The following is a 230,686-nucleotide window of genomic DNA, read 5'->3' on the forward strand; positions in this document are numbered from 1 at the left end:
CGCGCCGAGGATCTCCGTCTGGGCGGGCAGCGGGCCATGGCCGACGTCGAAGCACTCCTCCTCCATCGCTCTCGTGCGGGAGATGAGCCGACGTGTGTGCGCCCGATACGCCGGGTCGACCTCCCAGTCCGTCAGCGCCCCGGCAAGAGCCTGGACGCCCAGGCGGGCATCGGCGACCAGCGGCTCGGCCGAGTGCTTGACGGCGTCCAGGCGGGCCACGTTGAGGTTGACGAACGTGACGTCCGGGTTGCCGAAGACCGTGTGGCTGGCGGTGGTGAAGTCGGAGTAGCGGGTGCCGATGCCGAGGACGACATCGGCCTCCTTCGCGACCTGGTTCGCCGCGTACGATCCCGTCGAACCGATGCCGCCGACCGCGCAGGGGTGGTCCCACGGCACCGCGCCCTTGCCCGCGTGGGTGTCCGCGACCGGGATGCCGGTGCCCTCGGCGAAGGCACGCAGCGCGGTCTCGGCACCGGAGTACACCGCACCGCCGCCCGCCACGATCAGCGGCCTCTTCGCACCGCGCAGCAGCCGTGCGGCCCGTTCCACCGCGGCGGGCTCGGGCACCGGGCGGCCGATGTGCCACACCCGGCGCCGGAAGAACGCGACCGGCCAGTCGAAGCCTTCCGCCTGCACGTCCTGCGGCAGCGCCAGGGTCACGGCACCCGTCTCGACCGGGTCGGTCAGCACCCGCATGGCGGCCAGCGCAGCCGGGATCAGCTGCTCGGGCCGGGAGACGCGGTCGAAGTACTTCGACACGGCGCGAAAGGCGTCGTTGACGGTGACGTCCCCGCCCCTGGTGTCCTCCAGCTGCTGGAGCACCGGGTCGGCGGCCCGGGTGGCGAACATGTCGGACGGCAGCAGCAGCACCGGGATCCGGTTGGTGGTGGCCAGCGCCGCACCCGTGATCATGTTGGTGGAGCCGGGCCCGGTGGACGCCGTGCAGGCGAAGGTCGCCAGCCGGTCGCGCATCTTGGCGTACGCCACCGACGCGTGCACCATGCCCTGCTCGTTGCGGGCCAGGTAGTAGGGGAGATCGGCCTCGCCGGTGGTGGCGGCCTGGAGGAGCGCCTGCCCGATCCCGGCCACGTTGCCGTGCCCGAAGATCCCCCACATCCCGGGGACGAGCCGCTGCTCCCGGCCGTCGCGCTCGCTGTACTGGTTCGCCAGGAAGCGCACGAGGGCCTGGGCGGTGGTGAGTCGGACGGTGTTCATTGCTCGGTGGGTCCTTCGAAGGGAAGCCGGTCGTCGATGTCCTGTGCGGCCCAGGTGGCGCGCACCCACCCGTGGGCGGGGTCGTCGCAGATCAGCCAGGCGCGGTCCTGGCCGGGGCCGGCCATGACGTTGAGGTAGTAGAGGTCGTAGCCGGGCGCGGCGATCGAGGGTCCGTGCCAGCCGTGCGGGATCAGTACCGTGTCGCCGGAGCGCACTTCGGCGAGCACGTCGATCGGCCGCTCCGCGGTGCCGTAGACCCGCTGGTAGCCGAAGCCGCCCTCGCCCGAGACCTCGAAGTAGTAGATCTCCTCCAGCTCCGACTCTTCTCCGGGCCGCGCCTCGTCGTGCTTGTGCGGCGGATACGAGGACCAGTTGCCGCCCGGCGTGAGGACCTCGCACACCAGCAGCTGCTCGGCCTCGAACGTGCCGGGCAGGCAGTAGTTGTTGACCTGCCGTGAGCACGCGCCCGCGCCGCGCAGCTCGACCGGCACGTCCTCCTTGCGCCCGTACCGGGCGGGCGGACCGCCCCGCCCGGTACGGGCTGAGGGCAGCGCGAACCGGCCTCCCCGCGCGCTGCTGATCAGGGCCTCCGACGCGCGCGGGAGGTACGCGAAGTCGGTGACCGAGGCGAACACCCCTGTCCTGCCTTCGAGTTCGAAGGCCCTGCCGTCCGTGGTGACGGTGCAGGAGCCCGTCAGCGGCAGGACCAGGAACTCGGAGTCCTGCGTGGACAGGGAGTGCGCCTCACCCGGTCCCAGGTTCAGGATCCTGAGGCCGGAGCATCCCCAGCCCGCCGACTCGGGCGTGACCAGGAGGTCGTAGGGTCCGTGGGCCGAAGTCCCCTTCGGCAGGTGGTACTTGCCCGTGTCGCTCACAGCAGGCTCACCGCCTTGTCCACCGCGCCGGCGACGTCGTCGTTCGACGGGTAGAGCAGCGAGCGGCCGACGACCAGGCCCTGCGCGGTCGGCTGCTTGAGGGCCCTGCCCCAGGAGGCGAAGGCCGCGTCGGCGTCCTTGACCTCGCCGCCCAGCAGCAGTGCCGGCAGCGTGGAGGAGGCCAGGACGCGTTCCATGTCCTCGACGACCGGCAGCTTGAGCCAGGTGTAGGCGGTGCGCCGGCCCAGGCCCGAGGCGATGGTGACCGACGTGACGACGGCGTCGGTGGAGAGGTCGTTGCGGACCCGGCCGTCCTGCCAGGCGGAGAGGAACGGCTCCACCATGGCGATGAGCTGACGGTCGTTCAGTTCGTTGACGGCGCGTGCCGTCTCGGACAGGGCGGACGGTGTCGCCGGGTCGTCCAGGGCGATACGGGTGAGCATCTTGCCGCCGTCGAAGCCCATCGCGGCGATGGTCTCGGCGTCGTAGCCGGTGAAACGGTCGTCGATCTCGAAGACCGAACCCGCGATCCCCGCCCGGTTCATCGACCCGAAGACGCTCTTGCCGTCCAGAACACCGAGAAGCAGCAGGTCCTCGAGGATGTCCGCGGTGGCCAGCACACCCGTCACACCGGGCCGCTCCAGGGCGGTGCACAGGCGGTCCAGCAGCTCGAAGCGGTCGGCCATGGCGTGGGGGTCGCCGCCTACGCCATTGGCGCCACGCGCCGGATGGTCCGCCGCGACGATCATGGCTCTGCCGTGCTCGCCCAGCGGCGAGGTGGCCTTCACCCGGCGCGCGGCGGCGGCCGCGACGGCGCCGGGGTCGCCCACCCGGGCGGCCACGATCCGGCTCACATTGTCGGACAGCACGTCGTCACGCCTTTCGTTCGGTGGAAGGGGAGGCGAGCAACGCCTCGCGCAGCTTGGTCTCGACCTCGGCCTCGGTCGGCATCGCCTCGGAACAGGCCAGTCGGCCCGCGACGATCGCGCCGGCGGCATTGGCGAAGGCGACCGTGCGCCGGGTGTCCCAGCCGGACAGCAGCCCGTGGCACAGCGCCCCGCCGAACGCGTCACCGGCCCCGAGGCCGTTGACGACCTCCACCGGCACCGGAGGGATCTCGACGGCCGAACCGTCCCGGTCCATGGCCAGGACACCCTTGGGGCCCTGCTTCACCACCGCCAGCTCGACCCCGGCCGCCAGCAGCGCCTTCGCGGCCGCGTACGGCTCCCGCTCGCCGGTCGCCACCTCGCACTCGTCGAGGTTGCCGACGGCCACCGTCGTATGCCGCAGCGCCTGCGCGTAGTGGCCTCGCGCCCGGTCGGGGTCGGCCCAGAACATCGGCCGCCAGTCCAGGTCGAATACCGTGGTGCCCGTCCGGGCCCGGTGCGCGAGCGCGGCGAGCGTGGCCGAACGGCTCGGCTCCTCGCTCAGCCCGGTTCCGGTGACCCAGAGGATCCGTGCGTCCCGCACCGCGTCCAGGTCCAGCTCGCCCGGCTCGATGTCCAGGTCGGGAGCCTTGGGCAGGCGGTAGAAGTAGAGCGGGAAGTCGTCCGGTGGGAAGATCTCGCAGAACGTCACCGGCGTCGGCGCGATGTCCGAGGTGCCGACGTAGCGTGAGTCGACGCCGTAGCCGGCCAGGGCCGTGCGCACGAACGCGCCGAACGGGTCCCGCCCGGTCTTGGTGATCACCGCCGACGAGCGCCCGTAGCGGGCGGCGGCGACGGCGACATTGGTCGGGCTGCCACCGAGGTACTTGCCGAACGAAGTGACCTCCGCAAGTCCGACGCCCGTCTGGAGCGGGTAGACGTCCACCCCCACGCGACCCATGGTCAGCACTTCCAACGGCGTCACGCCGGTTTCCTTTCGACGAGGTGGGAACACAGGACTTAAAGCGCTTTAAAAACTGCCGGGGCGAGGCCCTTGTCCGTAAGTCGGTACAGGGGGTGGTTACTGCCCGGCTGAGAGGTACTCGGCGATCTTCTGACGCATGAACACCGAGGACTCCTTGGCCCGCTCCTCCCAGGCGAAGACGCAGGCGGTGAGGGTTCCGTCGAAGCCGTTCGCCCGCAGCGCGCGGAAGAGCTCGTCGAAGTCGACCTCGCCCTCGCCGATGTCGAGGTGCTGGTGGATACGGGCCGTCGTGCCCGGCGGGTTGAGGATGTACCGGTTTCCGGAGGACGCGGTGTGGTCGAAGGCGTCGGCCAGGTGTACATGCGTCAGCAGGTCGCCGGCGTACTCGATGATCCCCGGGGCGTCGTTGCCGATGTGGAAGGTGTGCGGAGCGCAGTACAGGAAGCCGACGCTGGGGTGGTTGATCCCGCGGATCAGGTTGACGGCGTCGTGGCCGTTCTCGATGAAGTCGTCCGGATGCGGTTCCAGCGTGAGGCGGATGCCCTCCCGCTCGAACACCGGCAGCAGCTCGTCCAGCGACTTCCAGAACTGCGCCTCGCTGCGTTCGGAGTCCTCGGGCCGGCCGTTGAACTCCGAGATCATGCTGTCCACGCCGAGGTCCGCGGCGATCTGGATCGAGCGCTTCCAGTACCGTACGGCCGCCTGCCGGGCGTCCTCGTCCGGGCCGGACCAGCGGAACAGCGGCAGCAGCGAGGTGATGCCGACGCCCGCCGTGTCCAGCGCCTTGCGGAACCTGCGCACGCCGGCGTCGTCCACGCGGGGGTGCCGGAAGAACGGGATGAAGTCCTCCCGGGGTGACAGCTCGATCCACTCGTAGCCCAACTCGGCCACCACGGCGGGGAGTTCGAGCAGCGGTACGTTCCGGATCATGTAGGGGTCGAGGGCGATCTTCACGACGGGTTGCCTTCCGGGTGGGTCGGGTCAGGAGGAGACGGCTGCGGCGTCGGGGAGCTTCTCGACGTCGACGCCGCGCACTTGGGCCAGTTCGTGTTTGAGTGCGGCGAGTTCGGTGCCGCCGGCCATGTGGTTGGTGAGTTCTTCGAGGCTGACCTGGTCGCGGGAGGCGGAGAGTTCCATGGTGCCCAGGCGCAGGACGCTGAAGTGGTCGCCGACCATGTAGGCGTGGTGGGGGTTGTGGGTGATGAAGATGACGCCGAGGCCGCGGTCGCGGGCGGCGGCGATGTACTTCAGGACCACGCCGGACTGTTTGACGCCGAGGGCGGCGGTGGGCTCGTCGAGGATGAGGACGCGGGCGCCGAAGTGGACGGCGCGGGCGATGGCGACGCACTGGCGCTGGCCGCCGGAGAGGGTGCCGATGGGCTGTTCGAGGTCGTCGAGGACGATGCCCATGTGGCGCAGTTCGTCGTCGGCGGTCTGCTTCATCTTCTCGATGTCGAGACGGCGCACGGGCCAGGGGCCCTTGGTGAGTTCGGAGCCCAGGAAGAAGTTGCGCCACACCGGCATCAGCGGCACGGTGGCCAGGTCCTGGTAGACGGTGGCGATGCCCTTGTCGAGGGCCTCGCGCGGGGTGGAGAAACGCACGGGGTGGCCGTCGACGAGGAACTCGCCCTCGGTGTGCTGGTGCAGCCCCGAGACGATCTTGATCAGCGTCGACTTGCCGGCGCCGTTGTCGCCGAGGACACAGGTCACCTGGCCGGGCCGGACGGCGAGATCGACCCCGTGCAGGGCACGGATGTTGCCGTAGGACTTGCCGGTGGCCTTCAGCTCGACGACAGGGGTGCCCTCTGCCGTGATGTCGTTGGTCGTAGTCATAAGGGTGGTCACCTCCGGGTGGCCGTGCGCTGGACCCACAGATTGATGAGGACGGCGCCGAGGAGCATGACGCCGAGGAAGGCCTTGAACCAGTCGGGGTTCCAGCCCGCGTAGACGATGCCCTGCTGCACCATCCCGAACATGAACGCCCCGAAGACCGGGCCGATCGCCGAGCCGGCGCCGCCGGTCAGCAGACAGCCGCCGATGACGGCCGCGGAGATGTAGATCAGCTCCTGGCCGACGCCCTCGCCGGACTGCACGGTGTTGAAGGTGAACAGCTGGTGCATCCCGACGAACCAGGCACCGAAACCGACCAGCATGAACAGCGAGATCTTCGTGAACGTCACGGGCACGCCGACCGCCCGCGCGCTCTCCTTGTTACCGCCCACCGCGAAGACCCAGTTGCCGTACTTCGTCCGCAGCAGAACCCAGGTGGCGATGGCCGCGAAGACCAGCCACCACACCACGGTGATCTTGACCTGGACGCCGCCGACGTCGAAGGACGAGGCGAAGACCTTCTTCGCCTGACCGAAGCCGTCCATGTCACTGATGTCGTCGGTGGCCACGTTGGTGGTGACCAGCTTGGTCACCGCGAGATTGACACCCTGGAGGATCAGGAACGTGCCCAGCGTGATCAGGAAGCTCGGCAGCCCGGTCCTGATCACCAACCAGCCGTTGAGGAAGCCGACCCCCAGCGACACCGCCAGGGCGATGACCACACCGACCCAGACATTCGTCGTGAGTTGGTAGCTGAGCATGGACGCGGTGAGCGCCGAGGTGATGACGGCGACACCGGCCGACAGGTCGAACTCGCCGCCGATCATCAGCAGCGCCACCGGCAGCGCCATGATCCCGATCGTCGACGACTGGTACAGGATGTTGGCCATCGAACTGCCGTCACGCACCGGCGGCGCCGCGATCAGGAAGAACACGTACACCGCGACCGCGCCGAGGAACACCCCCACCTCGGGGCGGGCCAACAACCGCAGGGCCAGCGGGCGTTGCGCGGTCCGGCCGTCGGTCTGCTTCGGGCCGGAGGCCGGCGGTGTGGTCACCGCCGGCGCAGCCTGCTGCGTCACACTCATCACCTGGTGCCCTTCGCGGCGAACTTGGCGACGGCCTCGACGTTGGACTTCTCGACGAAGGCCGGGCCGGTCAGCACGGGCTGCTCGCCGCCGCCGCTGAAGTTGCCGTTGGTCTTGTAGAGCCACAGCGAGTCGACCGCCAAGTAGCCCTGGAGGTAGGGCTGCTGGTCGACGGCGAACTCGATCGTGCCCTTCTCGATGGCGGAGACCAGGTCCTTGTTGAGGTCGAAGGTGGCGACCTTGGCCTTGCTGCCCGACTCGGACACCGACTGCACCGCCGTCAGCGCGACGGGGGCGCCGAGGGTGACCACCTCGTCGATGGAGCTGTCCTGCTTGAGCTTGGCGGTGATCGTCGACTTCACGGACGGCATGTCCGTGCCGTTGACGTAGAGGATGTCGGTCTTGCCGCCGAAGGTCTTCTTCACGCCGGCGCAGCGTTCTTCGAGGTTGACGTCTCCCTGTGCCTGGATCACGCAGAGGGCGTGCTTGGCACCGGTGCCGTCGATCTTGGTGCCGAGTGCCTGGCCGGAGACGGACTCGTCCTGCCCGAAGAAGGACAGCAGGCCCTGCTCCTTCCAGACGCCCAGGCCGGCGTTGAGGCCGACGACCGGGATGCCGGCCTGCTCGGCCTTGGCGACCACGTCCTTGAGCGCGTCCGGCTTGGCGAGGGTGACCGCGATGCCGTCGACCTTCTGGTCGATCGCGTTCTGCACCAGGTTGGCCTGGTCGCCGGCCGTCTCGTCGTTGGAGTAGATGAGCTTGACGTTGTCCTTGGCGGCGGCGGCCTCGGCACCCTTGCGGATGGTGTCCCAGAACGTGTCGCCGGAGGGTGCGTGGGTGACCATCGCGATGGTCATGCGAGGGGTGTCGGCCTTGCCCGCGGAGACGTTGCCCGCCTCCTCTTCGGCCTTCTTGCCGCCGGAGCCGCTGGAGCAGCCCGCGAGGGTCAGTGCGGCCGCCGCGGCCACGGCCACGAGGGAGACGGTTCTGCGGGAACGGGGAAGGGACGTGCGATTCATACTGCGTGCACCTCACTGTGCAGGGGATTCGGCGGCTACGGGGAGGGTCCCTGCGCTCGCGGTTCGCGGGTGGGTCGCGGTTCGCTCGCGGGTTCGTTCGCGGTGGGGGTCGCGGCCGAGTCGAGGGCGGGCGCCTTGTGGGTGCCGGATCGACCTGGTCGGAACATCAGGACAATTTAAAGCGCTTTAAGTCCTGGTAATATCAGCCTTGTTTTGTGAGTGTGTCAAGGGTGTTGCACGGGGAGTTTTCGGCGGGGAGGCGCAGGTGGACGAGGGTGATTCCGCAGGTCGGGGGAGTGGCGCGCACAAGCGCCCCAGGCTGGAGGACGTGGCCGCGCGGGTGGGTGTGTCCACCGCCTCGGTCTCCCTGGTGCTGCGCGGAGTGCCCGGTCCGAGCGAGCGGACCCGGGAGCGGGTCCTGCGGGCGGCCGCCGATCTCGGCTACCAGGTGGACCGCACGGCCAGCATGCTGGCCAGCAGGCGCACCCGGCTGCTCGGCGTCATGGTCGACATCCACAGTCCGTTCCACGCCGAACTCGTCGAGCATCTGCACACGGCCGCCGAGGACGTCGGTTACGACCTCGTCCTGAGCACCCTCACCCGCACCCGCGACGAGCACACCGCCGTGGAGACACTGCTGGCCTTCCGCAGCGAGGCGCTGATCCTGCTGGGCCCGACCGCCCCCGCCGACACCCTCGCCGCCCTCGACCGCAAGTCACCCGTCATCGCGGTGGGCCGCCGGATCGCCGACGCGGGGCTGGACGTCGTACGCACCGCGGACGACGAGGGTGTGGGCCAGATCGTCGACCATCTGGTCGATCTCGGACACCGCGAGATCGTCTACGTCGACGGCGGCAGGGGTGTCATCGCCACCGACCGGCGGCGCGGCTACCGCACGGCCATGCGCCGCCGCGGGCTCGAGGCCGGCATCCGGGTGCTGCACGGCGACAACACGGAGGAGGGCGGCGAACACGCGGCCCGTCGGCTCATCGAGGCCGACGACCTGCCCACGGCTGTCGTGGCCTTCAACGACCAGTGCGCCATCGGGGTCCTCGCCGCCCTCGCCCGGGCGGGCGTGGCCGTCCCGGGGCGGGTCTCGGTGGTCGGCTACGACGACGACACGCTCGCCCGGCTGAGCTGCTTCAACCTGACGACCGTCAGCCAGGGCGCCCGGGAGCAGGCCCGGCACGCGGTGACCGCCGCCGTCGAGCGCCTCGACCAGGGCCGCACCGAGGCACGCGAGGTCGTCCTCACCCCCCGTCTCGTCCGCCGTGGCACCACGGCCGCGCCGGCCTGACGGGGGCGCGGCGCGGGGCTCCGCGGGAGCGGGGTCGTCGTCAGGCCGCCGGGCGTACCAGGCCGTACTCGTAGGCGAAGGCGACCGCCTGGACCCGGGCGCGGGCGCCGATCTTGGCGAGGATGTGGCTGACGTGGGACTTCACGGTGGTCGGGGCGATGGACAGCCGTGCGGCGATCTCCGCGTTGGACCAGCCGGAGGCGACGGCGACGAGGACATCGCGTTCGCGCCCGGTGAAGGCGTCGGGTCCGACAGCCCGCTCGCCGGGGCGCGGGGCGGGCTCATGGCGGACGGTGTCGATGAGCGCGCGGGTCAGCTCGGGGGTGATGACGGCGTCTCCGGCTGCCACGACGCGGACGGCCGCGGTGAGTTCGTGGGGTGTGGCGTCCTCCAGGAGGAATCCGCCGGCGCCCGCGCGCAGCGCGGCGTAGGCGTACCCCTCGTCACCGGTGGAGGTCAGCACCAGGATCCGCGGCGGCTGCCCGACCGGCCCGGCGGGGCCAGGGGCCGCGGTGAGGCCGGGGACCGCGGTGAGGCCGGGGACCGCGGTGAGGCGTGGCGGGTGGGCGATGCGGCGGATGGTCTCGATGCCGTCCGTCCCGGGATGCAGGCCGCCGAGCAGGACGACGTCGGGACGGAGCGCGGCGCTCATCCGGACCGCTTCGGCCCCGCTCGCCGTGTCGCCCACGACGGTCAGGTCGGGCTCGGCGGTCAGCAGCATGCGCAGGCCGACGCGTTGAAGGGACTGGTCGTTGGCGATGAGTACGGAGGCCATGGCTGTGTTCTCCATGCGAGTGGGGGCGTACGCCTCTCATGAACGAAACTGTTTCGTTCACTTGATGGTCAGACTAGCCCTCGAAGTCATCGAAACGGCGGCGTTTCCATGTGGTGTGGGTCACAGTCGGTGGACGGGTCGGGCTGTGCCGCGAAAGGGCCGGCCCCGCAGGTGCCGGCCCTCTCGTCGCGCAGGGGCGTCCGCTACGCCCAGCAGCCGTTCACGGTGGCCGCGAGGCCGTCCATGGCGTCCTTGATGTCGTTCGGGTTGGCCGTGGAGTTGTTCTCGATGAAGGAGAAGACCTTCCACTTGCCGTCCTTGCCCTGGGTCAGACCGCTCAGGGCGATGGCTCCGGTCAGGGTGCCGGTCTTCGCGTGCACCTTGCCGACCGCGCACTTGGAGTTCACGTCGTCGAAGCGGCCCCATTCCGGACCGAGCGTGCTGCCGGCCTCACCGGAGACGGGCAGCCCGTCGAGGATGGAGCCCAGAGTGGGGGAGTAGCGCGATTCCGTCAGCAGTTCGAGGATTTCCGCGAGCGTGGCGGCCGGAATGCGATTGGCCCGCGAAAGGCCGCTTCCGTCGTAGATCTCGAAGTTGTCGAGGGAAACGCCGTACCGAAGGCTCAGCACCTTGCGCACGACGTCCGTGCCGTCCTCGAAGGTGGCCGGGCGGCCCGCCCCGAGCGCGGTCATCCGCAGCAGGGTCTCGGCGATGTTGTTGTCGCTGACCTTGATCATCTTGTGGACGATCTCCGACAGCGCTGCCGACCGGTGCCGTGCCACCGGTACGTCGCCCGGGGCCGCCTCGGCGCGGGTGACGGCGCCGTCGACGGTGACCCCGGCCGCCGTGAGCTGCTGGGCGAAGACCTGCCCGGCGTCGATCGAGGTGTCCTGGACGCCGTGCCCGTCGACGACCAGGGCGCGTACCGGGGCGACGGAGTCGGGGTAGTAGCCGGTGTTCCAGCCGTTGGCCAGGGTCGGCGCGCCGAAGAGGCTGTCGTCCACGGCGACCTTCACCGACGTCAGCCCCGCCGCCTTGAGCCCGGCGACCGCGGTCTTCGCCAGTTCGGCGAGGTCGGCGCTGGTCAGCGTACGGTCGCCGCCCCCGACCACGGTCAGGGTGCCGTTGCCGTAGACGACCTTCGTGGTGAACGTGTGGTCCGGGCCGAGCACGGTCAGGGCGGCGGTCGCCGTGGCGAGCTTGGTGTTGGACGCCGGCATCAGCGCGGTCGCCCCGTTGTGGTCCCACAGGGTGGTGTCGGACTCGGAGTCCAGGACCACACCGCTGACCTCGGACCCCAGGCGCGGGTCGACGACGCGGGCCTCGAGATTGGCGACCAGTTGCCGGTCGTCCGCGTCGAGCGTCCGGCCCGCCGCCGTGTCCTTGGCCGTCGTGCCGATGCCCTTCTCGGCGGCGAACGCCGAGGGGCCGGCCAGGGCCGCCGAGGTGACGGGCAGGGCCAGCGCGAGCACGATCGCCCGCCGGACGCCGGTGCTGCTCTGCCTGGCCTTGCGGTGCCGGCGTCGACCGCCCGGGGCAAAGGAATGCACGGGCGTTTCCGCCATTATGTCGTTCATGGAGTATCTCAAGGCTTTCGTGTGGGGGCCCTGCGCGAGAGAATTCCGGCGCACCTTATCACCCGTCACATGCGACCCACAGGTAACAAAGTGCGCTGCTGACAGCCTTTCAGCGGGCGGAAATCCCCCGGACTTTCACACGGAATTCAGAGGCCCGACCCCAAGCTCTGCGTCGTGTAGGCGCACTCCGTGTAGATGTAGCCCGACTCGAGCTTGGCCGTGTCCGAGGCCGGCGTGGCGGAGCTGTCGCCGTTCGGCTTGTGCAGGAAGAACGTGGTGCCGACCGGCAGGCTGATGGTGCGCTGCGGATAGTTCTTGCCGCTGTCGTTGCACGGCTCGAACGACGGGTTGATGGTGCTGCTGAAGGAGTACGCCTTGCAGCTGCCGCAGGCCTTGAGGGTGAAGCTGCCGGTGACCGGGCCCGTGAAGAGGACCGTGACCGCGTCCGGACTGTCATTCTGCACGGTGACCGAGATGCTGCCGCCGGTACGGGTGGTCGGCAGCTTCTTGCCCGCGGCCGGCACGGTCTGGGCGATCTCCGCCGCTATGGCGATCTTCTTCGCCAGGCCGGCGTTCTTGGCGGTCTTGTGGGCGGAGGCGTACTCCGTCATGGTCGTCTGCGCCGACTCGAAGTCGCCGTCCCGGTACTGGTCCACGCCGCAGGTGTACGTGCCGGTGTCGGCGCTGGTCGTGGCCCGTCGGCTGTCCTTGTCGAGAGCGGCGCCGATGTCCGCCTGCCCGGCCTCCAGGCCGTCGATCTGGGAGCCGAGCGTGCGCAGCCGCTGGACCGCGGAGCAGGGTTCGGCCCCGTGCAGGTCCTTCTCCGTACGGACGACGGCGGCGGCCACGGCGGGTTCGACCTTCGCGGCCTGCTCCGACTCGGGGAAGGTGGACAGCAGTTCCCCGTACTGCGACCCCCAGTTGGCCTCGCCCGCCGTGAGCGCCGTCGACGCGCACTCGTACAGCGAGGTGGCCAGCCGGTCGTCGGGCCATGTCTTCAGTGCCCCGAGATCCGTCCCGGGCAGGCTCTTGGGAACCGTCCGCAGATACTTCAGCGGCTCCACCGCCTCGCAGTAGTCGCCCTGCGCGTACGCGGCTCCGACCGTCGTGTAGTAGGTCTTCATCCGGGCGGGCACCCGCTCGGCCGCCCGGGAACCGGAGTGGTCGGACCTGAGATCCGCGTAGACGCCCAGCGCCTTGCGGTAGTCGGCCTGGGCCGAGTTGAACGGCTTGTCAGCCGCGGCCTGCACCAGCTCGTCGGCCTCGTCGAGCCGGTCGAGCAGCATCTGCTGGGTCGCCTCGTCCCGCGCGCTGTCGTACAGCACGACACCCCCGGCCGGCACGACGAGCAGGAGCAGTCCGAGGCCGAGCGCGAGCGGCGCCCGCCGCAGTCCCGTCAGCCGGGTGCGCAGACCCACGCGCGCACCGTCCGCCGCCACCGCGACGAGGAACAGGACGTACAGGAAGAGAGCGAGAGCCGGGACACCGTCCGGGTCGGCCGGCAGCGCCACGAACAGCAGGACGGCGGTGGCGATCCAGCAGAGCGCCATCAGCGCCCAGCGGCGCACCAGCGCGTAACCCAGGCCCAGACCACTGAGGTTGAGCACGGCCACCGCGACGGCCCGAGCGCCGTCCGCCGGCGCCGGCGGCGGGGCCGACGGCATGGGCGGAACGTAGTAGAAGGTGTTGTGGTCGGTGTCGTTGTATCTGCCGTACTGGTCCCCCGACATGGCGGCTCCCCCCGGTCAACTGCGTCCGCACGTCTACAATTTGTCAGTGTACGGGCGAAGCGGGCGGGCCGACAGGGGCGTAGGGGTTCCCGCATACGATCCCGGCCGGGATCGGCGCGGCCGAAAGGAGCCGGTCGGCGGAACGCGGGCCGGGCCGCCACAGGGGGCATGTGTGGCGGCCGCGGCTTCGCTATCGCGTCAGGCATGGGTCAGGCCACACCCCCCACCGTCTTCTTGCGGCGCAGGGCGTAGATGCCGGTGCCGGCGACGGCGAGGACGCCGATTCCGGCCGCGGTCGCCGAGGGGGTGGCGAGGCCGCCGCCGCCGGTGTGCATGCCGCCGCTGGGCTTGTCGTGCTCCTTGCTCCAGCCGCCGGACTCCTCTTCCTTCCCGCCGTTCCAGGAGTCCTTGCCGTGCTCGGTGTCCTTGTCCTTGTACGTCTCGGGGTCGTACTTGGGGTCCTTCGCCGCGCCGTGGTCGCTGCTGTCGTTCACCAGGGCGAGGGCGCCGCCGCCGGTGTGGATGCCGCCACTGGGCTTGTCGTGCTCCTCCTTGCCGTGCTCCTTGCCGTGCTCTTCCTTGCCGTGCTCCTTGCCGGAGGAGGAGTCCTCCTCCTTGCTGTACGAGGAGTCGTCCTCCTTGTCGTGCTCCTTGCTGTACGAGGAGCTGTCCTCCTTGCTGTAGGACGATTCGTCGTGGTCCGTGTCACCGGCGGCGTAGGCGCCGGGGGCGCCGATGGCGAGGGCGGCCGAAGCCGCCGCGGTGGCCAGGATCATGCGAGCAGAACGCATCTGATGGTCCTTCCGTCACGACCGGGCAGCCGACACCTCGTCAGCTGACACGACCCGGCCTGACGTGATCCACCGTCAGTCAGCGAGCCCCGCTCCACCACTCAAGGCGCTCACCCGGGTGAAGCGGCCCGCCATCCCGGGGACCCCGCCCCGCCTAGTCGCCCTTCCGGGGACGACCACTCCGACGGAGTAGCGGCGAAACGATTCGCGGGGTGAACGAGGCCCGTCGTTCGATCATCTTCGAGGGCACGCGGCGATCCTGGTGCAGGCCTTGGTTCCCTCGGCGGACCTGGGCTTTTCTCGCTATCGACCCTCATTTCCCGGCAAGGAGTTCCGCTGTGCGTGTTCGTCGTACGGTGCTCAGCACCCTCGGTTCCGTCGCTCTCGTCCTCACCTCTCTGGGTGCACTGACCGCCGCCACCGCGGGTCCCGCCGCCGCGGACCCGTGCGGCTTCTACGAGACCGGTTCCGACGCCTTCTACAACCACTGCACGTCGGACGGCTCACGCGTGGTCATCAAGGTCGACGTGGCCTGGGCGGCCGACTACGAGCGGTGCGTCGGTCCCGGCACGTCGTGGCTGGGCTCCGCCGCCAAGATCCAGGGCGCCCACTACACCGGCCGCACCTGCTGACGAACGGTCACTCACTCCACGGTTTCTCGGGGTCCGGGGCGAAGTCGTCCCGGACCCCGCGTGTCTGTCCGCCGGCCAGGTCGGGGGCGGTGCGGACCGGTGGGCCGTCACCGGTCCGGGCGGTCCAGGACGGTCAGCAGACGGTCGGCGAACTCCTTCGGGGACTCGACGGCGCCGAGGTGGCCGCCCGGGAACTCGACGAGTCCGGATCCCAGCAGCTCCGCGAGGCGCGCGGCCGGTCCGTACAAAGGGAGTTGGCGGCGGGAGTCGCGCCCGGCGGCCGGGACCAGCTTGTGCGCCACGGACCGGAGCGCGGCGAGGTCGGGTACGGCCGAGGAGAACGGGCAGAGGACGCGGCCCAGGAAGACCGGCAGATTGGTGTGCATCCGGACGGCCATCTCCCTTATCTCGGGCGGCAGTTCCGTGGGATGCGCGGGCGGCTGCGGGCCCGGCCCGTCCGCCAGTCCCTCACCCAGTCCCTCACCGAGCCGGGTCATGGCGGCGTCGGCGCCCTCGGTGCGGAAGGTCTCGCGTACCTCGGCGAACAGCGCTCGATGCGGGGCGGGGTCCTCCAGCAGTTCCAGCAGCGGCGGCTCGTGCGCGACCACCCGGCGCAGCCGCTCGGGGTGCCGGGCGAGCAGTTCCACCGCGACGACGGCGCCGGAGCTGCAGCCGAGGACGACCGCCTCTTCGCCGGGGGAGAGCAGTTCGAGCAACCGGTGGGCGTCGTCGCTCCAGACCGGCACCTCCTCGTCGGCGCGTGGAGTGTCCGCCGGGCCGTCGAGAGGGCTGCGGGACAGACCGCGCGGGTCGTACGAGACGACCGTGTAGCGGGTGGCCAGCTCCGGTGCCATGCCCGCGTACAGTCCGGCGTCCCCGGCGCCGCCGGGGATGAGCAGCAGGACCGGTCCGCTGCCGAGGGTCTCGTAGTGGAGGGTGGCGCCGGGCACTGCCAGGGTGCCGGTCCGGGGCGGGTTCATGGCTTGCTCCAGTCGGTTGTCCGTGCGGGCGAGGGACCTCTATGCCCTCGCAACAGTTTCCTAGTATCCCTAGGTTTTTACCTAGCTCAACAAGTTTTTGGCCTGCCGCCGTCTCTGAACAGCCGGAACGCGTCATGTGTAACTCTGGGTAACTTCTCTCCTGTCGTACAGTCGAAGCCGGGGAGGAAGACCGGAGGGAGGGGATGGCGTGCCGCTGGAGCCGTTGCGGTTCGCGGTCCTGGGAGCCGTTCGGGTCTTCCGGGGGGATGCGGAACTGGAGCTCGGAGGACCGCAGGAACGCGCCTTCCTGGCCCTGCTGCTGGTCGGAGCGGGGCGGCCGGTCGCCGTGAGCGAGATCGTCGACGTCCTGTGGGGAGCGGCTCCACCGCGCAGCGCGGTCAATGTCGTCCGGCGCCATGTGGGTTCGCTGCGCCGGCTGCTGGAGCCCGGCCTCGCCGCCCGCGCGGAGGGGCGCTGGCTGGTGCGGGACGCCGGTGGATACCGGCTGGTGACCGACGGTGACTCCTCCGACCTGCTGAGGTTTCGCGCGCTGTGCGAGGAGGGGCGCCGGATCGCCGACCGGTCACCCGCGCAGGCGCTCGAACTCCTCACCGAGGCGCTGTCGTTGTGGCGCGGACCCCTCGCCGTCGGCATTCCCGCGCAGGCCCGTGCGCACCCCGCGTTCGAGGCCGTGGACCGTGAGCTGCCGGCCGCCGTGCGGCAGGCGGCGGACGCCGCGCTGCGCGCCGGCAGGCCGGACGTGGTCCTGGCCGACCTGCGACAGGCCGCCGCGCGGCATCCGTTGGACGAACCCCTCCAGGCGGGACTGCTCCTCGCGCTGGCGGCGGTCGGCCATCGCTCGGAGGCGCTGGCCGCCTACGAGGCCGTACGGGCGCGGCTGGCCGAGGAACTGGGGATCGACCCCGGAGCGGTGCTGCGCGACGCGCGCGACACGGTGCTGCACGGGGTGCCGGAGACGGCGGTCGGGTCGTCGTCAGGTGAGTCGAGCGGTGCGGTGTCCGATGGCGCGGGCGCGGACGGTTCCCTCGCGGACCCGGCGCCTGCGCACGCGCCTGCGCCGGGTCCGCCGGCGCCGTCCGCTCTGCCGCCGCCTGCCCAACTACCCCACGGCATAGAGGTGTTCACCGGTCGGGACGTCGAGCTCGACGAGGCGTTCGCGCTGTCCGGTGCGGACGGGTCGGGGCCCGGGACCGTGGTGATCAGCGCCATCGGCGGTATGGCGGGCGTCGGCAAGACCACGCTCGCGGTGCACTGGGCCCACCGCGTCGCCGACCGGTTCCCCGACGGGCAGCTCTACGTCAACCTGCGCGGCTTCGACCCGTCCGGCGCCGTCCTGGACCCGGGGGAAGCGGTCCGGGGGTTCCTCGGTGCGCTCGGTGTACCGCCGGAACGCGTCCCGCACGGGGTGGACGCGCAGGCGGCCCTCTACCGCAGCGTGCTCGCCGGCCGCCGGGTCCTCGTGGTGCTGGACAACGCGCGGGACGTCGAGCAGGTGCGGCCGCTGCTGCCCGGCTCGCCCGGCTGCCTCACCATCGTCACCAGCCGTGACGAACTGGCCGGGCTCGTCGCCGCCCACGGTGCCCACTCCCTGGTCCTGCGCCCCTTCGATGCCGTCCAGGCGCGGGCCTTCCTGGTCCGCCGCCTGGGCGCGGAGCGGGTCGCGGCCGAACCCCGGGCGGCCGACGAGATCAGCGAACTGTGCGCCGGACTGCCCCTCGCCCTCGCCTGCGTCGCCGCCCGCGCCGCCGGTCACCCCCACTTCCCGCTCGCCGCCGTCGCCGCCGAGCTGCGCGAGGCCCACGGCAGCCTCGACGCCTTCGTCCGCTCCGACGCCTCCGTGGACGTCGGCACGGTCTTCTCCTGGTCCTCGCGCGCGGTCTCGGCGGCGGCGGCCCGGCTGTTCCGGCTGCTCGCGCTGCACCCCGGCCCCGACCTCTCCCTGCCGGCCGCGGCCGCCCTGGCCGGCCTGCCGGTACGCCGGGCCCGACCGCTGCTGGCCGAGCTGACCGGACTGCACCTCGTCACCGAACACGGTCCCGGCCGCTACGCCTTCCACGACCTGCTCCGCGCCCACGCCGGCGAACTCGTCCACGAGCGGCACACCGAGGCCGACCGTGCGGCGGCCCTGAACCGGCTGCACCACCACTACCTGCATACCGTTCACACCGCGGACCGGCTGCTGGCCCCCAACGCCGACCCGTTGCCCCCGCCGCCCGCGCCCGAGGGCGTCCATCCCGAACCCCTCGCCGACGACGACCGCGCCCTGGCCTGGCTCACCGCCGAACACGCGGTCCTGCTCGCCGTGGTCGAGACGGCCGCCGCGTCGGGACAGCCCGTGCAGGAACGTCTCGCCTGCCAACTGGCCTGGTCCCTGGAGCCGTTCTTCGACCGGCGCGGCCACTGGCACGACGGGCTCGCCGTGCAGCGCACCGCGCTCGACGCCGCCCGACGGCTCGCCGACCCCGCGCTGGAGGCCCGCGGCCTGCGTGGACTGGCCCGGGTGGAGGGCCGGCTCGGTCTGCACTCCCGGTCCGTTCCCCGACTGGAGCGCGCCCTGGAACTCTTCACCGAGCTGGGCGACGACACGGGCCGTGCCCACACCCACCGCAGTCTCGGCTGGGAATGCGACCAGCGGGGTGACCTGCCCGGTGCCCTGCGCCACAACCGGTTCGCCCTCGGCCTGTTCCGTACGCTCGGCGACCGTGCCGCGCAGGCCAGCGTGCTGAACTCGGTCGGCTGGTACCACGCTCAGCTCGGCGAGTACCGGCGTGCCCTGACGCACTGCTTCGAGGCCCTCACCATGCTCCAGGAACTCGGGGACCGCTACGGGCAGGCCGCCACCTGGGACAGCATCGCCTACGCCCACCACCACCTCGGCCGCCACCCGCACGCGCTGCTCGGCTACCGCAACGCCCTCGCCCTGCTGCGCGACCAGGGCGTGCCGTACGTCGAGGCCGACATCCTGGTCCGGGTCGGCGACACCCACCTCGCCACCGGCGACCACGACGGCGCCCGCACCGCGTGGCAGCAGGCCCTGGTCCTCCTCAGGAGCCTGAACCATCCCGACGCCGAGCGGGTCGAGACACTGCTGAACGCACGGGACGGTCATGCCGGTGCCGTCTGACACCCGGCTCCGGCTCGATCACGCCGCCGGACGACGCGTTGGGTGAAGTGATGCGCTTCGAGGTGCTGGGGCCGGTACGGGTGTGGCGGGAGGAGCGGGAGCTCGATCCCGGCTTCCCTCAGCAACGCGCCCTGCTCGCCCTGCTCCTGGCGCACGCCGGCCGGTCCGTGCCGACCACCGAGATCGTCGACGTGCTGTGGGCCGAGCGGCCGCCCGCCAGCGCGCTGAACGTGGTGCGGCGCTATGTCGGCGCGTTGCGGCGGCTGCTCGAACCGGGGTTGCCGCCCCGCGCCCCGGGCCGGCGTCTGCTGCGCCGCACCGGCGGCTACCTCCTGGAGGCGGCGACCGACGAGGTCGACCTGCTGCGCTTCCGTGAGCTGACCCGGCAGGGCAAACGGGCGGCGGCCACCGGACGGGCCGAGACGGCGGCCCGGCAGTTCGTCCTGGCGCTGGGGGAGTGGCGTGGGCAGGTGGCGATGGGGATCCCGGTATCCGCGCGCGAGCACGTCCAGTTCACGGCCGTGCAACGGGAACTCCTCGAGACGGCCCGGCTGGCCGCCGACGCGGCGCTGCTGTGCGGCCACGCCGAGCAGGCGCTGCCCGCCCTGCGCCGGGCCACCGCGCACGACCCCCTCGACGAGTCGCTGCACGCCAGACTGGTGCTGGTCCTGGCCGCCTGCGGACTCCAGGCGGAGGCGCTGGGGGCGTACGAGGACGTCCGCCGCCGCCTCGCCCGCGACCTCGGCCTCACCCCGGGCACCGAACTGGCGGCGGCCCACACGCGGGTACTGCGCCAGGACGTCGGACACCGCCTCAAGAGCGGGCCTGTCGTCCACCTCGACCGCCCCATCCACACCACGAAGCCCCCCACGACCCCGGCCCCCACGGCCCCGGCCCCCACGGTGGCGGCCCCCACGGCCCCGGCCCCCACGGCCCCGTTTCCACCCGAGCCCCCCACTCCGGGACCCGCCGCCCCTGCCCCCGCCACCAACGGAATCCGCACCCTCGGACCAACCGGCACCGGGGCGCCGGGCATGGGGGCGCTCGGCGCCGGGGCGCCCGGTACAAGCGTGCCGGGCATCGGGGTGTGTGTGGAGGGGGCGTTCGGTGTCGGGGTGGCTGGCGCCGGGGCGTCCGGCAGCGGAGCTCCCGGCACCGAGGCGCCCGGTGTCGCTGCGCGGGGTACTGGAACGTCCCGCGTCGAGGCCCCCGGCATCGGGATTCCCGGCCCTGAGGGTTCCGCAGCCGCCGAGGTGGGCGGACCCGGCCGTACGTCCGACGTCCCCGCCGATCGGGGGCGTGTCGTCGGGGAGTTCGTGCGGCCCGCCCAGTTGCCGTCGGCCCTTCCCTCCCTTGTGGGGCGTGTCGTCGAGTCGGAATGGCTGGAGAGGGCGGCCGGCTCGGCGGCGGGGGTCGTGCTGGTCGGCGGGATGGCCGGGATCGGCAAGAGCACCCTCGCGCTGCACTGGGCGCACCGGGCCACCGACCGTTTCCCGGACGGGCAGTTGTACGTGGCGCTGCGTGGCTCCGATCCGGCCCGGCCCGCCGTGGAGTCGGCCGACGCGCTGCGCGCGATGCTCGCGGCGCTCGGCGTGCCCGCATCCCGCATGCCGGACGGGCTGGACGCCCTGACCGGCATGTACCGCACCCTCCTCGCGCGTCGGCGCGTCCTCGTGGTCCTCGACGACGCCGTCGGCACCGGACAGCTGAGCCCGTTGCTGCCCACCGGGCCGGGCTGCCTGGCGCTGGTCACCAGCCGCCACGCCCTGCCCGGACTGGTCGCCTCGGGAGCACGGCCGCTCCGCCTCGCAACCCCGCCCGCCGAGGAGGCGTACGCGTTGCTGGCCGGGCTGATCGGTGCCGAGCGGGTGACCGCCGAACCACGGGCCGCCGACGAGATCGTCGCCCGGTGCGGCCGGTTGCCTCTCGCGCTGGCCGCCGTCGCCGCGCGCGCGGCCGGCCGACGGGACCTCCCGCTCGCCGCGGTGGCCGGCGAACTGCGCGGGGCGCACGGCAGTCTCGACGCCCTCGCCGCCATCCGCGAGGCCTTCCAGGGTTCCTACCGGCTGCTGGCGCCGGACAGCGCGCGGCTCTTCCGGCTCCTGCCCCGGCACGAAGGACCCGACATCACCCCGGCCGGGGCCGCCGCGCTCGCCGGGCTGCCGGTCCGCCGAGCCCGGCTGCTGCTCGGCGTGCTCGCCGACGCCCACCTCCTCACCGAGCCCGCGCCGGGCCGCTACACCCTCCATGACCTGCTACGGGTCTTCGCCACGGAACGCGCCGCCGCGGAGGGCCGGCCACGCGGCCGGTGAAGGCGCTGTCACTTCGTTGTCACTCTTTTTGCACATCCGCCGAACTAGCGTCCGGACGACGTGATGGACGGTCCCCGGAGGCTACGGCGGAAGATGCCCACTACCAGCACCACCAGTACCTGTGACAGCGCCCGCACCCACGCCCGGTCCGTGGTCCGGACACCCCTGGGTGTCGAGATCACGACCGGGGAGGACACACCTGCCCGGCTGCCGGGCGAGGCGTCGCCGCACCCCACGCACCGACTGCTCGCCCGTGACGCCGGCGAGTACCTCTTCGTCGGCCTGCGCGGCGGCGCCCGGCCCGACACCGCTGCCCCCGACACCGCTGCCCCCGACACCGCTGCTCCAGCTCCCGCCGATGAGCCGCCGGATGTCCTCGGCCTGCGTCTGGCGCCCGGGGACGTCTGCTTCTACGACGTCCGGCGCGCGCCCGCGCTCGACTTCCGCGAGCCGTTCCGGGCGACGACGTTCCTCGTCCCGGCCGACCTGCTCGGGCTGGTGGACTCCGACGTGCGGCGGATCGCGCGGACACCGGTGGCCCGCGCCTCCCGGCTCGGCACCCTGCTGTCGCCGCTGCTGTCCGACCTGGCCCGCGCCACGGCCGAGGCCCGCCCTCAGGTCGGCGAGATGCTCGCCTGGAACGCGGTGAACCTGCTGGCCACCCTCGCCGCCGAGCAGTTGGGCACGGCAGTACCGGGAACGCCCGCAACGTCCGGATCACCCGGCGGACCCGGCGGGCCCGGCGGAGCCGGAGGACCCGGAACACGCGGTGTGCCCGGGGCCCCGGGCACACCCGGCGCGCACTCCCCGGTGCTGGGCCGCATCCTGGAGTACGTCGAACTGCACCTGACCGACCCGGACCTGTCCCCGGAGGTCATCGCGCGTGCCCACCACATCTCCGTGCGCTATCTGCACAAGCTGTTCAAGGACGAGGGCACCACCGTGGGCCGGTGGATTCTGCGCCGCCGTCTGGAGGAGTGCCGACGCGATCTGATGCGGTACGGCCGCGGCGGCCGGACCATCGCGGCCGTGGCCGCCCGGTGGGGTTTCCTGAGCGCCACGCACTTCAGCCGGGTCTTCCGGTCGGCCTACGGCATGTCCCCGCGGGAATGGCGGGACACCGCGGGGCGCGGCGCGCGGAGCGGCCACCGCTGAATGCGGCCGTGATCCACGGCTGTTCACCATGCGGAGCGGAATCGTATTCTCGAATTTCCTTTCGTGGCCGGAAGAATTCCGTGCCCACCACGGAAAGGGCTGCTGTGCACTGTGAGCACAGCGTCGGTGCACGGGCGGACAAATTCCGCCCGCTCGGCGGATTTAGCGTGGCGGAGCAAGACAACGCACAACGCACATCGAATACAGCAGGAGATGCCATGTCCGACGTCGTCGAGCCGGTCACGCCGGTGCTCGAACCCGAGGCCGCGGCGTTCGCCGAGGCGACCGCCAATCCGCCGTACCTCTTCGACCTGCCGCCGGCGGAGGGGCGCAAGGCCGTCGACGAGGTCCAGTCCGGTGAGATCCACAAGCCCGCGATCGACGAGGAGTGGGTCACCGTCTCCGGCGGCCCCACGGGCAGCGTCCGGGCCCGGATCGTCAGGCCGGCCGGTGCCGAGGGCACCCTGCCGGTGATCCTCTACATCCATGGCGCGGGCTGGGTGTTCGGCAACGCCCACACCCACGACCGGCTGGTGCGCGAACTCGCCGTCGGCGCCGAGGCCGCGGTCGTCTTCCCCGAGTACGACCTCTCTCCCGAGGCCCGCTACCCGGTCGCCATCGAGCAGAACTTCGCGGTCGCCCGGTGGATCGTCGAGGAGGGCGCGTCCAAGGGCCTCGACGCCACGCGCATCGCCGTCGCGGGTGACTCCGTCGGCGGCAACATGACCGCCGCCCTCACCCTGATGGCCAAGGAGCGCGGCGGCGTCCCGCTGGTCCAGCAGGTGCTCTTCTACCCGGTCACCGACGCGAGCTTCGACACCGGCTCCTACCACCAGTTCGCGGAGGGCTACTTCCTGCGCCGCGACGGCATGCAGTGGTTCTGGGACCAGTACACGACCGACGAGGCCGAGCGCGCCCAGATCACCGCGTCCCCGCTGCGCGCCACCACCGAGCAGCTCAAGGACCTGCCCCCCGCCCTGGTCATCACCGGCGAGGCCGACGTGCTGCGCGACGAGGGCGAGGCGTACGCGAACAAGCTGCGCGCCGCCGGTGTCCCGGTCACCGCGGTGCGCTTCCAGGGCATCATCCACGACTTCGTGATGCTGAACGCGCTGCGCCCGACGTACGCCGCCGAAGCCGCCATCACGCTCGCCGTCGGCACCCTGCGCGACGCTCTGCACGTCTGACCCTCAGGAGACACACCGCTATGACTACCCCCACCGTCGTCCTGGTCCACGGAGCGTTCGCGGACGCCGCCAGCTGGTCCGGCGTCATCGCCGAGCTCCAGGGCCACGGCGTCCCCGTGGTCGCCCCGCCGAACCCGCTGCGCGGCCTCGCCTCCGACGCCGCGTACGTCGCCTCCTTCGCCGCTCAGATCGACGGCCCGGTGATCCTCGTCGGTCACTCCTACGGCGGCGCCCTCATCACGGTGGCCGGCACCACGGAGAACGTCGTCGGCCTCGTCTACGTCGCCGCCTACGCGCTGGCGGAGGGCGAGAGCCTCGGCGAGCTCCAGGGCCGCTTCCCGCTCTCCACGCTGGTCAGCAACCTCAAGCAGTGGACGTACCCGGTTCCGGGCGGCGAGCCGGCCGTCGAGGTCACCATCGCCGAGGACGCGTTCCCGTCGGTGTTCGCCGCCGACCTGCCCGCGGGCGTCACCAAGATCCTGGCCGCGTCCCAGCGCCCGCTGGCCGCCGCCGCGTTCGAGGAGACCGCCGCCGCGGCCGCCTGGCAGACCAGGCCGTCCTGGGCGTTGATCGCCGGTGCGGACGAGGCCATCAACCCCGAGGTCGAGCGCTTCGGCGCCCAGCGGGCCGGGGCGACGGTCGTCGAGATCGACGGCGCCTCGCACGCCGTCGCGGTGTCGCAGCCGAAGGCGGTCGCGGAGCTGATCCTCGAAGCGGTCCGCGCGACGAGCTGACACCCACCGAGAACAGCCGCGCGGACGTGACCCCTGTGCACGTCCGCGCGGCCCGTCAGCGGCCTCGCACCCGTCGTACGAGGTCGGCGGCGGCCTCCGGCCACTCGGGCCGGTCGAAGGCGAAGCCCGCGTCGAGCAGCCGGCCGGGGACGACACGTCGGCTCTTGAGCAGCAGTTCGGTGTCCGAGCGCAGGGCGAAGGCGCCGAGTTCCGCCATCCACTTCGTCGCGGGCAGGCCCACCGGGACCCCCCACGCGCCGCGCAGCGCGCGCATGAACGCGCGGTGGGGGAGGGGGGCGGGGGCGGCCAGGTTCACCGGTCCGGCGAGGTCGTCGCGTCCGACGAGGAACTCGACCGCGCGGACGAAGTCGTGGTCGTGGATCCAGGACACGTACTGACGGCCGCCCGCGACCGGGCCGCCGAGGCCGAGCCGGGCGAGCCGCGACAGGACGTCGAACACCCCGCCCCGGTCCGGGCTCATCACCATCGCGGCCCGCAGGGCGACCTTGCGGGTGTGCGGGGTGTCGGCCATCTCCTGTTCCCGCTCCCAGGCGGTCGCGATGTCCACGCTGTAGCCCCAGTAGTCCGGGACGCCGGGTTCGGCTCCGCCGATCACGCCGGTGGCCTCGTCGTGGGGGGCGTCGAACCGGTGGGCGTAGACGGTGGCGGTGCTCATCTGGAGCCAGACCCGCGGGGGCCGCGCGGCGGCGGCGATCGCCCGGCCCACGACCCGGGCCGAGTCCACCCGGGAGTCCATCATCGCCCGCAGGTTGTCCGGTGTGTAGCGGCAGCTGACGCTGCGTCCTGCCAGGTTGACCACGACGTCGCTGCCGTCGATCACCTCGGCCCAGGGGCCGAGGGTGCGGCCGTCCCAGAGGATCTCGCCGTGACCCGTGGGCCGTCTGCTCAGCACCGCGACCTCGTGTCCGGCCGCGGTCAGCGCGCGGCGCAGCACGGTCCCCACCTGCCCGGTCCCGCCCGGCAGCACGATCTTCATGGGTAAGGCCCCCTCTTGTCAGAAGGGGACCCTACTACGTATTTGAACGCGTTCAAAACGCTCCGGGTCGTCCCTGGGCCTCGTGCGCCTCCAGCGCCGCCCTGACCCCCGACTCCAGCGCGCCCTCGATCCACGACGGCTTGACCGAGGTGTGGTCGCCCGCGAAGAGCAGCGGGCCCTCGGCGGAGCGGATGGCGCTCAGCAGCTCCGTGTGCTGACCGGGGAGCAGGACGGACGCCTCCCCGTAGGCGTACGGATCGCGCAGCCAGCTCTGGGTGCGGCCCGCGCCCGTGTAGAAGACCTCGACGCGCTGGCCGTAGACCTGCTGGAGCCCGCGCAGGGCGTGCGGGTAGCGCGCCTCGTCGTCCAGGGAGTCCCAGCGGGAGGCGTCGTCGGCCCAGCTGTAGGAGGCGAGGACGACCCCGCCCGCGCTGCCGTCGACCGGGTGCGACGGGTTGATCATGAACCGGTTGGAGTTGTCGGAGACCGAGCCGCCGCCGACGATGTGCGCCGCCTCGGGCTGCTCGCGGCCGGCCCACCGGTTGGCGGCGTAATGCACCCGCTGCCCCGCGCTGATGTGCCCCGGCGGCACGGACGGATGCCCGCCGAGCAGGCTCCCGTCGGCCGGCGCCCGGCCCGACCGGTAGTCCTCGTAGAGCCCCGGCCGTACGGCGTCGAGCTCCCGCTTCCAGTCCGCCTCGGTGAACTCCCACCAGCGGCGGCTGAACTCCAGCAGCACCTTGGTCGCGCTGTCGTAGTGCAGCTCCGCGACGGAACGCCGCTTCCGGTACGACATCAGCGGGCTGATCTGCACCTGGCGCAGCCCCGAGAACGGCACCGTGACGATCGCGAGGTCGGCGGTGAACTGCTCGCGCACCACCTTGCCGCCGCGCCCCTCGGAGACGGTGTCGATCCACACGTGCGGCCCGTCGGCCCGCACGTGCGAGGTGTGGTCGTCGCCCTGCCGGTCCGGCGCCCAGTACTCGATGTGCGTCGCGCGCCGGTCGAGCCGGATGACGTCGGAGACCTCCTTCAGCAGGGCGTCCGGGAGTGTCGCCGTGCCGCCGACCAGCTCCCAGAACTCGGTGTCAGGGCTGATGAGCGAGGCGCTGATGAAACTGTGGATGAAGGACAACGGCAGCCGAGAGGTGAGGTTCTCCAGCGTGCCGACCAGGTCGACGGTCCGCTCGTCGAGGCCCGCCTCCTCGGTCAGGAACCGGTACATCGACCAGTCCCCGAACCGCTGCACGACCCGTGCCCAGCCCTGCACCCGCTCCGGCAGCGGCTTGTCCACCCGCTTGCCGTCGGCGCCCCGGGTGCTGAACTCGTCGCGCACCGGGTCCAGGGCCTCCCGCAGGATGGTCGCGGACGGGGTGTCCCAGTACTTCCGGGGCACCCCGAAGGACCGGTTGACCCTGCGCGGCGATTTCGCGTACGCGGAGCGGCGCACCCGGACGCCATTGACGTGCAGCCAGGCGTTGTTGACGGGCTTGCCGTCCGCGTCGACGTCCACGAGATGGAACCGGCGCTTTTCGACACCCAGTTGACGGATCAGGCCCATCACCAGCGGATGGCTGCCGGGGATCCGCATGGCGCCCGCCTCCGCGTACTGCGCCGGGTCGGCGAAGGCCTGCGCCGCGTGCTCGTGTCCGCCGGTACGGAACGTCTTGATGCGGCCGCCGACCCGGTTGCCGTTGGCCTCCACGAGCGTGACGCGGTGCCCGGCCCGCTTCAGCAGCCAGGCGGCCACCAGCCCGGCGGGTCCGGCGCCGATCACGAGGACCTTCTTCCCGGTCCCGGTCCTGGCGCGGGGGAGTCCGCCGGCGAGGACCTTCTCGTACCGGGGCACCAGCGGCCGGTCGTGCTCGTCCACCACCAGCAGCGCGCGGGCGACGGTGAGGCAGGTCGCCCAGTCCGCGGTGGACCTGGGCGGGCAGACGGGCTGCCGGGGCAGGGCCGCGGCCGGGGCGGCGACCGTGAGTGCGGCGGCGGTCGTCGCGGTGGCCGCGGTGGCGGCGGTGAACCGTCGGCGGGAGAGCCGAGCGGGGTCTACAGAAGCCGAAGAATTGTCCATACGTCCTGGATAGGGGCAGAGCGGAGGCGGGGAGGCGCGCTCCTGTGGATCATCACCTGAACGTGTAAGCGTGCCGGTGAGGGAGTGCTCCCGCGGTGCTTCCGACGCAACTGAAAGGCAGGCATGGGAAGTTTGCGCCGCGCGCCGGGCCTTCGGTCATCAGGTCAAGCGTCCCGGACTCTTGACTCGGTAGGCATCTGTCGCGATCCTCGTCGCACTATCTTGCGTCGGTCATGACAAGCTCATGGGCAGTCAAAAAGCCCTCGTCGACCGCGCCTTCCCGCCGACCGAGGGACGTGGGCTGTGACCATTACCGGACGCCCGTACCGCAGACGCCGAGATGTCACCGTCGTCTCGCTGCTCCTTCTCGTGCTCGCCACGGTCCTCGGCCCCACCCCGAGCTCGGCGGCCGGCGCGGACTGGTGGACACCCACGGCCAGGCCGGCCCCCGACTCCCAGGTGGGTGTGACCGGCGAGCCGTTCACCGGCACCGACTCGGCGGGCGACGTGCGCGGGTTCGTCGACGCGCACAACCACCTGTTCTCCAACGAGGCCTTCGGCGGCCGGCTGATCTGCGGCAAGGTGTTCTCCGAAGCCGGGGTCGCCGACGCGCTCAAGGACTGTCCCGAGCACTACCCCGACGGCACGCTCGCGCTCTTCGACTACATCACCCACGGCGGCGACGGAAAGCACGACCCGGCCGGCTGGCCGACCTTCAAGGACTGGCCGGCCTACGACTCGATGACCCATCAGGCGAACTACTACGCCTGGGTGGAGCGGGCCTGGCGCGGCGGACAGCGGGTGCTGGTCAACGACCTGGTCACCAACGGCATGATCTGCTCCATCTACCCGTTCAAGGAGCGCAGTTGTGACGAGATGACGTCGATCCGCCTCCAGGCGAAGCTGACGTACGACCTCCAGGCCTACATCGACAAGATGTACGGCGGCACCGGCAAGGGCTGGTTCCGGATCGTCCTGGACAGCGCGCAGGCGCGTGAGGTCGTCAAGCAGGGCAAGCTGGCGGTCGTCCTGGGCGTCGAGACCTCCGAACCGTTCGGCTGCAAGCAGATCTTCGACATCGCGCAGTGCAGCCAGGCCGACGTCGACAAGGGGCTGGACGAGCTGTACGCGCTGGGCGTGCGCAGCATGTTCCTGTGCCACAAGTTCGACAACGCGCTGTGCGGCGTCCGCTTCGACGAGGGCGGCCTCGGCACGGCCATCAACGTCGGCCAGTTCCTGTCCACCGGCACCTTCTGGCAGACCGAGAAGTGCACCGGACCGCAGCACGACAACCCGATCGGCACCGCCGCCTCAGAGGCGGAGGCGGACCTGCCGGCGGGCACGGAGGTCCCCTCGTACGACGCGGACGCCCAGTGCAACACCCGCGGTCTCACCGCCCTGGGCGAGTACGCGGTGCGCGGCATGATGAAGCGCAAGATGATGCTCGAGATCGACCACATGAGCGTCAAGGCCACCGGGCAGGCGCTCGACATCTTCGAGGCCGCGAACTACCCCGGCGTGCTGTCCTCGCACAGCTGGATGGACCTCAACTGGACCGAGCGGGTCTACTCCCTCGGCGGCTTCGTCGCCCAGTACATGCACGGCTCCGAGGCGTTCGGCGCCGAGGCCGAGCGCACCGACGCGCTGCGTGACAAGTACGGCGTCGGCTACGGCTACGGCACCGACTTCAACGGCATCGGCGACCACCCCGCCCCGCGCGGAGCCGACGCCGCGAACAAGGTCACCTACCCCTTCAGGAGCGTCGACGGCGGCTCCGTCATCGACAGACAGACCGTCGGCACCCGCACCTTCGACTACAACACCGACGGCGCCGCCGACGTGGGCCTGGTCCCCGACTGGATCGAGGACATCCGGCTCGTCGCGGGACAGGACGTGGTGGACGACCTCTTCCGGGGCGCCGAGTCCTACCTCGGCACCTGGGGCTCGACCGAGCAGCACCAGGCCTCGGTGAACCTCGCCAAGGGCCGTACCGCCACGGCGAGTTCGTCCGAGTCCAACCCGTTCACCAGCTACCAGCCCGGCCGGGCCGTGGACGGCGACGACGCCAGCCGCTGGGCCGGCGACTGGAGCGACGACCAGTGGTGGCAGGTCGACCTGGGCTCCACCAACCTGGTCTCCCGCGTCACCCTCGACTGGGAGCGCGCGTACGGGAAGTCGTACCGCGTCGAACTCTCCACCGACGGCACCACCTGGACGACCGCCTGGTCCACCACCTCCGGCGACGGCGGCCTGGACACGGCCAGGTTCACCGGCACCCCCGCCCGCTACGTCCGGGTGCACGGCCTGGACCGGGGCACGGATTGGGGATACTCGCTGTACGAGGTGGGCGTCCACAGCGCCTAGCAGGCAGCCACGGGGGGACACACATGGCACGGATGCCGTCGGCGCAACGGCGCCGGCAGCTGACGGAAGCGGCGATCAGAGCGATGGCCCGGGACGGCGTCCCCAAGACGACCACCCGGTCCATCGCCGCCGAGGCCGGGGTGTCCCTGAGCGTCTTCCACTACTGCTTCGACTCCAAGCAGGCCCTCGTCGAGTCCGTCATCACGACGCTCACCGACCACTCGGTGAGCGTCGTGAAGGACGCGCTACGGCCCAGGGCCACCCTCGAGGAGACCGTCCGGGCGGGCTTCCAGGCGTACTGGGACCACGTCCGCGCCCACCCCGACGAGCACATGCTCACCTACGAACTCACCCAGTACGCGCTGCGCGAGCCGGGATTCGAGCAACTGGCCCGGCGGCAGTACGAGATGTACGGCGACGCCTACACCGAACTCATCGAGCAGCTCCGCAGCGGCATGGACCTCCGGCTGCGTGTCCCCGTCCCCGTCCTGGCCCGCTATCTGGCCGCCATGACCGACGGTCTGACCCTCAACTACCTGGTGCTGGGCGACGCGACCGCCTGGACGGACATCCTCGACACGGTCACCGCGCACATCGCTGGTCTGGTCATGGCCGACGCCCCCGCTACGGGGTCCGGGCGATGAGCAGGGCGACGTCGTCGTGGTCGTCGGGGTGGCGCAGGCCGTACAGCAGCAGGTCGCAGAGTTCCTCCAGGGGCCGCCCGGGGTCGTCCAGGAAGCTGAGCAGGACGGCCAGGCGGTCGTCGATGGGGTGCAGGCGGGTCTCCACGAGGCCGTCCGTGTAGAGGACCAGCAGATCGCCGGGGGCGAGTTCGACCGTGGTGGTCTCGAAGGGGACGCCGCCGACGCCGAGCGGGGCTCCCGGGGGCAGCTCCAGCAGCGTCGGCTCATGGCCGGGACCGGCCAGCGCGGGCGGCATATGGCCCGCGTTGGCGATGCGGCACTGCCGGGTACGGGGGTCGTACACCGCGTACAGGCAGGTCACGATGTAGTGCTCCAGATCGCAGGTGATCTTGTCGAGGTGCCGCAGCACGTCGCCGGGCTCGAGGTCGAGGTCCGCGTAGGCACAGGTCGCGGTGCGCAGCCGGCCCATGGTGGCGGCGGCGTCGATGCCGTTGCCCATGACGTCCCCGACGACCAGCGCGGTCTTGTCGTCGGTCAGCGGGATGACGTCGTACCAGTCGCCGCCGACCTCGCTGGTCGCCTGGGCGGGCTGGTAACGGGAGGCCAGTTCCACACCGGTGTGATGCGGAGCGTGGTCGGGCAGCAGACTGCGCTGGAGGGTGAGGGCGGTGTTGCGCACGCTCTGGAACCAGCGCGCGTTGTCGATGGCCACGGCGGCACGGCCGGCCAGCTCACTGGCCAGGATGACGTCGTCCTCGTCGAACGGCAGCGGATTGCGGGTGCGCTTGAGGTCGAGGGCGCCGAGCACCTCGCCGTGGGCGATCAACGGCACCGCGAGGTACGAGTGGACCCCGGCCCGGGCCAGCAGCGCACCGGCCTCGGCGTCCCGGGCGATCCGGGGGATGTCCCGCTCGCCGACGTGCCGTACCAGGACCGGCCGGCCGGTGTGCACGCACAGGGTGACCAGGCGGTCACCCTCGTAGGCCGCGACGTCGCCCGGCGGGTCGGCGGCGCGCAGCGCCACGGTGGGGTGGGCCGCCTTCAGCGCGAGGGCGCGGAACAGCTCCGGGCCGTTGTCCGGCCGGCGCGAGCGGCGGCAGGCCAGGGCGGAGTCCAGGATGTCCACGGCGACCACGTCGGCGAGCTGCGGGACGGCGATGTCGGCCAGTTCGTGGGCGGTTCGCTCCACCTCCAGTGAGGTGCCGACCCGGGTGGAGGCCTCGGCGATGAGGGCGAGGCGCCGCCGGGCCCGGTCGGCCTCCGCGGCGGCGCGGTGCCGTTCGGTGACGTCGACGACCGAGGCGGCCGCGCCCAGCACCCGCCCGCCCGGATCCTCCAGGCGGTAGAAGGAGAGGGACCAGGCGTGCTCGTGGTCGGGGTCGGTCGGCGGGCGGCCCACGTGGTACTGGTCGAGCAACGGCGTGCCGGTGGTGAGCACCTGACGCAGCGCGGACTCGATGGTGTCGATGTCGGGCAGGAGCATCGCCTCCCTGAGCCGACGGCCGACATGCTCCTCGGCGGGGATGCCGTCGATGCGTTCGAGCGCCGGGTTGACCAGGAGGTAGCGCAGGTCCGGATCCAGGAGGGCCAGACCGATCGGCGACTGGTTGATCAGCCGTTCGCACAGTGCCAGATCGGTCTCGACACGCTGGAGCAGATTGTGGTCGGCGGCGATGCCCAGGGCGTAGACGTCCCCGAGATCGTCCTGCAGCCGCATGTTGCGGAACTCCATCAGCCGGCTGCTGCCGTCCTTGTGCCGGATGGGGAAGGCACCGGCCCAGCTGCGGCCGGTCTCCAGCACCTCCGCGAACAGCCGCACCACGGAGTGCAGGTGCTCGGGGTGGATCAACAGCCGTGCCGCGTACTGGCCGAGGGCCTCCTGCGCGGTGTAGCCGAAGAGATCCTCCGCCTGGGGGGTCCAGAACACGATGCGTCCGTCGATGTCGATGACCATCGCGGAAACGCTCAGCACGTCCAGCAGACCGGTGCGCGCGGGCGTCTCGGCGTCGTACCTGTCCCCGCCCGACCGGATGGGTTCGGCTGTCATCGCGGAGCCTCCTCCTGTACCTCCATGCTGCCTCTGGTTCGGCGTGTCCGAAAACCGGGAGCCACGCCGGGCGGCGCCGGCGGCGCCGTGCGCATCGGGCGGACAAGCAGGACCATGGTCGTGTAAAGGACGGAACCCATGGATTCTGCGCGAGATGCTTTCGACGCCCCGACGCCCGCGGGACCGCGCGATCTCCTCGACGCGTCCACCGACGCGGCGGCGATCGTGTCCGCGGAAGGCGTCGTGGTCGGTTGGACACGTGGTGCGGAGGCACTGCTCGACCGCCCGGCGTCGCAGGTTGTCGGCCGCTCCGCCGCCGAGCTGGTGGCGATGGGCCGGGACCCGGCCCGGGTGGCCGGTGTGGCGGCGCGGTGCCGGGCCGGGATGGGCTGGAGCGGTGTCGTCTCCGTACGGCACCGCGACGGCCGCTCCGTCGACGTCGACCTGCGGGTCTCCGCCTCCTTCCGGATCGGCGACGACGAGTGCTTCCTGCTCTCGGCGCGCCGGCGGAGCGAGCAGTGGACGCTGGGACAGTCCGTCCTCGACGGGTTCCTGACCCGTTCCCCGGTCGGGATGGCGGTGATGGACCTGGAGCTGCGCTATGTGTGGCTGAACGACACGCTGGAACGGTTCGGCGGTGTGCCCCGCGAACAGCGGCTGGGGCGGCGGCTGAGCGAGCTGCTGCCGGGACTCCAGGCGGTCGCCATCGAGGGACTGATGGGCAAGGTACTGGAGACCGGGGTCCCGGTCACCGACTACGAGTACCTCGGGTGGAGCTGGGCCGACCCGCACCGCCGGCACGCCTACTCCACGTCCTTCTTTCCGCTGGTGGGTGACGACGACACCGTCACCGGGGTCTGCTACATGGTCCAGGACGTCACCGAGCGGTGGCACGCCCGTCGGCTGCTGTCGCTGGTCAACGAGGCCGGGACGCGCGTCGGCACGACCCTGGACGTGATGCGCACGGCCCAGGAGCTCGCCGACTTCGCCGTTCCCGGATTCGCGGACTTCGTCATCGTCGACCTCCTGGAGCCGGTGCTCAGCACCGAAGGCCACGGGGCGTGGCTGACCGACGCCGGGCCGGCTCCCGCGCGGCCGGTGATGCGGCGTGCCGGGATGTGCTCGGTGCGCGAGGGCTGCCCGGAGGCCGTGGCACGGATCGGCGACCGGGTCGACTTCCTGCCGCCGCCGCACGACGCCAACCTGCTCATCGACGGCGAGCCGATCCTCATCCCCGTGCTCGATCCCTCCGACGAGCTGTGGACCACCGAACAGCCCGAACGGGCGGTGAGCATCCGCGAGTTCGGCCTGCACTCCCTCATCTCCGTGCCGATGCGGGCGCGGAACACCGCATTGGGCCTCGCCACCTTCGTCCGGTCCCTCAACCCCGTCTCGTTCCGCTCCGACGACGTCCTGCTGGCCCGGGAGTTGGTGGCGCGGGCGGCGCTCTGCGTCGACAACGCCCGCCGCTACACCCGGGAACACACGGCGGCGGTCACCCTTCAGCGCAGTCTGCTGCCCCACGCGCTGGCCGGCGGAACGGCGCTGGAGCTGGCCTCCTCCTACCTGCCGGCGGATCCCACCGACGGGGTGGGCGGCGACTGGTTCGACGTGATCCCCCTGTCCGGGGCCCGGGTGGGACTCGTCGTCGGCGACGTGGTGGGGCACGGCATAGCCGCCGCGGCGACCATGGGACGGCTGCGCACCGCGGTACAGACCCTCGCCGACATGGAGATGCCCCCCGACGAACTCCTGGCCCACCTGGACGACCTCGTGCTCCGGCTCAGCGGGGAGCGGACCGACGACACGGGCGCCCAGCAGAGTGCCACCGCCTTTCTGGGGGCGACCTGCCTGTACGCCGTCTACGACCCGGTCACCCGACGGTGCAGGATGGCGCGGGCCGGACACCCGCCGCCCGTCGTCGTCGCCCCCGACGGGCGGTTCTCGTTCCCGGAGCCTCCGGCCGGGCCTCCGCTGGGGCTCGGCGGGATGGCGTTCGAATCGACGGAGATCGAGCTCGCCGAGAACAGCCTGATCGGTCTCTACACCGACGGCCTCGTGGAGGGGCCCGACCGGGACATCGAAGAGGGCATGTCCCGGCTCGGCGAGGTGCTGGCCCGGTCCGACGCCGGCCTGGAGACCCTGTGCACCTCCGCGGTGCGACAGCTCGTGACCGTGCCCCAGCCCGACGACATCGCCCTGCTGCTGGCGCGCACGCACGCCCTCGGCGCCGACCACGTCGTCTCCTGGGAGGTGCCGGCGGACCCGGCCGCCGTCGCCGAGGTCCGGGCCCGGGCCACCCGGCATGTGGAGGCCTGGGGGCTCGGTGATCTGGCCATGACGTCCGAGCTCATCGTGAGCGAGCTGGTCACCAACGCCGTGCTCTACGCCACACCGCCCATACGGCTACGGCTGATCCTGGACGCACGCCTGACCTGCGAGGTCTCCGACGCCAGCAGTACGGCTCCGCGGCTGAGGCATGCCCGGATCATGGACGAGGGAGGCCGCGGCCTCTTTCTGGTGGCCCAGCTCGCCCACCGGTGGGGTTCTCGGTATACGGCCGACGGAAAGATCATCTGGGCCGAGCAGGAGATCCCGTGACCCGGTCCGCGCCTCCCGCGGACCCCACCACCGACGGCCGGCCGTAAGGGCCACGTCAAAGGCGTGGGCGCCCCCGTCAGGGATGCGTCAACGACGGTCGTTTCCGGCCACGGACGGTGTTCCCTCGATCTGTCCGTACCTCTTCCGAACCTCTCCAAGGAGTTCGCGATGGCCGATCTGGCCTTCGTCGTCACCACGGTCGCGGTCTTCGCGCTGGTGGCCCTCGTCGCCAAGGGGGTGACCAAGCTGTGACCGCCGAGAACATCGTCGGCCTCGTCGTGGCCGTCGCCCTGCTGGGCTATCTGGTCCTCGCCCTGATCTTCCCGGAGAGGTTCTGAGCGGCCATGGGTCCCGTACTAGCCGGCGTACTCCAGCTGCTGGCTCTCATAGCGGCGCTGGCGCTCGCCTACGTCCCCCTCGGCACCTACATGGCCCATGTCTACTCCTCCGACCGGCACTGGCGCGTCGAGAAGTGGATCTACAAGGGCATCGGTGCCGACCCCGACACCGGGATGCGCTGGCCCGCCTACCTGCGCGGTGTCCTCGCCTTCTCGGCGGTCGGCGTCCTCTTCCTCTACCTGCTCCAGCGGCTCCAGGGACAGCTGCCCGGCTCGCTCGGCTTCAGGGCGATCGACCCGGACCAGGCGTTCAACACCGCCGCGTCCTTCGTCACGAACACCAACTGGCAGTCGTACTACGGCGAGCAGGCCATGGGCCACGTCGTGCAGACCGCCGGTCTGGCCGTGCAGAACTTCGTCTCGGCGGCCGTCGGTATCGCCGTCGCGGTGGCGCTGGTGCGCGGCTTCGCGCGCTCCCGCACCGGTGAGCTGGGCAACTTCTGGTCGGACCTGGTGCGCGGAACCGTCCGTATCCTGCTGCCGCTCGCCCTCGTCGCCGCGTGCGTGCTGGTCGCCTGCGGCGCCATCCAGAACTTCTCCGGCATCCACGAGGTCGGCCGGTTCATGGGCGGCTCGCAGCAGTGGAACGGCGGTGCGGTCGCCTCGCAGGAGGCCATCAAGGAGCTGGGCACCAACGGCGGCGGCTACTTCAACGCCAACTCCGCCCACCCGTTCGAGAACCCGACCCCGTTCACGAACATCTTCGAGATCTTCCTGCTGCTGGTGATCCCGCTCGCGCTGACCCGCACCTTCGGCATCATGGTCGGCTCCGTCAGGCAGGGTTACGCGATCCTCGCGACCATGGCCACCATCTGGGTCGGCTTCACGGCTCTGATGATGTGGACCGAGTTCGCCCACCACGGACCCGCGCTGGAACTCGCCGGCGGGGCGTACGAGGGCAAGGAGGTCCGCTTCGGCGTCGGCTCGTCCTCGATCTTCGCGGTGGCGACCACGCTCACCTCGACCGGCGCGGTGGACTCCTTCCACTCCTCCTTCACCGGCCTGGGCGGCGGCATCACCATGCTCGGCATGATGCTGGGCGAGATCGCGCCCGGCGGTACCGGCTCCGGCCTGTACGGCATGCTGGTCATGGCGGTCATCGCGGTGTTCATCGCCGGTCTGATGGTCGGCCGGACCCCCGAGTACCTGGGCAAGAAGATCGGCACCCGCGAGATCAAGTTCGCGGCCTGCTACATCCTCGTCACCCCCGCCCTGGTGCTCGTCCTCACCGCCGCCGCGATGGCCCTGCCCACGCCGGGCAACTCCATGACCAACTCCGGCGCGCACGGCTTCTCCGAGATCCTCTACGCCTACACCTCGGCGTCCAACAACAACGGCTCGGCCTTCGCCGGTCTGAACGCGGACACGCAGTGGTTCAACAGCAGCCTGGGCGTGGCGATGCTCCTCGGCCGCTTCCTGCCGATGGTGTTCGTGCTGGCCATGGCCGGCTCGCTCGCCGAACAGAGGCCGGTCCCGGCGACGGCGGGCACCCTGCGTACCGAAAAGCCTTTGTTCACCGGCCTGTTGGTGGGCGCGATCCTGATCATCACCGGCCTGACGTACTTCCCCGCCCTCGCGCTGGGACCGCTCGCCGAAGGGCTGGCGTCATGACTACCGACGTAACGAAGCAAGAGGACTCGATGTCCACAGCCGTCCCCACGCGGGCACCCCACCAGGATGTGCCGACCGGTCACCAGGACCAGGGCCGCGTCGGTGCGGGCCTGTTCGACCCCGGGCAACTCGTCAGGTCCCTGCCGGAGGCCTTCCGCAAGCTCGATCCGCGGGTGCTGGTCAAGTCGCCCGTGATGTTCGTGGTGTGGATCGGCTCCCTGCTGACCACCGTCTTCTCCTTCAAGGACCCGGGCGACTGGTTCGGCTGGACCATCAGCGCCTGGCTGTGGCTGACCGTCGTCTTCGCCAACCTGGCGGAAGCGGTCGCCGAGGGCCGGGGCAGGGCGCAGGCAGACACCCTGCGCAAGGCCAAGACCGACACCGTCGCCCGCAGGCTGGTGGGTGATCGCGAGGAGCAGGTGCCCGGCACCGCACTGCGCATCGGCGACCTGGTCGTCTGCGAGGCCGGCGACATCATCCCGGGTGACGGCGACGTCGTCGAGGGCGTCGCGAGCGTCGACGAGTCGGCGATCACCGGTGAGTCGGCGCCCGTCATCCGGGAGTCCGGCGGTGACCGCAGCGCCGTCACCGGCGGCACGAAGGTCCTCTCCGACCGGATCGTCGTCAGGATCACGACGAAGCCCGGCGAGACCTTCATCGACCGCATGATCGCCCTGGTCGAGGGCGCGGCCCGGCAGAAGACGCCCAACGAGATCGCGCTGAACATCCTGCTCGCCTCGCTCACGATCGCCTTCCTGCTGGCGGTGGCGACGCTGCCGCCCTTCGCGGACTACGCGGGCACACATCTGACGATGGTCGTGCTGGTGGCGCTGCTGGTCTGCCTCATCCCCACCACGATCGGCGCGCTGCTGTCGGCGATCGGCATCGCGGGCATGGACCGGCTGGTGCAGCGCAACGTGCTGGCCATGTCGGGGCGTGCGGTCGAGGCCGCGGGCGACGTGTCGACCCTGCTGCTCGACAAGACCGGCACCATCACCCTGGGCAACCGTCAGGCGTCGGAGGTGGTGCCGGTGACCGGCACCGGCGAGGCCGAACTGGCGGACGCCGCCCAGCTGTCGTCGCTGGCCGACGAGACGCCGGAGGGCCGCTCCATCGTCGTCCTGGCGAAGGAGAAGTACGGGCTGCGCGAGCGCCGGCAGGGAGAACTCGAGGGCGCCGAGTGGATCGCCTTCACCGCACAGACCCGGATGTCGGGCGTGGACGTCGACGGGCGCAGGATCCGCAAGGGAGCGGCCGGTTCGGTCGTCGCCTGGGTCCGGGAACAGGGTGGCGAAGTCGCCCAGGACGCTTCGGAGTTGACCGACCGTATCTCCGAGGCGGGCGGTACCCCGCTGCTGGTCGCGGTCGAGGACGCCGAGGGTGCCCGCGTGCTGGGCGTGATCCACCTGAAGGACGTCGTCAAGGACGGCATGCGTGAGCGGTTCGACGAGCTGCGCCGCATGGGCATCAAGACCGTCATGATCACGGGCGACAACCCGCTCACCGCGAAGGCGATCGCCGAGGAGGCCGGGGTCGACGACTTCCTCGCGGAGGCCACTCCCGAGGACAAGATGGCCCTCATCAAGCGGGAGCAGGCGGGCGGCAAGCTCGTCGCGATGACCGGCGACGGCACCAACGACGCACCCGCGCTGGCCCAGGCCGACGTAGGCGTGGCGATGAACACGGGTACCTCGGCCGCGAAGGAGGCCGGCAACATGGTCGACCTCGACTCCAACCCGACCAAGCTCATCGAGATAGTCGAGATCGGCAAGCAACTCCTCATCACCCGGGGCGCGTTGACGACGTTCTCCATCGCCAACGATGTCGCGAAGTACTTCGCGATCATCCCGGCGCTGTTCGCGGCGGTCTACCCGGGTCTGGACAGGCTCAACATCATGGGCCTGACCTCCCCGGACTCCGCGATCCTGTCCGCCGTCGTCTTCAACGCGCTGATCATCATCGCCCTGGTCCCGCTGTCCCTGCGGGGCGTGCGGTACCGGCCGGTGAGCGCGGACAGGATGCTGCGGCGCAACCTGACGATCTACGGCCTCGGCGGCCTGATCGCGCCCTTCGTCGGCATCAAGCTCATCGACCTGCTCCTCTCCCTCATCCCCGGGATCGGCTGAACGCCATGAACAACTCCCTGACCAACACCGCCCGGTTGCTCGGGGCGGGCCTGCGCGCCCTCCTCGTGCTGACCCTGGTGACCGGCGTCATCTACCCGTTGGTCGTCACCGGCATCGCCCAGGGGATCTTCCCCGGGAAGGCGAACGGCTCGGAGATCGAGGCGGACGGCAAGGTCGTCGGCTCGACGCTGATCGGGCAGTCGTACAACCTGCCGCTCAAGGAGGGACAGCAGACCCCGGAGCCCGACCTGAAGTGGTTCCAGGGCCGGCCGGCCAACGGCCTCGGCACCAACAGCGTCAACACCCAGTACAAGCTGATCCTTTCCGGCGCGACGAACCGCTCCGCCGACAACAAGGACCTCATCGACTGGGTGACCGCTGCCAAGGCCGCCGTCGTCAAGGACAACTCGACCGCCGACCACAAGGTCCGCCCCCGCGACGTGCCCGCCGACGCCGTCACGTCGTCCGGCTCCGGCCTGGACCCGGACATCTCCCCGCAGTACGCGGACATCCAGGTCCATCGGATCGCCGAGCGGAACGGTCTGTCCGTCGCCCGGGTCCAGCAGCTGGTCGACGAGCACACGGACGGCCGCACCCTCGGCTTCCTCGGTGAGCCCCGGGTGAACGTCCTGGAGCTCAACATCGCACTCAAGGACCTTGTGGACAAGGGCTGACGGCGGCACGCGACGCGTGGGGGAGTCGGCGGATCCGGGAGCGAAACCGGGTCAGCCGACTGAGAACTGTGCATCGTGAAGTTGCTGGTCACGGGTCTGGTGTGCGCGGGGTGCGGGATGCTCGTGCTGGTCGTGGGTGGATGACTTCGGTGAAGATCGTCGATCACCGGGACACTTCGCGGTTCGTGAGGACGAGCAGGCCATGGCATTTGCTCTTGCCGGAGTAGTTCTTCCGGTTCTCTTTGCCGGAGCGCCGGCGGGTGCGGATCAGCGTGCCGTCCAGCAGCACCATCCCGCCATCCTTGCGGGCGATCTTTTTGGATGGTTGTTTTTCTTCACACCAAACTCAACTGCCGCCGGGGGACAGCCAGTTACGCCGCCCGCACGATCGCCGGGATCTTGCGGTAGTCAGCGGGCAGCGCGGCCTCATCGCCCGTCCCGCCGCGGTGGGGGATCAGCAAAACCGCCCGTCCCGCCACCCGGGCCGCCGTCGGGGCGACGGCCGCGGCGGCCTCCGTCACAGCCTGGTCCTGTTCGGCCAGCCGGTGCAGGACCCGCTCGGCGATCACCAACTCCTCCCGCTCGGCCTGGACCTCCGCCAGCTGCTTGGCCAACTCCTCGGCGAGCGTGTCCGGTTCATTGCGGCGAGCCGTGATCCGCTCCAGCTCCAGCATCCCCACGCCCTCCCCGCGCTCTCCCGGCACCGGCCCGGTCAGGGATCGTAGGAGGGGCACGGCGGTCGGCGCAGCAGAACCCGACAACGGCCCTGGCGACAGGTCAGACGATCTTCACCATGGACACCCGTCGACGACCAGCGCGAGTACCCCGCACACCAGACCCGTGACCTGCGTACTTCATGTTGCACAGTCTCATGGGGAATGCGGCACTCCTCGCCCGGATGCCGACCCGCGGCGTGCGTGGTGGTACGTCTTCGATCAGCGGTCGATGGCGGCCATGTTGTCCGCGTCGTAGCGCTCGCCGGAGGCCGGGGGCAGGTCGTTCAGGCGGGCGACGTGGCTGGCGGTGAGCTCGATGTGGTCGGCGGCGGCGTTCTCCTCCAGCCGGGCGATTCGCTTGGTGCCGGGGATGGGCGCGATGTCGTCACCCTGGGCGAGCAGCCAGGCCAAGGCGGCCTGCGCGGGCGTGGTGTCGATCTCGGCGGCTACGGCCCGGACCTCGTCGACGATTCGCAGGTTGCGTTCCAGGTTGCCGTCGGCAAAGCGGTGGTTGGTGCGGCGCCAGTCGTCGGCGTCAAGATCGTTCAGGGAGCGGATGTTGCCGGTCAGGAAGCCGCGGCCAAGCGGGGAGTACGGCACGAAGCCGATACCCAGTTCGCGCAGGACGGGCAGGATCTCGGTCTCCGGATCGCGGGTCCACAGCGAGTATTCGGACTGGACCGCGGTGACCGGATGCACGGCGTGAGCGCGGCGGATCGTGGCGGGGCCGGCCTCGGACAGGCCGATGTGGCGGATCTTGCCTTTGGTCACCAGTTCGGCCAGCGCGCCAACGGTCTCTTCGATGGGCGTGCCGGGGTCCACCCGGTGCTGGTAGTAGAGGTCGATGTAGTCGGTACCCAGGCGCTTCAGTGATCCCTCCACGGCCAGGCGGATGTTGGCCGGGGTGCTGTCCGGAGCCGAGCCACCGGTGTGGGAGATCAGTCCGAACTTGGTCGCCAGCACGACCTCGTCCCGGTGCCCCTGCACGGCCCGGCCGACCAGCTCCTCGTTGATGAAGGGGCCGTACCCCTCAGCGGTGTCGATATGGGTGACCCCGAGGTCCAGAGCGCGGTGGATCGTGCGGATCGACTCGTCGTCGAACTGGCCGGCGCCGGTGTAGAACGCCGACATTCCCATGGCTCCGAGACCGATGCGCGAGACCTTGAGGCTGCCGAGCGAAATGGTTTTCATGGCGCGGACTTCCCTTCCCATTAGTTCAGTACCGATCGGTGCAGAACGGTAGCACATCAAGACCGACCGGTACTGAATTGCGTTCGCCACCGTTTAGGGATGAAACTGCTGGTCAGCGGGGATCTGTACCGAGTGGTACGGTTAGGGCATGGGTGACTCCCGTAGGGCCGTCATGGGTCGGCCTCGAGGGTTCGACATCGACCAGGCGCTGGAACGGGCGATGCGGGTGTTCTGGGCGCGAGGTTACGAAGGTGCAAGCCTCGCTGAACTGACCGGCGCCATGGGGATCACCAAGACGAGCATGTATGCGGCCTTCGGAAACAAGGAGCAGTTGTTCCGCAAGGCCCTCCAGCGCTACGGCGCGGGGCCGGCCGCCTACGCCACGCGCGCCCTGGAGGAGCCCACCGCACGGGCTGTGGCCTTGGCGTTCCTCCGCGGAGCGGTCTGCACCACGACCCCTCCCGGCGGCCCCTCCGGGTGCCTGACCGTGCAGGGTGCGCTGGCGTCGAGCGACGAGAGCCGGGCCGTCCACGACCTGCTTGTCGACTGGCGCAACGACGCGGGGGTCCGCCTCGAGGAGCGCTTCCGGCGCGCCGTCAACGAAGGTGATCTTCCGGGCGACGCCGACCCTCGGCGTCTTGCCCGGTTCATCATGACGATGGGTTTCGGCATCGCGGTGCAGGCCGCCAACGGCCTCGGTCCTGCCGAGCTCGATGAAATCGTCGACACGGCGCTGCTCGGCTGGCCCGCGTAGCGACTGCGCCCCTTCGCTCGCCCCGGTGAGACATCTCCTCACGTGAGGGCCGTGACAGTGCGGGAAAACTTCGGTACCGTCCGGTACGGAAGTTTCGGGCAGTAGTTCCTCCCCCTGCCGACGATCACCGCGACGAAACCGTCAAGGGCCGTCGCGAAACACCGAGCATGACCTCCGCTCCGGGGGCCGAAGAAGGGGATCATGTCCGACACCGACCTGCGCGAGTTCTACCTGCGCTACATCGGGGCGCTCAACGCACACGAGATCTCCCGCATGGACGAGTTCATCAACGACGAGACCACCCTGAACGGCGAGCCGGGCACTCGGGACCAGGTCATCGCTGTGCTGAACGGCGACATCGACGCGGTCCCGGACTTCCACTGGGAGCCCCGGGAGATCGCGGTCGACGGTGATCGCCTGGCCGCCCGTCTGACCAACACGGGCACGCCCGCCAAGGAATGGCTCGGCGTGGCTCCCACCGGCGCCTCGTTCGAGATCGTCGAGTACGCCATCTACCAGGTTCGTGACGGGCGGTTCGTGCACATGACGGCCCTGCACGACGCCGAGACCCTGAGGCGGCAGCTCGGTGCCTGACCCCCGTAAGCCGATCGGCGTCGGCATCGTCGGCCTGAGCGCCACGGGAGGCTGGGCGGCCGGGGCTCACCTGCCCGCGCTGAGCGCCGTCGACGGGATCGAGCTTCGCGCGCTGGCGGCGAGCTCCGAAGCCTCGGCCCAGGCCGCAGGAGCGGCGTATGGCGTACCCGCGTACACGTCGGTCGAGCAGCTCGCCGGCGACGAGAACGTCGACCTCGTTGTTGTCGCCGTCAAAGTGCCTCAGCATCGCGAACTCGTGTTGCCCGTGCTGAAGGCGGGAGTGCCGGTGCTCTCCGAGTGGCCGCTCGCCGTCGACCTGCGCGAGGCCGAGGAGATGGAGCGTGCCGCCGGGACGACGCCCACCTTCGTCGGTCTTCAGGGACGCTCCTCGCCTACCTTCCGCTGGCTGGCCGACCTCGTGTCCGAAGGATTCGTGGGGGAAGTGCTCTCCGCCACCGTCGTGGCGTCTTCGACCGAATGGGGCACTCCGGTGTCTCAGAACATGGTCTACACGCTCGACCGCAAGCTCGGGGCCACGATGTTGACCATCGCGTTCGGACACGCGATCGACCTGGTGTCGATGGTCGTCGGCGAGCTGCAGGAAGTGGTTGCTACGACCGCGACCCGGCGCCGCCACGTTCCCCTCGGGCGCACCGGGCAGGTCGTTCCGATGACCGCCGAGGACCAGATCGCGATCTCGGGCACCGTGGCGGGCGGGGCGATCCTGTCCGTCCACCACCGTGGAGGCGCGGCATCGGGTGCGGGGTTCTCTCTGATCATCGACGGCACGGAGGGGAGACTCGAGATTACCGCCGCCGAGTTCCCGCACATCGGTCCGGTCACGGTGTGTGGCACACGCAGCGGCGGTCGGCCTACGAAGGTCACGCTGCCCAGCGGCTACGACGACTATCCCGGCCTGGCCGGAACAGTGATCCACACGCTGGTGCACGCCTACGCCGGGATTCGGGACGACCTCATCCACGGAACGGCTGTCGCCCCGGACTTCACCCACGCCGTCAAGCGCCACCGACTCCTTGACGCGATCGTACGTTCCGCCGCCACAGGCCAGCGAAAAGCCCTCCATCCTTAGGCGCGCAGCCAGTCGATTTCGACACTGTCCGACATCACTTCGCCACATCGGCCCCTGCCATGTGTGTCGGCATACCCGGCCGCACGCTGACCGATCGAGAGCGGACACGAGCGAGCGTGGCGTTCGGCGCAGCAGAACCCGACAACGGCCCTGGCGACAGGTCAGACGATCTTCACCTTGGACACCCGCCGACTACCAGCGCGAGTACCCCGCCCGCCCCGCACACCAGGCCCGTGACCTGCGTACTTCATGTTGCACAGGTCTCACTCCGGCTCGCGCGAGGCCCGTGGTGCGCTGACCTGCCGTATGCCATCTGCCGTATGCCATCTGCCGTGTGCCATCGGCGCCTCGGCGGTCAGGAGAGCCAGTCGGTGTAGTGCGTGGGGGCGATGCGGGCGTCGCCCGGTGCGGTGAGGACGTCACCGTCGACCGCGGCGAACATGCCGGCGCTGTCGTCGGTGACGACGGTCCGCGCGTCGCTCTTGGCGGCGAGGGTGAGCCGGCCGAGTTCGTCGAGGGGGTACCGGTCGGGGCCCGCGATGTCGAGGACACCGTTCAGCGGTGCGCCCGCGGCCGTCTCGGCGACGAAGCGGGCCACGTCCGCGGCGGCGATCGGCTGGATCGGCGTGGCGGGCAGACGGACGGTGTCACCGTCGGCGGTCCAGGACAGGACCGCGTCCATGAACTCCATGAACTGCGTGGCGCGGACGATGGAGTAGGGGACGGCCCCGGCCTTGAGGATGTCCTCCTGGAGGACCTTCGCCCGGTAGTAGTCCAGGCCGGGGACCTGGTCCACACCGACGATGGAGAGGATGACGAAGTGCCGGACCCCGGCCTTCTCGCTCGCGGCGAGGAGGTTGTCCATCGAGGTCCGGAAGAAGTCGAGCGAGGCTTCGTCGAAGGTCGGGGAGTTCGACAGGTTGACGACGGCGTCCGCGCCCGCGAGTGCCGCCTCGAGGCCCTGGCCGGTGATGATGTCCACGCCCGTGGACGGTGAGTGCGGGACGGCCTGGTGTCCGGCCGCGTTGAGGTTCTTCACGACCTGCGACCCGATCAGCCCGGTGCCGCCGATGACTGCGAACTTCATGATCTGCCCTTCCCTCGATGGCCATGCCCGCTAGGCGACTTGTGCGCTGTATGCGGCTTATGTAACCACTGTCGCAACGGCACTGCCGTGCCGCGCGTAAACTCGGACACTTTCTATCCGAGATAATACTCGGACATCTCGTGTCCGTGTCAATGGCGCGCAGGTAGGGTGAGGGAGTGAAAATGTCCGGTGGCGTGGAGTGGGCTCTGCACTGCTGCGTCGTGCTGACCTCGGTGGAGGAGCCGGTGCCGGCGGCGCGGCTCGCGCAGCTGCACGATGTCCCGCCCACCTATCTCGCCAAGCAGCTCCAGGCCCTGTCGCGGGCCGGGCTCGTCCAGGCGGTGCAGGGGAAGTCGGGCGGCTACGTCCTGACCCGGTCGCCCGCTTTGATCACCGTGCTCGAGGTCGTCCAGGCGATCGACGGGCCCGGCCCGGCCTTCGTCTGTACGGAGATCCGCCAACGCGGCCCGATGGCGAGTCCGCCCGAAGCCTGCACCGCGCCCTGTGCGATCTCCCGTGCCATGGCCTCCGCCGAGTCGGCGTGGCGCGCGTCCCTGGGGTCCGTCACCATCGCCGACCTGGCAGGCGACGTCGAGTCCGACTACGGGAGCGGCGCCCTCGCCGGCATCGGTGCCTGGCTGGGCCCGGCCGACTCCTGAGACCGCGGCGACCCGCGCCCCGCCGGTCGGCGCGCGGGAAGATCGTCAGCCGGCGGTGAGAGGCACCCGCCGGCGGCCGGCGAGGCCGAGAGCGACCGCCCCGACGGACCCGGCGAGGGCGAGTACGCCCAGCGCCCCTGTCAGGCTGCCGACGGCCGAGGTCAGCGCGAGGACCACGAGTGGGCAGATGAACTGGCCGATGAAGAAGGAACCCGTCCACAGTCCGGTGCCTCGGCCGCGGTCGGCGTAGTCGAGCTTGGACAGGGCGAGGGTGAGCAGGCTCGGCAGCATGATGCCGCCGCCGAAGCAGTTGATCATGGCGCCGACGGTCAGGACGACGGGGCCGGGGGCGAGCCAGATCACGGCGAAGCCGAGCGCGCACAGGGCGAAGACGACGGGCAGCCAGGCGTCCGGGGTGCGGCCGAGCCGGGTGAAGACGACCGCGCCGAGCACGGTGGCGAGGCTGGAGGCGGCGATGGCGAGCCCGATCATGCCGGGGTCGGTCACGCCCATGTCGTCGAGGAGGAAGGCCATCTCCACCTGGACGGTGTAGAAGAGGACGGCGCCGAAGACGGTGAGCGCGCACGTCCCGGCCAGCGGCCGCCACGGGAAGGGACGCCGGGCCGGCTCCGGGAGTACGGCAGGGGAGGGAGCGGTGGGCGCGACGGGGGAGGGGGCGGTGGTGTTGCCGGTCGGCCGGGGGCGGGGCAGGAAGGCGGCCATGGCGGGGGCGAGCAGCAGGCTCACCGCGTAGGCCCAGAACGGTGTGCGCCAGCCGGCCGATCCCGCCGCGCCGCCCAGGACGAAGAAGGCCGTCGCGGAGATCGACGCGCACATCGTCTGCATGGCCAGGTAGCGGTCGCGTTGCCGGCCGGAGTAGTAGTCGCCGATCAGTGTGGTGCAGCAGGTCATGATGGCGGCTTCGACGACGCCGACGAGGGCGCGGCCGGCGACGATGGCGCCGAGGGAGTCCAGCCACAGCGGAGAGGTGCCGACGACGGCGTAGAGCGCGGTGGCGATCACGAGGAGGCGTTTACGGCCGAGCCGGTCGACGACGATGCCGGCGAAGGGCGCCAGCAGTGCCAGTGAAAGGGCCGGGATCGTCAGGGCCATGGGGACCAGCGCCTCGACGCCGGGGGTGCCGGCGAAGTGGTCCCGCATCCGCGGCAGGACGGGAGCGATGAGTACGGCGCCCAGGATGGGCAGACAGCTGCCGGCCATCAGCAGCGTGAGGCGAAGCCGGTGGCCGGCTCCGGACACGGGCTGCTCGGAGGGTGCGTCCTCGACGGCGGCGAGCTGCGGGGACGGCAGCGGGGGCACGGGTGCGGGCATGCGGGAACTCCACCTGGCGGGTCGGGAGGGGGACGGGGGCGCGGCTGTCTCGGTGAGGCCGCCCGGAACGCGGGGCAGATCCGGAACAGCGCATGGCCGATCCGGAAACGCCGAGCGGATCCGGAACACGGAGCCGTTCCGGAACACCACACGGCCGGACCGGAACTCGGCGTGGATCCGGAGCGCTCGGCGGGGCCGGAGTGTGGGGCACCGATGATCGCCGTGGCGTCGCGAAGGTCCGGCTCACCGGGGACTGCGCCGCCCCGGCGGGGATGAGTGGGGCGGCTCCGGCGCCGGGTTGAGACGACTATGAGGTACCGCGCAGGACCTGCCTAGCCCCCGGCCGATCGAGATCGAAGATGTGGATCATTCATGCCCTGGATGCGGGCGATGCGGGCGATGCGGGCGATGCGGCCGATGCGGCCCGGGGACCGGATGCGAGCGCGCTCAACTCCGCTCCCACGCGGGCCGCGGTGTCGCGCAGCCACATGTGCGCGGCGTCGTGGGTGTGGACCGGGTGCCACCACAGGGCTTCCTGGAGGGGGACCACCTCGTACGGCGCCGCCATGACGCGTACGGCGGCCACCCCGCGCAGCTGCTCGGCCAGGCGCTGCTGCACCAGGGCGATCCGGCGGGTGCCGGCCACCAGGAACGGCAGCACCTGGAAGCTGTCCACGGAGACCTCGACGCGCGGTTCGATGCCGAGCATGCTCAACTGGCGGGCGGCGGGGGCGTCGTAGGTGCGCTGATAGGTGACCCAGGGCAGGCGTGCCAGGTCGTCCATGGTCAGCCGGTCGCCGACCTCGTCGTTGGTCTCGGCGACGAGAAAGGCCCAGCCGTCGGTGAACAGTTCGACGGCGGGGAAGCCGCTGATGACGCCGTGCGGCATCAGCAGTCCGTCGGCCGTGCTGAGCAGGGTCGCCGTCTCCTCCGTCACGTCGGTCGGAGGCCGCTGGAAGCGCAGCCGCACCCCGGGAGCCTCGGCGTGCACGGTCCGGGCGAGCTCGGCACCGAACACGGCGACGGCGTAGTCGGAGGAGAGCAGCGTGAACTCGTGCTCCTCGCTGCCGGGCACGAACTCGGCCCTGCTGCTGAACACCCTTTCCAGCAGGTCGCAGGCGGTGGCGGTGCGGTCGAGCAGCGCGCGCCCGAGGGCCGTGAGCTCGTACTGGCCGCCGACGCGGGAGAGCAGCTCGTCGTCGAAGTGGCGGCGCAGGCGGGCCAGGGCCGCGCTCATCGCGGGCTGGCTGAGCCCGATGCGCTGCCCGGCCCGGGTGACGTTGCGTTCCTCCAGCAGCGCCCGCAGGGACAGGACGAGGTTGAGATCGAGGCCGGACAGGTACACAGCGCCTCCACACCGAGGCCGCGCCGGGCGGCGTTATTCATGCAATGGATGATCGATATCCAAAGAATCGATTTCCCAGATTACGGGAGGTGGGGCCAGATTAGTCGCATCGCAATCAGGAGGACATGTCAGTGAAACCCGCAGCCCCTTCCGCGTCCTTCTCCGGACCCTTCGCCCTCGGCACCTTCTCCGCCCCTGACCAGGCGTCCTTCCCCGGCCTCGTGGTCCCCGAAGGGCGAGTGCTGGACCTTCGTACCGCCTTCCGCGACCCCGCCCTGACGACCCGGCGGCTCTTCGAGCGCTGGGACGAGGTGCTGCCGCGCCTGGGCGCCCTCGCGGCGGACGGCACCGACGCCCCCACCGACACCGCCGACGCCTGGCAGCCGCTCGACGGACTGCGGGTGCACGCGCCGGTCGAGCCCCGCCAGGTCTTCCAGTCCGGCGCCAACTACCGGCAGCACGTGATCGACCTGGAGGTCGCCCACCGCGCGCCCGACGACCCGCGCACCCCGGAAGCGGCCCGGGCGGAGATCGCCGAGGTCATGGACCGAAGGGCGGCGGAGGACCTGCCGTACGTGTTCATCGGCCTGCCGAGCGCGATCACGGGTCCCTACGACGATGTCGTCCTGCCCTCCTGGGCCGAACAGCCGGACTGGGAGCTGGAGTTGGCGGTCGTCGTCGGCAGGCCGGCCTATCGGGTGTCCGTGTCGGAGGCCCTGGCGCACGTCGCCGGGTACACGATCGCCAACGACCTCACCGACCGTGCCACCGTCTTCCGCCGGGACATGAAGGCCATCGGCACGGACTGGCTGCGCAGCAAGAACGCGCCCGGTTTCACCCCGCTCGGCCCCTGGATCGTGCCGGCCGCGTCGATCGCCGACCCGGGCGATCTGCGGGTCACCCTGAAGCTGAACGGCGAGACCATGCAGGACGAGTCAACCAAGGACATGCTCTTCGGTATCGCCCGGCTGGTGTCGTACGCCTCGCGGACCTCCCGGCTCCTGCCCGGCGACCTGGTGCTGACGGGCTCACCGGCGGGCAACGGCATGCACTGGGGACGGCTGCTGCGCGACGGCGACGTCATGGACGGCTCGATCACCGGGCTCGGCTCCCAGCGCACCCGCTGTATCGCGCAGGGGGCGTCGTGAGCCTGGACCGCCACGACCCCGAGGGCGCGATCGCCGAAGCGGCCAAGTCGTATTCCAACTGGGGGCGTTGGGGCGAACGCGACGTGCTGGGCACCCTGAACTTCCTCGACGAGGCGAAGCGCCGCGAAGGCGCCGCACTGGTCCGCCGGGGAGTCAGCTTCTCGCTCGCGCAGTCCTTCGACATGAACGGCCCGCAGAAGGGCTGGCGGCGGCGCACCAACCCGGTGCACACCATGCTCGACACCGGCACCGACGCCGCCCTCGGCAACCAGGGCTTCCCGCACGGCATCGGCGGCGCCGACGACGTGATCGCGATGCCGCTCCAGTGCTCCACCCAGTGGGACGGTCTCGGTCACATCTTCGACCACGGCAAGGCGTGGAACGGCCGGCCGGCCGAGCAGGTCGTCACCTCGGACGGTGATCTCGTCACCGGCATCGAGCACATGGCGCCGTACGTCGCGGGACGCGGGGTCCTCCTCGATGTCGGCCGAACCATCGGAGAGGACGGCGAGTTGGCCGACGGGTTCGCCATCACCGAGGAGCACCTCACCGCGACCGCCGACGCGCACGGCGTGGCGGTCGGCCGCGGGGACATCGTCGTCGTGCGGACCGGACGGCTGGCCCGCGCCCGACGCGAGGGCTGGGGCGACTACGCGGGCGGCGACTCGCCCGGCCTGTCCTTCACCACGGCCGGCTGGCTGCACCGCACCGAGATCGCCGCGATCGCCACCGACACCTGGGGCTTCGAGGTACGGCCGAACGAGTTCGACGCCGCCTTCCAGCCCCTGCACCAGGTCGCCATCCCCAACATGGGCCTGCTCATCGGGGAGATGTGGGACCTCGACGCGCTCGCCGCCGACTGCGCGGCGGACGGCCGGTACGCGTTCTGGCTCACCGCCGCGCCCCTGCCCATCACCGGAGCCGTCGGCTCACCCGTCAACCCGGTCGCGGTCAAGTAGCCCGCGCGACAAGGGAGCTTCCCATGACCACACCCCGCACGGTCCTCGTCATCGGCGGCGGCGCCGCAGGCAACGCCGTGACCGTCCTGCTGCGGCGCGCCGGCCTCGCCGTGGACCTGATCGAGGCCAAACCCGACTGGAACGCCACGACCGGCTCCGGCATCACCCTCCAGGGCAACGCCCTGCGCGTACTGCGCGAGATCGGCGTCCAGGACGAGGTCGAATCCGCAGGCTGGGCCTTCGGCTCGCTGGGCGTCGTCGCCCCGGACGGCACCCTTCTCCATGAGGCCGAGGACATCCTGACCGGCGGCGAAGACCTGCCCGCCACCCTGGGCATGCAGCGGCCCCGGCTTCAGCAGATCCTCATCGACGCCGTCCGCGCCAGTGGCGCCGGCGTCCGCCTCGGCACCACCGCCGAGACCCTGGACCAGGACGCCGAAGGCGTCTCGGTGCGCTTCAGTGACGGCTCCACCGCCCGGTACGACCTGGTGATCGCCGCCGACGGACTCAACTCCGCGACCCGGGCCGCCATCGGCATCACGGCGAAACCCGAGCCGACCGGCATGGCCATCTGGCGCACCACCGCCCCGCGCCCCGCGGGGCTGGTGCGCACCGACCTGGCCTACGGCGGCCCGGCGTACATCGCCGGCTACTGCCCGACCAGCGAGCACACCCTCTACGCCTACGTCGTCGAGGCGTACCGCGACCGCGCCGCCATCGACCCGGCCTCCTACGCCGACGAGATGCGCCGGCTCACGCGGGGATACGGCGGCCACTGGGCCGAGATCACCCCGCACATCACGGACCCCGCGAACGTCAACTACACCTGGTTCGACCGACTGCTGGTCGAGGGCTCCTGGCACCGTGGCCGGGTGGTGCTCGTCGGCGACGCCGCGCACTGCTGCCCGCCCACCCTCGCGCAGGGCGCGGCCATGTCCCTGGAGGACGCCTCCGTCCTCGCCGAACTCCTCACCGCCGGCCGGGACTGGGACGGCACACTGCTCCAGGAGTACTACGAGCGCCGCATCCCCCGGGTGCGGGCGGTCGTCGAGGCGTCCGTGCTGCTCGGGCAGTGGCAACTGGACGGCGTCCGGGACGCCGACGTCCCCGGTCTGATCGGCCGGACGATGACGATGCTCAAGGAACTGCCGTGACCACCCGCCCGACGCCGACCGTCGACGTGCACGCCCACGTCCTGCTCCCCGAGGTCGACGCCCTCGTCGCCGGCCTCCCGGGACTGACCGCGGCCAGGGAGCTGGACGCCCGGCGCAACGGCCCCGCCTCCCTGGCCGTCAGCGGCCCCATGGTCCGTGAGCGCGTCCCGCGGCTGACCGATGCCACCGTGCGGCTGGCCGCCATGGACGCGCAGGGCGTGGACGTGCAGCTGGTCAGTCCGTCGCCCTCGCACTACCACTACTGGGCGGACGAGGAGACCGCCGAGAAGCTGTACCGGCTCGCGGGCGAGGCGACCGCCGCGCACTGCGCCCGGGCGCCCGACCGGCTGAAGGGGCTCGGACTCGCTCCGCTCCAGCACCCGGACCTGGCCGTACGCGCACTCGAACACGCCCTGGAACAAGGTCTGTCGGGAGTGGAGATCTCCTCCCACGCCCCGGGCCGGGAACTGTCCGACCCGGCGTACGAGCCCTTCTGGGCGCGGGCCGAGGAGACCGGTGCGATCCTCTTCCTGCACCCCTTCGGCTGCACGCTCGACGAGCGCCTGGACCGCTGGTACCTGTCCAACACCGTGGGCCAGCCCACCGAGAACGCCGTCGCCCTCTCCCACCTGATCTTCTCCGGGGTGCTGGACCGGCACCCCGGGCTGACGCTGATCGCCGCGCACGGCGGCGGCTATCTGCCCACCCACATCGGCCGCTCCGACCACGCCTGGTCGGCGCGCGCCGACGCGGGAGCCGGCTGCGCCCACCTGCCCAGCAGCTACCTCAGGCGGCTGTACTTCGACTCGCTGGTCCACGACCCGCACGTCCTGCGGGAGTTGATCCGCGCCGTCGGCGCCGACCGCGTCCTCCTCGGCTCGGACTTCCCCTTCGACATGGGCACCGAGGACCCCGTCGGCGCGCTGCGCGCGGCCCGGCTGCCCGACGCCGACTTCCACGCCGTACGAGGCGGCAACGCCGCCGCCCTCCTCCGGAAGGACTGACCCCCATGCGTCTGCTCACCCACCTGCGGCACGTCGACCTCGCCGTGCCCGACTACGACAGGCAACTCGACTTCTACGCCGGTGTCTGGGGCCTGACGAAGGTCGCCGAGGACTCCGGGATCTCCTTCCTGGCCGCCGAGGGCAGCCCCGAGAATTACGTCGTACGGCTGCGCAAGGCCGACGAGAAGCGCCTCGACCTGGTCTCGTACGGCGCCGCGTCCGCCGCCGACGTCGACACGCTCGCGGAACAACTGCTGGCCGGCGGAGTTCAGTTGGTCACGCGGCCGGGCAAGGTCGAGACCCCGGGCGGCGGCTACGGCTTCCGCTTCTTCGACGTCGACGGCCGCACCGTCGAGGTCTCGGCGGACGTCGAGACCCGGCAGCACCGCAAGATCGAGGAGAAGGAGGCCATCCCGGTCAAGCTCTCGCACGTGGTCCTCAACTCCCCCGACCTGAACGTCACTCGGGAGTGGTACGAGCGCCACCTGGGCTTCCGGCTCTCCGACACCCTCATGCATCCCCGGATGGGTGAGGCCATGCACTTCATGCGGATCAGCAACCAGCACCACTCCATGGCGATCGCCAAGGGCCCGCACACCTCCCTGCACCACGTCTCCTTCGAGATGCGCGGTATCGACGAGTACCTGCGCGGCTCCGGCCGGGTGATCCGCTCGGGGGCCCGCAAGCTCTGGGGCCCGGGGCGGCACACGGCGGGCGACAACACCTTCACCTACTTCCTCGACCCGCAGGGCAACACCGTCGAGTACACGACGGAGCTGGAGCTGCTGGACGAGGACACCTGGCACCCGCACGTCTACGACTTCTCCCAGCCCGAGATCGCCGACCAGTGGGGCACCGCCAACCCCATGAACGAACTCGTCGCCAAGGAGTCGTTCAACGACGTCGACCGCGGCGTGTTCACCGCCCCGCCGGTCTGACCCCCGCCCCCGAGCCACACCCCGAGCCCCCGGAGCCTGGAGCCGTCCATGCGTTTCGCCACCTACGAACACCAGCACCGTCGCCGGGTCGCCGTCGTCGACGAGGACGGCACCCTCCGCCCGGTGCCCGGCGCGCGCTCGCTCACGGAGCTGATCCGGTCCGGCGACGGCCTCGACGCGCTGCTCGGCGTCGGCGCCGCCGCCCTCGGCGCTGTGGCCGGACCCCATGTGTCCGAGGTGCGGCTGCTACCGCCGCTGGAGCCGCCCACCGTGCGGGACTTCGTCACCTTCGAGGAACACGTCGAAGGGGTACGACGGTCCGTGGACGGGGTCGGCGGGGTACCGGAAGCCTGGTACGACGCCCCGACCTTCTACTTCACCAACCCGTACGCCGTCGTCGGCGCCCACGACGACGTGCCGGTGCCGCCGGGCAGCCACCTGCTCGACTTCGAGCTGGAGGTCGCGGCGGTCGTCGGCCGCGAGGGACGGGACCTCACCCCCGAACGGGCACGGGACCACATCGTCGGTTACACGGTCTTCAACGACTGGTCGGCCCGGGACCTCCAGTCCCGGGAGATGCAGGTCCGACTCGGCCCGTGCAAGGGCAAGGACACGGCCGCCACCCTCGGGCCGTACCTGGTCACCGCGGACGAGCTGGAGCCGTACCGGGACAGCGACGGCTTCCTGCGCCTGGCACTGACCGCCGCCGTGAACGGCGAGGTCATCGGCGAGGACCTGCTGTCGAACATGAGCTGGACCTTCGAGGAGATGGTCGCCTACGCCTCACGGGGCACCGTCGTCCGCCCCGGCGACGTGCTCGGCTCCGGCACCTGCGGCAACGGCGGCTGCCTGGCGGAGCTGTGGGGGGTACGCGGACAGCAGTCACCGCGGCCGCTGCGGCCCGGTGACACGGTCACCCTCACCGTCGAGGGCATCGGCACGGTCTCCAACACGGTGGTGGCGGGCGCCGATCCGGTGCCGCTCCCCGCCGCCCGCCGCCGTACCCGGGAGCGGCCGTGACCGCTCCGCACCGGGGGAGGCTCCCGGGCAAGGTCGTGGTCGTCACCGGCGCGGCCCGCGGCCAGGGCGCGGCGGAGGCCGCGGCGCTGGTCCGCGAGGGCGCCCGGGTGGTCGCCACCGACGCCCGGCCGACGGGCGACTGCCGGCGCCTCGACGTCACCAGCGAGGACGACTGGGCCGAACTGGCCGCGTTCCTGCGGGAGTCGTACGGCGAGGTGCACGGCCTGGTCAACAACGCGGGCATCACCTGGCGCGCCCGCGTCGGCGACGTACGGCCCGAGGACTTCGCCCGCGTCCACGCCGTCAACGTCACCGGACCGCTGCTCGGCATCCAGCACCTGGCCCCGCTGATGCCGCCGGGTTCCTCCGTCGTCAACGTCGGCTCCTCCGCCGCCCTCACCGGCCACTACCCGGTCGCCTACACGGCGAGCAAGTGGGCCCTGCGCGGCCTGTCGAAGAGCGCGGCCACCGAACTCGGCCCGCGCGGCATCCGCGTGAACACGATCCACCCCGGCTTCATCGAGACCGAGATGACCGCCTCCGCCGCGCCCGCCTTCCGCGACGCGAACGTCCGCGAGACACCGCTCGGCCGCACGGGCACCGCGCACGAGGTCGCCCCGCTCGTGGTGTTCCTGCTGTCCGACGAGGCCTCCTTCATCACCGGCGCGGAGATCCCCGTCGACGGCGGCCTCACCGCGCACGGCGGCGTGAAGTCCGTCTCCGACGCCCTGCGCGAGGCGGCGCCGTGAGACGCCCCGACCGAAAGGCAACTCCCCCATGGACAAGGTAATTTCCGGCGCCGCGGCAGCGGTGGCCGACATCGCCTGCGGCGCGTCACTGGCCGTCGGCGGCTTCGGCCTCAGCGGTGTGCCCGAGGTGCTGATCCGGGCCCTGTACGCACAGGGCGCCACCGGTCTGTCCGTCGTCTCGAACAACTGCGGTGTCGACGGACGAGGCCTCGGCGTGCTGCTCGCCGCGGGCCGGATCGCCCGCGTGACCGGCTCCTACGTCGGCGAGAACAAGGAGTTCGCCCGCCAGTACCTCTCCGGCGAACTGGAGGTGGAGCTGGTCCCGCAGGGCACTCTCGCCGAACGGCTGCGCGCGGGCGGCGCGGGCATCCCCGCCTTCTACACCCCGGCGGGCGTCGGCACCCAGGTCGCGCGGGGCGGACTGCCCTGGCGCCACGCGGCCGGGGGAGGATCGGTCGCCGTCGCCTCACCCCCCAAGGAGACCCGCGACTTCGCGGGCCGCCCGCACATCCTGGAGCACGGCATCACCACCGACTTCGCCCTCGTACGGGCCTGGCGCGGCGACCGGCACGGCAACCTCCGCTTCCGCCGCGCCGCCGCCAACTTCAACCCCCTCGCCGCCATGGCCGGCCGGATCACCGTCGCCGAGGTCGAGGAACTCGTCGAACCGGGCGCCCTGGCCCCCGGCGAGATCCACCTTCCCGGCATCCACGTCCAGCGGGTCGTGCAACTCACAGCCGCCGAAGCGGCCGACAAGCACATCGAGCACCTTTCCGTTTCCGCGTCTTCGACACGAGGGGCCGTACGCGCATGAGCTGGACCCGAGACCAGATGGCCGCCCGCGCCGCCGCCGAACTCACCGACGGCTCCTACGTCAACCTCGGCATCGGCCTGCCCACCCTGATCCCCGGTCACCTCCCGCCGGACGTGCAGGTCGTCCTGCACTCCGAGAACGGCATCCTCGGCACCGGCCCGTACCCGTACGAACACGAGGTCGATCCCGACCTGATCAACGCGGGCAAGGAGACCGTCACCGTCCTGCCCGGGGCCTCCTTCTTCGACTCCGCGCTCTCGTTCGGCATGATCCGCGGCGGCCACATCGACACCGCGGTCCTCGGTGCCATGCAGGTCTCCGCCCGCGGCGACCTGGCCAACTGGATGATCCCCGGCAAGATGGTCAAGGGCATGGGCGGCGCGATGGACCTCGTCCACGGCGCCCGTCGCGTGATCGTCCTCATGGACCACACCGCCAAGGACGGCTCACCGAAGATCGTCCGGGAGTGCTCTCTCCCGCTCACCGGGGAGAACTGCGTCCACCGGATCGTCACCGACCTCGGTGTCCTCGACGTCACCCCCGACGGCCTGGCGCTGGTGGAGACCGCTCCGGGCGTCACCCTCGAGGAGGTCACCGCGAAGACCGCCGCCCCGCTGCGTACCGACGCCGTCGCCGCCGCCTGCTGAACACCTCCTGCCCGGCTTCCCGTGGGCCGCGGACCAGGGATCCCCGCCGGCGGCGCGCAGGGGATCCCGTCCCGGTCCGGCGTCGGTCCCGCGTGTCGAGTACGTGGGCCGCACACAAAGATTCCGTGTCAGGCACTTCGTGCGGACCGAGTCGCCTTGCTAACGTGCACTAGATCGATTTAGTCACCGCTTCTCCCTGACGTTCACTAAATCGATTTAGTACGAGGTAGCCCGACGGGACGAACGCTCGGCAAAGGAGCCGCACATGACGACCCCCTCCCTCCAGGACGGCATCGACCGGGCCGGGTCCCCGATGAAGCTGCTGTGGCGGCCGAACGCGGAGCCGTGGCTTCCCGAGGTCGTGGACCGCGAGTACGCCGGCTGGCGTCAGGAGCAGACCGCCTGGCACCAGGGCGTGGCGCTCCTCAACCTCTCGCACCACATGTACGACATGTGGATCGAGGGCCCGGACGCCACCCGGGTGCTGGCCGACCACGGCGCCAACAACTTCGAGAAGTTCGCGATCGGACAGGCCAAGCAGTACGTGCCGGTGACCCGGCACGGTCACCTCGTGACCGACGGCATCCTGGCCCGCGAGGGCGAGAACAGGTACCTGCTCAGCGGGATCCCGGCCGCGCAGCACTGGGTGCAGTACCACGCGGAGAAGGGCGGGTACGACGTCGGTTTCGCCACCGACCCGTCCTGCGCCTTCCGGCCCGGCGGCGGTGACCCGAAGCTGTTCCGCTACCAGCTCCAGGGGCCGCTGGCCGCCGAACTCGTCGAGCGCGCCTTCGGCGGACCGCTGCCGGAGACGAAGTTCTTCCACTCCAGCCCCGTCACCCTGGACGGGCGTCCGATGCGTGCCCTGCGGCACGGCATGGCCGGCCAGGCGGGCTTCGAGTTCATCGGCGACTGGGAGCACTCCGCGTACGTCCACGAGACGTTCCTCAAGGTCGGTGAGCCCCTCGGCCTGATCCAGGTGGGCGCCCGGGCCTACGCCACACCGAGCGTGGAGAGCGGCTGGATCCCCTCGCCGGTGCCCGGCATCTACACCGACCCGGACCTGCTGGAATACCGCCGGTACCTGCCTCTGTTCGGTATCGAGGGCAAGCGCCCGCTGAACGGCAGTCACTACTCGGAGGACATCGAGGACTACTACGTGTCCCCGTACGAGCTCGGCTACGGGAAGATGATCTCCTTCAACCACGACTTTCTGGGCCGGGACGCCCTGCTGAAGGCGAAGGACGAGCCGCTGCGCACCAAGGTCACCCTCGTCCTGGACCCGGACGACGTCCGCTCCGTCATCGGCGGGGGCGAGGACCCGGGGTTCGTCCTCACCTACGCCCGTCACCGGGTGGAGGGCGCGGGAGGTTCGGTCGGCATGACGATGCAGAGCGCGTCGATCGACCCGGTGGGCACGGTTCTGGCGCAGACCCTGATCGACCCGGAGTACGCCGCGCCGGGCACCGAGGTGGCGGTCGTCTGGGGCGAGCACCCCGGTTCCGGCACCGATCCCGGGGCAGACCTCGGCTTCCCCCGGATCCGCGCCACCGTCCAGCCGTCCCCGTTCAACGCGCATGCACGCACCCTGTACCGCCACAACCGCTGACGCGGGTCGACCGAGAAGCGAAACGAGAGACGTCAAGACGATGCAACCCGCGAGCACGGTACGCACAGCGGTCGGCACCTCACTGCTGGACGACTTCTCCCTGGAGATGACCGGGAAGGACGTCCCCAAGCTGGAGGAGGCCCGCGACACCATCCCCCCGGGCACCCGGATCAACGTCACCTTCCTCGGCAACGAGGACCTCCGGCTGCGGCTGGACGCGGCCCGGGCGGTCAAGCGGCTCGGCTTCGTGCCCGTACCGCACATATCCGCCCGGCGGCTCGGATCCCGCGACGACTTCGAGCGGTTCCTGGCCGGACTGCGCGCGGACGGCACCTCCGACAACGTGTTCCTCGTCGGCGGGGACCCGGCACACCCCGAGGGCCCTTACGCGGACGCGCTGTCCCTGATCGGCACGGGGCTGCTGCGGGAGTACGGCGTCCGTCACGTCGGCATCGCCGGCTACCCCGAGGGCCACCCCTCGATCGACGGCACCGCCCTGTGGTCCGCGCTGCGGGACAAGCACGCGGCACTCGCCGCCCAGCCGCTGGAGGCCGGCGTCATCACCCAGTTCGGCTTCGACGTCGACCCGGTGCTCGCCTGGGTGGAGGAGGTCCGCAGCCGTGGCGTCGGTCTGCCGATCAGGATCGGCGTGCCCGGTCCCGCCGGAGTGCGGCGGCTCATGGCGTACGCGTCCCGCTTCGGTGTCGGCACCAGCGCCTCCGTCGTCAAGAAGTACGGCTTCTCCCTGACCAACCTCATGGGTACGGCGGGACCTGACCGATTCCTGCGCGCCCTCGCGGCGGCCCACGACCCCGCCCGCCACGGCGAGTTGAAGATCCATTTCTATACGTTCGGCGGGCTCAGGGCGACGTCCGACTGGGCCGCCCGCTTCCGGAAGGACAGCCCGGCATGACCCTCACCCAGGACGCTCCGGCCCGCGCCGCCAGGAGCGGGCCGCCCGCCCCGCAGGCCTCGCTCATCGTGCAGGGCGCCGACGCCACCGGCATCGTGGCCGCCGTCACCTCCGCCCTCGGCGGCCACGGCGCGAACATCGTCTCCCTCGACCAGTACTCGGACAATCCGCAGGGCGGCGCCTTCTTCCAGCGGACCGTGTTCGGCCTCGACGGCCTCCAGGCCGCGCTGCCCGCCCTGCGGGCCGACCTGGACCGGAACCTGGTGGACGCGTTCGGGCTCCGCTACACGCTCCGCGACCTCTCCGTGCCCAAGCGGGTGGCCATCTTCGCCTCCAAGTCCGACCACTGCCTGCTGGACCTGCTCTGGCGCCACCGTCAGGGCCAACTCCCCGTCACCGTCGCCATGGTGATCTCCAACCATCCCGATGTGGCCGAGGAGGTACGGAGTTTCGGCGTCCCCTTCTTCCATGTCCCCTGCCAGGGCGCCGACAAGTCGGCCGCGGAGGCGGAACACCTCCGACTGCTCCAGGGCAACGTCGACTTCGTCGTCCTGGCCCGCTACATGCAGATCCTGTCGGCGGACTTCATCGATCGGGCCGACGTGCCGATCATCAACATCCACCACTCCTTCCTGCCCGCCTTCATCGGCGCCGGACCGTACGCCAAGGCCAAGGAACGCGGCGTGAAACTCGTCGGCGCCACCGCCCACTACGTCACCGAGAACCTCGACGAGGGCCCGATCATCGAACAGGACGTCGTCCGCGTCACCCACGCCCACACCGCCGGCGACCTCACCCGCCGTGGCGCCGACGTGGAACGCGCGGTGCTCTCCCGCGCCGTCCTGTGGCACGCAGAGGACCGCGTGATCCGCGACGGCAACCACACCATCGTCTTCGCCTGACGGCGCGCGGCGCACGGCGCGCGGCGCACGGCACGCGGCGTACGGCGCGCGGCGTACGGCGAACTGCCTGGTCCGGCCCCGGCGCCGTACCGCCGCGGTCAAACCGACCGAGCGCCGCGCGCGCGTCGCATGCCTCTCGCGGGGGAGGCGTGCCCCATCACAGGAAGGCGGTTCGCCACCATGACCACCACGATCGACGGCAGCCGGATCGCCCGGCGGATCCGTGCCCGGGTCGCCGAGGAGGTCGCCGCGGGTGCGGGAACGGTTCCCGGACTGGCGACCGTTCTCGTCGGCGACGATCCGGCGAGCGCCGTGTACGTCGCCGCCAAGCGACGCGCCGTGCGGGAGGCCGGCATGCGCGACTTCCACCGGCATCTGCCCGGACAGGCCGCTCAGGAGGACGTGGCCGCGGTGATCGACGAGCTCGCGACCGACCCACGGGTCTCCGGCATCCTGCTGCAACTCCCGCTGCCCCGGCAACTGGACGCGGCCGCCCTGATCGACCGCATCCCCGTCACCAAGGACGTCGACGGCCTGACCACCGCCAGCGCCGGGCTGCTCGCCCGCGGGGAACGCGGACTGCGTCCCTGCACACCCAGCGGTGTCATCGAACTCCTCGACGCCGAGGGCATCGCGCTCAAGGGCGCCCGCGTCGCCGTGGTCGGCTGGGGCGCACTGGTCGGACGGCCGCTGGCCCAACTGCTGCTGCGGCGCGGCGCGACGGTCTCCGTCGCGCACGAACACACCACCGACCTCCCGGCCGTCACCCGGGCCGCCGACATCGTCGTGGTCGCGACCGGCGTCCGCGGGCTCGTCGGCTCCGCACACGTGGCGCCCGGTGCCGTCGTCATCGACGTGGGGATCCACCGCACGCCGGACGGTCTGGCCGGCGACGTCCGCTCCGCCGAACTCGACGGGATCGCCGACCGGATCACACCCGTTCCCGGCGGCGTGGGACCCATGACCATCGCCATGCTCATGGTCAACACGCTGCGTGCCGCCCGCTGGGGTGCCGAACGCGAGACCGTCGCGGCCCGGCCGACCGTCTCGTCGCGCTCGTCGCGTAGGCTGACGCCCGGGACTTGATCGTTCTACGCGTGGGACGCAGGTGGGACACCGGCGCGGTGACACTCCTCGTCGGGGCGCGTGGTCCGGCTGAGAGGGAGTGGGTCGGCGTGGGCCGTTCCGGTCGGGTGACGCTGAGCGACGTCGCCAAGGCATCCGGTGTGTCCCGGGCGACGGTGAGCTTCGTGCTGAACGACGACCCGCGGCAGACGATCTCCGCGGCCACCCGGGAGCGGGTCACGGAGGCCGCCCACGAGTTGGGGTACGTCCCGCACGGCATCGCCCGCGCCCTGCGCGAGGGTTCCTCGCGCATCGTCGTGCTCAACGTCGACCGGGGCATCGAGGGCAACTTCTCCCGGAGCTATGTCCGAGGGCTCGACGAGGAACTGGCCGAGCACGACCACGTTCTCCTCGTCCGGCACGGACACGCGGCGCCCGAGGCCACGCAGAAGATCCTCGACGCCATCGTGCCGCGGGCGGTGCTCAGGCTCGGCGAGGTCTACATGCGCGGACACGCGTCGGACGAGCCGGACGAGTCGGACGCGCAGGACTGGGAGAGCGGCTTCGCCGCCAACGCCGCGCTCCAGATCGACTTCCTCGCCGAACGCGGGCACACCCGGATCGCGATGACCCTGCCCGACCACGAGTTCCCGCTGACGCAGGCCCGGCTCGGCTTCGCCCGGGAGGCCGCCCGGCGACGGGGACTCCCACCCCTGGAACGACTTGTCGTGCCGCGGCCGCGGGAGGCCGGTGCGGCCGCCGTCGAGGCGTTCCTGGCGGCGCACGCGGAGGTGACCGCCCTGGCCGCCTTCGACGACGACATCGCGCTGCGCAGCCTCACGGCCCTGCGTGACCTCGGGCTGCGGGTGCCGGAGGACATGGCCGTGATCGGTTTCGACGACACCGAGTACGGCTCCCTGACCACGCCCGCGCTCACCACCGTGCACATCGACGCCGAGATCCTCGGACGGATCGCCGCGCGGGACGCCCTCGGTATCGACACGGAGGGCCTGGCACCGGTGCGCGGCCGGATCGTGGACCGCGCGTCCGTGTGACCGCCGTCGAGCCGGTGACCGCCGCCGAGTCGTGACGAGTCGGCGCCGTCGCCGGGAGCGGCCGCGCCCGTCCCACGCCGCGTCAGCAATGGATGCGGCGGGCGGAGCCTTCAGAGCGTCGCCGTCGGTGAAACCGTCTGTTACGGTCCAACTTAAACGATTTAGTCGTTGCCCTCATGAGCCGGAGGATCCCGTGGACGCAGCCGAGGTTCAGCGCAGCACCTACGAAGCGGTGTTGCGACTGAGGGACGCCCCCTTCGTCACGCGGCGGCCGGCCTACTTCAGCCCCGCCGCCGCGGCCCAGGACGAGAGCAACCACCTGGCCTCCTTCGGGGCATTCGCCCAGACGCTGCTGCCGCTCGAGTACACGGGCTGGGTCGAGGAGTGCGGTGCGCACGTCACGTCCTGCTATGTGGGCGACTGGTCGTCGCTGCACAAGGTCGTCGTCAGGGGACCGCAGGCGCGGGCCTTCCTCGCCTGGCTCGGCATGCGGGACCTGTCCCGCTTCGAGCTCGGCCAGATCAAGCACCACGTCCAGCTCGACGGGAACGGCTGGGTGGCGTCCGAGGGCATCGTGTGCCGCGTGGGGGAAGAGGAGTTCCTCTACACGGCCGGCAGCGCGGACTGGCTGCTGTGGCAGCTGGGCCAGGGCAGTTGGGACGCCGAGGCCGAGGACGTCAGCCCCGACCTGTTCATCTTCGGGGTCCAGGGTCCGGCGGCCCTGGACACGCTGGAGAAGCTGACGGGCGAGAGTCTGCGCGACATCGGTTTCAGCCGCAGCCGCCCGTCACGCGTCGACGGGGTCCCGGTGCGGGTCCTGCGGACCGGCATCTCCGGCGAACTCGGCTACGAACTGCACGGCTCCGCCGCTCACGCCAACGCGATCTGGTCGGCCGTCGTGGCGAGCGGCCGACCGCTGGGGATCCGCGAACTGGGGCTGCGCTCCCAGCCTGTGCAGCACATCGAAGCGGGCATCGCCACGAACGGCCTCGACTACCTCCCCGCGTCCGTTCTCACCCCGGGCGCGCCCCGGCAGTTCAGGAGGGGAGCACCCGGCGGCAGCTTCGTCCCGGAGAACGGCGTCACGGACTACTTCCGCAAGCCGGGCGAGCTCGGCTGGGGCTTCCGGGGCGGCGTTCCCGACCGCGAGTTCCTGGGGCGCGACGCGCTGGCCGCCGCCGCCGCGAAGGGGGAGCCGCAGCGGACGCTCACGGGCCTGCGCTGGAACGCCGAGGACGTCTCCGGCATCCTGACCGCGCTCCTCGGCGAGGGCGATCTCCCGGACCCGATGGAGCTGCCGCGTGGCCGCGGTCCCGCCTTCGACCAGGTGCTCGCCGGCGGCCGCCGGGTGGGGGTGTCCACGGGCCGGACCGTGAGTGTCAACCTGCGGTCGACGATCTCCCTCGTCGTGATCGACCCCGGCCACGCGTCGCCGGGCACCGAGGTGGTGGTCCTGTGGGGCAGGCCGGGGACCGCGCAGCGGGAGGTCAGGGCGACGGTGACCGCGCTGCCCTTCAAACCGGATCGGCGGCGGACCGACGTCATGGCGCTGTAGCCCGGACCGCGACCGGGAGGGGATGGGGTCACACCGTGGCGGTCGTGCCACCGTCCCCGCCCTCGTCGCTGCTCGAACCCGGCGAGCGCCTCCACGTGATCGACGGCGGGGACGACGGTGTACGTGTCGTCGATGCCGTACCGGGGCAGGAGGCCGCCCGGTCGTGGGGCCGATCGCCGTCCCCAGAAGCAGGCCGAGTCCGCACCCCGCTCCACCCCACCCCTGTCCGCCCCGAGACCTCGTCCGGCGGCCCTCGGCGTATCGGAGGAAGCCGTATCCGGCGTCGTCGACCTCGGTCAGCCGTCCGCCTAGCGGGACGGGCGTCAGGGACGTTCGTAGGTGCGCAGGGCCAGTCCCGCGCGCAGCCGGCTCAGGCGGTCGATCTCGGCGTCGAGGGCCGCGATCCTGCGGTCGACCACCCCGGCGCCGGGCCGGTCGGAGTCGGGCCCGCCGGAGTCCGGAGGCCCGCACCGCCGTCGGGGATTCTCCACCAGCAGGCCGATCCGGTCGGCGAAACTGCGCAGGTCCTCGACGGTGAGCCCGAGCGCCAGCAGCTCACGGATGACGCGGACCCTCGCCACCTCGTCCGGCCCGTACTCACGTTGCCCGGTGGCGGTGCGCCGCGGCGGTGGCAGCAGGCCCCGTTCCTCGTAGAACCGCAGTGCCCGGGGGGTGGTCCCCGCGGCCGCCGCCGCGTCTCCGATCCGCATGTCCGTCCTCGCGTCCTCGGTCTCGGCCGCCGCGACCGCGCGCGACGACGCCTCACGTCGGCGGCAACTCCACGACCACGGTCCCGAAGTGCCGCCCCTGGAACAGTTCCTGCAACGCCCGCGGCGCGTCATCCATGCCCGGGATCCGTACGTACGGGAAGGCGATCTCGCCGGAGCGCAGCCAGTCCCCGAAGCGCTCGGTCCATTCCTTCGCCACCTCGGGATGGTCCATTCCGCTGTAACCGTGCAGCGAGATGCCCTGGTTGACGATCCGGAACGTGTCGATCTCGGCAGGTGCGCTGCCCCCGTCCCGGCGCGGCGACAACTGTCCCGACAGCGCGCCGACCAGTGCGAAGCGGGCACCCCGGCGCCCGGCCCGCACGGCGGCGGCCAGCTGGTCACCGCCCACGTTGTCCAGCAGCACGTCGATGCCCTCCGGCGCCGCCGAGGCCAACTGCTCGTCGATCGGCCGGGATCCCGGGACCACGACCGCGTCGTAGCCCGCTTCGGCCCGCAACCGCTCGGCCTTGTCCGGCGACCGGGTGCTCCCGACGACCCGCCCCGCGCCCAGCAGCCGCGCCACGGGGCCCGCCAGCGTTCCCACGGCTCCCGCCGCGCCCGTGACGAACACGGTGTCGCCGGGGCGGACTTCGGCGAGCCGGGTGAGCGCTCCGTAGGCGGCCGAACCGGACGACAGATGGGCCACCGGGTCGGGCAGCACCTCGCCCACAGGAGCGCAGTCGGCCGCCGCCACCAGGGCGTACTCGCGCCACCCGAGCAGATGCGTGACGGTGTCCCCCGGGCGCAACGGACCGCCGGGCCCGGCCGCGACGACCTCACCGACCGCGGGACCGAACAGCGCGTCACCGACGTGGATACGGGGCAGCGGTACGCCGTCGGCCTGGCCGCCGATCAGAGTGCGCAGGCCGGGAAAGACGAGGAAGTACCGGTTCCGGACGACGACTTGTCCCGGACCGGGTGCGGGCACCGGCTTCCGCGTGATCGTGAAGTGCCCGGGCCCCGGCAACCCGCCGGGCAGCTCGGTCAGCAGGATCTCGCGGGTCGTCGCGGGCAGGACAGCGGGAGGGGGAGAGGCCATGTCGGGGCTCCTGGACGGGTTCGAAGGCAGGCGCGGACGGGGACGGGGACGGGGACGGCCGGACCGGCCGTCGGCGCGCAGACGCTAACCCCTGACGTACGCGTCAAGGGCAAGAGAGCCGATCCGCCACAGGGTCGGCGCCGAAGGAACCGAACGGCCGCCGCTAGCCGACGAGTTCGCGTACGAGCGCGGCGACCTGCTCCACTTCGATGAGGAAGCCGTCGTGTCCATGAGGGGACTCGATCACTCGGAGGTGATCCGCCGCGGGGATCCCCGCGGCCAGCTCCGCCTGCTGGCCGAGGGGGTAGAGGCGGTCCGAGCCCACTCCGGCGACCAGCGTCCTGGCGGTCACGCGGCGCAGGGCGGCACGCGTACCGCCGCGACCGCGGCCGACGTCGTGCGTGTTCATGGCGCCCGCCAGCACGACATAGCTGCCCGCGTCGAAGCGACGCACCAGCTTGGCGGCGTGGTGGTCGAGATACGACTCGACCCGGTACCGGCCGCCGCTCCTGGGGTCCTCCTCGCCCTGGGGCGCGCGGCCGAAGCGGAGCTGCAACTCCGGCTCGCTGCGGTAGGTGACGTGGGCGATACGGCGGGCCAGACCGAGTCCCGCGTGCGGCCCCCGGCCGGTGTCGTGGTAGTCGCCGCCACGCCAGTGCGGGTCGTCGCGGATGGCATGGAGCTGGATGTCGGCCCAGGCGATCTGCTCCGCGCTCGCCGCCGCCGTCGTGGCGAGCAGGAGCAGCGCGCTCGTACGTTCCGGATACGACACGGCCCACTCCACGGCGCGCATCCCGCCCATCGAGCCGCCGACCACCAGGGCCCAGCGGCCGATGCCGAGCGAATCGGCCAGCCCGGCCTCCGCGGCGACCTGGTCGCGCTGTGTCAGAGAGGGGAAGGCGCCACCCCAGTACCGTCCGTCGGGACGGGGCGAGGACGGTCCGGTACTGCCCTGGCAGCCGCCCAGCACATTGGGAGCGACGACGAACCAGCGGTCGGTGTCCAAGGCCAGACCGGGCCCGATGAGCCCGTCCCACCAGCCGGGGGTGGGGTGACCGGGCTCGGCCGGCCCGGCGGCATGGCTGTCGCCGGTGAGCGCGTGGAGCACCAGTACGGCATTGGAGCGGTCCGGTGCGAGCTGACCCCAGGTCTCGAACGCCAGCCGTACCCGGGGCAGTTCACCTCCCGCCTCCAACGGCAGCGCTCTCTCCCGCAGGTGCCACCGGCGGCGCCCCGGAGGGTCCCCCTCCCGCCAGGCCCCGGAGGCCGACGGGAGGGGGACCTGGGAGGTCGTCGGTACGGCGTTCAGGACGCGCCCTTCGCGGCACGGAAGCCGGCCTCCAGGTCCGCCTTGAGATCGGCGAGGTTCTCGATGCCGACCGACAGGCGCACCAGGCCGGGCGCGGTGCCGGTCGCCGCCAACTGTGCTTCGTCCAGCTGGCTGTGGGTGGTGGACGCCGGATGGATGATGAGACTGCGTACGTCGCCGATGTTGGCGAGATGACTGAACAGCTCGACGCCGTCGACGAACCGCTTGCCGGCCTCGACCCCGTCCCGCAGTTCGAAGGCCAGGACCGCGCCGGCGCCGCGCGGCAGATAGCGCTGCCCCGCCTCGTACCACCGGTTGGACTCCAGGCCCGGATAGTGGACGACGGCGACCTCGTCGCGCTGTTCCAGCCACTCGGCCAGGGCCTGGGCGTTGGCCGAGTGCCGTTCGATGCGCAGACTGAGCGTCTCCACGCCCTGGAGGAGAAGGAAGGCCGAGTGCGGGGAGAGGGCGGGGCCGATGTCGCGGAGCAGCTGGACGCGCAGCTTGATCGCGAAGGCGCCCGGACCGAGGGCGGGCCAGTACCGCAGACCGTGGTAACTGGGGTCCGGTTCGCTGAAGTCGGGGAAGCGATCGGCGTGCGCGCCGAAGTCGAAGGTGCCGCCGTCGACGACCACGCCGGCGACGGTGGTGCCGTGGCCCCCGAGGAACTTGGTCGCGGAGTGGACGACGATGTCGGCGCCGTGCTCGACGGGCCGCAGCAGATAGGGGGTCGGCACGGTGTTGTCCACGATCAGCGGGACACCCGCCCCGTGCGCCACGTCGGCCACCGCCCGTACGTCGAGCACATTGCCGCGCGGATTGCCGAGCGTCTCGGCGAACAGGGCCTTCGTGTTCGGCCGGATCGCCGCTCGCCAGGCTTCGGCGTCGTCCGGGTCGTCGACGAAGGACACCTCGATGCCGAACCTGGGCAGGGTGTGCCGGAACAGGTTGTAGGTGCCGCCGTACAGGGACGTGCTGGAGACGATGTGGTCGCCCGCGCTCGCCAGCGTCAGGATGGCGAGGGTCTCCGCGGCCTGCCCGGAGGCCAGGGCCACCGCGGCGACCCCGCCTTCCAGCGCGGCGATCCGCTGCTCGAAGACGTCCTGGGTCGGGTTGTGGATACGGGTGTAGATGTTGCCCGGCTCGGCGAGCGAGAACAGGTCGGCGGCGTGCCGGGTGTCGCGGAAGACGAACGAGGTGGTCTGGTAGACCGGTACCGCCCGCGCCCCGGTCGTCGGATCCGGCGCGGCGCCGGCGTGGATCTGCTTGGTCTCGAACGACCAGGCCGAGGTGTCGGGTCCGGCTGGTTCGTCCTCGGGGGTGTGGCCGGCGGTGACGGAGTCGATCGGCTGGCTCATGGTTCTCCCTTGTGCGGGGCGTGCGGGGTGCCCGGAGCGACCGCGCGGCGGCTGCCCGGACCGGGACGTGGGCAGGGCGAAGGGCAGCGCGGTGCCAGGGATGAAGAGGGTGGGATCGGATACCGGAGCGGGGCGTCAGCTCGCGGCGGAACAGCCCGTGGTGGTGACACGCACGTAGTCGACGTGGCGGCGGGTCACAAGCACGGTCATGAGGTCAGAAAACCACAGATGGTGACGGCGCACCAGCACGCCGGGGAGCCGGACGAGGTCCCGGCACGCCTCGCCCCGCCGTCGCCCGGGCCGCTGTCCCGGCTGTCCTCCCGGTCGCCGTCCCGGTCGCCGTCTCACCCGTCGGGACGCCTGGTGGACGCACCTGCGGGTCTGCGCGAGGCGACCGACGCACGCCTGCGGGTCCGGGAGGCGGCGTGAGCCTGCTGACGATCACCGACCTGAGCGTGCGGATCGCCGGCCGCCCGTGGTCGACGAGGTGAGCCTGGCGGTGGCGCCCGGTGAACGGCTCGCGCCGATCGGCGAATCCGGCTCCGGGAAGTCGCTCACCGCCCTCGCCGTCCGGGACTGCTGCCGGACGGCGCCGAGGTCACCGGCAGCATCCGCCTCGGCGGACAGGAACTCCTCGGCGGAAGTCGACGCTCGCCCGGCTGCTCCTCGCGCCGGACCGGCCCGACTCCGGCACGGTGCACTACCGGGAGACGACATGGCCGCCACCACGACACCCGCGCGCAAGAACACAACGGCAGCAGCCGGCAAGGACATCGGAGACGACCTCGGGCCCGCCCCCCCGGAGATCTGATCAACCCGCAGTCCACCACCGGCCGCGTCGTGCTGACCGGCAGCCCGCAGGAGATCTGACAGCGAAGGGGGGGCCGACCGGAGGTTCTCCGGTCGGCCCCCCCTTCAGGGTGACGTCGTGGGTCAGACGCCTCGGTGGTTCCGGTAGTAGCCGCCGACCTGCTCGTGATAGCCGGCGTCACCGACGTGCTTGTCCTTGTCGAACTCGGGGGAGCTCTTGATCTGCTCCTTCGTGAGGTCGACATAGATCTTGCGCTCGGCCTGGTCGACCGTCTTGACGGTTCCGGCCGGAAGCAGAACGTGCTTGCCGAAGATCCATACGCCGGTGTCGACGACCAGGTACGAAGAGGTGACGTCGTCCGAGTGCTTGTCGACCTTCCCGATGCTGCCGTCGGTGGCCTCGACCGAGTACCCGATCAGGTCGGTGCCCGCGATGTGGCCGGTGGTCGGCTGGTAGCCCCAGATGCTGTCACTCATAAAACGGCTCCCTCATCGTAATTCTTCGCCACCCCCGCAGTCGAATCTGCGGGGGATGTGCTGACGTCATCACATTCGGTGGCGCCTGCTCGGAAAATCGAGTGCCCTGTTTTTCGCCCTCCACGCATTCACCCCGAAGAAAAATTCCGATCAACGAAATCACCATTCGAAATCACCATTTTCGTCCGCCGAGGCAGGGGGACGAAAATGGGTGGGCGCCGACGCCACGGCGCCGGTGCCCACCCATGTCAGGTCGTGTTGAAGGTCCGCTTACCAGCGGTACCAGCGCCCCCGCTTGCCGCCGCTCGCCTCAGGACGGATCACGAACCCCAGGACCCACACGATCAGCACGATGACCGCGATCCACCACAGAGCCTTGAGTGCAAAACCGGCACCGAAGAGGATCAGGGCAAGCAGAAGAACGAGAAGAACAGGAACCATAGTCATCAACCTCCGAACCATCGTGTGCCCTGCGGGACGATCTTCACTCCTGTCGATCCGATGTGTTCTTTTTGGGGCACTCAGAACTCAGAACTCGGAACCAGGAAAAGCCCATGGGGTAATTCCCGTCAGGCCAGGAGCGAGCCCGTCGAACGCACGCGGCGCGGGCTGTCAGCGGGCGCGGTGGCCGGTGAGGGTGCGGCGGTCGGTGAGGGTGCGGCGGTCGGTGAGGGTGCGGCGGTCGGCGATCCACTCTGCCAGGGCGAGCAGGGTGGACTCCGCGCTGTCGGCCATGTGGTTCTGCAACGAACGGACGTCCTGGAGGGTGTCGCCCAGGACCGGGTCGGCGCGCAGCAACTGCCAGGACTGCCGGACGATGCTGCCCCGGCCCTGCTCGTGGAAGTGCCAGTCCCAGCGCACGATGCCGTGGTCGGCTCCGCCCACGACGAAGGCGAACGCGGTCCCCGGATCGGCCCGCACCACCTCGGAGTGCGTGACCCATTCGCGCCCGTCCCGGCGGTTGCGGCCGCTGAACCGGGCACCGACCCACGGACCGTCGCCCGGCGCGTAGCTCACTCCGCCGGCACTCGGACTCCACGTCTCGATCAGTGACACATCGCTGATCAGGGCGTAGACGGAGTCCGGCGGCGCGTCGACCCAGCACCGCCGGGTGAAGGCGAAGGGAGTCAGGTCGAGCCCGGCCAGCGGGTTTCGGGGGCCGGAGGTGGTGGCGCTCATGAATTCTCCCGGAAGCGATGAAGAGGAACGCGGCCCATCCTGGAGACCGGGGCCGGGCCGAGCCAGACCCCGCCGATCCCTACCCCGGCGGGGTGAGGCGCGGGTCGTCGGCGGTACGCATACTCGGTGCCATGAACAAGCACGGGCACCTCGCCGAATTCCTCCAGGCACGCCGTAGCCAACTGCGCCCCCAGGACGTCGGGTTGCAGACCTACGGTGAGCGGCGCCGGGTGCCTGGACTGCGGCGGGAGGAGCTCGCGATGCTCGCCGGGATCAGCGCCCCCTACTACACCCGCCTGGAACAGGGCCAGTCACGCAACGCCTCGCGCGAGGTGCTCGACGCCGTGGCGAGCGCCCTGCGCCTGGACGACTCCGAGCGTGCCCACCTGCACACCCTGGCCCGTGCGCCCAGACGGTCCAGGGCCGCCCGACCGCCCGTCGAACGCGTCACCCCGGCAACGAGCGCCCTGCTGGCGGCCATCGAGGGCACACCGGCCGTCGTCATCGGCCGCCGCAGCGATGTCCTGGCCTGGAACCGGCCGGGACACGCGCTGTTCGCGGGGCATCTCGCCCCGGACAGCCCCGACGACCCCGGCCGACGGCCGAACATGGCCAGGCTGGTGTTCCTCGACGCGCACACCCGCGATCTGTACAGCGACTGGCCCGCCAAGGCCCGGGCCGTGGTGGGCAATCTGCGCCTGACGGCCGGCCGCTTCCCGGACGATCCGCTGCTTGCCGCACTGATCGGCGAACTGGCCATGCGCAGCCCGGAGTTCGCCACGATGTGGGCCGACCACCGGATCCAGGCCTGCGATGTCGCCGACTACGACATGCGCCACCCGCTGGTCGGGACACTGGCGGTCACCCAGCAGACCCTCCAGAGCCCGCAAGGACGCGGGCCGTCCCTGGTGGTGGCTACGGCCGCCCCCGGCTCCCCGTCCGCGACAGCCCTGACCCTGCTCGTCCACACCACCGCACCGCAGGAATCGGCCCAGCCGCGCCACGGCGCCGAAACCCGCACCACCTGACCCGAGCCCCTCCGTCGCCCCAGGGCGCCCGGCGCGTGCGCGGCCGCCGGAGCGTCCCGCTGCCGGGCTGTCCACCTCGACGGGCTGTCGACTTCTTTCCGGCGGCCCGACGCCCACCCGGCCCGACGTCACCTGCCTGACGCCCGACGGCCCACCGGCCCGTCGGTCCGACGTCCCCTGGGCCCACCGGTCGGCAGCACGATCACGGCCGTCCCCGAAGCACCCCTCGTCCTCGGCACCGCACCGCGGCTGCCGCATGCCCGAAAACAGTGAAGGAACCATGTCCGTGCGAAGCATCAAGCTGATCATGTCGGCAGTTGCGGTGGCCGCGGCCACCCTTGCGGCGGCAGTGCCCGCCGACGCGACATCCACCGCGGGACCGCTGACACATGTGCGGGTCGCCTCCCACTTCGACCTGTCCGCGGGCCAGATGCCGGAGAACATCACCCTGCTGCCCGACGGCACGGCGGCCGTCACCTTCGCCGCCGGCCGCCAGGTGGCTCGGGTCACCCGCCAGGGCACCACACACGTCCTGGCGACGCTGCCCGCCCCGGCCGACGGCGGAGTCGACACCCCGGTCCTCGGCTTTCCCCTGGCCACCGGCATCGCCCACACCTCGGACGGCACCCTGTACGTGCTGTACGCGACCGGCACGGCCGACCTGACGGGGCTGTGGCGGCTGCGTCCCGCGCAGGCGCCGCAGCGCATCGCCGCACTGCCCGCGGGAGGCCTGCCCAACGGGCTGGCACTGGACGAGCGCAGCCGACAGTTCTACATCACCGACTCGGTGCTCGGCACCGTGTGGACCGTCCCCGTCACCGGCGGCACCCCCCGGGCATGGTCCACCGCTCCCGAACTCGCCTCGACCGGCTTCCTCGGCGCCAACGGCGCGAAAGTGCACGGCGGCGCGCTGTGGGTGACCAACCTGGACCGGGGCACCGTCCTGCGCATTCCGATCCGTTCGGGAAACCGTGCGGGAGCACCGCAGGTCAAGGCTTCGGGCCTGGCAGGGATCGACGATTTCGCCTTCACCGGCCGCGGAGACGAGATCCTCGCAGCCCGCAACGCGCCCAACACGGTCGTGCGTATCCGGGCCGACGGCACCAGCACCACCGTCCTGGATGCCGCCGACGGACTTCAGAACCCGACCTCCGTAGCGCTGCGCGGCAATGACGTGTACGTGCTCAGCGCTGCCTACACCACCGCCACCGACCCCAATCTGCTGCGCGCCCTCCTGGGCGGCCGCCCGTAGGACACAGCCCGACACCCACCCCACGCGCAGAGGGCCACGACCGGGTGTCGTGGCCCTCTCGCGGGGTCCTGCGGGGTCTGCGGGGGAGCGTGTCTAGAAGAAGCCCAGCTTCTTCGGGGAGTAGCTCACCAGCAGGTTCTTCGTCTGCTGGTAGTGCTCCAGCATCATCTTGTGCGTCTCACGGCCGATGCCCGACTGCTTGTAGCCGCCGAAGGCGGCGTGTGCCGGGTACGCGTGGTAGCAGTTCGTCCAGACGCGACCCGCCTGGATTGCCCGGCCCGCGCGGTACGCCGTGTTGATGTCCCGCGTCCACACGCCGGCCCCGAGGCCGTACGACGTGTCGTTGGCGATTTTGACGGCGTCGTCGAAGTCGTCGAACGAGGCCACCGAGACGACCGGACCGAAGATCTCCTCCTGGAAGATCCGCATACGGTTGTCACCCTCGAAGATCGTCGGCTGGACGTAGTAGCCGCCCTTCAACTCGCCGTCGTACTCGGCGCGTTCGCCGCCGGTGAGGATCTTCGCGCCCTCCTTCCGGCCGATGTCGATGTAGGAGAGGATCTTCGCGAGCTGGTCGCCGGACGCCTGCGCGCCGATCATCGTGTCCGTGTCGAGGGGGTGGCCGGGCTTGATGAGTTCGGTGCGGGCGACGGCCGCCTGAAGGAAGTCGCCGTAGTTGCCGCGCTGGATCAGCCCGCGCGAGGGACAGGTGCAGACCTCGCCCTGGTTCAGCGCGAACATGGTGAAACCTTCGAGGGCCTTGTCGCGGAGGTCGTCGTCCTTCTCCCACACGTCGTCGAAGAAGATGTTCGGTGACTTGCCGCCGAGCTCCAGGGTGACCGGCTTCAGGTGCTCCGCCGCGTACTGCATGATCAGCCGGCCCGTGGACGTCTCGCCCGTGAACGCGACCTTCGCCACCCGCGGGCTGGAGGCGAGCGGCTTGCCCGCCTCCAGCCCGAAGCCGTTGACGATGTTCACCACGCCCGGCGGGAGCAGATCCCCGACCAGGCTCATCCAGTAGTGCAGCGAGGCCGGGGTCTGTTCGGCGGGCTTGATGACCACCGTGTTGCCCGCGGCGAGGGCCGGCGCGAGCTTCCAGGTGGCCATCAGGATCGGGAAGTTCCACGGGATGATCTGCGCGACGACGCCGAGCGGCTCGTGGAAGTGGTACGCCACCGTGTCGTCGTCGACCTCGCTGAGCGAACCCTCCTGGGCCCGCACCGCGCCGGCGAAGTAGCGGAAGTGGTCGATGGCCAGCGGGATGTCCGCCGCCAGCGTCTCACGGACGGGTTTGCCGTTCTCCCAGCTCTCCGCGACCGCCAGGGGCTCCAGATGCGCCTGCATGCGGTCGGCGATCTTCAGCAGGATGTCGGAGCGCTCGGTGGCCGAGGTGCGGCCCCAGCCCGGCGCGGCCGCGTGCGCCGCGTCGAGTGCCCGCTCCACGTCCTCCTCCGTACCGCGCGCCACCTCGGTGAACGTCTCGCCGTTCACCGGGGACGGGTTGTCGAAGTACTGCCCCCGGGCCGGCGGCACGTAGGCGCCGCCGATGTAGTGGTCGTAACGCGTCTGGTAGGAGACGATCGCGCCCTCGGTGCCTGGCGCCGCGTAACGGGTCATCCTGCTCTGCCTCCCTCAGCAGCGCTGCCCGCCGTTGGGCAGCTCTCCGCGGGAGGCTAGGCAGGCGGACGTTGCATCCACGTTGCGGTGCCCGCCGGGACGCCTCGCCTGCCGAGGCCTCGACTACGGACGCCTCGACTGCGGACGTCTCGCCTGCCGGTGCCGCGACTGCGGACGTCTCGCCTGCCGGTGCCTCGCCCGGCCTACGGGTGCGGCCATCCGGTCGGCGCCGTCAGTTCCGTCTCCAGGGAGGCGAGGCGAGCCCGTGTCGCGGCTGTCGGGCGGGCCGCCGCGAGCGCCCGCCATACGCCGAGGTCGTCCTCGCCCCACGGCGCGTGTGCCCAGTCGGCCAGCAGATCGGGGTCGCCGCGGGCGATCAGCGCGGCGCGCAGGCCCTCGGCGAGACGGCGTCTGAGCCGTGCCACCGCCGGTGCCTGCGACGACGGCAGCGGCGGCCCGGTGTACGCCGTCGCGGCCGCCGTGACCGCGCCTGCCGCCAGCCTTCGTTCGACGACGGCGACGTCCGACTCGCACGCGACGGTGAGCCGGTAGGGCCGCGAGGCCAGCAGCCCGGGGCCGAGTACCCCGCGCAGCCGGGCGAGTTCGGCCCGCAGCGTCACCGGGGGGACCGACTCGTCCTCGTACAGCGCGCACAGCAGCTCGTCGCCCGTCAGGCCCTCGGGACGGCGGGCCAGCAGCACCAGGATCTCGCTGTGCCGGCGGCTCAGCCTGAGGTCGCGGCCGCCGGTGACCAGACGCGCCTCGTCCCGTCCCAGTACGGTCAGCCGCGGTGCGTCGACGGCGGGCCGCTCCGGGGCGAGCAGCGCCAGGTGGGCCTCCGCGGCCCGCGCGACCGCCTGCACGAAGCCCAGGCTGTGCGGATGCGCCAGGCCGTCCCCGCCCGTGATGTCCACGGCACCCAGCACCCGCCCGGTCCGCGGATCGTGCACCGGGGCCGCGGCGCACGTCCATGGCTGCACCCGCCGGATGAAGTGCTCGGCCGCGAACACCTGCACCGGCCGGTCCAGGGCGACCGCGGTGCCCGGCGCGTTCGTCCCGACCGCGCTCTCCGCCCATCGCGCACCCGGCACGAAGTTCATCCGCCCCGCCTGCCGCCGGGTCGCCGCGTGCCCCTCGACCCACAACAGCCTGCCGTGCGCGTCGCACACCGCCAGCAGATGCTCGCCGTCGGCCGCGAACGTGCCCATCAGCTCACGGAACAACGGCATCACCCGCGCCAGCGGATGCTCGGACCGGTAGGCGCCGAGATCGCCGTCGGTCAGCTCGACGCTCGCCGTGCCGTCGGGACCGACGCCGGCCCGGGCGGAACGCCGCCAGGAGTCGGCCACGACGGAGCGCACCGGCCGAGGCACGGTGCCCGCCTCGGTGAACGTCTCATGCGCCCGGCGCACGACCCGCACCCGCTCGGCGGGGTCGGCACCCGGTTCGAGGGCCACCCAGGGATCGGTCAACTCGTCCTCCCGGAAGGCGATACGGCTGGAGACATCGTCACGCCGGGTACGCGGACCGACAACCGTTTGGACGACGTCACTCCGAAGGCGACGATCCGGTCTGCGGTCCGGTCTGTGGTTCGCTTTGCGGTCCGGTCCGGGTCAGGCGCGGCCGACGAGTCTCAGGTAGCGGCTCCAGTCCCAGTTCGGACCGGGATCGGTGTGATCGGTGCCCGGCACCTCGTAGTGGCCGATGATGTGCGCGCGGTCCTTCGGGATGCCGTACCGGTCGCAGACCGACGCCGTCAGCCGGGCGGACCCCTCGTAGAGGGCGTCGGTGAAGTAGGCGGGTCTGTCGACCCACCCTTCGTGCTCGATACCGATGCTGCGGGTGTTGTAGACCCAGTTCCCCGCGTGCCAGGCGATGTCCGACTCGCGCACGCACTGCGCCACATGACCGTCCACGGAGCGCACGACGTAGTGGGCGGACACCTTCTTGCGCGGGTTCTGAAAGACGGTCAGGGCTTTGGCGTAGAGGATCTGCGTGACATGGATGACGACGCGGTCGACGGGATGGGTGAGGGGGCGGTTCGCCGCCGTGCGGTTGGCGTCGGTCGCGGGCTGCCACTCGGCGGACGGGAAGTCGACCGTCCGAGGCCGGGCGCCGGCCTGTGCGTCGGGCAGCAGCACGTACGGAACGGCGGCGAGGGCGGCGCCCTTCAGGATCCGTCGTCGTCCGGGGAGGGATTTCGCTCGTTCCACAGAGGTGCTGCCTTTCGGTGTCTCGGGCGCCGGCGGGCGGTACCGGAGCGCGTACGGGGCGGCGGTCGATCCGGTACGCGTCCGACCAGCCGAACCCGTGATCGCGTACCGGCCGGACACTGCCGTCACCACTCGGCGGCCGTGTCCCGCACGCATTACGCTACGGCGCCGGCGGGCCGGGTCGGAGGACACGCCGGGGTTCGGTGGACGAGTGCGCACCTGTGGACAACTAGCTCACCCGATTGGGGAGTTCCGGACCGATCCGATCGGCATCCCGGCCGCTGTGAGCGCGGATGCCGGCCACGCGACGTCCGGCCAGGGCCGTCACGCGAGCGGAGAGCCGCCGGACGCCGGGCCGGGCGGCCAGGTCCACGGCCCGTCAGCTCAGGCCCGCTCCGCCACCGCCGCGGGATCGTCCAGCACGGCCCGCACCACCGAGTGCGCGGCCCCCAGCAACGGGCCCTCGGGGCCCAGCCGGGAGACGGACACCGGACGGGCGGGCCCCGCCGTACGCCGGGAGAGCTCGGCCTCGAGCGACGGCAGCAGCCACGGCGCGAGCCCGGCCAGGGCGCCACCGAGCACGACACCCTCCGGGTCCAGGAGATTGAGCGCCCCGGTGAGTGCGATGCCGAGGGCCGTTCCCGCCTCGCGCAGCGCCCGCCGGACGTCCGGGTCGCCGTCCGCGGCGCGTCCCGCGAGGAGTCCGACGCGGTCCTCGCCCGGTTCCAGCCCGGCCGCCCGCAGGACCGCCTCCTCGCCGGCGTACTGCTCCAGACAGCCGCGCCCGCCGCACCCGCACTCCGGTCCGTCGGGGTGCACCGGCACATGGCCCAGCTCACCGGCGAAGCCGCGGGTGCCGCGCAGCAGGCTGCCGTCCACGACCAGCGCGGCGCCGATGCCGATCTCCGCCGACACGTGCAGGAAGTCACCCGGAGTGTCCACGCCGAGCCAGAGTTCGGCCAGCCCGCCGAAGTTGGCCTCGTTGTCCACGGTCAGCGGGAACTCCCCGGGCAGCAACGCGCCGAGGTCGACGTCCTGCCAGTCGAGGTTGGGCGCGCGGACGACCGTACGGGCGTCGCGGGCGACCAGGCCGGGGACGGCCACGGCGAGTCCGGCCGGCCACAGCCCCGCGCGTTCGGCCTCGGCGACCACCCGGCGCACGAGGCCGGTCAGTTCCTCGACCACCGGCTCGGGGGAGCGGCCCCGGTTCGTGCCGTGCCGCACGGCGCGTGCCCGCACCTCGCCGCGCAGGTCGACGGCGCAGGCCGCCAGGTGGTCGACGCCGATCTCGGCACCTATGCCCGCCGGACCGCGCCCGCTGACCGCCAGCGCCGAACCGGGGCGGCCCACCCGGCCCGGCCGCTCGGGGCCCAGCTCCTCCAGCAGTCCGGTGCGTATGAGCTCGTCGACGAGGGTGGAGACCGCTGCCCGGGTCAGGCCGATGCGGGAGGCGACCGCTGCGCGCGAGAGCGGTCCCTCGGCGCTGACGGCGTGCATCACCCGGGCCAGGTTGCGGCGGCGCATGCCCTGCTGGGTGTCGGGCAGTGCGCGCCCCGGGCCGGTCGGCCGGGCCTCGTGCAGCGGTGCGGTCATGCCTCCGTCGATTCGTCGATGCTCAGTGGGCGTCCGTGCTCCGGTCCAGCAGCGGGGCCGCGTCGGAGAGTACCCCGGCGATCCTGGCGAGCGTCGCCTCGTCCCGCTCGACGGCGTCGAGGACCGGACCCCGGGTGGTGTTCCAGCGGCGGGCGACGGCGGCCGGGTCCTCGCCGGTCAGCAGGCCCGCCGCCTGGGCCGCGGCCCCGAGCGCGACGAGTTCCTTGGCCTCGGGCACCTGGACCGGCCGCCCGGACAGCCGGCGCACGGTCTCCTGCCAGGCCGTGCCCCGGGCGCCGCCGCCGATCAGCAGCAGGGGAGCCGAGCGGTCCGCGTCCTCGTCGAGGACCAGGTCGAGCGCGCCGAGCAGGGAGTGCACCGCGCCGTCGTAGGCGGCCTGGAGCAGCTGGCCGGCGGTCGTGTCGTGGCGCAGACCGTGCAGGAGGCCCGAGGCGTTCGGCAGGTTCGGGGTGCGCTCGCCGTCCAGGTAGGGCAGGAGGGTGAGGTCCGCTGCGGGTTCCACGGCCTCGCGGTCCAGGCCCAGCAGGGCGGCGACGCGGTCGACGGCGAGGGTGCAGTTCAGGGTGCAGGCCAGGGGCAGCCAGTCGCCGTGCGCGTCGGCGAACCCGGCCACGGTGCCGGTGGGGTCGGTGGGGCGGCGCTTGGCCACCGCGTACACCGTGCCCGACGTGCCGAGGCTCAGCACGGGCGTGCCGGGGAGCAGCCCGAGGCCCAGCGCCGCCGCGGCGTTGTCCCCGGTGCCCGGGGCGACCAGGGTGCCTTTGGCGAAGGGCAGGTCGTGACTGTCGCGTACGGTGCCCGCGACTTCCCCGGGCCGCACCACGCGGGGCAGCAGCGCCGGGTCGAGTCCCACGTGGGCGAGGATCTCCGCGTCGTACGACTCGGTCGCGGACGCCCACCAGCCGGTGCCGGAGGCGTCACCGCGGTCGGTGGTGCCCTCACCCGTGAGGCGCTCGGTGAGGTAGTCGTGGGGGAGTCGTACGGCCTTCGTGGCGCGCAGGGCCTCCGGCTCGTGCTCGGCCAGCCAGGCCCACTTCGTGACCGTGAAGGACGCGGCCGGGACGGACCCGGTGCGTTCCGCCCAGAACTTCGCTCCGCCCAGTTCCTCGGTCAGCCGACGGGCCTGCGGTGCCGAGCGTACGTCGTTCCACAGCAGCGCCGGACGCACCGGCTCACCGCGCTCGTCCAGCGTGACGAGCCCGTGCTGCTGCCCGCCGACCGACACCGCGGCGGCCTCGCGGGCCGCGTCGCCGCACTGGTGCAGGGCCTCGCGCAGGGCGTCCCACCACTGGCGGGGGTCACTCTCGCGGCCGACGCCCGAGGTCACCGTGTGCGGCGCCTGGCCGCTCGCGACGACCTGGCCGGTGGCCGCGTCGACGACCAGCGCCTTCGTGGACTGGGTGGACGTGTCCACGCCGACGACGAGCGGACCCTCGGCTGCTGACATCGGGTTCTCCCTCAAGTTTTTCCGCGGCTCTGCGGGATCTGTCTTCCCAGAGATGCGTCCGCATACTAATTTGTAAACTGCCATGACGAAATAGCTCGCGACACAGTCAGCGACACAGTCTTCAAGCAAGGAGCCGCACGATGAGCTACCAGCCCACCCCCGATGACAGGTTCACCTTCGGCCTGTGGACCGTCGGCTGGCAGGGAAGGGACCCGTTCGGTGACGCCACGCGGCGTGCCCTGGACCCGGTCGAGTCGGTGCAGCGCCTGGCCGAGCTGGGCGCCTACGGCGTGACCTTCCACGACGACGACCTGATCCCCTTCGGGTCCTCCGAGAGCGAGCGCGAGGAGCACATCAAGCGCTTCCGCCAGGCCCTGGACACCACCGGCATGACCGTGCCGATGGCCACCACCAACCTCTTCACGCACCCCGTCTTCAAGGACGGCGCGTTCACGGCGAACGACCGTGACGTGCGTCGCTACGCCCTGCGCAAGACGATCCGCAACATCGACCTGGCCGTCGAACTCGGCGCGAAGATCTACGTCGCCTGGGGCGGCCGTGAGGGCGCGGAGTCCGGTGCCGCCAAGGACGTACGGGTGGCCCTCGACCGCATGAAGGAGGCCTTCGACCTCCTCGGCGAGTACGTGACCTCCCAGGGCTACGACCTGAAGTTCGCCATCGAGCCCAAGCCGAACGAGCCGCGCGGCGACATCCTGCTCCCGACCGTCGGCCACGCCCTGGCCTTCATCGAGCGCCTGGAGCGCCCGGAGCTGTACGGCGTGAACCCCGAGGTCGGCCACGAGCAGATGGCCGGGCTGAACTTCCCGCACGGCATCGCCCAGGCCCTGTGGGCGGACAAGCTCTTCCACATCGACCTCAACGGCCAGTCCGGTATCAAGTACGACCAGGACCTGCGCTTCGGCGCCGGCGATCTGCGCTCCGCGTTCTGGCTGGTCGACCTGCTGGAGAGCGCCGGTTACGCGGGCCCGAAGCACTTCGACTTCAAGCCGCCGCGCACCGAGGACCTCGACGGTGTGTGGGCCTCGGCCGCGGGCTGCATGCGCAACTACCTGATCCTCAAGGAGCGTGCGGCCGCGTTCCGCAGCGACCCGGAGGTCCAGGCGGCCCTGCGCGCCTCCCGCCTGGACGAGCTCGCCCAGGCCACCGCCGCCGACGGCCTGGAGAGCCTGCTCGCCGACCGGACCGCGTTCGAGGACTTCGACGCCGAGACGGCCGCCGCCCGCGGCATGGCCTTCGAGCACCTCGACCAGCTCGCCATGGACCACCTGCTGGGCGCCCGGGGCTGAACCGGCACGCACGCGTGTGTGTGCCGGTGAGCGTGCACACACGCGTGCCGTCGAACGATCGGTCTGCGCTCGGTCTCGCTCGGTCCTCGCCATGGTCTCCGCGCGGCTTCGAGCGGTCTCCGCGCGGAATACGCCGGAATCATGCGGTCCATGACATGAGTCGGTATCAACTTCCGTGCGGGGCTCGCGCCGCGAGCGGTTCACCGCGACGCTGGACGGTATGGCCATGCCGCCCGTACCGCCTCGACCGCCCGGACCGCCGGGCGACATGCCGCCTCCGGGCGGCTTCGGACCGCCCCGCTCCGGCTACGGACCCGACGACGGGACGGGCGGGGGCGGCTGGTCGCCGCCACCACCATCGGGTCCGCCGGGCGGGTCCGGAAGGCGGCGGAACCCCCTCTTCGTCGTCCTCGCGCTGCTCGTCACCGCCGGAGCCGTGGTCGCCGTCGTGTTGATGAGAGGCGACGATTCACCGGCCGACGAGCCGAACGGCGGCGACAGCACCGGCAGCGGCGCCACTCCCGCCCCGTCCTTCAGCCTTCCGGTCGAGCTGCCCAGCGGCTTGCCGACCGAACTGCCGTCGCAGCTCCCCACCCGACTGCCGAGCCAACTGCCGACCGCGTTGCCGAGCGATCTGCCGAGCGATCTCGAGTCACTGCTGCCGTCCCTGGAGGAGCTGCTGCCCTAGCGGCCACGCGCGCGTGGCCGCCGGTCAGAGCCACGCGCGCGTGCCGAGGTGCCGTGGCTCACACGCCGCGCGGCAGCCGCACGTAGGTGACCGTCGTCTCGATGCCGCTGTCGACGAGCCGGCCCTGCGCGTCGAACGCGCCGGTGCCGTCCGTCATCCCGAAGTCGTTGTCGTTGATGAGGGCCAGCGTGGACTGGTCCACGAGCGCGACGCCCTCGATCTTCCCGGGCACTCCGGCGACCGTGCCGAGATCGACTGCCAGCCGCTTCGCCAGCACCGGCACTCCCGAGGCCGCGGGGTCGTCCAGCTGCTCCAGCGACGGGGATGTCGTGTCGTCGTCCCAACGGCCGCCCAGGATGTTCGCCGCCCGGCTCAGTCGTACCAGGTGCAGCCGCGCGGCCTTGTCGGTGCGCTCCTCCACGAGCAGCCGGTCGCCGCCCACGGCGACCAGCGAGGAGATCTTGAGCTCGGAGGTGTCGTCCTCGCTCGGGTCGACCACCTCGACCGGGTCGAAGCGGTACGCGTACTCGCCGGTGACGGCCTTCTTCTTCGGCGAGAAGCGCAGCAACCGCGTGGTCCGCGATCCTTCTCCCGCGTCCGTGTCCGGAAGCGACAGCGGGCTCTGCACCGCCAGGACGAGGTCGCCGCCCGGGAGTTGGGCCAGCCCCTCGAAGCCACGGTTGATCTTCCGGTGCAGCAGGACGGCGGGCAGCGCCTCCACCACGGGGTAGTCCGTGCCCGTGAGCCTCAGCCCCTGCGGCACGTAACGCGTCAGCACCTTCCCGCGCGCGGAGACGTGCACCAGCGAGGGCCCGTACTCGTCGACGAGCCAGAAACTCCCGTCCGCCGCCCGCACGATGCCCTCCGTGTCCAGCCCGTTCGGGTTGTACGACACGGGCGTCCGGGCGTCGTAGGAGTACGGCGCCTCGTCGCGCCCCGCCTGGTTCGACAGGCCCGTCACGGGCTCGCCCGACCTCGTGGTGACCGGGATCGCCTGGAGCACCTTCACCGTGTCCCCGGACACCCGGATCCGTACGATCGCCGGGTCGAACCCGGACACGGGGAACGTACGGCGCTTGGTGCCGCCGACCTTGATCTGTCCGTTGGGCCCGCGGTCGGTGACCGTCCAGAACTCGCCCTTGGGGCCCGCCGGATAGATGTCGCTGCCGATGCCGCCGAGGTCCACGCCCCGGTCGTCGGCCACCGTCCCGGGCAGCAGCGCGTTGCTGAACGTCCCGAGCGGGATGTCGGCGAGCGTCGCGGTCCGCGTGACGTGCGCCTCCTGGGCGGGAGTGCCCGCGGCGGCCGGTCCGGCGGTGGCGAGCGCGGCCAGCACGGCGAGCGGTACGCCCGCCGCGACGGAACGATGGACGCGGCGCCGACCGGTGGCGTGCGGGGACATCAGGCCTCCTGAGGAGAAGATGCGACAAGTTCGCTGACAGCGGCCAGGTTTGGGGCACGCGCCGAACGCCGTACGACCTCCGGATGAACGGAGGGCGTCGGCCGCCCGTCGGACCGACGCCCCCCGCGGCACCGTAGGGAGCTCGGCCTAAGAAAGCGCTTCCTCGCCGTCGGGGCGGGCCACGGCCAGAGCCGTCGCCGGGTCGTGGGCCGCATCCCCGGCCGGCATCCAGCGACCGCCCTCCTCGCGGTACGGCCACCATCTGCCGTCCCGCCCCAGCCGCAGTTGGCAAACCGTCCCGACGACCGTCCACCGGTTCGCCCGTGCCCGCAGCACCGGCCGCTCGTCCTCCTCCCAGGCCGAGTCCAGCGCGGCACGCGCGCGTGCGAACGCCTCGCCCTCCACGACCCACTCCTCCTCGAGCACGGACAGCGCGGCTGCCCCGCCGTGTCGCCAGGCCCGGACGGCGGCGGCCAGTTCCGCCCGGTCGCGCCCCGACCCGGCGGCGAGACGGTCCAGCAGGGCCGCGCCGGGTCGATCCGCCGTCCCGGATACGCCGAGGACGCCCTCCGCCAGCCGTACGGCGTCCTGACCCACGGTCAACCCGGCCGTCGGCGCTCGCCGTTCCGCTCCCTCACGGAGTGCCTCCGCGAGCAGCAGGTGTGCCGCGGCGGCCGTCCGGGCGGCCAGGATCTCCAGCGCCGACGGTTCGACTCCGGCCGGGGGCGGGGCATCCGTGTCCCAGGAGGGCGGCACACCCGGTTCCGGTGGGAGTTCGGGCACGGCGGGCAGCGGGGGCAGGATGTTTCCGGCCGCGTACGCCTCCGCCGCGTCCACACCTTCGGTCCGCACCGGCTCCGCGTCGGGCCGCGCGGCGGAGCCGCGCGCCTGGAGATCGTCCAGCAGTCTCTGCTCCGCACGTCCGCGAAGCAGCAGGAGGACGAAGGGATCCTGGTCGAGCAGCCTCGCCACCTGGTAGCAGACCGCCGCCGTGTGACCGCAGTGGTCCCAGGCGCCGCAGTCGCACTGCGCCTCCAGTTCGCCCAGCCCCGGAAGCAGGTCGACGCCGGCCGACTCGGCGTCCTCGACCAGATCGGGCGGCATCTCCCGGTCGAGCAGCGCGGCGACGTGCCCCGCGCGCTCCACCGCGAGGTCCACAAGACGGTCCCACTGGTCGTCCGAGAGCCGGTCGAGCAGCACGTCGGCCCGGTGCCGCGTGTGATCGCGGTCCTGGACGACGGCCGTGATCCGCCCCGGTCGCACCGACACCGCGCCGACGGCGCCCCCGCGCGCGAGCCGACGGCCCGTCCTCACCTGCTCCCCGTCCAGCGCGCCGTCCTCGAGCGCGGCCAGCCACGCCCGCCCCCACCACGTCCGGGCGAACCCCGTCCCGTGGGCGGGAGGCAATGCGGCGAAGGTCCGTTCCTCGACGCTGTCGTGCCGGTTCATCGCGCATCCCCTCGCAGCTCCACCAGATCGGCCAGCTCGGCGTCCGTCAATTCCGTGAGCGCCGCCTCGCCGGCGCCGAGAACTGCGTCCGCGAGATCCTGCTTACGGCGCAGCATGGCGGCGATGCGGTCCTCGATCGTGCCCTCGGCGATCAGCCGGTGCACCTGCACGGGCCGGGTCTGGCCGATGCGGTACGCGCGGTCCGTGGCCTGCGCCTCGACGGCCGGGTTCCACCAGCGGTCGTAGTGCACGACGTGCTCCGCGCGCGTGAGGTTGAGGCCGGTGCCCGCGGCCCTGAGCGACAACAGGAACACGGGGACCTCGCCGTCCTGGAAACGCCGGACCATGTTCTCGCGCTCGGCGACGGGAGTACCGCCGTGCAGGAACTGCGTGGGTACGCCCCGCGCCGCCAAGTGCTGTTCGAGGAGCCGTGCCAGCCGCACGTACTGCGTGAAGACCAGCACGCTCGCCCCCTCGGCGAGGAGGGTGTCGAGCAGCTCGTCCAGGAGCTCGAGCTTCCCGGAGCGTCCGGCTGTCCTCGGCCGTTCCTCCTTGAGGTACTGCGCCGGGTGATTGCAGATCTGTTTCAGGCCGGTCAGCAGCTTCACGATCAGCCCCCGGCGCGCCATGTCGTCCGCTTCGGCGATCGCGGCGAGCGTCTCGCGCACCACGGCCTCGTACAGGCCGGTCTGCTCCCGCGTGAGGGCCACGGGCCGGTCGGTCTCGGTCTTGGGCGGCAGTTCGGGGGCGATCCCCGGGTCCGACTTGCGGCGGCGCAGCAGGAACGGTCCCACGAGCCGGCCGAGCCGCTCCGCCGCGGCCGGGTCCCCGCCGCTCTCCACGGCCCGCGCGTACCGCGTACGGAAGGCGCCGAGCCGGCCCAGCAGACCGGGTGTCGTCCAGTCCAGGATGGCCCACAGCTCCGACAGGTTGTTCTCCACCGGCGTGCCCGTGAGCGCCACGCGCGCGCGTGCGCCGATGGTGCGCAGCGCCCGCGCGGTCGCCGAGTACGGGTTCTTCACGTGTTGGGCCTCGTCCGCCACGACCAGGCCCCACGGCACCTCGCCGAGCCGTCCCGCGTCCAGGCGCAGCGTGCCGTAGGTGGTCAGGACGAACTCCCCGTCGGCCAGGGACGCCAGATCGCGTTGCGGACCGTGGAAGCGGCGCACCGGCGTGCCCGGCGCGAACTTCTCGATCTCCCGCTGCCAGTTGCCCATCAGGGACGTCGGACAGACCACGAGGGTGGGACCCGCCGCCGAGGCGTCCGTCTGGCGGTGCAGGTGCAGGGCGATCAGCGTGACGGTCTTGCCGAGCCCCATGTCGTCCGCCAGACAGCAGCCCAGCCCGAGCGCCGTGGTCCGGGCCAGCCAGTCGAGGCCGCGCCGCTGGTAGTCGCGCAGCGTGGCGTCGAGAGCCGCGGGCTGCGCCACGGGCTCCTGCGTCCCGGGCTGCGTCAGCCGCTCTCGCAGGGCCGCCAGCCACCCGGTGGGCCGCACGTCGACCCGGCGGCCGTCCACCTCCGTCGAGCCCGTCAGAGCCGCGCCCAGCGCGTCCACGGGCGTCATCTTGCGGTCCTGTTGCGCGCGGGCCCGGCGCAGTTCCCGTGGGTCGATCAGGACCCATTGGTCGCGCAGTCGCACCAGAGGCCGATTGGCCTCGGCCAGCCGGTCCAGCTCCTCGCGGGTCAGCTGCCGGTCGCCCAGCCCGAACCACCAGGTGAACGTCAGGAGCGAGTCCGCCGACAGGAAGGACGGTGTGTCCGCGCCGAGCCGATCGCGCCCTCGTTCCTCCTCGGGCGGCCCCACGACCGCGCGGGCGGTGAGGGTGCGGGCCAATTCCCTCGGCCAGTGCACGTCGATCCCCGCGCCCGCCAGTGCCCGCGAGCCCTCGCCCAGCAGCTCGGACAGCTCCTCGTCGAGGAGCTCGACGGCGTCCGGCACGGTGGCCGACAGCAGGGGTGTCAGCGCCGGCCAGGCACGGGCCGCACGGCGCAGGGCGAGCAGGGCGTCCATCCGCGCGCGGGGGCCGAACGCCCCGCGGGTGACGCCGGAGTCCGCCCAGACGTAGGTGGCGTCCGCGACGAGCGCGGGGTCGCTCACGCTGTGCACCTGCGGTACGGCCCGGAACCTGGGCGCGTCGATCCCGGGCATGTCGAGCCCGCAGACCTCGATCCGCAGCGAGATCCGCATGCCGGCGTCGTGGCCCGCGGCGACGTCGGCCGCCCACGCGCGCAGTTCCGGCAGGTGCCGGGGCTGCGGGGTCGCGTAGGCCGGGCCTCCCGTCAGGAGCGGCGCGGCGGGAGTGCGCGGGAGCGCGTCCGCCACGGCGTCCAGGAACGCGCGCAGCAGTCGCTCGGGGTCGGGAAGGCGCAGGGGCGGGTTCTCGTCCACGGGGACGGCGTGTGCCTCGGGTGGCATCGAGGCGGCCAGTCGGCGTACCTGATCGATGTCCTGCGGAGCCAGCGGGCCGATCCGCCAGGCGTCGTGGTCCTGCGGTGACAGACCGGGCAGCAGGAGACCGCGCGCCACACACCGCAGTGCCAGCAGAGCGGCCGCACCCCAGAAGGCGGCGGCCCGGTGTCCGTCCGGCACGGCACGCGCGCGCGTGAGGAGAGGCAGGGCCTCTTCCAGCGGCAGGAGGAGGGCGGGCACGCGCGCGAGTGCCACACCGGAGCCGGCCGGCAGAACGACGGACAGATCCTCCACCCGTCGGCCGACCGCGGTGGGAAGGGCGTCGTCGTCGGGTCGCCAGAAGGCGACGCCGCCGGTTCGGGCCGGGGTGCCGGGCACGAACACGGCGGAGCAACGTGCCAGTTCGGAGATCTCGAACGGTGTCTCCAAGGGAACCCTCTGCACGGTGATGAAACTACTCCTCAAACTTGACTACCAGATGGGGTCGCCGAGGGTACAACACTGCGGCGGCAAACGCGCACCGGGTGAGGATCCGGTCCGGTCCGCCATCCTGGGACGGGAACTCTCAGGGGCGTCTCGGGGCTGTACCTCAGGGACGTCTCAGGGTCGAGTCCGGAACCGCGGGCCGCGTGGAGCCGTTTTCATGGCAGAGAGCGGCAGCGGCCGCGAAGGAGGCGACGCACATGTCGAAGAACGCGAAGATCGCCGCAGGGGGTGTGGCGGTCGGACTGCTGTTGTTGATCTGGCTGCCCTGGTGGGCCGCCCTGCTGATCGTGCTGGGGGTTCCGGCGGCTGCCTACCTCGCCTTGGATCCCTCTCAGCGGCGCAGGCTGCGCCGTGCCACGCGCAAGGAGCTCGGCCGCTGAGTGACGGGGACCGCGTCGCGGTCCCCGTCCTTCGCACATCCACACCGGCGGGGCCCATGGAGTGGGCGCCGACGGCCGCAGCCGGATCGCCGCGACCTCAGAGCGGCCGTACGGCCATCTTGTCGAGCGCTTCGAGGAGCCCGGGCAGTTCGGGTCCGCGGCCGACCGGCAGCACCTCGCCGGGCTCTTCGTCGAGCAGGACGAACGCGATGTCGTCGGTCCTGGCGACCAGCGACCAGCCGGGGCCGTCGGCGCGCAGCGTACGCGCGTCACCGGGAGCGAACGACGACCGGACGCGGCCGAGCGGGGGCGGGGCGTCCACGTAGGCGCGTACCTCGGCGAGGACGCGTCGGATGCCGCTGTGGCCGTTCGCCGCGCCCTTCTCGGCACCGTTGGCGCGGTCGGCGGTGTCGGACCCGCCCGTCTCTTCGTCCCGGGCCCCCTGGCCGGCGCCGACGCCGGTATCGGCGGTGGTGCCCTCCTGGGGGCGGGCGAAGTCCGCGTCGTCGATCTGCTCGCGCCACAGGGCCCACTGGAGCGCGATCTCGTCGGCCCCCAGGCGGCGCTGGGCCGGACCCCAGGTGGTCGTGTCCGGCGGCGACAGCGCGGGGCCCTCCGCGACCTCGGCGGCGGGATCGTGCGGCGCGGGCACGCCGGGAGCCGCGACGGCGACCGCCAGCGGCCAGCCGGGCAGGGCGGCGACGACCGTCCGCTCGCCGGGCGACAGGTCGTACTCCATGCCGCAGTCCCACGACGCGATGGCGACGGCCACCAGCGACACGTCGTCGATGACGACCGTCCACCGTGCGCCCTCGCCGTCCTGGCCCAGCACCAATCCGTACCCGTCGGCGAGCGGCGGGAGGCCGAGCGCCGCACAGGCCTCCGGGTAGTCGTCGCCCAGCGCGCTCGGGAACTTCGCCGGCGTCAGCAGCACCGCCGTGAGCACATAGAGCGCATCGTCCGCGGCGGCGACGGCATCCTCGTCCGTCCCAGCCATCCCAGCCTCCCCATAGGTTTGTCCAACGGCGCGCACCCTAGTGCGGCGGGAAGGCGCTTGTCACGACTCCCCGACACACCCGAGCTGCGGCTTTCCGGTCGGACGGGGCGAATCGACCACCCCCGGCCGTTGCGTCCGTCACGCCGACGGCAGTCCGAGGAGCTCACGAGCCACGGTACGGGGCGACTCGTCGCGCTCCCGGGCGAGCGCGATGACCGCGCGACAGGCCAGTTCGTTGACCCCGAAGGACAGCGCCTCCGGCGACACCCAGCCCGCCGCCTCGTCGATCCTGTCCTGATCGTCGTCGGCGCACGCCGAGACGTACGCGGCGGCCGCCTCGAACAGATTGTGGGTGCGTTTCCCACCAACACGCGACTCCTTCTCGGGACGCCCCTCCCCGCCCGGACGCGACCGCGCGCGCATCGCGTCGCGGAATCTCCCGTAGGCCTTGCGGACCCTGTCGAACATGCCGACCGCCTTCCCCCTGCGTGGTTGCCCTGACCGATCCTTCATCTCCTGCTGTTCAACCTAGAGTTGGAGTTCCGGCGGCAGAAGGGGGACGGTGCGGTGAAGCGCTTCGAACGGCTCAGGCAGATCCGGCGGATGGACCCGTACGAGGACGCGTTCGAGATCTACCGACTCACCGCGGCGTACGAGTTCCCCTGGGACGTCACCCGGGCCCTGGAACTGGCCCTGTACCGCACCTACGCGGTGCCGAGCATCGGGCGTCTGCTCGCCGAGACGGCGGAACTCACGGACCGCGCCCAGAAACGCTACGACGACACCTCGCTCCTGCTCGACGCCGTCGTCGAGCACGGCTTCGACAGCGAGCAGGGCCGGACGGCCGTCCGGCGCATCAACCAGATGCACCGCTCCTACGACATCAGCAACGACGACATGCGCTACGTGCTCTGCACCTTCGTCGTGATGCCGAAGCGATGGATCGACGCGTACGGATGGCGCAGGCTGTCGCGCCACGAGATCGTCGCCTGCACGGTGCACTACCGCACCCTGGGGCAGCGCATGGGCATTCAGGACATCCCCGAGACCTATGAGGAGTTCGAGGCCTGTCTCGACGCCTACGAAGAGGCTCACTTCGCCTGGGACGAGGGCGCGCGGCGGGTCTCGGACGCCACGCTCACCCTGATGGCCTCCTGGTATCCGAGGCCGCTGGCACCCGTCCTGCGCAACGCCACACTCGCCCTGCTCGACGAACATTTGTTGAGGGCTTTTCGCTACACCACTCCGAGCCCCGTGACCCGCGCCCTGGTGCGGGCCGCGGTACGCGCGCGTGGACGCCTGGTGCGGCTGCTGCCGCCGCGCCGCGCACCCCACCACGCGCGACAGAACCGGGAGATCAAGGGTTACCCGAACGGCTTCCGGCTGGGCGAGCTGGGCACCCGCCCGGTGCCCGGCGTCGCAGGCTGCCCCGTCCGGCAGCCGGGCGGGTCATCCGCCCAGTGAGGCGAGGGTGTCGCGCAGCCAGGTGAGCTCGGCCCGGGACGTGGCACGCGCGATGGTCAGCACACCGCGCCGGAACGGGTCCTCCAGCTCTTCGGCCCGCAGCGGCCGGTCACCTTCGTAGAAGAAGCTCGCGGGCTCCTCCAGGAAGGCCAGTCGGCGGCGCAGCACGGCCGCCTGGGCGGCGGCGTCGTCCAGGTGCCGGAGGAAGGCGAGCACCGTGAACCAGCGGTTCTCGTCGGTGATGTCGCGCTGGGCGGGTTCGGCGAGCTGCCGGCGCAGTTCGCTCCCGCCCTCGTCGGTGAGGCTGAGGACATGGCGCGGAGCGGCGACGGCGCCGGGCTCGGTGGTGCGCACCAGGAAACCCGACTTCTCCAGCCGCTTGATCGTCGGGTAGAGGGTGCTCTCGGCGACCGGACGGACGTGTCCCGTCAGCGCTGTGATGCGTTTGCGCAGCTCGTAGCCGTGCAGCGGGGCGTCGTACAGAAAACCGAGGATGGCGAGCTCCAGCATGCCCGCATTCTGCCGCATGACAGTGGTACATCGGTGCGGCCTTACCTCGGTGATCGTCTACATCGGTAGCTCAATATAGCGTTGACGAGATACATCCGAACCGATGTATGTTGAGCGTCGCCGGAATCGACGGCGGTGACGAGCCGAGGGGGAGACGATGCGGCAGGCGGAGTTCGACGGTGCGGGCAGCCATGTCCGCTGGACCGAGTCACAGGGCGCGGGACCCGCGCGGGTGTACGTGCACGGCCTGGGCGCGGCTTCGGCCGTCTACCACGCGCATGTGGCCGCCCGTCCCGAACTCGCCGGTCGGCGCAGCCTCTTCGTCGACCTGCCCGGACACGGCATCAGTGACCGCCCCGCGGACTTCGGCTACACACTCGACGAGCACGCCGACGCCCTGGCGGCCGCGCTGGACGCGGCGGGGGTGACCGGCGCCGAGCTGGTCGCCCACAGCATGGGCGGCTCCGTGGCCGTCGTCCTCGCCCACCGCCGGCCCGACCTCGTCGCACGGCTCGTGCTCACGGAGGCCAATCTGGACCCCTTTCCGCCGCCCTCCGCGGGCAGCAGCGGGATCGCCTCGTACACGGAGGAGGAGTTCGTCGACAGCGGGTACGCGCGCGTGCTGGGCAAGGTCGGGCCGATGTGGGCCGCGACGATGCGGCTGGCCGACCCGCGGGCTCTGTACCGCACCGCCGTCGGACTCAGGCGCGGCTCCGACCCCGTCATGCGCGAGATCCTGGTCGCCCTCGACGCGGTGGAGCGTGTCTACCTCCAGGGCGCGCTGACCGGTGAGCTCGACGGAGCGGACGCCCTAAAGGCGGCGGGCGTGCGCGTGGTGACGGTCCCGGGCGCCGGTCACAACATCATGTTCGACAACCCCGACGCCTTCGTGCGGGCGGTCGCCGGGGAGGCGTGAGCCCTCAGACCTCGCGCACGGCCAGGGCCTCGCGCACGGCCAGGGCCAGGAAGCGGGCGTCCTCGTCGGCGTACGACGTCATGCACCAGCCCGAACCTGCCAGCAGCGGGCGGAGGTTGGGTTCCGCACGCAGGTCCTCCGGCGTGAGCTGCCTTCCCTGACGGGCCGCGAGCGCCGCCCTGCCGATCGGGTGGAACAGTGCCAGCGTGCCACCGGGGCGCACCACCCGCGCCAACTCCCGCAGGTTCTCCTGAGGCCGGGGCAGGTGGGCGATGAGGCCGGCCGCGAACACGGCGTCCAGCGACGCGGAGCGAAAGGGGAGCGCGGTAACGTCGGCGAGCATCAGCCGCCCGGCACGGTCGCGTCCGGCCCGTACGGCGGCCGCCAGCATGGCCGGCGTCAGATCGGCCCCGACGACCACCCCGGACGGCCCCACGGCCGCACGCAGCGGCGTCAGGGCCCTCCCGGTACCACAGCCCGCGTCCAGCACACGCGCTCCCGCACGCAGGCCGAGCCGGCCGACCGCGGCGGCGTAGGCGGGGCCGTCGTCCGGGAAGCGGCTGTCCCAGTCCGCGGCCCGCGCGCCGAAGAACTCCTGAACGTGTGTGTGGCCGTCGCTCATGCTCCGCATGATCCCTCACCGACACGGACGACGCCTCGGTGCACATGTTCGAGCGTGACCCGATCGTTCCGGCGCACTACTGCGCCACATTTCAACACCTTTCGAAATGCGCCCCCTTTGTGCTCCCGTGCCCCCACTAGCGTCCCGTGGCCATGGGACACCTGGACCACGCCGCCTTCGGCTGGCTGACCCCCGTGCTGTCGTACGTGATGGCCTGCGTGGGCGCCGCCCTCGGGCTGCGCTGCACCGTGCGGGCACTCGGCGCCACCGGACGCTCGCGCCGCAACTGGCTGATCACCGCCGCCTCGGCGATCGGCACCGGAATCTGGACCATGCACTTCGTGGCCATGCTCGGCTTCGCCGTCAGCGGCACCGACATCCGCTACGACGTTCCGCTGACCGTGCTCAGTCTTCTCGTCGCCATGGTCGTCGTCTGCGCCGGTGTCTTCGCCGTCGGCTACAGCCGTGACCGCACGCGCGCGTTGCTGATCGGCGGCCTCACCACCGGCCTGGGGGTGGCCAGCATGCACTACCTGGGCATGGCCGCCGTCCGCCTGCACGCGGACGTGACCTACGATCCCGTCCGCGTCGGACTGTCCGTCCTGATCGCCGTCGTCGCGGCCACCGCGGCCCTCTGGGCGGCGCTCAACATCAGGTCGCCGATCGCGGTCACCCTCGCCTCCCTCGTCATGGGCGCGGCGGTGAGCAGCATGCACTACACCGCGATGTTCGCGGTGAGCGTCCATGTCACGCCCTCCGGCGAGCCGCTGCCGGGGGCCTCGGCCATGCAGTTCATCTTCCCCCTCGCCGTCGGCCTCGGCTCCTATCTCTTCCTGACCTCGGCCTTCGTCGCGCTGTCACCCACCACGGGGGAGCGCGAGGCGTCAGCCTCGGCCCAGCAGCCCGTGGACAGCCTCACCGTCCGACAGCAGGCCCGGCCCGTCTGACCCCGACCGGCCCGTCCCTGAACCCCTTCCGAGCGAGGAGGCCATGCGTACACCCCGTAGGACCCCCACGGCAGGCGCCGACGCGCCGCCCCCCACACGCGGGCGCCGCGCCCACGCCGGACCGCCCGCCGACGAGGGCGCGGACGAGCAGATCGACACGCCCGCGGACGCGATACCCCCGCGCGCGGAGCGCTGGCGCATCAGGCCGCGCACCGTACGCGCCAAGATCGTCTGCCTGCTGATGGTGCCGGTCGTCTCCCTGCTCGCTCTGTGGGCGTACGCCACCGTCAGCACCGCCCAGGACGTCTCCGGGCTGCGCCAGTTGCAGCGCGTGGACTCCCAGGTCCGCGCCCCCGTGGCAGCCGCGGTGGCCGCCCTCCAGACCGAGCGGGCGGCCGCCGTACGCTACGCGACGGAGCCCGCCCCCGGGCAGGGCGGCGACCTGAAGGCACTCGCGGAACGCACGGACCGCGCGGTGGGCCGGCTGCGGCTGGGCGACGACGCCACCGTCGCCGACGGCCAGGACCTGCCCACGGGAGTGGCCCAGCGGCTCGAGACGTTCGTCTCCGGGGCCGAGGGGCTGCCTTCGCTGCGGACCGCGGTCCTGGACGGCAGCGCCGGCTGGGAGGAGACGTACGGCCGGTACACGAGCACGATCTCGGCGGCCTTCTCGGTCGGCGGTGCCCTCTCCGGCGTCCAGGACGCCGAACTCGGCTCGGACGCGCGCGTGCTGCTCGAGTTCTCCCGCGCGGGGGAGGCACTGGCCCAGGAAGGCGCCGTGCTCGCCGGCGCGCGCCTCGCCGGACGCCTCGACGGAGAGCGCCTGCGGCTCTTCACCGGCGCCGTCGACACCCGCCGCACCCTGACGGAATCGGCCGTCGCGGACCTGCGCGGACCCGAACGCACCGCCTGGCAGCGGCTCGCCGCAGGCACCACCTACGCGGCCCTGTACGCCGCCGAGGACAGGGCCCTCGCCTACGGGCCCGGCGCGAAGGCGCTCACCGCCGCACCCGCGAGCGTCTGGGACAAGGCCCACGCGCGCGTGCAGAACGGGATGCGGACGATCGAGGCGGACGCCGGACGCGGTGTCGCCGACCGCGCCGACCCGTTCACCCGCGGTCTGCTCACCTCGGCCGGCGCCGCTGTCCTGCTCGGCCTCGCCGCCGTAGTCGCCTCGCTCGTCATCTCCGTGCGCATCGGCCGCGGACTCGTCGTCGAGCTGGTCAGCCTGCGCAACAGCGCACTGGAGATCGCCCGGCGCAAACTCCCCGAGGCCATGCGGAAGCTGCGCGCCGGGGAGGAGATCGACGTCCGCGCCGAAGCGCCGCCGGGACCTCCCTCGGAGGACGAGACCGGGCAGGTCGCCCAGGCACTGGGCACCGTGCACCGCGCAGCACTGCGGGCCGCCGTGGAACGCGCCGAACTGGCCAGCGGCATCTCCGGGGTGTTCGTCAACCTCGCCCGCCGCAGCCAGGTCCTCGTCCATCGTCAGCTGAGCCTTCTGGACAGCATGGAGCGCCGCTCGGACGATCCGAACGAGCTGAGCGACCTCTTCCGGCTCGACCATCTCACCACCCGCATGCGGCGCCACGCGGAGAGCCTGATCATCCTCTCCGGGGCGGCGCCCGGCCGGGCCTGGCGCATGCCGGTGTCCCTCACCAACGTGGTGCGTGCCGCCGTCTCCGAGGTCGAGGACTACGCGCGCGTGGAGGTACGGCAGCTCCCGGAGGCAGCCGTCATCGGCACCGCCGTCGCCGACCTCACCCATCTGCTCGCCGAACTCGTCGAGAACGCCGCCCAGTTCTCGCCCCCGCACACGCGGGTGCGGGTCACCGGCGAACCCGTGGGCAACGGCTACGCCGTCGAGGTCGAGGACCGTGGCCTCGGCATGGGCAAGGAGACCTTCACCGAGGCCAATCGGCGCATCGCGCAGTCGGAGGCGCTCGACCTGTTCGACAGCGATCAGCTCGGCCTGTTCGTGGTCAGCAGGCTCGCCGCTCGCCACGGCATCAAGGTCCATCTGCGGACCTCGCCCTACGGCGGTACCACCGCGGTGGTCCTGCTGCCGACGGCGCTGCTGCACAGCGGCAAGCCGGAACGTTCCGCCCGTGAGGTCGCGGAGACCGGGCCACTGCCGGCGGAACGCGTGTACGCGCGCGTGTCCGCCGCGGACCGGCACACCGCCGACCGGCGTCAGGAAGCCGTCCCCGCCTCCGCCGACCGCCCCGCGCTGGTGGCCCCCGTCCGAACCGCTTCCGTCAAAGCCGCTTCCGTCAAGCCCGCTTCCGTACGAGCCGCCGCCGAACCGGAGGCTGCCGAACCGGCGGCCGCCGACCCCCCGCCTCCCGGAGTCACCGCCTTGCGCCTGCACCGTCCCCCGGACGACGCCGAAGGATCGGACGACCTCCCGCGCCGGGTTCGGCAGGCCAACCTCGCCCCCCAACTGCGCAGGACACACACCGAGGAACCGACCCGGCCACCCGGCCCGCGCGGCGACGAAGGGCGCACCCCCGAGCTCGTACGGGACCGGATGTCCGCGTACCGGAAGGGCTGGGCACGCGGCGGCGGCAGACAGCCCGGCCACGGAACCGCCCCGGAACCCGAACCGGGCGGCGACAGCAGCGAAGGAGACCCCAGATGATCCAGGACCCGAGCACGAGGTCGGCCCAGCGGTCCGGCGAACTCGACTGGCTGCTGGACGACTTGGTGATGCGCGTGAGCGAGGTACGGCACGCGGTGGTGCTGTCCAACGACGGACTCGCCGTCGGTGCCTCGACGGACCTCAGGAGAGAGGACGCCGAACACCTCGCCGCCGTCGCCTCCGGATTCCACAGCCTCGCCAAGGGCGCGGGCCGCCATTTCGGCGCCGGCGGAGTGCGCCAGACCATGGTGGAGATGGACGACGGCTTCCTGTTCGTGGCCGCCGCGGGCGACGGCTCCTGCCTCGCCGTCCTCACCGCCGTGACCGCCGACATCGGTCTCGTCGCCTACGAGATGGCGCGCCTGGTCAAGCGGGTCGGAGAGCACCTCTACACGGCGCCACGGCTCGCCGGGCGCCCGACCGCCGCCGGATGAGGCCAGAGAGCGACCCACACAGATGACCGAGGACATGACCGGCACCCCGCGCGAGCTGGGCAGCCAGTGGTACGACAACGAGGCCGGCCCGCTCGTCCGCCCGTACGCCATGACCGGCGGGCGCACGAAGCCGGGACCCACCGGAGTGCGCTTCGACCTGATCGCCCTGGTCACCCTGGATCCGGGTGCGCCGAGCACGGACGGCATGGCGCTCGGACCGGAACACCGCGCCCTCATCGGACTCTGCCGCACGGAGACCCAGTCCGTCGCAGAGCTCTCGGCGGGTGCGGACCTTCCGGTGGGCGTGGTCCGGGTGCTCCTCGGAGACCTGCTGGAACTCGGCTGCGTCACCGTCAGCCGCCCGGTCCCGCCCGCGCAGCTGCCCGACGAACGGATTCTGCGCGAGGTGATCGAGGGGCTGCGAGCGCTGTAGATGAACCCTCGGACGGACCCGGACGCGTACGGACCCACCGCACACCGACTCGTGCGCGCCTTCGGACACCGAACACGCAAGAGTCGGTCACATCGGGCAGATAGCGGTCGAACCCCTCGGAAAGGGGCCGTGGTTGTCATGATGCTGACTTCGCACTCCGCCGAAACCCCGCGCGACCGCCGCGCCGAGCCACGGCACCCCCGTACCGACCCCGACCGTTGCCGACACTCCCGAGAGAAGTGATCCATGGTCTCCGAACACTCCGACACCACGGGCGGCGACACGGCTCCCCTGGCGTTGAAGATACTGGTCGCCGGCGGATTCGGCGTCGGCAAGACCACCATGGTGGGCGCGGTCAGCGAGATCAAGCCGCTGCGCACCGAGGAACTGCTCAGCGAGGCCGGACAGTCGGTGGACGACACCGACGGCGTGGACCAGAAGGTCACGACGACCGTCGCCATGGACTTCGGCCGGATCACCATCCGTTCCGGCCTCTCCCTGTATCTGTTCGGCACCCCGGGCCAGGACCGCTTCTGGTTCCTGTGGGACGAGTTGTCGCAGGGGGCCCTGGGCGCGGTGGTCCTCGCCGACACCCGGCGTCTGGAGGACTGCTTCCCCGCGGTCGACTACTTCGAGCACCGGCACATCCCGTTCGTGGTGGCCGTCAACTGCTTCGTGGGGACGCGGACATACGGCGCCCAGGACGTCTCGCGCGCCCTCGACCTCGACGGCGGCACCCCCGTCGTCCTGTGCGACGCCCGGGACCGCGACTCGGGGAAGGAGGTGCTGATCCGGCTGGTCGAGTACGCCGGGCGGATGCACACCGCCCGGCTGCTCGACTCCGTGGGCTGACCCGGCCCACGTCTACCCGGTCAGCTGGCGATGCCCTGCTGCGCCAGGACCTTGTCGATCGCGACACGGACGAGCAGTTCGCCCGGCACGCCGTTGCGGGCACCGAACTCCTCGGCGCGCTCCTCGCCCATGTACCGCGCGGCGATCCGTGTCGCCCAGTGCCGGACCTCGTCGAGGTCCTCCGAGATGCGGGCCCGGCCCTGCAGCACCACGTAGTCGAAGGGCGGCCGGTCGTCGTCCATGCACAGGGCGACCCGGCCGTCCCGCGCCAGATTGCGGCCCTTCACCGTTTCCTTGCCGGTGTTGAACACCACCTCGTCCCCGTCGAGCAGGAACCAGATCGGCGCCACATGCGGACTTCCGTCGGCCCGTACGGTGGACAGCTTCGCGGTGCGGGTTCCGTGCGTGACGAACGCCCGCCATTCCTCATCGGTCATCTTGTGTGCCATGCCGCCATCCTCCTTGCTCCCGCGGTCGCTCCTGGGGAAGGCTGGCGGGCAGATTCTCCGGCGATGCGGAGGGTCACACGGGGAATGTCACACGGGGAGCGGGACATGGCGCAGAACCAGGGGCTGGGCTGGCTGTTGGACGACCTGACGGAGCGCGTCGACCATGTACGGCACGCACTCGTCCTGTCCAACGACGGGCTGGTGGCGGGCGCGAGTGCGGGACTGCTCCGGGAGGACGCGGAGCACCTCGCCGCCGTCTCGTCCGGACTGCACAGCCTGGCGAAGGGATCGGGGCGTCACTTCAGCGCGGGCCGAGTGCGCCAGACGATGATCGAGTTCGACGACGCGGTGCTGTTCGTCACCGCCGCGGGCACCGGCAGTTGTCTGTGCGTGCTCAGCGAGGCGGAGGCCGACATGGGCCAGATCGCCTACGAGATGACCCTGCTCGTCAACCGGGTCGGAGAGCACCTCACCGTGGACGCCCGGCAGCCCGACCGCGCTCCACTCGATGACCTCTGACCTGCACTTTCTCCCTCCTTCGTGGAGTTATCCACAGGCTCGCCTCGATGTCGGCGATTTCGGCTACGGTTTTTTCCGAGGCCACCGCCGACCGTGCGGGCCTGCTTCACTCCACTTCACTCCACGGGGGAGACGACCATGTCCGGCAACACCGTCACGCGACCACTTTCCGCTTCCTGCACGCCGAGCCGGGCAGCGCGGGAACTGGATCTGAAGCGGAGCGAGTTCGACCTCGCCGTGCACCTCGGCCGCATCAGGACCATGCCCGACGAGGGCGGAGGGGGCCGTCGGGTGGCCCGGGCGGAGATCGAACGTCTGCGCTCGGACCCCGGCTTCCCCGAGGCACTGCGCGCGAGCGTGCTGGCCGTGGGGACCAGCGAGGGCGCCGCCGTGATGGGCGTGCCCCCGGCCCGGTTCACCCGCCTCGCGCGGCTCGGACTGGTGGTGCCGGTCAGGTTTTATCTGAACCGCTATCGGGCCGTCGTCTGGCTCTATCTCGCCGACGAACTGAAGCAGTTCGCCACTGACGGGACCAACGCCTTCCTGCTGACCGGCCGCACGCCCGAGGTACTGCGGAGCCAGCTGGATGCGGGTGTCGACCTGCGGTCCCGCAACTGGCGGGGACGCCACCTGGGCTTCCTGCACCGACAGGCCGAGGGCCCCTGGCAACGCGCCGGAGTCCTGGCCGGGTTCCTCGACCCCCTCCAGGTCGCGGCGGTCGTCGGGGACCCCTACGAACGCTCGCACCTGAACAGGTTCCGGCCCCGGCCGCCCGCCCAGGGCACCCCCGGCACACCGGCCGCGCACCTCGTGGAGAAGATCATGACGGCCGACGACCCCGACGAGATCGACTGGCTGAGGTACGACCTGGAACGAACCCTGGCAGAGGCACGGGCCGAGCAGCCCGCGCCACGGCCTGCCTGGAAACCGGCCCCGACACCCCCGGCCGGGCCACCGGACCGGCCCGAGGACACCGACCGGCCCGACCGGCCGACCCGCGGACTGCTGACCTGGCTACGCCGCCGAAGCGGGTGACGCACCGGATCTACAGCGCCCTGAACAACCCTTCCTGGACGACGGACACCAGCAGGCGTCCCTCCAGGTCGTAGATCCGGCCACGGGCCAGTCCCCGTCCGCCGGTGGCGATCGGCGACTCCTGGTCGTACAGGAACCACTCGTCCGCGCGGAACGGCCGATGGAACCACATCGCGTGGTCCAGCGACGCCATGTCGAAGTTCCGCGGACCCCACAAGGGCTCGACTGGGAGACGGACGGCGTCCAGGAGGGTCATGTCACTGGCGTACGTGAGCGCGCAGGTGTGGACGAGCGGATCGTCGCCCAGCGGCCCCACGGCGCGCATCCACACCGCGCTGCGCGGCTCCGCTTCCTTGACGTCCTCGGCGCTCCAGCGCAACCGGTCCGCGTACCGGATGTCGAAGGGCTGACGGCGCGCCATCCGCTCCAACTGCTCGGGCAACTCGCCCAGATGCTTCCGGATCTCCTCGACGACGGTCGGCAGGGACTCCGGGTCCGGGACCTCGCGAGCCGGCGGCAGCTGGTGCTCGAAAGGACCTTCCTCAGGCTTGTGAAAGGAGGCGGTGAGATTGAAGATCGTGCGCCCCTGCTGCACGGCGGTGACCCGGCGCGTCGTGAAGGACCGCCCGTCCCGCACCCGTTCGACCTGGTACACGATCGGCACGCCCGGCCGGCCCGGACGCAGAAAGTACGCGTGCAGCGAGTGCACGGGCCGGTCTCCCTCGGTGGTCCGGCCGGCCGCGACCAGCGCCTGGCCCGCCACCTGGCCACCGAAGACCCGCTGCAGGGACTCCTGCGGGCTGCGGCCGCGGAAGATGTTGACCTCGATCTGCTCGAGGTCGAGCAGGTCGACGAGCCTCTCGGCCGGATTCGTCATCGGTGCGCTTCTCCTGTGCCCTCTTCGGTACTCACAACTGGCCCACGGCGGTGACCCGGACGACCGCGCGGCCCTCGGCGTCGGAAGCCGTGAGGTCGACCTCCGCGCTGATGCCCCAGTCGTGGTCGTCGTTCGGGTCGTCGAAGATCTGGCGGACCCGCCACAGGGCGTTCTGCGGCTCCTCCTGGATGACGAGCAGCTTGGGGCCTCGCGCGTCCGGGCCGGTGCTGAGGTCGTCGTACTCGTCCCAGTACTTGTCCATCGCCTCGCCCCAGGCGTCGGCGTCCCAACCGGACTCGCCGTCCATCTCACCGAGTTCGGCGACATGGTCGAGAGCGGCGAGCTCGACACGGCGGAACATCGCGTTGCGGACCAGGACGCGGAAGGCACGCGAGTTGGCCGTGACGGGCTTGACCTCGTCGGCCTTCTCCTGGGCCTCCTCGGCGGTCATCTCCGCCGGGTTGGCGAGCTGCTCCCACTCGTCCAGCAGACTCGAGTCCACCTGGCGCACCATCTCGCCCAGCCACTCCACCAGGTCCTGGAGATCCTCCGACTTGAGGTCGTCCGGGACGGTGTGGTCGAGGGCCTTGTAGGCGCCGGCCAGGTAACGCAGCACGATGCCCTCGGTGCGTGCCAGCTCGTAGTGGGACACCAGCTCGGTGAACGACATCGCCCGCTCGTACATGTCACGGATGACGGACTTCGGCGACAACGGATGGTCGCCGACCCACGGGTGGCTCTTGCGGTAGGTGTCGTACGCGTGGAAGAGCAGCTCCTCCAGGGGCTTCGGGTACGTGATGTCCTGGAGGCGTTCCATCCGCTCCTCGTACTCGACGCCGTCCGCCTTCATCAAGGCCACCGCCTCACCGCGCGCCTTGTTCTGCTGAGCGGCCAGGATCTGACGCGGTTCGTCCAACGTGGACTCCACGACGGAGACCATGTCGAGAGCGTAGGAGGGCGACTCCGGGTCGAGGAGTTCGAACGCGGCCAGCGCGAAGGTGGACAGCGGCTGGTTCAGCGCGAAGTCCTGCTGGAGGTCCACGGTGAGGCGGACCACGCGGCCGGAGGCGTCCGGTTCGTCGAGCTTCTCGACGACCCCGCCGTCCAGCAGCGAGCGGTAGATCGCGATCGCGCGCCGGATGTGCCGAAGCTGCTGCTTGCGCGGCTCGTGGTTGTCCTCGAGCAGATGCCGCATCGCCTCGAAGGCGTTGCCGGGCCGGGCGATCACCGACAGCAGCATCGTGTGCGTGACCCGGAAGCGGGACGTCAGCGGCTCCGGCTCGGACTCGATGAGCTTGTCGAAGGTGTTCTCCGCCCAGCCCACGAATCCTTCGGGCGCCTTCTTGCGCACCACCTTGCGACGCTTCTTCGGGTCGTCACCGGCCTTGTTGAGGGCCTTCTCGTTCTCGATGACGTGCTCGGGAGCCTGCGCCACCACCAGACCCGCCGTGTCGAAGCCGGCCCGGCCGGCCCGGCCCGCGATCTGGTGGAACTCACGGGCCCGCAGGGTACGCACCCGGTTGCCGTCGTACTTGGTCAGCGCCGTGAACAGCACCGTCCGGATGGGCACGTTGACGCCCACACCGAGGGTGTCCGTACCGCAGATCACCTTCAGCAGTCCGGCCTGGGCGAGCTTCTCCACCAGACGCCGGTACTTGGGCAGCATGCCGGCGTGGTGGACGCCGATGCCGTGCCGCACGTAGCGCGAGAGGTTACGGCCGAACTTCGTGGTGAAGCGGAAGTTGCCGATCAGGTCGGCGATCCGTTCCTTCTCCTCGCGCGAGCACATGTTGATGCTCATCAGCGCCTGCGCCCGCTCCACCGCCTGCGCCTGCGTGAAGTGCACGATGTAGACGGGCGCCTGCTTCGTGACCAGCAGGTCGCTGAGCGTCTCCGTCATCGGTGTGTACCGGTACTCGTAGGACAGCGGCACCGGCCGGGTCGCCGAGCGGACCACCGACGTGGGGCGGCCCGTGCGCCGGGCGAGGTCCTGCTCGAAGAACGACACGTCGCCGAGCGTGGCCGACATCAGCACGAACTGCGCCTGGGGCAACTCCAGGATGGGGATCTGCCAGGCCCAGCCGCGGTCGCCCTCCGCGTAGAAGTGGAACTCGTCCATGACGACCTGACCGACATCGGCGTTCTTGCCGTCGCGCAACGCGATCGAGGCGAGCACTTCGGCGGTGCAGCAGATGACCGGGGCGTCGGAGTTCACCGACGCGTCGCCGGTCAGCATGCCGACGTTCTCCGTGCCGAAGATCTTGCACAGTTCGAAGAACTTCTCCGACACCAGGGCCTTGATCGGAGCCGTGTAGAAGGTGACCTCGTCACGAGCGAGAGCCGCGAAGTGCGCGGCCGCCGCGATCATGCTCTTGCCGGAGCCGGTGGGCGTCGACACGATCACGTTCGCCCCGGAGACCACCTCGATCAGCGCCTCCTCCTGGTGGGGGTAGAGCGTCAGACCACGCTCCTGCGCCCAGGACTCGAAGGCTTCGTACAGGGCGTCGGGATCTGCGGTCGGCGGCAACTGATCGATGAGGGTCACGCCCCCATCTTGCCTGTCCTCGTCCCTGATGGGGGAATCGGATGCCGGCCCGAAGATCACGACCGCTACGCTGTGTCGCCGACGGAGCGTCAACGCACCCGGTCAACTGGACAGCGGCATTCGAGGAATAGGGCGGGCACCGGCCATGATGGGACCAGCACACTCACTGTCGGGCGCGGCCGCCTGGCTCGGCGTCGGTGCGGCCGCCGCCGCGGCCGGGCACACGATGCCCTGGCCGGTCCTGCTCGCGGGTGCGCTGATCTGCGCCGGAGCCGCGCTCGCCCCGGACCTCGACCACAAGGCGGCCACCATCTCGCGGGCCTTCGGACCCGTCTCGCGCTGGCTGTGCGAGATCGTCGACAAGCTCTCCTACGCCGTCTACAAGGGCACCAGGAAGCAGGGCGACCCGCGCCGCTCCGGAGGCCACCGAACCCTGACGCACACCTGGCTGTGGGCCGTCATGATCGGCGGAGGCGCCTCGGCGCTGGCGATCACGGGTGGCCGCTGGGCGGTCCTGGCGCTGCTCTTCGTACACATGGTGCTGGCGATCGAGGGGCTGCTGTGGCGGGCGGCCCGGGGATCCAGCAGCGATGTGCTGGTGTGGCTGCTGGCCGCGACCAGCGCCTGGATCCTCGCCGGTGTCCTGGACAAGCCGGGCAACGGCTCGGACTGGCTGTTCACGGACCCGGGCCAGCAGTACCTGTGGCTGGGACTGCCGATCGTGCTGGGCGCCCTGGTGCACGACATCGGCGACGCCCTGACCGTCTCGGGCTGCCCGGTCCTGTGGCCCATCCCGATCGGGCGCAAGCGCTGGTACCCGATCGGTCCGCCCAAGGTGATGCGGTTCCGGGCCGGCAGCTGGGTCGAGCTGAAGGTGCTGATGCCCGTGTTCATGCTGCTCGGGGGAGTGGGCGGCGCGGCCGCCCTCAACTACATCTGACGAGCGACCCGACTGCCGCCGTCGGCGGTGGCGACGGCGGTGGCAGTGGCGACGGCAGTGGTTCAGGTCATCGCCCCGCCGTCGCCGTAGCGCCGCTCGAAGCGGGCGACCCGGCCCTCCGTGTCCACGGTGCGCGCCTTGCCCGTGTAGAAGGGGTGGCTCTCGGAGGAGATCTCCACGTCCACGACCGGGTACGTCTCGCCGTCGTCCCACTCGATGGTCTGATCGCTGCCGGCGGTGGACCGGGTCAGGAAGGCGTAGCCGGCGGTCCGGTCGCGGAACACGACCGCGTGGTAGTCGGGCTGCTTGTCCTGCTGCATGAGGGCTCCTCGTGCGATGGCAATGGCGATGGCGATGGTGCTGCCGACGGAGATGGAGACGGCGGCGACGGGCCGGAAACCGCCGGGGCCGCCGAGGACGGGTCAGCCGGACAGGGCGTCCTCGTCGACGATGTGCATCGCGGCCTCCTCGGCGGAGGCCGCCGCGCCGTCGATGCCCACGTCCGTGGCGATCAGTGCGCTCTCCTCGTCCTCGTGGGCTCCCTCGTCCGGCGCCACGAGCCTGCCGGAGCGAGCGGAGCCGACCTCGTTGTCGAGGAGTTCCCCGTCGGTGCCGTCGCAATCGCCGAGGCCGTCGCCGTCCGGCGCACCGGGCTCCGGGACCTCCTCTGCGAGCCGCTGATCAAGGCTCTCGCCCTGTCGGCGCTCCGCGGCGGTCACACCGTCGTGTTCCACCGCCCAGGGGCGGTCCGGCGGGGACCAACCGCGATCGAGAGGGTCCTCGACGCCGTCGTTCTCCAGCGTGTCCTCGGTATCGAGCAGTCCCGAGTCTTCCTGGATGTCGGACGCGTCGGGCTGGTAGACGTCGTCCCCCCATCCGTCGGCACTGTTCACGGGTACCTCCAGGGGGTGACGGCCCCGTACTCATCGCGGTCGGCGGCGGGGTGCCGCCGCACGGGGCACCGGTCGAGCGCGGTGTGTTCCGGAGGGATCCCGACTGCCTTCCGCGCGGGTGCCGCTTTCCAGCGTTCCACCCCGCTTCGGGACCGCGCAACGCCAGAGGAGGTACGAAGGCCGCGCCGGGCCGCCTTTACCCGGGCGTGGGGGCCGCGACCCGAGGCCGCCCCTGTCCCCGGGGCACGCAGCTCGCAGCCCGGCGAGGCGGCAGCCGAGGGTGCCGGCGGCGGCACCGGACCAGGCGTCGCCGTCACCCCAGACACTGACACCGGCACTGGTACGGGACCAGGTACTCGCACCGGCGCAGGCCCGGACATCGGCACCGGCGCGGGCCCGGACATCGACCCAGGCACCGACACCGACCCAGGCACCAGCTCGGGCACCGGCCCAGGCTTCGGCACCGGCCCATACACTCGCGCCGCCCGCGCCGCAGGCGCTCTCACGCCTCGCGCCGGAGTCCGTCGGCCGCCCCCGCCGCTTCGCTCCTCAGTCGTGCCACGACCGCCAGAGGGCCGCGTACGCGCCGTCCGCCGCGACCAGCTCGGTGTGGCTGCCCAGCTCGCTGATGCGGCCGTTCTCGACGACCGCGATGACGTCGGCGTCGTGGGCGGTGTGCAGACGGTGGGCGATGGCGACGACGGTGCGCCCGTCCAGGACGCGGGCGAGGGACCGCTCCAGGTGGCGGGCGGCGCGCGGGTCGAGCAGCGAGGTCGCCTCGTCCAGGACCAGCGTGTGGGGGTCGGCCAGGACCAGCCGGGCCAGGGCGATCTGCTGGGCCTGGGCCGGGGTGAGCGCGACACCGCCGGAGCCGACCTCGGTGTCGAGGCCGTCGTCCAGGGCCCGGGCCCAGCCGTCTGCGTCGACCGCGCCCAGGGCCGCCCACAGCTCGGTGTCCTCGGCGCTCTTGGCGCTTTCGCGGGTTTCAGCGCCCTCCGCGCCCTCCGCGCCCTCCGCGCCCTCCGCGCCCTCCGCGGCGGTCGAGGCCGTCGAGGCTTCCTCGCTCGGGTGGAGTCGCGCGTGGGGGAGGGCGAGCCGGAGGTTGTCGCGCAGGGAGCCCACGAAGACGTGGTGCTCCTGGTTGACGAGCGCCACATGGGAGCGGACCCGTTCCGCGGTCATCCGCGACAGCTCGGCGCCGCCGAGAGTGATCCGGCCGTCGCGCGGCGCGTAGATCCCGGCGAGCAGCCGCCCCAGGGTGGACTTCCCCGCACCCGAGGGTCCGACCAGAGCCAGCCGGGTGCCGGGGGAGACCTCCAGGGTCACCTTGCGCAGCACGTCGACGCCCTCCCGGTAGCCGAAGTGGACCCGGTCGGCGTGCACGTCGCGCCCGTCCGGCACGAGCTCGGAGTCGCCGCCGTCCGGCTCGATGTCACGCACTCCGACGAGGCGGGCGAGCGACACCTGGGCCACCTGGAGCTCGTCGTACCAGCGCAGGATGAGGTTCACGGGGTCGACGAGCATCTGCGCCAGCAGCGCGCCCGTCGTCAGCTGGCCGACCCCGATCCAGCCCTTCAGCACGAACGCCCCGCCGAGCATCAGGACCGAGCCGAGCACGGTGACGTGCACCATGTTGATGACCGGGAACAGCACCGAGCGCAGCCACAGCGTGTAGCGCTCCCAGGCGGTCCACTGCTGGATGCGCTGCTCGGAGAGCGCGATACGGCGGTCGCCCAGCCGGTGGGCCTCCACGGTGCGGCCGGCGTCCACGGTCTCGGCGAGGGCGGCGGCCACGGACGCGTAGCCGGCGGCCTCCGAGCGGTAGCCGGCGGGCGCCCGCTTGAAGTACCAGCGGCACCCGGCCACCAGCAGAGGCACCGCGACCAGGACGGCCGGCGCCAGCGGCGGCGCCGTGACGACGAGCCCGCCGAGCAGCAGCAGAGCCCACATCACGCCGATCGTCAGCTGGGGCACGGCCTCGCGCATCGCGTTGGCCAGCCGGTCGATGTCCGTGGTGATGCGGGACAACAGGTCGCCGGTCCCGGCCCGCTCCAGCACGCCCGGCGGCAGCCGCACCGAGCGTACGAGGAAGTCCTCGCGCAGGTCGGCCAGCATCCGCTCGCCGAGCATCGCGCCGCGCAGCCGCACCTGCCGTACGAAGGCGGCCTGGACGACCAGGGCGAGCACGAACAGGGTGGCGATGAGCCCGAGATGGAGTTCGCGCGCGCCGTCCGACAGCCGTTCCACGAGGTCACCGAGCAGCCATGGGCCCACCATCGAGGCGACCGTGGCGACCGTGTTCACGAGCAGGAGGAGAAGAAAGGCGCGGCGGTGCCGGCGCAGGAGTTCGGCCACGTAGGCGCGGACGGTCGCGGGGGCGCCGACGGGCAGCGTGTTCGCCGTCGTCGGTGCCGCCGGGTCGTACGCGGGCGGCGCCACGCCGATCATGCGGTCTCCTCGATCTCTTCGCGTTCGATCTCTTCGCGCTCGATCTCTTTGCGTTCGATCTCTGCGAGTCGGTTGTCTTCCAGGTCCTTCAACACACCGCTCAGGGAAGGCTCTCCGTCCTCGAGGGCCTTGCCCAGCGCGGCTTCTTCCTCGGTCTCCCTGGTCACCACGGCCCGGTACCGGGGTTCGGAGCGCAGCAGTTCGCGGTGCACGCCCACCGCTACGGCTTCGCCCTCGTGCACCAGCACGACCCGGTCGGCGCGGTCCAGCAGCAGGGGGGACGAGGTGAACACCACCGTCGTGCGCCCCGACCGCAGTTCGCGCAGCCCCTCGGCGATCCGTGCCTCGGTGTGCGAGTCGACGGCGGAGGTGGGCTCGTCCAGGACGAGGACCTCGGGGTCCGTGTACAGGGAGCGGGCCAGCGCGAGCCGTTGCCGCTGGCCGCCGGAGAGGGACCGGCCGCGTTCGGTGATGCGGGCGTCCATCGGGTCGTCGGCGTCCAGCGAACCCTGCACGAGTGCGTCGAGGACGTCCCCGCACTGGGCGGCGGCCAGCGCCGCACCCGCGTCGACCGCACCCGAGGCGGGCACGTCGAGCAGGTCGCGCAGGGAACCGGACAGCAGCACCGGGTCCTTGTCCTGGACGAGGACCGAGGTGCGCGCGGAGTCCAGCGGCAGCTCGTTCAGCGGGACCCCGCCGAGCAGTACCGAAGGGCTGTCCTCCGGGGGATGCCCGCCCAGCCGCTCCGCCAGCTGTCCGGCCGCGTCCGGGTCGCCGCACACCACTGCGGTGAACCGGGCGGTCGGGGCGAGCAGCCCGGTGGCGGGGTCGTACAGGTCGCCCGAGGGAGCGTCGGCCGCCCGCGAGCCGCCGATGTCGGTGACCCGCTCCAGGGACAGCACCCGGGCGGCGCGTTTGGCCGACGGGCGCGAGAAGGAGTAGGCCATCGCGATCTCCTCGAAGTGCCTGAGGGGATAGGCCAGGACCATGACGGAGCTGTAGACCGTGACCAGTTCGCCGACGGTGATGCGGCCCTCGCGGGCCAGGTGGACGCCGTAGCAGACGACCGTGATCAGCAGCAGGCCGGGCAGCAGCACCTGGATGGCGCTGATCAGCGACCACATGCGGGCGCTGCGCACGGCCGCGTGCCGGACCTCCTGCGAGGCGCTGCGGTAGCGGTCGAGGAACAGTTCCTCGCCGCCGATCCCGCGGAGCACCCGCAGACCGGCCACGGTGTCCGAGGCCAGTTCGGTGGCGCGTCCGGCCTTCTCGCGCTGGACGTCGGCCCGTCGCGTCGCCGGGGGCAGCAGGGGCAGCACGGCGAGTGCGAGAACGGGCAGGCCCACGGCGACCACCAGGCCGAGCGCCGGCTGGTAGACGACCAGGCCGACGCAGACCAGCAGGACCGTGAGGGCAGCGGCGGTGAAGCGGGACACCGCCTCCACGAGCCAGCCGATCTTCTCGACGTCTCCTGTGGAGACGGCCACGACCTCACCGGCCGCGACCCGCCGGGTCAGCGCGGAGCCGAGCTGCGAGGCCTTGCGGGCGAGCAGTTGCTGCACCCGGGCGGCGGCGGTGATCCAGTTGGTGACGGCGGCGCGGTGCAGGAAGGTGTCCCCGATCGCGGTGGCGGCACCGCACAGGGCCATCGCGCCGCCGGTGAGGGCGAGCCGGGTACCGGAACGGTCCACCACGGCCTCGATGGCGAACCCGACGCAGAACGGCTGCGCCGAGACGGCGACGAAGTGCAGCAGCCCCCAGGCCAGGGACTTGAGCTGGCCGCCCAGCTGGTTGCGGCCGAGCCACCACAGGAAGCGGGGTCCCGAGCGTGCGTCCGGCACGCCCGGGTCGGGGTACGGAAGGTCTTGGATCTGCATGACGTCCCAGTGGCTCGAGTCAGGGGTAGGGGGAGAAGGAGACAGGGGGAGAAGGAGACGGGAGGGGGGAGGCGCGGACGGACGAGCGGGAAGGTCCGCGGGGAGCGGCAACAAACCGTGCAAGGTTCGCGTCGCAGCTTGGTCAAAATCAACCGGTTTTCCATGGCGGCGGCCGGATCCGGCAGCTGTCCGACACGGCCCGGATGTCCGGAACCTGCCGCTGATGCCCGGAAAGCGGTGCGAGCATGGGCCGATGCGACATGGCTATGCGCGGCGCGCGGGAGCCGCGCCGGTGATCTGCGGCCTCCTGCTCGCGGCCTTGTCCGCGTGCGGTGGTGCGGCCGTGCAACACGGGAGTGACGGTACGTCGGGAGCGGCCGGCGGGAGGGGCGGGACCTCGCCGAGCGCCGCCCCGACGACCGGCGTCCCGGGGGTCGGTGACCGGCTGCAACGGCGGATCCCCGCTGTTTCCCGCCAGGTTGTGGCGGTGTACGGCGACGGGAAGGACTCTGCGGACGCCACCGTCGTGCTCTACGCCGGAAGGGGACCGTCCTGGGAGCGCGTCCGAAGCTGGCGGGGGCACAACGGCAAGAAGGGCTGGACCGCCGAGCACCACGCCGGCGACAACCGCAGTCCGGTCGGCGTGTTCACGCTCACCGACGCGGGTGGTGTCCTGGCCGATCCCGGTACCAGGCTGCCGTACACGCGGTCCGCCTCTTTCGCGGCGCCGCGCTGGTGGGCGCGGTCGCACTGGCACGACTTCGACTACGTCATCGCCATCGACTACAACCGCGTCAAGGGTGCTCCGCCCGACGACCCGACGCGGCCCGAGGGTGAGGAGAAGGGCGGGGGGATCTGGCTGCACCTGGACCACGGCAGCGGCACGTCGGCCTGCGTCAGCCTGTCCCGGGCGGCGATGGAACAGCTGCTGCGCACCCTCGACCCGGATCGGCATCCCGTGGTGGTCATGGGGGACAGGGCCGCGCTGAAGGGCCAGGCCGCGTCCGGCCTGGCTCTCGCGACGGAGGCGTCATTGCGGGGAACGGTCGACTCCCCGTAGAACACCGGCCATGAGAAGCCGGATCATCATGTCCATGCTCACCGGAGGGATCCTCCTGGCGAGCACCGTCCTGGGGAGCGGCACGGCGCGAGCGGACGCCTCCTCGTCTTCCTCGTCCTCGTCGTCCCCGCCGTCCCCGCCGTCCCCGCCGTCCTCGTCCGCTTCGGAGTCGGCGTCTGCGTCTGCGTCAGCGTCCGCTTCGGGCGAGGTCCCCGCCGAGTTCGGGAGCGACTGGCACGACCCCCTCACCGCCGCCCCGCCCGTGACCAGGCCCCATGCCAAGAGCTGCCAGGTCACCCTCGCCGAGGCGCAGTTCCGCGACTTCACGCCGTACCGGGGCTCGTACACCCCGCCGGACGGCTGCGGCGACCGCTGGAGCAAGGTGGTGCTGCGCCTCGACGGCAAGGTCAAGGGGCGGCAGTTCGACCGGCTCGGCCATCTGCACGTCGGAGGCGTGGAGATCTTCCGTACCTCGACGCCCGAGCCGTCGCCCGACGGGATCGAGTGGTCCGTCGAGAAGGACGTCACCCGTTACTCCGACACGTTCCGCTCCGCCCGGGACGTGGAGATGCTCATAGGCAACGTCGTCGACGACACCTACACGGGCGTGATCGACGTCAAGGTGACGCTCACCTTCTACGTGGGGAAACCGGCCGCGACCGCCCCCGACCGTGTCCTCACCCTGGCCGACGGTCCGGGCGGCACGACCCTCACCACGCCCCGCAACAGCGAGCGTCTCGTCGCCGAGGTGTACGCCACCGGTTCGGGCGGCGGGTGCGAGGAGTACTGGTATCTGACCGTGCCCGCGACCGCGCCGTACTCGTGTCGGTCGGACGACGGGCCCTATCGGGAGGTGCAGGTCGAGGTCGACGGCCGACTGGCCGGAATCGCCGCCCCCTTCCCGACCGTCTGGACCGGCGGTTGGTCCAACCCCTTCCTCTGGTACGTGGTTCCGGGTCCCCGGGCCTTCGACATCAAGCCGATCGAATACGACCTGACCCCCTTCGCCGGGATCCTCAACGACGGCCGTCCGCACCGTGTGGAGGTGTCCGTCGTCGGGGTGTCCGAGGGTCAGAGCGGCTGGAGCACACCCGTCAACGTGCTGGTCTGGCAGGACCCGGGGAAGACCGTCGTAGGCGGCGGGCTCCTGACGCACGAGGCGGGTGAACTCACCGACTCCGCCACCTACACGCCCGGCACGGAGCACCGCGTCGACACCGAGGGCGGGCACCGTCTGACCGTCTCCGGGTACCTCGACACCTCGCACGGACGTGTGCGGACCACCGTGACCCGCGCCCTCGCGAACACCTCCGCGCACCGTTGGACCGACGGTGAGACCGTGGACGGCCTCGACGCCACCTGGACGGACGAGGAGTCGGTCACCGTCGACGGCCGTGGACCGGCCCGTACGACGCGCACCCACCGGACCTACACGATGAACGGCACCACCACCCTCGGCGCCGACGACCGGCTCCGCACCGTGCTGACCCTCGGCGACCGGGCCGACTCGGTGACGACCCGGAACGGTCGACGCACGTCGTGGTCATGGCTCGACGACACATACACGGGTGACGCCACCTTCACCGTCAACGTGCCCCGGGATCAGCGCCATGCCGTCGGCACGACGAGCGAGCGCTACCGGCTGTACGGCTCGGACGGCTGCCACGACCGGCGACTGACCACGAGGCAGGGGGTGCTGACCGAGGATCACGGAGGCTGCTGAGCCGGGAACGCGTGCGACGCGTCACTCGAGGCGGGATTTACACAGAGGAAACGCGCAGGTCTCGTGCGCGATCAACGGCACCTTCACAGTGATCGCTACGGAAGCCGCTTTCCGCATCGCAGAAGTCCTGTCCGTCTCCGTCAGGGCTTCCGCGTGCCGCCATCCCCCCAAGGAGTGCCCGTGCCGCCGTCCGTCCCGTCCCTGCCGCGACGCGTCGCACGCATACTGCGTACCTCACTCTTCGCGCAGGTCGCCTGCGCGCTCGTCCTCGGAATCGTCGTCGGAAAGCTGTGGCCCGACGTGGCCACGGATCTCCAACCGCTCGGCGACGGTTTCACCCGGCTCATCAAGACGATCATCTCGCCCCTGGTGTTCTGTGTGGTCGTCGTCGGCATCGCCAAGGCCGGTGACCTGAAGGCCTTCGGCCGGATCGGGCTCAAGGCCCTGATCTGGTTCGAGGTCGCGAGCACGCTCGCGCTGGTCATCGGACTGCTCGCCGCCAACATCGTCCAGCCAGGCTCGGGGATGAACGTGGACCCCGCCACGCTGGACACCTCGGCGGTCGACGCGAAGACGGGCGGCGGTTCGCTGCCCTCGACGACCGAGTTCGTCGTGAACGCGCTGCCCACCAGCTTCATCGGCGCCTTCGCGGAGAACTCCCTGCTCCAGGTGCTCATCCTGGCCTGTCTGGTGGGCTCCGCGCTGCTGCACCTCGGCCACACCAAGGTGCCGAAGGTCCTGCCGGCCGTCGAGCAGGCGCAGGAGATCATCTTCGCGATCGTCGGCTTCGTCATGCGGCTGGCGCCGATCGCCGTGTTCGGCGCGATGGCCGTCCTGATCGGCAACTACGGCCTGGGCGTCATCGAGACCTACGGCAAGCTGATCGTGCTGTGCTACGTGGCCGCCGCCCTGTTCATCACGCTGCTCGCCGTCGCCCTGCGGCTGGTCACCGGCCTGAGTCTGTGGAAGTTCCTGCGCTACATCCGCGAGGAGATGCTCCTCGCGCTCGGCACCGCCTCCACCGAGTCCGTCATGCCGCGCGTGATGCAGAAGCTGCGCAAGGCCGGCGCGCGCGACGACGCCGTGGGCCTGGTGCTGCCCACCGGCTACTCCTTCAACCTCGACGGTGCCTCGCTCTACCTGTCCATCGGCACCCTGTTCATCGCGCAGGCGGTGGGCGTGGACCTCAGCCTGGGCCAGCAGATCACCGTGATCCTGGTGCTCATGCTCACCAGCAAGGGCATGGCCGGCATCCCCGGCTCGGCCTTCCTCGCCCTGTCCGCGACCGCCTCCTCGCTGGGGGCCATCCCCGCCGGCGCCGTCGCCCTGCTGCTGGGCGTGGACCGCATCATGGACTCGATGCGCGTCGTCACCAACCTCCTCGGCAACTGCGTGGCGGTCTTCGCCGTCTCCCGCTGGGAGGGCGCGCTGGACCTGGAGCGGGCCAGGAAGGTCCTGGACGGCGAGACCGTCGCCATGCCGGACGAGGAGCCGGGCGGCCCCGCGAAGCCGGTGGGGTCGCAGCGCCCGGAAGACTCCGAGCGCTCCGAAGGCTCCGAGCATTCGGAGGGTCCGGCCGGTCCGGCTGGTTCGGCGAGTCCGGAGAGTTCGGAAGCGGCGGGTGGGATACCGGTGGTCGTCTCCGCCGGGTCCGGGTCCGGGTCCGGGTCGGCGCCCGCCAAGGAGACCGCCCCCGAGAGCGGTTGACCGGACGGCGCCGACGCGTCAACGGGCCGTGGCCGCCCCTCCAGCAGTACGGAGGGGCGGCCACGGCCCGTTCTCACGGGCTCAGCAGGTGCGCCCCTGCTCCCGTCCCTGCCCCTGGCCTTGTCCGTGTCCGTCTCCGTGTCCGTGCTTCGGTCCCCGTTCCGGGTTCCCGTCCACCAGTGCGTCCAGCAACTCGCTCAGCACCTGGCGTTCGAGGTCCGTCAGCGGATCGAGGATCTCCTCCGCGGCGGACATCCGTGCCCCGCGCAGCTGCCGCAGGGCCTTGCGGCCGTCCTCCGTGAGCTCGATCCGGATCACCCGCCGGTTGGTGGGATCCGGCACCCGCCGCACCTTGCCGCTCCCCTCCAGCCCGTCGACCAGGGTCGTGATCGCCCGGGGCACCACCTCGAGCCGCTCGGCGAGGTCGGCCATGCGCGGCGGCGAGTCGCAGTGCGCCAGTGTGCGCAACAGCCGGGCCTGGGCCGGGGTGACGCCGAGCCCGCTCCGCTCCAGATGGTGCTTCTGGATGCGGTGCACCCGGCGCGTGAGCCGCAGCAGTTGCTCCGCGAGCAGACTGTCGGAATCGGGGGTGGTCATACGGGAACAATATCAGGACGCCGTTCATTGTGAGTATAGGTAACAATGAGCTATGCTCCGTCAGTCCTCATCGTCTCACCCTCCGTAGGAGCCATGCCCCGCGACCACATCGACTGGACCCCCTCGCCCGGCACCTCGACCGAACAGCCCCGGCAGGTGCGCCGCATCCTCACCCTCTTCAAGCCCTACCGTGCCCGGCTCGCGGTCGTCGGCCTGCTGGTCGCCGCCGCCTCGCTGGTCGCCGTGGCCACCCCGTTCCTGCTGAAGGAGACGCTGGACGTCGCCATCCCCGAGGGGCGCACGGGCCTGCTGAGCCTCCTCGCCCTCGGCATGATCCTCAGCGCCGTCCTGGGCGGTGTCTTCGGCGTCCTTCAGACCCTGATCTCCACGACCGTCGGCCAGCGCGTCATGCACGACCTGCGGACAGCCGTCTACGACCGCCTCCAGCGGATGTCCCTCGCCTTCTTCACGCGCACGCGTACCGGCGAGGTCCAGTCCCGCATCGCCAACGACATCGGCGGCATGCAGGCCACCGTCACCTCCACCGCCACCTCCCTGGTCTCCAACTTCACCAGCGTGGTCGCCACCATCATCGCGATGGTCGCCCTCGACTGGCGGCTGACCGTCGTCTCGCTGCTCCTGCTGCCGGTGTTCGTGTGGATCAGCCGTCGCGTCGGCAACGAACGCAAGAAGATCACCACCCAGCGGCAGAAGCAGATGGCCGCGATGGCCGCCACGGTCACCGAGTCGCTGTCGGTCAGCGGCATCCTGCTCGGCCGCACCATGGGCCGCTCCGACTCCCTCACGCGGTCCTTCGCCGACGAGTCCGAGCAACTGGTCGACCTCGAGGTGCGGTCGAACATGGCCGGGCGCTGGCGCATGGCCGTGATCGGGATCGTCATGTCCGCCATGCCGGCCTTCATCTACTGGACCGCGGGCGTGACCCTTCAGCTCGGCGGCCCCGGTGCCTCGCTCGGTACGATCGTCGCCTTCGTCTCGCTCCAGCAGGGCCTGTTCCGCCCGGCCGTCAGCCTCCTGTCGACCGGTGTGCAGATCCAGACCTCCCTCGCGCTCTTCCAGCGCATCTTCGAGTACCTCGACCTGCCCATCGACATCACCGAGCAGGACGATCCGGTCCGACTCGACCAGATCAAGGGTGAGGTCCGCTTCGAGGACGTCTCCTTCCGGTACGACGACAAGGGCGGCCCCGTCCTCGACGGCATCGACATCGACGTCCCCGCCGGCGGCAGCCTCGCGGTGGTCGGCCCGACCGGCGCCGGCAAGTCCACGCTGGGCTATCTGGTGCCGCGCCTGTATGACGTGACGGGCGGCCGGGTCACCCTCGACGGCGTCGACGTCCGGGACCTCGACTTCGACACCCTCGCGCGCGCGGTCGGCGTCGTCTCGCAGGAGACGTACCTCTTCCACGCCACGGTCGCCGACAACCTGCGCTTCGCCAAGCCGGACGCCACCGACGAGGAGCTGCACGCGGCAGCCCGGGCGGCGCAGATCCACGACCACATCGCCGCCCTGCCCGACGGCTACGACACGGTCGTCGGTGAGCGCGGCCACCGGTTCTCCGGCGGCGAGAAGCAGCGGCTGGCCATCGCCCGCACCATCCTGCGCGACCCGCCGGTGCTGATCCTCGACGAGGCGACCAGCGCCCTCGACACCCGCACGGAACGGGCCGTCCAGGACGCCATCGACGCGCTCTCGGCGAACCGCACCACGCTCACCATCGCCCATCGGCTGTCCACCATTCGGGGTGCCGACCAGATCGTGGTCCTCGACTCCGGCCAGGTGGCCGAACGGGGCACGCACGAGGAGCTGTTGGAGCGGGACGGGCGGTACGCGGCCCTGGTGCGACGGGACGCCCGTCTGGAGTCGACAAGATGAAAGTATGGCAAGTTATGCCGGGTTTGTGACGATGTGAGGGTTACCGTGCCCGCATGCAGATGAACACTCCGCCACGGAGCACGATTCGACTGACGCGCCGGGGCCGTCTCGTCCTCATCGCGACCGGAGCCGTCGTGGCCGGCACCGCCGTGGCGGTGCCGCTGCTGAGCCTGGAGAGTCCGAAGGAGAAGCCGAAGCCGAAGCCGGCGACCCTGGTCATCCCGGAGGGCTGGCGCGCGAGCCAGGTCTACGAGGCCGTCGACAAGGCGCTCGCCCTGCCGGCCGGCACCACCAGGAACGCGCTGCCGAAGGCCGGGCTGAAGCTGCCGAACGACGCCGAGGGCAACCCGGAGGGCTACCTCTTCCCGGCGACGTATCCGCTGGACAAGAAGGCGACGCCGCAGACGCTGCTCTCCTACATGGTCGCCACCGCCAACAAGAAGTTCAGCGCGCCGCCGACGGCGGCCGGCGCCCAGCGCAACGCCATGAACGTCTATCAGACGGTCACCATCGCCAGCCTCGTGCAGGCCGAGGCCGCCACCAAGGCGGACATGGGCAAGGTGGCCCGGGTCGTGTTCAACCGCCTGGAGCGCGGGCTGCCGTTGCAGATGGACTCCACCATCAACTACGCGCTGAACCGCTTCACGCTGAAGACGACGGAGACCGACACCCGTGTCGAGAGCCCCTACAACTCCTACCAGCGCATGGGCCTGCCGCCGACGCCGATCGACAACCCCGGCGAGGAGGCGATGCGCGCGGCCATCAGTCCCACCCCGGGCGACTGGCTGTACTTCGTCACGGTCAAGCCGGGCGACACGCGCTTCACGGCGAGCTACGCGGAGCACCAGCGCAACGTCGCCGAGTTCAACCGGAACCAGCAGAGCCCGGCGAGCCCGCGTCCGCGAGGGCAGAGCCCGAGGAGCCAGTCGGCGGCGGCCCGGTGACCTGGCGGGGCATCAGACGGCGACCGGCTCCTCCGCGAGGAGTCGCCGGATGTCCCGTACGGCGGCGCGGCCGGCCCGGTTGGCACCGATGGTGCTGGCCGACGGCCCGTAGCCGACGAGATGGACGCGGGGATCGGCGAGGGCACGCGTGCCCTCGACCCGGATCCCACCGCCCGGCTCACGCAGCCGCAGCGGCGCGAGATGGTCGATGGCGGCCCGGAAGCCCGTCGCCCACAGGATGACATCGGCGGTGACCCGCCGCCCGTCGTCCCACTCCACGCCGTCCGCAGTGATCCGGTCGAACATGGGCAGCCGGTCCAGCACCCCGTCGGCGAGCCCCTGCCGGATCGCGTCGTTCAGCGGCAGTCCCGTCACGGACACCACGCTCTTCGGCGGCAGCCCCTGCCGCACCCGCTCCTCCACGAGCGCGACGGCGGCGCGGCCCGCGCCCTCGTCGAAGGGCCCCTCGCGAAAGACGGGGGGCCGCCGCGTCACCCACGTGGTCTCCGCCGCGTACGGCGCGATCTCCAGCAGGTGCTGGGTGCCGGACGCGCCACCGCCCACCACGACCACCCGCAGCCCGGCGAACGCCTCGGGGCCCGGATACCGCGCGGTGTGCAGCTGTCGGCCGCGGAAGGTTTCCTGGCCGGGGTAGCGCGGCCAGAACGGCCGGTCCCAGGTGCCGGTGGCGTTGATCAGGGCCCGCGTGGACCACGTACCGTCCGAGGTCTCGACGACCAGCCGCCCGCCGGTGCCCTCACGCACCGCCCGCACGTCGACCGGGCGCCGTACGCGCAGGTCGAAGGCGCGCTCGTAGGAGTCGAAGTACTCGGCGACGACCTCGGACGACGGTCGCGCGGGATCCGCGCCCGTCAGCTCCATGCCGGGCAGCGCGTGCATCCCGTGCACCTTGCCGTACGTCAGCGAGGGCCACCTGAACTGCCAGGCACCGCCGGCGGCGGGGGCGTGGTCGAGCACCACGAAGTCGCGCTCCGGCTCGAAACCGGTACGCCTCAGGTGATAGGCGGCGGCCAGACCCGCCTGGCCGGCGCCTATGACGACCACCTCGACCTCACGCAAGCTGTTCACGCCTGCGCCAACAGAAGGGTCGGTGTGGATCTTCCCGGTTCGGCTGTGAGATCGGACTCGGTACCGGCGTATGAGTCAGGATGGGGGGCATGTCAGATGCGTTCACCACCCGAGTTCTGCACATCTCCTCAGGCTCCCGGGAGAGGGTCGTCGACCTGACCGGGGACTGCGAGGCGTTCCTGCGTGAGGTGGCCGCCGGGCGCGGCGGCCTGCTGAACGTCTTCGTCCCGCACGCCACGGCCGGGATCGCGATCATCGAGACGGGCGCCGGAAGCGACGACGACCTCCTGGCCGCGCTGCACACCATCCTCCCCGCCGACGACCGTTGGCAGCACCGGCACGGCAGCCCCGGCCACGGCCGCGACCACGTCCTCCCGGCCTTCGTCCCGCCGCACGCGACCCTGCCGGTCGTGGACGGACGGCTGGAACTGGGCACATGGCAGTCGGTGTGCCTGGTGGACACCAACAAGGACAACCCCGACCGCCAGGTGCGGTTGAGCTTCCTGGGGTGAGGAAGGTCCGTCGTCCCCGTGGGAGAGGTTCGATTCGCACAGGGCATCGAGGGCGGCGGCCTCCGCTGGGCTAGAGTCTCGCCTCATCCTCGGTCGGACGTTCTGCCCGGGACTGTGCGCTGGGGGTACGGCACGTGGGGCTCGAACGAATGGAACTGCCCGGGTACGAGATCCAGGAGGTCCTGGGTCAGGGTGGGTTCGCCACGGTGTACCGGGCCAGGCAGTTGGCCGTGGGCCGGGAGGTCGCACTGAAGGTGGACGGCAGGACGCTGTCCACACCGCGCGACCGGCAGCGTTTCCTGCGTGAGGTCACCGCGGCCGGGCAACTGTCCGGGCACCCGCACGTGGTGCCGGTGTACGACGCCGGGGTGCTTGCCGACAACCGCCCCTACATGGTCCTGGAGTTGTGCCCCGGCGGCTCGCTCGGCGACCGGCTGCACCGGCAGGGACCCCTGCCGCTCAAGGAAGCACGCGAGATCGGCGTGGGCCTCGCGGACGCGGTGGCGGCCGCTCACGCGGTCGGGGTGCTGCACCGCGACATCAAGCCCGGCAACGTCATGGTCAACCGGTACGGCGGTGTGGCCCTCACCGACTTCGGGCTGGCCGCCATGCCCCGGCCGGGGCGGGAACTGTCCGTGACACGGGAGGCGCTGACCCCCGCGTACGCGCCGCCCGAGGCCTTCCACATGGCGGAACCCACTCCGGCCGGCGATGTGTACTCACTGGCCGCCACGGTCTACGCCCTGCTGCGTGGCTGTCCGCCGCATCACCCGGACGACGGGACCCAGCTCAGCCTCGCCGAACTGATCGTGCGCCACACCTGGCCGTACCCCGCCCTGCCCGGAGTGCCGGCGGCCCTCAACTCGGTTCTCAGGCACGCCGTGGCCTCGGACCCGGCCCGGCGACTGTCCGACGCGGGCGCGTTCCGGGACGCTCTCGCCGCCGTCGATCTCGATGATCCGGACACCCTCGACGCGGGAGGCGCCGGCGGCTTCGGACCGGCATTCGGCACCACCACCGCTCCGTCGTACCGGGATGCGTCGCCCGCTTCGTACACCGGGCCGCGCGATGTGGCTCTTCCGTACGGGGGCGCCCCTCCGCCGCCGTCCCTCCGTGACGCGGGCCGGACGACCGCGGCCGTCGGTCCGGGCGGCGACGGTGACGGTGGGCGGAAGGGGGCGCGGCGCCCCCGGCTGATCGCCGTCCTGGCCGCCGTGGCCGTCTCGGTGAGCGTGTCGGTCACCGTGGTGACGTATCAGAACGACCGGCAGGACCGCGGGGGCGAGGGCTCTCCCTCGACAGCCTCCTCCTCCGCCGCGACGACCGAGGGCAAGGGTGCGTCCGGCTTCGGAGGGGTGGCGACCACGACGGCGAACTGCCCCGCGACGGGCGTCGACGGCGTGGGCGGCCGATGTGTCGCGACCCCCGAGTGCTGGAGCGGCATCACGGATATCTCGGGCATCATCACCGTCAGTCGCGCGGACTGCCAGACCCGGCATGTGTGGGAGACCTTCGCCATCGCCCCGCTGCCGGAGGACGGCATGACGAACAACGCGCGGGATCTGATCAAGCATCCCGACGTGAAGGCGCTGTGTTCTCAGCAGGTCATGGCCGAGTCCATGGTCGAAGGTGGCCGTGAGGTCGCGGACGAGTGGAACGTCGACATCCTCCCGCCGACGGCGGCGGAATGGGACAAGGGGCTGCGCGTCTTCCGCTGCGTGGCCGCCGCGGTCACGCAGGACGGTGAGAAGACCGGGAGCCAGTTCGCCGTGCGGGGGTGAACGGAGGCGGACGGGCAGCGGAGGTGCCGGGGCGGGCCCCGGCCCCCGGGTCACCGCACCCGTGCGGGACCTCGTGAACCGTGACTAGTGCCCCTGATGCCCGTATCCTCACCGATATCGGATTATTTTGTTGAAATGAGACTAATCGGGCGCAGGTGAGGCGAAGAGTGGTTCGGTTCGGCGGGGAACCGAGGTCGGCGGGACGTGCCGCGGACGGCACGGGGCCCGTCCGCTCCCGTGAGCGGTTTCTGCAGGGTGAGCCGGTGGAGCAGGGCGTGCGCACGTCGATCCTGGACTCGTGGCAGCGCTGCCGGACCCTGGGCCTCTCGCCGGACCAGTCCGATCTTCCCTTCCTGGAGGATTTCGATCCGGACGGCCGGATCGTCCGCGCCGCCGTGCCGGTGCTCGACCGGTTGCAGGCCAGGTTCTCCGGCAGCGAGATCAACATCTCCGTCGCCGACGCGCACGGGACGGTCCTCCTGCGCCGTTTCGGCCAGGCGTCGCTGGCCAGAAAACTCCCGGCGATCCAGAGGGTCCCGGGCTTCGTGTTCGCCGAGCGGGTCGCCGGTACCAACGGCATCGGTCTCGCCCTGGCCGAGCGGCAGCTCATCCGGGTCTACGGGGCCGAGCACTTCGCGGAGCGCTCCCAGGCGAGCGCCTGTGTCGCGCTTCCCGTCCGCGACCCCCTCAGCGGGCGCATCGAGGGGGTCCTGTGCTTCGGCTATCCGCGCGGCGCCGAGAACCCGGCGCTGCGTGCCGTGATACGCAAAGCGGCGCAGGCCATGGAGCGGCGGCTGCTGGGGCAGAGTTCCGGGCGGGAGCGCGCTCTGCTGCGGGCGTACCTGACCACCGGAGCCGAAGCCGCCGGCGGCCTCCACCGCGGTATCGCGGTGGACGAGCTGGCCCCCGAGCTGAGCTCCCGGGACCAGGCGGCCCTCATGGAGAAAGCCGCCGAGCTGATCTCCCGCGCGCAGCGGGCCGCCGTCGACGTGCCCCTGCCCGACGGCCGGCGGATCACGCTCGTGAGCCGACCCATGACGAGTGCCTCCGGGGTGGAGGGCATCGCGGTCGAGGCCGTCCTGCCGTACTCCTCTCCAACAGAGCCCCTGGTCATCCCGCGCCAGGTGGGCGAGGTGGCGGGTTTCCCCGCCGAGCTCGCCGTCGTCTCTGCCGGTCCACCGGCCGCGCGGCTCTCCGCCACCCTGCCGTCCGGACACCTTCCCGACGCGACACCCGGCAGGTTCACCGCAGGCGCCAAGGGCGTCACGGGCCCCAAGGGCGTCACGGCCGCCGGAGCCGCCGGCCCGGACGGCGTGGACGGTGCCACGGGCGATCGCCCCGTACCGCCGTCCTCGGCCAGGCGGCTCGTGCTGGTGGGGGAGCCGTTCGTAGGGGCGTACGCCCTTGCCGCGCGCCGCCGCCTGGAACTGCTCTCCGAGGCCAGCGGCCGCATAGGCGCCACCCTGGACGTGCGCCGTACCGCCGAGGAACTCGCCGAGACGGCGGTCCCGCGGCTGGCCGACTTCGTCACCGTCGACCTGTCCGAGGCCGTACTGCGTGGCGAGGAAGCCATCGACCCCCTCGACGACCTGCGCCGTACCGTGGTCCACGGCATCCGCGACGCCCTTCCCTTCACCCCGGCCGGCAAGCGGACGGACTTCGGTCCGGCCACGTCCCAGCTGCGGTGCCTGGCCGGTGGACAGGCAGTACTGGAACCGGACCTGAAGGCCGCCGCGGGCTGGCTCGCCCAGGACCCCGAGCACGCCGAACGGCTGCCGGCGGACGTGCACTCCCTCATCGTCGTACCCCTCGTCGCCCGCGGTGTCGTCCTGGGCGTCGCCAGCTTCTACCGCGCCCAGGATCCCGCCCCCTTCGGGGACGACGACCGCTCGCTGGCCCAGGAACTCGCCACCCGCGCCGCCCTGTCCATCGACAACGCCCGGCGCTACACCCACGAACGCACCATGGTCCTGGCCCTGCAGCGCAGACTGCTCCCGCACGGTCTGCCCGATCAGGACGCCGTCGAGGTCGCCCATCGCTACCTGCCCGCCGAATCCGACGTCAGCGGGGACTGGTACGACGTCATCCCCCTGTCCGGCACCCGGGTCGGCCTCATCGTCGGCGACGTCGTCGGCCACGGCATGCTGTCCGCCGCCACCATGGGCCGGCTGCGCACCGCCGCACGCAGCTTCGCCGAACTCGACCTCCCCCCGGACGAAGTCCTCACCCACCTCGACAACCTCGTGGGCCGCCTGGACCGGGAGGACCCCGACGGCGAGGGGGTCGGCATCATCGGCGCGACCTGCCTGTACGCCATCTACGACCCGACCTCGCAGCGGTGCGTGCTGGCCCGGGCCGGTCATCCGCCGCCCGCGCTGGTCCGCCCCGACGGCAAGGTGTCGTACCCCGACCTGCCGGCCGGGCCCCCGCTCGGCCTCGGCGGCCTGCCCTTCGACGCGGTCGAGATCGATCTTCCCGAGGGCAGTCAGCTGGTCCTCTACACCGACGGGCTCATCGAGGACCGGCACCGCGACGTCGACGTCGTCCTCGACGAGCTGCGCGGGACCCTCGCCCACGCGGAGCGCACCCCCGAGGAGACCTGCCAGGCGATCCTGGACACCGTGGCGCCCGCCCACCCGTGCGACGACATCGCCCTGCTCGTCGCCCGCACCCACGCCCTGGACCCTGGTCGGATCGCCACCTGGGAGCTGCCCGCCGACCCGGCCTTCGTCGGTGAAGTGCGCGCGTCCGCCCTCGGGCGACTGGCCGACTGGGGACTCGACGAGGCGGCGTTCGCCGCGGAACTGATACTGAGCGAGCTGGTCACCAACGCCATCCGCCACGGCGCCGGGCCCATCAGGGTGCGGCTGCTGCACGACCGCACCCTGATCTGCGAGGTCTCCGACTCCAGCAACACCGCCCCGCACCTGCGCCGGGCGGCCAGCACCGACGAGGGCGGGCGTGGCCTGTTCCTCGTCGCGCAGCTCTCACAGGCCTGGGGTACGCGCTACCTCCCGCAGGGCAAGGTCATCTGGGCCGAATGCGGGCTCGACGCGGCGTGAGCGGGAAGCCCGGCGCTCCGGGCGCGGCCCGCTGACCCGTTGGAGTCACGGCGAGCCGAATTGTCCGAAATGATGAGATTTCCTCGGATAGTATGCCGGTGAACGTCGGGAAGAAATCGCCAGGCCGACCCCCGGAGATGTCCGTGCACGACGCTCCCGACACGTCCGCCGAAGCGGCTGCGCCCGTCGATGCGGAACCCGTGGTCCGGATCCGCGGGCTCGGCAAGCGGTTCGGCGGGACCCTCGCGCTGGCCGGGGTCGACCTCGACGTCCACGCAGGCAGCGTCCTCGCCCTCCTCGGGCCCAACGGCGCCGGAAAGTCCACGCTCATCAAGGTGCTGGCCGGCGTCCACCACGCCGACGCGGGGCGGATCACGGTGGACGGCCATCCGCTCGGGAGCCGGGCGGCCTCCCGCAGCATGTCGTTCATCCACCAGGACCTGGGTCTCGTGGAGTGGATGACGGTCGCCGAGAACATCGCCCTGAGCACCGGATATCCGCGCCGTGCCGGACTGATCTCCTGGCGGCGGACCCGCGAGCGCTGCGTGGACGCCCTGCGTCTCGTCGCCGGACCTCTCGACCCCGATGCACCGGCCGCCCGACTCTCCCCGGCCGAGCGTTCGCTGGTCGCGATCGCCAGGGCACTGGCGGCGCGCGCGAAGCTCATCGTCCTCGACGAACCGACCGCCCGCCTCCCCGCCGCGGACTGTGCCCGGCTGTTCCGGGTCCTGCACACCCTGCGCGACCGGGGGCACGCCGTCCTCTACGTCAGCCACCGCCTGGACGAGGTGTACGAAGTCGCCGACACCTTCGCCGTACTGCGTGACGGCCGCCTCGTCAGCCACGGCTCGCTGGCGGGCCACAGCCCCTCCCGTCTGGTGCACGACATCGTCGGCGAGGACCTGACGGACCACCACCCCGCCAAGGCGCCGGCCGACGGGGCGACCGTCCTGACCCTGGACGGTGTGAGGACCGCAGGCACAGGACCGGTCAGCCTGGAACTGAGGGCCGGGGAAGCCCTGGGCCTGGTCGGCCTCTCGGGCGCCGGCCACCTGGACCTGGGCCGGGCCCTCGCGGGCTCCCGTCCCCTGATCGGCGGGCGGGCCCTTCTCGACCGTCGGCCGTACCGGCCCCGCACGGTGGCCGAGGCCGTCGGAACAGGGGTCGGCCTCGTGCCCGGCGACAGACTGCGGGAGAGCTGCCTCGCCGAGCTGACCGTGCGGGAGAACCTCCTGGCCAATCCCCGCGCGGGAGGCCTGTCGGCGCTGCGCTGGATCAACCCCCGGCGCGAACGCGCCGAGGCCGTCACCCTGATCGAACGGTTCTCGGTACGCCCCCGTGACAGCGAGGCCCCCATCGCCACCCTGTCCGGCGGAAACCAGCAGAAAGTCATGATCGGCCGGTGGTTCCGGGTGGGCCTGCGCCTGCTGATCCTCGAGGAGCCGACCGCGAGCGTGGACGTCGGCGCCAAGGCCGCGCTCCACCGCCTGCTCGACGAAGCGCTGGCCGACGGCCTCGCGGTCCTGCTCATCTCCACCGACTTCGAGGAGGTGGCGGGCGTGTGCCGGCGCACCCTGGTCTTCGTCCGCGGGTCCGTGACGGCCGAGCTGAGCGGTGCGGCCCTCACGGTCGCCGGGCTCACCCGGGCGGCTTCGGCCATGCCCTCTCCAGGGGCCGGGACGAACCCGTGAGCGCCCCGCCCTCCCCCTCCTCGCCCCGGCCACGACCGCGCCGACCGGGGCGACTGCACGGCCCCGGGCACCTCATCGGCGCGTACGGTCTCCTGGCCCTCACCGCCCTGCTCGTCCTGATCTTCTCCCTCGCCTTGCCGCGCACCTTCCCCACGCTGGACACCGTCGACTCGATCCTGTCCAACCAGTCGATCCCGGCCGTCCTCGCGCTCGCCGCCATGGTCCCCATCGTGACCGGAGCGTTCGACCTCTCCATCGGCTACGGCCTCGGCCTGGCGCACGTCACGGTGCTGCAACTCGTCGTCCACGAGCGGTGGCCCTGGCCGCTCGCCTGCCTGGCGGTGATCGTCGCAGGGGCGGTCGTGGGCGTCCTCAACGGTGTCATCGTCGTGTTCGGCCGGATCGACTCCTTCATCGCCACCCTCGGGACCGGCAGCATGATGTACGCCGTGACCGGCTGGATCACCGACGGCGGCCGGATCGTCCCCGGCCCGCAAGGCCTCCCGCCCGCCTTCACGGACCTCTACGACTCCACGTTCCTCGGCCTTCCCGTGCCCGCCTTCTACGTGCTGGCTCTCGCGGTCGTCCTGTGGACGGTGCTGGAGCGACTGCCGCTCGGCCGGTACCTGTACGTCGTCGGCTCGAACCCGCGCGCGGCCGACCTCGTCGGCATCCCGACCCGCAGGTACACCGTCTACGCGTTCACCGCATCGGGACTGATCGTCGGCTTCGCCGGTGTGCTGCTCGCGGCCCAGCAGCAGATCGGCAATCCGAGCGTGGGCCTCGACTACCTGCTGCCCGCCTTCGTCGGCGCTCTCCTCGGCTCCACCGCGATCAAACCCGGCCGCCCCAACGCCATCGGCACCGTGGTCGCCGTCGCCGTCCTCGCCGTTGGTCTCACCGGCATCGGCCAACTGGGCGCCGACTTCTGGACGGTCCCGCTGTTCTACGGCGGCACCCTGCTCCTCGCCGTCGGCCTGGCGGGTTACGCGGCCCGCCGCCGCATGCGCACCGGCGCCTTCGCGGGCCGCGACGCGCCCGCCCTGCCGCCTCGGCCGCCGCCCGCTTCGACGCCCGACGACGGCACAGCGGGCAGCGCTTCCTGACCGCGCCGCGGGCACCACCTCCGTGGCCCCCAGCCGCATCCTCCCGCTCGTCCCCACGTGAGGAGCTCCCGTGTACGGCAGCCGCACAGCGACCCCTGGCGCCTACGAGGCTCGGCTCGCCGCCTGCGCCCTGCTGGCAACGGCGACCCTGCTGGCCGGCTGCGAACGCGGCTCCTCGGGCGGCCCGCAGGAATCCACCGACGGCCCGAGCGGCTGCCCCGCTGTCCAGGCCAGGGCCCGGGCGGCCGTCGCGCGGGCGGAGGAGACCGACATCCCCTGGAACGGGCCGACCAGCGGCCCCACGGCGGTGGCCGGCAAGACCATCGTCTACGTCGCCCAAACCATGACCAATCCCGGAGTCGCCGGCGCGGCCGACGGGGTGAGGCAAGCCGCGCAGGTCATCGGATGGGACGTCCGGGTGATCGACGGCGCGGGCACCCCCACCGGTATCCAGGCGGCCATGAGCGAGGCCGTGGCCCTCAAGCCGTCGGGCATCGTCATCGGCGGGTTCGACCCCGACGCGACGTCGAGACAGGTCGCGCGGGCCGACGCGGCGGGCATCCCGCTCATCGGCTGGCACGCGGTCGCCGCCCCCGGCCCCAGCCGGCGTCCCGAGCTCTTCACCAACGTCACCACCGACGTCGAGGAGGTGGCGGGAATCAGCGCGCGGTGGATCATCTCGACCTCCAACGGCCGCGCGGGGGTCGTGCTCATCACCGATGCCTCGATTCCCTTCGCCAGGAACAAGTCCGACCTGATCAGGAAGGAGCTCGCCACCTGTCCGGGTGTGCGGCTGCTCGCGTACGAGAACATCCCGATCCCGGACGCGAGCAGTCGCACCCCGCGCGAGATCGCCTCCCTGCTCTCCCGATTCCGGAGCAGCTGGACCCACTCCGTCGCCATCAACGACCTGTACTTCGCCGACGCCGCCCCCGCCTTCCGGGCGGCCGGGGAAAAGGGCTCCGGCCCGCCCTTCAACATCGGCGCCGGCGACGGCGACCCCTCCGCCTTCCAGCGCATCAACAGCGGGCAGTACCAGGCCGCCACCGTGCCCGAGCCGCTGTCCCTGCAGGGCTGGCAGATCGTCGACGAGTTCAACCGCGCCTTCTCCGGCCGTCCCGCCAGCGGGTACACGGCCCCCGTCCACATCGCCACGGCCGACAACAGCGCCGGTGACACGACCTGGGACCCGTCGGGGTACCGGGAGGCGTACCGGAGGATCTGGGGCAGGTGACACCCGGCGCAGGGATTCGACCGGCCCGGGTGACGGTGGGTGCGGCGGCCTATGGCTCGGTCGGGACGCAGAGCACCGGGATGCTCGACAGGTGCAGGAGTTTGTGAGGGGTCGAGCCCAGCAGCGCCCCGCGCATCGGGCTCTCGCCCCAGCTGCCCACCACGATGAACCTCGCCCCGTGGCGTGACGCGGCGTCGATCAGCGCCTGCGCCGGTTTCTGGTCGATGACCTCGACGGTCGTGGGTACGCCCGCCGCCTCGGCCTCCGCGACGGCGTGATCGAGGGCGATGCGTCCGGCCTCGCGCACGGCCTCGTGGTGGGCCCGGTACTCCTCGCCCCCCGACCCCGGGGCCGCGGCGCCGTAGACCAGCACGAGGCGCTCACGGAACGCGGCGGCCGTCTGGATCGCGATGCGCAGGGCACGAACCGCGCCGGGAGACTCGTCGTAGCCGAGGACGATCGCCATCTCAGGACTCCTTGCCGGGGACACCGTGGACGAGGTCGGGGTCGGCCACGCCCGCGCGTTCCGACCAGAAGGCGGGTGCTTTCAGCCGCCACAGCACCATGAGCACCACACCCGTGACGGCGATGCCGACGCCGATGACGAGCGGCGGGCCGACCCCGAGCCACGAGGCGCCGGTGTAGGAGTTCGCGGGGTCGGACATGTCGGAGACCGATTCCACGAGGAGCCACGCCAGCAGCCCGGCGCCGACGAGGGGGCCGAGGCCGATGAGCACGAAGTGGCGGACGCTCTCGGTCAGATGGCGGCGGTAGTAGACGGCGCAGGCCACACCGGTGAGGGCGTAGTAGAAGGCGATCAGCAACGACAGCGCGGTGAGCGAGTCGAAGAGCGCGTTGGTGCTGATCTGGTTGAGGACGAGGTACCAGGCGATGGCGATGCCGGCGACCCACCAGGTACTTACGTCGGGGGTGCGGAACCGCGGGTGGATGTGGGCGAAGTGCGCGGGCAGCGCCTGACGGCGTGCCATGGACAGCGCCGTACGGGACGCCGGGATGATCGTCGTCTGTGTCGACGCCAGCGCGGAGGTGGAGACCGCCAGCAGTACGACCCAGTCCCAGCCGTCCATCACCTTGCCGGCGAGCAGGGCGAAGATGAACTCCTCCTCGTCGGCGTTCTCGGCCAGGAAGGTCGTTCCGGCGTAGGCCACGACGGCGAAACCGACCGACACGTAGGTCACCAGCAGGATGACCGTCGACCAGACGCCCGCCTTGCCGGGCGCGGTGGCCGAGTCCTCGACCTCCTCGGTGAGATTGACCGCGGACTCCCAGCCCCAGTAGATGAACACGCCCAGCAGCAGGGCTCCGGTCAGTGTCGCGCCGCCGGCGCCGAAGGGGTTGAGCCATCCGAACGACGGTTCGACGGAATCGAAGGTGCTGGTGCCCGCGTAGACGCGGTAGAGCGCCACGACGACGAAAGCGAGCAGACAGACGACCTGGGCGAGGATGAGCACGTTCTGCACCTTGGCGGACACCTCGGTGCCGATGACGCACACGGCGGTCATCACGAGGATCAGCAACACCGCGAGCAGTTGGCGTACGAAGTCGTTGTCGACCCAGCTGTCGAGGCCGAAGGCGAGCAGCGCGAAGCTCACGGCGACGTCGGCAAGTGACCCGACGACCAGCACCCCGGTCATGGTGATGGCCCAACCGCCCAGCCAGCCGGCCCATGGCCCCATGGCCCGGGTGACCCACGAGAAGGTGGTGCCGCAGTCCTGGTCGACCTTGTTGAGGTAGTAGAACGCCGACGCGATCAGGAGCATCGGCACGAACGAGGCGACCAGCACGCCGGGGGCGTAGATGCCCACGAGCGCCACGATCGGACCGATCACCGCCGCCAGTGAATACGCCGGTGAGGTGGCGTTGAGCCCGATGACGAGCGCGTCGACGAACCCGATCGCATTGGCCTTCAACCCGTCGGGTGGACGTGCGTCGGTGGTGTCGTTGGCCATGTTCCCTCGCTCCGGTTGTGCGTGACGCCCTGCAGCAGCCATACAACAGGGAGCTTTGCGACTTTCGGTGTCATTGAGGGCTTATGGGTCACGGGTGTCACCGACGGAGCAGCGAGGGCATCCGGAGGCGGGCCGGTGCCGCTCCACGGCCTTCCGCGGAGCGGCACCCGTAGGCAGGACCGCGAGGGTCAGCGGCGCGGACGCTCCAGCGTGAGGAGCAGGCCCTCGACCGCACCGGGCCCGATCCGGCCCTTGACGTCGGCGGACGTGATCGCCTTGAGGGCCCAGCCGTCCTCGGCGTGCTTGTTGAGGACCTTCTCCAGCTTGTCGCTGTCCAGCGCGTCGCCGATCAGTGACTCGCGGAAGGTGACGACCTTGTACTCGAGTGCGTAGGAACTGCTCATGACGGGGCCTCCTGGGGGTGGACTGGCTACCGGAAACGGGGACAGCCAATCACCGATCCATGTCGCCGCACGCTTCGGAGGGAGTTCGGCCCGGAACGTGGCGTGTCAGGTCGGCTTGCGCCACGGCGTGTCAGGTCGGCTTGCGCCACACGGAGATGTGCTTCGTGGAGTCCTGGGTGAACGGTGCGCCGCCCCAGTCCGCGACGCGCCGTTCCAGTCCGAGTCCCGCGATCCGTGCCATCAGGTCGAGCTCCGCGGGCCACGCGTACCGGTGCCGGGAGTTGGCGCGGCGGTAGCCGCCGTCGTCGGCGTCGCGGGTGAAGTGGTGCGAGACGAGGATCTGTTCGACCAGGTCGAAGGTGTCGAAGCCGAGATGCCGCTCGGACACGTCGAACGGCACCGCGACCTGCCCGGGCGGCAGGAACCGCAGCGGCGGCACCCCCAGCTCGATGACGAAGCGGCCGCCGGGCGCCAGGTGCCGCGCGGCGTTGCGGAAGCACTCGACCTGCTCGTCCTGCGTGAGCAGGTTCGTGATGGTGTTGTAGACGAGATACACCAGGGCGAACTCGCCGGGCACGACGGTCGTGGCCATGTCCCCGACGGTGACCGGGAGCCTGTCCTCGTCGATCTTGCGCCGCAGGACCGCCGCCATGTGCTCGGACAGTTCGACGCCCACCACGGGCACGCCGCGTTCCCTGAGCGGGACACCCACGCGTCCGGTTCCGATGGCGAATTCCAGTGCCCGGCCGTCGCCGGCGAGTTCGGCGAGGAAGTCGAGGGTCGGTCCGAGGACGGCGGCCGAGGACATCTCGCCCTCCTCGGCGTCGTAGCGGTCGGCGGTCGCACGGGTCCACAGTTCGCTGCTCGTCACAAGCGGCCACTGTGCCGGGTGCGGCGGCGCGCTGTCGACGAGATTTCCTGCCGTCGGCAGCTCAGATCAGCCCGGCCCGGATGGCGTGGGAGACGGCGTGGGCGCGGTTGCGCGTCCGCAGCCGCTTCATCGCGCCGTAGAGGATGTAACGCACCGTGCGTTCGGAGTAGGAGAGTTCGATCGCGATCTCGTCGCACTGCTTTCCCTCGGCGATGAGGCGCAGCACGTCCACCTCGCGAGCGTTCAGTCGCGGCTCGGCCCGGCCCCGGGAGGCGACGACGTGGTGTTCCGCCCGCTCGGGAGCGAGGGGGGAAGGGAGCGGGGTCTCCTCGCTGCCGGCCACCGCGCGCACCGACCGGGCGAAGACGTCGGGGCTGCAGAAGTCCCACCACACCACGGCGCGGACGCCCCGCTTCTGAGCGGCCGACAGGTCGGCCCGCCACTTCTTGCCCACCACCACGAGGAAACGTGCGCCGGGTTTGTCGCACAGACGGCGGAGCAGGTCCAGGGCGGAGGCGTCCGCCACGTCCACGGCCACCACGATGGCGTCGGCCTCACCGATCCTGTCCCGCGGCAGTTCGTGCAGACGCGGGTCCAGTGCGACGAAGCCGGCCAGTCCGGCACGGACCAGGGGGGCGGGCGCGTGGATCGCCACGCGCACGGTCTCGCCGACTGCTTGCCGAGGCATGCGCCCCCCCCATCACACAGATTCTCCACGAGTTCAGGAGGGCGATGCTGCCACCCGGGAGGACCGGACCTCCGCGTCAGGAGCCCGCCGCCCGCCGACCGAGGGAAACCTGGCGCGAGCGGACGGCCCGTTCTCCCTGTACGGACCGGCCTGTTCTCCCTGTACGGACCGGCCCGTTCTCCCTGTACGGACCGGCAAGGTTCGCGGTCGCGCCTTCCACCGGAAGGGGAGAAAGCACCACGATGGCGGGGGGAAACGCGTTTCGGCGTCTCCCACGGCTGCCGGTCGATCGGCGGCGGCATTTCCCCGGGTGCCACCGGGCCCCTGGCGATGCGCCCGCGGAGCACCGCGGACGGCGTCGCCGCAGAGCCGGTGACCAGTTCTGGCAACTTCTAGTAACAAAGGTGGCCGCATGATCGCGTCCATTGTTCCGTCCGTGGTGCTCGGCCTGGTGCTGCTCGGGGCCGCCGCCGCGTGGATCCTGCGCAGACGCGACTCCTTGCCCGGACAGGTCCGTACCGCGAGACCGAGCGTGCACCGCAAGGAACTCGAGACGGTCGCCCTGGGCCTGCGGGCCGTGGCCGAGGGGCGGGCGCACAGCGCAGGCGCGCTGCCCGAGGTGCATGCGGTCATCCACTCGGGTCAGCGGCTGACGTTGCTGCTCGCCGGTGCCGACGCCCCCGCGCCTGCGCCATGGACCGCCGACCTCTCGGGCAAGGAGTGGTGGGTGGAACCGAAGGACCTGACGACTCCGGCGAACGGGGGCGCCGAGGCGGCGCATCCCTACTCCCTGACCGTCACCCTCGGCCGCCATCGAGGCGACAGGGTGCTCGTCGACCTCTCGCTGTTGTCGGGGGCGATAGCCCTGACGGGTGAGGACAACGATGTCCTGTCCCTGGCGCAGGCCCTCATCACCGAACTGATCGGGGGACCGGTCGGGTCGCTCGCCACAGTCGTGCTGGTGGGCTCGGCGGCCACTGCGTCGGTCACCGACGGACTGGGCGCGAGATCGGCCCGGTTGCGTGCCGCGGCCACCCGGGACGAGGCTCTGGCCTGCCGGGACGGCGTGCCGACGGGTTCCGACCGGCGATCGACGGCCCTTCAGACCTCGCCGCCGGACAGCACCGCCCGGGTGACCGCCTGGACACACGCCCGCCGCCTCTTCGTGGTGACCGCCGCCCAGTTCCGCGACGAGAACTGGCGGGACGCCGCGCTGCGCGGCACCGACGCGCTCCTGGTGCTCGGCTACGTCGGCGACGACGCCGACTGGAACTTCCACGTGAACGCCGACGGCTCCCTGGACACCGGCCGGCTCGGCCTGCCCATCGACACCCACGCCGCCCGCCTCGACTGACCCGCCGACCGGAGCGCGGCCGTGCCCGGCGCGCGGTGTCCGCGACGTCGGGCGCCCGGCCGCCAACACCCGGCCGGTGTGCCGAGCCCGGCACACCGCACGTCAGCGCCGGCTCGACGGCGTCCCGGGGCCCGGGGTGGGGAACGAACCCCCGGCCGCGCCGCGCGCGCCGTCCGGCACCAGGTCACGGCGGGCGAGGCTGCCGTCCAGCCAGGCCGCCGCCAGCTCCACCCGGGAGCGGCAGCCCGTGCGCTGGAACAGCCGCGTCAGCCGCCGCTCCACGGTCTTCTCGCTCCACACGAGCCGCGCCGCGATCTGCCGGTTGGTCGCCCCCCGGCTGACCATCGTGGTCAGCTCGATGTCCTTCTCGCTCAACTCGTCCCTGGCCGGACGCACCCGCGGCAGGACGAGGGTCCGGCGCCGCTTCATATGGCCGAGCGACGTACGGGTGGCGCGCCCGATGCCCAGCGCCTGCGCGCCGCGTGTGGCCTCGGCCAGCCAACGTTCGGAGTCGTCGCCGATCTCCGCCAGACCCAGGTGGCAGAGCAGTTCGAGGTACGCGTCGCCCCGTCGGCGCACCGCCCGGATAGCGGCCAGCGCGCTGTCCACGTCGCGGCGCACCACGCCTCGGCCGAGGAGCACCGCCTCGCGCGTCATGGGGGAGCCCACCTCCTCGTCCAGCGCCTCCAGTTCGTCCAGCGCCCGCTCCATGGCCTGCGGCACGGCCTCCAGCAGAGCGAACGACAGGTATCGCACCAGCACCTTCTCGATACCCGAGAGCAGGCCGCTCCGCCGAGCCCGCCGCACCTCGTCGAGCGCCTCCTCCATCGCCTCCTCCACCTGGCCCGACCAGTACCGCACGCCCAGCCTCGCCCAGGCGACGAGCGGGTGGGCCACGGTGCCCGGGACCAGCTCCAGCCACGCCCGTGCGTACCCCAACTCCCCGCGCGCGCAGTGGATGTCGGCCGCGAGCGCCCGGGCGGCCTGCGCGGGCCCGGCCGCGATGCCGCGGGTCCGGCTGCGCGCCTCGATCCGGCGGGCGGACGCCAGCGCCCGGTCCCAGTCCCCTTGCAGATACGCGCGCACCATGGCGTGGTACAGCCCGGCGGTGCTGTTCCCCGCCCCCGGGTAGCGGTCCCCGAGCACGCAGGTCAGGGCGCCAGCCAGGTCCGCGTACGCGGTCGCGTTCCGGAGCCTGTCCAGGGTCCGTACGCCGTCCGCACCGGGCGGCAGGACGTCCGGCAGCCCGGCGCGGCTGCCCGCGGCCCCGGCCAGCAGCCGGAGTTCCGCCGCCGAGGGCAGTGGCCCGGACCCGGGCCGGGGGCCGGCGGTGGCAGGCCCGCGGGGGGCCTCCGTACCCGGACGGGGCGTCACCGGGCCGAGCCCGTAGGGACCGACGAGCGCCCCGAAGCCGGCCACGGCGGGGACGCACTCCACCGCGGCACGGCCCCGGGGACCGGCGTCGACGTCGACGTCGCACGGCGGCAGCCGGTGCTCGTGCAACGCCGCCAGCGCCCACACCCCGGCGACGTGCTCCAGCCCCTCCCGGTCCGGTACTGCGGCGGTGTACCCCGGCCCTTCCCGGTCCTGTTCGGCGGAGGGCGCGGCCAGGCAGGCGAACAGCGGTTCGCCCAGGGCCAGCGCACCGGGGTGATCGGCGTGGCGCAGGCTCAGCTCGGCGGACTCGCGCAGCACGCCGGGGGTGCGGTGGTCGTGCGGCGGCAGGCGGCGGAGCGCCGAGGAGTAGGCGCGCACCGATCGCGACCAGTCGGACCTGGCGTCCGTACGGGCCGCCGCCAGCAGTACGTCCACCGCGAGGGCGTCGTCCAGCTCGGCCCCGGCGGCGGCCACGTGATCGGCCAGCCGGGGACAGCCGCCCCCCGCCGTCTCCGCGCCCAGCCGATCGGTCAGCGATCGGGTGATCAGGGCGTGCAGCGAGGACACGGCATGGCGCGTGGGCAGCGCGCGCAGCGCCGCCGCGAGGGCCGGAACGGCGAACGCGATGCGGCGGTCCTCGTCCACGGTGAGAATCCCGTCCGCGACCAGCGGGGTCAGCGTGCGGTCGACGAGGCCGGCCCGGCGTGGGCCGCCCGGCTTCAGCCGGTGCAGATCGTCGAGCCGTATCTCGGCGTGCTCCAGGTTGCGGGCCACCGCGGCCGCCGCCTCCAGGGCCGCCGCGTCCAGGGCCGCGGCGCCTGGGGGACCGGCCGGCCGGCAGAGCCGGCTCAGTCGCGCCACGTCCGTGGTGAGGCGCAGCGCCTGTTCCGGCTCGGTCAGGCACACATGACCGTCGAGCTCCAGGAAGTCGCCGCGCTCCGCCATCGAGTCGAGCACCGACAGCACGGCCTCGGGGGTGCCCGCCATCGGACCCAACGCCCGCAGCACCGCCGTCACCAGGGCCGGTTCGACCGGGCGGCCGAGGCGCCGCACCACGAGGGCCTCCACGTCGGCGGGGCGCAGCGGCGGCAGTTCGAGCAGCCGGTCGGCCGCCACGGTGAGCTGCCGGACACCCTCGTCTCCCGGGTGTGCGGGCCGGCCGGCCAGCACCATCGGCACGCCGACCGGGCGGAACACCCGCAGCAGCAGGCCGAGGGCGGACGCCGTCGGTGACGGCATCCGCTCGACGTCGTCGATCAGCAGCGCGAAGGGGAGGTGACGGGCCGCGTCCCCGATCACCTCGCCGAGCGTGGACAACAGGGTCAACTCGCCGCCGCGGCCGCTGTTGCGCAGCCGGGTCCGGCGGACGGCACCGGTGCGGGCCGGGCTCCAGCGGTCGTGGACCGTGGTCAGTACCTGGTGGACGCCATCGGCGAGGGCGGCCGCGCCCGGCGCGGCCGCCCCGTCGTGACAGCGCAGCCGCAGGACCCGGGCGCCTTGCCCGACCACCGTCCGGCGGGCCTGTTCCAGCACGGCGGTCTTGCCTGTTCCGGCTCCGCCGACGAGCAGCAGGGTGCGCGCCGAGGCACCGGTGGACACCAGGGTGTCGGTGACCTCCCGGATCTCGCTGTCCCTGCCGACGACAGGCCCGCACTTCGGCACGCCCACTCCTCCCGGTCCGGTACTGCGCGTATGAACGGCCGACCGGAGCAGGAACGTTCGCGGCACGGTGCTTTCGGAGCCCCCTGCCCGACAGGACATGATCATACGGAAATGGCCATAATGGTTCGCAGTGTTGACGGCCCGGCCGCGGGGCCGCCGGAGACGCGTCACGCGGCCGGGTCCGGTGCCACCCGCCTCGCACATGTCGTCGAAGAGAACGCGGTGGACCATGACTGCTCCGTCCGAAAGCCCCTGGCTGGTCCACGGGGGCACGGCCGCGAGCCTCGACCGCACGGCCGGCTGCCCGGTCGGCCGCGAGCGGGAGTCGGACGAGGTCCGAGGCCGCCTCGGGGATCCGGCCGGACCGCGCCTGGTGCTCGTCCGGGGTGAACGGGGAGCCGGGCGCAGCGCGTTCCTGCACGCACTCGGCGAACGGCTGCGCGCCGAAGGGACGCCCGTGCTCGCGGTGGGCTGCGTGCCGGGCGACGACGCACGGCCGCTGCTGCTCGCGCTACGGCTGGTCATGGCGCTGGAGGAACACCTCTCGGGCACGGCACACCAGCGCGCGGCGAAGCCGGTGACCGAGGCGCTGCACGCGGCCGAGCGGCGCGACGGGACCGCGATGGCCGCACTGCTGCGCGCCGCTCTGGCGCGGTCCGCGCCCGTGGTCGTGGAGTTGGACGACCTCCACCTGGCCGATGCGGATTCGCTGGCCGTGCTCCGCGGGACCGACTTCGCGCGCGTGCCGTCCCCGGTCCGGCTGCTGGCCTCCGCGGTGGGACGCGGTGAGCGGAGCGCCCGATGCCGCAACGGGCACGAGGCGGCACCCGATGCCCGCGGCGCCGCGGACGGCAAGGGCCGGACGCCACCGCGCCCTGGTGCTGCCGGCGCCCTGGAACAGCAGGCAGACGTGCCGTGGGCGCACACGATCGTGCTGTCCCGTCTCGGGCCGGACGAGACGGCGGCGGCGGTGGCACGGCGGTTGCGGGCGACACCCGACAGCGGTCTGTCCCGGCGGATACGGGAGTTGACGCACGGGGTCCCCGGCGCGATCGACGCCCTGCTCACCGGATGGACGCGGGAAGGGGCGATCCGGGTGGCCGACGGTCACGCCTTCATCGGGGTGCGGACACCGACGCCGGTGCTGCCGGACGGTGACCGGTTCGTCGGAGCGCTCGACGCGCTGAGTGAGCCGTGCCGCGTGGTGGCCGGGGCACTGAGCATCCTGTGGCCGCTCGGCGGGCGGGCCGCGCAGCTGATCCCCGCGGCGACCGGACTGTCCGCCGAGACGGTCGGCGACGCGATCCGCGAACTGATCGACGCGGAGATCGTCGACGTCAGGCCCGGGTTCGACGGCGCCGGGACAGGCGGATGGACGTTCGCCGTCGCGCTGACGGCGCACGCCGTCCGCGAGCGGCTGGGGCCGCTGGAACGCAGTCGGCTGTCCGCCACGGCGGTGGAGGCGGTGTGGGCGGACCGCGACGCGGCGGGCATCGCGTACCAGGCGGAGCCACCGGTGGTGGCGCTGTCCGACGAGGCGGACGCGGTGGCCTACCTGGCGGACCGGGTCGCGGAAGCCGGGCACCTCGTCGACCGCGACCGTGCGGTACAGGAGTTGACGGCCGCCGCGAAGCGGCTGCACCCCGACTCCGAGGGCAGGGGAGTGCTCCGGTGGTGCCGGGCGGTCGGCAACCTCGTCGAGCGGCCCGAGGACCGCGTCCCGGCCCTTCAGCGCTACGCCAAGGCCGCCTATCAGGCGGGGGACTACCGGACCGCGCGGACCATCGCCGAGTCGATCCTGCGCGACCGGGCGGACGTGCTGGGCGCTCATGCGCTGCAGGACACCGCGAACCTCTTCACGGCGGCGACCGCCAACGACGCGGACTGGCGGGCGCTGTCCCGGCTGGCCACGGCGGAGTGGTGGGACGAACTGCGGCTGCCGGGCCTGGTCGCGGTGACCGGCCGGGCGCTGGCCCTGTGCGGGCTGGCGAGGTGGCAGGAGGCGCTGCACCTGCTGGCCCGGACGGAGGAGGTGTGGGCCACCGATGTCCGGGGCCGGGTGAAGCCCGAGTACTTCCGGGCCGTGGCGGAGATGGTGCTGGGCCGGCCGGAGCGGTTCAGACGCGCGCTGGCCCTCTCCGAGGCCCCGAACCTCGGTGCCGAGCACGTGTACGCGTTGGCCACCACGATGTTCGACGAGCTGCTCAGCGGCCGGGACCTCGACGCGGCGGAAGACCTGTTGGCCGCACAGGGGCTGACCCCCGACCGGCTGCAGCCGCACAGCGTGTTCCTCCGGCGCCACCTCCAGGGGCGCTGGGACGAGGCGTTGGAGCCGGCCCGCTGGATGCTGGCGAACAACCGGATCCACACGCCCGCGGCGGACGGCTGTCTGATTCCCGCCCGCACCGCGGAAATTCTCCTGGCCCGGGGCCGCATCACCAGCGCCCGCCGCCTCCTCGACAGCGTGCGCGACCGGGGCGAGGGCCGTCCGGAGTACTCGCTGGACGCTGTCGAGGCCGAGGTGCAGCGGGCCCTCGGTGATCCGAACGGGGCCGAGAAGACGCTGCGGCGCGGCCTGGACGCGGCGGACGCCCACGGACATGTCGCCGGCGTCGACGAACTGTGGGCCGCCCTCGCCGAGGTGCACGCGGAAACGGGACACACCGGCGAGGCGCTGACCTGTCTGGAACGCCTGGAGCGGATCTCCGACCGGACGGGCGGCGGACGGACGAGGCTGAGGTTTCTGCTCGCGTCGGCCCGCGTGCTGCGGCAGGACTCTCCCGGCACCGCCCGGGACGGCCTGCGGGAGGCGGTGGAGCTGGCACGCTCGCGCAGCCAGCCGTTCGAGACGGCGCTCACACTCGTCGCCGCGGCCGATGCCGGCGCGGGGCCGCCCACGCTGCTGCACGAGGCGTACGAACTGTTCGGGATGACCGGCTCCGCGCTGGCGCGCTTCCGTACCAGGGCCGCCATGCGGGAGGCCGGGATCACCGTCCCGGGACGCGCCCGGGCCACCGCCGAGAACGAGCGGCTGCTCGCGACCCTGATCGCCGAAGGGCTCACCAACCGCCAGATCGCCACCGTGCTGCGGCTCAGTGAGGACGCGGTGGCCAACCGGCTGTCCCGGCTGTTCGCACGCACCGGACTGCGGTCCCGCACCGAGGTGGTCACGGCCGTGCTCACCGGCCGGCCGGACCGCCGGCTCGCGCCCGGGCCATGGTCGAGTTCGTCTGCGGCGCACCTTGTGTAATCTGAAAATTAACCTTTCGCGTGTATTTGACTTCGTACAGGCTTGCGCGCCCGATCCGGTGTCGCGTGGGCGAAAGGTAGTGCGGTTGTATGTACCGTGCTAGGCTTCAAGCCAGTTGCAGTTGTGGTTCCCGAAACTTCAAGTGCCTCGGCGACTGTCTGTCGCCGGGCATTTTTGTATCTCCGGTGCTTATCCGGACGGGGTTCATTGTGGCAACGCATGGGTCCACACGGTGTGGACCTCTGGGCACTGCCCCGAAGGAGATGTGACATGGCTACTGGCACCGTCAAGTGGTTCAACTCGGAAAAGGGATTCGGTTTCATCGAGCAGGACGGCGGCGGCCCCGACGTTTTCGCTCACTACTCGAACATCGCCACCCAGGGCTTCCGTGAGCTTCAGGAAGGCCAGAAGGTGAACTTCGACGTCACGCAGGGCCAGAAGGGCCCGCAGGCGGAGAACATCACGCCTGCCTGACGCGAAAGCGTATGAGGCAGCTGGGGCCCGCACCACGTGGTGCGGGCCCCAGCTTGCTGCTTTTCGGGGATTCCGAAGATTCTCATGGAATTCTTTCAGTCTCATTTTCGGCTCGTGCTTGCAATTCATCCGGCTCATTGCCACTCCTGCCGGGAATTCCTCGATGCGTGCCCCTCGAGGAAGGTTCTCCGTTGAACCGTTCAGCTCGCACGAATGACCGTTCCGAGTTCGCGCTCCCGGTCACCGTCACCCCCGCACTCCCCGCCGCCGCGACCTTCGGTGAACTGGACATGCCCGCCGAGTTGCTGGAGCTGCTCGCCGGGCACGGCCTGACCGAGCCGTTCCCGATCCAGGCCGCCACGCTGCCGAACTCGCTCGCGGGCCGCGATGTCCTGGGCCGCGGCCGCACCGGCTCGGGCAAGACGCTCGCCTTCGGCCTGGCGCTCCTGGTGCGCACGGCCGGCCGACGTGCCGAGCCGCGCAAGCCGCTGGCCCTGGTCCTCGTCCCCACCCGCGAGCTGGCCCAACAGGTGAGCGACGCGCTCACCCCGTACGCCCGGCTGCTGAAGCTGCGGCTGGCCACCGTGGTCGGCGGCATGTCGATCGGCAGGCAGTCCGGCGCGCTGCGGGCCGGGGCAGAGGTGGTCGTCGCGACGCCGGGCCGTCTCACGGATCTCGTCGAGCGCAAGGACTGCCGCCTGGACCGGGTGGACATCACCGTCCTCGACGAGGCCGACCAGATGGCCGACATGGGCTTCATGCCGCAGGTCACCGAGCTGCTCGACCAGGTTCGCCCCGACGGCCAGCGCATGCTGTTCTCGGCCACGCTCGACAGCAACATCGACCTCCTGGTCCGTCGCTACCTCCACGACCCGGTGGTCCACTCGGTCGACCCGTCGGCGGGCGCGGTCACCACGATGGAGCACCACGTCCTCCAGGTGCACGGCGCCGACAAGTACGCCACCGCCACCGAGATCGCCGCCCGCGAGGGGCGCGTGCTCATGTTCCTGGACACCAAGCACGCCGTCGACCAGTTCACCCGGCACCTGCTGGGCAGTGGCGTCAGGGCCGCCGCACTGCACGGCGGCAAGTCGCAGCCCCAGCGCAACCACACGCTGGCCCAGTTCAAGGACGGCCGCGTCACGGTGCTGGTGGCGACCAACGTGGCGGCCCGCGGCATCCACATCGACAACCTCGACCTGGTCGTCAACGTCGACCCGCCCGCCGACCACAAGGACTACCTGCACCGCGGCGGCCGTACGGCACGCGCCGGGGAGTCCGGCAGTGTCGTCACGCTGGTCACGCACAGCCAGCGCCGGGACATGGCCCGACTGCTGTCCGACGCGGGCATCAGGGCGCAGATCACACCGATCCGCTCCGGCGAGGCCGAGCTGAGCCGCATCACCGGCGCCCAGGCTCCCTCCGGCGTGCCCATCGGCGGCAACGGGCCGGCCGCCGGGGAGCGTCCGGCGCGCGGCGGCGCCCCCTTCCGCGGTATGGGCACCCGCCCGGGGCGGCCCGGCCGCGGTGGCGAGTCCCGCAAGGCCGCCGATGCCCGCCAGGCCGCCGAGGCCCGAGCGGCCGCCCGGGTGCGCCGGGGCGCCTAGTCCGCGCCGGGCCGCCGCCCCCTCGGGCCCGCCCGGCCCCTGCCACCCGGCGGGGCGAGACGGTACCGGGACGGGGTTCTGCCCGTGTGGCGTGCCGGTGGCGCGGCACTAATGTCGTCGGCATGAGCGAAGACTCCCAGCGCCTCGTCACCATCGAGCGGACCGGCGCCGGCCGGTTCACCGCGACGAACGTCCGCGGTGGCACGATCGGCTTCGGTACCCGCTCCGATTCCGACGGCGGCACCGACTTCACCCCGGTCGAACTCCTGCTCGCGGCCATCGGCGGCTGCACCGCCGCCGATGTCGACGCGGCCACCGGGAGGCACGTCGAGCCCACCGGGTTCACCGTCACCGTGACCGGCGAAAAGGTCGGCGACGAGTTCGGCAACCGGATGACCGACCTCGCGGTCACCTTCACCGTCGGCTTCCCCGAAGGCGCCTCCGGCGACCGGGCCCGCGCGATCCTGCCCCGGGCGGTCGCGATCTCCCACGACCGGCAGTGCACCGTCAGCCGCACCATCGAGATCGGCACTCCCGTCACCGTGACCGTGACGGACGCCTGACCCGCGCCGCGACACCGCCGACTCGTTCTCTGCGGGCCGGTGACAAGCGTGCCGTCGCGTGCTGCGTTGTTGTGAGCACTTCCGGAGCACCCGCGCTCCACGGCCCTACCGTCCGGCTATGAAGACGAGTCGTAGCAGAGGAAGGACGTGGCGCGGCGCGGTACTTGCGGTGCTGCTGACCACGGGGGCGCTCACCGCGGCCGCCCCGGACGCCCGGGGAGACGGCGCACGGACCGAGACGCCCGTGCCGTCGACCCACCCGGCCGACGGCGTGACCGAGTCGTCGGTACGGGTGAAGGTGCCGTTGCCGAGGTCCTTCGGGGACCGGCCGGCGGCCTGCGACCAGCTGTCGTATCTGCGCTACCGCTCCGCCGAAGGACCGGCGGCGTCGGCCGACGCCGACCGGATCCTGGTGGCCCAGCCGGGCATCCTGGAGGGTGCCGGAGCCTTCGACAGCGTCGCCCGGAGCACCGTCGCGAAGGCCGCCGCGCAGGGGCGGCACATCGAGTTCTGGGCCCTGGACCGGCGCTCCAACTGCCTGGAGGACCGCACCGGCATCGCCTCCGGCGACCAGCACACCGCCGTCGACTACTACTACCGGGCCAAGCCGGTCGACGGCCGGGTCTTCGGCGGCTTCGTCGACGACAACCGGCTCGGGTGGATGGCGAAGCTCGGCCTCGAACAGACCGTACGGGACGAATACGACCTGCTGGTCCACGAACTGCCCGACCAGGGCCTGCGCCGGAGCAAGGTGCTGTGCGGCGGACACTCGCTGGGCGGGGTCGTCACCGGGTACTTCGCGGCGGCCGACTTCGACGGCGATCCCACCACCCTGGCGGACGCGGGACAGAACCAGTGCGCCGGCTACTTCGCGCTCGACACGACGATCTCCACCTCGCTGGCCGACCTGAGCGGCAGCCTGCCCGACGACACCGACCTGCCGGACGTCGGGCTCGGCTACGCGGCGGTGCAGGCGGGACTCGACACCGGGCTGCTGCCGCGCTCGCTGTCCGCGCCGGTGCTGCTCAACCCGGAGACCATGACGCTGCTCGCCATCGCCGGCCTGGGCGCGGTGCGCGACCCGGACGGTGAGGCGGACCTGCCGGCCTACCTGCCGTCCGGCGTCAACATCGAGGCCACCAACCGCTTCCTGTTCTCGAAGGACGCCGCCGCCTTCCTCACCGGCTCCCCCGGGGTGAAGGACTTCCGGCTCACCAACGCCACGGTGCTCGGCGCCCTGATGGACGACAACTCCGTACCGCTGGCGTTCCTCCAGAGCAGCGTGGGCTTCTTCGACGGCGGGCCGGTCACGGACAAGAGCTTCCCCGTGGCCAACGGCGGCACGCAGCCGTCGCAGTTGTTCGGCGTCGGGTACAAGGCCATCCCCGCGCAGCCGCACGGGCCGCTGTACACCTGGCGCGACTACGACCGGGTCGGCGACGCCGACGACCCCGGGTACCGGTCGGCCGACGGTACGCCGTTCACCGACGCGGGCAAGGAGGTCACCGACCTCCAGGAGCTGGCCCGCAGCCTGGCGGAGCAGCCGCTCGACTTCACCGAGCAGTACTTCCCGACCAAACTGGTGACCGACATCCAGCTGGCCACATCACCTCAGGTGAAGCAGCTCGTCGTTCATCCGACCGGGCTGACGGCCCGTCCGACGCTCACGGTGCTCGCGGGCGACGGACTGCTCGCGGGCCGCATCCCGGCCGACCTGCACCCGGTCGTCGCCCCCGGCTACCAGCACCTCGACGTGCTGACCGCGGCGCCGGTGCAGAACAACGGGCTGCCCGAACCCGTGTCCGGCGCTCTCGCGGCGTTCGCCCGCACTCCCCGCTAGCCGTCGCGTCACCCGTCCGAAGGGCCCGGGAGGATCTCCTCCCGGGCCCTGCCGTGCGCCGGTGTGCCGGTACGGTCAGACCTTGCCGGCGGCGAACGTGGCCGCCGCGGTGGCGTCGGCGGTGTAGCCGAGATGCGCCAGTACGTCGTCGCCGCCGTTCTCGCAGACGGGGTCACCGGTGGCGCAGAAGTCGATGGTGCGGCTCTGGTAGGTGCCGGTGACGCTCTTGCCGAGGGCCCGGATCGGGTTGCCGAACAGCAGGACCGCGGCGACCTTCGGCTCGACCGCCGCCGGGAGGGTCGCGACGATGGGGCTGCCGACCACCGCCCCCGCGCTGCTGATGCCGATGGAATTGTCGACGACATTCGCGCCCTGTGAATACCCGACGAGAATATAACGCTGATTCGGGCAGGCCGTCGCCTGCGCCTTGACGTGGTTCACCAGATCCGCGTTTCCCTGCGCTGCCGATGTCAGGGAAAGGTCCGCGGGATAGTTCACCGCATAGCTGGACAGGGTTTTGCCCGTCAGTTTCCTCTGGAGTGCGGAGAGCACCGGATCGCCGACGATCAGACCGAGCGTGCCCGGCTCGAAGGTGCCGCGAGCGGCCACGACGTCGATGTCCGAGCAGGTGGCGGCGGATGCGGTGGGTGCCGTGAGAGTGGCGATTCCAGCCCCGCCGACGAGTGAGAGCGCGGCGAGACACAAGCGGATACGCATGGGGATCCTTTGCGGGTGGGGCGCGTGCAGCGCCTGGTGAAAAGGACAGTCCCGAAGGTATTCGCGTTTCCTTGCCGGGTGTTATGGACGGGAATTCATAAATTCCGCTTGTTTTTGTTCCGCGGTGAGTGGACCGGGTCCATGCGGTGCGGCGCGGTGCCGGTGTCCGTCAGGAGTGCTGCGCGGAGCGCAGGGCGAGGATCAGATCCAGGCGGGCGCCGGGGTCGTGCAGGGCGTCGCCGAAGAGCTTCTCCAGCTGGCGCAGGCGGTAGCGGACCGTCTGCGGATGGATGTGGAGCCGGGCGGCGACATCGGGCACGTTGCTGCCGCTGAGCAGCCAGGCCAGCAGGGTCTCGGCCAGCCGGGCCCGCTGGCCCTCGGAAGCGGCGTCGAGGGGCGCGAGGGCCCGCGTCCGCAGATGGGCGAGCAGCGGCTCGTCACTGTGCAGCAGCAGGGTCGACAGGTGGTCCGCGCACCGCACCACGCCCTGCCGGGGCAGGATCCCGCGGCCCATCAGCCCCAGGGCCCGCGTGGCCCAGCGCAGCGACTGCGCGGCCTCGGTGACGGGGACCGTCGGGCCGATCGCCGCCGGACGGCCCTGGAGACCCAGCAGGAACGACCGGCCGCCGAACCGCCCGGAGCCCTCCGGGTCCGGCACCAGCACGCGCGGCGGCCGTGACCCCATGTCCGTCAGCGCCCCGGGCATCGCCGGTGGCCCGTCCGCCGCCTGCGGGTCCGCGGTGGCCGCCAGCGTGACGACGGCGACCTGCGAAGGCACCCGCCAGCGTGCGCCGTGCGCCAGGTCCTGCAACGCCTCCGGGGACACCGGCCCGTCGCCCAGCAGCAGGTCGAGCAGACGCCGGCGGCGCCGCTCCAGCTCGTCCGTGCTGTGCGACCGTGCCTCCGCGTAGCCCGCGGCGGCCGCCTCCGCGACCTCGTGCACGGTCCGGAACGCCAGCTCGCCGAGGGTGGCCACGACCGTGGAGTCCAGCCCGAGTTCCTCCGCCGTACGGCCCAGCAGCCGCCAGGCGTGCAGCCCGCCCACCCGTAACGCGGACTGCAACGCGTCCAGACTGCGGCCCTCGAGGGCCTCGCCGCGCCCGAGTTCGTAGTACGTCGCGGCGATGGCGGCTCCCTGGCCGCGCGGGTCGGCGATGTGGTCGACGAACAGCGTGAGCGCCTGCACCACTCCGGCCCGGAGATTGCGGCCGTAGATCCCGTCGGCAGGCCGCGCGTACTCGGGGACCTGCCGGCGGACCTCCTCCTGCACCTCGGCGGCGACGTCCTCCAGCCGGGCACGCAGCAACTCGGCCAGGTCGGGCGGAACCGAAACGGTCCCGGGGTCGGTGGGCACGCCGCGCGGGGTGGGGACAGCCACGACGGACACTCCTTTCGCCCGGAGGCGGCTCGCCCACGCACCGTTGCCCGTGGGACGAGGGGGACGTCCTGTGTTGGACGGACGTCCCCTGCGCTCCGTTCCGTGCCCCGGCTGCACCGACATCACTCCGGCACCCCCAGCGCACCGGCGAGCATCGGCCACGAGGCGGTGAACTCCCGCTTCCAGTACGTCCAGCTGTGTCCTCCTCCCGCGTAGTAGTGGGTGGTGGCCGCAATGCCGAGGAGCCTGAGGAAATCGGTGAAGGCGTGTGCGGAGGGCCACAGGGTGCTCTCCAGCGCCTCGGGCAGCCAGTCGCCGATGCCGCCGACCACCCCGCTGCCGCTGGAGACGTACAGGGGAGTGCCGCGCAGCCCGGCGGCCCGGGCGCGCGGATTGAAGTCGCGCCAGGTCAGGGCGTTGAGGAGCGGACTGCCCCAGAGTGAGTGCGGGGCCAGGTTCTCGCGGGCCACGATGGCGTCCAGGAGGGCGGGCACGCCGGGGGCGGTGGTGTCGAGGATGCCGCTGTAGGAGGCCGCGGCGGTGAACGTGCCCGGGTGGCGGGCCGCGTGCGCCATCGCGCCGTAGCCACCGGTGGATACCCCGGCGACGGCCCGCACGCCGGACGCCCGGTAGTCGCGGGCCAGCAGCGCCGGGACCTCCTGGAGCTGGAAGGTCTCGTAGTCGGGTCCGCCGCGCCACGCGGTGGGGATGCCCGTGGGGCCCGCGTCCGGCATGACCACGATCAGGTCGCGGCCCTCGGTGAAGGCCTCGATGTCGGTCTCCCGGGTCCAGGACGTGTAGTCGTCGTGGGCGCCGTGCAGGAGATACAGGACGGGATAGCTCCGGGTGGGCCGGGCGTCGAAGTCCGACGGCAGGATCAGCCGGACCGGCGCGCTGCGGCCCAGCGCGGGGGAGGACACGGACACGTCGAAGGTGCGCGGCCCCAGCCGGGTCGCGGCCCGGGCGCGTCCCTCGGCGGCGGTCGCGCCGAACAGGGCGGCCAGGCCGCTGGCCGCCGCGGCCCTGGTGACGGCGCGGCGGGACGGTCGGGCGGTGTGCTGCGGCATGGCGGCTCCTCAGTCCGGTTCAGCGGGTCCGCTCGGCGTGGCGAGCAGCCGCCCCAGATGGGCGGCGATCTCGTCGACGTGCGGAGGGTCGAGCAGCGAGAGGTGGTGCCCCGGGACCGGTACGACCGTCAGACGCGGGCACACCTCGTCCCAGCCGAGGGTCTCGTCGTCCCGTTCGTACGCCGGGTCGCGCACGGTGTGCGGGGCCGGCTCGGTGGCCCGGTACAGGACCACGCGGCCGTCGTGGCGGCCCGGCCGATGGGCCTCGCCGACCCTCAGGTCCAGGTAGGAGGCACGTTGGTGCTCCAGCGCGGCGTCCGGTACCCCGACGGCGCCGCGCAGGGTCCGCAGCACGAGGTCGATGCGCTCGCGGTCGTCGTCCATCGCCGCGAGTTCGTCGTACGGCAGCCGCAGCGACACGCCGTAGGCGTCGGCGACGTGCCGGGCGAAGCCCGTGAAGTGCGCGCGGAGCCGGTCGGCCTGCGTACGGTCGGGTCGCAGAAGGGGCCGCACCGAGTCGATGAGCACGACCAGCGGCACGGCCCGTCCGGCGGCGGTGAGCTGCCGGGCCGTCTCCTGGGCGAGGAAGCCGCCGAAGGACCAACCGCCCAGCAGCAGAGGCCCGTCGGGATGGGCCGCGGTGATCGCCTCGGCGTAGCGGCGTGCCTTCTCCGGCACGGTACGGGCGTCCTCCAGCCGGTCCAGCCCGTGCACCGGACGGTCGTCCCCGAGCCGTTCGGCGAGTGCGCGGTAGACGTCGGCGCGGCCGCCGGCGGCGTGGAACAGGAACAGCGGCGGCCGGGAACCGGCGGTGCGCAGGGGCCGCAGCGGAGCGGGCACCTCCGTCTCGTCCCCGGCCGCTTCCGGCGCGGGAAGGGCCTGCCGGATGCGGTCGGCCACCTCGTCGACGGTGGCGGCTCCGAGCAGGTCGCGCAGCGGCAGGTCGACCCGGAACTCCCGTTCCAGGGCGGTGCGGATACGGACCGCCATCAGCGAGTCCAGGCCGAGCTCGGCCAGCGCCGTGGCAGGCGTGACGCGGGCCGCCGAGTGGCCGGTGACGGCGGCGATGTGGTGGCTGAGGCGGGCGGCGACCGAGACCGGGCCGTCGGCCTGCTCACCCGGTGCGGCGGGCTCGGCCCAGCGCCCCGCGGCCACTGCCGCCGCCGCGACGGCGGCCCGCCCGTCCGTCCACCAGTACCGCGTGTGCCGCCAGCGCGGTGCGGGTACGTCGACGACCCGGCCGGGCGGCCGCGGCAGGGGCAGGCCGGCCGCGTACAGGGCGCCCAGCTCGGAGAGGAACCCGGCGCAGCCGTCCGCGTCGCGGCGCAGGGTGCCCACCGCGAGGGCGCCGGGCATCGTGTCGGTCACCGGCCGGGCCAGGACCGGATGCGGCGAGATCTCGACGAAGGCGGTGTGGCCGTCGGCGGCGGCCGCCGCGAGGGCCCGGTCCAGGCGCACGGGACGGCGCAGATTGGCGGCCCAGTGGGCGGCGTCGAACCGGCAGTCGCCGCGCGGGTCGTCGAGGACGGTGGAGTAGACCGGGACGCGCGCGGACCTGCCCCGGACGTCGGCGAGGGCTTCGGTCAGTTCCGGCAGCAGCGGGTCCACCTGGGGCGAGTGGCCGGCGCCGACGACCCGCATGGCCCGGGCGGCGCGGCCCCGCTCCGCGAGCCGGCGCACGAGCCGGGTGACCGCGCCCTCGTCCCCGGTGACGACCTTCTGCCGGGGCGAGGAGTGGACGGCGACCTGGACACCCGGGAAGTCGCGCTCCAGGTCGGCCAGTTCGCCGTCCTCCAGGTCGACGACGGCCATCGCGCCGCCGTGCAGCCCGCTCAGCAGCCGGGCCCGTACCGCGACGACCCGGGCCCCGTCCGAGACGTCCAGCGCGCCCGCGCAGACGGCGGCAGCCACCTCACCCATGGAGTGACCGATCACGGCCGCCGGTTCGGCGCCGTACGAGCGCCACAACTCGGCGAGTGCCAACTGGATTCCGAACAGCACGGGTTGGGCGATCTCCACGCGGTCGAGCGCCGCTCCGGAGGCCAGCTTGTCGTGGAGCGAGAAGCCGCATGCGACGGCGAGCCGCGGGTCGAGCTTCTCCACGGCGGCGGCGAAGGCGGGTTCCTCGGCCAGCAGCCGGCGCCCCATGCCGGGCCACTGGCTGCCGTACCCGGAGAACACCCACACCGGGCCGGGCCCGATCCGGTCGCGGTCGCCGGTCAGCACCCGCGCGTGCGGCCGGCCGTGCGCCAACGCGTCCAGGGAGTCGGCCAGTTCCTCCCGGTCATGGGCGACGACGGCGGCGCGTACCGGTCCGCGCCCGGTGCGGCCGGCGAGCGTACGGGCCACGTCGGCCGGACGGGCGGCGCGGCCCCCGGGCGTGCGGAGCCAGCCGGCGAGCCGGGCCGCGGTGTCCCGGACCCGCTCGGTGTCGATATCGGACAGCAGATGCAGCCGGGCGGCCGGCTCCTCGGCCGGGGGCGGCGGCAGCGCGTCGGCCCGCCGTTCCTCCAGTACGGCATGGGCGTTGGTACCGCCGAACCCGAAGGCCGACACCCCGGCGGTGGCCGTGCCGCCGTAGCGGGGCCACGGCTCGGGCTCGGTCACCACCCGCAGGCTTACATCCCCCAGGGCGCTGCCGTGCGCGCAGTGCAGCGACGGCGGAATGCGGTCGTGATGCAGGGCGAGGACCGTCTTCACCAGGCCCGCGATGCCCGCCGCGGACTCCAGGTGCCCGAGGTTGCCCTTGACGGAGCCGAGCAGCAGCGGCTGGTCGGGGTCGCGGCCCGGGCCCAGCACCCTGCCGAGCGCGCCCGCCTCGATCGGGTCGCCGAGCGGGGTGCCGGTGCCGTGCGCCTCGACGTAGTCGATCTGCGCGGGGGCCAGCCCGGCCCGCGCGTAGGCGGTGCTCAACAGGTCGTGCTGGGCAGCCGGATTGGGGGCGAGGAGACCGTTCGAGCGGCCGTCGGAGTTCACGGCGGTGGCCCGGACGACCGCGAGGACGCGATCACCGTCGCGCTCGGCGTCGGACAGTCGTTTCAAAAGCACGGCCGCGCACCCCTCACCACGCCCGATCCCGTCGGCCGCCGTGGAGAACGGCTTGCAGCGGCCGTCCGGCGCGAGGGCGCCCGCCCGCGCGAAGGCGACGCCGACGACGGGCGACAGCAGCAGGTTGACCCCGGCGGCGATCGCCAGGTCGCTCTCGCCGGTGCGCAGGCTGACGCAGGCGTGGTGCACGGCCACGAGCGAGGACGAACAGGCGGTGTCGACGGCCATGCTCGGCCCGCGGGTGTCCAGGACGTACGCCAGCCGGCCCGCGGTCACACCGAGCGCCGCGCCCGCCGGGGCCCACGGATCGACGGCGGCCGCTCGGGCGCCGGTGAGCTGGCCGTACTCGGTGGCACAGACGCCGACGAAGACACCGGTGGCCGTGCCGGCGAGGGCGGCGGCCGGGACGGCGGCGTGGTCGAGCGTCTCGTGGACGACCTCCAGGAGCATCCGCTGCTGAGGATCCATCACCGTGGCCTCGCGCGGTGTGATGCGAAAGAAGTCGGCGTCGAACCCGGCGATGTCGTCGAGGTAGCCGCCGCTCGCGGGCGCGTCGGCGGGCGGGAAGGCGGTGAAGTCCCGCCAACGGTCCGCCGGGACCGGCCCGATCGCGTCGCTCTCGTCGCCCAGCAGCCGCCAGTAGTCGGCCGGGCCGCGCACCCCACCGGGCAGCCGGCACCCGACCCCGATGACCGCGACGGGCTCGTCGAGCGCGGCCGGGGGAGGGGCCGGATGCGTCGCGGGGAGGGGCCGCTCGGCCGGACCGCGCAGCTGCGCCACCAGCGCTTCCAGCGTGGGCGCCGACCAGAGCAGCGTCGCCGGCAGCTCGCGCCCCGTCAGCCGGGAGAGTTCCCCGGCCAGGCCCACGGCGTCCCGCGAGGACATCCCGAGGTCGGCCAGCGGCCGGTCCATCGGTACGTCGTCGCCGGTGCCGATCCGGGCGGCGACCCGTTCCGCGATCAGGCGGCGCAGCGCGCCCTCGTCGACGGCGCTCACCGCGCGGTCCCCGCCCCGAAGGCGCCCTCCAGGTACCGGGCCCGGGTCAGGGACCGCGCGACCTTTCCGCTCGACGTCCGGGGTACGGCGCCGGGAGCGACGAGCACGACGTCGGCGAGCCGCAGGCCGTGCCGGGCGGACACGGCCGCGCGCACGGCCCGGACCAGGCCCGGTACGTCGATCCCGGCGAGCGGGATGGCCCGCGCGTGCTCGGCCACCACGACCACCCGCTCGCCCGCGTCGACCGCGTCGCCCGGGATTGCGAAGGCGGCGAGCCGGTCGCGCCGCACCGCCGGATGCGCGTCCTGGACGGTGGCCTCCACGTCCTGCGGGTAGTGGTTGCGGCCGTCGACGACGATGAGGTCCTTCAGCCGGCCGGTGACGACCAGCTGTCCGTCCAGCACCGTCCCCAGGTCGCCGGTGCGCAGCCAGCCGCCCGGGGCGCCGGCCGGCCGGGCACCGAAGACACGGCGGCTCTGGGCCTCGTTGTTCCAGTAACCGCGCCCCACGTTGGGGCCCCGCACCCAGATCTCGCCGACCTCCCCCTCGGAGAGCGAGTCGCGGGAGACGGGATCGACGACGCGGAGCTGCTGGCCCGCCGGGGTGCCACAGCCCGCCAGCTGCACGGCGTCGGCGTCGTCGGGCCGCGCGGGCAGGGCCTTGCCGGCGGCGAGGGCGTCCCGGTCGAGGGCGAACCGGCGCAGCGGCTCACCGGGCCGGGCGGCGCTCACGAAGACGGTGGCCTCGGCGAGCCCGTACGACGGACAGTGGACGTCCGCGGCCAGCCCCTGGGCGGCGAACGCCGCGTGGAAGCGGTCGGCGGTGCCGGGCCGCACCGGTTCACTGCCGTTGATCAACGCGGCGACACCGTCGAGGCGCAGCTCCGCCTTCTGCGCGTCGGAGACGGCGCAGACGCAGTAGTCGTAGGCGAAGTTGGGCGCGGCGCTCAGCGCGCGCGGATGCGCGGCGAGGAGCCGCAGCCAGCGGGCCGGCTCGTGCAGGAACGCGGCCGGGTCCATGAGCACCGACGGACGCCCCTGGACGACAGGAGCGGCGACGCTCAGCACGAGCCCCATGTCGTGGTAGAGCGGCAGCCAGCCCACGCAGGTCACCGGGGCCGCGTCGGCGCCGTAGGCGGTCAGCGCCTGGCGGGCGTTGGCGACCACGTTGGCGTGGGTGATCTCCACACCCGCCGGAGCCCGGGTGGATCCGGAGGTGTACTGGAGGTAGGCGGTCGCCCCGGGGTCCGGCGCGGCCAACAGCCGGTCCCGGGTGGCGGTGTCGGGGATCCGGTCCACGGCGACGACCGGCACCTGCGCACCCGCGCAGAGGTCCGCGACCTCCGCCATGGCCCGGCTCGTGGTCACCACGACCGCGGGCCGCGCGTCGGCCAGCACCCCGGTGAGCCGGTCCCCGTGCCCGGGCAGGCCGGGCGGATACAGCGGTACGGCGACCAGCCCGGCGGCCAGCGCCGCGAGGAAACCGGTGACGTACTCCGTTCCCTGCGGGCACAGCAGCGCCACCCGCGCCCCGGGCTCGGCCTGCTCGGCGAGCCGGGCGGCGAGCGCCCGCACGCGGCCGTCCAGACTCCGCCAGGTCAGCGTGCGGTGCACGCCCCGCGAGTGCGGGGCGGGGTGGTCGACGAAGGTGAACGCCCGGCGGTCGGGGGCGGTTTCGGCCCAGTGCCGCAGGTACTCGGGCAGAGTCCGGTACGCGGGCGCGAGCGGGGGGCGGCTGTCCATGGGGCGTGGCTCCTCACGGCGCGGGGTCGGCTGGGGTCGGCTGGGGTCGGGCTGGCGGATCGGGCGATCAGAGCGGGATGTTGCCGTGCCGGCGCTCCGGCATCGGGGCGCGCTTTCCGCGCAGCGCGCGCAGGGCACGGCACAGGTGCGCGCGGGTGTCGCGCGGGGCGATGACGGCGTCGACGTACCCGCGTTCGGCGGCGGGGTAGGGCGTCCCGTGGGTGGCCTCGTACGCGGCGACGAGACGGGCGCGCAGCGCCTCGGGGTCGTCGGCCGTGGCGAGTTCGCGCCGGTGCAGCACGCCGACGGCGCCCTCCGCGCCCATGACGGCGATACGGGCGGTGGGCCAGGCGAGGTTGAGGTCGGCGCCCAGGTGCTTGGAACCCATCACCGCGTAGCCGCCCCCGTACGCCTTGCGCACCACCACCGTGATCTTCGGGACCGTCGCCTCGGCGTAGGCGTACAGCAGCTTGGCGCCGCGCCGGATGATGCCGGCCTGTTCCTGGCTGACACCGGAGAGATAGCCGGGCACGTCGGCGAAGGTGAGCAGGGGGATGCCGAACGCGTCGCAGAACCGCACGAACCGCGCGGCCTTCTCGGAGGCGTCGATGTCCAGGACGCCGGCCGCGTGCATCGGCTGGTTGGCGACGATTCCGACGGTGGCGCCCTCGACCCGGGCCAGGGCGCAGATGATGTTCGGCGCGAACAGCTCCTGCACCTGCAGCAGTTCGCCGTCGTCCACGACCGTGTGCAGGAGGTCGCGCATGTCGTAGGCCTGGCCGGTCCGGTCGGGGACCAGCGTGTCGAGCCGGGCTCCGTCGGCGGCGGGCACGGATGCGTACTGCGGTGGCCGCCCGAGGTTGTTGGCGGGCAGGTAGGACAGCAGGTCGCGCACGGTGTCGAGGGCGTCCTCCTCGTCGGCGGCCAGGAAGTGGGCGTTGCCGTTGACGGAGTTGCTGGCGCGGGCACCGCCCAGTTCCTCGGCGGTGGTGCGCTCGCCGGTGACGGCCTCGATGACGTCGGGCCCGGTGACGAACATGTGCGAGACACCGTCCACCATCACGGTGAAGTCCGTGATGGCCGGCGAGTACGCGGCGCCGCCCGCGCAGGGCCCCAGGACGACCGAGATCTGCGGGATGACCCCGGACGCCCGCACGTTGCGGCGCACCAGCTCGGCGTAGAGGGCGAGCGAGGAGACACCCTCCTGGATCCGGGCGCCGCCGGAGTCGTTGAGCCCGACGACCGGACAACCGGTCTTCAGCGCCAGGTCCATGAGGGCCACGGTCTTCTCACCGAAGGCTTCGCCCATGCTGCCGCCGAAGACCGTGGAGTCCTGGGCGAACACACAGACCGGCCGTCCGTCGACCGTGCCGTACCCGGTGACGACCCCGTCGCCGTAGGGCCGGCGGGCACCGTCCCCCGTGGCCCGCGCCCGGACGAACCCGCCGGTCTCCGTGAAGGAGCCCTCGTCCAGCAGGCGTTCGATCCGCTCCCGCGCACCGAGGGCCCCTGCTCTCCTGGGCGTGCCCGGCACCACCGCCTGTGCCTGACGGCGTGCCAGGTCGGCGATGCGGTCGGCGGTCCGGTCGGCGGTCCGGTCGGCGGTCCGGTCCGCCGCGCTCGTCGCCGTCGTCGTCGCTGTGTCTTTCGCCGTAGCCGTAGCCGTAGCCGTAGTCGTCATCGCCGTAGCCAGGGATGTTGTCGCCTCTCGCGTCACAGCCACCTCCGAAGTGGTTCTCGAATATGGCAGCGATGGGGAGCGAACCGGAGGGATCACCGTTCTGTTTGCGTGAGTTGAGTCCTCGGGGACGCGGGTTCGTCCTGGCGTGACAAGGCCGCCGTCGCCGGGACGCTCGCGCGGTACGGCAGTGGCGGCGTCAACCACGCGGCGGATTATCCGAGTTGAGGTGGTGGCCGCGCTCGGGGAAGCGGTCCCGGGATCGCGCGGGTCGCAGTGCCCCCGTCGTTCACCCGGGGCGGGTCCTGGGATAGGGTCCGACCGGTTCCGGCTACCGAATGACGACGCGCCGGTACGGGGAGTGTCGGAGGGCGGCAGAGCGATGGAATCGCAGGTGGGTGACGGCGGATCCGTGGACCTGGACGGCGCGCGGCTGGAGACGATGAGTCCGCAGCCGCTGCTGACCCGGGACTACGAGACGCGCCCCTCGCTGGTGTACGAGCGGCTCAGGCAACAGCACGGTCCGGTCGCGCCGGTCGACCTGCTGGGAGTGCCCGCCTGGCTGGTCCTGGGCTACCGCGAGTCGCTCGAGGTGCTCCAGGACGACGCCGGGTGGCCCAAGGGGCTGGAGAAGTGGCGGGCCCGCTCGGAGGGCAGGGTGCCGGCCGACTGGCCGCTCGGACCGTCCCTCGAGGTCAACCATGTGCTGATCCAGGGCGGCCCCGGTTACCGGCCGCTGCGCACGGCGTGGGACGCGGCCCTCAAGCCGTTCCAGGACCCGCGTCACCCGCAGGCCAAGCGGCTGAAGACGGCCGTCGGCGCCTACGCCGACGAACTGATCAGCCTGGTGGGGCAGGCCGGCGGCACGGGCTGGGCGGACCTGTCCGCCCAGTTCTCCCGGCCGCTGCCGCTGATGGTGGCCAGCCATCTGCTCGGCTTCCCCGGTTCGCAGGGCGACGACGCGCTGATGGACATGTGGCGGGTACTGGACGCGGGTCCGGACGCGGAACCCGCCCTGGAACGGCTGCTGGCCGCGCTGGCCGAACTGGCGGCGGGCAAGCTGGAGAAGCCGGGGGAGGACTTCCCCTCGTACCTGCTGGCCGCGCATCCCGACCTCTCGCTCGACCAGCTCGCCCGCGAGTTGTTCATGCTGCTGGGCATGACCTCCGACCATGTCGGCATCCTCATCTCCAACACCGTGGTCGAGGTCATCTCGGGTGAGGGCGGCGTACGGGCCAGCCTGTCCGCCGGGATGGTCAGGGAGAGCATGAACCGGGTGGTCATGCGCAAGCCGCCGCTGGTGAACTTCGTGCCGCGCTTCGCGGCCGAGGACACCCGGCTCGGGAACTACACGATCCGGGCCGGCGACCCGGTGTGGGTCTCCTCCGCGGCGGCGCACGCCGACCCGCTCTTCGCCGACCACGTGGAGTCGGGCACCACGGTCAGCACCCGGGCGCACCTGGCCTGGGGCGCGGGCCCTCGCCAGTGCCCGGCGCGTGAGCTCGCGTCGACGGTCGCGGCGGTCGGCGTGGGCCGGCTGTTCGAGCGGTTCACCCACCTGGACCTCGCCCTCCCCGCCGATCAGCTCCCCTGGCGTTCCTCGCCCTTCATGCGCGGCCTGCGCTCGCTGCCCGTGCGGTACGAACTGGCCACGCCGCCGGAGCCGCCGTCCTCGCAGGCCCCCGCCGAGGAACCGTCCGGCATCGGACTGCCCGATCCGGCCGTCCGGCAGCGCTCGTCGCTGTGGCGCTATCTGACGGGCCTGATCGGCGTGGGCCGCTGACCCCGGAACAGCGGAGCGCGTCGGACTACGACCGGCCGAACACCCGGCCCAGTTCGATGCGGCCGATCCGCGGGGCCCGACCCGTCGCGTTGCGGAAGGTCACGCTCCCGGTGCCCTTCCGCAGGTCGACGGGGACACCCAGGGTCCAGTAGTCCTCCCGGCTCCAGGTGTTCTTGAAGGTGAGCCTTCGCGGCGCTCCGGCGCCGACGGTGACATCCGCCGTACGGGACAGGATGTCGGTGTTGTAGGCGTGGCCGTTGTCGCGGCGGTCGTCGTGCGCGTAGTGGACGACCAGCAGGTAGCGGCCGGATTCGGGCGCGTGCACCGTGAACTCGGCCGCGCCCGCGGGGCTGTTGCCGAGGTCGTCGATGCAGGAGCCGCCGAAGGCGTGGGCGGAGTCGACGAGTTTCGCCCCTCCGGTGAGGGTGGCTGAGGCGGCGGCGTAGGAGAGGGTGCCTTCGGTGGAGCCCGCCCCCGAGACGTCGAGGGACCGGACGGCCGCGTGCCGCGCGGTCAGCTCGACACGGTTGTTGCCCGCCACCAGGTAGAGCCGCAGCGGCCGGTCCGGCGCCGCCGTCACCCGCTCGCCGTGCAGCGTGAGGCGCACCGCCGCCGAGGCCCGCGGCACGACCCTGAAGTAGCCGTCGCGCGGGGCGTAGACGTCGAAGACGGCCCGGTCGCCCTCCCGCAGGACCAGGGCGCCCGTGCCCACTCCGGCCGACGAGGAGTAGTCGTACGACGGGCTGCCGTCGATGTCCGCGAGGGTCGCCTCGTACGACGCCGACGGTGCGCCGGTACGCGCGGTGAGGTCGATGCGGTCGAGGGTGACCTCGGCGTCGCCCTTGGCGAGGGTCAGCACATGGGTGCCGGCCGACAGCTCGACACCGAGGTCCTTCTTGGCGCGGTAGGCCCAGTTCTGTGTGGAGGGGTATGTCACCGTGACCGGGTCCGCGCCGTCGACGAGCAGCCTCTGGGTGGCGGGGGCGCCGGACTGGTTGCCGTAGAGGATCGCCAGGTCGTACCTCCCGTCCGCCGGGACCGTCACCGTGAGGTCGACCCTGCTGGAGGCGCTGTCGAGGGAGCCGACGTCCTTGGTGCCGGAGGCCGCGTAGCCGCCTGCGTCGGCGACCGTCCCCAGGGTCCGCACCCGGCCGCCGGTGATCGCCGCGTCCTCGGCCTCGTACGACGCCGACCAGGGCACGGTCGGGGCGGACGGGGTGCCGGCGCCGCCCGGGGTGAGGACGATCCGGTACGCGGACATCCTGTGCCCGCCGCGCAGCGGCACCGTCACCGAACCGTCGGCCGCCACCTCGAGCCCGGTGCGGACGAGGACCGGCGGAGCGGCGTGCTGTCCCTCGTAGCCCGACCAGGCGGCCTCGGCGACGGTCGCGACGACCGTGCGGCCGAAGACGGCACGGGGGACGCCGCGCACCACGACGTCCACGTCGCCGTCCGAGCCGCCGAGCAGCACCTGGGCCTGACGGCGCGAGGTGTCGAGGGAGGCGAGGCCCTGGAGGGTGTCGACGGTGTGCGGCCGCGGCGGGGTGACCCGCACGGTGTCGCCGGTCAGCCCGGCGTACCAACGGAAGAACCACCAGCCGCCGTTGGGGATGTTCGTGCGCACCACGTTGCCGTCCAGATTGCCGGCGGCGTCCCAGTAGGCCTGGTTGGCGTACACCTTGTTCCGCTCGAACATCGACACCCACTGCACGAGCTGTCCCGGCACGGACAGATCACGGCGGTTGGCGTACTCGTCGATGCTGATCCTCAGCGGTGCGATGCCCAACCGGCGCTCGATCGCACGGTAGTCGTCGTGGTGACGCTGGAAGTCCCGCAGCGAGTCCGGGCCCAACTCGTGCCAGGTGACCACCTCGGGCAGCACGTTCTCCCGCTGGGCGAAGGCGAGGAAGTCGCTCATCAGCCGGGTGTGGTAGCCGGTCTCGTTGGGCCCGGCGATCCTCGCGCCGGGGGCGAGGGCGCGGATGCGCCGGTACACCGTGGTCCAGTCCCGGAAGAAGCGGTCACGGTTGGCCTCGTACCGCGCCCGGTCGGGGACGCCGAGGTCGTACCAGATGCAGTCGGGTTCGTTGAAGGGGATGTGGACGAAGCGGTCGCCGTGCGGGTGCGCCGACACCTCCTTGACGATCTTGTCGACCTTGGGGAGGTAGTCGTCGATGCCCAGGTTCTCGTAGGGCCACTCGGCGTAGACGTCCTGCATCATCACGTTGATCTCGCCGCCGCCGTTGCGGAAGAACGCCCCGGAGACGGAGAGCGCGTCCCCGTTGGGGTGCTGGGCGCCGCCCTCCGGCTTCTGCGTGATGCTGGTGATCTTCAGCGGTGCGAGTACGGCGTCGCCGGGCACCCCGTCGTCGCCGAGCCCGTACAGCGCGCCGTTGGCGCCGAGCAGCACCGGTCCTTCGGAGACGGCGAGGTCGACGGTGAGGCGCTGCGGGGCGGCCTCCGACGGGAGCGATATGTGACCGGTCACATTCATTGGGGGATTGTGACCGGCCCTACGGAGACCGTCAAGTGACCGTGACGAGGCCCGTGGAGCGTGGAGTGGGGGGCGTGGAGCGGGCGGTGTCGAGCAGGGGGAGGGGGGCATGGAGTGTGGGGTGTCGAGCAGGCGAGGGGCGCGTGGGGCGGGTGGTCCTCGGTGGCCCGCGCCGCGCGTCAGTCGTTCGGCCCAAGTCGTGACCGGGCTCGCGCACTGTCATTGCGGCCCGCCCCCGGACGCCCGAGGGTGGAGCCAGGTGGCGGGCGCTGGCGAGGAGGACGGGCGATGACGGACGGCGACAGCGCCGCGGACGGCGACAGCGCCGCGGACGCCGAACGGCGGCGGCTGGCGGAGGCCGACGAGGGCGTGGCGCCCTGGTGGCGCTGGGGGCCGTACCTGAGCGAGCGGCAGTGGGGCACGGTCCGGGAGGACTACAGCACCGACGGCGACGCCTGGTCGTACTTCACCCATGACCAGGCACGCTCGCGCGCCTACCGCTGGGGCGAGGACGGCATCGCCGGCGTCAGCGACGACAAGCAGCGGCTGTGCTTCGCCCTGGCCCTGTGGAACGGGCGCGACCCGATCCTCAAGGAGCGGATGTTCGGGCTCACCAACACCGAGGGCAACCACGGCGAGGACGTCAAGGAGTACTACTTCCACCTCGACAACACGCCCACCCACTCGTACATGAAGTACCTCTACAAGTATCCGCAGGGCGAGTTCCCCTACGCCGACCTCGTCGACACCAACCGGGCCCGCGGGCGCGACGACCTCGAGTACGAACTGCTGGACACCGGTGTCTTCGACGAGGACCGCTACTTCGACGTGTTCGTCGAGTACGCGAAAGCGGGCCCCGAAGACCTGCTGGTCGAGATCACGGCACACAACCGTGGCCCCGACGAGGCGGTCCTTCATCTGCTGCCGACGCTGTGGTTCCGGCACACCTGGTCCTGGGCCGGCGGCACGGCCGTGCCCGCCCTGCGCGCGGCGGACGGCGGCATTCGCGCCGACCACGACGAGCTCGGCACCCGCCGGCTGTACCACGACGGCGCGGCGGAGCTCCTGTTCACCGGCAACGAGACCGACAACGAGCGGATCTTCGGGAGCCCGAACACCACGCCCTACGTCAAGGACGGCATCGGCCGCCGTGTCGTGCACGGCGAGACCGGCGCCGTCGACCCCGCACGCACCGGCACCAAGGCGGCCGTCCACCAGGTGCGCACCGTCCCCGCCGGCGGCAGCACGACCCTCCGGCTGCGCCTGACCGACACCGAACTCGACGACCCCTGGGGGGACTTCGACACGACCCTGGAGTCGCGCCGGGCCGAGGCCGACGCCTTCTACGAGGACATCACCCCGGACGGCATGGGCGAGGGCGAGCGGCACCTGGTCCGGCAGGCGCTGGCCGGCATGCTGTGGAGCAAGCAGTACTACTACCTCGACGTCGAGCGCTGGCTCGCCGAACACGGCGTCGACCCGCTGGCCGCCGACCCCAAGATCCGCAACAGCTCCTGGTACCACATGGTCAACGACGAGGTCATGTCGATGCCGGACACCTGGGAGTACCCGTGGTTCGCGGCCTGGGACCTCGCCTTCCACACCCTCGCCCTGGCCATGGTCGACATCGGGTTCGCCAAGGGGCAGCTGGAACTGCTGCTGCACCGCCTCTATCTGCATCCCAACGGCCAGATCCCCGCGTACGAATGGAACTTCGGCGACGTCAACCCGCCCGTGCACGCCTGGGCCACCCTCTTCGTCTACGAACTCGAGAAGCACCGCACCGGACGCGCCGACCGCGCCTTCCTGGAGAACGCCTTCCAGAAGCTGATGAAGAACTTCACCTGGTGGCTCAACCGCAAGGACGTCGACGGCAACAACGTCTTCCAGGGCGGTTTCCTCGGCCTCGACAACATCGGTGTCTTCGACCGCAGCGCCCCGCTGCCCACCGGCGGCCACCTCGACCAGGCCGACGGCACCGCCTGGATGGCGCTGTACTGCCAGAACCTCCTGGACATCGCCATCGAACTGGCCGTGGACAACCCGGTGTACGTCGAGCAGGCGCAGGCGCTGTTCGAGCACTTCGCGTGGATCGCCGTCGCCATGAACCGGGTCGGCAAGGACAACGCCAGCCTCTGGGACGAGGAGGACGGCTTCTTCTACGACGTCCTGCGGCTGCCCGACGGCAGTGCGACCCCGCTCAAGGTGCGCTCCCTGGTCGGCCTGATCCCCTTGGCGGCGACCAGCGTGATCGGCGGCCGGGCCGACCAGCGGTTCCCCGAACTCGTCGAGGGCGCACAGGAGTTCATCAAACGGCACCCGGCCGTCGAGGCCTTCGTGTCGCAGCATGTCAGCGCGGATCCGAGCGCCGGGGGACGGTATCTGTTCGCCCTGTTCGGCGAGGACCGGCTGCGCCGCATTCTGGCCCGGATGCTCGACGAGGACGAGTTCCTCGGCCCGCACGGCATCCGGTCCCTCTCCCGCCACGCCGATCACCCGTACACGTTCGAGGTGCACGGCGAGACGTACGGCGTCGGCTATCTGCCGGCCGAGTCCGACTCGGGGATGTTCGGCGGCAACTCCAACTGGCGCGGGCCGGTGTGGTTCCCGATCAACCTGCTTCTGATCCGCGCGCTGCTGAACCTGCACGGCTACCACGGGTCGGCCTTCACGGTGGAGTGCCCGACCGGCTCCGGACGCCTGATGAACCTGTACGAGGTCGCCCGTGAGCTCTCCGACCGGCTCACCTCCACCTTCCTGCGGGACGCCGACGGCCACCGCCCGGTGCACGGCGCGCAGCCCCAGTTCGCCAAGGACCCGCACTGGAAGGACCTGATCCTCTTCTACGAGTACTTCCACGGCGACAACGGCGCGGGCCTCGGCGCCTCCCACCAGACCGGCTGGACCGGCCTGGTGGCGGCCACCACGACGCTGTTCCACACCCTCACCGCCGACGAGTGGCACCGCGGCGGCCGCGAGTCGCTGCGGCCGAAGAGCGACGGCGACCGCGAGGAGCCCCTGTCATGACGGTGATCTACGAGATCAACACTGCTGTCTGGCTGGGCGAGTTGAGCGGACGGTACGGGCGCCGGGTCACCCTGGGGGAGGTGCCGAGCGAGGCCTGGGACGAGATCGCCCTGCGCGGTGTCGACACCGTCTGGCTGATGGGCGTCTGGGAGCGCAGCCCGGCCGGACTGCGGATCGCGCTGCGCGACGAAGCCCTGCGGACCTCGTTCCGCGCCGCCCTGCCCGACGTCACCGAGGCGGACATCGCCGGATCCCCCTACTGCGTACGGGACTACGTCGTCGACGCCTCGTTCGGCGGACCGGAAGGCCTGGCCGAGGCCCGGGCCGAACTGGCCGCCCGCGGACTGCGGTTGATCCTCGACTTCGTCCCCAACCACGTCGCCCCCGACCACCCGTGGGTCACCCGGCACCCCGACCGGCTGATCCAGGGCACCGCGGACGACCTGTCCCGAACGCCGGGCGACTTCATCGAGTCCGACGGCCGGATCCTCGCCCGGGGACGCGACCCGTTCTTCCCGCCCTGGCCCGACGTCGTCCAGCTGAACGCCTTCGGCGACGCCTTGCGCACGGCGACCGTGGACACCCTGGTGTCCATCGGCGACCAGGCGGACGGCGTGCGCTGCGACATGGCGATGCTGCTGATGAACGACGTCTTCGCCAAGACGTGGGGCGACCGGGCCGGACCGGTGCCCGCCGAGGACTTCTGGCCGTACGTCCTCCCGCGTGTCCGTGAGCGCCACCCGGACCTCCTCTTCGTCGCGGAGGCGTACTGGGACCTCGAACGGGCCCTGCAGCAGCAGGGTTTCGACCACTGCTACGACAAGCGGCTGTACGACCGTCTCCTGCACGAGGACGCCGACTCCGTCCGCGCCCATCTGGGGGCCGACCTCACCTACCAGCGAGGTCTCGTCCGCTTTCTCGAGAACCACGACGAACCACGGGCGGCCGCGGCCCTGCCCGGTGCGCGGGGACGGGCGGCAGTAGTGGCCGTCGCCACCCTGCCCGGCGCGACGCTGTGGCACGAGGGCCAGTTCGAGGGACGCAGGGTCCGGCCGCCGGTGTTCCTCGCGCGCAGACCGCGGGAGCCCGTCGACGAGCCGCTGCGCGCGTTTCACCACCGGCTGCTGACGGCCGCGGCCGCCGTGCGCCGGGGCGAATGGCGGCCGCTCGTCCCGACGGGCCGGCCGGACGACGACACCCACCGCGGCCTGCTCGCCTGGACCTGGACACACGCGGACGCGCGCCACCTGGTCGTCGTCAACCAGTCCGACCGCCCGGCCAGGGCACGGCTGCCCCTGCCCTGGGACGACCTGGCCGGGCGCGAGCACCGCCTGACCGACCTGCTGACCTCGCAGACGTACGACCGGGACGGCGGCGAACTGACCGACCCCAGCCTGTTCGTGGCCCTGGAGGCCTGGCAGACGCATGTCCTCGAAGTCGGGTGACCTGGGTGACCGTCCTGCGCGAGGGGCCTCAGCCCATGCTCTTCGCGCCGTCCAGGGACTCGCGGATGATGTCCGCGTGACCGGCGTGCTGGGCGGTCTCGGCGACGATGTGCAGCAGCACCCGGCGGGCCGACCAGCGCGCGTTCCCCTCGAACCAGGGGGCCGCCGGCAGCGCGTGGTCCGCGTCCAGATCGGGCAGCGACGCGATCAGTTCGTCGGTGCGGTGAGCCACCTCTTCGTAGCCCTTCAGCACCCCCGCCAGCGTCTCACCGGGCAGCATCCGGAACTCGTCGGCCCGCCTGGCGAAGTCCTCCTCGGTCATCTTGGTGAAGTCGGGCATCGCCGACGCGCCCTCCAGGATGAAGGCCACCCAGCCCCGCTCGACCGAGGCGACGTGCTTGATCAGGCCGCCGAGACACAGCTCGCCCGCGGTCGTCCGCTGCCCTGCCTGCTCGTCGGTGAGGTCGCGGGTGGTGAAGCGCAGGAAGTGCCGCTGCTTGGCGAGCGCCTCCAGCAGGTCGGCGCGCTCGCGGCTGACGGCCGGTGCCGAGGTGTTCTCGTCGAGGGGGGTGGGCTGGTTCATGGGCGCCTTCTTCCGTGAGTCCTCTTCCGTGTGCGAGTACCACGTTAGGAGCGATAGAGGTCAGATCCTGTCCTAGTGGCGCCGGGTTCACCGCGATGTCGCCACGAGCTCCGCACCCGACTCCGCACCCACCTCCGCATCCGCTCCCCAGGCCGCCGCGCACAGCGCCCGCTCGACCTCGTCGGTGTAGACGGCCGCGGCCAGCCAGGCGTGGGCGAAACGGCCCGGGTCCGCCGGGAGCAGCCGGCCGAAGGCGTCGCGGGAGCGGGCCGCCGCCGCGGACCGGAGTTCGCCGAGCAGCTCGCCCGCGGTGGCGAGACCGACGCGGCGCAGCCGTCCGCCGTCGCCCGCCCCGCTGTCCGGGAGGCCCAGCACCCGGCGGCCCCCGGACACGGCCTGGTGCACCCGTCGGCGCAGGAGGTGCAACGGCGCCTCGTCCGCCGGGGGAGCGGGGGCGGGCGCGGCCGTCGCCGTCGTCGTGGGCAGGTCCGCGTGCTGGAGACGGTCCAGGCCCAGATCGACCCGCTCGCCGGCCCGGGCCGGGTGCTCGGCGGCCAGCAGCAGGGCGCGCGGGAGCGGCCCCGGCGCGAGACGCGCGACGACCCGCAGCCGACTGCCCCGGGCGGCGGCCAGGAGGCGGAGGTTGTCGCGGCAGGGGAGCGCGGGATCGTCGTGGGCGACGGCGAGCCGGACCGTGCGGCCCTCGCAGTCGGCCAGCAGACGGTCCCCCGTCGCCTCCCGGACCGTGCCCGTCAGGGTGACGTCGAGGAAGAGCAGACCGTGGCCGCCGGCCAGGGCGCGTGCGACCTGCTCGGCGACCGGCACCGTCCACAGCCGGTCGAGCGGCTCGGCGCTCCAGGCGGCACCCGACGCGCGCACCGCCCGCACCCCGGCCCCGGCGCCGAGCCGGCCCGTCGGGGAGACGGTCGCGCCGGACACCGCGAGGCCCGCGCGCGACAGTTCACGGTGGGTCAGGGCGGTGTCGCCGATCCGGACGGCCCGGTCGGCGGCGCCGGTCGCCCTGCCGGGGCCGCCCGGAGCCACGTCGGAGACCGTGCAGAGGCGGCCCTCGGCGTCGGCGGTCCAGGTCACGGCGCCCGCGTAGCCGGTCGTCGTCAGCACGGGCTCCGAGAAGAGCCCGTACAGCCGCAACGAACCGTCCGGGGTGTACGGCTGACGTAGGCTGCCGCGCAGTTCGGCCAGGTCCCCGCCGGTCGCGAACGGCAGGCGGTGCGCCATGCCGAGGACGGTGCGCAGGGCGTCGGCAAGGTCGGGCAGCCGGTGGGCGGGGTCGGCGGAGCGGGCCGCGCGTACCCCGTTGACCACGGAGACCGCGGCGGCGGCGACCCGCGGGAGACCCGCGAGCCGCGCGGTGTGCGCGGCGCGCAGCAGCTCCGCCTGGAGCACGGCACCGGAGCCGTCCGCACCGGCTTCGAGCACGGCGGCCGCCGCGTCGTACACGGCCCGCGCGGCGGCGAGTTGGGCCGGGGCGACGGTCTCGTCGCCCGGCGGTGACGCTCCGTCGGCCGTGGGCGATGCCTCGTCGGCCGTCGGCTGTGCGGGCGCGCTGTCGGGAGCGTCCTCGGCCACCGGCGCGGCCGAGGCCGCCGCCGCGCGGTGCAGACAGTCGGGGGCGAGCAGGCAGCCGCAGCGGATCGCGTCCGCGCTGATCACCGCGCCCTCGGGTGCGTGCAGTTCGAGGTCGGTGTCGTCGTCGACGGCGATCCGCACGGTGTCGCCGTCACGGACGACCGGACGCGCCGCCAGCTTGGCGATGCCCGCGTCCAGCCGCTTGCGCAGCCGGGGAGAGAGCGCCTCGACGAGTTCGGCGGTGACGGACGGCGCGACCGGCGGCAACAGGTCCTGGCTCATGCGATCTTCTCCCCTACCCAGCGGGCGAGTTCGAGCGGACTGAGAGCGGCGACGGGCATGCCCGCGGCGACGAGCTGCCCCGCGACGCCCGTGGAGTAGCGCGGCCGGCCCGTGTCGTCGAGGCTCGCGCAGCCCAGTACGTGGCAGCCCGCACCGACCAGCGCACGCACCTCGGCGAGCAGCCCGCCGAGCGGATAGCCCTCCTCGAAGTCGCTGACGACCACGACCAGCGTCCGCGACGGCACGGTGACCAGCTCGCGGGCGTGCCGCAGCCCCGCCGCGATGTGCGTGCCGCCGCCCACGCTGACCTCCAGCAACAGCGACAGCGGGTCCTCGACATGGCCGGTGAGGTCCATGACCTCCGTGGAGAAGGCCAGGAAGTGCGTGGACAGCGTCGGCACCCCGGCCAGCACCGACGCCGTCAGCGCCGCCCACACCGTGGACGCCTCCATGGACCCCGACACGTCCGTGACCAGGATCAGCCGCCAGTCGGCTGCCCGCCGCGCCCGGGTACGGAACACCGGGCGCTCGGGGATGACCCGGACCGTGCCGTCCGGGCCGCGCCGCGCGGTCGCCAGATTGGCGCGCAGCGTGCGCGGGAGGTCGAGGCCGCCGCCCGGACGCCGGCTGGGGCGCGGCAGCGCCGTGCCGTGCAGCGCGGGGCGCAGCCGGGTGGCCAACTGCCGGGTCAGCGCCTCGACCAGCCGCCGTACCAGCGGACGCAGCGCCGCCAGCCGGGCCTCGGGCAGCCCGCCCGCGTGCCGCAGCACGGTACGCAGCAGATCGACGGAGGGGCGCACGCTGTCCGCGTCCAGCTCCGCGAGTACGTCCCGGCGGCCCGACGCGGCGGCCGCCGCCAGCACCTCCTCCCGGATGCCCGGCCCGAACAGCGCGGCCAGCTCCTGCGACCACTCCCGCACCCCGGGATACGGCGCGTCCCGGCCACCGCCGGTGCCCGGACCCGTCAGGTCCCCGCGGCTGCCCTCGCCGCGCCCACTGCCGTACAGCTCGTCCAGAGCCGTAGCCAACGCGCGTGCGGACGAAGGGAGTTGATCACTGCGACGGCCCAGGAGGAGCCGCCACCGGTCGGCGGGGGCGAGCCGACGGTCCACACCGTCCTCCCCCGGGGGCCCGGCCCTGTCGCTCCCGCTCCCGCTCGCGGTCGCGGTGGCAGTCGCGGCCGTCGCGATCACCGTCTCGTCGGTGGGCGCCCGTTCGTCGCCACCCGGCGTGGGCAGCAGCCTCAGTGACCGCAGGGCGGCGCGGGCCGCGAGGTCCGCCCCGGCCCAGGCGGCGAGCGCGGCCGGGTCCAGCCCGTCGGTGTCGGCGACCCGCCCGGTGCCGAGGCGTTCCTCGACGGCCGAGAGGAGACGGTCGCGGGCCGCGGGGCTCAGGGTCTCGAAGCCACCCCGCAGGGCCGGCAGCCGGTCGAGGAAGTCCCGGTCGGGCAACTCCGACACGCGGCCCAGCAGCGGCTCCAGCGCGGGCGCCGCCGCTTCCAGCAGCGGACCGGCGGCGGCCAGCAGCCCGCTCAGCCGGGCCGTCAGCGCCGACCGCGAGTCGGCGTCGACGGCGCCGTCCACCCAGGACGCGACCCGGTCGCCGAAGGTCCGGGCGCTCTCCTGCCCGAGCAGCACCCGGACCGCTCCGGCGGCACCGCGCATCAGCGGGGAACCGTCGGCGGCCAGCCGGGCGAGGGCGTCGGTGAGCCGGATACCGCCCAACAGGTCGGCCCGGTGCGCGAGTTCGAGCAGGGCGTGGGCGTCGGCCGGGTCCTCGGAACCGGTCAGTCCGTCCACCTGCCGCACCGCCGCCGCGGTGAGCAGCTCGGCCACGTCGGCCGCCCGCGCCGTACGCTTCCCGTCGGCGCCGAGCCCCGGCACATGACCGGACCGCAGCCGGTCCGACAGGGCGAGCCCGGCCAGGAGTTCGGGCAGCGTACCGGCCAGGGGCAGCACCTCGGCGACGTCTTCGAGCCGCTCGTCCGCCAGCGTCGGCAGGCCGCACTCCGCGGCTTCCGCGAGCCCCTGGAGCACCTGCGCGGCCGTCGACCCGCCCGCGTCCCCCTCCACGCGCCGACGCTCCCGCAGCACACCCTCGGCGGCCTGCGCCGCGGTGACCCCGCGCACGCCGGCCGCGGTCAGCATGGCCGCCGTCGCCGGCGTCCAGCGCACCTCCCAGCGCGAGGTGAGAGCCTCGGCGCCGCCCGCGCCGACCACCTCCCTCGCCTCGCCGTACGGCACACCGCACACCGCCAGTCGGCGCAGCAGCAGCTCACGGCGCCGGTCGAGGTCCGACCGCAGCGGGTCGAGCCGCAGATCCCGCGCCGGGCCGGAGGCGTTCTCCGGTCCCGGCAGGCCCAGCCCCGCCACCTCGGCCTCGACCGCCGGGACGAGACCGCTGCGCGGCGCGTCCGGCGCGGGCCGGCCGGTGCGGGTACCGACCAGCACCCGCTCCATCGCCCGCGCCACGGCCCGCCCACGCCCGTACGGCTCACCCTGCGCGAGGACCGTCTGCACCGCCTCGACCAACTCGCCCCGGCCCGCCGCGGGCAGCCCGCGCAGCCGGGCCAGATCCGAGGCCAGCCGGGTGATCTCGCGCGCGTCGGCCGGCCCGGACGGATGCCCGAGGTCCCGCAACGCGGCGCACACCCGCACGGCCGCCCCCGTCAGCGCCTCCTCCAACGCCTGCGGATCGCCCGCCGCCCGCAGCACCATGTCCTGCCACTCCGGGTCCCGGATACCGGCCGGATAACCGGACCGCTCGTCCAGAAGGGCATAGGCATACGGAATCAGCGAGGTGATCCACCCCGCCCGACTCCCCACGGCCCCTTCCTTCGACCCGCCACGCCCCGGAACGGCGCCTGCGCCCCGCTTGCCGATCTCCGGGACGGTGGCACCGGCTTGCCCGCCGGCGGCCGGGACGATGGCTCCCGCATGTTCGCCGGTGGCCGGGACGGTGCCGTCGCCCTGTTTGCCGTCGGCCGGGACGGTGGCACAGGCATGTTCGCCGGTGGCCGGGACGGCGCCGCCGCCCCGCCGGCCGTCGGCCGGGAGCGTGGCCCCGGCCCCGGCCCCGGCCCTGGCGCCGACGCCCGGGGCAGCGCTCTCGTCCTGCTCGCCGGCGACGGCGGGGGTGCAGCCGTCGCCTCGTCCGGCGAGGGCCGACCCGGTCAGTGCCGGTGCGTGGAAGGCGCCGACGAGCACGGCGGCCCGCTCGCCCCGCGCGGTGGCCTCGGTGATCCGGGACCGCATCCATCGCTCACGCCGCAGGTCCAGCTCGGGCACCCCGCCGGAGGCGGCCGCGTCCTCGCGCAACGCCCACCCCGTCAGCAGGGCCGCCCGGCGCAGCGCCTCGGGCGGCGAACCCGGGGCGGTGGCCTCGACGAGCCGGTCCCACAGGTCGTCCCCGGGACGGCCCGTGAGCCGGGCCCGCAGCGCGCCGGCGAGTCCGGGCGCCTCGGCCTGCGCGGTGCCGCCGCGCCCCTCGCCCCACGCCCGGTCCGCGAGGGGCAGGTCGCAGGCGACCACCGGGACGCCGTGCCGGGCGGCCCAGCGCACGGCGGCCAGCTCGGGCGAGAAGTCGGCGAACGGATAGAAGGCCGGGCCCCCGCCGCTCCCGCCGTCACCGGGCGCGGCGGCGAGCGCCACCGGGGCCCGGGTCTCCTCGTGTCCGAGCCACGGCAGCCACTCCTGCATCTCGGCCGGCAGCTCGACCAGCAGCACGTCGGGCTTCGCCTCGTCCAGCAGCGCGGGCACGGCGGCGGCCAGCGAGGGCGCGTGGTGCCGTACCCCGATGAGGTAGGGCCCCGCCGGGTCGGTGAGGGCGGCGAGAGCCTCGTCCGGGGAGTCCGGGGAGTCCGGTGTGCCGGGGGAGTCCGGTGCGCCGGGCGCGGTGGTGGGGTGCAGGGACACGGCCGTCAGCCCTCCAGGACCGTGCGCAGGTCCCACAGGGTGCGCCAGGTGGCGGAACCCTGCTCGGCACGGCGGCGGACCGGCCCGTCCCAGTAGCCGCGCAGCCGGGCCGCGTCGGCCGGGTCGTCCTTGCGGACCACGCCCAGCAGATGGCCCGGCAGCAGCCCGAGCACATCACGGTCGCCCGGGAAGTACGCCGCCGCGAGCGCCAGCGCACCCGCGACGGACACGGCCTCCGCGGTGCTCATCACCGTGGACGGCCGCTCCACCTCCCAGCCCTCCGCAGAGCGTCCCTCCCGCAGATCACGGAAGGCGGTGACCAGCGCCTCCAGCACGGCGTCGTCGACCTGGAAGGGCGCGCCGGCCCGCTCCACCGAGGCCCGTGCCTGGCTGCGCACCAGGGCGGTCTCCGCGTCGAGGTCCGCAATGGGCCCGACGGTCTCGAAGTTGAAGCGGCGCTTGAGGGCCGCGGACATCTCCGAGACGCCCTTGTCCCGCAGGTTGGCCGTGGCGATGAGGTTGAAGCCGGGTGCGGCATGCGCCAACGCGTCGTCCGAGCCCGCGAGTTCGGGCACGGCGATGCGCCGCTCCGACAACAGCGAGACCAGCGCGTCCTGCACCTCGGGCAGACAGCGGGTGACTTCCTCTACCCGGGCGATGGCGCCCCGCGACATGGCGGTCAGCACCGGCGAGGGCACCAGCGCCTGCCGGCTCGGCCCCTGCGCCAGCAACAGGGCGTAGTTCCAGCCGTACTTGAGCTGGTCCTCCGTCGTACCCGCGGTGCCCTGCACGACCAGCCCGCTGGTGCCGCACACGGCGGTGGACAGCAGTTCGGACAGCATCGACTTCGCGGTACCGGGCTCGCCGACGAGCAGCAGCCCGCGCTCGCCGGCGAGCGTGACCACACACCGCTCCACCAGCGCCCGGTCGCCGACGAACTTGCCCTCCACGACCAGTCGGCGCGGCACCCCGTCCGGCGCCTCGGCGTCCTCGGGCAGCTTCAGGGCGCGGCCGTCGCTGCCCATGACGAAGGTGACGACGGCGCGCGGGGTGAGCCGCCAGGCGGGCGGGCGCGGCCCGTCGTCGTACGCGGCCAGGAAGGCCAGCTCGCCGGCGTACCGGTCCTCGGGCGGGACGATCTGGCGAACCGGGCCGGGGGAGCCGGCGGAATCGGAGTCGGAGTCGAGGGACAGGGCGGTCGTGGTCATCGGCGCGCGTTCTTCCAGAGAGGGTGGGAGGGTGGTCATCGGCGGCGGCCCTTACGGGTGGCGCGGGTGGTGAGCTGCTCGTAGGCCGGGGCGTCGCCGGAACGGACGCGGTCCCACGCGCGCGTGAACAGTTCGGGCACGGGCATCAGCGGCAGCACGCGCCCGTAGGCGCCGACCGGATAGAGGCCCTCCTTCCAGATCTCCACCGGCAGCGCGGGCGACGTCAGGTCCAGCCAGCCGCACGGCAGGAACAGGGTGCGTCCGGCGCGCGCCCGCTTGGCCTCGACGACCAGCTCGCTCGCCGCGAGTTCGGCGCGGGCCTTCTTCGTCCGGGCGGGCTTCCAGCCGGTCCAGCGGGCGCAGTTGCGGTCCGTGGGGTCCGGGAGCGCCAGCAACTGGAGGTAGAGCGCCGCCGCGTCCTCGCCGAGACCGTGCCGCGCGGCGACCTCGGCGACCAGATCGGGCACGCTGAAGGTCGGGTCCTGGGCGTGTCCGGAGGGTCCCTCGGGATCGCACCCGACCGCGACCGCGCGGGCCAGTTCGTCGTCGAGGAGGGTCCGCAGGGCCCGCATGCCCTCGCCCCGTCCCGGTCCGACCAGCCCCTCCACGAGCCCGAACACGGGGTCGTCGGGAGCACCGAGCGCGCCCGGCCGGACCAGGACGGTCTCCTGGTCGCCGTACCAGGGGCGCAGCGCCAGCGCCTCGCCGACAGGTGTCAGACCGTGGGCGTCGGCGCCCCCGGTGGCGGGCAGCCCGTACGCCTTGCGCAGTTCGACGGCGGACGAGGAGCCCTTCTCCGTCCACGCGACGTCCAGGTCGAGCAGCAGTCCCCGGTCGGCGAAGCGGCGTCGCAGGGCGGCGAGGCTCTCCGGCAGGACGGCCCGCAGCGGGTGTCCGTACGGCAGGGAGTAGGCGAGTCCGGCCAGGGCGTTCACGGCACCCGTCAGGTGGTTGCGGCCGGGCAGCGCCGCGGGGTCCGCCGCGACCAGGTTGCCGTCCTTGTCCGGCCGCTGGACGGTGGTGCGGCTGATCCAGGCGGTCAGCCCCGGGTTGAGGACGTCCTCCGCGGAGCCGGTGGGCAGGCCGCCGAGGGAGAGTTCCCCGGCGAGGTCCTCGGGCAGCCGGACGACCTCGCCGAGCCGCTCGGCCCACACCCGGCCGGCCGCCTCCGTGTCCGGCCCGGCCGTCCACAGGTCACCGGGGTTCCCGGGCAGCAGGGCACCGACGAGGGCCGCCCGGTCGCCGCTCCCGACCGAGGACAGCAGGGCGTCGGCCAGCTCCTTCTGACGCGGCTTCAGCCCGGTCGCGGCGATCACCTCGGCGGTGAGCTGCTTCGGCTTGCCGGCCAGCAGCAGCGCCGCCTGCATGGGCCCCAGCCCGCCGTGGGTCGCGGCCGCGAGGACGGCGGGAGCCTCCGGCTGCCAGGGCGCCGGGCCCTTGTCCCGGACGAGTCCGGTGACGGCGCTCAGCGCGTCGGCGGGGAACACCGCCGGGTGCGCGGTCTCCCGCTCCAGCGTGAAGTGGGCGATCGCGCCGAAGGAGCCGGCCGGATCGTGGTCCAGGGCGAGCCAGTGCACCCGCCCCGCCTGCCGGTCCAGGTTCTGGCAGCCGAGGACGACGACGGTACGGCCGTCCCGGCGCAGCACCTGACCGACGCGCTCCTGCTTCTCGTGCGGCTCGCTCAGCACGACCTCGCGCAGGGCGGCCCCGGGAGCGGCCAGCGGACCGTCCGTGACCGCCTCGAACAGCAGCACCAGCGCCTCGCGGTGCGCCTCGGTCACCGTGGCGGAGGCGGCGCGGTACGCGAGCGGGCGCAGCATGTCGAGCACCGGCGTCCACACCAGCCCGATGCCCGGCAGGGTGAACTCGTCGCTGCGCCATCCGTCGGCGGTTCCGGTGGACCGGGAGGCCTCGGCCAGGGGCTTGCCGTCGGCCGGCTTCCCGGTCAGCACGTGGTTCACGGCGCGGACCTGCCGCAGTGTGCTCCAGCGGACCTCGCTGCCCCACCACCCGTGCACCTCGGTGAGCCCGGTGGTGGCCTCGCGCAGCGTCGCGTCGTCGCCGTGCTCGGGCTTGAGGTCGGCGAACATGCCGTCGATCCGACGGCGCTCCGCCTTCGGCCGCTCGACCGGCGGCGCCACGAACGCGGCGGTCGACTCCGCGAGCCGCAGCACCGCGCGCACCAGTGCGGCGACACCCGCGACGAGGCCCCCGTCGCCCAGCGAGGGCAGGGAGCGGGACACGACCTCCTGGACGACCTCGTCCGCGGACGGCACGACGGCGGCGGCGTCCGAGGTCCCGTCCACGACCTTGGCCGACGCCAGCTTCGCCTGCCGCTGCGCCAGCGCCTCCTTCCCGGCCCGCAGCAGCTCGGCCGCCTGCTCGTCGGTCAGGGCACGCAGCGCCGCCGACGCGCGCTCGTCGCGCGGGCGAAGGGCGTGCCAGAAGTCGACCGGCGGAACGAACCGGGTGCCGGCGGCGAACTCGCCGCCGCGCTCCATCGGTGTCACCCGGCCCAGTTCCCCGGCGGCGGACGGGTCGTCACCCGCGTAGAGGGCGATCTGCCGGTGCAGAGCGACGGCCACGGGCTCGGCCCCGCCCGGCAGCCGCAGCGCGCCGAGCAGGACGCCGGGCGCCCGCCCGCCGGCCCACGGCAGGGTGACGGTGCGGCCGTCCGGGGTACCGGCGACGGTGCGGGCCTCGGCACCCTCGCCCTCGGTGCGCACCCAGCGGCCGAGCACGATGCCGTCCGTGCCGAACGGGCTCCGCTCCAGGCCGGGTTGGAGCGGCAGCACCTCGCAGTGCTGCTGGAGCAGGGGCGCGTCCTCCCGGATGCCGGACGACAGGAACGCGGGCAGCGAGGCGCGCCCGTGGGTGCCGGTGGCCGGGTCGTACTCGAGCCACACCTGCTGCCGGCCCTGCCTGCCCTGGCGCCAGTACGAGGTGCCGTCGCCGAGGATGCGGCGGCTCGGCGGTACGACGGTGTCACCGGCGTGCAGCGTGCGCCCGCCGGTGGCGCGACCCCCTCCGGGGACCGGGATCGACGGTTCGCCCGCGTCGTTGCCGCCGTACCAGTGCGGGAGCTGTTCACCGCCGAGCGGGAAGACGTCGGCGGGGCGGGCCGACCAGTAGCCGAACTGCTTGCCGTCCTGCCGCCACATGACGAGCAGTTCGCCGTCCGTGTAGCGGTAGCTCGGGCGCTGCCAGCGGTCCAGCGTCACGGGCAGCCGCAGGTCGTGCTCGAGCAGGATCTCCTCGGGGCCGACGACGATCACCTTGTGGGCGCGGGCGAGGATCAGCGCGGGCCAGGCCTCGCTGACGCCGAGCGTGTCCTCGCGGTCGCGCCTGGTCTCGGCGTCGAGCCGGCGCAGCGCCTCGTCCAGCGCGGGCCAGCCCAGCTCGTCCAGCAGGCCGGCCCGCAGCGTGTGCCCGAGCAGCGGCGCGACCGCGTGCGCGGCGACCACGGCGACGGCCGCCGGGCTGACCCGGGCGGCGATCGTACGGAAGGGGCGGAGCCGTTCCAGTGCCGCCCGCGCGGCGGGCAGGCCGACCGCCGAGGACAGTTCCCCGGCCGCGTCGTCCAGCCACTCGCGCAGCACCTCGGCGAGCACGGGGTGGGCGGCCAGTTCCTCCAGCACCTTCGGCGCGGGGCGCAGGCCGCTGAGGGTGCTGATGTCGGCGTACAGCAGGCGGCGCAGGCGGGGGTCCGCCGCGGTCGCGGTGAGGTCGCGCCGGCCGGGTACGGTCTCGCGCAACCAGCGGTCGACGGAGAGGTACACGACCTGGTCGGGGCCGGGCAGCGTCAGCGGCACGCCCTGGGCCGCGCACAGGTCGAGCAGGTCGAGATCGGCGCCGGCGTGCCAGCGGCCCGAGCACAGATCGACCGGGCGGCCCAGCTCACGCAGCCGGGGCCCCATCCGCTCCACCAGGGCGAGGGTGGCCGGGGAACGGCCGCTGACATTGCCGCCGTGCTTGCGGTGCAGGGCCCATCGGCCGAGCCAGTCCGCCGGGTCCACGTCGGCCGCCGTCTCCCCGGTGAGGAGCAGATCCGCCCCGCACTCCGCGAGCAGCGCCAGCCAGAACTCGTCGTCCTCGACGGTACGCCCCAGGCCGGCCGGCATGATCTCCAGCAGTCGCTCACGCACCTCCGGCCGCTGCTCGGCGAGGACGGCGAGCGTCGCCCGGTAGGCGTTCCAGAAGGAGGCGGGGGCCCGGACCGCGGCCGGCGAGGAGAGCAGGTCGGCGACCAGGCCGCACTCCTCGGTGACCCGGTCGAGACCGGCGGCCTTGATCAGCCCGCGCGCGTCCTGCGGCAGGGACGCGTACGGCGGCATCCCGGCCGCGCAGCGCTCCACGGTCAACTGCCGGAACTGCGCCCAGGCCTCGGCCGCGTGGAGCCGCGCCGCGAGAGCCTTGACGTGCTCCTTGAGCGCCTTGACGGTGAGCGCCCCGGCGAAGGCGAACTCCAGGAAGACGGCCCGCTGCCGCTCCTCGTCCACCTTCAGCGCGTGCACCCGCTCGGCCTCCCGGGCCTTGCCGAAGAAGGCGGAGGCGTACGTCGTGTTCTCGTGCTGGAGGAAGACGCGGGCGGCCTGCTCGTAGAAGGTGGGCAGGAAGTGCGGCACGGCCCGACCGAGCCGGGTGCCGAGCGCCTCGAAGCCGTCCTTGGCGTTGCCGGGGCGGGACTTGGCCTGCCGCGCGAGCCGCTCGACGTCCTTGACCAGCGCCAGCGCGTGGTGGCCGTTCGCCGGGTCGTTGACCAGCGCCCAGGCGGGGAAGCCGAGGGTCTCCCGGCGCACCTGACCGACCTCGGGGGTCTCCGGGTCGCGGGCCAGCCCGAGGAAGTCCAGCGCCAGGTCCTCGGCCTCGCCCAGGGTGCCCGGCACGAGCCGCACGATCTGCCGGTCGTCCAGCGCGGGGTGGGTGTACCTGCGGACGGTGAGCGTGTCGGCGTCCTCCCGGGTGGTGCTCCCCGGGGGCAGCACCGCGCCCGCGTCGAGCAGCGCGCCGGCGGTGGTCTCGTCGTAGGTCGTCATGCCGCCCGCTCCTCGTCCTCGATGTCCCGCCCGGCGTACAGTGCGGCCGCCATGCGCATGCCCTCGGACCAGGCCACCGGCCCGATCAGGCCGAGCTTCAGCACCCGGCCGGCGGAGTCGGTGAACACCAGGGGACCGGTCTCCGCCTCCTCGTAGCCCTCGTAGTCGCCGACCCACACCCGGGCCTCGACGGTGCGGTTCTCCTCCAGGACGGAGGTGACGGCGTGGCCGCCGCGCACGCGGTAGCCGAGCTGGGTGACCCGGCCGTGCAGAAACCGCTGTTCCTTGAACGAGCCGCCCGCGTACTCCTCGACCGCGGTGCCCTCCGCGTCGAGCGTCGCGGGACGCCGCCACACCTCGCGGAACAACTGCTGGGCGCGCTGCTCGACGCCGAGTTCCACGGCGAACTCCCGAAGCTCCTCCAGGTCGTCGAGGAGCACGGGGTGCGGGAGGTGGACCAGTTCGGGCGTGATGCGGACGGTGTCGCCGTCGAGGTCGACCAGACCGAGTCCGCGCTCGGGGTCGGCGTCCCGAAGGAACCCGGCCACCTCGCCGTCGGCCCCGGTGACGACGAGGTCGCGCAGGGCGGCCTGCCAGGCGGGGTCGGGCCACACCTGGGCGACGACGGCGAACGGCACCGGCAGCGAGCGCACCATCCAGCGCTCCACGTCGGCCAGGCACTGGCGTTCGTGCCGTTCCAGCCACTCGGTGAGCTGACGCAGGCCCACCACCGCCGGCTCGTCGGCGATCTTGGGCGGTACGGACTTCAACCGCCGCCCCGCCGCGTTGCGGCACACCACCTTGCCGTCATCGAGGGCGACTTCGTAGTCGCCGGCCGACACCCACCCCATGTGTGCCTCCACCCGCAGTGATCAAGTGACGGGAAGAGTAGAACAGGCCACTGACAACGGGATTCGGAAGGCGCCGCGGCGGGCCGCACCCAGGGGCCCGGCAGGACGAGACCCCAGGTCAGCGCTCTGCGGCGGGCCTCGCCCGAGACATCGCGCGGCCCCGGCCGGCTGAAGGCGTCAGCCCTCGACCCAGCCGTGGTTCTTCGCGAACTGCGCCAGGCCGGCCCGCACCTGGACGATCTGCTCACCGGTGAGCGAGGGCGCCGCCGTCAGCAGCGCCTCGGTGACGTCCCGGGTGAACTCCTCGGTGCTCAGCACATCGCACAGGACGTCGTCGTCGGCGGCCAGGGGCTTGCCGTCCGCACCCCGCGCCAGCCGCACGTCGGACGCCTTCGGACCGCGTTCGCCGTCCTCGATCTCGAACTCCACCACGATGCCCCGGCGCACCTGCGACTCGGGCATCAACATGTCGTTGACGTGCAGGAAGACATCCTCCCCGCCGTCGTCGGGCGCGATGAAGCCGTAGCCCCGCTGACTGTCGAAGCGCACCACACGACCAGCAACCATCCCAACCCCCAGCAACCTCGAAACACCCACGTCGGTGAACCTGTCCAGATCGTAGTCAAGGCGACGGGCCCCGGGCGACTCAGGGGATTCACTGGGCGCGATACAGCGTGGTGAGCAGCTCGACCACGGCCTGCGTGGCGGGGTGCGGGTCGTCGCGCCACCACACCAGCCGGACCGCGACGGGCTCGGCGTCACGCACCGGCCGGTACACGACGCCGGGCCGCGGGTACTGGTTGGCGGTCGCCTCGGCCGTCATCCCGACGCTGCGGCCGGTGGCGATCACCGTCAGCCAGTCGTCGACGTCGTGGGTCTCCTCGGTGGCGGGGCGCGCGTCGGGCGGCCACAGCTCGGGGGTGGTGGTGCCGGTGCGGCGGTCGACCAGGAGGGTCCGACCGCCGAGATCGGCCAGCCGTACCGAGCGGCGGCGGGCCAGGGGATCGTCGGCGGCCAGCGCGCACAGACGCCGTTCCAGGCCGACGATCGCCGCGTCGAACCGCCGGTCCTCCAGGGGTCTGCGCACCACCGCCATGTCGCAGGAGCCCTCCGCCAGACCGGCGCTCGCGGAGTTCACACGCACCAGCTGGAGCTCCGTGTCCGGGCGCTGCGCCGTCCACCGGCGCTGGAAGGCCAGGGTGTGGCGGCCGAGCGCCGACCAGGCGTAGCCGATGCGCAGCCGGGTGTGCCCGGAGGCCGCGTCCTGCACCAGGGCGTCCACCTCGCCGAGCACCCGTCGCGCGTGCGCCGCCACCCGCAGCCCGGTCGCGGTCGGCGTCACCACCCGGGAGGTACGCCTCAACAGCCTTGCGCCCAGCGCCTGTTCGAGCGAGGCCAGGGTCCGGGACACCGCTGCCTGGGAGACCCCGAGCACGGCGGCGGCGTCGGTGAAACCGCCCTCGTCGATGATCGCGACCAGGCACCGCAGCTGCCGAAGCTCCACGCCCGGTCCTCGACCGTCCGTAACCATGACTCCATCGTATAGACGGGTCGCGTCATGCATTTTGCGCAAGGCCGGGCCGGGAGGACGATCCGGATATGCCAGCCGCGTCCGTACCCGCGCCCCCGTCGACCGTCCCGGCGACGGATCCCGTTCCCGTTCCCGTTCCCGTGTCCGAGTCCCGTGGCGGTCGGCGACTCGCCGGGGTGGCCACCATGGTCGGCAGCGGTCTGTCCAACCAGACCGGCGCCGCGATCGGTTCCCTCGCGTTTCCCGTGCTCGGCCCCACGGGCGTCGTCGCGGTACGCCAGTACGTCGCCGCGCTCGTCCTGCTGGCGGTGGGCCGTCCCCGGCTGCGGTCCTTCACCCGGCGGCAGTGGGGGCCGGTCCTGTTGCTGGCGCTGGTGTTCGGGACGATGAACCTGTCGCTCTACACGGCCATCGACCGCATCGGCCTCGGTCTCGCGGTGACCCTGGAGTTCCTCGGGCCGCTGACCATCGCGCTGGCCGCCGCGCGGCGCCGGGTGGACGCCTGCTGCGCGGTGATCGCGGCGGCGGGCGCGGTCACCCTGATGCGCCCGCAGCCCTCCACGGACTATCCGGGGATGGGGCTCGGACTGCTGGCCGCCGCCTGCTGGGCGTCGTACATCCTGCTCAACCGCACGGTCGGACGACGGGTCCCCGGCGCCCAGGGCGCGGCGGCCGCCGCGGCCGTCTCCGCCGTGCTGTTCCTGCCGGTCGGCGTGGTCGTGGTCCTGCGCCATCCGCCGACCGCGCAGTCCGTCGGCTTCGCCGTGGCCGCCGGGGTTCTCTCCTCCGCGGTGCCCTACCTCGCCGATCTGTTCACGCTGCGCCATGTGCCCGCCGCCGCGTTCGGCCTGTTCATGAGCGTCAACCCGGTGCTCGCCGCACTGGTCGGCCGGTTCGGGCTGGGGCAGGACCTCGGCCTCGTCGACTGGTCGGCGATCGCCGCCGTCGTCTGTGCCAACGCCCTCAGCATCCTCGTGCCGCGCCGCTGACCGGGGTCAGGACTCGGATCGCTCCGCGTTGCGCTTCTTGATGCGGACGGTCTCCCGGCGGACCTCGGCCTGCGTGGCGCGCTCCTTCTCCAGCCACTCGGGCTTGGCGTCCTTGACGGCCTCGATCTGCTCGCTGGTGAGCGCCTCGGTCACTCCGGCGCGGGCCAGGCCGGCGATGGAGACGCCCAGCTTGGCCGCGACCACCGGACGGGGGTGCGGGCCGGTCTCGCGCAGCTTGAGCAGCCACTCGGGCGGGTTCGCCTGGAGTTCGTTCAGCTCGGCGCGCGAGACGACGCCCTCCTGGAACTCGGCGGGCGTGGCGGGGAGGTGCACACCCAGCTTCTTCGCCGCGGTGGCGGGCTTCATCGTCTGGGTGTTCTGCTGCGACTTCATACCGTCCAGGGTATCGGCCGCGGCGAAGACCTCCGACCACAGCCGGTAGCCTGGCGGGATGACCGACTCGGCGGACTCCCCCTCGTTCCGGCTCGCGTACGTCCCCGGAGTGACGCCCGCCAAGTGGGTGCGGATCTGGGCGGAGCGCCTGCCCGACACACCCCTCGGCCTCCTCCAGGTGACCCCCGCGGAGGCCTCCGACGTCTTGCGCGAGGGTGCCGCGGACGCCGCCTTCGTGCGGCTTCCGGTCGACCGTACGGTGTTCAGCGCGATCCCTCTGTACACGGAGACCACCGTCGTCGTGGTCCCCCGGGACCATGTGATCACCGCGGCCGAGGAGGTCACGGTGGCCGACCTCGCCGACGAGGTGGTCCTCCATCCGCTGGACGACGTCCTCGGCTGGGAGCAGCTGCCCGGCGAAGCCGCCTTCGAGCGCCCGGCGACCACCGAGGACGCGATCGAGCTGGTCGCGGCGAACATCGGCGTGCTGGTCGTGCCCCAGTCCCTGGCCCGCCTGCACCACCGCAAGGACCTCACCTACCGGACGATCGTCGACGCCCCCCGGTCGGACATCGCCCTCGCCTGGCCCGAGGACGCGACCACCGAGCTGGTCGAGGACTTCATCGGCATCGTCCGCGGCCGCACCGTCAACAGCACGCGGGGTCGGGCCCAGCAGGCTCCGGCGGCGGAGCGCAAGGGCGAGCGCGAGCGTCGAAAGCCGCAGGCCGGCGGAGGTGCGGCCAAGAGCACCGCCGGAGGTGCCCGCGGCCGCAGCGGAGGCGCCAAGGGCGGTGCCGCGAAGGGCGGCGGCGGTCGGCGCGGTACCGGCGGCGGCAAGCCCCGCCGCCGGTCGTAGCGGCCTCCCGCGCCGTCAGGGCACGTAGGTCGCCCCGCGCGCAGTGCGCACCACCTTCGTCCCGTCGGCCGCGCCGAGCAGCCCGGCGGCCACCCAGGCGTCCACCACCGTCCGTACCCGCGCCACCAGCGCCGGCTTCCCGCGGAAGGGCGCCTCTGCCCACACCTCGTCGAGCAGGGTGGTGCCGTCCGTCCTCGCCGGGTTGGCCACGCCCGAGTCGCTGTTGCCGAAGACGATCCCGGGCTCGGCCCGCCGTACATAGGCGTGGGTCGGATCCTCGGTGCCCTCGTGGAACGGGGCGAACTCGGTGCCGTCGAGCGTGAAGTGCAGCGGCTTCCCGCTCACCGGCGCGAGGGAGGGCAGCAGGTCGCCGGAGAGGGCCGCGTTGCGGTAGAGGCCGAACTCCAGGTACGTCGTCGCGGAGTTGCGGGCGACGAGGTTGACCGGACCGTGGAACAGGGTCTGGAGCGACGGGTCGTCGGGCGCCTTCTCGACCCGCAGCCGGAACGGCATCGTCACCCGGACCACGTCCCCGTCGCGCCAGGTCCGTGACACCGTGAAGTAACTGCCGGGCACCGGCGTCCCGCCGGCCTTGCGCCCGTTGACCGTCACCCCGAAGCCGGCCGTCGCCCAGGACGGCACGCGCAGCCGCAGCGCGAAGGCGGCCCGGCGTCCCCGGACGGTGAGCGTGCTGCCCTGTTCGCGCGGGAAGCCCGTGCTCTGCGTGACGGTGACGCCCTTCTCGGCCCAGGTGAGCGTGGACGGGCTGTAGAGGTTGACGTACAGCGCGCTGCCGTCGGCCGCCCTGAAATACACCGAGTCCTGGTACTTGGTGGCGCTCTCCATGCCGGTGCCCTCGCAGCAGGTGGTGCCCTGCTTGGGGGTGTAGTCGCGCACATGGCCCGGGGTGAGCCCGATGAAGTACGTGACCAGCGGCTTCTCCGCGTCCGCAGTGTCCTGCCGGGAGCCGAGGACCTGGTTGTACAGGGCCCGCTCGTAGTAGTCCATGTAGGCCGGGTCCTGCTCGTGGAGGAAGAGCATCCGGCTCAGCTTCAGCATGTTGTACGCGCAGCAGGTCTCGGCGGTGGTCGCGCCGATCGTCCCCGCGATGACGTCCCTCGCCTTCCAGAACTCCGCCGTGCTGGTGCCGCCGATGCCGTACATGCGGTGCGGTACGACCATGCGCCAGAAGTTCTTCGCGGCGGTCAGGTAGCGCGCCTCGCCCGTCGCGTCGTACAGCCGCACCAGTCCGGTGAAGATCGGGATGTGCTGGTTGGCGTGCAGCCCGTCGAGCGTGTCGGTGTCGGCCGCGCAGGCGTCGATGAGCTTGTCGAGGTCGAACAGCCGGGCCAGCGCGAGATGTTCGGCCCTGCCGGAGAGGGCGTGCAGATCGCAGATCGCCTCGACGATGCCGCCGAACTCCCCGCTGGAGAAGATCCCCCACATGCGCTGGAGCGTCGCCTCGGGCAGCTTCGACAGCCGGGAGTACATCCAGTCGCACATCCCGGACGCCAGGTCGAGCGCACGGTCGTCGTCGGTGGCCAGGTACGCGTCCAGCAGACCCCTGAGGATCTTGTGGGCGGTGTAGTAGGGCGCCCACACCTTCGTGTAGTCGGGGCCGGTCATCGACTCCAGCTGGATGAACTGGGTCTCCGGGTAGGCCGCGAGGAACCCGGGATGGCTGGGGCCGTCCCAGGTGCGGCGCAGGGTGGCGGTCAGGCCGCGTCCGGAGGCGTCCGCGAAGGTGCTCCCCGAGGTCTCGTCGAAGGCGTACGAGACGAGGTCGCCGGCCGTCCGGCCGCTCTGCAGCCCGGCGACCTCGTCGGCGGTCAGGGCGCGCGACCAGACGTCGAAGCCGCCGAAGGCGCCCGCGAAGACGGGGTCGGACGCGTAGTGGGACCGGCCGAGCCAGTGGCCGGTGAGGGCGCCGAGGGCGGCCGGGGTGAGTGACATGGCGGTGTTGCGGGCCACTGCCGTGCCGTCGACGTACAGGGTGCCGGTGCCCCCGGCGAGGGTCACCGCGAGGTGGCTCCACCGGTTCAGGGGCAGCGCGGCCGTGCCGTCGAGTCCCTGCTCGCCGCCCGGCCCGCCGGTGGTGATGGCGAACCGGGGCACCCCGCTCGCGTTGCGGGCGGCCAGGTACAGATACCGGGTCGTGTCGTTGCCGCAGTCGAGGATCCGGGTCCAGGCGGCGTCATGGGTGGGCTTCACCCAGGCGGCGAGGGTGACCTCGGTGGCGCCGCCGAGCACGCCGGAGGGCAGGTCGACGTACTGGTAGGAACCGCGGACGTTCTCCACGGCCGTACCGAACCTCCCGTCGGTGCTCAGCACGGCGGGATCGTGCCGCAGGGCCTCGCGCACCTCCGTCAGCGCGCCGATCGCCGTGCGGATCCGGTCCGCGAACTCCTGCTCCGCGGTGCTCGCGTACGCCTGGGAGAGCATGGTCAGGAAGTGCCCGGTGTAGTGGCCGCGCAGATTGCCGCCCGCCTCCCCGTCCAGGCCCTCCCAGCCGCCGGGGGCGACCGCGCCGAGGGTGGAGAGGCCGGCGTTGGCGCGGAAGACCTGGAGCAGCCGGTTCACGTCGTAGCCGCGGGCGTGGTCGAGCATCAGCTGCCGCTTGGCGGCGAAGACACCGGCGCCGAGCGCGACGTCCTCGAGGCCGAAGGGCCGCAGCGACCAGGCGGCCGAGGGCGGGAGCGCGGCGGCCGAGGGCGGGAGCGCGGCGGCCGAGGCCTTCGCGGCGGCGGTGGCGGACATCGCGGGGACGGCCGCCGTGAGCATCGCGCTCCGGAGCAGGATGCGTCGGGTGAGGGGCGGTGCCATGTGCTGCTCCTCCGGTCCACAGGGGATCGACACGATCGTTCGATATTTCGGACGATGTGCGGATGGTCGACCAGACGCTAGAGGGGTGGCGGTTGAGCGTCAACGGTCCTGACGGGACGGAAAGTTGCGAGGGCGGCCGCTACTTCGCGGCCGCTCGTCCGATCGACTCCACCAGCGGCAGCAGCCGGTGCGGCACGCGCTCGCGCAGCGCTACCTCGCTGCGGGTGCGGACCACGCCGGGCAGACTGATCAGCTTCTGGATCACGTCCTCCAGGTGCGCGTTGTCGCGCGCCACGACCCGGGTGATGAGATCGCCGCCGCCGGTGATGGAGAACGCCTCGACGATCTCCGGTACGGCGGCCAGCGCGTCGCCCACGTCGTCGAGGTGCCCCTGGGTGACCTCGATGTGCACGAACGCGAGCACCGGGTGGCCCAGTGCGGCGGGGGAGAGCGACGGCGCCGCGCCGGTGATCACGCCGTCCCGCTCCAGTCGGTCGAGACGGGCCTGAAGGGTGCCGCGCGCGACGCCGAGGAGCCGGGCGTACTCCCGCACGCTCGTCCGCGGCTGCTCGAGCAGCAGGCGCAGGATGCGGGTGTCCAGCTCGTCCACGGCCATCCGGCGGGCCTCCTCGCACGTTCGTGATCAGCGCCGACTGTACCAATGGCCCAGCATGACGGGCGGGGCCCGAGCCGCCGGCCGGGTGGGCGCCACCGCCGAAGCCGTCGGCGGAAGTGTGCCGATGGCAGGCTGGTGGCGAGGGGATTCCGGTCTCGTTTGAGCCATTGGCCCAGTCGACCCGGCCCCTGTTGAACCACCAGCCCTCCGGATGCTCAAATGGCGGTGTCGATGGCGCTGCGGACCCCCGCGGCGCCTTTCTCATGTCGCGGTACGTCCGCGGCGCATCAGGGTGGGGAAAGGGCGGGGCAGCTTGCTGAAGAGGGCGTTCGTGGCACCGGATCCCGGACGGGTGCGACTGCGGTTCGCCTCCCGGGCCGTGCTCGGCATCGGGCTGGCCGTCGCGCTGTGCGGGCCGGCCGGGCTTTCGCTGGTGGCGGCCATCACCGGTGGCCTGGCCGCGCTGCTCGCGCTGTTCACGGTGACGGACCCGACGGTGCGCGGACAGGCCGTGACCACCGCCCTGCTCCCGGTCGTCGGGCTGCCGCTGCTGACGCTCGCGGCCGTCCTGCACGACGTGCCCGTCGCCCGTGACGCGGCCTTCCTCGCCGTGGTCGGGGCCGGGGTGTACGCGCGGCGCTGGGGGCCGCGCGGGCACTCGCTCGGGGTGTTCGCGTTCATGACCTTCTTCGCCGCCCAGTTCCTGCACACCGTCCCCGGTCAGCTGCCCGAGCTGTGCGCCGCCGTCCTGCTGTCGATCGCCGCCTCGTCCGCGGTGCGGTTCGGGATGTGGCCCTACGAACGACGGCTCCCGGCGCCGGCGGCCGTCGCCCCGCCGACCGGCGGGACCGGGCTGGCGCGGATCACCACGCGGCAGGCGACGCAGGCGACCGTGGGCGCCGGGATCGCCCTCGTCGTCGGACAGGCCCTGTCGGACCAGCGGTGGTACTGGGCCGTGGGCGCCACCTGGTGGGTGTTCGTGAACACCACCTCGCGCGGCGAGACCCTCGTACGGGGGTTCCGGCGGTTCCTCGGGACCGTCCTCGGGATCGTGCTGGGTCTGGTCGTGGCCCTGCCCCTGCACGGCGAGCCGGTGGCGACCGCCGTGGTCGTCGCGGTCGGCGTCTTCGGGATCTTCTACTCGGCCGCCGTGTCGTACACCTGGATGATGCTCGCCGTCACCGTCATGGCGAGCGCGCTGTACGGGCTGCTCGGCCTGCTCGACCCGGCGCTGCTCGCCCTGCGGGTGACCGAGACGGCCGTCGGGGCGCTGGGGGCCGCCCTGGCGGTGCTGCTGGTGCTCCCGGTGACCACGCACTCCGTCACCGACGCCTGGGTGGAGCGCGCACTGCGCTGTGTGCACCTGTGCACCGCGGAGGCCGCCGCCCGGCTCGCGGGTTCCGAGGCGGCGGACCCGGCCCGGCGGGTGGTCGAACTGGAGCAGATCCTCGCCCGGGTCCGGCTGTCGCTGGCGCCGCTGGTGCATCCGCTCAGCCCCCTGCGGGCGCGCAAGGGCCGGGCCCGGCACGTGCTGGAGCTGCTCGACGACTGTGCTCGCGAGGTGCGCGGGCTGGCCTCGGTCGCCGCGGACCCCGAGGCCTCGCACGACGCCCGCCTCGTCGCCGCCTGCTGGCGGGTGGAGTCCGCGGTCGAGGCCCTCACCGCCGCACCGACCGACGGACGGCCCCACCCCGCCGAAACCGCCGCCGTACCGCTCGGCCCGGGATCCGAGCCGGTGCTGGCCCACCTCCACGCCTTGGAGCGGGCCCTTCTCGAGCTCGCGGTGCCCCTGCGCGGCGCACCCCGCGTCCCGGCCGGCGCCTGAGCGGCCGCGGCCCACTGGGCGCGGCTCCCGGACGCGGCGGCCCGCCGCCCGAGCGCGCTCGGCCGCACCCACCGACGGACGGCCGCACCCACCGGAACCGTCGCCGTACCGCTCGGCGCCCGAGCGGGCGTGGCTCCCGGCCGTGGCGGCCCGCCGGTCGGGGGCCGTCGGCCGGCGGGCGAGCGCGCCTGGTCTAGACCGCTGGTGATCGACTGCTACGGTCACCCCGAGCAGCAGCGTCAGCAGCGGCAGCGGCGACCCGGGAGGGGACAGCGGTGGCAGACCTCGGCGGAAGGCGACGGCGGGCGTTCATCGGCTCGTTCACGGCGGCTGGAGGGCCCGGGATCGTGGCCGCCGCCGTGGACCCGGTCAGCGGTGCGCTGACCGTCCTGAGCAGCGTGAACGGCGTCCCCGACCCCTCGTATCTGGCCCTGTCGGCCACCGGGGACACGCTGTACGCGGTCAGCGAGACGGCGGACGGCGCGGTGGCCGCGTACCGGGTGACGGGCGACGCGCCGGAGCAGACCGGGCCACCGGTGCCGGTCGGCGGCAGCGGCCCCACACACCTCAGCGTGTTCGACGGACACGTCCTCACCGCCAACTACGGCTCCGGCAGCATCACGGCCGTCCCGGTCCGCGCCGACGGCGGCCTCGCCCGCGTCGCCTCCGGCGTTCTCCGGCACACCGGCTCGGGCCCGCACACGCGACGCCAGCAGGGCCCGCACGCCCACCAGGTGCAGCCCGACCCGAGCGGCCGCTGGGCGGTCAGCGTGGACCTCGGGACGGATTCCGTACGGGTCTGCGCCCTGCGCGACGGCAGCCCCGTCCTGCACCGGGAGCACGCCCTGCGCCCCGGCTCGGGCCCCCGCCACCTGGCCTTCCACCCGGGGGGCGGCTACGCCTACGTGGTCAACGAGCTCACCCCGACCGTCACCGTCTGCCGCTGGGACGCCTCGGACGGCTCGCTGAAGCCGCTGGCCGAGGCCGCCGTCCTGCCCGGCGCCCCGGCCGGGGACGCCTACCCCTCGGGCCTCGTCGTCTCGCCCGACGGCCGGTTTCTCTGGACCGCCACCCGGGGCGAGGACGTGCTCTCCGTGTTCGCGGTGGAGGGCGCGGGGGAGGCGCTGCGGCTGGTCGGGACCGTGCCCTGCGCCGGACACTGGCCGCGGGCCGTCGCCGAGTCCGGCGGATTCCTGTACGTCGCGAACGAACGCTCGGGCGATGTCACCTGGTTCTCCCTCGACCCGACGACCGGCCTGCCCCGGCGCGCCGGCTCGATCGCGGTTCCCGCCGCCTCCTGCGTGGTCCTCGGCTGACCCGCACCGCTGTTCCGCGCCCCCGACCGGCCTCGCGCCGGCCCGGGGCGACGCGAAGGGCCCGCTCCACACCCGGAGCGGGCCCTTCGTGCGTACGGCGTCCGTGCGTGCGGTTCAGCGGACCGGCGCGCCCTGGGGCTGCGGCGGGGCGATACCGAGGGCGGTCGTGTACTTGGCCAGCGCGAGCTTGCCGATGGCCGGGTAGGGGCCGAGCGCCTCGGCGGCGGCACAGCCGGCTTCCCTGGCCGCCTCCTCGATCAGCGTGGCGTCGATCTCCGGGCCAATCAGGTAGGGCGCCAGCGCCAGCTGCTGGGAGCCGGAGGAGCGCAGCTGCTCGGCGACGGAGGCGATCGAGCCCTCCTGGTCGAGAGCCGCGGCCATCACCGGCACGGCGAGGCGCGCGGCGAGCAGCATGCCGGTGATCCCGGCGGCCTGCACGGCCTCCTCGCCGCCCACGGAGGCGAGGATGATGCCGTCCGCGGCCGTCGCCACGGTGAACAGCCGGGCGCGGTCGGCGCGGGCCAGACCGGCCTCGGACAGCCGCACGTGCAGGGCCTCGGCGAGCAGCGGGTGCGGGCCGAGCACATCGGTCAGCTCGGCCGCGATCCGGCTCTCCATGACGGCCTGGCGGACCTGGCGCAGCAGCGCGCCGTCGGGACCGGCAAGCAGCGGCACGACGACGCCCACCGGGCCGTCGGGCTCCTTGACGTCCAGTCCGGCGGCACGGGCCTGCTCGAAGCGGGCGGTGCGTTCGTCGGCGGCGTGCGCGAGAACGGACTGGAGGGTGGGGAAACCGTTGTCGTCCCCGTCCAGGTAGCCGATGCGTGCGTCGAGACCGGGCAGCTCGGAGCGGGCGATGCTCACGATCTCCTCGGCGAGGCCGCGCGTGGCGGCACTCGGCGGACCAGGCACCGCGAGGACGAGCGCGGGCGCGCCCTCGGGAGCCGCCACCGGCTCGGGTCGGCGGTGCCGCCCAGGCTGGCGAGGCCGCGGCATTCGTACTGGCAGGCCGGACGCGGGCCCAGTGGGGGAGCTCATGGCGAGGCATGTTACTGGCTTCCTGGGCTCCCCTGTTCGGGGAGGGTGCACGTGAGCGGTATCCGTCCGGTTTTGTCTGATGAGTTACGTACGGATCAGAAGTGATCAGCGTGTTTTCCAGGCGACTTGCCCTCGGAGGCGGTAATCCCCCTTTTGGGGCATGACGTACTTTCCCTACGCACGATGCATCAGAGGGGGTTCACCAGGCTCTCCACCGAGAACAGGCGCTCCTCGCGCGGCAGCGTGAGCGTGCCCGTCGCCAGTGCGGTGGCGATGCGCACGGCGCCGTCCAGCGGATCGCCCTCGGCCGGCACCCGCAGGGCATGCGGCAGCAGCCGCGAGAGTTCCCCCTCCAGAGGGACGAGAAGCGGGTCGCCCATCCTGAACAGGCCGCCGGTGAGAGCGATCCGGGGCTCTCCGCCTGCCGGACAGACGGCGGCGGCCGACTCGGCCATGTGCCGGGCCGCGGTGCGCAGGATGCCGGCGGCGACCGGGTCGTCCTGGGCGCAGGCGGCCACCTGTGGCGCGAAGGAGGCGAGGACGGCCGGTCGGTCCGGACGCGGGTACAGCAGCTTGGGCAGCCCGGTCATCGGCCCGAACCGCTCCTCGGCCCGGGCCAGCAGCGCGGCCGACCCGCCGGGCCGCCCGTCGTAGGCGCGCAGGGCGGCTTCCAGACCGGCCCGCCCGATCCACGCGCCGCTGCCGCAGTCGCCCAGCAGATGGCCCCAGCCGTCCGCCCGCTGCCATGCCGTCAGGTCCGTCCCGATCGCGATCAGGCCCGTACCCGCGGCCACCACGGCGCCCGGCCGCGGTCCGAGCGCGCCGACGAAGGCGGTGACGGCGTCGGCGACGAGCGCGGTGGTCCGGACCCCGAACTCGCGCGCCAGGGCGCCCGGGAGCTCCGCGCGCAGCGCGTCGCCCAGGGTGCTGAGCCCGGCCGCGCCCACGACCGCCGTAGCGGGCCGGGGGACACCGGTCTCGGCCGTCAACGCCCTGACCAGCGGTGTCAGTTGGGACATCAGGTGGTCCGGGTCGATACCCCGCGCGCCGGTGCGCACGGGCACCGGGGACGAACGCCGGCCGAGGGCGCCGCGCTCGGCGGTCCCCAGGACGACACGGAGACCGGAACCGCCCGAGTCCACGGCGAGGATGCCGCTGCCGGAGCCGACCGCGGCGCCGGTACCGGCCCCGTCGCCAGGACCGGCTGCGCCGGTCACGGCAGGCGCCAGTCCACCGGCTGACCTCCCTGCCGGACCAGCAGGTCGTTCGCCCTGCTGAACGGCCGCGAGCCGAAGAAGCCGCGGTCCGCCGACATGGGGGAGGGGTGCGCGGACTCCACCGAGGGCAGATCCCCGAGCAGCGGGCGCAGGTTGCGGGCGTCGCGGCCCCACAGGACCGACACCAGCGGCTTGCCGCGCGCCGCCAGCGCCCGGATCGCCTGTTCGGTGACCTCCTCCCAGCCCTTCCCGCGGTGCGCCGCCGGCTTGCGCGGAGCCGTGGTGAGCGCCCTGTTGAGCAGCAGCACCCCCTGCTGCGTCCACGGTGTCAGGTCGCCGTTGGACGGCTGGGGCAGGCCCAGGTCGGTGTTCAGCTCCCGGTATATGTTGATCAGGCTGCCGGGCAGCGGGCGGACCTCCGCAGCGACCGAGAACGACAGACCCACCGCGTGCCCGGGCGTCGGATACGGGTCCTGTCCGACGATCAGGACGCGGACGTCGTCGAAGGGCTGCTGGAAGGCCCGCAGGACGTGCTGTCCGGCAGGGAGGTAGGTGCGTCCCGCGGCGATCTCCGCGCGCAGGAAGTCGCCCATCTCGGCGATCTTCCCGGCGACGGGTCCAAGGGCCTCGGCCCAGCCCGGTTCGACGATTTCATGCAAGGGTCGTGGTGCCACGGCGTCACCCTACTGCCGTACACAGGTCGCTGATCAACCGGTGGCCAAGGCCGCACGGCCGCCCCTCGCGCGCGGGTCGGCTCATCCGACCACCGCGGCCCGTACACACAGGACGTCCGGCAGGTGCGAGGCCAACTGCCGCCAGCTGTCGCCGTCGTCGGCCGAGGCGAACACCTCGCCGTTGCGGTTGCCGAAGTACACGCCCGCCGGGTCCCCGTCGTCCGTACAGAGCGCGTCGCGCAGCACCGTGCCGTAGTGGTCCTCCTGCGGCAGGCCCGCCGTGAGCGGTTCCCAGGTCCGGCCCGCGTCCGAGGTACGGAAGACCCGGCACCGGTGGTCGGCGGGCACCCGGTCCGCGTCGGCGTTGATCGGGAACACGTACGCCGTGTCCCCGCGCGTCGGGTGCGCGGCGACGGCGAAGCCGAAGGTGGAGGGCAGGCCCGCGCCGATGTCGGTCCACTGCCCGCCCCCGTCGTCGCTGCGGTAGACCCCCCAGTGGTTCTGGAGGTAGAGACGGTCCGGGTTCACCGCGTCCCTCGCGACCTTGTGCACGCACTGGCCGAACTCCGGGTTCGGATCCGGCAGGAACACCGCGGATACGCCGGAGTTGGCGGGCGCCCAGTTCGTGCCGCCGTCGCTCGTGCGGAACACCCCGGCGGTGGACACGGCCACGGTCACCGACCGCGGGTCGCGCGTGTCGGTGAGCACCGTGTGCAGGCCCTCCCCGCCGCCGCCCGGCACCCACTTCGAGCGCGTGGGGTGCTCCCACAGGGGGCGGACCAGCTCGAAGCTCTCGCCGCGGTCCTCCGAGCGGTACAGGGCGGCCGGTTCCGTGCCCGCGTACACCACGTCCGGCTCGGCGGCCGCCGGGTGCAGTTGCCACACCCGCTCCAGCGAGGCATCCGTGTCCTGCGGGAACTTGACGGCGGGTGCGGCCGGTTCGGTCCAGGTCCGGCCGAGGTCGTCGGAGTGGAACACCGACGGGCCCCAGTGCGCGCTGTCGCCGCCGGCCAGCAGCCGCGGGCGGTCGCCGCGGGTGTCGATGGCGACCGAGTAGATCGCCTGTGCGTTGAAGTAGGGGGATTCGTCGAACTCCCATGTGCCCCCGCGCCGACGCCCCATGAACAGGCCCTTGCGCGTGCCCACGGCAAGCAGTGTCTCGGTCATGCCCGATCACCTCCGCTGTGTCTTTGACGTCCTTGTCCCAGACACCGGCCAGTCTGCACCCCGCCACTGACAGTCACCTCTGGAAACGCCGTCGCCGCAGGTCACAGCTGTGACGGCGGTCCGGGAGCGCAAGACATCGGCCACTTTCACCGGGACGCCTGCGCGGGCGCCCGCCCCGTGGCAGCGTCGGGACGAGGGATTCGCCCTGAGCATCAGGCCCGCCCGCCCCGTATGGGAGGGCGGCCGGGATGTTCATGTGCTCATGAGGAGGAAGCCTTCGATGGCGTTCCGTGGTCCGAAGGTGTGGCTGTGGCGCTGGCGGCGCAACCCGCTCAAGCGCCGCGCCGACACGGTGGAGGCCTGGGTCGTGCTCGGCGTGTGGGCGCTGGCCGTCCTCGCCGGGGTGCTGGCGGGGTGGGCGACAGCGGGGTCCGTCGAACACGGTCTGGCGCGGGAACGCGTCGAGTGGCGGCCCCTCCTGGGGCGGCTGACCGAGCGGGCCCCGGGCAGGGCCGCCGTGAACGGTTCCGCCGCCGGTGATCAGGTGTGGGCGAAGGTCGGCTGGACCGGACCGGACGGCTCCGCGCACCAGGGCCAGGTCCGGGTCGGCCCCGGCAGCGCCGCGGGCACGCCCGTCACGGTCTGGACGGACCGGCAGGGCCGCCTGGTGACGAAACCGGCCACGGCCGCTCAGGCCAGACTGCGCGCCTCCCTCGTCGGCGGCCTGGCGGGAGTCGGCGCGGCCGTCCTCCCCTTCGCGGGCGGCCGCGTCCTGCGGGGGCGGATGGAACGCCGGCGCGTGGAGCAGTGGGACACCGACTGGGCCCGCTTCGACGCGCTCTGGGGCCGCCCGACGGGCTGATTCCGACGACCCCGCTCGCGCTCCCGCCCGTGAGAGACGTCAGCCCGGGCCGGGCAGGCTCCGTTCCAGGATCCCGTCGAGATCGGCGTCGTCCGCAAGCGTGCCGAAGGAGTACCCCCAGTCGCCTCCCAGCCGGGTCGCGCAGAACGCGTCGGCGACGGCGGGCGGGGCGTGCCGGACCAGGAGCGAGGCCTGCAGGGTGAGGGCCATCTGCTCCACCAGACGGCGGGCGCCGGCCGGTGTCGCCTCGCCCAGGCGGGTCCGCAGCCGCGAGACGGCTGCGTCGAGGCGGGCGTCCGCGCCCCGCGCCAGGGCGAGTTCGCCGAACAGGGCGTCCGCCGTCTCCGGTTCCCGGGTCAACGCCCGCAGCACGTCGAGGGCGTTGACGTTGCCCGAGCCCTCCCAGATGGACAGCAGCGGCGCCTCACGGTAGTGACGGGGCATCCCGGAGTCCTCCACGTAGCCGTTGCCGCCGAGGCACTCCAGGGCCTCCGCGGTGAACGCCGGACCCCGTTTGGTCACCCAGTACTTGCCGACCGCGGTGGCGATCCGCCGGAAGGCCCGCTCGGCACCCGGACCGTCGTCTCCGCGCACCGCCCGGTCGGCCGCGCCGGCCAGCCGCAGGGTGAGCGTGGTGGCGGCCTCCGACTCCAGTGCCAGGTCGGCCAGCACGTTGCGCATCAGCGGCTGGTCCAGGAGCCGCGCCCCGAAGGCGCTGCGGTGCCGCACGTGGTGCCCTGCCTCCACGAGCGTCTTGCGCATCAGCGTCGCCGACATCATCACGCAGTCCAGGCGCGTGCAGTTGACCATCTCGATGATGGTCTTCACGCCCTGTCCCTCCGGCCCGACCAGCCAGGCCACGGTCCCGTCGAACTCGGGCTCGGAGGAGGCGTTGGAGCGGTTGCCCAGCTTGTCCTTCAGCCGCTGGACGCGGAACGTGTTGCGGGTGCCGTCGGGCAGCACCCGCGGCACCAGGAAGCACGAGAGCCCGTCCGGCGCCTGTGCCAGCACCAGGAAGACATCGCACATCGGCGCCGACGTGAACCACTTGTGCCCGCGCAGGGTGTACACACCGGGCTCCGCCGTGGGCAGGGCCGTCGTCGTGTTCGTCCGGACGTCGGAGCCGCCCTGCTTCTCGGTCATCCCCATGCCCGCGAGCAGCCCGCGCTTCTGCGTCGGCACCCGCAGCCCCGGGTCGTACACCCGGCCGGTCAGCAGGGGCTCGTAGACGGCGGCGAGTTCCGGCTGGCGACGCAGCGCGGGGACGGCCGCATAGGTCATCGACGTGGGGCAGCCGTGCCCGGCGTCCGTGTGCCCCCAGGCGAGACCGCCCGCCGTGCGCGCCACATGGGCGCCCGGCCGGTCGTCCGCCCAGGGCGCGCCGGCCAGCCCCTCCGCGACCGCGACCCGCATCAGCTCGTGCCAGCCGGGGTGGAAGTCGACCTCGTCGACACGGTGTCCGTAGCGGTCGTGCGTGCGCAGGACGGGTTCGTGCCGGTTGGCCAGGTCGCCCCACTCCTGCGCCTCGACGCCGCCCGCCAGCAGACCGATCCGGCGGACGTCCGGCTCCGCCCATCCGGCGCCCTCCCGGCGCAGCCCCTCCAGCAGGGCCACGTCGTCGGAGGCGTCGTAAGGGGCCAGGGGCGGAGGCTGATTGGTGACGTCGTGCGTGGCGTACGACGGGACGGGCGGCTCCGGGTGTGCCTGCGGCTGCGGCTGGGTGAGTATCTGGGCCATGCGACCATGTTGCACTTTCCCTACGGGTGTAGCAATAGTGCAACATCGGGTCGCACGTAAAGTACGGCCCCATGCGGATGAACGTGACGGCGGAGCCCGGAGAGGTGGACCTGCCCCCGCTGTCCGCGCGGTCGGTGGTCCTGAGTCTGCTGCTGGGCACGCATCCGCCCGAGATGGCCGCGAAGGACCTGGTACGCGGGGTGGAGCCGTTCGGTGTCGGCGGATCGACGGTGCGGGCGGCGCTCAGCCGGATGGTGGCGGCGGGCGACCTGCGGCGGACGGACGGCGTCTACCGGCTCAGCGACCGGCTGCTGGAGCGCCAGCGCCGCCAGGACGACGCCGTGCACCCGGACACGCGCGCGTGGGACGGCGCGTGGGAGATGGCCGTCATCACCGCGACCGGCCGCGGCCCCGCCGAGCGCGCCGAACTGCGCGGCCGGTTGAGCGCCCTCCGGCTCGCCGAGCTCCGCGAGGGGGTCTGGCTGCGGCCCGCCAACCTGGGCCGGCCCTGGCCCGCGGATCTCGGGGACGTGCTCCAGCACTTCACCGCCCACCCCGACCGGCCCGCCCCCGGCCTGGCCGCCGGACTGTGGCCGCTCGACGGATGGGCGCGGACGGCCCGGGTCCTGCTGGCCCATGTCGAGTCGACCCGGCTGCCCGCCGACCGCTTCACGGCTCTCGCGGCGGTCGTACGGCATCTGCTCGCCGACCCGGTGCTGCCGGCCGGACTCCTCCCCGCCGACTGGCCGGGACCTGCCCTGCGCACCGCTTACGGTCACTACCAACGGGAACTCGTCGCCGCCGTGTCGGGGGCGGGCGCATAGGTGCGGCGGCCGTGCGAAGCGCCGTGCGGGGACGCTTCGTACGGCCGCCTTCCTACCGTGGGGGGACCGGTGGGGCGGGGGCTACTTGTAGGTGATGTCGGACGACGCGTACTTGCAGTAAGTACCGTCCGCGCTGGTGCCGTTGGTGGTCGGCTCGGCCCCCGTGTTGTTGCCGATGTACTTCTGGCACGGGATGATCTTCTTGCTGCTGTCCCCGACGATCGTGATCTTCTTCAGGGTCGCGCTGTCGCCGTAGTTGGTGTTGATGCCGACGAGCTTGCTGCCCGAGTAGGTCGCCTCGATGGTGTTGAGGTTGATCGTCCGCTTGTACTGCGTGGAGCAGTTGCCGCAGGAGCGGATGAAGGTGCCGAAGGTCTGCACCGCGAAGTTGGAGACGTTCAGGGTGCCGGCGCCGTTGAACTGGAACACCTTGTCGCTGGCCGACCGCGCGCCACCGCCCGAGACGGTGTACACGTTGGACGACGAGGAGCCGCGGAAGGTCGCCGCGTCCTCGCCGACGTCCTCCCACCAGACGTTCTGAAGGGTGCAGGCGCCCTTGCAGTGGATGCCGTCGGCGGCGGGGGCGCCGATGATGACGTTCTTGAGGACCGCGCCGGCGGCCAGTTCCAGGATCGGCCCCTGGTCCTCGTCCTGGCTGCCGCTGCCCAGGTCGCCGGTGCCGTAGAGGCGGATCATCCCGTAGTCCTTGGTGCCGGACACCGCGATGGTGGAGGAGACCGCCTGGCTGCCGGTCGCGCTGGGCCAGGTGGCGGCGTTCGCCGGAGTCAGCGCCCCGGTAGTCATGATCATGCCAACCGAGAGCGCGAGGGCGGCGAGTGCGCCCGTCAGAGTGCGCCGTCGGCGCGGCAGTGCTGGTGAAGTCATGTCCCGATGCCTTCTTCCAGGTGGGGGGCATTGGTCAGGTATGCGAATGTCGCGTGCCATGTTGAACGACCTGTGCGGGCAGTGCGGCCCTTGGTGGGTCTGCGTGAGCGGCTCGGTCACACTGCTGAACGGAACGTAGGGGGCAAGCGCTTTCTAGTCAACGCCTTGCGCAGAACACATTCGGCCACTCGGCCAGGCCTCGGCCAACCAGTAAGGGCTTGCCGGGAGTTGCCGTGGGAGCGCTTCCATGGCAGGCGTGTGCATGCCACCATGCGGTGCGGACGTCCCCCTCGTGAGCGTCGGAGAGGGGCATGCGTCCGGGTCTGTCCACACAGGCCGGCGCCACCCGCCGAGCCGCCGATTCCCTCTCGCGCACCCCACGTACGACGTCCCCCGAGCCGCTACCAGAAAGGGACAAGCGCGTGTCGAACTCCCCCGGGAGAGCCTTGCGTTCGTTGTGCGGGGCATTGCTGCTCCTGCTCACCGCCGCTCTCCTCACCGCTCCCGCCGCCTCCGCCCGCTCGCAGGCCGCCGCGCCGGTCCCGGCGGCCACCCTCACCGAGGTCACCGGCTTCGGTGCCAACCCCAGCAATCTCCAGATGTACGTCTACGCACCGGCCAACGTCGCCGCTCACCCGCCGGTGCTCGTCGCGGTGCACTGGTGCGGCGGCTCCGGGCCGGCGATGTACTCCGGCACCGAGTACTCCCGACTCGCCGACCAGTACGGGTTCGTGATCGTCTACCCGTCCGTCACCCGGAGCAGCAAGTGCTTCGACGTCTCCTCGCCCCAGGCGCTCCGGCGGGGCGGCGGGAGCGACCCGGTCGGCGTCAAGTCGATGATCGACTGGGTGACCGCCGCCTACGCGGCCGACACCGGCCGGGTCTACGCCACCGGTATCTCCTCCGGGGCGATGATGACCAATGTCCTGCTCGGCGACTACCCCGACGTGTTCGCCGCCGGTTCCGCCTTCTCCGGGGTGCCCTTCGGCTGCTTCGCCACCACCGACGGCTCCGAGTGGAACAGCGCCTGCTCCGGCGGCACCGTGATCCGCACGGCGCAGGAGTGGGGCGACCTCGTTCGCGCGGCCTACCCCGGCTACACCGGGTCCCGGCCGCGCATGCAGGTGTGGCACGGCACCGAGGACGACGTGCTGCGCTACCCCAACTTCGGTGAGGAGATCAAGCAGTGGACCGATGTGCGAGGCGTGAACCAGACCCCTGCCGCCACCGATTCGCCCGTCTCGGGCTGGACCCGCACCCGGTACGGCGGCACGGGTGACCAGGCTCCCGTGGAGGCCGTCAGCCTCCAGGGCGTCGGCCACAACCTGTACGCCTGGGGCATGGCCGCCCGCGTGATCACCTTCTTCGGCCTGGACGCCGCCGGCCCCACCCCCCAGCCCCAGCCCGGCGGCTGCCGGGTGACCGCGACGACCAACGCCTGGAACACCGGTCTGACCGCCTCCGTGACCCTGACCAACACCGGTACCACCACGGTCGACGGCTGGCGGCTCGGCTTCACCCTGCCCTCCGGCCAGACCATCACCAACGGCTGGGGCGCCACCTACGCACCGGCCTCGGGAGCGGTGACGGCGACCAACGCCACGTACAACGGCACGCTCGCCCCCAACGCGAGCGTCACCATCGGCTACCAGGCGAACCACACCGGCAACAGCGCGGCGCCCGGCGCCTTCACGCTCAACGGAGCCACTTGCGGCGTGAGTTGATGTTCCGTGGGCGGCCGGTGAGCCCGGCCGCCCATGCCGTCTAGACGACCTCTTCCCTGGACTTCTCCGGCACGTCCCCGACGGGCTCCTCGCCGCCGCCGGTCGGCAGGGCGACCGTCTCCGGCGCCGCACCGGCCTTCGAGGGCAGGTGGTTGAAGAGCAGGTTCAGGACGATCGCCGTCAGGCAGCCCGCGCTGATACCGCTGTTCATCACCGTCCGGAACCAGTCGGGGAACTGCTCGTAGATCGTCGGCACGCCTACCGGCAGCACGCCCATGGCGACCGACACGGCCACCACCGTCAGGTTGTGGTTCCCCTTGAAGTCGACCTCGGCCAGCGTCCGCAGACCGCTCGCGGCGACCGTCCCGAACATCACCAGGCCCGCCCCGCCGAGGACCGGCGCCGGAACGGCGGCCACCACCGCGCCCAGCTTGGGCAGCAGACCCAGCAGCACGAGGATGCCGCCCGCGGTGGCGACGACCCAGCGGCTGCGCACCCGGGTCATGCCCACCAGGCCGACGTTCTGCGCGTACGCGGTGTAGGGGAAGGTGTTGAAGACGCCGCCGAGGACGGTCGACAGTCCGTCGGCGCGCAGCCCGTCGGAGAGGCTGCGCGGCTCGACCTTGCGGCCGGTCATCTCGCCGACCGCGATGAGGTCACCGGTGGTCTCGGTCATCGTGACCAGTGCCACGACCAGCATCGAGATGATCGCCGACGCCTCGAAGGCGGGGGCGCCGAAGTGGAACGGCGTACTGATCCCGACCCAGTCGGCGTCCCCGACGCCGTCGAAGTCGGTGAACCCGAACGGTACCGAGACCGCGAGCCCCACCACGATGCCGATCAGCACCGCGATCCGGCTCAGGAACGCCGGCGCGAATCGCTGCACGGCGAGCACCACGGCGAGGACGAACGCGGCGAGTCCGATGTTCCTCGGCTCCCCGAAGTCCGCCGAACCGGCGCCGCCCGCCACCCAGTTGCCCGCGACCGGCAGCAGCGAGATGCCGATGATCAGGATGACGGTGCCGGTGACCAGTGGCGGGAAGAAGCGCAACAGCCTGCCGAACAGGGGCGCCAGCAGCATGATCGCGAGCCCGGCCACGATCACCGACCCGTAGATCGCGGGCAGTCCGCCGCCCGTCGTCCCGATCAGCACCATGGGGGAGACCGCGGCGAACGTACAGCCCTGCATGATCGGCAGCCGTACGCCGAACCGCCAGAAGCCGACGCACTGGATCAGCGTGGCGATGCCGCACACCAGCAGGTCGGCGGTGATCAGATACGCCAGGTCGGCGGGCGACAGCTTCATCGCGCCGCCCACGATCAGGGGCACGGCCACCGCGCCCGCGTACATGGCGAGTACGTGTTGGAGGCCGAAGGCGGCCAACTGCCGTGCGGGTGGCACCTCGTCGACGGGATGGACGGGGGCGGTCATGGTCATTTTTGGGCACTCCAGGGCGGCGGCGGGGGCATCCGAACAGGGCCGGTCGGGCCGAACGGACAGGACGGGCCGGTCATCAGGCCGAACGGACAGGACGGGCCGGTCATCAGGCCGAACGGACAGGACGGGCCGGTTGGACCGAACGGGCGGGCCTGTCGGACCGAACGGGCCTGTCAGGCCGAACAGCACGAGAACGTACGGGACTTAAACAGTTTGTTGATTTCACCGATGTTGCTGCTGTGTGTCCTGTACACCGATCCTGGCGGGACCCGCCGCCGTCCACAGTGCCGCCCAGTCCGGCAGCTTCACCACACCCCGCCCCAGTGAGGCGCCCAGTGCCGCCTCGGCCCGCTCGATCGCCAGCCACCCCGCCCACTCGACGGGTTCGGCCCCGGCGGCCCGCAGCAGGTCCAGCGGATCACCCGGCAGCTCCCGCCGTACGAGGACGGGGCCGTCCTCCAGCAGGGAGGTCGCCGTCTCCTTCGCGCACGGCCGGTTGGTGCCGATCACCCCGGTGGGGCCGCGCTTGATCCAGCCCGCCACGTACTCGCCCGGTGCCACCACGCCCTCGCGCAGGACCCGCCCCGCGAGATGCGGCACCGTGCCCCGCTCCGGATCGAACGGCAGACCCTCCAGCGGCACGCCGCGATAGCCCACCGACCGCAGCACCAGCTGTGCCTCGATGTCCTCGTACCGGCCGGTGCCCGTCACCCCGCCGTGCGCGTCCGGAAGGGTCCGCTCGAAACGCACCGCGCCCAACCGGCCCTGTTCGGCGAGCAGTTCGACGGGCCGCAGGAAGAACCGGAGCCGGATCCGCCGCCCGGCACCGAGGGTCGGCGGGTTCGCCGCCCAGCCGCGCAGCACCTCCACGTTGCGCCGCTGCGCCGCCGGCAGCGCGGAGGGGTCGCCGTACGCCGGATCCAGCGCCAGCTCGGCCTCGTCCACGACCACCTCGGTGTCCGGCAGGCCGGCCAGCTCCCGCAGCTCCTTGGTGGTGAAGCGGGCCTGCGACGGGCCCCGCCGGCCCACCATGTGGATCTCGCCGACCTCGCTCGCCGCCAGCGCGGTCAGCGCCGCCTGGGGCATGTCGGTCGGGGTGAGCTCGGCCGTCCGCCGGGCCAGGATCCGGGTGACGTCCACCGCCACGTTCCCCACGCCCACCACCACCGCCGAGCGGACGTCCCGCAGGAACCCGTCGGCGACGGTGTCCGGATGCGCGCTGTACCAGGACACGAACTCCGTCGCCGACCAGCTGCCCGGCAGCTCCTCGCCGGGCACGCCGAGGTGCCGGTCGGTCGCGGCGCCCACGCAGTACACGACCGCGTGGTACAGCTCGCGCAGCCGGGCCCCCGGCACCCCGCCCGTCCCGACGCTGATCCCGCCGAGGAAGCGCACCCGCTCGTGCTCGAGCACCGCGCGCAGATTGTTCTGCAGCGACTTGATCTTCTCGTGGTCCGGGGCGACGCCGTACCGCACCAGCCCGTACGGGCACGGCAGCCGGTCCAGGACATCGACGAGCACCTCGGGGTCCTGCTGGATCAGACTCTGGGCGGTATAGACCCCACTCGGCCCTGAGCCGACGACGGCGACACGCAGCACGCGGAACTCCTTACCCAAGGGGACGGAGGAGATCGCTGGTGTCTCCAGCATCGCATCAGCGCGGCTCCGCTGACAGGGTGCTGTGCGCGCTCGATGCGCGCGTGTCCGTTCGTATGGAAAGTGATCATGCGGTTACGTTGCGTGTGTGCTAGAAGCATCGTTTCTTAATCTCTCTGATCGCTCCGCCGAGGACGGCACGGTGTCCGTGTGGCCCGCGTGGGAGGTCAAGGAGGCCGGGGGCACCACGTCCTGGTTCCATGTGCGGCTGGGGTTCGTCGACGGTGCGTGCGTGGAGCTGCTGGCCGTCGTCTGCGAGGGGCGTGTCTCCGTCGAGGACGTCCGCGCCCAGCCGCCCCTGTCGCTCGTGGACCTGACGGTGCTCGCGGACTGGATCGAGGGACCGCTGTTCGAGAGGTGCGATCAAGGCGGCGCCCTCGAAGCGGCGGCCGCGGAGGGTGCCGGGGACGCGGCGGACACGGCGGACACGCCGGACACGGCGGACACGGACAGCGGGTACGGCGGGTACGGCGCGGAGGGTCCGCGGGAGCCGGCCGTCGCCGGGGATGCCGACGAGACGTTCGGCCCCCGGCGGGCCCGTCAGGCCTGGCCGCGCGGCATCGAGGGGCGGTGGCTGGCGGCGCAGGAGTACCGCGCGGCCCAGGAGGAGGGGGCGGACCCCGTCCTCGCGGTCATGTGCGCCACGGGACACAGCCGCCGCAGATCGCTCAGGCTGATCGCGCAGGCGCGTGACGCGGGTTACCTGACCCCACGTCACGCCCGGCGCTGACACGGCTCATTGGCGAGGACCGCAGGCGAGACCCGCCGACCGGTCCCGCCGACCGCCCCCGCCGACCGACCCCGCCGACCGGTCCCCCTGTCGGGGCCCGTCGGCGAGGTTTCGTGGACCGGGGTGTCACTGCATCCCGCGCATCCGGGTGATCTCGCTCGTCTGCTGCGCGATCACATCGTCGGCCATCTCCTCGATCCGCACGTTGTTGCCCTGTGCCTTGACGTCCGCGGCCATGGTGAGGGCGCCCCCGTGGTGGGTGATCATCAGGGAGAGGAACAGCGCGTCGAACGCCTTGCCGCGGGCCGCCCGCAGCTGGGTCAGCTGTGCCTCGGTGGCCATCCCGGGCATCGCCGGGTGGTCGTGCTCGCCGCCCGTCTCGTCCTCGCCGTATGTCGTGAGCCAGCCCTTCATGGCCTCGATCTCCGGCCCCTGCGCGGCGCCGATCCGCGACGCGAGGCCCTTGACGGCCTTCGACTCGGCCTGCTTCGGGGCGAGTTCGGTCATCTCCAGGGCCTGGGTGTGGTGCTGGATCATCATCCGCGCGTACGCCACGTCGGCGGAGTTGGGTGTGTCGTCGTCGGTGCGCTGCTCGGCCGCGTCCTGGGCGGAGAGGGTCCGGTTCGACTCGCCCGGCTTGCCCGGCGCGATCACCGAAGGGCCGCTCGCCGCACCCGACTTGGTGTCCGGCCCGGAGTCGCACCCCGCGAGGGCGAGGACGAGCAGGAGTGAGGCTGAGACGAGGGGCGCGCGGCGGACGAGCACAACGACCTCCTGAGGCAGGTGAGTTGAGGACGGGGGTGCCGTCCTCGTCTGGATCTTCGCACCATGGGTCGCACTACTGAACCGAAAGATTCATTACGAGTGCGTTGCCAGCCCTTGATATGTGCATGATGAAGACGATACTTCGGAGCACCGCGAACCGTTCCGCGTGAACGGCGACAAGGGAGGACACAGTGACCCTGTTGAACGACCTTCGAACGCGACGCAGACGGCTGGGGGTGGCCGCCGCGTGTACCGGACTGCTGGCCGCGCTGCTCACGGCCGTCCCGGCAGCCGCGACCCCCGACCCGGGGGACGGGCCCGCCGTGCAGCAGAAGGTGTCCGAGGGCGCCCGGGCCGAGGCGGCGGCCGCGATCGCCGACGGCGAGATACCGGGGCAGGACGAGATCGTCCACTCGGACAACATCGAGCACCTGACGAACATCCCGAAGGACGCCCTGCCGGGCACCAACTCGGACCTCGCCTTCCAGGGCAAGTACGCCTTCTCCGGCAACTACGACGGCTTCCGGGTCTTCGACATCAGCAACCCGAAGTCCCCCAAGACCGTCGCCCAGGTGCTCTGCCCCGGCTCCCAGAACGACATCTCCGTCTCGGGCGACCTGCTGTTCCTGTCCACCGACTCCTCGCGCAGCGACAGCAGTTGCAACAGCACCACGCAGCCGGTGACCGAGAAGTCCTCCTGGGAGGGCATGAAGGTCTTCGACATCAGCGACAAGGCGAACCCCAAGTACGTCGCCGCCGTCGAGACCGCCTGCGGCTCGCACACCCACACCCTGGTGCCCGAGCGCAAGAACGTCTACATCTACGTCTCCTCGTACTCGCCGAACGCCGCCTACCCGGACTGCCAGCCTCCGCACGACGGCATCTCGGTCATCAAGGTGCCGCGCAAGACGCCGGAGAAGGCCGCGATCGTCAGCTTCCCCGTGCTGTTCCCGGGGGAGGGCCCGGACGGCGGCGGCAACCCGGGCTCGCCCACCAACCCCGGGGTCTCCAAGACCACCGGCTGCCACGACATCACGGTGCTGCCCTCCAAGGACCTGGCGGCGGGCGCCTGCATGGGTGACGGCATCCTGTTCTCCATCAAGGACCCGGAGCACCCGAAGGTCATCGACCAGGTCCAGGACAACGTGAACTTCGCGTTCTGGCACTCGGCGACCTTCAACCAGAAGGCGAACAAGGTCGTGTTCACCGACGAGCTCGGCGGCGGCGGCGCGGCCACGTGCAACGCGGCGACCGGGCCGGACAAGGGCGCCGACGGCATCTACGACATCGTCGGCAAGGGCGACAAGCGCAAGCTGGTCTTCCGCAGCTACTACAAGATCCCCCGTCACCAGGCGGACACCGAGAACTGCGTGGCCCACAACGGCTCGCTGATCCCGGTCAAGGGCAAGGACATCATGGTGCAGGCCTGGTACCAGGGCGGTGTCTCGGTCTGGGACTTCACCGACTCGTCGAAACCGAAGGAGATCGCCTACTTCGAGCGCGGTCCGCTCGACACCCAGGTGCTGAGGGGCGGCGGCTCCTGGTCGGCGTACTACTACAACGGTTACATCTACTCGAACGACATCGCCAAGGGCTTCGACGTGCTGAAGCTCAGCGACCGGCGCACCGACCCGGCCAAGCGGGTCCGTGTCCAGGAGCTCAATGTCCAGACCCAGCCGGACTACTTCGACTGACCCTCGCTCCGCGGAGTCGTCGGGTCGGTCGCGAAGAAGCGCGACAGATCGGTGTCACTCCTCCCGCCGGGCGCCTCGGCGTCCGGCGGGACCCCCTGCTCCCAGTCGAGCCGGTAGCGCGCGAACAGTTCGGCGCGCAGCGTCGTGAGCGGCAGGGGCACGTTCGGCAGCACCATCGCGTAGACCGCTCCCATCAGCTGGGAGCGCAGCATCGGGTAGTCGTGGTCGAGGTCCTGCGACCCGTGCCGGGCCGCGGTCTCCCGCAGCAGCTCTGCCAGCCGTTGCTGCTCCGGACACTGCACGAACCCCTCGGCCTGCAGAAGGCCCGCCATGTGCTGGCGCATCAGCACCGTACGGTCCCGGGCCAGGCCCAGGATGCCGTCGATGGCCCGCGCCATCCGCTCCCGGCCGTCCTCGGTGCGCGGCTCCCGCTCCAGCGCCTCCTCCAGCGTGCGGTGCATCAGCCGGTGCACCGCCGACTGCACCAGCTGCCGCTTGCCGGGGAAGTAGTACGACACCAGGCCGCGCGCCGAGCCGGCCCGGTCCGCGATGTCACCGAGCGTCGTCGCCTCGTACCCGCGCTCGCTCACCAGCTCCACCGCGGCCTGAAGGAGCCGTTCCCGGGAACGCCGCCGCAATTCTTCATTGACCGAGGCGCTGCGCGGGGACATCCTGGAACTCCTGCGTTGACTGGCTGGCAGCCAACTATACTCAGGGTCAACCCGGTGGGGTTCCGCTTCGGAGCGCACCGGGCTGCCGCCTGCTCTGGGCGACGCGGGGGATCGTCCAGAGTGGGCGTGCTTTTCCCGTAATGGTGGCCTCAGGCGACCGTTGGTAGGGAGCGGGCCGAGGCCGTCCGGTCACTCCACCAGGTCCAGCACCGTCCGCAGCGCGTCCGGACGTTCGGCCGCCGGCAGGTGGTCCACGAAGTGCACCGCGCATCCCAGCGCCGCCGCCCCGCCGTCCGCGCGTCGGTCGTCGCCCACCATCAGGGTCCCGCCGGGATCGGCGTCCAGCGCCTCGCACGCGACCGTGAACAGCCGGGGGTCCGGCTTCTGGAACCCGTGCTCGTACGACAGCGCGTACGCGTCGACGTACCCGTCGAGGCCGTGCTCCCGGAACACCGGCCGCAGGTCCCAGCCGATGTTGCTGACCACGCCGACCCGGAGCCCGCGCTCGCGCAACCCGCTCAGCACGTCGAGGGCGTCGGGGTACGGCCCCCAGGCCGCCGGGATCCTGTGCCGTTCGTACAGGGCGTCGTGCAGCGCCGGATCCGGCAGCGGCACCTGACGGGACAGGCCGGTGTACGCGGCCCGGTGCAGCTCCGCGCTCTCGTCCCGCACCCGCCACACCTCGGCGACCCCGGCGGGCAGCCGGACCGGACTCGCCCCGCCCGGCAGCGCGACGCCCGCCGCCTCCAGCACCGCCCGCAGCCAGGACTCGGCGGACTCGATGCGGAACAGGGTCCCGGAGAAGTCGAACAACACGGCTCTCATGCGCATGGCGCCGAGTCTATGAATCAGCCTGCTCTCACGGTCCCGCACTCCCGGCCGGATTCACGGATCCCGCGGGGTCACGTTCACGTTCCACACGAGCGGAAGATCGCCGTCGCAGAACACGCAGACGAAGACCCCCTCACGCACCACGCTGTTCTCCCCGCACCGCTCACAGCGCCGGAACACCAGCGCGTGGGTGAAGCCGTCGGGACGGCCGATGCCGGCCCCGTCCAGGGCGGCTGCCACGGCCGGCCAGGAGTCGGGGTCGGGACAGTAACCGGTGGACTGGTTGCTGACCTCGTGCACGCGCGGTCCGAGCGGGGTGTGGCGGAACGAGATCTCGCCCGCGCCGAGCACGTCCGCGCCGCCCGCGCAGGCCACGTGCTCGCTGCGCCGGGGCGCGAGCCGCAGCAGGCCGTCGAGCCCGACGATGTACGTGAACGGCTCCCCCTCCTCCTCCGCCGCCGCGTACGCGTCCAGGTCCGCGGCGCAGCGGATCACCCGGCCGCCGGCACCCGGAACGACCGCCCGCAGCACGTCCTGCGGACCCACGTAGCCGTACCGCCGCCACCGTCGCCCCGGCGGGGTCACGGGCGCCAGCGCAGGTGTGCCGCGATCGCCAGCGCCACCAGCACGGCTCCCAGCAGCCAGCCGCCCAGAACGTCCGAGGGCCAGTGCACGCCCAGCCAGATCCGGGTCAGCCCCACGCCCGCCACGGAGACCACCGCCACCGTCAGCGCCGTACGCCACACGACGGGGGTGACGCCGTGCCGGTGCAGCAGCCACAGCAGGAGACCGAACACCACCGTGGCCGTCAGGGCGTGCCCGGAGGGGTACGCCGCGTAGTGGGCGGAGTCGACCGGGTCCGGCCAGACCGGGCGGGCGCGGCCCACCCCCGCCTTGAGGGACTGCTGGAGCAGTGTGCCCACCGCCGACGTGACGACCAGCCACCCGGCCGTCCACCAGGCCCCGTGCCGCCACACCAGCCACACAGCCACCGCCGCGCCCAGCAGACGCATGGTCAGCGGGTCCCAGACCCAGTCCGTGAGGATGCGGCAGGCCTGGGTGACGTCGGGGTCGGCGACGGCCCAGCGGTGGGTGGTGCGGGAGATGTCGCCGTCGGCGGAGATCAGGGGATGCCAGTCGGCCGCGACCAGGGCGAGGAGCAGGGCCGAACACAGCCCCAGGATCAGTGCGGTCCGGAGCGGCGTGCGCAGGGCCGGGCGGCGGGGCGGGGAGTCGACGGTCGGATGGGGCATACGGAGATCCTCGCCGAACGGCGGGGCCGGAAGCGAACTCGGGGCGCGCTCGGTCCGGGTTCCGGGCGGCCGGCCCTGTTCCGGGGCCGGTGGGCGTGGTGGGTGGTGGGGGCGCCTTCTGGCGCGGCTGCCCCGACCGCCGACGACGGCTGTCCCGGGTGCGGGGACGGCCCGCCCTCGTTCGGGGGTGCCCCGTCGTGGGTCTTGGGTGGATGGCCTGGCCAGGGGGTGGCAGGTCGGGCTTCGGTGGTGGTCGGTCCTGGCCCGGCGGGCTGGCCTGTTCAGGGGGCGGCTCGGGTTCGGGGGTGGTTGTTCCGGCCGCTGGGGTGGACGTGCAGTGGGAGGCGGAGTGGCCGGCCGGGCCTCCGAGATGGTCGGTCGGCCGGTCAGGGGGAGCCCGGCCTTCTCCGGAGCGCTGGTTCCGGCTCCGGGGCGGGTTCTCGGGCCGTGGGGTTCAGCCCAGTGCTCGGAGAGCGGGGACCAGGGTCACCAGTACCGGGATCACCGGTACGAGGGAGGCTCCCGCCGTCAGTCGTAGTCTGCGGGCCGCGGTGAGGCGGTCGGGCGGTGTGAGCAACCGGTGCACGCGCTGCGGAACATGGGCCTGCGGGGCGGGGGAGGGGCCGAACACGCCCCGGTCCTCGTTGAGTTCGACCAGCGCCAGCGCGGTCGTCCGCCGGCCGAAGCGCCGCGAGGCCATGTCGTCCGCCGACAACTCGACCAGCCGGTGCATCTCGTCGCGGAACGCGGCGAACACCGGTACCTGCGGAAAGCCGGTGGCCAGTGCGGTCGAGCAGTTCAGCAACCAGTCGTGACGTGCCTGGGCGTGCCCCTGCTCGTGCGCCAGCACCGCATCCAGCTGACGCCCCTTCAGACGCTGCAACGCGGCTGTGGTGACCACCAGTTGGGGTGCCGCGCCCGCCAGCCACCAGGCGTCGGGCCGCTCACCCTCCAGGACGAGCAGCCGGCCGGACGCGGACTCCTCGCCCGGCAACAGCGGTGCACGCAAACGGAGTTCGGCATGCCGCGACCGGCGCCCGGCCCGGCTCCGCAGCACCTCCCGGACGAGCATCGCGCCGCTCCACAGCCCGCCGCACGCGAGCGCCACCGCTGTCGCGGCCGCCCAGGGGCCCGTCGCGCCCAGCGCGTACGCCTCCACCACCGAGCGCGGGGCCGGTGCGAAGACATGGCCGCGCACCGCCTGCCAGGCCGCCGCCGCGCTGAGCGTCATCGACAGCGCGCAGCACAGCAGGACCGCGGCCACCACGCACTGCCACGCCCACAGCGCGACCACCGGTTCGCGGTCCGGCCAGTCGGCCCGGGCGATCAGCCGGGGGGCGATCACGGCGGTCAGGGCACCGAGCAGCAGCAGTACCGCGGGGACCATCATGGGCAGCAGCCTATGAGCGGCGTACCGCTCAGGGGTACGGCTTGTCACAGCGAAGTGACGTAGACCACGCCCGAGTTGGGTTCACATCGTCAGCAGCATGGCGAGCATCCCGATCCCCATCGACAGCCGGCACGCCCGCGCCACCTCGGGCCGGTCGCTCCAGGCCGCGGCGGCGCCACCCGTCCCGGCCACCGGCAGCAGCCGGACCCCGGCGAGCAGCACGTACCCGGTGAAGTACAGGAGCAGCACCCCCGTCAGCAGCGGGACGCCGGAGCCGCCGTGTCCGTGCCGGTGCGCGGGCGCGGCGGCCATCACGGCCGCCATGTAGACCATGGCCCCGGCCCCGACCAGGTGGTGCAGGTGGTGGGCGCCGGCCCGGGCCGCCCACAGGGCGCGCAACGCGGCCGCCCCGAAGACCGCCGCGAAGGCGGGCCAGGCCCACGCGGGCGGGGTGAACGCGGCCGCGGGCACGGCCATCGCGGCCATCCCGAAGCCCATCAGCGCCTCGCCGCCCGCGGCCCTGCGCTGTTCCTCGACCGCGCTGCGCATCCGCAGCAGGCAGTAGGCCCCGGTCGCCGCACACAGCGCCACCAGCAGCCAGCCGGGCGAAGCCGGTCCGTGCACGCGCACCTCCCCGCTCGACGTTCGCAATCGAGGGATGCGATGCCCACGGCACACCGTGCGCACGCGGGCGCAAGGGTGTACACGGGGGGCATTCGACGGAGCGCGAAATATTTCACGGGTAAAACACATGCTAAATTAGTGGGTATGAGCAGTGCGACCCCGCAGCACCCCCGCCCCGAAGCCCGCCCGCAACCGCGCGGCGGGCAGCACGGCCGTCGGCGCAGGCGGCGCCCGGGACGCCGCCTCCCGATCGCCGGAGTGCTGCGCCTCGGCAGGCCCTCCGACATCTGGTTCAAGCCCGCCCTGAGCGTGATCGCCGCCGTCGCCCCGCCGAACCTGATCCTGCTGGCCCTCGGGCGGCTGGACCTGGCGATGTACACGATGGCCGGGTCCCTGTGCGCGCTGTACGCCCACAACCGCCCCTACGCGGCCCGCGCCCGTGTCCTGGCCTGGGTGGTGCTGGGCATGACCGCCGGACTGGCGGTCGCCCTGCTCGCCGCCTCACTGACGAGCGACGCCGTCGCCCTGGTCACCGTCGGCGCTCTGCTGGCGGCCGCGCAGAAGGCGCTCTGTGACGCGACCCGGCTCGGCCCGCCCGCCAACGTCGTCCTCACCTTCATCAGCTCCGCCGCACTGTTCACCCCGCAGACCCTCGGGCAGGTCCCCGGCCACCTGGGGCTGGCACTCGCCGCGGGTGCCTGGGCCTGGCTGATCGGCATGGCGCCCGGCCTGCTGCGGCCGCACGGTCCCGAGCGCCGCGCCACCGCCCACGCCCTGAACGCGGCCGCCACCCACGCCGCCACGGACGGCCCCGGCGACGGCCACGCCCGGACCCGCGCCGCCGCGGCCGGCGCCGTGCACGCCGCCTGGCAGACCCTGCTGGCGGCCCGCGCCACGGAGAGCCGCCGGGCCCTGGAACGTCTCGTCGTCCGCGCCGAGATCGCCCTGGCCGCCCCCGCCGACACCGACCCGAAGCGGCTGCGCGACTGGGCCCGCGACCTGCGCGGCACCGGCCCGGTCCCGCATCCGGGCGACCTGGTGGACGACGACGAACTCCTCGGCGTCGACGCCGAACTCGCCACCGGGCGGCCGCCGCTGTGGCTCCGCCTCGGCCCCCTCGCGCCGATCGCCGCACGCACCGCCCTCGGCTGTGCCCTCGCCGGGTACGCCTCTCTCGCCGTCGGAGTCGGCCGTCCCTACTGGGCCCTGGTCACCGCCGCCTCCCTCTACCAGGCGAACATCACGCTCACCTGGAGCCGCGGAGTCCAGCGCGTCGTCGGCAACCTGGTCGGCGTGCTCGCCTTCGCCGCGCTCGTCCCGCTCGCCCATCTCACCCAGGCCGCCCTCGTCCTGATCTGCCTCGCCCTGAACTTCGGCGCCGAGGCGCTGATCAGCCGCAACTACTGGCTCGGCAGCGTCTGCGTGACCCCGATGGCGCTGCTCATCACCGAGTTCGCGCAGGTCCAGGACTCGGGCCGACTGATCACCGAGCGGCTGGTGGACACCCTCGTCGGCGCCGTGGTCGGCTTCGTCGCCGCGGTCGCCGTCACGAACCGCCGGGCCGGCGACCGCCTCGGCCACGCCCTGACGGCCGCCGAACGGGCCCGCGAGCAGGCCGCCCGCCTCCTGGCGGAGCCGCGTCCCGCCCCCGGCGCCCTGGAGTCCGCCCGCCGCGGCCTCGCCGCCGCGCTGGTCGACCTGCGCGCCACCGCCGACGCCGCGTCCGGCGAGTGGTGGCAGCGGGCGCTGCCCGAGGAGCGGGTCGTCGCGGCCGAACAGTCCGGACACCGTACGCTCGCGGCGACGGTACGGCGCCAGGGACTGCTCCTGGACCGGGACGCGAGCACGGGAGCGGAGGACGTACGGCGATGACGGCGACGCAGGGACGGGCGGCGGCCGGGAACGGGGCGGGGGAAGGACCGGCGACCGGGCCGGGGGAAAGACCGGTGACCGGGGCGGAACCGGCGGCCGGCGGCCCCGGAACCGGAACCACCGGTGACCGCCCGCGGAGCGGCGACGGGCGGGGGAACGGTGGCCGGACGGGCAGCGGCGACCCGGTACGGCCGGCACGGCGGGCACAGCCGTCAGAGCGGCCAGCGTCAGCACAGCCGTCAGAGCCGTCAGAGCCGTCAGAGCCGGTACAGCCGTCAGAGCCGGTACAGCCGTCGGAGCCGGTACGGAACGACACGGTCGCCGCTGTCGTACGGCAGTGGCAGACGGTCCGGCCCGACCTCGACACGGGCCCCATGGAGATCATCGGCCGCGTCAACCGCTGCGCCGCGCTCCTCCAGCAGGCCGAGGACGCCCCCCTGCGCCGGGCCGGCCTGAGCCGAGCCGAGTTCGACCTGCTGGGCGCGCTGCGCCGCACCGGCCACGAGCTGACGCCCGGCGAACTGGCCCGGGAGACCTTCTCCTCCGGGGCCGCCGTGACCAAGCGGCTCAAGCAGCTCACCGAGCGCGCACTGGTGGAGCGTCGCGTCGACACCCGGGACCGCCGTGTCGCCCACCTGCGCCTCACGGACGCCGGGCGCGACCTCGTCGACGGCATCATGCCCGAGCAGCTCGTCTACGAGAGTGCCGTGCTGTCCGCGCTGGACGACGGCCGGCAAGGCGAACTGGCCGATCTGTTGGGCGAGTTGTTGAGCCGGCTGGAGGGACGCATGCGGGCCCTGCGGGTCTGAACGCCGCGTCGACGCGGCACCGGACCGACCGGGTGGCCGCGACCCGTCGACGTGCATCCGTCGACGTGCATCCGTCGACGTGCATCCGTCGACGTTCACGCGTCGACGTTCACCCCTCGTCTCCGGCCCGGTACACGCCGAACACCGCGCCCTGCGGGTCCCGCAGTACGGCGATGCGTGGACCGTCCGGCACCGAGGTCGGTTCCATGAGTGCGGTGCCGCCCGCCCCCACCGCTGTCCCGGTGGACTCGTCCACGTCCGTCACCGCGAAGTACGGCAGCCAGTGCGGGGGCACCTCGGGCGGGAACTTCTCGTCCATCGTGATCATGCCGCCGAAGTCCGCGCCGCCGACGCCCCACTGGAGGTAGTTCTCCGAGGAGCGGACGGTCCAGCCGAACACCGTGGTGTAGAAGGTCTCCGCCCGGTGGCGATCGCGGGTCAGCAGCTCGACCCAGCCGAGCGAGCCGGGCGCGTTGAACAGCCCGGCGCCCGGGAAGGTCCGCGCCTGCCACAACTGGAACGCGGCACCACCGGGATCGAGGGCGACCACGAAACGACCCACGTCGAAGACGTCCATCGGGCCGACCAGCACCTTGCCCCCGGCCTCCGTGAGCAGCCGCGCGCTGACATCCGCGTCGGTCACCGCGAACGACACGTTCCAGGCGCAGGGCTGTGCCTCCTGGTACAGGGGGCTGAGCGCGGCGACGGCCGCTTCGCCGAGGTGCGCGACCGTGTAGCCGCCAGCCTCCTGGCGCGGATCCGTCTCCGCGCGCCAGCCGAAGAGCTCCGCGTAGAACCGCTTCGCCGCCTCCAGGTCACTGGTCCCCAGCTCGGCCCAGCAGGGCCCGCCGGGCACGGGCGCGTCGAGCTTCATGGCGTTCCTTCCGAAAGGGGCCCCCTGCAGCACGCTATGCCTCGGTCCGCGCCACGGCATCCGGTGGCCGCCGAGGCCCGGAAACAGGGTCCGGCCTGGCCCGATGGCCTCGCAACCCGCCGCCGAACCGCCCTCCTCGCCCGACTGCGGCCGGGCAGGCGCCCCGCTGCCCACAGCCGACCGACGAGGAAGACCGACCCGTCGAGCCGGGTCGGCCGGGCCCTTCGGTTCCTCGCCCCGCCCCGGATCCGAGCCCCCGGCCCTTAGCCCCGGACCGAGCCTCGGACTCACCCCGCCCGACACCCGCCGGGTATCCGATCGGCTCAGATTCCCGGCCGGTACCGGATCGGATGGTCCGCCGGTACCTCCACCAGAACGATCGGCGTGCCGTCCGGATCGGCGATCCACATCTCGAGGAGCCCCCAGGGCTCGCGCACCGGCGGCCGGACGATCTCCACTCCCCGGGCGCGCAGCTCGTCGTGCGCCGCCGTCAGGTCCGGCACCTGCAGCCACAGCCGTACGGCGGCGGGATCCGGCGGTGTCTCCGAGCGGCCCGATACCTCCAGGAAGCCGCCGCCGAGGAAGTAGACGACCCCGCGCTCCGGCCCCGTCCCGAACTCGCGGTAGACCGCCAGGCCCAGCTGCTCGCCGTAGAAGACACGGGAACGCTCGGGGTCGGTCGGCCGGAGCAGGGTCCTACTGCTGAGTACGTGCACCATGCAGCCGGAGCCTACCGGCGCAGGGTCTACGCTCGGCGGTGCCCCAGCCGAGTCAGAGACCGGAGAACGCCCGCATGGACACCGCCGCCACCGAATTCACCTTCCGCGACGCCGTCGACGCCGACGTGGACGCGCTCGTCGCGCTCATCGAGTCGGCCTACCGCGGAGACGCCAGCCGGGCCGGGTGGACGACCGAGGCCGACATCCTCCAGGGCCGGCGGACCGACCCCGACGGCGTGCTCGCGGTGATCAAGGCGCCGGACAGCCGGCTGCTCACCGTCGAGCAGCAGGGCCGGATCGTCGCCTGCTGCCAGCTGGAACACCGCGGCGACCACGCCTACTTCGGCATGTTCGCCGTCAGTCCCGCGGTCCAGGGCGGCGGCCTCGGCAAGACGGTCATGGCACAGGCCGAGCGGCAGGCCCGCGAGAACTGGGGCGTGACCGAGATGCACATGACCGTGATCTCCGTACGCGAGGACCTCATAGCCTGGTACGAGCGTCGCGGCTACCGGCGGACCGGTCGCATGACCCCCTTCCCCTACGGCGACGAGCGCTTCGGCATTCCGCAGCGCGACGACCTCCGGTTCGAGCTGCTGGTCAAGGAGCTCGTCTGACCGTCGGGACCCGGCCTAGGCCGTGAAGCGGCCCGTGCGCCTGATCTCAGGGTAGTCGGTGGTCGCGCCGTCGAGTTCCAGGGCGCGGACGAGCCGCAGCTGGTCCTGGGTGTTGACCACCCAGCCGATGATCCGCAGGTCCCGCTTCCGTGCCTCCTCGACGATCTCCAGGGTGAGCCGGCGCAGGTTGAGACAGACCGTCGCCGCGCCGGCCTCCACGGCGCGGTCGACGATGTCGAGGCCGTAGCGGCTGCCGATGAGCGCGGTGCGCACCCCGGGGACGAGGCGCGCGATCTCGGCGACGGCCTCGTCGTGGAAGGAGGAGACCTCCACGCGGTCCACCAGGGCCCGCGCGTGCATCACCTCGGCAAGGGCCCGCGCGGCCTGGACGTCCTTGATCTCGGCCTGGAGCGGGAGCCGCACGGCGTCCAGGACCTCCTCGAAGAACGGCACGCGCTCGCCGCGCCCCGCGTCGAGGGTCCGCAGCTCCGCGAGCGTCTGGTCGGCGATGGGACCGGTCCCGTCGGTCGTCCGGTCCACGTCGGCGTCGTGCATGACCACCAGAGCACCGTCTTTGCTCAGATGAAGATCGAGTTCGATGACGTCCAGGCCGCCGTGCTCCGCGGCGACGAAGGAACGGAGGGTGTTCTCGGGCTCGACACCCATGACTCCGCGGTGACCGATGGTGAGGAAGTTCAAGACACGACCCGCTTCCGTCGACGGTTTGGGCTGGAGGAGCACGCAGCCTAGTGGCCCGGGGGCCGTCAAGGACATGAGCGTGCACCGAGGGTTCCTCTACCCGCTCGGGCCGGAGATCCGACCCGCTGGACAGGCTCTAGCGGAAGTAGCCGCATCTTCGGTGTCAGGCAGGAAAAAGTGCGGTGAAGATGCGGGAGCGCAGGATAATTTCCGGAGGTCCCACTTGCTGGAAGAATCCTCATATGCATACGGTGTCCTGACGCGAGCTTCTCCAGTGAAGGATGGGACATGACGGAAATTCTTGTGCAGGCGGCTACGGGGGAGCAGGTTCCTCCGGCGGACAGGGTGGTTGAGCACCCGGCGTGGCGCGTGCTCAAGGATGCCGTGGAGCAGATCCGGCCCTGGCAGTCGAAGGACGGGTCGATCGACTTCGCGGCCGAGGGCGCACCGCCGCGCACGGACGCCGAGCAGGCCGTGCTGCGGGTGATCGAGGCCGTCGAGGAGCTGTCCCCGCTGCTCCCGCACGACGCCGACTACCACCGGGCGCTCGCCAAGGACCTTCGGGTCTGGGCCGACGGCGGCTTCGAGGTGCCGGACTTCCTCGACTCGCTGCTGGCCTTCCAGCCCGCCGCGAACCGTCGCGACGGGCTCCAGCACCTGGTCGTCTTCGCGATGTACACGCAGAACGGCAACCCGGACCGCAACCTGGAAGCGGTCGTGCTGCGCATGGTCTGGCCCCAGTGGCTGGCCGAGCTGGAGCGCACCCGCTACGACAACCCGCTGTTCTGCGGCATCACCTTCGAGGACTTCACGGCCGGCTACGACACCAACTCGGCCGTCCTCTTCCCCGAGACCATCGCCGTCCGCGAGGCGCCGGAACGTTTCTCCTGGGGTGGCATCTTCTGTGACCGCGAGGCGGCCCGCTTCCGCCGGGTGACCGACGCGGCCGTCGACGTCCTGGGCCTTTCGCTGCCCGAGGACATCGCCGCCATGGTCCACGACCAGAAGCGCTGCGAAGAGGCCTTCGTCCTGTGGGACATGGTCCACGACCGCACCCACAGCCATGGCGACCTGCCCTTCGACCCCTTCATGATCAAGCAGCGCCAGCCGTTCTGGATGTACGGCCTGGAGGAGCTGCGCTGTGACCTCACCGCCTTCAAGGAGGCCGTGAAGCTGGAGACCGACGGCGTTCCGCAGGCCCGTGACGTGCAGTACGCGGTGCTCTTCGACCGCATGTTCCGCTTCCCGGTCACCGGAGACCGGGTGCGCAACTACGACGGCCTCGGCGGCCAGCTGCTCTTCGCCTACCTGCACAAGCACGACGTCGTCCGCTGGACCGACAACAAGCTGCACATCGACTGGCAGCGCGCCCCGCAGGTCACCAACGAGCTGTGCGCCGACATCGAGCAGCTGTACCGCGACGGCATCGACCGCCCCAAGCTCGTCCACTGGTTCGCCGCCCACGAGCTGGTCTCCGCCTACCTCGCCCCGCACCCGGGCTCCAAGTGGGCCAAGGGCCCCGACGCCCTGGACCTGACCCAGCCGCCCCGCAAACTCGTGGACGACGTGCTTGCGGACGAGTTTCCGCTGAGCATGTTCTATGAGGCACTGTCCAAGAAGCTCAAGAGCGTGATCGCCTCGACCCGGGGCATCACGGCGGACGGCGCCGAGCGGATCGCCGCGTGAGCGACCTGCGTACCGAGAACACTGCTCAGGAGGCGAAGACCATGGGGAACGGGGCTCTCAGCGGTGCGGTGATCGCGGTGGCCGGTGCGGGCGGACCGGCCGGCCGGGCGGCGCTGCTCCGACTCGCCGAGGCCGGCGCGATCGTCGCCGGCGCGGACAACGACCCCGAGCGCCTGGCGGAGGCCGTCGACGCGGCCCGCTACGGGGCCGGGGGCGCCACCGTCACCGGTGAGCCGGTCGATCTGCTCGATCTGGACTCGACCCGGGACTGGGCGCAGCGCGTCGAGAAGGACTTCGGCCGGATCGACGGCGTGGTCCATCTCGTCGGCGGCTGGCGCGGCAGCGAGACGTTCATCAAGACCAGCCTGGACGACTGGGACTTCCTGGAACTGCTGCTCGTCAAGACCGTGCAGCACACCTCGCTCGCCTTCTTCGAGGGCCTCCAGCGCAGCGACCGCGGCCGGTACGTGCTGATCAGCGCCGCCGGCGCCTCGAACCCCTCCGCGGGCAACGCCGCGTACGCCGCCGCCAAGGCGGCCGCCGAGGCCTGGACCCTGGCGCTCGCCGACGCGTTCCGCAAGGCCGGGGGTGCCGAGGGCCCGACCTCCGCGGCTGCGATCCTGGTGGTGAAGGCATTGGTGCACGAGGCGATGCGCGCCGACCGCCCCAACGCGAAGTTCGCGGGCTTCACCGACGTCAAGGATCTGGCCGAGGCCATCACCGGAGTCTGGGAGAAGCCCGCCCCCGAAGTGAACGGACAGCGTCTGTGGCTCACCGAGAAGCCGTGAACCCTCCGAAGACCGACGCAAGGCGCCATCACGACCCGGAGGTCCGCGGTTTCGCCAGCGACAACTACGCCGGGGCCCACCCGGAGGTGATGGCCGCCCTGGCCCTGGCCAACGGCGGCCACCAGGTGGCGTACGGCGAGGACGACTACACCGAGCACTTCCAGGGGATCATCCGCAGCCACTTCGGCGCCACGGCGCAGGCCTTCCCGGTCTTCAACGGCACCGGTGCCAACGTCGTCGCGCTCCAGGCGGTCACCGACCGCTGGGGTGCGGTGATCTGCGCCGAGAGCGCGCACATCAACGTCGACGAGGGCGGTGCGCCCGAGCGCATGGGCGGCCTGAAGCTGCTCACCGTGCCCACCCCGGACGGCAAGCTCACCCCCGAGCTGATCGACAAGCAGGCCTGGGGCTGGGACGACGAGCACCGCGCGATGCCGCAGGTCGTCTCGATCACCCAGAGCACGGAGCTGGGCACGCTCTACACGCCCGAGGAGATCCGCGCGATCTGCGACCACGCCCACGCGCACGGCATGAAGGTGCACCTGGACGGGTCCCGGATAGCCAACGCGGCGGCCTCGCTGAACGTCCCGATGCGGACGTTCACCAACGCCGTCGGCGTCGACCTCCTCTCGCTGGGCGGGACGAAGAACGGCGCGCTGTTCGGCGAGGCGGTCGTCGTCATCGACCAGGACGCCGTCCGCCACATGAAGCACCTGCGCAAGCTGTCCATGCAGCTCGCCTCCAAGATGCGCTTCGTGTCGGTGCAGTTGGAGGCCCTGCTGGCCAAGGACCTGTGGCTGCGCAACGCCCGCCACGCCAACGAGATGGCACAGCGGCTCGCCGAGGGCGTGCGGGCCGTGCACGGCGTGGAGATCCTGTACCCCGTGCAGGCCAACGGCGTGTTCGCGCGGCTCCCGCACGAGGTGAGCGAACGCCTCCAGAAGAAGTTCCGGTTCTACTTCTGGGACGAGGCGGCGGGCGTCGTGCGCTGGATGTGCGCGTTCGACACGACCGAGGAGGACGTGGACACCTTCGTCGCCGCGGTCAAGGAAGAGATGGCGCGGTAGCGAGGACGTTCATTGCATAGGTATGCGGTCACATGAAAAGTCATTGACTCTCGGGTGATCGCTTTCCTATGCTCTCCCCTCATGGAGCTGATCCAGGAGAACCCTGACCTCTCGGCCTATCTGGCTGCTGACGACGTCATCGACCACCACCACCCGCTGGTGCGGGACACGGCCGCGCGCCTCGCGAAGGATGCGAAGGACTCGTATGGTTATGCGCGCATCGCCTTCGAATTCGTCCGTGACACCATTCCCCACTCGCAGGACGCCGGCGACCCGCGCGTGACCTGGCGCGCCTCGGACGTGCTGGAACGGGGCACCGGCATCTGCCACGCCAAGGCCCACGCCCTGGCCGCCCTGCTGCGGGCCGAGGACATCCCTACCGCGCTGTGCTACCAGCGGTTCGTGCACGACGCGGGCGCCGGATACGCCCTCCACGGCCTCGTCGCCGTGCGCTTCAACGGCGCCTGGCACCGCCAGGACCCACGCGGCAACAAACCGGGTGTGGACGCGCGGTTCTCCCTGGACGGCGAACACCTGGCCTTCCTGCCCGACGCCGCGGCGGGCGAGCTGGACTACCCCGGCCTCTACGCCACCCCGCATCCGGGCGTCCTCGGCGCCCTGCGGGCCGCTCCCGACCGCCCGCACCTGTGGAAGACCCTCCCCACCGCACTGTGACCACCCCCGCCGCGGACCACGGCCGTCGCGGTCGCTAACCTCCCCGGCATGGGTGACGGGGGAGAGGCCCGAGGGGCCGGTGCGGACGGGAACGTGGATCTGGGACAGGACGCTCCACCCGAGCCGAGCGGGCCGAGCGCCCCGGCCGGCGGCCGGCTGCGCCTCGTCGCCCGGCTGCGCAAGCACCCGCTGCTCGGCTCGGCCGTGGCCCTGGCCCTTCTCGCGACCGCCACCACCGTCCCGATCGTCCTCGCCGCCTCCGGGGACGAGACGCCCTGCCGGGAGCTCCCCGCCGCCACCCGCGCCCTGGCCGAGGACCCGGCGGCCGCGACCCGCGCGCTCGACCCGGGCGACGACCTCGCCCGGTTCGACGCCGTACGCGAACTCCTCGTGTACGAGCACCCGTGCGGTGACGGCGGCGAGGTGCTGGGCCGGATCGTGGACGCGGCCACCCGCGCCACCGGCGCCGAGAACCCGCACACCCTGGCCCAGGCACGCGGCGCCTTCGCGGTGGCCGCCGCCCTGAACGGGGTCGAACTGCCCGACGGGATGGCCCCCGGAGTGGCCCGCATGCTCGCCCAGTACGTCGTCGACCAGCACCGCTGGACGCGCTCCGACGACGACGCCGTCCGGCCCGCGGTCCCCGCCGAGGAAGCCGGCCTCGACGACGAGGGCTGGACCACGTACGGCCGTTTCCTCGCCCCCGGCGAGGCACACACCGACTTCGAACACACCCAGCCCTACTCGGACATCGAGGCCGACCCCGAGGAACTGGTCGCCGAACTGGCCAAGGACCCCGAGGCCTTCGCGATCCTCTACTCCGCCGAGCGCGCCTGGCTGGCCTACTACCTGGAGCGGCTCGACGGGCAGGGGCGCGACCCCGACTACCACCCGAAGCCGAGCAAGGACGGGTACGAGACGCCCGACACCTACTGGGTCGACAGCGACCTGGAGCACATGGCCGACCGGGTCGGCGCCCTGATGAAGTACCGGGCGCGCTACGCCCGCGACGGCACCATCGCCGACGTCACCGCCTTCGACGCGGCCGTCGGCCGGTACACGCCCGGCGTCTATCTCGCCCACACCACGCAGGTCACCACCCGCCCGCCGATGGCCGGGATCGCCGCGCGGTACGCGGGCCGGGTACGCGGTGACCTGATGGACGCCCGGCACCAACTGCTCAGGGTGGTGTCCTTCTGGGCGACGGCACGGAAGGTCCCGAAGGAGCGGGCCGACGTCATGCGGCAGGCCATCGACGACCGCTACGTACGGGCGCTCTGGCTGACGATCTGACGACGACCCGCGTCAGGCGCCGTCCACCACGAGGCCGGTACAGCCCCGCCGCTCCACCTGTGCGGCGGCGAAGGCCCGCAGCAGCGCCCGCTTCTTCGCCCGATCGACGCCCGGGAGGTCGTCGGAGGCGTCGAGTCCGAAGTGGGCGGCCTCGCCGGCGCAGCGGGCGCTCGCGGCCGGGGACGGACGGTCGGAGTCGTTGCCGGAGACGAGCCGGTTGCTCCAGTCCCCGAACCAGGCGACGAAGTCCATTCGCTTCGGGCCGCCGCTCGTGGCCTCGTCCTCGATGGTCACCGCGCAACCGCCCGTCGGCGCCGCGTCGGTGAGCCGGACGTCGAGCTTCCAGTGCGTCGGGTCCGGCAGCCCCGCCCCGGCCAGCCAGCCGCAGGCGGTGTCCCGGGCGGAAGCCAGGGTGACCGTCTTCGGTTCGTCCTCGCCGGGGTCGGCCGGGCTGACGCCCTCCGGTGCCGTCAGCGGCTCGGCGCCACAACCCAGGCGCTTCGAGGCGGAGTTGGCGAAGGCCACGGCGACCTCGTAGGAGGCGGGCCGACGCCAGGAGCCGTTGCGGCTGACGCCCGCGTGCACCAGCAGCTTGCGCTGCCGGCCGTCGGCGTCCTTGCCCAGGTCGGGACAGGGCAGCAGGAACTCGAGGGTGCCGAGGCGGGAGACGAACCCGGGCATCCCGGCCGGCATCGCCGCCAGCGAGTCGAACCCGCTCTCCGGGAAGGCGGACATGAACTCGCGGTCCACGTCGTCGCGCCGGGTGTAGGCGTACAGGGACAGCAGCCGCCAGTCGGCACTGTGGTCGCCCGCGACGGTGACCTCGCAGCCGAAGTCGCCGAGCGCCTTCACCCCGCCCGCCTCGGTGCCCGTGACCCGGGCGTCCTCGGGAACGAGGTCGCGGACGGCGCCGTCGGGCAGTATCCCGTCGCAGGCGGTGCGGATCACCCACCACTGGTGGACGTACGGCTGGGCGATCCAGCCGCCCAGACCGAGCACGGCCGCAGCCACGACCGACACCTTGACCCAACGCCGCATCTTCGCCCCCGTAGCGCGTCCGGCGGACAACAGCCGGCCCGACGACCGCTCAGCGCCCGGCATCCGGCTTCCCGTTATGGCCGGGACCCTATCGGCCGCCGCGGCGCGCACCGGGCGCGGGGTCGCGGAAACGGGCCCCGGCCGGGCGCATGCCGGCCGGGGCCCGTAGGCGCACGAACCGCGTCAGCGGGCCTCGGCCGCGCGTACCTGCTCCGGGGTGGGAGCCGTGCCGCCCAGGTGGGCCGGCATCCACCAGGTGTCGTTCGCGTCCTTGGGACGGACGGGGTAGGCGCGCTGAGCGGCCTCCAGAAGCTCCTGGACGCGCTCGCGCAGCTGCCGGGTGATCGCGCCCGCGTACTTGTCGCGGGAGGCCTCGATGGCCTCGCCGACCCGGATGGTGACCGGGGTGTGGCTGCGCTTGAAGTTGCGCGGGTGCCCCTTGGTCCACAGCCGCTGCGTACCCCACAGGGCCACCGGGATCAGCGGGACGCCCGCCTCCTGGGCCATCCGGGCCGCGCCCGACTTGAAGCTCTTGAGCGTGAACGACTGCGAGATGGTGGCCTCGGGGAAGACCCCGACGATCTCGCCGGAGCGCAGCGACTCCAGGGCATGCGCGTAGGCCGTCTCGCCCTGGTTGCGGTCCACCGGGATGTGCTTCATCCCGCGCATCAGCGGGCCGGAGATCTTGTGGCGGAAGACGGATTCCTTCGCCATGAAACGAACGAGACGTTTCTGCGGGAGCGCGGCCAGACCGTCGAAGATGAAGTCGAGATAGCTGATGTGATTGCTCACCAGCACGGCTCCACCCGAGCGCGGGATGTTCTCCGAACCCTTGCAGTCGATCTTGAGGTCCCAGGCCTTGAACAACGTCTGGGCGAGGCCGACGACGGGGCGGTAGACAATCTCTGCCATGGGCGGGGCGAACCCTTCCTTCTCTTTGCCGGGGAGGGGCTCCCGGCGGCAAAGTTACGCAGCCGTAGGTTTACGGCATCTCGCAGATCGTGCCCGAAGAACGGCCGGGGAGCCAGCCCTGGTGCCCGTGAACGGCGAGATACTCGTCACTTCACCCCCTTGATCGACCTCGGGCTTTTAAGCCGCCTTTACTCCGCGGGTACCGCGACCCGCCGTACGAGCAGGTACATCTCGCATCCGAGGCAGTACCCGAAAGCAGCATTGAGGAAGGCGGCCGCGAGCGCCGCCCCGGTCGCCGCGAGGCCCAGCCAGTCGGGATCCAGGGTGAGGCCGACGAGTCCGACCCCCGCGAACAGCAGACCCACCGCCTGCGCGAACCGCGGCGGCTCCGGGGCCTCGAACTCGGTCGGCGGCCCGATCCGCGGCCGGACGGCCCTGCGGAACACCCAGCCGTACGGTGAACGACCCACCCCGCCCGCCGCGCCGAGCGCGAACGCCAACGTCTGCCACGCCAGCAGCCAGGCGTTGCCGCTGATCAGCACGACCGCGAGTACTACGGTCGTCACGGCGGCCCCGAAGCGCGGGCCCCTCGCATCGATGTCCATGAATCAAGCATTCCGCAACGGAAACGATTCCTGGGGTCGGGAATCTTTGCAGTCTCGTGAACGCTGGAGGACCTGATGACCGGACTGCTGGTGTGCGTGGCGGTGCTCGCCGCGGCGAGCGCCTACGGAGTGCTGCACAAGCGGCGGAGCGGGAGGGTGCGGGTGCGCGGGCGCGACGACGGCAAACGGCTCGGAGCCGACCGGCTGGGCGGCGAACTCGGCGAACGGGCCACGCTCGTGCAGTTCTCCAGCGCTTTCTGCGCGCCCTGCCGGGCCACCCGCAGGGTCCTCGGCGAGGTGGCCGACGTGGTCCCCGGAGTCACCCACATGGAGATCGACGCCGAGGCGCACCTGGACCTCGTCCGCGAGCTCGACATCCTCAAGACCCCGACCGTCCTGGTGCTCGACGCCGACGGCCGCATCGTCCGACGGGCAACAGGCCAGCCCCGCAAGGCGGACGTCATCGCGGCCCTGGGGGAGGCGGTGTGATCCGCCCGCGGGGGACGGTGAGGCATCTCCCAGATGCCGGAACGTACTTGACTGTGCGCGCCACCTATCGTCAACCTGACCGTATGCCTGAGGAACTCCTTCTCCACGGCCGGGTCCACGTGGACCTGGTCCGTACCGCGAGCGCGCGCTGTCCGGGCCGTTGAGCACCCACGGTCCGGCTCGTCACCTCCCGCAGAAGGACAATCCCATGACGGCCATACCCGGCCTCGGATCCCCGCACCTGGCCTCTCCCGACCTCCTGCGCTCCGTCTTCCGCCGGCATGCCGCGGGGGTCGCCGTGATCACCGCCTCCGGTGAGGGCGGCCCCGTCGGCTTCACCGCCACCTCGCTCAGCTCCGTCTCCGCCGAGCCGCCGATGCTCTCCTTCGGCATCGGCACCGGAGCCTCCAGCTGGCCCGTGCTCTCCCGGGCCACGCACGTCGGCGTCCATATACTCGGCGAGCACCAGCAGGAGCTGGCCGCCACCTTCGCCAGGAGCGGCGCCGACCGCTTCGGCGCGCCGACCGCCTGGCGCGACGGCCCGCAGGGCGTTCCGGTGCTGGACGACGTGCTGGCGTGGCTGGTGTGCCGGGTCGTCGCGCGGGTCCCGGCGGGCGATCACCGCATCGTGCTGGCCGAGGTGGTCCTCGGTGACCCGGAGGGTGCGGGCCGCCCGTTGCTCTACCACCAGGGGCGGTTCACCGCCCTGCGGGATTGATCACTGCCCGGCCTTCCTGCGAACTCGTCGAGTTCCGATTACGCTGCGTTGCAAAGGTCACAGTTCAAAGCGCTTGCTTAGCGGGAACGAACTGGGTGTACTGACGAGTAATATTTCGGTCGGAGCGCGGGCCGCCCCGACCGGGATCGGCCGCTTGTGGCGCCTATGCTGCCTGGAAGAAGGCAGCCGAGAACTGACGATGCAGTAGGAGAGCCGGCGTGAGCTTGAGGATCGTTGTCACTGTGAAGTACGTGCCCGACGCCACTGGCGACCGGCACTTCGCCGATGACCTGACCGTTGACCGGGACGACGTGGACGGTCTGCTCTCCGAGCTCGACGAGTACGCGGTCGAGCAGGCGCTGCAGATCTCCGAGAACTCCGACGACGACGTGGAGATCACCGTCCTGACGGTGGGCCCCGAGGACGCCAAGGACGCGCTCCGCAAGGCCCTCTCCATGGGCGCCGACAAGGCGATCCACGTCGAGGACGACGACCTGCACGGCACCGACGCCATCGGTACCTCCCTGGTGCTGGCCAAGGCGATCGAGAAGGCCGGCTACGACCTGGTCATCTCCGGCCTGGCCTCCACGGACGGCACCATGGGCGTCGTCCCGGCCCTGCTGGCCGAGCGCCTGGGTGTCCCGCAGGTCACCCTGCTCTCCGAGGTCTCCGTCGAGGACGGCACCGTCAAGGGCCGCCGGGACGGCGACGCCGCCTCCGAGCAGCTCGAGGCCTCCCTGCCGGCCGTCGTGTCGGTCACCGACCAGTCGGGCGAGGCGCGTTACCCGTCGTTCAAGGGGATCATGGCGGCCAAGAAGAAGCCGGTCGAGGCCTGGGACCTGTCGGACCTGGACCTGGAGGCCGAAGAGGTCGGCCTCCAGGGTGCCTGGACCGCGGTCGACAGCGCGACCGAGCGTCCGGCCCGCACCGCGGGCACGATCGTCAAGGACGAGGGCGAGGGCGGCAAGCAGCTCGCCGAGTTCCTCGCGGGCCAGAAGTTCATCTAAAGGCCCTTCGCCGACCGCCCCTCAACTTCGTTTCGCAGGAGAGCAATCCCATGGCTGAAGTCCTCGTCTTCGTCGACCACGTGGACGGTGCCGTCCGCAAGCCCACCCTGGAGCTGCTGACGCTGGCCCGCCGCATCGGCGAGCCCGTCGCCGTCGCCCTCGGCGCGGGCGCCGAGAACACCGCCGCCGCGCTCGCCGAGCACGGCGCCGTGAAGGTGCTGACCCACGACGCCTCCGAGTACGCCGACTACCTCGTCGTACCGAAGGTCGACGCGCTCCAGGCCGCGGTCGAGTCGGTCTCCCCGGCCGCCGTCCTCGTCCCGTCCTCCGCCGAGGGCAAGGAGATCGCCGCCCGTCTGGCGCTGCGCATCGGCTCCGGCATCATCACCGACGCCACCGACCTCGAGGCCGGCGACGAGGGCCCGGTGGCCACCCAGTCGGTGTTCGCCGCGTCCTTCACCACCAAGTCCCGTGTCTCCAAGGGCACCCCGGTCATCACCGTGAAGCCGAACTCGGCCGCCGTCGAGGCCGCCCCGGCCGCCGGCGCCGTCGAGGCCCTCGCGGTGACCTTCTCCGCCCAGGCCACCGGCACCAAGGTCACCGGCCGCACGCCGCGTGAGTCGACCGGGCGTCCGGAGCTGACCGAGGCCGCGATCGTGGTCTCCGGCGGCCGCGGCGTCAACGGCGCCGAGAACTTCGCCCTCATCGAGTCCCTCGCCGACTCCCTCGGCGCGGCCGTCGGCGCCTCCCGCGCCGCGGTGGACGCCGGCTGGTACCCGCACACCAACCAGGTCGGCCAGACCGGCAAGTCCGTCTCGCCGCAGCTCTACATCGCCAACGGCATCTCCGGCGCCATCCAGCACCGCGCCGGCATGCAGACCTCGAAGACCATCGTGGCCGTCAACAAGGACGCCGAGGCCCCGATCTTCGACCTGGTCGACTACGGCGTCGTCGGCGACCTGTTCGACGTCGTCCCGCAGCTCACCGAGGAGATCAACACCCGCAAGGGCTGATCACCCGGCAGTCGCAGGACTGTCCGAGGCCCCCGTGACCGCACAGGTCACGGGGGCCTCGGCTCATTCCAGGGTCATCGAGGCCTGCACCGGCAGGTGATCGCTCGGGTACTGGCCGTCCAGGTGGAAGGTGTCGGTCCACTCGCGGTGGACGGTGACGCCCGGCGTTGCCAGGATCCAGTCGATGCGGTCCCCGTTCGGCGTGAGCGGCTTGTACCCGTGGTAGGTCGCGTAGGCCCCGCCACGCGCGCGTGCCGTGTCCCAGGTGTCGACCAGCCCGGCGGCCAGCAGCCGGTCATAGACCGGATTGACGTGGGCGACGGCGTTGAAGTCCCCGGTCAGCAGCAGCGGCAGGGAGCGGTCCAAGCGGGCGATCCGTGCGGCGATCAGGTCGGCGGAGCGCACGCGCGCGTACTGGCTGGCGTTGTCGAGATGGGTGTTGAGGACGTAGAACTCCTGTCGCGCGCGCAGATCACGGAAGCGGACCCAGGTGACCATGCGGGGGTAGTCCGCCCCCCAGGTGTTGGAGCCCAGCACGTCGGGTGTGTCGGAGAGCCAGAAGTGCGCGTGCTCGACCGGGGCGAGCCGACGGGTGTCGTAGAAGACGGCCACCGCCTCCGGGTCTTCCACGCTGCGGCCCTTGCCGATCCAGTCGTAGTGCGGACCGAGGTCGGCCTCGATGTCGCGCAACTGGGCCGGCAGACCCTCCTGGGTGCCGATGACGTGCGGAGCCGCCCGGTGCAGCAGTGCGCGCATCACCGGACGGCGGACCGCCCAGGTGTGGGCGTCCTTGGCGCCCGGGTAGCGCAGATTGAAGGTCATGACCTTCAGTGGTGGCACGGGCGCGGGCTGAAGCGCCCCGCGCGCCGGGCTCTCGTGCCGGGTGGCGGACGACCCTGCCGTGCCCAGCACGGGCACGGTCGCCAGGACGGCCAGGGCCGTGCGCAGCCCAGCCCGTCGGGTCTGCCCCGTGGTGCCGGTCATATGTTCCCTCCCTTGTGAGACAGGATGAAGGTGAGGACGGTTGTGCGGAAGGGGGAGGCGGGGGAGGCGGTGTGCCGGTGAGCGCGGGGACCGCGCCGTGGACAGGGTGTTGACCTGCCGGAAGCTGCATGGATAACTTCGCTCTACGGATTGTTGATTCCGTACAGCGGAAAAACCGGAGGGTGTGGAATGGGTCAGGGCCAGCAGGAGACGGTCACGACGAGCCTCGCGGGCGCCGTCAGCGAGGAGATCAGCGCCTCTCTCGCCCCGGTCGACGCCGAACTCGACCGCCGCTACCCCGGCGACCCCGGCACCCGGCAGCCCGTCCACACCGTCTACGTCCCCGGCGACGCCTTCGACGCCGACACCATCCGCTCCTGGGGCGACCGGGCCCTCGCCGCGCTCGACGAGCACGCCCCCGACGCGGCGTCCTTCGCCGCCTGTCTCGGCCTCTCCCAGGACCTCGCCGAGCCCGTGTACGCGCGCGTGCGGGCCAAGCTGGAGCGCGAGCCCATCGAGGACTTGCGCGTCGACTTCGAGGACGGCTACGGCCCCCGCCCGGACGCCGAGGAGGACGCGACGGCCGCCCGCGCGGCCCGGCTGATCGCGGAGGCGGGCGCGAAGGGCACCGGGGCCCCGTACATGGGCATCCGCATGAAGTGCATGGAGGCCGCGGTGCGCGACCGGGGCATCCGCACGCTCGACATCTTCCTCACCGGCCTGATGGAGAACGGCGGCCTTCCCGACGGCCTGGTCCTGACCCTGCCGAAGGTGACCTATCCGGAGCAGGTCACCGCGATGGTCCGGCTCCTGGAGGCCTTCGAGCGGGCGAGGGGCCTCGACGCCGGACGGCTCGGCTTCGAGATCCAGATCGAGACCAGCCAGTCCATCCTGGCCACCGACGGCACCGCGACGGTCGCCCGGATGATCCAGGCGGCCCGGGGCCGCGCCACCGGCCTCCACTACGGCACCTTCGACTACAGCGCCTGTCTCGGCGTCTCCGCCGCCTACCAGGCCAGCGACCACCCCGCCGCCGACCACGCCAAGGCGGTCATGCAGGTCGCGGCGGCCGGCACCGGGGTACGCGTCTCGGACGGCTCCACGAACGTGCTGCCGGTCGGCCCGACCGAGCAGGTGCACGCCGCCTGGCGGCTGCACTACGGACTCACCCGCCGCGCTCTGTCCCGCGCCTACTACCAGGGCTGGGACATGCATCCCGGCCACATCCCCACCCGCTACGCGGCCGTCTTCGCCTTCTACCGGGAGGGATTCGCCCAGGCCGCCGAGCGGCTCGCGCGGTATGCCAACCGGGTCGGCGGCGATGTGATGGACGAGCCCGCGACCGCCAAGGCCCTCAGCGGCTACCTGCTGCGCGGCCTGGACTGCGGCGCCCTCGACCTCGCCGAGGTGAGCGGCGCCACCGGGCTCGGCCGGGCGGCCCTGGAGAGCTTCGCGACGCCGCGCCGAGGTGATCTGACGGTCTCCGGGCAGTAGGGCGGCAGGCGGCAGGGCGCGCGCAGGGGGTGTGACCGGCCGGGGTGAGAGACGCCGACCGGCCACCGGCCCTCAGGGGCGACTACTGCTCAGGAAAGGTGTACGGGGTCGTGATGATCTCCATGCCGTGCCCGGCGGGATCCATGAAGTACACACCCCGGCCGCCGTGGTGATGGTTGATCTCACCCGGCTGCTTGCCGTGCGGATCGGCGAAGTACGTGATCCCCGCCCGCTCGATCCGCTCGAAGGCCGCGTCGAACTCCTCGTCCGAGACGAGGAACGCGTAGTGCTGCATGACGATCGACTCCACCGGGATGGCGGCGAAGTCCAGGGTGACGCCGTTGCTGGTGTTCACCGGGACGAACGGGCCCCACTCGGGCCCGACTTCGAGTCCCAGGATGTGGGCCAGGAACTCGGCGGACTCCCGGTTGTCACGGGAGTGGATGATGGTGTGGTTCAACTCGACCGACATGTGTGGAATGCCTCCGTAAGGCAAACTCACGGGCACCTCCATGCCTCACCCGGCCGGTGACCGACACGCGATGCCGTTCGATCATTCTATCGGACGTGCAGGTGTTCCAGGCCGGACGCGGTCACCAGCTTTTCTTCCGCGAACAGCTCGGTTCCCCGTTCGCACCGCCGCGCGTCGGCCCTGGCGCGGGCGCAGAACTCCTCCGGGGTCGCCCCGAACAGCTCCCTCAACGCCGTTGACCGCGCGAGGAGTTCGGTGATCAGAGCGCGCTGCCCGGGATGGCGGCGCGGGATGCCGTCGCCGTTGTGCAGCACACCATGGTGGTTCACGTACGCGAACGCGTCGAGGAGCGCCTCGCCGTTCTCCAGCTCGACCCGGAAACCCGGCGCGGGCAGCAGGACCCGGTCGTAGTTCGGCTCCGTCGCGTCGATCAGGGCGAGCTGCTCCGGGTCCAGCCAGATGACGAACAACTCCCGGGTGACGGCGGGGGCGTCGACGGGGGACGCGGACACATAGCCCACGCGGCTGACATGCGCCGAGACGCCGACATCGATGCCCGTCACCCGGGCCTTCACCATGGGGATCGGCGAGGTGACTCCGAACTCGGCCATCTTGTGCCGCAGTTGGGCGGGGCTGGCGTTGGACCCGACGGCCACGACCGGAGTGCGGCCGGGATGCGTCAGCCGGTCCAGCGGCAGTAGCTCGTCCCCCTGGAGCAGCCCGGACGTGGCCGGCCAGGCGCCGGGATAGCTCAGCGGGTGGTCGCGCGGCGCGTCGGCCAGGCCCAGCGCGCGAAGTGTGCGGTGCTCGTCGCGGGCGTCCATGGCGTCTCAGTCGGCCGGCGGCAGCTCGCCCGAGCCGCGCGTGACGAGCCGGGTCGGCAGTTCGATGCGCTCGGGGGTGATGAGAGTGCCGTCCAGCTGCCCGAACAGGCGCTCCGCGGCGGTACGGCCCAAAGTGGCCGCGTCCTGGGCGACCACCGTGACCCCCGGCTGGAGCAGGTCGGCGAGCTCCAGGTCGTCGAAGGCCACCAGGGCGACCCGCCGGGCCTGCTCGGCGAGCACCCGGATCACGGTGACCGTCACCCGGTTGTTGCCCGAGAAGATCGCCGTGACCGGCGCGGGCCCGGACAGCATGTCCTCGGCCGCGCGGCGCACCCGCAGGGGATCGGTGGCGCCCAGCGACATCCAGGCGTCCTCGACCGGTATGCCGGCGTCCTCCATCGCCGTCCGGTAACCGCGCAGACGCTCGGCGGCGGTGTGGATGCGGGGCATGTCGCCGATGAAGCCGATCCGGCGGTGGCCGTGCGCCACCAGGTGGGTCACGCCCTCGTGGGCGCCGCCGAAGTTGTCCGACAGGACGCAGTCGGCGTCGATCTGCCCGGCCGGCCGGTCCACGAACACCGTGGCGACGCCCGCCTTGATCTCGGGCTCCAGGTACCGGTGGTCGTCGCCGGCCGGGATCACCACCAGACCGTCCACCCGGCGTGCGCACAGCGCCAGCGCCAGCTCCTGCTCCCGGTCCGGGTCCTCGGCGCTGGAGCCGTTGATGAGCAGGGCGCCGTGGGCGCGGGCGACTTCCTCCACCGCGCGGCTGAGCGGCCCGTAGAACGGGTCGGCGAGGTCCTCCAGGACCAGGCCGATACTGGCCGTGCTGCCCTTGCGCAGCACCCGGGCGCTGTCGTTGCGGCGGAAGCCGAGCGCGTCGATGGCCTCCTGGACGCGGCGTTCCGTCTCGGGCGTGACGCCCGGCTCGCCGTTCACCACGCGGGAGACCGTCTTGAGGCCGACTCCGGCGCGAGCGGCGACGTCCTTCATGGTGGGACGGTTGCCGTAGCGGCTCTCGGGCCGGCGCTGCGTCTCGGGCACGATGCTGTGTCCTGTCCTGTCGTCCACGGGAGGTCGGCCATGCACGCCGTCCACAAGATGTTGCGCACGGGGATGCGAGGGTCCCAGGGTGTGTATGAGGATGTGGCGTCGAGCATAGAGCCTGGACAACGTTGTCAGATGCGGGAGAGACTGTCCACCGCATCTCCGGCCCGCGTCCCCCAATCGCTGGACCGGCCAGCCCTTCCATGGTGGACCGGGAGAAACCAGACTGATGTACACCGACCTCGTGGCCGCGCTCGACATCGGCGGCACCAAGATCGCCGGAGCGCTGGTGGACGGCGACGGCACGATCCTGGCCCGCGCGCAGCGCCCCACGCCTGCCCAGGAGAACGGCGACACCGTGATGCGGGCCGTCGAGGAGACGCTCGGGGAGCTGACCGCGGCTCCGCTGTGGGGGCGCGTCCGAGCCGTCGGCATCGGCAGCGCGGGTCCGGTGGACGCCTCGGCGGGCACCGTCAGCCCGGTGAACGTGCCC

At 72.3% G+C, this 230,686-nt stretch carries 191 protein-coding genes and 1 pseudogene (2 of these 192 running past the window's edge); 93 read left to right on the forward strand and 99 right to left on the reverse strand.

Features of this window, described 5'->3' with window-relative positions; all coding sequences use genetic code 11:
- The 8 genes from iolD to OG933_RS37105 form a co-directional block, all read right to left on the reverse strand.
- Nucleotides 1-1,215: the 5' portion of a 3D-(3,5/4)-trihydroxycyclohexane-1,2-dione acylhydrolase (decyclizing) gene (gene iolD / locus OG933_RS37070; RefSeq protein WP_405631261.1), read on the reverse strand. The gene continues 663 nt to the left of window position 1, outside the view; 1,215 of the gene's 1,878 nt are visible here — the first part of the coding sequence; the start codon lies at nt 1,213-1,215; its stop codon lies beyond the left edge, outside the window.
- Nucleotides 1,212-2,090, reverse strand: a complete 879-nt coding sequence (iolB, locus tag OG933_RS37075; protein WP_405631263.1) for a 5-deoxy-glucuronate isomerase — start codon at nt 2,088-2,090, stop codon at nt 1,212-1,214. The genes iolD and iolB overlap by 4 nt, the downstream gene beginning before the upstream one ends.
- Complete coding sequence (locus OG933_RS37080; protein WP_362528984.1) at nt 2,087-2,959, reverse strand: aldolase; 873 nt, start codon at nt 2,957-2,959, stop codon at nt 2,087-2,089. Before OG933_RS37080 ends, iolB begins: the two co-directional genes overlap by 4 nt.
- Before the next feature lie 4 nt (nt 2,960-2,963).
- Complete coding sequence (iolC, locus tag OG933_RS37085) at nt 2,964-3,917, reverse strand: 5-dehydro-2-deoxygluconokinase (RefSeq protein ID WP_362529036.1); 954 nt, start codon at nt 3,915-3,917, stop codon at nt 2,964-2,966.
- Nucleotides 3,918-4,037: 120 nt separating this feature from the next.
- Nucleotides 4,038-4,895 carry a sugar phosphate isomerase/epimerase gene (locus tag OG933_RS37090; protein WP_362528981.1) on the reverse strand — a complete coding sequence of 286 codons (858 nt, stop codon included), beginning with the start codon at nt 4,893-4,895 and terminating at the stop codon, nt 4,038-4,040.
- Nucleotides 4,896-4,922: 27 nt separating this feature from the next.
- A complete protein-coding gene (locus OG933_RS37095; protein ID WP_405631265.1) occupies nt 4,923-5,774 on the reverse strand; it encodes an ATP-binding cassette domain-containing protein in 852 nt (283 codons plus the stop codon).
- Between the two features lie 8 nt (nt 5,775-5,782).
- Entirely contained in the window at nt 5,783-6,859 is a 1,077-nt protein-coding gene (locus OG933_RS37100) for an ABC transporter permease (protein WP_405631267.1), read from the reverse strand.
- A complete protein-coding gene (locus tag OG933_RS37105) occupies nt 6,859-7,878 on the reverse strand; it encodes a sugar ABC transporter substrate-binding protein (protein ID WP_362528972.1) in 1,020 nt (339 codons plus the stop codon). Before OG933_RS37105 ends, OG933_RS37100 begins: the two co-directional genes overlap by 1 nt.
- 328 nt (nt 7,879-8,206) lie before the next feature.
- Between OG933_RS37105 and OG933_RS37110 the strand changes: the two genes are divergently transcribed.
- Nucleotides 8,207-9,175, forward strand: coding sequence for a LacI family DNA-binding transcriptional regulator (locus tag OG933_RS37110; protein WP_405631269.1), 969 nt, complete (start codon nt 8,207-8,209; stop codon nt 9,173-9,175).
- A 40-nt stretch (nt 9,176-9,215) separates the two neighbouring features.
- On the opposite strand, the gene OG933_RS37115 is transcribed toward OG933_RS37110, so the two are convergent.
- The 4 genes from OG933_RS37115 to OG933_RS37130 all read right to left on the reverse strand — a co-directional run bounded on the left by OG933_RS37115 (nt 9,216) and on the right by OG933_RS37130 (nt 14,048).
- A complete protein-coding gene (locus tag OG933_RS37115) occupies nt 9,216-9,950 on the reverse strand; it encodes a LuxR C-terminal-related transcriptional regulator (RefSeq protein ID WP_405631271.1) in 735 nt (244 codons plus the stop codon).
- Nucleotides 9,951-10,153: 203 nt separating this feature from the next.
- Nucleotides 10,154-11,515, reverse strand: a complete 1,362-nt coding sequence (dacB, locus tag OG933_RS37120; RefSeq protein ID WP_405633622.1) for a D-alanyl-D-alanine carboxypeptidase/D-alanyl-D-alanine-endopeptidase — start codon at nt 11,513-11,515, stop codon at nt 10,154-10,156.
- Nucleotides 11,516-11,673: 158 nt separating this feature from the next.
- Nucleotides 11,674-13,257 carry a hypothetical protein gene (locus OG933_RS37125; RefSeq protein WP_405631273.1) on the reverse strand — a complete coding sequence of 528 codons (1,584 nt, stop codon included), beginning with the start codon at nt 13,255-13,257 and terminating at the stop codon, nt 11,674-11,676.
- 209 nt (nt 13,258-13,466) lie between these two features.
- Nucleotides 13,467-14,048 (reverse strand): hypothetical protein, encoded by a 582-nt coding sequence (locus OG933_RS37130; protein ID WP_405631275.1) that lies wholly within the window; start codon nt 14,046-14,048, stop codon nt 13,467-13,469.
- A 338-nt stretch (nt 14,049-14,386) separates the two neighbouring features.
- Here OG933_RS37130 and OG933_RS37135 point away from each other — a divergent pair, with 338 nt between their 5' ends.
- Nucleotides 14,387-14,680 (forward strand): DUF6355 family natural product biosynthesis protein, encoded by a 294-nt coding sequence (locus OG933_RS37135; protein ID WP_037733872.1) that lies wholly within the window; start codon nt 14,387-14,389, stop codon nt 14,678-14,680.
- Between the two features lie 107 nt (nt 14,681-14,787).
- Here the strand turns inward: OG933_RS37135 and OG933_RS37140 are convergent, their stop codons facing one another.
- The gene (locus tag OG933_RS37140) at nt 14,788-15,660 is read right to left on the reverse strand and encodes an alpha/beta fold hydrolase (protein ID WP_405631278.1); all 873 of its coding nucleotides are present in this window, start codon (nt 15,658-15,660) and stop codon (nt 14,788-14,790) included.
- Between the two features lie 208 nt (nt 15,661-15,868).
- Here OG933_RS37140 and OG933_RS37145 point away from each other — a divergent pair, with 208 nt between their 5' ends.
- From OG933_RS37145 to OG933_RS37165, 5 genes are all read left to right on the forward strand, one after another.
- Nucleotides 15,869-18,805 (forward strand): AfsR/SARP family transcriptional regulator, encoded by a 2,937-nt coding sequence (locus OG933_RS37145; protein WP_405631279.1) that lies wholly within the window; start codon nt 15,869-15,871, stop codon nt 18,803-18,805.
- Between the two features lie 50 nt (nt 18,806-18,855).
- A complete protein-coding gene (locus OG933_RS37150; protein WP_405631282.1) occupies nt 18,856-21,117 on the forward strand; it encodes a BTAD domain-containing putative transcriptional regulator in 2,262 nt (753 codons plus the stop codon).
- 93 nt (nt 21,118-21,210) lie between these two features.
- Entirely contained in the window at nt 21,211-22,272 is a 1,062-nt protein-coding gene (locus OG933_RS37155; protein WP_405631284.1) for a helix-turn-helix transcriptional regulator, read from the forward strand.
- Between the two features lie 218 nt (nt 22,273-22,490).
- Entirely contained in the window at nt 22,491-23,459 is a 969-nt protein-coding gene (locus OG933_RS37160) for an alpha/beta hydrolase (protein WP_362528948.1), read from the forward strand.
- A gap of 20 nt (nt 23,460-23,479) precedes the next feature.
- On the forward strand, nt 23,480-24,193 hold the full coding sequence (locus OG933_RS37165; RefSeq protein WP_405631287.1) for an alpha/beta fold hydrolase: 714 nt from the start codon (nt 23,480-23,482) through the stop codon (nt 24,191-24,193).
- A 55-nt stretch (nt 24,194-24,248) separates the two neighbouring features.
- On the opposite strand, the gene OG933_RS37170 is transcribed toward OG933_RS37165, so the two are convergent.
- Nucleotides 24,249-25,190 (reverse strand): DUF1731 domain-containing protein, encoded by a 942-nt coding sequence (locus OG933_RS37170; protein ID WP_362528943.1) that lies wholly within the window; start codon nt 25,188-25,190, stop codon nt 24,249-24,251.
- A gap of 52 nt (nt 25,191-25,242) precedes the next feature.
- Complete coding sequence (locus tag OG933_RS37175) at nt 25,243-27,264, reverse strand: FAD-dependent oxidoreductase (RefSeq protein ID WP_405631290.1); 2,022 nt, start codon at nt 27,262-27,264, stop codon at nt 25,243-25,245.
- A gap of 303 nt (nt 27,265-27,567) precedes the next feature.
- Between OG933_RS37175 and OG933_RS37180 the strand changes: the two genes are divergently transcribed.
- Nucleotides 27,568-29,628 carry a discoidin domain-containing protein gene (locus OG933_RS37180; protein WP_405631293.1) on the forward strand — a complete coding sequence of 687 codons (2,061 nt, stop codon included), beginning with the start codon at nt 27,568-27,570 and terminating at the stop codon, nt 29,626-29,628.
- A 23-nt stretch (nt 29,629-29,651) separates the two neighbouring features.
- Complete coding sequence (locus OG933_RS37185; protein WP_142269116.1) at nt 29,652-30,272, forward strand: TetR/AcrR family transcriptional regulator; 621 nt, start codon at nt 29,652-29,654, stop codon at nt 30,270-30,272.
- Here OG933_RS37185 and OG933_RS37190 read toward each other — a convergent pair.
- Entirely contained in the window at nt 30,253-32,319 is a 2,067-nt protein-coding gene (locus tag OG933_RS37190; protein WP_405631296.1) for a SpoIIE family protein phosphatase, read from the reverse strand. The two genes, OG933_RS37185 and OG933_RS37190, sit on opposite strands and share 20 nt — an antisense overlap.
- Nucleotides 32,320-32,457: 138 nt before the next feature.
- Between OG933_RS37190 and OG933_RS37195 the strand changes: the two genes are divergently transcribed.
- The 6 genes from OG933_RS37195 to OG933_RS37220 all read left to right on the forward strand — a co-directional run bounded on the left by OG933_RS37195 (nt 32,458) and on the right by OG933_RS37220 (nt 39,729).
- Nucleotides 32,458-34,920 (forward strand): SpoIIE family protein phosphatase, encoded by a 2,463-nt coding sequence (locus OG933_RS37195; protein WP_362528935.1) that lies wholly within the window; start codon nt 32,458-32,460, stop codon nt 34,918-34,920.
- Between the two features lie 63 nt (nt 34,921-34,983).
- Nucleotides 34,984-35,172 (forward strand): hypothetical protein, encoded by a 189-nt coding sequence (locus tag OG933_RS37200; RefSeq protein WP_362268175.1) that lies wholly within the window; start codon nt 34,984-34,986, stop codon nt 35,170-35,172.
- Nucleotides 35,169-35,258, forward strand: coding sequence for a K(+)-transporting ATPase subunit F (gene kdpF / locus OG933_RS37205; protein ID WP_016434100.1), 90 nt, complete (start codon nt 35,169-35,171; stop codon nt 35,256-35,258). The genes OG933_RS37200 and kdpF overlap by 4 nt, the downstream gene beginning before the upstream one ends.
- Nucleotides 35,259-35,264: 6 nt before the next feature.
- Entirely contained in the window at nt 35,265-36,929 is a 1,665-nt protein-coding gene (gene kdpA / locus OG933_RS37210; RefSeq protein ID WP_405631299.1) for a potassium-transporting ATPase subunit KdpA, read from the forward strand.
- On the forward strand, nt 36,926-39,055 hold the full coding sequence (gene kdpB / locus OG933_RS37215; RefSeq protein WP_405631302.1) for a potassium-transporting ATPase subunit KdpB: 2,130 nt from the start codon (nt 36,926-36,928) through the stop codon (nt 39,053-39,055). Before kdpA ends, kdpB begins: the two co-directional genes overlap by 4 nt.
- A gap of 5 nt (nt 39,056-39,060) precedes the next feature.
- The gene (locus OG933_RS37220) at nt 39,061-39,729 is read left to right on the forward strand and encodes a potassium-transporting ATPase subunit C (RefSeq protein ID WP_405631305.1); all 669 of its coding nucleotides are present in this window, start codon (nt 39,061-39,063) and stop codon (nt 39,727-39,729) included.
- 163 nt (nt 39,730-39,892) lie between these two features.
- Here the strand turns inward: OG933_RS37220 and OG933_RS37225 are convergent, their stop codons facing one another.
- From OG933_RS37225 to OG933_RS37235, 3 genes are all read right to left on the reverse strand, one after another.
- Complete coding sequence (locus tag OG933_RS37225) at nt 39,893-40,021, reverse strand: hypothetical protein (RefSeq protein ID WP_405631306.1); 129 nt, start codon at nt 40,019-40,021, stop codon at nt 39,893-39,895.
- 79 nt (nt 40,022-40,100) lie between these two features.
- Entirely contained in the window at nt 40,101-40,403 is a 303-nt protein-coding gene (locus OG933_RS37230; RefSeq protein WP_405631308.1) for a hypothetical protein, read from the reverse strand.
- A gap of 261 nt (nt 40,404-40,664) precedes the next feature.
- Nucleotides 40,665-41,636: an aldo/keto reductase gene (locus OG933_RS37235; protein ID WP_405633624.1), complete on the reverse strand. Its 972-nt coding sequence runs from the start codon at nt 41,634-41,636 to the stop codon at nt 40,665-40,667.
- A gap of 148 nt (nt 41,637-41,784) precedes the next feature.
- On the opposite strand from OG933_RS37235, the gene OG933_RS37240 reads away from it, so the two are divergent.
- The 3 genes from OG933_RS37240 (at nt 41,785) to OG933_RS37250 (ending at nt 44,074) form a co-directional block, all read left to right on the forward strand.
- Complete coding sequence (locus tag OG933_RS37240) at nt 41,785-42,390, forward strand: TetR/AcrR family transcriptional regulator (RefSeq protein WP_405631310.1); 606 nt, start codon at nt 41,785-41,787, stop codon at nt 42,388-42,390.
- A gap of 201 nt (nt 42,391-42,591) precedes the next feature.
- Entirely contained in the window at nt 42,592-42,984 is a 393-nt protein-coding gene (locus OG933_RS37245; protein ID WP_311729306.1) for an ester cyclase, read from the forward strand.
- A complete protein-coding gene (locus tag OG933_RS37250; protein WP_405631312.1) occupies nt 42,977-44,074 on the forward strand; it encodes a Gfo/Idh/MocA family protein in 1,098 nt (365 codons plus the stop codon). The genes OG933_RS37245 and OG933_RS37250 overlap by 8 nt, the downstream gene beginning before the upstream one ends.
- 355 nt (nt 44,075-44,429) lie before the next feature.
- On the opposite strand, the gene OG933_RS37255 is transcribed toward OG933_RS37250, so the two are convergent.
- Nucleotides 44,430-45,161: an NAD(P)H-binding protein gene (locus OG933_RS37255; RefSeq protein ID WP_362528908.1), complete on the reverse strand. Its 732-nt coding sequence runs from the start codon at nt 45,159-45,161 to the stop codon at nt 44,430-44,432.
- A 182-nt stretch (nt 45,162-45,343) separates the two neighbouring features.
- Here OG933_RS37255 and OG933_RS37260 point away from each other — a divergent pair, with 182 nt between their 5' ends.
- Entirely contained in the window at nt 45,344-45,820 is a 477-nt protein-coding gene (locus tag OG933_RS37260) for an Rrf2 family transcriptional regulator (RefSeq protein WP_362528906.1), read from the forward strand.
- A gap of 45 nt (nt 45,821-45,865) precedes the next feature.
- Here OG933_RS37260 and OG933_RS37265 read toward each other — a convergent pair whose 3' ends face one another.
- A complete protein-coding gene (locus tag OG933_RS37265) occupies nt 45,866-47,152 on the reverse strand; it encodes an MFS transporter (protein WP_405631317.1) in 1,287 nt (428 codons plus the stop codon).
- 370 nt (nt 47,153-47,522) lie between these two features.
- Nucleotides 47,523-48,497, reverse strand: coding sequence for a LysR family transcriptional regulator (locus OG933_RS37270; protein ID WP_405631319.1), 975 nt, complete (start codon nt 48,495-48,497; stop codon nt 47,523-47,525).
- A 125-nt stretch (nt 48,498-48,622) separates the two neighbouring features.
- On the opposite strand from OG933_RS37270, the gene OG933_RS37275 reads away from it, so the two are divergent.
- The 15 genes from OG933_RS37275 to OG933_RS37345 all read left to right on the forward strand — a co-directional run bounded on the left by OG933_RS37275 (nt 48,623) and on the right by OG933_RS37345 (nt 64,029).
- Entirely contained in the window at nt 48,623-49,645 is a 1,023-nt protein-coding gene (locus tag OG933_RS37275; RefSeq protein ID WP_405631321.1) for a fumarylacetoacetate hydrolase family protein, read from the forward strand.
- Nucleotides 49,642-50,604: a cyclase family protein gene (locus tag OG933_RS37280; RefSeq protein ID WP_362268192.1), complete on the forward strand. Its 963-nt coding sequence runs from the start codon at nt 49,642-49,644 to the stop codon at nt 50,602-50,604. The genes OG933_RS37275 and OG933_RS37280 overlap by 4 nt, the downstream gene beginning before the upstream one ends.
- Before the next feature lie 23 nt (nt 50,605-50,627).
- Nucleotides 50,628-51,758, forward strand: a complete 1,131-nt coding sequence (locus OG933_RS37285; RefSeq protein ID WP_362528896.1) for an FAD-dependent oxidoreductase — start codon at nt 50,628-50,630, stop codon at nt 51,756-51,758.
- The gene (locus OG933_RS37290; RefSeq protein ID WP_405631324.1) at nt 51,755-52,762 is read left to right on the forward strand and encodes an amidohydrolase family protein; all 1,008 of its coding nucleotides are present in this window, start codon (nt 51,755-51,757) and stop codon (nt 52,760-52,762) included. Before OG933_RS37285 ends, OG933_RS37290 begins: the two co-directional genes overlap by 4 nt.
- A gap of 5 nt (nt 52,763-52,767) precedes the next feature.
- Entirely contained in the window at nt 52,768-53,700 is a 933-nt protein-coding gene (locus OG933_RS37295; protein WP_405631327.1) for a VOC family protein, read from the forward strand.
- A gap of 48 nt (nt 53,701-53,748) precedes the next feature.
- Entirely contained in the window at nt 53,749-54,720 is a 972-nt protein-coding gene (locus OG933_RS37300) for a fumarylacetoacetate hydrolase family protein (protein WP_405631330.1), read from the forward strand.
- Nucleotides 54,717-55,469 (forward strand): SDR family oxidoreductase, encoded by a 753-nt coding sequence (locus OG933_RS37305; RefSeq protein WP_362528885.1) that lies wholly within the window; start codon nt 54,717-54,719, stop codon nt 55,467-55,469. The genes OG933_RS37300 and OG933_RS37305 overlap by 4 nt, the downstream gene beginning before the upstream one ends.
- Nucleotides 55,470-55,497: 28 nt before the next feature.
- On the forward strand, nt 55,498-56,283 hold the full coding sequence (locus OG933_RS37310) for a CoA transferase subunit A (protein WP_405631333.1): 786 nt from the start codon (nt 55,498-55,500) through the stop codon (nt 56,281-56,283).
- On the forward strand, nt 56,280-56,930 hold the full coding sequence (locus OG933_RS37315; RefSeq protein ID WP_405631335.1) for a CoA transferase subunit B: 651 nt from the start codon (nt 56,280-56,282) through the stop codon (nt 56,928-56,930). The genes OG933_RS37310 and OG933_RS37315 overlap by 4 nt, the downstream gene beginning before the upstream one ends.
- Nucleotides 56,931-57,195: 265 nt before the next feature.
- Nucleotides 57,196-58,539: an aminomethyl transferase family protein gene (locus OG933_RS37320; RefSeq protein ID WP_405631337.1), complete on the forward strand. Its 1,344-nt coding sequence runs from the start codon at nt 57,196-57,198 to the stop codon at nt 58,537-58,539.
- 40 nt (nt 58,540-58,579) lie between these two features.
- Nucleotides 58,580-59,452: a methylenetetrahydrofolate reductase gene (locus OG933_RS37325; protein ID WP_362528874.1), complete on the forward strand. Its 873-nt coding sequence runs from the start codon at nt 58,580-58,582 to the stop codon at nt 59,450-59,452.
- On the forward strand, nt 59,449-60,354 hold the full coding sequence (gene purU, locus OG933_RS37330) for a formyltetrahydrofolate deformylase (protein WP_405631340.1): 906 nt from the start codon (nt 59,449-59,451) through the stop codon (nt 60,352-60,354). Before OG933_RS37325 ends, purU begins: the two co-directional genes overlap by 4 nt.
- A gap of 180 nt (nt 60,355-60,534) precedes the next feature.
- Complete coding sequence (locus tag OG933_RS37335; RefSeq protein WP_362528868.1) at nt 60,535-61,440, forward strand: bifunctional 5,10-methylenetetrahydrofolate dehydrogenase/5,10-methenyltetrahydrofolate cyclohydrolase; 906 nt, start codon at nt 60,535-60,537, stop codon at nt 61,438-61,440.
- Nucleotides 61,441-61,529: 89 nt separating this feature from the next.
- Entirely contained in the window at nt 61,530-62,474 is a 945-nt protein-coding gene (locus OG933_RS37340; RefSeq protein WP_362528865.1) for a LacI family DNA-binding transcriptional regulator, read from the forward strand.
- Nucleotides 62,475-62,667: 193 nt separating this feature from the next.
- Nucleotides 62,668-64,029 (forward strand): aminomethyl transferase family protein, encoded by a 1,362-nt coding sequence (locus OG933_RS37345; RefSeq protein WP_405631343.1) that lies wholly within the window; start codon nt 62,668-62,670, stop codon nt 64,027-64,029.
- Nucleotides 64,030-64,352: 323 nt separating this feature from the next.
- On the opposite strand, the gene OG933_RS37350 is transcribed toward OG933_RS37345, so the two are convergent.
- The 4 genes from OG933_RS37350 to OG933_RS37365 all read right to left on the reverse strand — a co-directional run bounded on the left by OG933_RS37350 (nt 64,353) and on the right by OG933_RS37365 (nt 68,505).
- A complete protein-coding gene (locus OG933_RS37350) occupies nt 64,353-64,739 on the reverse strand; it encodes a MerR family transcriptional regulator (protein WP_362528860.1) in 387 nt (128 codons plus the stop codon).
- Between the two features lie 52 nt (nt 64,740-64,791).
- A complete protein-coding gene (locus OG933_RS37355) occupies nt 64,792-65,838 on the reverse strand; it encodes an MDR family NADP-dependent oxidoreductase (RefSeq protein ID WP_405631345.1) in 1,047 nt (348 codons plus the stop codon).
- A 163-nt stretch (nt 65,839-66,001) separates the two neighbouring features.
- Nucleotides 66,002-67,147: a homoserine O-acetyltransferase gene (locus OG933_RS37360; RefSeq protein WP_405633626.1), complete on the reverse strand. Its 1,146-nt coding sequence runs from the start codon at nt 67,145-67,147 to the stop codon at nt 66,002-66,004.
- A complete protein-coding gene (locus OG933_RS37365; protein ID WP_405631348.1) occupies nt 67,144-68,505 on the reverse strand; it encodes a bifunctional o-acetylhomoserine/o-acetylserine sulfhydrylase in 1,362 nt (453 codons plus the stop codon). The genes OG933_RS37360 and OG933_RS37365 overlap by 4 nt, the downstream gene beginning before the upstream one ends.
- Nucleotides 68,506-68,733: 228 nt before the next feature.
- Between OG933_RS37365 and OG933_RS37370 the strand changes: the two genes are divergently transcribed.
- On the forward strand, nt 68,734-68,934 hold the full coding sequence (locus OG933_RS37370) for a hypothetical protein (RefSeq protein WP_362528856.1): 201 nt from the start codon (nt 68,734-68,736) through the stop codon (nt 68,932-68,934).
- A 504-nt stretch (nt 68,935-69,438) separates the two neighbouring features.
- On the opposite strand, the gene OG933_RS37375 is transcribed toward OG933_RS37370, so the two are convergent.
- From OG933_RS37375 to OG933_RS37385, 3 genes are all read right to left on the reverse strand, one after another.
- Nucleotides 69,439-69,792 carry a PRC-barrel domain-containing protein gene (locus tag OG933_RS37375; RefSeq protein ID WP_362528853.1) on the reverse strand — a complete coding sequence of 118 codons (354 nt, stop codon included), beginning with the start codon at nt 69,790-69,792 and terminating at the stop codon, nt 69,439-69,441.
- A 270-nt stretch (nt 69,793-70,062) separates the two neighbouring features.
- Nucleotides 70,063-70,233 carry a hydrophobic protein gene (locus OG933_RS37380; protein WP_405631352.1) on the reverse strand — a complete coding sequence of 57 codons (171 nt, stop codon included), beginning with the start codon at nt 70,231-70,233 and terminating at the stop codon, nt 70,063-70,065.
- A 171-nt stretch (nt 70,234-70,404) separates the two neighbouring features.
- Complete coding sequence (locus tag OG933_RS37385; RefSeq protein WP_405631354.1) at nt 70,405-70,971, reverse strand: SRPBCC family protein; 567 nt, start codon at nt 70,969-70,971, stop codon at nt 70,405-70,407.
- 131 nt (nt 70,972-71,102) lie between these two features.
- Between OG933_RS37385 and OG933_RS37390 the strand changes: the two genes are divergently transcribed.
- The gene (locus tag OG933_RS37390) at nt 71,103-71,999 is read left to right on the forward strand and encodes a helix-turn-helix transcriptional regulator (RefSeq protein ID WP_362528848.1); all 897 of its coding nucleotides are present in this window, start codon (nt 71,103-71,105) and stop codon (nt 71,997-71,999) included.
- Between the two features lie 280 nt (nt 72,000-72,279).
- Nucleotides 72,280-73,251: a hypothetical protein gene (locus OG933_RS37395; RefSeq protein ID WP_405631357.1), complete on the forward strand. Its 972-nt coding sequence runs from the start codon at nt 72,280-72,282 to the stop codon at nt 73,249-73,251.
- A 93-nt stretch (nt 73,252-73,344) separates the two neighbouring features.
- On the opposite strand, the gene OG933_RS37400 is transcribed toward OG933_RS37395, so the two are convergent.
- The 5 genes from OG933_RS37400 to xylB form a co-directional block, all read right to left on the reverse strand.
- Complete coding sequence (locus OG933_RS37400) at nt 73,345-74,868, reverse strand: aldehyde dehydrogenase family protein (RefSeq protein ID WP_405631360.1); 1,524 nt, start codon at nt 74,866-74,868, stop codon at nt 73,345-73,347.
- A gap of 203 nt (nt 74,869-75,071) precedes the next feature.
- Entirely contained in the window at nt 75,072-76,340 is a 1,269-nt protein-coding gene (locus OG933_RS37405; RefSeq protein WP_405631363.1) for a GAF domain-containing protein, read from the reverse strand.
- A gap of 141 nt (nt 76,341-76,481) precedes the next feature.
- Entirely contained in the window at nt 76,482-77,081 is a 600-nt protein-coding gene (locus tag OG933_RS37410; protein ID WP_362528836.1) for an N-acetylmuramoyl-L-alanine amidase, read from the reverse strand.
- A 384-nt stretch (nt 77,082-77,465) separates the two neighbouring features.
- Nucleotides 77,466-78,674 (reverse strand): ROK family transcriptional regulator, encoded by a 1,209-nt coding sequence (locus tag OG933_RS37415; RefSeq protein WP_267023524.1) that lies wholly within the window; start codon nt 78,672-78,674, stop codon nt 77,466-77,468.
- Between the two features lie 22 nt (nt 78,675-78,696).
- Nucleotides 78,697-80,142, reverse strand: coding sequence for a xylulokinase (gene xylB / locus OG933_RS37420; protein ID WP_405631366.1), 1,446 nt, complete (start codon nt 80,140-80,142; stop codon nt 78,697-78,699).
- Nucleotides 80,143-80,282: 140 nt separating this feature from the next.
- Between xylB and xylA the strand changes: the two genes are divergently transcribed.
- Complete coding sequence (xylA, locus tag OG933_RS37425) at nt 80,283-81,449, forward strand: xylose isomerase (RefSeq protein ID WP_142269065.1); 1,167 nt, start codon at nt 80,283-80,285, stop codon at nt 81,447-81,449.
- 220 nt (nt 81,450-81,669) lie between these two features.
- Nucleotides 81,670-82,137, forward strand: coding sequence for a hypothetical protein (locus OG933_RS37430; protein ID WP_362528829.1), 468 nt, complete (start codon nt 81,670-81,672; stop codon nt 82,135-82,137).
- A 58-nt stretch (nt 82,138-82,195) separates the two neighbouring features.
- On the opposite strand, the gene OG933_RS37435 is transcribed toward OG933_RS37430, so the two are convergent.
- The 3 genes from OG933_RS37435 to OG933_RS37445 form a co-directional block, all read right to left on the reverse strand.
- Nucleotides 82,196-83,539: an esterase-like activity of phytase family protein gene (locus tag OG933_RS37435; protein ID WP_405631368.1), complete on the reverse strand. Its 1,344-nt coding sequence runs from the start codon at nt 83,537-83,539 to the stop codon at nt 82,196-82,198.
- A gap of 147 nt (nt 83,540-83,686) precedes the next feature.
- Entirely contained in the window at nt 83,687-84,988 is a 1,302-nt protein-coding gene (locus OG933_RS37440; RefSeq protein ID WP_405631370.1) for an SWF or SNF family helicase, read from the reverse strand.
- Nucleotides 84,985-87,843: a DEAD/DEAH box helicase gene (locus OG933_RS37445; protein ID WP_405631372.1), complete on the reverse strand. Its 2,859-nt coding sequence runs from the start codon at nt 87,841-87,843 to the stop codon at nt 84,985-84,987. The genes OG933_RS37440 and OG933_RS37445 overlap by 4 nt, the downstream gene beginning before the upstream one ends.
- Before the next feature lie 239 nt (nt 87,844-88,082).
- Here OG933_RS37445 and OG933_RS37450 point away from each other — a divergent pair, with 239 nt between their 5' ends.
- The gene (locus OG933_RS37450) at nt 88,083-88,265 is read left to right on the forward strand and encodes a hypothetical protein (protein WP_362528819.1); all 183 of its coding nucleotides are present in this window, start codon (nt 88,083-88,085) and stop codon (nt 88,263-88,265) included.
- Nucleotides 88,266-88,362: 97 nt separating this feature from the next.
- Here the strand turns inward: OG933_RS37450 and OG933_RS37455 are convergent, their stop codons facing one another.
- Both OG933_RS37455 and OG933_RS37460 read right to left on the reverse strand, forming a co-directional pair.
- A complete protein-coding gene (locus OG933_RS37455) occupies nt 88,363-89,262 on the reverse strand; it encodes a hypothetical protein (RefSeq protein ID WP_362528816.1) in 900 nt (299 codons plus the stop codon).
- A gap of 138 nt (nt 89,263-89,400) precedes the next feature.
- Complete coding sequence (locus OG933_RS37460) at nt 89,401-89,730, reverse strand: hypothetical protein (protein WP_405631375.1); 330 nt, start codon at nt 89,728-89,730, stop codon at nt 89,401-89,403.
- Between the two features lie 99 nt (nt 89,731-89,829).
- Here OG933_RS37460 and OG933_RS37465 point away from each other — a divergent pair, with 99 nt between their 5' ends.
- Entirely contained in the window at nt 89,830-90,726 is an 897-nt protein-coding gene (locus OG933_RS37465) for an oxygenase MpaB family protein (protein ID WP_362528812.1), read from the forward strand.
- Here OG933_RS37465 and OG933_RS37470 read toward each other — a convergent pair.
- Nucleotides 90,712-91,236, reverse strand: coding sequence for a PadR family transcriptional regulator (locus OG933_RS37470; protein WP_028806161.1), 525 nt, complete (start codon nt 91,234-91,236; stop codon nt 90,712-90,714). The genes OG933_RS37465 and OG933_RS37470 overlap by 15 nt on opposite strands.
- Before the next feature lie 157 nt (nt 91,237-91,393).
- Between OG933_RS37470 and OG933_RS37475 the strand changes: the two genes are divergently transcribed.
- Nucleotides 91,394-92,152 carry an alpha/beta fold hydrolase gene (locus OG933_RS37475; protein WP_405631379.1) on the forward strand — a complete coding sequence of 253 codons (759 nt, stop codon included), beginning with the start codon at nt 91,394-91,396 and terminating at the stop codon, nt 92,150-92,152.
- Between the two features lie 4 nt (nt 92,153-92,156).
- Here OG933_RS37475 and OG933_RS37480 read toward each other — a convergent pair whose 3' ends face one another.
- A complete protein-coding gene (locus OG933_RS37480; protein ID WP_405631381.1) occupies nt 92,157-92,774 on the reverse strand; it encodes a class I SAM-dependent methyltransferase in 618 nt (205 codons plus the stop codon).
- A 152-nt stretch (nt 92,775-92,926) separates the two neighbouring features.
- Here OG933_RS37480 and OG933_RS37485 point away from each other — a divergent pair, with 152 nt between their 5' ends.
- From OG933_RS37485 to OG933_RS37505, 5 genes are all read left to right on the forward strand, one after another.
- Nucleotides 92,927-93,721 carry an MHYT domain-containing protein gene (locus tag OG933_RS37485; protein WP_362268254.1) on the forward strand — a complete coding sequence of 265 codons (795 nt, stop codon included), beginning with the start codon at nt 92,927-92,929 and terminating at the stop codon, nt 93,719-93,721.
- Nucleotides 93,722-93,764: 43 nt separating this feature from the next.
- Nucleotides 93,765-96,362 (forward strand): nitrate- and nitrite sensing domain-containing protein, encoded by a 2,598-nt coding sequence (locus tag OG933_RS37490; protein ID WP_405631383.1) that lies wholly within the window; start codon nt 93,765-93,767, stop codon nt 96,360-96,362.
- Entirely contained in the window at nt 96,359-96,796 is a 438-nt protein-coding gene (locus OG933_RS37495) for a roadblock/LC7 domain-containing protein (protein ID WP_054240559.1), read from the forward strand. The genes OG933_RS37490 and OG933_RS37495 overlap by 4 nt, the downstream gene beginning before the upstream one ends.
- 22 nt (nt 96,797-96,818) lie before the next feature.
- The gene (locus OG933_RS37500) at nt 96,819-97,229 is read left to right on the forward strand and encodes a DUF742 domain-containing protein (protein ID WP_171395727.1); all 411 of its coding nucleotides are present in this window, start codon (nt 96,819-96,821) and stop codon (nt 97,227-97,229) included.
- Nucleotides 97,230-97,475: 246 nt separating this feature from the next.
- On the forward strand, nt 97,476-98,081 hold the full coding sequence (locus OG933_RS37505; RefSeq protein ID WP_020125830.1) for an ATP/GTP-binding protein: 606 nt from the start codon (nt 97,476-97,478) through the stop codon (nt 98,079-98,081).
- Between the two features lie 20 nt (nt 98,082-98,101).
- On the opposite strand, the gene OG933_RS37510 is transcribed toward OG933_RS37505, so the two are convergent.
- Nucleotides 98,102-98,530 carry a PPOX class F420-dependent oxidoreductase gene (locus OG933_RS37510; protein ID WP_362528794.1) on the reverse strand — a complete coding sequence of 143 codons (429 nt, stop codon included), beginning with the start codon at nt 98,528-98,530 and terminating at the stop codon, nt 98,102-98,104.
- 105 nt (nt 98,531-98,635) lie between these two features.
- Between OG933_RS37510 and OG933_RS37515 the strand changes: the two genes are divergently transcribed.
- Both OG933_RS37515 and OG933_RS37520 read left to right on the forward strand, forming a co-directional pair.
- Complete coding sequence (locus OG933_RS37515) at nt 98,636-99,049, forward strand: roadblock/LC7 domain-containing protein (RefSeq protein WP_362528791.1); 414 nt, start codon at nt 98,636-98,638, stop codon at nt 99,047-99,049.
- Between the two features lie 138 nt (nt 99,050-99,187).
- Nucleotides 99,188-100,084 (forward strand): DUF6397 family protein, encoded by an 897-nt coding sequence (locus tag OG933_RS37520; protein ID WP_362528788.1) that lies wholly within the window; start codon nt 99,188-99,190, stop codon nt 100,082-100,084.
- Between the two features lie 10 nt (nt 100,085-100,094).
- Here the strand turns inward: OG933_RS37520 and OG933_RS37525 are convergent, their stop codons facing one another.
- On the reverse strand, nt 100,095-100,961 hold the full coding sequence (locus OG933_RS37525) for an acyl-CoA thioesterase II (RefSeq protein ID WP_054240563.1): 867 nt from the start codon (nt 100,959-100,961) through the stop codon (nt 100,095-100,097).
- A gap of 31 nt (nt 100,962-100,992) precedes the next feature.
- Complete coding sequence (locus tag OG933_RS37530; protein ID WP_405631386.1) at nt 100,993-103,506, reverse strand: DEAD/DEAH box helicase; 2,514 nt, start codon at nt 103,504-103,506, stop codon at nt 100,993-100,995.
- Nucleotides 103,507-103,651: 145 nt separating this feature from the next.
- Between OG933_RS37530 and OG933_RS37535 the strand changes: the two genes are divergently transcribed.
- A complete protein-coding gene (locus OG933_RS37535; RefSeq protein ID WP_057605439.1) occupies nt 103,652-104,446 on the forward strand; it encodes a metal-dependent hydrolase in 795 nt (264 codons plus the stop codon).
- A gap of 62 nt (nt 104,447-104,508) precedes the next feature.
- Here OG933_RS37535 and OG933_RS37540 read toward each other — a convergent pair whose 3' ends face one another.
- The 4 genes from OG933_RS37540 to OG933_RS37555 form a co-directional block, all read right to left on the reverse strand.
- Nucleotides 104,509-104,766: a type B 50S ribosomal protein L31 gene (locus tag OG933_RS37540; RefSeq protein WP_362268261.1), complete on the reverse strand. Its 258-nt coding sequence runs from the start codon at nt 104,764-104,766 to the stop codon at nt 104,509-104,511.
- Nucleotides 104,767-104,868: 102 nt separating this feature from the next.
- Nucleotides 104,869-105,339 (reverse strand): DUF5709 domain-containing protein, encoded by a 471-nt coding sequence (locus OG933_RS37545; RefSeq protein WP_267023499.1) that lies wholly within the window; start codon nt 105,337-105,339, stop codon nt 104,869-104,871.
- A gap of 549 nt (nt 105,340-105,888) precedes the next feature.
- Nucleotides 105,889-107,787 (reverse strand): ABC transporter ATP-binding protein, encoded by a 1,899-nt coding sequence (locus OG933_RS37550; RefSeq protein ID WP_405631387.1) that lies wholly within the window; start codon nt 107,785-107,787, stop codon nt 105,889-105,891.
- Nucleotides 107,784-109,664: an ABC transporter transmembrane domain-containing protein gene (locus OG933_RS37555; protein WP_405631389.1), complete on the reverse strand. Its 1,881-nt coding sequence runs from the start codon at nt 109,662-109,664 to the stop codon at nt 107,784-107,786. The genes OG933_RS37550 and OG933_RS37555 overlap by 4 nt, the downstream gene beginning before the upstream one ends.
- A 253-nt stretch (nt 109,665-109,917) precedes the next feature.
- Here OG933_RS37555 and OG933_RS37560 point away from each other — a divergent pair, with 253 nt between their 5' ends.
- The 3 genes from OG933_RS37560 to OG933_RS37570 all read left to right on the forward strand — a co-directional run bounded on the left by OG933_RS37560 (nt 109,918) and on the right by OG933_RS37570 (nt 114,154).
- Complete coding sequence (locus OG933_RS37560) at nt 109,918-110,724, forward strand: L,D-transpeptidase family protein (RefSeq protein WP_405631391.1); 807 nt, start codon at nt 109,918-109,920, stop codon at nt 110,722-110,724.
- A gap of 10 nt (nt 110,725-110,734) precedes the next feature.
- Nucleotides 110,735-112,447, forward strand: coding sequence for a peptide-N4-asparagine amidase (locus OG933_RS37565; protein ID WP_405631393.1), 1,713 nt, complete (start codon nt 110,735-110,737; stop codon nt 112,445-112,447).
- A gap of 180 nt (nt 112,448-112,627) precedes the next feature.
- Complete coding sequence (locus tag OG933_RS37570; protein WP_405631395.1) at nt 112,628-114,154, forward strand: cation:dicarboxylate symporter family transporter; 1,527 nt, start codon at nt 112,628-112,630, stop codon at nt 114,152-114,154.
- Between the two features lie 81 nt (nt 114,155-114,235).
- On the opposite strand, the gene OG933_RS37575 is transcribed toward OG933_RS37570, so the two are convergent.
- A complete protein-coding gene (locus OG933_RS37575) occupies nt 114,236-114,751 on the reverse strand; it encodes a MarR family winged helix-turn-helix transcriptional regulator (RefSeq protein WP_405631397.1) in 516 nt (171 codons plus the stop codon).
- 93 nt (nt 114,752-114,844) lie between these two features.
- On the opposite strand from OG933_RS37575, the gene OG933_RS37580 reads away from it, so the two are divergent.
- Nucleotides 114,845-116,647: an ABC transporter ATP-binding protein gene (locus OG933_RS37580; RefSeq protein WP_405631399.1), complete on the forward strand. Its 1,803-nt coding sequence runs from the start codon at nt 114,845-114,847 to the stop codon at nt 116,645-116,647.
- Between the two features lie 53 nt (nt 116,648-116,700).
- On the forward strand, nt 116,701-117,591 hold the full coding sequence (gene mltG / locus OG933_RS37585; protein WP_405631401.1) for an endolytic transglycosylase MltG: 891 nt from the start codon (nt 116,701-116,703) through the stop codon (nt 117,589-117,591).
- Between the two features lie 12 nt (nt 117,592-117,603).
- On the opposite strand, the gene OG933_RS37590 is transcribed toward mltG, so the two are convergent.
- On the reverse strand, nt 117,604-118,680 hold the full coding sequence (locus tag OG933_RS37590; protein ID WP_405631403.1) for an NAD(P)-binding domain-containing protein: 1,077 nt from the start codon (nt 118,678-118,680) through the stop codon (nt 117,604-117,606).
- An 89-nt stretch (nt 118,681-118,769) separates the two neighbouring features.
- Between OG933_RS37590 and OG933_RS37595 the strand changes: the two genes are divergently transcribed.
- The 6 genes from OG933_RS37595 to OG933_RS37620 all read left to right on the forward strand — a co-directional run bounded on the left by OG933_RS37595 (nt 118,770) and on the right by OG933_RS37620 (nt 128,066).
- Nucleotides 118,770-119,192 carry a YjbQ family protein gene (locus OG933_RS37595; RefSeq protein WP_054240575.1) on the forward strand — a complete coding sequence of 141 codons (423 nt, stop codon included), beginning with the start codon at nt 118,770-118,772 and terminating at the stop codon, nt 119,190-119,192.
- Nucleotides 119,193-119,326: 134 nt separating this feature from the next.
- A complete protein-coding gene (locus OG933_RS37600; protein WP_405631406.1) occupies nt 119,327-120,973 on the forward strand; it encodes a serine/threonine-protein kinase in 1,647 nt (548 codons plus the stop codon).
- A 167-nt stretch (nt 120,974-121,140) separates the two neighbouring features.
- Nucleotides 121,141-124,035: a SpoIIE family protein phosphatase gene (locus tag OG933_RS37605; RefSeq protein ID WP_405631408.1), complete on the forward strand. Its 2,895-nt coding sequence runs from the start codon at nt 121,141-121,143 to the stop codon at nt 124,033-124,035.
- 143 nt (nt 124,036-124,178) lie between these two features.
- Nucleotides 124,179-125,726: a sugar ABC transporter ATP-binding protein gene (locus tag OG933_RS37610; RefSeq protein ID WP_405631411.1), complete on the forward strand. Its 1,548-nt coding sequence runs from the start codon at nt 124,179-124,181 to the stop codon at nt 125,724-125,726.
- Nucleotides 125,723-126,832: an ABC transporter permease gene (locus OG933_RS37615; protein WP_362520968.1), complete on the forward strand. Its 1,110-nt coding sequence runs from the start codon at nt 125,723-125,725 to the stop codon at nt 126,830-126,832. Before OG933_RS37610 ends, OG933_RS37615 begins: the two co-directional genes overlap by 4 nt.
- A 70-nt stretch (nt 126,833-126,902) precedes the next feature.
- Entirely contained in the window at nt 126,903-128,066 is a 1,164-nt protein-coding gene (locus OG933_RS37620) for a substrate-binding domain-containing protein (RefSeq protein ID WP_362520971.1), read from the forward strand.
- A gap of 49 nt (nt 128,067-128,115) precedes the next feature.
- Here the strand turns inward: OG933_RS37620 and OG933_RS37625 are convergent, their stop codons facing one another.
- From OG933_RS37625 to OG933_RS37645, 5 genes are all read right to left on the reverse strand, one after another.
- A complete protein-coding gene (locus OG933_RS37625; RefSeq protein WP_405631415.1) occupies nt 128,116-128,532 on the reverse strand; it encodes a universal stress protein in 417 nt (138 codons plus the stop codon).
- A 1-nt stretch (nt 128,533) separates the two neighbouring features.
- Nucleotides 128,534-130,036: an APC family permease gene (locus tag OG933_RS37630; protein WP_362268276.1), complete on the reverse strand. Its 1,503-nt coding sequence runs from the start codon at nt 130,034-130,036 to the stop codon at nt 128,534-128,536.
- A 188-nt stretch (nt 130,037-130,224) separates the two neighbouring features.
- A complete protein-coding gene (locus OG933_RS37635) occupies nt 130,225-130,440 on the reverse strand; it encodes a DUF4177 domain-containing protein (RefSeq protein WP_054240582.1) in 216 nt (71 codons plus the stop codon).
- Nucleotides 130,441-130,570: 130 nt separating this feature from the next.
- On the reverse strand, nt 130,571-131,311 hold the full coding sequence (locus OG933_RS37640; protein ID WP_362520978.1) for a class I SAM-dependent methyltransferase: 741 nt from the start codon (nt 131,309-131,311) through the stop codon (nt 130,571-130,573).
- Between the two features lie 61 nt (nt 131,312-131,372).
- A complete protein-coding gene (locus OG933_RS37645) occupies nt 131,373-131,999 on the reverse strand; it encodes a LuxR C-terminal-related transcriptional regulator (RefSeq protein ID WP_405631418.1) in 627 nt (208 codons plus the stop codon).
- 412 nt (nt 132,000-132,411) lie between these two features.
- Here OG933_RS37645 and OG933_RS37650 point away from each other — a divergent pair, with 412 nt between their 5' ends.
- Entirely contained in the window at nt 132,412-133,353 is a 942-nt protein-coding gene (locus tag OG933_RS37650; RefSeq protein WP_405631420.1) for a transmembrane domain-containing protein, read from the forward strand.
- Between the two features lie 102 nt (nt 133,354-133,455).
- On the opposite strand, the gene OG933_RS37655 is transcribed toward OG933_RS37650, so the two are convergent.
- Nucleotides 133,456-136,392 (reverse strand): AAA family ATPase, encoded by a 2,937-nt coding sequence (locus OG933_RS37655; protein ID WP_405631421.1) that lies wholly within the window; start codon nt 136,390-136,392, stop codon nt 133,456-133,458.
- A gap of 229 nt (nt 136,393-136,621) precedes the next feature.
- Here OG933_RS37655 and OG933_RS37660 point away from each other — a divergent pair, with 229 nt between their 5' ends.
- The 5 genes from OG933_RS37660 to OG933_RS37680 all read left to right on the forward strand — a co-directional run bounded on the left by OG933_RS37660 (nt 136,622) and on the right by OG933_RS37680 (nt 144,126).
- On the forward strand, nt 136,622-139,642 hold the full coding sequence (locus OG933_RS37660) for an AAA family ATPase (protein WP_405631424.1): 3,021 nt from the start codon (nt 136,622-136,624) through the stop codon (nt 139,640-139,642).
- Between the two features lie 270 nt (nt 139,643-139,912).
- A complete protein-coding gene (locus tag OG933_RS37665; protein ID WP_020125862.1) occupies nt 139,913-140,116 on the forward strand; it encodes a cold-shock protein in 204 nt (67 codons plus the stop codon).
- A 191-nt stretch (nt 140,117-140,307) separates the two neighbouring features.
- On the forward strand, nt 140,308-141,723 hold the full coding sequence (locus OG933_RS37670) for a DEAD/DEAH box helicase (RefSeq protein WP_405631425.1): 1,416 nt from the start codon (nt 140,308-140,310) through the stop codon (nt 141,721-141,723).
- A gap of 122 nt (nt 141,724-141,845) precedes the next feature.
- Nucleotides 141,846-142,286 (forward strand): OsmC family protein, encoded by a 441-nt coding sequence (locus OG933_RS37675; RefSeq protein ID WP_405631428.1) that lies wholly within the window; start codon nt 141,846-141,848, stop codon nt 142,284-142,286.
- A gap of 118 nt (nt 142,287-142,404) precedes the next feature.
- Nucleotides 142,405-144,126 carry a hypothetical protein gene (locus OG933_RS37680; RefSeq protein WP_362520999.1) on the forward strand — a complete coding sequence of 574 codons (1,722 nt, stop codon included), beginning with the start codon at nt 142,405-142,407 and terminating at the stop codon, nt 144,124-144,126.
- Nucleotides 144,127-144,201: 75 nt separating this feature from the next.
- Here OG933_RS37680 and OG933_RS37685 read toward each other — a convergent pair whose 3' ends face one another.
- The 6 genes from OG933_RS37685 to OG933_RS37710 all read right to left on the reverse strand — a co-directional run bounded on the left by OG933_RS37685 (nt 144,202) and on the right by OG933_RS37710 (nt 154,755).
- Nucleotides 144,202-144,843: a cutinase family protein gene (locus OG933_RS37685; protein ID WP_362521002.1), complete on the reverse strand. Its 642-nt coding sequence runs from the start codon at nt 144,841-144,843 to the stop codon at nt 144,202-144,204.
- 169 nt (nt 144,844-145,012) lie between these two features.
- Complete coding sequence (locus OG933_RS37690) at nt 145,013-146,221, reverse strand: PucR family transcriptional regulator (RefSeq protein ID WP_405631431.1); 1,209 nt, start codon at nt 146,219-146,221, stop codon at nt 145,013-145,015.
- Nucleotides 146,222-146,343: 122 nt separating this feature from the next.
- The gene (locus tag OG933_RS37695; protein WP_405631434.1) at nt 146,344-147,288 is read right to left on the reverse strand and encodes an alpha/beta hydrolase; all 945 of its coding nucleotides are present in this window, start codon (nt 147,286-147,288) and stop codon (nt 146,344-146,346) included.
- Between the two features lie 9 nt (nt 147,289-147,297).
- Entirely contained in the window at nt 147,298-151,332 is a 4,035-nt protein-coding gene (locus tag OG933_RS37700) for an acyltransferase domain-containing protein (protein WP_405631437.1), read from the reverse strand.
- A complete protein-coding gene (locus OG933_RS37705; RefSeq protein WP_405631438.1) occupies nt 151,329-153,074 on the reverse strand; it encodes a fatty acyl-AMP ligase in 1,746 nt (581 codons plus the stop codon). Before OG933_RS37705 ends, OG933_RS37700 begins: the two co-directional genes overlap by 4 nt.
- A 67-nt stretch (nt 153,075-153,141) precedes the next feature.
- Nucleotides 153,142-154,755 carry an acyl-CoA carboxylase subunit beta gene (locus OG933_RS37710; protein WP_405631440.1) on the reverse strand — a complete coding sequence of 538 codons (1,614 nt, stop codon included), beginning with the start codon at nt 154,753-154,755 and terminating at the stop codon, nt 153,142-153,144.
- A 379-nt stretch (nt 154,756-155,134) separates the two neighbouring features.
- Between OG933_RS37710 and OG933_RS37715 the strand changes: the two genes are divergently transcribed.
- Nucleotides 155,135-156,535, forward strand: coding sequence for a cytochrome P450 (locus OG933_RS37715; RefSeq protein ID WP_362521017.1), 1,401 nt, complete (start codon nt 155,135-155,137; stop codon nt 156,533-156,535).
- A gap of 25 nt (nt 156,536-156,560) precedes the next feature.
- Here OG933_RS37715 and OG933_RS37720 read toward each other — a convergent pair whose 3' ends face one another.
- The gene (locus tag OG933_RS37720; protein WP_405631443.1) at nt 156,561-159,029 is read right to left on the reverse strand and encodes a CBM35 domain-containing protein; all 2,469 of its coding nucleotides are present in this window, start codon (nt 159,027-159,029) and stop codon (nt 156,561-156,563) included.
- Between the two features lie 288 nt (nt 159,030-159,317).
- Here OG933_RS37720 and OG933_RS37725 point away from each other — a divergent pair, with 288 nt between their 5' ends.
- Both OG933_RS37725 and OG933_RS37730 read left to right on the forward strand, forming a co-directional pair.
- Nucleotides 159,318-162,056, forward strand: a complete 2,739-nt coding sequence (locus OG933_RS37725; RefSeq protein WP_405631445.1) for an MGH1-like glycoside hydrolase domain-containing protein — start codon at nt 159,318-159,320, stop codon at nt 162,054-162,056.
- Nucleotides 162,053-163,501 carry an alpha-amylase family glycosyl hydrolase gene (locus tag OG933_RS37730; protein WP_405631447.1) on the forward strand — a complete coding sequence of 483 codons (1,449 nt, stop codon included), beginning with the start codon at nt 162,053-162,055 and terminating at the stop codon, nt 163,499-163,501. Before OG933_RS37725 ends, OG933_RS37730 begins: the two co-directional genes overlap by 4 nt.
- 28 nt (nt 163,502-163,529) lie before the next feature.
- Here OG933_RS37730 and OG933_RS37735 read toward each other — a convergent pair whose 3' ends face one another.
- The 8 genes from OG933_RS37735 to OG933_RS37770 form a co-directional block, all read right to left on the reverse strand.
- Nucleotides 163,530-164,084: a DinB family protein gene (locus OG933_RS37735; protein WP_405631449.1), complete on the reverse strand. Its 555-nt coding sequence runs from the start codon at nt 164,082-164,084 to the stop codon at nt 163,530-163,532.
- Nucleotides 164,085-164,171: 87 nt separating this feature from the next.
- A complete protein-coding gene (locus OG933_RS37740; protein WP_405631450.1) occupies nt 164,172-165,956 on the reverse strand; it encodes a hypothetical protein in 1,785 nt (594 codons plus the stop codon).
- Nucleotides 165,953-169,864, reverse strand: a complete 3,912-nt coding sequence (locus OG933_RS37745) for a vWA domain-containing protein (RefSeq protein WP_405633627.1) — start codon at nt 169,862-169,864, stop codon at nt 165,953-165,955. Before OG933_RS37745 ends, OG933_RS37740 begins: the two co-directional genes overlap by 4 nt.
- An 11-nt stretch (nt 169,865-169,875) precedes the next feature.
- A complete protein-coding gene (locus tag OG933_RS37750) occupies nt 169,876-171,078 on the reverse strand; it encodes an AAA family ATPase (protein ID WP_405631453.1) in 1,203 nt (400 codons plus the stop codon).
- Nucleotides 171,079-171,113: 35 nt separating this feature from the next.
- Nucleotides 171,114-176,114, reverse strand: coding sequence for a hypothetical protein (locus OG933_RS37755; RefSeq protein WP_405631455.1), 5,001 nt, complete (start codon nt 176,112-176,114; stop codon nt 171,114-171,116).
- Complete coding sequence (locus OG933_RS37760) at nt 176,111-176,965, reverse strand: DUF4132 domain-containing protein (RefSeq protein WP_230196889.1); 855 nt, start codon at nt 176,963-176,965, stop codon at nt 176,111-176,113. Before OG933_RS37760 ends, OG933_RS37755 begins: the two co-directional genes overlap by 4 nt.
- A 177-nt stretch (nt 176,966-177,142) precedes the next feature.
- Nucleotides 177,143-177,532: a cold-shock protein gene (locus OG933_RS37765; RefSeq protein WP_028806173.1), complete on the reverse strand. Its 390-nt coding sequence runs from the start codon at nt 177,530-177,532 to the stop codon at nt 177,143-177,145.
- Between the two features lie 88 nt (nt 177,533-177,620).
- Complete coding sequence (locus tag OG933_RS37770; RefSeq protein ID WP_405631457.1) at nt 177,621-178,496, reverse strand: LysR family transcriptional regulator; 876 nt, start codon at nt 178,494-178,496, stop codon at nt 177,621-177,623.
- A 68-nt stretch (nt 178,497-178,564) separates the two neighbouring features.
- Between OG933_RS37770 and OG933_RS37775 the strand changes: the two genes are divergently transcribed.
- Nucleotides 178,565-179,485 (forward strand): EamA family transporter, encoded by a 921-nt coding sequence (locus OG933_RS37775; protein ID WP_405631458.1) that lies wholly within the window; start codon nt 178,565-178,567, stop codon nt 179,483-179,485.
- 6 nt (nt 179,486-179,491) lie between these two features.
- Here the strand turns inward: OG933_RS37775 and OG933_RS37780 are convergent, their stop codons facing one another.
- Complete coding sequence (locus tag OG933_RS37780) at nt 179,492-179,878, reverse strand: DUF5997 family protein (RefSeq protein WP_362268303.1); 387 nt, start codon at nt 179,876-179,878, stop codon at nt 179,492-179,494.
- 58 nt (nt 179,879-179,936) lie between these two features.
- Here OG933_RS37780 and OG933_RS37785 point away from each other — a divergent pair, with 58 nt between their 5' ends.
- Complete coding sequence (locus tag OG933_RS37785) at nt 179,937-180,734, forward strand: LysR family substrate-binding domain-containing protein (RefSeq protein WP_405631459.1); 798 nt, start codon at nt 179,937-179,939, stop codon at nt 180,732-180,734.
- 15 nt (nt 180,735-180,749) lie between these two features.
- On the opposite strand, the gene OG933_RS37790 is transcribed toward OG933_RS37785, so the two are convergent.
- Together OG933_RS37790 and OG933_RS37795 are read right to left on the reverse strand one after the other, a co-directional pair.
- Nucleotides 180,750-183,557 carry a beta-L-arabinofuranosidase domain-containing protein gene (locus OG933_RS37790; protein WP_405631460.1) on the reverse strand — a complete coding sequence of 936 codons (2,808 nt, stop codon included), beginning with the start codon at nt 183,555-183,557 and terminating at the stop codon, nt 180,750-180,752.
- Nucleotides 183,558-183,696: 139 nt separating this feature from the next.
- Nucleotides 183,697-184,173, reverse strand: coding sequence for an Lrp/AsnC family transcriptional regulator (locus OG933_RS37795; RefSeq protein ID WP_362521057.1), 477 nt, complete (start codon nt 184,171-184,173; stop codon nt 183,697-183,699).
- A gap of 313 nt (nt 184,174-184,486) precedes the next feature.
- Here OG933_RS37795 and OG933_RS37800 point away from each other — a divergent pair, with 313 nt between their 5' ends.
- Both OG933_RS37800 and OG933_RS37805 read left to right on the forward strand, forming a co-directional pair.
- A complete protein-coding gene (locus OG933_RS37800; protein ID WP_405631463.1) occupies nt 184,487-185,998 on the forward strand; it encodes an FUSC family protein in 1,512 nt (503 codons plus the stop codon).
- Between the two features lie 275 nt (nt 185,999-186,273).
- Nucleotides 186,274-187,314: a lactonase family protein gene (locus tag OG933_RS37805; protein ID WP_362521063.1), complete on the forward strand. Its 1,041-nt coding sequence runs from the start codon at nt 186,274-186,276 to the stop codon at nt 187,312-187,314.
- 114 nt (nt 187,315-187,428) lie between these two features.
- On the opposite strand, the gene OG933_RS37810 is transcribed toward OG933_RS37805, so the two are convergent.
- The 4 genes from OG933_RS37810 to OG933_RS37825 form a co-directional block, all read right to left on the reverse strand.
- Entirely contained in the window at nt 187,429-188,352 is a 924-nt protein-coding gene (locus OG933_RS37810) for a sirohydrochlorin chelatase (protein WP_082412707.1), read from the reverse strand.
- Nucleotides 188,353-188,540: 188 nt separating this feature from the next.
- Nucleotides 188,541-189,569 carry an N-acetylglucosamine kinase gene (locus OG933_RS37815; protein ID WP_405631466.1) on the reverse strand — a complete coding sequence of 343 codons (1,029 nt, stop codon included), beginning with the start codon at nt 189,567-189,569 and terminating at the stop codon, nt 188,541-188,543.
- On the reverse strand, nt 189,566-190,243 hold the full coding sequence (locus OG933_RS37820) for a uracil-DNA glycosylase (protein ID WP_405631469.1): 678 nt from the start codon (nt 190,241-190,243) through the stop codon (nt 189,566-189,568). Before OG933_RS37820 ends, OG933_RS37815 begins: the two co-directional genes overlap by 4 nt.
- Nucleotides 190,244-190,324: 81 nt before the next feature.
- Nucleotides 190,325-191,410: a sialidase family protein gene (locus OG933_RS37825; protein ID WP_020125893.1), complete on the reverse strand. Its 1,086-nt coding sequence runs from the start codon at nt 191,408-191,410 to the stop codon at nt 190,325-190,327.
- A 280-nt stretch (nt 191,411-191,690) separates the two neighbouring features.
- Between OG933_RS37825 and OG933_RS37830 the strand changes: the two genes are divergently transcribed.
- Entirely contained in the window at nt 191,691-192,272 is a 582-nt protein-coding gene (locus tag OG933_RS37830; RefSeq protein ID WP_362521075.1) for a hypothetical protein, read from the forward strand.
- A gap of 39 nt (nt 192,273-192,311) precedes the next feature.
- Here OG933_RS37830 and OG933_RS37835 read toward each other — a convergent pair whose 3' ends face one another.
- Complete coding sequence (locus tag OG933_RS37835; protein WP_405631472.1) at nt 192,312-194,009, reverse strand: acyl-CoA dehydrogenase family protein; 1,698 nt, start codon at nt 194,007-194,009, stop codon at nt 192,312-192,314.
- A gap of 71 nt (nt 194,010-194,080) precedes the next feature.
- Here OG933_RS37835 and OG933_RS37840 point away from each other — a divergent pair, with 71 nt between their 5' ends.
- The gene (locus tag OG933_RS37840) at nt 194,081-194,833 is read left to right on the forward strand and encodes a PaaX family transcriptional regulator C-terminal domain-containing protein (protein WP_405631475.1); all 753 of its coding nucleotides are present in this window, start codon (nt 194,081-194,083) and stop codon (nt 194,831-194,833) included.
- Nucleotides 194,834-194,914: 81 nt separating this feature from the next.
- Here the strand turns inward: OG933_RS37840 and OG933_RS37845 are convergent, their stop codons facing one another.
- Nucleotides 194,915-195,718, reverse strand: coding sequence for a pectate lyase (locus OG933_RS37845; protein WP_054240617.1), 804 nt, complete (start codon nt 195,716-195,718; stop codon nt 194,915-194,917).
- A gap of 422 nt (nt 195,719-196,140) precedes the next feature.
- Between OG933_RS37845 and OG933_RS37850 the strand changes: the two genes are divergently transcribed.
- Nucleotides 196,141-197,442, forward strand: coding sequence for a PHB depolymerase family esterase (locus tag OG933_RS37850; RefSeq protein WP_405631477.1), 1,302 nt, complete (start codon nt 196,141-196,143; stop codon nt 197,440-197,442).
- 40 nt (nt 197,443-197,482) lie between these two features.
- Here the strand turns inward: OG933_RS37850 and OG933_RS37855 are convergent, their stop codons facing one another.
- Entirely contained in the window at nt 197,483-198,880 is a 1,398-nt protein-coding gene (locus OG933_RS37855) for a nucleobase:cation symporter-2 family protein (RefSeq protein ID WP_405631480.1), read from the reverse strand.
- A gap of 222 nt (nt 198,881-199,102) precedes the next feature.
- Nucleotides 199,103-200,479, reverse strand: a complete 1,377-nt coding sequence (locus OG933_RS37860; RefSeq protein WP_405631483.1) for an FAD-dependent oxidoreductase — start codon at nt 200,477-200,479, stop codon at nt 199,103-199,105.
- Between the two features lie 199 nt (nt 200,480-200,678).
- Between OG933_RS37860 and OG933_RS37865 the strand changes: the two genes are divergently transcribed.
- Complete coding sequence (locus OG933_RS37865; RefSeq protein WP_405631486.1) at nt 200,679-201,266, forward strand: DUF6214 family protein; 588 nt, start codon at nt 200,679-200,681, stop codon at nt 201,264-201,266.
- 126 nt (nt 201,267-201,392) lie between these two features.
- On the opposite strand, the gene OG933_RS37870 is transcribed toward OG933_RS37865, so the two are convergent.
- On the reverse strand, nt 201,393-202,031 hold the full coding sequence (locus OG933_RS37870) for a DUF305 domain-containing protein (protein ID WP_362521096.1): 639 nt from the start codon (nt 202,029-202,031) through the stop codon (nt 201,393-201,395).
- A gap of 191 nt (nt 202,032-202,222) precedes the next feature.
- Here OG933_RS37870 and OG933_RS37875 point away from each other — a divergent pair, with 191 nt between their 5' ends.
- Nucleotides 202,223-203,725: a hypothetical protein gene (locus OG933_RS37875; protein WP_362521099.1), complete on the forward strand. Its 1,503-nt coding sequence runs from the start codon at nt 202,223-202,225 to the stop codon at nt 203,723-203,725.
- On the opposite strand, the gene OG933_RS37880 is transcribed toward OG933_RS37875, so the two are convergent.
- From OG933_RS37880 to OG933_RS37905, 6 genes are all read right to left on the reverse strand, one after another.
- Nucleotides 203,713-204,396 carry a TetR/AcrR family transcriptional regulator gene (locus OG933_RS37880; RefSeq protein WP_020125904.1) on the reverse strand — a complete coding sequence of 228 codons (684 nt, stop codon included), beginning with the start codon at nt 204,394-204,396 and terminating at the stop codon, nt 203,713-203,715. The two genes, OG933_RS37875 and OG933_RS37880, sit on opposite strands and share 13 nt — an antisense overlap.
- 189 nt (nt 204,397-204,585) lie before the next feature.
- Entirely contained in the window at nt 204,586-205,221 is a 636-nt protein-coding gene (locus OG933_RS37885; protein ID WP_405633628.1) for an HAD family hydrolase, read from the reverse strand.
- Between the two features lie 60 nt (nt 205,222-205,281).
- Nucleotides 205,282-205,812 (reverse strand): hypothetical protein, encoded by a 531-nt coding sequence (locus OG933_RS37890; RefSeq protein ID WP_405631488.1) that lies wholly within the window; start codon nt 205,810-205,812, stop codon nt 205,282-205,284.
- On the reverse strand, nt 205,809-206,480 hold the full coding sequence (locus OG933_RS37895; protein WP_405631490.1) for a phosphatase PAP2 family protein: 672 nt from the start codon (nt 206,478-206,480) through the stop codon (nt 205,809-205,811). Before OG933_RS37895 ends, OG933_RS37890 begins: the two co-directional genes overlap by 4 nt.
- A 454-nt stretch (nt 206,481-206,934) precedes the next feature.
- The gene (locus OG933_RS37900) at nt 206,935-207,870 is read right to left on the reverse strand and encodes a M56 family metallopeptidase (protein WP_362521106.1); all 936 of its coding nucleotides are present in this window, start codon (nt 207,868-207,870) and stop codon (nt 206,935-206,937) included.
- Between the two features lie 81 nt (nt 207,871-207,951).
- The gene (locus tag OG933_RS37905; RefSeq protein ID WP_405631492.1) at nt 207,952-208,494 is read right to left on the reverse strand and encodes a DUF5134 domain-containing protein; all 543 of its coding nucleotides are present in this window, start codon (nt 208,492-208,494) and stop codon (nt 207,952-207,954) included.
- A 258-nt stretch (nt 208,495-208,752) separates the two neighbouring features.
- On the opposite strand from OG933_RS37905, the gene OG933_RS37910 reads away from it, so the two are divergent.
- On the forward strand, nt 208,753-210,366 hold the full coding sequence (locus tag OG933_RS37910; protein ID WP_405633629.1) for an FUSC family protein: 1,614 nt from the start codon (nt 208,753-208,755) through the stop codon (nt 210,364-210,366).
- A 302-nt stretch (nt 210,367-210,668) separates the two neighbouring features.
- Nucleotides 210,669-211,175, forward strand: a pseudogene (locus OG933_RS37915) (MarR family winged helix-turn-helix transcriptional regulator); the annotation flags it as partial.
- A 109-nt stretch (nt 211,176-211,284) separates the two neighbouring features.
- On the opposite strand, the gene OG933_RS37920 reads toward OG933_RS37915, so the two are convergent.
- Both OG933_RS37920 and OG933_RS37925 read right to left on the reverse strand, forming a co-directional pair.
- A complete protein-coding gene (locus OG933_RS37920) occupies nt 211,285-212,049 on the reverse strand; it encodes a VOC family protein (protein ID WP_405631495.1) in 765 nt (254 codons plus the stop codon).
- 323 nt (nt 212,050-212,372) lie between these two features.
- Nucleotides 212,373-212,768 (reverse strand): VOC family protein, encoded by a 396-nt coding sequence (locus OG933_RS37925; RefSeq protein ID WP_362521118.1) that lies wholly within the window; start codon nt 212,766-212,768, stop codon nt 212,373-212,375.
- Between the two features lie 74 nt (nt 212,769-212,842).
- Between OG933_RS37925 and OG933_RS37930 the strand changes: the two genes are divergently transcribed.
- Nucleotides 212,843-213,382, forward strand: a complete 540-nt coding sequence (locus OG933_RS37930; RefSeq protein ID WP_405631497.1) for a GNAT family N-acetyltransferase — start codon at nt 212,843-212,845, stop codon at nt 213,380-213,382.
- A 15-nt stretch (nt 213,383-213,397) separates the two neighbouring features.
- Here the strand turns inward: OG933_RS37930 and OG933_RS37935 are convergent, their stop codons facing one another.
- Nucleotides 213,398-214,081 (reverse strand): glycerophosphodiester phosphodiesterase family protein, encoded by a 684-nt coding sequence (locus OG933_RS37935; protein WP_020125914.1) that lies wholly within the window; start codon nt 214,079-214,081, stop codon nt 213,398-213,400.
- A gap of 288 nt (nt 214,082-214,369) precedes the next feature.
- On the opposite strand from OG933_RS37935, the gene OG933_RS37940 reads away from it, so the two are divergent.
- From OG933_RS37940 to OG933_RS37960, 5 genes are all read left to right on the forward strand, one after another.
- On the forward strand, nt 214,370-215,767 hold the full coding sequence (locus tag OG933_RS37940; protein WP_405631499.1) for a DUF6421 family protein: 1,398 nt from the start codon (nt 214,370-214,372) through the stop codon (nt 215,765-215,767).
- Nucleotides 215,768-215,808: 41 nt separating this feature from the next.
- On the forward strand, nt 215,809-216,555 hold the full coding sequence (locus OG933_RS37945; RefSeq protein WP_054240980.1) for an SDR family oxidoreductase: 747 nt from the start codon (nt 215,809-215,811) through the stop codon (nt 216,553-216,555).
- Nucleotides 216,552-217,622 carry a low specificity L-threonine aldolase gene (locus tag OG933_RS37950; RefSeq protein ID WP_362521127.1) on the forward strand — a complete coding sequence of 357 codons (1,071 nt, stop codon included), beginning with the start codon at nt 216,552-216,554 and terminating at the stop codon, nt 217,620-217,622. The genes OG933_RS37945 and OG933_RS37950 overlap by 4 nt, the downstream gene beginning before the upstream one ends.
- An 81-nt stretch (nt 217,623-217,703) precedes the next feature.
- Nucleotides 217,704-218,297 carry a transglutaminase domain-containing protein gene (locus tag OG933_RS37955; RefSeq protein ID WP_405631502.1) on the forward strand — a complete coding sequence of 198 codons (594 nt, stop codon included), beginning with the start codon at nt 217,704-217,706 and terminating at the stop codon, nt 218,295-218,297.
- Between the two features lie 48 nt (nt 218,298-218,345).
- A complete protein-coding gene (locus OG933_RS37960; RefSeq protein WP_405631503.1) occupies nt 218,346-219,590 on the forward strand; it encodes a hypothetical protein in 1,245 nt (414 codons plus the stop codon).
- 12 nt (nt 219,591-219,602) lie between these two features.
- Here the strand turns inward: OG933_RS37960 and OG933_RS37965 are convergent, their stop codons facing one another.
- From OG933_RS37965 to OG933_RS37975, 3 genes are all read right to left on the reverse strand, one after another.
- Nucleotides 219,603-220,601, reverse strand: a complete 999-nt coding sequence (locus OG933_RS37965; protein ID WP_405631505.1) for a hypothetical protein — start codon at nt 220,599-220,601, stop codon at nt 219,603-219,605.
- A 210-nt stretch (nt 220,602-220,811) separates the two neighbouring features.
- Nucleotides 220,812-221,540, reverse strand: coding sequence for a 1-acyl-sn-glycerol-3-phosphate acyltransferase (locus OG933_RS37970; protein WP_020125921.1), 729 nt, complete (start codon nt 221,538-221,540; stop codon nt 220,812-220,814).
- Nucleotides 221,541-221,728: 188 nt separating this feature from the next.
- The gene (locus tag OG933_RS37975; protein WP_405631508.1) at nt 221,729-222,145 is read right to left on the reverse strand and encodes a DUF4395 domain-containing protein; all 417 of its coding nucleotides are present in this window, start codon (nt 222,143-222,145) and stop codon (nt 221,729-221,731) included.
- Nucleotides 222,146-222,220: 75 nt separating this feature from the next.
- Here OG933_RS37975 and OG933_RS37980 point away from each other — a divergent pair, with 75 nt between their 5' ends.
- The 4 genes from OG933_RS37980 to OG933_RS37995 all read left to right on the forward strand — a co-directional run bounded on the left by OG933_RS37980 (nt 222,221) and on the right by OG933_RS37995 (nt 225,372).
- Nucleotides 222,221-222,634 carry a thioredoxin family protein gene (locus OG933_RS37980; RefSeq protein WP_362521144.1) on the forward strand — a complete coding sequence of 138 codons (414 nt, stop codon included), beginning with the start codon at nt 222,221-222,223 and terminating at the stop codon, nt 222,632-222,634.
- 208 nt (nt 222,635-222,842) lie between these two features.
- The gene (locus OG933_RS37985) at nt 222,843-223,352 is read left to right on the forward strand and encodes a flavin reductase family protein (protein ID WP_362521147.1); all 510 of its coding nucleotides are present in this window, start codon (nt 222,843-222,845) and stop codon (nt 223,350-223,352) included.
- A gap of 218 nt (nt 223,353-223,570) precedes the next feature.
- A complete protein-coding gene (locus tag OG933_RS37990) occupies nt 223,571-224,359 on the forward strand; it encodes an electron transfer flavoprotein subunit beta/FixA family protein (protein WP_405631511.1) in 789 nt (262 codons plus the stop codon).
- 50 nt (nt 224,360-224,409) lie between these two features.
- The gene (locus tag OG933_RS37995; protein WP_020125926.1) at nt 224,410-225,372 is read left to right on the forward strand and encodes an electron transfer flavoprotein subunit alpha/FixB family protein; all 963 of its coding nucleotides are present in this window, start codon (nt 224,410-224,412) and stop codon (nt 225,370-225,372) included.
- A 63-nt stretch (nt 225,373-225,435) separates the two neighbouring features.
- Here the strand turns inward: OG933_RS37995 and OG933_RS38000 are convergent, their stop codons facing one another.
- On the reverse strand, nt 225,436-226,356 hold the full coding sequence (locus OG933_RS38000) for an endonuclease/exonuclease/phosphatase family protein (protein ID WP_405631514.1): 921 nt from the start codon (nt 226,354-226,356) through the stop codon (nt 225,436-225,438).
- A gap of 189 nt (nt 226,357-226,545) precedes the next feature.
- On the opposite strand from OG933_RS38000, the gene OG933_RS38005 reads away from it, so the two are divergent.
- Nucleotides 226,546-227,850, forward strand: coding sequence for a DUF6986 family protein (locus tag OG933_RS38005; protein WP_405631516.1), 1,305 nt, complete (start codon nt 226,546-226,548; stop codon nt 227,848-227,850).
- Nucleotides 227,851-227,932: 82 nt separating this feature from the next.
- Here the strand turns inward: OG933_RS38005 and OG933_RS38010 are convergent, their stop codons facing one another.
- The 3 genes from OG933_RS38010 to OG933_RS38020 form a co-directional block, all read right to left on the reverse strand.
- A complete protein-coding gene (locus OG933_RS38010; RefSeq protein ID WP_171395621.1) occupies nt 227,933-228,322 on the reverse strand; it encodes a VOC family protein in 390 nt (129 codons plus the stop codon).
- 86 nt (nt 228,323-228,408) lie between these two features.
- Entirely contained in the window at nt 228,409-229,146 is a 738-nt protein-coding gene (locus OG933_RS38015; RefSeq protein WP_405631518.1) for a hypothetical protein, read from the reverse strand.
- Nucleotides 229,147-229,152: 6 nt separating this feature from the next.
- Nucleotides 229,153-230,190 carry a LacI family DNA-binding transcriptional regulator gene (locus OG933_RS38020; RefSeq protein WP_020125931.1) on the reverse strand — a complete coding sequence of 346 codons (1,038 nt, stop codon included), beginning with the start codon at nt 230,188-230,190 and terminating at the stop codon, nt 229,153-229,155.
- 232 nt (nt 230,191-230,422) lie between these two features.
- Here OG933_RS38020 and OG933_RS38025 point away from each other — a divergent pair, with 232 nt between their 5' ends.
- Nucleotides 230,423-230,686 carry the 5' end (the start) of an ROK family protein gene (locus OG933_RS38025; protein WP_362521163.1) on the forward strand. Its footprint extends 708 nt past the window's final position, so 264 of the gene's 972 nt are visible here — the first part of the coding sequence; it begins with the start codon at nt 230,423-230,425; the stop codon falls past the right edge of the window.

The organism is Streptomyces sp. NBC_00016, from assembly GCF_045040885.1.
In the GTDB taxonomy this organism is placed as follows: Bacteria; Actinomycetota; Actinomycetes; order Streptomycetales; family Streptomycetaceae; genus Streptomyces; species Streptomyces coriariae.

Excerpts from the sequence above, each read along its gene's own strand:
- iolC (WP_362529036.1), bottom strand. The coding sequence starts at position 3,917 with ATGGGTCGCGTGGGGGTGGACGTCTACCCGCTCCAGACGGGCGTCGGA.
- OG933_RS37095 (WP_405631265.1), bottom strand. The coding sequence starts at position 5,774 with ATGACTACGACCAACGACATCACGGCAGAGGGCACCCCTGTCGTCGAG.
- OG933_RS37100 (WP_405631267.1), bottom strand. The coding sequence starts at position 6,859 with ATGAGTGTGACGCAGCAGGCTGCGCCGGCGGTGACCACACCGCCGGCC.
- OG933_RS37105 (WP_362528972.1), bottom strand. The coding sequence starts at position 7,878 with ATGAATCGCACGTCCCTTCCCCGTTCCCGCAGAACCGTCTCCCTCGTG.
- OG933_RS37115 (WP_405631271.1), bottom strand. The coding sequence starts at position 9,950 with ATGGCCTCCGTACTCATCGCCAACGACCAGTCCCTTCAACGCGTCGGC.
- dacB (WP_405633622.1), bottom strand. The coding sequence starts at position 11,515 with ATGGCGGAAACGCCCGTGCATTCCTTTGCCCCGGGCGGTCGACGCCGG.
- OG933_RS37125 (WP_405631273.1), bottom strand. The coding sequence starts at position 13,257 with ATGTCGGGGGACCAGTACGGCAGATACAACGACACCGACCACAACACC.
- OG933_RS37130 (WP_405631275.1), bottom strand. The coding sequence starts at position 14,048 with ATGCGTTCTGCTCGCATGATCCTGGCCACCGCGGCGGCTTCGGCCGCC.
- OG933_RS37140 (WP_405631278.1), bottom strand. The coding sequence starts at position 15,660 with ATGAACCCGCCCCGGACCGGCACCCTGGCAGTGCCCGGCGCCACCCTC.
- OG933_RS37150 (WP_405631282.1), top strand. The coding sequence starts at position 18,856 with ATGCGCTTCGAGGTGCTGGGGCCGGTACGGGTGTGGCGGGAGGAGCGG.
- OG933_RS37155 (WP_405631284.1), top strand. The coding sequence starts at position 21,211 with ATGCCCACTACCAGCACCACCAGTACCTGTGACAGCGCCCGCACCCAC.
- OG933_RS37160 (WP_362528948.1), top strand. The coding sequence starts at position 22,491 with ATGTCCGACGTCGTCGAGCCGGTCACGCCGGTGCTCGAACCCGAGGCC.
- OG933_RS37165 (WP_405631287.1), top strand. The coding sequence starts at position 23,480 with ATGACTACCCCCACCGTCGTCCTGGTCCACGGAGCGTTCGCGGACGCC.
- OG933_RS37170 (WP_362528943.1), bottom strand. The coding sequence starts at position 25,190 with ATGAAGATCGTGCTGCCGGGCGGGACCGGGCAGGTGGGGACCGTGCTG.
- OG933_RS37175 (WP_405631290.1), bottom strand. The coding sequence starts at position 27,264 with ATGGACAATTCTTCGGCTTCTGTAGACCCCGCTCGGCTCTCCCGCCGA.
- OG933_RS37185 (WP_142269116.1), top strand. The coding sequence starts at position 29,652 with ATGGCACGGATGCCGTCGGCGCAACGGCGCCGGCAGCTGACGGAAGCG.
- OG933_RS37190 (WP_405631296.1), bottom strand. The coding sequence starts at position 32,319 with ATGACAGCCGAACCCATCCGGTCGGGCGGGGACAGGTACGACGCCGAG.
- OG933_RS37195 (WP_362528935.1), top strand. The coding sequence starts at position 32,458 with ATGGATTCTGCGCGAGATGCTTTCGACGCCCCGACGCCCGCGGGACCG.
- kdpA (WP_405631299.1), top strand. The coding sequence starts at position 35,265 with ATGGGTCCCGTACTAGCCGGCGTACTCCAGCTGCTGGCTCTCATAGCG.
- kdpB (WP_405631302.1), top strand. The coding sequence starts at position 36,926 with ATGACTACCGACGTAACGAAGCAAGAGGACTCGATGTCCACAGCCGTC.
- OG933_RS37220 (WP_405631305.1), top strand. The coding sequence starts at position 39,061 with ATGAACAACTCCCTGACCAACACCGCCCGGTTGCTCGGGGCGGGCCTG.
- OG933_RS37225 (WP_405631306.1), bottom strand. The coding sequence starts at position 40,021 with ATGGTGCTGCTGGACGGCACGCTGATCCGCACCCGCCGGCGCTCCGGC.
- OG933_RS37230 (WP_405631308.1), bottom strand. The coding sequence starts at position 40,403 with ATGCTGGAGCTGGAGCGGATCACGGCTCGCCGCAATGAACCGGACACG.
- OG933_RS37235 (WP_405633624.1), bottom strand. The coding sequence starts at position 41,636 with ATGAAAACCATTTCGCTCGGCAGCCTCAAGGTCTCGCGCATCGGTCTC.
- OG933_RS37240 (WP_405631310.1), top strand. The coding sequence starts at position 41,785 with ATGGGTGACTCCCGTAGGGCCGTCATGGGTCGGCCTCGAGGGTTCGAC.
- OG933_RS37245 (WP_311729306.1), top strand. The coding sequence starts at position 42,592 with ATGTCCGACACCGACCTGCGCGAGTTCTACCTGCGCTACATCGGGGCG.
- OG933_RS37255 (WP_362528908.1), bottom strand. The coding sequence starts at position 45,161 with ATGAAGTTCGCAGTCATCGGCGGCACCGGGCTGATCGGGTCGCAGGTC.
- OG933_RS37260 (WP_362528906.1), top strand. The coding sequence starts at position 45,344 with ATGTCCGGTGGCGTGGAGTGGGCTCTGCACTGCTGCGTCGTGCTGACC.
- OG933_RS37265 (WP_405631317.1), bottom strand. The coding sequence starts at position 47,152 with ATGCCCGCACCCGTGCCCCCGCTGCCGTCCCCGCAGCTCGCCGCCGTC.
- OG933_RS37275 (WP_405631321.1), top strand. The coding sequence starts at position 48,623 with ATGTCAGTGAAACCCGCAGCCCCTTCCGCGTCCTTCTCCGGACCCTTC.
- OG933_RS37285 (WP_362528896.1), top strand. The coding sequence starts at position 50,628 with ATGACCACACCCCGCACGGTCCTCGTCATCGGCGGCGGCGCCGCAGGC.
- OG933_RS37295 (WP_405631327.1), top strand. The coding sequence starts at position 52,768 with ATGCGTCTGCTCACCCACCTGCGGCACGTCGACCTCGCCGTGCCCGAC.
- OG933_RS37300 (WP_405631330.1), top strand. The coding sequence starts at position 53,749 with ATGCGTTTCGCCACCTACGAACACCAGCACCGTCGCCGGGTCGCCGTC.
- OG933_RS37310 (WP_405631333.1), top strand. The coding sequence starts at position 55,498 with ATGGACAAGGTAATTTCCGGCGCCGCGGCAGCGGTGGCCGACATCGCC.
- OG933_RS37315 (WP_405631335.1), top strand. The coding sequence starts at position 56,280 with ATGAGCTGGACCCGAGACCAGATGGCCGCCCGCGCCGCCGCCGAACTC.
- OG933_RS37320 (WP_405631337.1), top strand. The coding sequence starts at position 57,196 with ATGACGACCCCCTCCCTCCAGGACGGCATCGACCGGGCCGGGTCCCCG.
- OG933_RS37325 (WP_362528874.1), top strand. The coding sequence starts at position 58,580 with ATGCAACCCGCGAGCACGGTACGCACAGCGGTCGGCACCTCACTGCTG.
- purU (WP_405631340.1), top strand. The coding sequence starts at position 59,449 with ATGACCCTCACCCAGGACGCTCCGGCCCGCGCCGCCAGGAGCGGGCCG.
- OG933_RS37335 (WP_362528868.1), top strand. The coding sequence starts at position 60,535 with ATGACCACCACGATCGACGGCAGCCGGATCGCCCGGCGGATCCGTGCC.
- OG933_RS37350 (WP_362528860.1), bottom strand. The coding sequence starts at position 64,739 with ATGCGGATCGGAGACGCGGCGGCGGCCGCGGGGACCACCCCCCGGGCA.
- OG933_RS37355 (WP_405631345.1), bottom strand. The coding sequence starts at position 65,838 with ATGGCCTCTCCCCCTCCCGCTGTCCTGCCCGCGACGACCCGCGAGATC.
- OG933_RS37365 (WP_405631348.1), bottom strand. The coding sequence starts at position 68,505 with ATGAGCCAGCCGATCGACTCCGTCACCGCCGGCCACACCCCCGAGGAC.
- OG933_RS37370 (WP_362528856.1), top strand. The coding sequence starts at position 68,734 with ATGGTGACGGCGCACCAGCACGCCGGGGAGCCGGACGAGGTCCCGGCA.
- OG933_RS37375 (WP_362528853.1), bottom strand. The coding sequence starts at position 69,792 with ATGAGTGACAGCATCTGGGGCTACCAGCCGACCACCGGCCACATCGCG.
- OG933_RS37380 (WP_405631352.1), bottom strand. The coding sequence starts at position 70,233 with ATGGTTCCTGTTCTTCTCGTTCTTCTGCTTGCCCTGATCCTCTTCGGT.
- OG933_RS37385 (WP_405631354.1), bottom strand. The coding sequence starts at position 70,971 with ATGAGCGCCACCACCTCCGGCCCCCGAAACCCGCTGGCCGGGCTCGAC.
- OG933_RS37390 (WP_362528848.1), top strand. The coding sequence starts at position 71,103 with ATGAACAAGCACGGGCACCTCGCCGAATTCCTCCAGGCACGCCGTAGC.
- OG933_RS37395 (WP_405631357.1), top strand. The coding sequence starts at position 72,280 with ATGTCCGTGCGAAGCATCAAGCTGATCATGTCGGCAGTTGCGGTGGCC.
- OG933_RS37400 (WP_405631360.1), bottom strand. The coding sequence starts at position 74,868 with ATGACCCGTTACGCGGCGCCAGGCACCGAGGGCGCGATCGTCTCCTAC.
- OG933_RS37415 (WP_267023524.1), bottom strand. The coding sequence starts at position 78,674 with ATGACCGCACCGCTGCACGAGGCCCGGCCGACCGGCCCGGGGCGCGCA.
- xylB (WP_405631366.1), bottom strand. The coding sequence starts at position 80,142 with ATGTCAGCAGCCGAGGGTCCGCTCGTCGTCGGCGTGGACACGTCCACC.
- xylA (WP_142269065.1), top strand. The coding sequence starts at position 80,283 with ATGAGCTACCAGCCCACCCCCGATGACAGGTTCACCTTCGGCCTGTGG.
- OG933_RS37430 (WP_362528829.1), top strand. The coding sequence starts at position 81,670 with ATGGCCATGCCGCCCGTACCGCCTCGACCGCCCGGACCGCCGGGCGAC.
- OG933_RS37435 (WP_405631368.1), bottom strand. The coding sequence starts at position 83,539 with ATGTCCCCGCACGCCACCGGTCGGCGCCGCGTCCATCGTTCCGTCGCG.
- OG933_RS37440 (WP_405631370.1), bottom strand. The coding sequence starts at position 84,988 with ATGAACCGGCACGACAGCGTCGAGGAACGGACCTTCGCCGCATTGCCT.
- OG933_RS37450 (WP_362528819.1), top strand. The coding sequence starts at position 88,083 with ATGTCGAAGAACGCGAAGATCGCCGCAGGGGGTGTGGCGGTCGGACTG.
- OG933_RS37455 (WP_362528816.1), bottom strand. The coding sequence starts at position 89,262 with ATGGCTGGGACGGACGAGGATGCCGTCGCCGCCGCGGACGATGCGCTC.
- OG933_RS37460 (WP_405631375.1), bottom strand. The coding sequence starts at position 89,730 with ATGTTCGACAGGGTCCGCAAGGCCTACGGGAGATTCCGCGACGCGATG.
- OG933_RS37470 (WP_028806161.1), bottom strand. The coding sequence starts at position 91,236 with ATGCTGGAGCTCGCCATCCTCGGTTTTCTGTACGACGCCCCGCTGCAC.
- OG933_RS37475 (WP_405631379.1), top strand. The coding sequence starts at position 91,394 with ATGCGGCAGGCGGAGTTCGACGGTGCGGGCAGCCATGTCCGCTGGACC.
- OG933_RS37480 (WP_405631381.1), bottom strand. The coding sequence starts at position 92,774 with ATGAGCGACGGCCACACACACGTTCAGGAGTTCTTCGGCGCGCGGGCC.
- OG933_RS37485 (WP_362268254.1), top strand. The coding sequence starts at position 92,927 with ATGGGACACCTGGACCACGCCGCCTTCGGCTGGCTGACCCCCGTGCTG.
- OG933_RS37490 (WP_405631383.1), top strand. The coding sequence starts at position 93,765 with ATGCGTACACCCCGTAGGACCCCCACGGCAGGCGCCGACGCGCCGCCC.
- OG933_RS37495 (WP_054240559.1), top strand. The coding sequence starts at position 96,359 with ATGATCCAGGACCCGAGCACGAGGTCGGCCCAGCGGTCCGGCGAACTC.
- OG933_RS37500 (WP_171395727.1), top strand. The coding sequence starts at position 96,819 with ATGACCGAGGACATGACCGGCACCCCGCGCGAGCTGGGCAGCCAGTGG.
- OG933_RS37505 (WP_020125830.1), top strand. The coding sequence starts at position 97,476 with ATGGTCTCCGAACACTCCGACACCACGGGCGGCGACACGGCTCCCCTG.
- OG933_RS37510 (WP_362528794.1), bottom strand. The coding sequence starts at position 98,530 with ATGGCACACAAGATGACCGATGAGGAATGGCGGGCGTTCGTCACGCAC.
- OG933_RS37515 (WP_362528791.1), top strand. The coding sequence starts at position 98,636 with ATGGCGCAGAACCAGGGGCTGGGCTGGCTGTTGGACGACCTGACGGAG.
- OG933_RS37520 (WP_362528788.1), top strand. The coding sequence starts at position 99,188 with ATGTCCGGCAACACCGTCACGCGACCACTTTCCGCTTCCTGCACGCCG.
- OG933_RS37525 (WP_054240563.1), bottom strand. The coding sequence starts at position 100,961 with ATGACGAATCCGGCCGAGAGGCTCGTCGACCTGCTCGACCTCGAGCAG.
- OG933_RS37535 (WP_057605439.1), top strand. The coding sequence starts at position 103,652 with ATGATGGGACCAGCACACTCACTGTCGGGCGCGGCCGCCTGGCTCGGC.
- OG933_RS37540 (WP_362268261.1), bottom strand. The coding sequence starts at position 104,766 with ATGCAGCAGGACAAGCAGCCCGACTACCACGCGGTCGTGTTCCGCGAC.
- OG933_RS37550 (WP_405631387.1), bottom strand. The coding sequence starts at position 107,787 with ATGATCGGCGTGGCGCCGCCCGCGTACGACCCGGCGGCACCGACGACG.
- OG933_RS37555 (WP_405631389.1), bottom strand. The coding sequence starts at position 109,664 with ATGCAGATCCAAGACCTTCCGTACCCCGACCCGGGCGTGCCGGACGCA.
- OG933_RS37560 (WP_405631391.1), top strand. The coding sequence starts at position 109,918 with ATGCGACATGGCTATGCGCGGCGCGCGGGAGCCGCGCCGGTGATCTGC.
- OG933_RS37565 (WP_405631393.1), top strand. The coding sequence starts at position 110,735 with ATGAGAAGCCGGATCATCATGTCCATGCTCACCGGAGGGATCCTCCTG.
- OG933_RS37575 (WP_405631397.1), bottom strand. The coding sequence starts at position 114,751 with ATGACCACCCCCGATTCCGACAGTCTGCTCGCGGAGCAACTGCTGCGG.
- OG933_RS37580 (WP_405631399.1), top strand. The coding sequence starts at position 114,845 with ATGCCCCGCGACCACATCGACTGGACCCCCTCGCCCGGCACCTCGACC.
- mltG (WP_405631401.1), top strand. The coding sequence starts at position 116,701 with ATGCAGATGAACACTCCGCCACGGAGCACGATTCGACTGACGCGCCGG.
- OG933_RS37595 (WP_054240575.1), top strand. The coding sequence starts at position 118,770 with ATGTCAGATGCGTTCACCACCCGAGTTCTGCACATCTCCTCAGGCTCC.
- OG933_RS37625 (WP_405631415.1), bottom strand. The coding sequence starts at position 128,532 with ATGGCGATCGTCCTCGGCTACGACGAGTCTCCCGGCGCGGTTCGTGCC.
- OG933_RS37630 (WP_362268276.1), bottom strand. The coding sequence starts at position 130,036 with ATGGCCAACGACACCACCGACGCACGTCCACCCGACGGGTTGAAGGCC.
- OG933_RS37635 (WP_054240582.1), bottom strand. The coding sequence starts at position 130,440 with ATGAGCAGTTCCTACGCACTCGAGTACAAGGTCGTCACCTTCCGCGAG.
- OG933_RS37645 (WP_405631418.1), bottom strand. The coding sequence starts at position 131,999 with ATGCCTCGGCAAGCAGTCGGCGAGACCGTGCGCGTGGCGATCCACGCG.
- OG933_RS37650 (WP_405631420.1), top strand. The coding sequence starts at position 132,412 with ATGATCGCGTCCATTGTTCCGTCCGTGGTGCTCGGCCTGGTGCTGCTC.
- OG933_RS37660 (WP_405631424.1), top strand. The coding sequence starts at position 136,622 with ATGACTGCTCCGTCCGAAAGCCCCTGGCTGGTCCACGGGGGCACGGCC.
- OG933_RS37665 (WP_020125862.1), top strand. The coding sequence starts at position 139,913 with ATGGCTACTGGCACCGTCAAGTGGTTCAACTCGGAAAAGGGATTCGGT.
- OG933_RS37675 (WP_405631428.1), top strand. The coding sequence starts at position 141,846 with ATGAGCGAAGACTCCCAGCGCCTCGTCACCATCGAGCGGACCGGCGCC.
- OG933_RS37680 (WP_362520999.1), top strand. The coding sequence starts at position 142,405 with ATGAAGACGAGTCGTAGCAGAGGAAGGACGTGGCGCGGCGCGGTACTT.
- OG933_RS37685 (WP_362521002.1), bottom strand. The coding sequence starts at position 144,843 with ATGCGTATCCGCTTGTGTCTCGCCGCGCTCTCACTCGTCGGCGGGGCT.
- OG933_RS37695 (WP_405631434.1), bottom strand. The coding sequence starts at position 147,288 with ATGCCGCAGCACACCGCCCGACCGTCCCGCCGCGCCGTCACCAGGGCC.
- OG933_RS37705 (WP_405631438.1), bottom strand. The coding sequence starts at position 153,074 with ATGGACAGCCGCCCCCCGCTCGCGCCCGCGTACCGGACTCTGCCCGAG.
- OG933_RS37710 (WP_405631440.1), bottom strand. The coding sequence starts at position 154,755 with ATGACGACTACGGCTACGGCTACGGCTACGGCGAAAGACACAGCGACG.
- OG933_RS37715 (WP_362521017.1), top strand. The coding sequence starts at position 155,135 with ATGGAATCGCAGGTGGGTGACGGCGGATCCGTGGACCTGGACGGCGCG.
- OG933_RS37720 (WP_405631443.1), bottom strand. The coding sequence starts at position 159,029 with ATGAATGTGACCGGTCACATATCGCTCCCGTCGGAGGCCGCCCCGCAG.
- OG933_RS37725 (WP_405631445.1), top strand. The coding sequence starts at position 159,318 with ATGACGGACGGCGACAGCGCCGCGGACGGCGACAGCGCCGCGGACGCC.
- OG933_RS37730 (WP_405631447.1), top strand. The coding sequence starts at position 162,053 with ATGACGGTGATCTACGAGATCAACACTGCTGTCTGGCTGGGCGAGTTG.
- OG933_RS37735 (WP_405631449.1), bottom strand. The coding sequence starts at position 164,084 with ATGAACCAGCCCACCCCCCTCGACGAGAACACCTCGGCACCGGCCGTC.
- OG933_RS37740 (WP_405631450.1), bottom strand. The coding sequence starts at position 165,956 with ATGAGCCAGGACCTGTTGCCGCCGGTCGCGCCGTCCGTCACCGCCGAA.
- OG933_RS37750 (WP_405631453.1), bottom strand. The coding sequence starts at position 171,078 with ATGACCACGACCGCCCTGTCCCTCGACTCCGACTCCGATTCCGCCGGC.
- OG933_RS37755 (WP_405631455.1), bottom strand. The coding sequence starts at position 176,114 with ATGACGACCTACGACGAGACCACCGCCGGCGCGCTGCTCGACGCGGGC.
- OG933_RS37760 (WP_230196889.1), bottom strand. The coding sequence starts at position 176,965 with ATGGGGTGGGTGTCGGCCGGCGACTACGAAGTCGCCCTCGATGACGGC.
- OG933_RS37765 (WP_028806173.1), bottom strand. The coding sequence starts at position 177,532 with ATGGTTGCTGGTCGTGTGGTGCGCTTCGACAGTCAGCGGGGCTACGGC.
- OG933_RS37770 (WP_405631457.1), bottom strand. The coding sequence starts at position 178,496 with ATGGTTACGGACGGTCGAGGACCGGGCGTGGAGCTTCGGCAGCTGCGG.
- OG933_RS37775 (WP_405631458.1), top strand. The coding sequence starts at position 178,565 with ATGCCAGCCGCGTCCGTACCCGCGCCCCCGTCGACCGTCCCGGCGACG.
- OG933_RS37780 (WP_362268303.1), bottom strand. The coding sequence starts at position 179,878 with ATGAAGTCGCAGCAGAACACCCAGACGATGAAGCCCGCCACCGCGGCG.
- OG933_RS37785 (WP_405631459.1), top strand. The coding sequence starts at position 179,937 with ATGACCGACTCGGCGGACTCCCCCTCGTTCCGGCTCGCGTACGTCCCC.
- OG933_RS37790 (WP_405631460.1), bottom strand. The coding sequence starts at position 183,557 with ATGGCACCGCCCCTCACCCGACGCATCCTGCTCCGGAGCGCGATGCTC.
- OG933_RS37795 (WP_362521057.1), bottom strand. The coding sequence starts at position 184,173 with ATGGCCGTGGACGAGCTGGACACCCGCATCCTGCGCCTGCTGCTCGAG.
- OG933_RS37810 (WP_082412707.1), bottom strand. The coding sequence starts at position 188,352 with ATGAGCTCCCCCACTGGGCCCGCGTCCGGCCTGCCAGTACGAATGCCG.
- OG933_RS37825 (WP_020125893.1), bottom strand. The coding sequence starts at position 191,410 with ATGACCGAGACACTGCTTGCCGTGGGCACGCGCAAGGGCCTGTTCATG.
- OG933_RS37830 (WP_362521075.1), top strand. The coding sequence starts at position 191,691 with ATGGCGTTCCGTGGTCCGAAGGTGTGGCTGTGGCGCTGGCGGCGCAAC.
- OG933_RS37835 (WP_405631472.1), bottom strand. The coding sequence starts at position 194,009 with ATGGCCCAGATACTCACCCAGCCGCAGCCGCAGGCACACCCGGAGCCG.
- OG933_RS37840 (WP_405631475.1), top strand. The coding sequence starts at position 194,081 with ATGCGGATGAACGTGACGGCGGAGCCCGGAGAGGTGGACCTGCCCCCG.
- OG933_RS37845 (WP_054240617.1), bottom strand. The coding sequence starts at position 195,718 with ATGACTTCACCAGCACTGCCGCGCCGACGGCGCACTCTGACGGGCGCA.
- OG933_RS37855 (WP_405631480.1), bottom strand. The coding sequence starts at position 198,880 with ATGACCATGACCGCCCCCGTCCATCCCGTCGACGAGGTGCCACCCGCA.
- OG933_RS37880 (WP_020125904.1), bottom strand. The coding sequence starts at position 204,396 with ATGTCCCCGCGCAGCGCCTCGGTCAATGAAGAATTGCGGCGGCGTTCC.
- OG933_RS37885 (WP_405633628.1), bottom strand. The coding sequence starts at position 205,221 with ATGAGAGCCGTGTTGTTCGACTTCTCCGGGACCCTGTTCCGCATCGAG.
- OG933_RS37895 (WP_405631490.1), bottom strand. The coding sequence starts at position 206,480 with ATGCCCCATCCGACCGTCGACTCCCCGCCCCGCCGCCCGGCCCTGCGC.
- OG933_RS37900 (WP_362521106.1), bottom strand. The coding sequence starts at position 207,870 with ATGATGGTCCCCGCGGTACTGCTGCTGCTCGGTGCCCTGACCGCCGTG.
- OG933_RS37920 (WP_405631495.1), bottom strand. The coding sequence starts at position 212,049 with ATGAAGCTCGACGCGCCCGTGCCCGGCGGGCCCTGCTGGGCCGAGCTG.
- OG933_RS37925 (WP_362521118.1), bottom strand. The coding sequence starts at position 212,768 with ATGGTGCACGTACTCAGCAGTAGGACCCTGCTCCGGCCGACCGACCCC.
- OG933_RS37930 (WP_405631497.1), top strand. The coding sequence starts at position 212,843 with ATGGACACCGCCGCCACCGAATTCACCTTCCGCGACGCCGTCGACGCC.
- OG933_RS37940 (WP_405631499.1), top strand. The coding sequence starts at position 214,370 with ATGACGGAAATTCTTGTGCAGGCGGCTACGGGGGAGCAGGTTCCTCCG.
- OG933_RS37945 (WP_054240980.1), top strand. The coding sequence starts at position 215,809 with ATGGGGAACGGGGCTCTCAGCGGTGCGGTGATCGCGGTGGCCGGTGCG.
- OG933_RS37955 (WP_405631502.1), top strand. The coding sequence starts at position 217,704 with ATGGAGCTGATCCAGGAGAACCCTGACCTCTCGGCCTATCTGGCTGCT.
- OG933_RS37960 (WP_405631503.1), top strand. The coding sequence starts at position 218,346 with ATGGGTGACGGGGGAGAGGCCCGAGGGGCCGGTGCGGACGGGAACGTG.
- OG933_RS37970 (WP_020125921.1), bottom strand. The coding sequence starts at position 221,540 with ATGGCAGAGATTGTCTACCGCCCCGTCGTCGGCCTCGCCCAGACGTTG.
- OG933_RS37975 (WP_405631508.1), bottom strand. The coding sequence starts at position 222,145 with ATGGACATCGATGCGAGGGGCCCGCGCTTCGGGGCCGCCGTGACGACC.
- OG933_RS37980 (WP_362521144.1), top strand. The coding sequence starts at position 222,221 with ATGACCGGACTGCTGGTGTGCGTGGCGGTGCTCGCCGCGGCGAGCGCC.
- OG933_RS37985 (WP_362521147.1), top strand. The coding sequence starts at position 222,843 with ATGACGGCCATACCCGGCCTCGGATCCCCGCACCTGGCCTCTCCCGAC.
- OG933_RS37995 (WP_020125926.1), top strand. The coding sequence starts at position 224,410 with ATGGCTGAAGTCCTCGTCTTCGTCGACCACGTGGACGGTGCCGTCCGC.
- OG933_RS38000 (WP_405631514.1), bottom strand. The coding sequence starts at position 226,356 with ATGACCGGCACCACGGGGCAGACCCGACGGGCTGGGCTGCGCACGGCC.
- OG933_RS38005 (WP_405631516.1), top strand. The coding sequence starts at position 226,546 with ATGGGTCAGGGCCAGCAGGAGACGGTCACGACGAGCCTCGCGGGCGCC.
- OG933_RS38010 (WP_171395621.1), bottom strand. The coding sequence starts at position 228,322 with ATGTCGGTCGAGTTGAACCACACCATCATCCACTCCCGTGACAACCGG.
- OG933_RS38015 (WP_405631518.1), bottom strand. The coding sequence starts at position 229,146 with ATGGACGCCCGCGACGAGCACCGCACACTTCGCGCGCTGGGCCTGGCC.